Source organism: Armatimonadota bacterium (assembly GCA_013314775.1).
GTDB lineage: Bacteria > Armatimonadota > Zipacnadia > Zipacnadales > JABUFB01 > JABUFB01.
In genome coordinates this window covers 1-230,686 of the sequence record JABUFB010000013.1, presented here as the reverse complement: position 1 = coordinate 230,686, position 230,686 = coordinate 1, and the positions used below count along the sequence as shown (strand labels likewise).

155 protein-coding genes, 4 tRNA genes, 3 rRNA genes and 5 pseudogenes (1 of these 167 cut by a window edge) are annotated in these 230,686 nt (G+C 63.6%); 87 read left to right on the top strand and 80 right to left on the bottom strand.

All coding sequences use genetic code 11. The features are described 5' to 3' along the window. The 3 genes from HPY44_17695 to HPY44_17685 form a co-directional block, all read right to left on the bottom strand. Positions 1–775: the 5' portion of a threonine ammonia-lyase gene (locus tag HPY44_17695; GenBank protein NSW57839.1), read on the bottom strand. Its footprint begins 443 nt before the window's first position; the window shows 775 of its 1,218 coding nt (coding positions 1–775); it begins with the start codon at positions 773–775; the stop codon falls past the left edge of the window. 45 nt (positions 776–820) lie between these two features. After that, on the bottom strand, positions 821–2,335 hold the full coding sequence (locus HPY44_17690) for a response regulator (protein ID NSW57838.1): 1,515 nt from the start codon (positions 2,333–2,335) through the stop codon (positions 821–823). A gap of 115 nt (positions 2,336–2,450) precedes the next feature. Then, positions 2,451–2,669 carry a hypothetical protein gene (locus HPY44_17685; GenBank protein ID NSW57837.1) on the bottom strand — a complete coding sequence of 73 codons (219 nt, stop codon included), beginning with the start codon at positions 2,667–2,669 and terminating at the stop codon, positions 2,451–2,453. Between the two features lie 115 nt (positions 2,670–2,784). Between HPY44_17685 and HPY44_17680 the strand changes: the two genes are divergently transcribed. The 3 genes from HPY44_17680 (at position 2,785) to HPY44_17670 (ending at position 5,148) form a co-directional block, all read left to right on the top strand. Beyond that, complete coding sequence (locus HPY44_17680; GenBank protein ID NSW57836.1) at positions 2,785–2,949, top strand: hypothetical protein; 165 nt, start codon at positions 2,785–2,787, stop codon at positions 2,947–2,949. Positions 2,950–3,077: 128 nt separating this feature from the next. Beyond that, positions 3,078–4,226 carry a hypothetical protein gene (locus HPY44_17675; GenBank protein ID NSW57835.1) on the top strand — a complete coding sequence of 383 codons (1,149 nt, stop codon included), beginning with the start codon at positions 3,078–3,080 and terminating at the stop codon, positions 4,224–4,226. Beyond that, positions 4,216–5,148: a hypothetical protein gene (locus HPY44_17670; GenBank protein ID NSW57834.1), complete on the top strand. Its 933-nt coding sequence runs from the start codon at positions 4,216–4,218 to the stop codon at positions 5,146–5,148. The genes HPY44_17675 and HPY44_17670 overlap by 11 nt, the downstream gene beginning before the upstream one ends. Positions 5,149–5,246: 98 nt before the next feature. Here HPY44_17670 and HPY44_17665 read toward each other — a convergent pair whose 3' ends face one another. From HPY44_17665 to HPY44_17655, 3 genes are read right to left on the bottom strand one after another with little or no spacing between them, the layout of a single operon-like run. Continuing rightward, a complete protein-coding gene (locus HPY44_17665) occupies positions 5,247–6,782 on the bottom strand; it encodes a tetratricopeptide repeat protein (GenBank protein NSW57833.1) in 1,536 nt (511 codons plus the stop codon). A gap of 40 nt (positions 6,783–6,822) precedes the next feature. Beyond that, the gene (locus HPY44_17660) at positions 6,823–8,547 is read right to left on the bottom strand and encodes a hypothetical protein (GenBank protein NSW57832.1); all 1,725 of its coding nucleotides are present in this window, start codon (positions 8,545–8,547) and stop codon (positions 6,823–6,825) included. Between the two features lie 42 nt (positions 8,548–8,589). Then, the gene (locus tag HPY44_17655; GenBank protein NSW57831.1) at positions 8,590–11,331 is read right to left on the bottom strand and encodes a hypothetical protein; all 2,742 of its coding nucleotides are present in this window, start codon (positions 11,329–11,331) and stop codon (positions 8,590–8,592) included. Positions 11,332–11,729: 398 nt separating this feature from the next. Between HPY44_17655 and HPY44_17650 the strand changes: the two genes are divergently transcribed. The 3 genes from HPY44_17650 to HPY44_17640 all read left to right on the top strand — a co-directional run bounded on the left by HPY44_17650 (position 11,730) and on the right by HPY44_17640 (position 14,802). Further along, complete coding sequence (locus HPY44_17650; GenBank protein NSW57830.1) at positions 11,730–12,290, top strand: methyltransferase domain-containing protein; 561 nt, start codon at positions 11,730–11,732, stop codon at positions 12,288–12,290. Positions 12,291–12,542: 252 nt separating this feature from the next. After that, positions 12,543–14,261, top strand: coding sequence for a hypothetical protein (locus tag HPY44_17645; protein NSW57829.1), 1,719 nt, complete (start codon positions 12,543–12,545; stop codon positions 14,259–14,261). A 229-nt stretch (positions 14,262–14,490) separates the two neighbouring features. Beyond that, a complete protein-coding gene (locus HPY44_17640) occupies positions 14,491–14,802 on the top strand; it encodes a hypothetical protein (protein NSW57828.1) in 312 nt (103 codons plus the stop codon). Positions 14,803–15,060: 258 nt separating this feature from the next. On the opposite strand, the gene HPY44_17635 is transcribed toward HPY44_17640, so the two are convergent. Further along, positions 15,061–15,921, bottom strand: a complete 861-nt coding sequence (locus tag HPY44_17635) for a PEP-CTERM sorting domain-containing protein (protein ID NSW57827.1) — start codon at positions 15,919–15,921, stop codon at positions 15,061–15,063. Between the two features lie 128 nt (positions 15,922–16,049). On the opposite strand from HPY44_17635, the gene HPY44_17630 reads away from it, so the two are divergent. The 3 genes from HPY44_17630 (at position 16,050) to HPY44_17620 (ending at position 18,122) form a co-directional block, all read left to right on the top strand. Beyond that, positions 16,050–16,259, top strand: a complete 210-nt coding sequence (locus tag HPY44_17630) for a hypothetical protein (protein NSW57826.1) — start codon at positions 16,050–16,052, stop codon at positions 16,257–16,259. A 218-nt stretch (positions 16,260–16,477) separates the two neighbouring features. Continuing rightward, a complete protein-coding gene (locus HPY44_17625; GenBank protein ID NSW57825.1) occupies positions 16,478–16,888 on the top strand; it encodes a hypothetical protein in 411 nt (136 codons plus the stop codon). Positions 16,889–17,144: 256 nt separating this feature from the next. Further along, positions 17,145–18,122, top strand: coding sequence for a GDP-mannose 4,6-dehydratase (locus HPY44_17620; GenBank protein ID NSW57824.1), 978 nt, complete (start codon positions 17,145–17,147; stop codon positions 18,120–18,122). Between the two features lie 6 nt (positions 18,123–18,128). Here the strand turns inward: HPY44_17620 and HPY44_17615 are convergent, their stop codons facing one another. Beyond that, positions 18,129–19,112, bottom strand: coding sequence for a glycosyltransferase (locus HPY44_17615; protein ID NSW57823.1), 984 nt, complete (start codon positions 19,110–19,112; stop codon positions 18,129–18,131). 198 nt (positions 19,113–19,310) lie between these two features. Between HPY44_17615 and HPY44_17610 the strand changes: the two genes are divergently transcribed. Then, on the top strand, positions 19,311–20,771 hold the full coding sequence (locus HPY44_17610) for a sulfatase (protein ID NSW57822.1): 1,461 nt from the start codon (positions 19,311–19,313) through the stop codon (positions 20,769–20,771). A gap of 6 nt (positions 20,772–20,777) precedes the next feature. Here HPY44_17610 and HPY44_17605 read toward each other — a convergent pair whose 3' ends face one another. The 4 genes from HPY44_17605 to HPY44_17590 form a co-directional block, all read right to left on the bottom strand. Beyond that, entirely contained in the window at positions 20,778–25,229 is a 4,452-nt protein-coding gene (locus HPY44_17605; protein ID NSW57821.1) for a hypothetical protein, read from the bottom strand. A 191-nt stretch (positions 25,230–25,420) separates the two neighbouring features. Continuing rightward, positions 25,421–26,623, bottom strand: a complete 1,203-nt coding sequence (locus HPY44_17600; GenBank protein NSW57820.1) for a ThiF family adenylyltransferase — start codon at positions 26,621–26,623, stop codon at positions 25,421–25,423. A gap of 15 nt (positions 26,624–26,638) precedes the next feature. Continuing rightward, positions 26,639–26,908, bottom strand: coding sequence for an EsaB/YukD family protein (locus HPY44_17595; GenBank protein NSW57819.1), 270 nt, complete (start codon positions 26,906–26,908; stop codon positions 26,639–26,641). A gap of 96 nt (positions 26,909–27,004) precedes the next feature. Continuing rightward, positions 27,005–28,111 carry a hypothetical protein gene (locus HPY44_17590; GenBank protein NSW57818.1) on the bottom strand — a complete coding sequence of 369 codons (1,107 nt, stop codon included), beginning with the start codon at positions 28,109–28,111 and terminating at the stop codon, positions 27,005–27,007. Between the two features lie 128 nt (positions 28,112–28,239). Here HPY44_17590 and HPY44_17585 point away from each other — a divergent pair, with 128 nt between their 5' ends. The 3 genes from HPY44_17585 (at position 28,240) to HPY44_17575 (ending at position 31,416) form a co-directional block, all read left to right on the top strand. Then, entirely contained in the window at positions 28,240–28,926 is a 687-nt protein-coding gene (locus HPY44_17585; GenBank protein ID NSW57817.1) for a metal-dependent hydrolase, read from the top strand. Between the two features lie 181 nt (positions 28,927–29,107). After that, entirely contained in the window at positions 29,108–30,241 is a 1,134-nt protein-coding gene (locus HPY44_17580) for a TRAM domain-containing protein (protein NSW57816.1), read from the top strand. After that, positions 30,238–31,416 carry a 2-C-methyl-D-erythritol 2,4-cyclodiphosphate synthase gene (locus tag HPY44_17575; GenBank protein NSW57815.1) on the top strand — a complete coding sequence of 393 codons (1,179 nt, stop codon included), beginning with the start codon at positions 30,238–30,240 and terminating at the stop codon, positions 31,414–31,416. The genes HPY44_17580 and HPY44_17575 overlap by 4 nt, the downstream gene beginning before the upstream one ends. A 95-nt stretch (positions 31,417–31,511) precedes the next feature. Here the strand turns inward: HPY44_17575 and HPY44_17570 are convergent, their stop codons facing one another. Both HPY44_17570 and HPY44_17565 read right to left on the bottom strand, forming a co-directional pair. Further along, positions 31,512–34,253, bottom strand: coding sequence for a LamG domain-containing protein (locus tag HPY44_17570; GenBank protein ID NSW57814.1), 2,742 nt, complete (start codon positions 34,251–34,253; stop codon positions 31,512–31,514). Positions 34,254–34,312: 59 nt separating this feature from the next. Continuing rightward, entirely contained in the window at positions 34,313–35,449 is a 1,137-nt protein-coding gene (locus HPY44_17565) for a peptidase M14 (protein NSW57813.1), read from the bottom strand. Positions 35,450–35,643: 194 nt separating this feature from the next. Between HPY44_17565 and HPY44_17560 the strand changes: the two genes are divergently transcribed. From HPY44_17560 to HPY44_17545, 4 genes are all read left to right on the top strand, one after another. Next, complete coding sequence (locus HPY44_17560) at positions 35,644–36,609, top strand: hypothetical protein (protein NSW57812.1); 966 nt, start codon at positions 35,644–35,646, stop codon at positions 36,607–36,609. 142 nt (positions 36,610–36,751) lie between these two features. After that, the gene (locus HPY44_17555) at positions 36,752–37,582 is read left to right on the top strand and encodes a DUF1385 domain-containing protein (GenBank protein NSW57811.1); all 831 of its coding nucleotides are present in this window, start codon (positions 36,752–36,754) and stop codon (positions 37,580–37,582) included. Between the two features lie 30 nt (positions 37,583–37,612). Next, on the top strand, positions 37,613–39,280 hold the full coding sequence (locus tag HPY44_17550; GenBank protein ID NSW57810.1) for an arginine--tRNA ligase: 1,668 nt from the start codon (positions 37,613–37,615) through the stop codon (positions 39,278–39,280). 20 nt (positions 39,281–39,300) lie between these two features. Then, entirely contained in the window at positions 39,301–40,086 is a 786-nt protein-coding gene (locus HPY44_17545; protein ID NSW57809.1) for an amidohydrolase family protein, read from the top strand. Between the two features lie 186 nt (positions 40,087–40,272). Here HPY44_17545 and HPY44_17540 read toward each other — a convergent pair whose 3' ends face one another. The 3 genes from HPY44_17540 to HPY44_17530 all read right to left on the bottom strand — a co-directional run bounded on the left by HPY44_17540 (position 40,273) and on the right by HPY44_17530 (position 42,323). Continuing rightward, entirely contained in the window at positions 40,273–40,914 is a 642-nt protein-coding gene (locus HPY44_17540) for an MBL fold metallo-hydrolase (GenBank protein NSW57808.1), read from the bottom strand. Between the two features lie 65 nt (positions 40,915–40,979). After that, complete coding sequence (locus HPY44_17535) at positions 40,980–41,858, bottom strand: tetratricopeptide repeat protein (GenBank protein NSW57807.1); 879 nt, start codon at positions 41,856–41,858, stop codon at positions 40,980–40,982. Between the two features lie 18 nt (positions 41,859–41,876). After that, on the bottom strand, positions 41,877–42,323 hold the full coding sequence (locus HPY44_17530; protein ID NSW57806.1) for a D-tyrosyl-tRNA(Tyr) deacylase: 447 nt from the start codon (positions 42,321–42,323) through the stop codon (positions 41,877–41,879). A gap of 502 nt (positions 42,324–42,825) precedes the next feature. Between HPY44_17530 and HPY44_17525 the strand changes: the two genes are divergently transcribed. From HPY44_17525 to HPY44_17480, 10 genes are all read left to right on the top strand, one after another. Then, positions 42,826–44,064 carry a PEP-CTERM sorting domain-containing protein gene (locus HPY44_17525; protein NSW57805.1) on the top strand — a complete coding sequence of 413 codons (1,239 nt, stop codon included), beginning with the start codon at positions 42,826–42,828 and terminating at the stop codon, positions 44,062–44,064. A gap of 68 nt (positions 44,065–44,132) precedes the next feature. Then, a complete protein-coding gene (locus HPY44_17520) occupies positions 44,133–45,254 on the top strand; it encodes a hypothetical protein (protein ID NSW57804.1) in 1,122 nt (373 codons plus the stop codon). Positions 45,255–45,450: 196 nt separating this feature from the next. Next, positions 45,451–45,603, top strand: coding sequence for a hypothetical protein (locus HPY44_17515; GenBank protein NSW57803.1), 153 nt, complete (start codon positions 45,451–45,453; stop codon positions 45,601–45,603). 88 nt (positions 45,604–45,691) lie between these two features. Continuing rightward, on the top strand, positions 45,692–46,246 hold the full coding sequence (locus tag HPY44_17510; GenBank protein NSW57802.1) for a hypothetical protein: 555 nt from the start codon (positions 45,692–45,694) through the stop codon (positions 46,244–46,246). Between the two features lie 101 nt (positions 46,247–46,347). After that, the gene (locus HPY44_17505) at positions 46,348–46,854 is read left to right on the top strand and encodes a hypothetical protein (GenBank protein NSW57801.1); all 507 of its coding nucleotides are present in this window, start codon (positions 46,348–46,350) and stop codon (positions 46,852–46,854) included. 48 nt (positions 46,855–46,902) lie between these two features. After that, entirely contained in the window at positions 46,903–47,412 is a 510-nt protein-coding gene (locus tag HPY44_17500) for a prepilin-type N-terminal cleavage/methylation domain-containing protein (protein NSW57800.1), read from the top strand. A 232-nt stretch (positions 47,413–47,644) separates the two neighbouring features. Further along, a complete protein-coding gene (locus HPY44_17495; GenBank protein NSW57799.1) occupies positions 47,645–49,276 on the top strand; it encodes a right-handed parallel beta-helix repeat-containing protein in 1,632 nt (543 codons plus the stop codon). A 120-nt stretch (positions 49,277–49,396) separates the two neighbouring features. Further along, on the top strand, positions 49,397–51,085 hold the full coding sequence (locus tag HPY44_17490; protein NSW57798.1) for a right-handed parallel beta-helix repeat-containing protein: 1,689 nt from the start codon (positions 49,397–49,399) through the stop codon (positions 51,083–51,085). Between the two features lie 378 nt (positions 51,086–51,463). Beyond that, a complete protein-coding gene (locus tag HPY44_17485) occupies positions 51,464–53,203 on the top strand; it encodes a hypothetical protein (protein NSW57797.1) in 1,740 nt (579 codons plus the stop codon). Beyond that, positions 53,190–54,623: a type II secretion system protein GspD gene (locus HPY44_17480; GenBank protein NSW57796.1), complete on the top strand. Its 1,434-nt coding sequence runs from the start codon at positions 53,190–53,192 to the stop codon at positions 54,621–54,623. Before HPY44_17485 ends, HPY44_17480 begins: the two co-directional genes overlap by 14 nt. An 11-nt stretch (positions 54,624–54,634) precedes the next feature. Here the strand turns inward: HPY44_17480 and dgoD are convergent, their stop codons facing one another. Both dgoD and HPY44_17470 read right to left on the bottom strand, forming a co-directional pair. After that, the gene (gene dgoD, locus HPY44_17475) at positions 54,635–55,750 is read right to left on the bottom strand and encodes a galactonate dehydratase (protein ID NSW57795.1); all 1,116 of its coding nucleotides are present in this window, start codon (positions 55,748–55,750) and stop codon (positions 54,635–54,637) included. 2 nt (positions 55,751–55,752) lie between these two features. Then, complete coding sequence (locus HPY44_17470) at positions 55,753–56,535, bottom strand: SDR family oxidoreductase (protein ID NSW57794.1); 783 nt, start codon at positions 56,533–56,535, stop codon at positions 55,753–55,755. A 190-nt stretch (positions 56,536–56,725) separates the two neighbouring features. Here HPY44_17470 and HPY44_17465 point away from each other — a divergent pair, with 190 nt between their 5' ends. From HPY44_17465 to HPY44_17455, 3 genes are read left to right on the top strand one after another with little or no spacing between them, the layout of a single operon-like run. Beyond that, positions 56,726–57,940 (top strand): starvation-sensing protein RspA, encoded by a 1,215-nt coding sequence (locus tag HPY44_17465; protein NSW57793.1) that lies wholly within the window; start codon positions 56,726–56,728, stop codon positions 57,938–57,940. Positions 57,941–57,976: 36 nt separating this feature from the next. Next, positions 57,977–58,825: a hypothetical protein gene (locus HPY44_17460; GenBank protein NSW57792.1), complete on the top strand. Its 849-nt coding sequence runs from the start codon at positions 57,977–57,979 to the stop codon at positions 58,823–58,825. Next, positions 58,822–60,204, top strand: coding sequence for a sulfatase-like hydrolase/transferase (locus HPY44_17455; GenBank protein NSW57791.1), 1,383 nt, complete (start codon positions 58,822–58,824; stop codon positions 60,202–60,204). Before HPY44_17460 ends, HPY44_17455 begins: the two co-directional genes overlap by 4 nt. Positions 60,205–60,280: 76 nt before the next feature. On the opposite strand, the gene HPY44_17450 is transcribed toward HPY44_17455, so the two are convergent. From HPY44_17450 to HPY44_17440, 3 genes are all read right to left on the bottom strand, one after another. Further along, complete coding sequence (locus tag HPY44_17450) at positions 60,281–60,919, bottom strand: prepilin-type N-terminal cleavage/methylation domain-containing protein (GenBank protein ID NSW57790.1); 639 nt, start codon at positions 60,917–60,919, stop codon at positions 60,281–60,283. Positions 60,920–61,057: 138 nt separating this feature from the next. Further along, positions 61,058–62,443, bottom strand: coding sequence for an extracellular solute-binding protein (locus HPY44_17445; protein ID NSW57789.1), 1,386 nt, complete (start codon positions 62,441–62,443; stop codon positions 61,058–61,060). A gap of 159 nt (positions 62,444–62,602) precedes the next feature. Beyond that, positions 62,603–65,500 carry a hypothetical protein gene (locus tag HPY44_17440; protein ID NSW57788.1) on the bottom strand — a complete coding sequence of 966 codons (2,898 nt, stop codon included), beginning with the start codon at positions 65,498–65,500 and terminating at the stop codon, positions 62,603–62,605. A gap of 157 nt (positions 65,501–65,657) precedes the next feature. Between HPY44_17440 and HPY44_17435 the strand changes: the two genes are divergently transcribed. The 6 genes from HPY44_17435 to HPY44_17410 all read left to right on the top strand — a co-directional run bounded on the left by HPY44_17435 (position 65,658) and on the right by HPY44_17410 (position 71,297). Next, a complete protein-coding gene (locus HPY44_17435; protein NSW57787.1) occupies positions 65,658–66,245 on the top strand; it encodes a prepilin-type N-terminal cleavage/methylation domain-containing protein in 588 nt (195 codons plus the stop codon). Positions 66,246–66,260: 15 nt separating this feature from the next. Next, on the top strand, positions 66,261–66,971 hold the full coding sequence (locus HPY44_17430) for a radical SAM protein (GenBank protein ID NSW57786.1): 711 nt from the start codon (positions 66,261–66,263) through the stop codon (positions 66,969–66,971). A 3-nt stretch (positions 66,972–66,974) separates the two neighbouring features. Continuing rightward, complete coding sequence (locus HPY44_17425) at positions 66,975–68,303, top strand: sugar ABC transporter substrate-binding protein (protein NSW57785.1); 1,329 nt, start codon at positions 66,975–66,977, stop codon at positions 68,301–68,303. Positions 68,304–68,431: 128 nt separating this feature from the next. After that, positions 68,432–69,547 (top strand): Gfo/Idh/MocA family oxidoreductase, encoded by a 1,116-nt coding sequence (locus HPY44_17420; GenBank protein NSW57784.1) that lies wholly within the window; start codon positions 68,432–68,434, stop codon positions 69,545–69,547. A 197-nt stretch (positions 69,548–69,744) separates the two neighbouring features. Beyond that, positions 69,745–70,626, top strand: a complete 882-nt coding sequence (locus HPY44_17415) for a ribokinase (GenBank protein ID NSW57783.1) — start codon at positions 69,745–69,747, stop codon at positions 70,624–70,626. Between the two features lie 35 nt (positions 70,627–70,661). Continuing rightward, a complete protein-coding gene (locus HPY44_17410; protein ID NSW57782.1) occupies positions 70,662–71,297 on the top strand; it encodes a hypothetical protein in 636 nt (211 codons plus the stop codon). Between the two features lie 308 nt (positions 71,298–71,605). Here the strand turns inward: HPY44_17410 and HPY44_17405 are convergent, their stop codons facing one another. Continuing rightward, entirely contained in the window at positions 71,606–74,404 is a 2,799-nt protein-coding gene (locus tag HPY44_17405; GenBank protein ID NSW57781.1) for a hypothetical protein, read from the bottom strand. A 145-nt stretch (positions 74,405–74,549) separates the two neighbouring features. Then, positions 74,550–75,536 carry a hypothetical protein gene (locus HPY44_17400; protein ID NSW57780.1) on the bottom strand — a complete coding sequence of 329 codons (987 nt, stop codon included), beginning with the start codon at positions 75,534–75,536 and terminating at the stop codon, positions 74,550–74,552. Between the two features lie 528 nt (positions 75,537–76,064). Here HPY44_17400 and HPY44_17395 point away from each other — a divergent pair. The 6 genes from HPY44_17395 (at position 76,065) to HPY44_17370 (ending at position 81,574) form a co-directional block, all read left to right on the top strand. Continuing rightward, positions 76,065–77,581 (top strand): 16S ribosomal RNA (locus HPY44_17395). 220 nt (positions 77,582–77,801) lie between these two features. Beyond that, positions 77,802–77,878 (top strand) — tRNA-Ile (locus HPY44_17390). Positions 77,879–77,926: 48 nt separating this feature from the next. Further along, positions 77,927–78,002: transfer RNA gene (locus HPY44_17385), tRNA-Ala, on the top strand. Between the two features lie 141 nt (positions 78,003–78,143). Further along, positions 78,144–81,253 (top strand): 23S ribosomal RNA (locus tag HPY44_17380). 71 nt (positions 81,254–81,324) lie between these two features. After that, positions 81,325–81,441: ribosomal RNA gene (rrf, locus tag HPY44_17375) — 5S ribosomal RNA — on the top strand. Together the 16S, 23S and 5S rRNA genes with 3 tRNA genes alongside form the textbook arrangement of a ribosomal RNA operon. A 58-nt stretch (positions 81,442–81,499) precedes the next feature. Continuing rightward, a tRNA-Asn gene (locus HPY44_17370) sits at positions 81,500–81,574 on the top strand. Positions 81,575–81,808: 234 nt separating this feature from the next. Here the strand turns inward: HPY44_17370 and HPY44_17365 are convergent. Beyond that, on the bottom strand, positions 81,809–82,027 hold the full coding sequence (locus HPY44_17365) for a hypothetical protein (GenBank protein ID NSW57779.1): 219 nt from the start codon (positions 82,025–82,027) through the stop codon (positions 81,809–81,811). Positions 82,028–82,147: 120 nt separating this feature from the next. Further along, positions 82,148–82,417, bottom strand: a complete 270-nt coding sequence (locus HPY44_17360) for a hypothetical protein (protein NSW57778.1) — start codon at positions 82,415–82,417, stop codon at positions 82,148–82,150. A 119-nt stretch (positions 82,418–82,536) separates the two neighbouring features. Between HPY44_17360 and HPY44_17355 the strand changes: the two genes are divergently transcribed. Further along, positions 82,537–84,069 carry a cellulase family glycosylhydrolase gene (locus tag HPY44_17355; protein ID NSW57777.1) on the top strand — a complete coding sequence of 511 codons (1,533 nt, stop codon included), beginning with the start codon at positions 82,537–82,539 and terminating at the stop codon, positions 84,067–84,069. A gap of 277 nt (positions 84,070–84,346) precedes the next feature. On the opposite strand, the gene HPY44_17350 is transcribed toward HPY44_17355, so the two are convergent. Beyond that, positions 84,347–84,718 carry a hypothetical protein gene (locus tag HPY44_17350; protein ID NSW57776.1) on the bottom strand — a complete coding sequence of 124 codons (372 nt, stop codon included), beginning with the start codon at positions 84,716–84,718 and terminating at the stop codon, positions 84,347–84,349. A gap of 480 nt (positions 84,719–85,198) precedes the next feature. Between HPY44_17350 and HPY44_17345 the strand changes: the two genes are divergently transcribed. Both HPY44_17345 and HPY44_17340 read left to right on the top strand, forming a co-directional pair. Next, positions 85,199–87,202 (top strand): hypothetical protein, encoded by a 2,004-nt coding sequence (locus HPY44_17345; GenBank protein ID NSW57775.1) that lies wholly within the window; start codon positions 85,199–85,201, stop codon positions 87,200–87,202. A gap of 58 nt (positions 87,203–87,260) precedes the next feature. Next, positions 87,261–88,319 (top strand): hypothetical protein, encoded by a 1,059-nt coding sequence (locus HPY44_17340; protein NSW57774.1) that lies wholly within the window; start codon positions 87,261–87,263, stop codon positions 88,317–88,319. Here HPY44_17340 and HPY44_17335 read toward each other — a convergent pair. Then, positions 88,294–88,983 carry a hypothetical protein gene (locus HPY44_17335; protein ID NSW57773.1) on the bottom strand — a complete coding sequence of 230 codons (690 nt, stop codon included), beginning with the start codon at positions 88,981–88,983 and terminating at the stop codon, positions 88,294–88,296. The genes HPY44_17340 and HPY44_17335 overlap by 26 nt on opposite strands. A gap of 69 nt (positions 88,984–89,052) precedes the next feature. Between HPY44_17335 and HPY44_17330 the strand changes: the two genes are divergently transcribed. Next, a complete protein-coding gene (locus HPY44_17330) occupies positions 89,053–90,363 on the top strand; it encodes an ATP-binding protein (protein NSW57772.1) in 1,311 nt (436 codons plus the stop codon). Between the two features lie 7 nt (positions 90,364–90,370). Here the strand turns inward: HPY44_17330 and HPY44_17325 are convergent, their stop codons facing one another. Continuing rightward, the gene (locus tag HPY44_17325; GenBank protein ID NSW57771.1) at positions 90,371–91,681 is read right to left on the bottom strand and encodes a beta-galactosidase; all 1,311 of its coding nucleotides are present in this window, start codon (positions 91,679–91,681) and stop codon (positions 90,371–90,373) included. Positions 91,682–92,164: 483 nt separating this feature from the next. Further along, the gene (locus HPY44_17320) at positions 92,165–92,932 is read right to left on the bottom strand and encodes a sugar phosphate isomerase/epimerase (protein NSW57770.1); all 768 of its coding nucleotides are present in this window, start codon (positions 92,930–92,932) and stop codon (positions 92,165–92,167) included. Between the two features lie 230 nt (positions 92,933–93,162). Between HPY44_17320 and HPY44_17315 the strand changes: the two genes are divergently transcribed. The 3 genes and pseudogenes from HPY44_17315 (at position 93,163) to HPY44_17305 (ending at position 95,855) form a co-directional block, all read left to right on the top strand. Beyond that, positions 93,163–94,032, top strand: a complete 870-nt coding sequence (locus HPY44_17315; protein ID NSW57769.1) for an AAC(3) family N-acetyltransferase — start codon at positions 93,163–93,165, stop codon at positions 94,030–94,032. A 138-nt stretch (positions 94,033–94,170) separates the two neighbouring features. Then, positions 94,171–94,356 (top strand): annotated as a pseudogene (locus HPY44_17310) (prepilin-type N-terminal cleavage/methylation domain-containing protein). 620 nt (positions 94,357–94,976) lie between these two features. Beyond that, positions 94,977–95,855 (top strand): amidohydrolase family protein, encoded by an 879-nt coding sequence (locus HPY44_17305; GenBank protein ID NSW57768.1) that lies wholly within the window; start codon positions 94,977–94,979, stop codon positions 95,853–95,855. Positions 95,856–95,862: 7 nt separating this feature from the next. Here HPY44_17305 and HPY44_17300 read toward each other — a convergent pair whose 3' ends face one another. After that, positions 95,863–97,215 carry a sn-glycerol-1-phosphate dehydrogenase gene (locus tag HPY44_17300; protein ID NSW57767.1) on the bottom strand — a complete coding sequence of 451 codons (1,353 nt, stop codon included), beginning with the start codon at positions 97,213–97,215 and terminating at the stop codon, positions 95,863–95,865. Positions 97,216–97,379: 164 nt separating this feature from the next. Between HPY44_17300 and HPY44_17295 the strand changes: the two genes are divergently transcribed. Next, positions 97,380–99,926, top strand: a complete 2,547-nt coding sequence (locus HPY44_17295) for a hypothetical protein (GenBank protein ID NSW57766.1) — start codon at positions 97,380–97,382, stop codon at positions 99,924–99,926. A 44-nt stretch (positions 99,927–99,970) separates the two neighbouring features. Then, positions 99,971–101,080 (top strand): hypothetical protein, encoded by a 1,110-nt coding sequence (locus HPY44_17290; GenBank protein ID NSW57765.1) that lies wholly within the window; start codon positions 99,971–99,973, stop codon positions 101,078–101,080. Positions 101,081–101,144: 64 nt separating this feature from the next. On the opposite strand, the gene HPY44_17285 is transcribed toward HPY44_17290, so the two are convergent. Next, on the bottom strand, positions 101,145–104,588 hold the full coding sequence (locus HPY44_17285; protein ID NSW57764.1) for a hypothetical protein: 3,444 nt from the start codon (positions 104,586–104,588) through the stop codon (positions 101,145–101,147). Next, positions 104,585–105,373, bottom strand: a complete 789-nt coding sequence (locus HPY44_17280; GenBank protein ID NSW57763.1) for a hypothetical protein — start codon at positions 105,371–105,373, stop codon at positions 104,585–104,587. Before HPY44_17280 ends, HPY44_17285 begins: the two co-directional genes overlap by 4 nt. Before the next feature lie 199 nt (positions 105,374–105,572). Between HPY44_17280 and HPY44_17275 the strand changes: the two genes are divergently transcribed. Continuing rightward, positions 105,573–107,828 (top strand): hypothetical protein, encoded by a 2,256-nt coding sequence (locus HPY44_17275; GenBank protein NSW57762.1) that lies wholly within the window; start codon positions 105,573–105,575, stop codon positions 107,826–107,828. 32 nt (positions 107,829–107,860) lie between these two features. Here the strand turns inward: HPY44_17275 and HPY44_17270 are convergent, their stop codons facing one another. The 10 genes from HPY44_17270 to HPY44_17225 all read right to left on the bottom strand — a co-directional run bounded on the left by HPY44_17270 (position 107,861) and on the right by HPY44_17225 (position 121,598). Beyond that, positions 107,861–109,162 carry an FAD-dependent oxidoreductase gene (locus tag HPY44_17270; protein NSW57761.1) on the bottom strand — a complete coding sequence of 434 codons (1,302 nt, stop codon included), beginning with the start codon at positions 109,160–109,162 and terminating at the stop codon, positions 107,861–107,863. Positions 109,163–109,209: 47 nt separating this feature from the next. Then, positions 109,210–110,064, bottom strand: coding sequence for a carbohydrate ABC transporter permease (locus HPY44_17265; protein NSW57760.1), 855 nt, complete (start codon positions 110,062–110,064; stop codon positions 109,210–109,212). Further along, entirely contained in the window at positions 110,064–111,029 is a 966-nt protein-coding gene (locus tag HPY44_17260) for a sugar ABC transporter permease (protein NSW57759.1), read from the bottom strand. The genes HPY44_17265 and HPY44_17260 overlap by 1 nt, the downstream gene beginning before the upstream one ends. A gap of 5 nt (positions 111,030–111,034) precedes the next feature. Continuing rightward, positions 111,035–112,375 carry an ABC transporter substrate-binding protein gene (locus HPY44_17255; GenBank protein ID NSW57758.1) on the bottom strand — a complete coding sequence of 447 codons (1,341 nt, stop codon included), beginning with the start codon at positions 112,373–112,375 and terminating at the stop codon, positions 111,035–111,037. Positions 112,376–112,468: 93 nt separating this feature from the next. After that, the gene (locus HPY44_17250) at positions 112,469–115,603 is read right to left on the bottom strand and encodes a hypothetical protein (GenBank protein NSW57757.1); all 3,135 of its coding nucleotides are present in this window, start codon (positions 115,601–115,603) and stop codon (positions 112,469–112,471) included. Continuing rightward, complete coding sequence (locus HPY44_17245; GenBank protein ID NSW57756.1) at positions 115,600–116,730, bottom strand: carbohydrate binding domain-containing protein; 1,131 nt, start codon at positions 116,728–116,730, stop codon at positions 115,600–115,602. Before HPY44_17245 ends, HPY44_17250 begins: the two co-directional genes overlap by 4 nt. Positions 116,731–116,761: 31 nt before the next feature. Further along, entirely contained in the window at positions 116,762–117,067 is a 306-nt protein-coding gene (locus HPY44_17240; GenBank protein ID NSW57755.1) for a hypothetical protein, read from the bottom strand. A 44-nt stretch (positions 117,068–117,111) separates the two neighbouring features. Next, positions 117,112–119,073: a hypothetical protein gene (locus HPY44_17235; GenBank protein ID NSW57754.1), complete on the bottom strand. Its 1,962-nt coding sequence runs from the start codon at positions 119,071–119,073 to the stop codon at positions 117,112–117,114. A 117-nt stretch (positions 119,074–119,190) separates the two neighbouring features. Continuing rightward, positions 119,191–120,552, bottom strand: a complete 1,362-nt coding sequence (locus HPY44_17230) for a glycoside hydrolase family 71 (GenBank protein ID NSW57753.1) — start codon at positions 120,550–120,552, stop codon at positions 119,191–119,193. Positions 120,553–120,575: 23 nt separating this feature from the next. Further along, the gene (locus HPY44_17225; GenBank protein ID NSW57752.1) at positions 120,576–121,598 is read right to left on the bottom strand and encodes a galactose oxidase; all 1,023 of its coding nucleotides are present in this window, start codon (positions 121,596–121,598) and stop codon (positions 120,576–120,578) included. A gap of 106 nt (positions 121,599–121,704) precedes the next feature. Here HPY44_17225 and HPY44_17220 point away from each other — a divergent pair, with 106 nt between their 5' ends. After that, entirely contained in the window at positions 121,705–124,965 is a 3,261-nt protein-coding gene (locus HPY44_17220; GenBank protein ID NSW57751.1) for a discoidin domain-containing protein, read from the top strand. Positions 124,966–125,067: 102 nt separating this feature from the next. Then, positions 125,068–126,378, top strand: coding sequence for an acetylxylan esterase (locus HPY44_17215; protein ID NSW57750.1), 1,311 nt, complete (start codon positions 125,068–125,070; stop codon positions 126,376–126,378). Positions 126,379–126,473: 95 nt separating this feature from the next. Here HPY44_17215 and HPY44_17210 read toward each other — a convergent pair whose 3' ends face one another. Further along, a complete protein-coding gene (locus tag HPY44_17210; protein NSW57749.1) occupies positions 126,474–126,968 on the bottom strand; it encodes a DUF1844 domain-containing protein in 495 nt (164 codons plus the stop codon). A 188-nt stretch (positions 126,969–127,156) separates the two neighbouring features. Here HPY44_17210 and HPY44_17205 point away from each other — a divergent pair, with 188 nt between their 5' ends. Continuing rightward, on the top strand, positions 127,157–127,864 hold the full coding sequence (locus HPY44_17205) for a DUF1559 domain-containing protein (protein NSW57748.1): 708 nt from the start codon (positions 127,157–127,159) through the stop codon (positions 127,862–127,864). 79 nt (positions 127,865–127,943) lie between these two features. Here the strand turns inward: HPY44_17205 and HPY44_17200 are convergent, their stop codons facing one another. Continuing rightward, positions 127,944–128,996 (bottom strand): RNA 3'-terminal phosphate cyclase, encoded by a 1,053-nt coding sequence (locus HPY44_17200; GenBank protein NSW57747.1) that lies wholly within the window; start codon positions 128,994–128,996, stop codon positions 127,944–127,946. Between the two features lie 112 nt (positions 128,997–129,108). Between HPY44_17200 and HPY44_17195 the strand changes: the two genes are divergently transcribed. Beyond that, a complete protein-coding gene (locus HPY44_17195; GenBank protein ID NSW57746.1) occupies positions 129,109–129,984 on the top strand; it encodes an acetamidase/formamidase family protein in 876 nt (291 codons plus the stop codon). Between the two features lie 24 nt (positions 129,985–130,008). Then, positions 130,009–133,392: a hypothetical protein gene (locus HPY44_17190; protein NSW57745.1), complete on the top strand. Its 3,384-nt coding sequence runs from the start codon at positions 130,009–130,011 to the stop codon at positions 133,390–133,392. A 9-nt stretch (positions 133,393–133,401) separates the two neighbouring features. On the opposite strand, the gene HPY44_17185 is transcribed toward HPY44_17190, so the two are convergent. After that, complete coding sequence (locus tag HPY44_17185; GenBank protein ID NSW57744.1) at positions 133,402–133,941, bottom strand: tetratricopeptide repeat protein; 540 nt, start codon at positions 133,939–133,941, stop codon at positions 133,402–133,404. Positions 133,942–134,263: 322 nt separating this feature from the next. Here HPY44_17185 and HPY44_17180 point away from each other — a divergent pair, with 322 nt between their 5' ends. Further along, positions 134,264–135,019: an SDR family oxidoreductase gene (locus tag HPY44_17180; protein ID NSW57743.1), complete on the top strand. Its 756-nt coding sequence runs from the start codon at positions 134,264–134,266 to the stop codon at positions 135,017–135,019. Between the two features lie 22 nt (positions 135,020–135,041). Continuing rightward, complete coding sequence (locus HPY44_17175) at positions 135,042–137,546, top strand: DUF4838 domain-containing protein (GenBank protein NSW57742.1); 2,505 nt, start codon at positions 135,042–135,044, stop codon at positions 137,544–137,546. Between the two features lie 54 nt (positions 137,547–137,600). On the opposite strand, the gene HPY44_17170 is transcribed toward HPY44_17175, so the two are convergent. From HPY44_17170 to HPY44_17150, 5 genes are all read right to left on the bottom strand, one after another. Next, on the bottom strand, positions 137,601–138,020 hold the full coding sequence (locus HPY44_17170; GenBank protein NSW57741.1) for a hypothetical protein: 420 nt from the start codon (positions 138,018–138,020) through the stop codon (positions 137,601–137,603). A gap of 31 nt (positions 138,021–138,051) precedes the next feature. Then, positions 138,052–138,471, bottom strand: a complete 420-nt coding sequence (locus tag HPY44_17165; GenBank protein ID NSW57740.1) for a DUF2752 domain-containing protein — start codon at positions 138,469–138,471, stop codon at positions 138,052–138,054. A 25-nt stretch (positions 138,472–138,496) separates the two neighbouring features. Then, the gene (locus tag HPY44_17160; protein NSW57739.1) at positions 138,497–139,693 is read right to left on the bottom strand and encodes an acetate kinase; all 1,197 of its coding nucleotides are present in this window, start codon (positions 139,691–139,693) and stop codon (positions 138,497–138,499) included. A gap of 24 nt (positions 139,694–139,717) precedes the next feature. After that, positions 139,718–141,244, bottom strand: a complete 1,527-nt coding sequence (locus tag HPY44_17155; protein NSW57738.1) for a hypothetical protein — start codon at positions 141,242–141,244, stop codon at positions 139,718–139,720. 71 nt (positions 141,245–141,315) lie between these two features. Further along, the gene (locus HPY44_17150) at positions 141,316–142,155 is read right to left on the bottom strand and encodes a sugar phosphate isomerase/epimerase (GenBank protein ID NSW57737.1); all 840 of its coding nucleotides are present in this window, start codon (positions 142,153–142,155) and stop codon (positions 141,316–141,318) included. A 206-nt stretch (positions 142,156–142,361) separates the two neighbouring features. On the opposite strand from HPY44_17150, the gene HPY44_17145 reads away from it, so the two are divergent. After that, on the top strand, positions 142,362–145,055 hold the full coding sequence (locus HPY44_17145; GenBank protein NSW57736.1) for an alpha-mannosidase: 2,694 nt from the start codon (positions 142,362–142,364) through the stop codon (positions 145,053–145,055). Positions 145,056–145,134: 79 nt separating this feature from the next. Here the strand turns inward: HPY44_17145 and HPY44_17140 are convergent, their stop codons facing one another. The 11 genes and pseudogenes from HPY44_17140 to HPY44_17090 form a co-directional block, all read right to left on the bottom strand. Then, a complete protein-coding gene (locus HPY44_17140; protein NSW57735.1) occupies positions 145,135–146,313 on the bottom strand; it encodes a pyridoxal phosphate-dependent aminotransferase in 1,179 nt (392 codons plus the stop codon). Then, entirely contained in the window at positions 146,310–147,185 is an 876-nt protein-coding gene (locus tag HPY44_17135) for a tetratricopeptide repeat protein (GenBank protein ID NSW57734.1), read from the bottom strand. Before HPY44_17135 ends, HPY44_17140 begins: the two co-directional genes overlap by 4 nt. Beyond that, positions 147,185–151,147, bottom strand: coding sequence for a PQQ-binding-like beta-propeller repeat protein (locus tag HPY44_17130; protein ID NSW57733.1), 3,963 nt, complete (start codon positions 151,145–151,147; stop codon positions 147,185–147,187). The genes HPY44_17135 and HPY44_17130 overlap by 1 nt, the downstream gene beginning before the upstream one ends. Before the next feature lie 128 nt (positions 151,148–151,275). Continuing rightward, positions 151,276–151,351 (bottom strand) — tRNA-Ile (locus HPY44_17125). 1,321 nt (positions 151,352–152,672) lie between these two features. After that, positions 152,673–153,161: pseudogene (locus HPY44_17120) on the bottom strand (Ig-like domain-containing protein). Between the two features lie 336 nt (positions 153,162–153,497). Further along, positions 153,498–153,587: pseudogene (locus HPY44_17115) on the bottom strand (hypothetical protein). A gap of 33 nt (positions 153,588–153,620) precedes the next feature. Beyond that, positions 153,621–153,866, bottom strand: a pseudogene (locus HPY44_17110) (RNA polymerase sigma factor RpoD). Between the two features lie 138 nt (positions 153,867–154,004). Further along, complete coding sequence (locus HPY44_17105; GenBank protein ID NSW57732.1) at positions 154,005–155,981, bottom strand: DNA primase; 1,977 nt, start codon at positions 155,979–155,981, stop codon at positions 154,005–154,007. 126 nt (positions 155,982–156,107) lie between these two features. Beyond that, positions 156,108–157,301, bottom strand: a complete 1,194-nt coding sequence (locus HPY44_17100) for a hypothetical protein (protein NSW57731.1) — start codon at positions 157,299–157,301, stop codon at positions 156,108–156,110. Between the two features lie 965 nt (positions 157,302–158,266). Further along, positions 158,267–159,241, bottom strand: coding sequence for a hypothetical protein (locus tag HPY44_17095; GenBank protein NSW57730.1), 975 nt, complete (start codon positions 159,239–159,241; stop codon positions 158,267–158,269). 637 nt (positions 159,242–159,878) lie between these two features. After that, a complete protein-coding gene (locus tag HPY44_17090; GenBank protein ID NSW57729.1) occupies positions 159,879–160,547 on the bottom strand; it encodes a flavodoxin family protein in 669 nt (222 codons plus the stop codon). A 173-nt stretch (positions 160,548–160,720) separates the two neighbouring features. On the opposite strand from HPY44_17090, the gene HPY44_17085 reads away from it, so the two are divergent. The 4 genes from HPY44_17085 to HPY44_17070 all read left to right on the top strand — a co-directional run bounded on the left by HPY44_17085 (position 160,721) and on the right by HPY44_17070 (position 167,908). Next, positions 160,721–162,994: a DUF4838 domain-containing protein gene (locus HPY44_17085; protein NSW57728.1), complete on the top strand. Its 2,274-nt coding sequence runs from the start codon at positions 160,721–160,723 to the stop codon at positions 162,992–162,994. Positions 162,995–163,128: 134 nt separating this feature from the next. Next, positions 163,129–164,406: a hypothetical protein gene (locus HPY44_17080; protein ID NSW57727.1), complete on the top strand. Its 1,278-nt coding sequence runs from the start codon at positions 163,129–163,131 to the stop codon at positions 164,404–164,406. Positions 164,407–164,898: 492 nt separating this feature from the next. Next, complete coding sequence (locus HPY44_17075; GenBank protein ID NSW57726.1) at positions 164,899–166,893, top strand: hypothetical protein; 1,995 nt, start codon at positions 164,899–164,901, stop codon at positions 166,891–166,893. Between the two features lie 700 nt (positions 166,894–167,593). Next, positions 167,594–167,908 (top strand): acyloxyacyl hydrolase, encoded by a 315-nt coding sequence (locus tag HPY44_17070; GenBank protein ID NSW57725.1) that lies wholly within the window; start codon positions 167,594–167,596, stop codon positions 167,906–167,908. A 25-nt stretch (positions 167,909–167,933) separates the two neighbouring features. Here HPY44_17070 and HPY44_17065 read toward each other — a convergent pair whose 3' ends face one another. From HPY44_17065 to HPY44_17035, 7 genes are all read right to left on the bottom strand, one after another. Continuing rightward, entirely contained in the window at positions 167,934–168,332 is a 399-nt protein-coding gene (locus HPY44_17065) for a PIN domain-containing protein (GenBank protein NSW57724.1), read from the bottom strand. Beyond that, positions 168,329–168,577, bottom strand: coding sequence for a ribbon-helix-helix protein, CopG family (locus HPY44_17060; GenBank protein ID NSW57723.1), 249 nt, complete (start codon positions 168,575–168,577; stop codon positions 168,329–168,331). Before HPY44_17060 ends, HPY44_17065 begins: the two co-directional genes overlap by 4 nt. A gap of 103 nt (positions 168,578–168,680) precedes the next feature. Then, the gene (locus tag HPY44_17055) at positions 168,681–169,877 is read right to left on the bottom strand and encodes a carbohydrate ABC transporter permease (protein ID NSW57722.1); all 1,197 of its coding nucleotides are present in this window, start codon (positions 169,875–169,877) and stop codon (positions 168,681–168,683) included. A gap of 23 nt (positions 169,878–169,900) precedes the next feature. Continuing rightward, positions 169,901–170,944, bottom strand: coding sequence for an NAD(P)-dependent oxidoreductase (locus HPY44_17050; GenBank protein ID NSW57721.1), 1,044 nt, complete (start codon positions 170,942–170,944; stop codon positions 169,901–169,903). 33 nt (positions 170,945–170,977) lie between these two features. Next, positions 170,978–171,883, bottom strand: coding sequence for a sugar ABC transporter permease (locus HPY44_17045; GenBank protein NSW57720.1), 906 nt, complete (start codon positions 171,881–171,883; stop codon positions 170,978–170,980). 212 nt (positions 171,884–172,095) lie between these two features. Continuing rightward, positions 172,096–172,602 (bottom strand): type VI secretion system tube protein Hcp, encoded by a 507-nt coding sequence (gene hcp, locus HPY44_17040; protein ID NSW57719.1) that lies wholly within the window; start codon positions 172,600–172,602, stop codon positions 172,096–172,098. Between the two features lie 270 nt (positions 172,603–172,872). Further along, positions 172,873–174,840 (bottom strand): hypothetical protein, encoded by a 1,968-nt coding sequence (locus HPY44_17035; protein ID NSW57718.1) that lies wholly within the window; start codon positions 174,838–174,840, stop codon positions 172,873–172,875. 102 nt (positions 174,841–174,942) lie between these two features. Between HPY44_17035 and HPY44_17030 the strand changes: the two genes are divergently transcribed. Beyond that, positions 174,943–176,160, top strand: coding sequence for an AGE family epimerase/isomerase (locus HPY44_17030; GenBank protein ID NSW57717.1), 1,218 nt, complete (start codon positions 174,943–174,945; stop codon positions 176,158–176,160). A 135-nt stretch (positions 176,161–176,295) separates the two neighbouring features. After that, the gene (locus tag HPY44_17025) at positions 176,296–176,844 is read left to right on the top strand and encodes a flavin reductase family protein (GenBank protein NSW57716.1); all 549 of its coding nucleotides are present in this window, start codon (positions 176,296–176,298) and stop codon (positions 176,842–176,844) included. Between the two features lie 3 nt (positions 176,845–176,847). Here the strand turns inward: HPY44_17025 and HPY44_17020 are convergent, their stop codons facing one another. Next, complete coding sequence (locus HPY44_17020; protein NSW57715.1) at positions 176,848–177,930, bottom strand: hypothetical protein; 1,083 nt, start codon at positions 177,928–177,930, stop codon at positions 176,848–176,850. Positions 177,931–177,985: 55 nt separating this feature from the next. Here HPY44_17020 and HPY44_17015 point away from each other — a divergent pair, with 55 nt between their 5' ends. After that, positions 177,986–179,503: an arylsulfatase gene (locus tag HPY44_17015; GenBank protein ID NSW57714.1), complete on the top strand. Its 1,518-nt coding sequence runs from the start codon at positions 177,986–177,988 to the stop codon at positions 179,501–179,503. A gap of 5 nt (positions 179,504–179,508) precedes the next feature. Here HPY44_17015 and HPY44_17010 read toward each other — a convergent pair. The 6 genes and pseudogenes from HPY44_17010 to HPY44_16985 form a co-directional block, all read right to left on the bottom strand. Then, positions 179,509–180,996, bottom strand: a pseudogene (locus tag HPY44_17010) (trimethylamine methyltransferase family protein). Beyond that, on the bottom strand, positions 180,974–183,568 hold the full coding sequence (locus tag HPY44_17005) for a hypothetical protein (protein ID NSW57713.1): 2,595 nt from the start codon (positions 183,566–183,568) through the stop codon (positions 180,974–180,976). The pseudogene HPY44_17010 and the gene HPY44_17005 overlap by 23 nt, the downstream one beginning before the upstream one ends. Positions 183,569–183,591: 23 nt before the next feature. Then, positions 183,592–184,998 (bottom strand): sulfatase-like hydrolase/transferase, encoded by a 1,407-nt coding sequence (locus HPY44_17000; protein NSW57712.1) that lies wholly within the window; start codon positions 184,996–184,998, stop codon positions 183,592–183,594. 90 nt (positions 184,999–185,088) lie between these two features. Continuing rightward, positions 185,089–186,243, bottom strand: coding sequence for an AGE family epimerase/isomerase (locus HPY44_16995; GenBank protein ID NSW57711.1), 1,155 nt, complete (start codon positions 186,241–186,243; stop codon positions 185,089–185,091). 28 nt (positions 186,244–186,271) lie between these two features. Next, positions 186,272–187,654, bottom strand: a complete 1,383-nt coding sequence (locus tag HPY44_16990) for an FAD-binding protein (protein ID NSW57710.1) — start codon at positions 187,652–187,654, stop codon at positions 186,272–186,274. A gap of 267 nt (positions 187,655–187,921) precedes the next feature. Further along, positions 187,922–188,521 carry a hypothetical protein gene (locus HPY44_16985; protein ID NSW57709.1) on the bottom strand — a complete coding sequence of 200 codons (600 nt, stop codon included), beginning with the start codon at positions 188,519–188,521 and terminating at the stop codon, positions 187,922–187,924. Between the two features lie 174 nt (positions 188,522–188,695). Here HPY44_16985 and HPY44_16980 point away from each other — a divergent pair, with 174 nt between their 5' ends. The 10 genes from HPY44_16980 (at position 188,696) to HPY44_16935 (ending at position 202,669) form a co-directional block, all read left to right on the top strand. Beyond that, positions 188,696–189,769: a uroporphyrinogen decarboxylase family protein gene (locus HPY44_16980; GenBank protein ID NSW57708.1), complete on the top strand. Its 1,074-nt coding sequence runs from the start codon at positions 188,696–188,698 to the stop codon at positions 189,767–189,769. Between the two features lie 50 nt (positions 189,770–189,819). Continuing rightward, positions 189,820–190,497, top strand: a complete 678-nt coding sequence (locus HPY44_16975; GenBank protein NSW57707.1) for a redox-sensing transcriptional repressor Rex — start codon at positions 189,820–189,822, stop codon at positions 190,495–190,497. Continuing rightward, a complete protein-coding gene (locus HPY44_16970) occupies positions 190,484–191,002 on the top strand; it encodes an NAD(P)H-dependent oxidoreductase subunit E (GenBank protein ID NSW57706.1) in 519 nt (172 codons plus the stop codon). Before HPY44_16975 ends, HPY44_16970 begins: the two co-directional genes overlap by 14 nt. Then, the gene (locus tag HPY44_16965) at positions 190,999–192,903 is read left to right on the top strand and encodes a 4Fe-4S binding protein (GenBank protein NSW57705.1); all 1,905 of its coding nucleotides are present in this window, start codon (positions 190,999–191,001) and stop codon (positions 192,901–192,903) included. Before HPY44_16970 ends, HPY44_16965 begins: the two co-directional genes overlap by 4 nt. Beyond that, positions 192,900–194,915, top strand: coding sequence for an iron hydrogenase small subunit (locus HPY44_16960; GenBank protein ID NSW57704.1), 2,016 nt, complete (start codon positions 192,900–192,902; stop codon positions 194,913–194,915). The genes HPY44_16965 and HPY44_16960 overlap by 4 nt, the downstream gene beginning before the upstream one ends. A gap of 176 nt (positions 194,916–195,091) precedes the next feature. Continuing rightward, on the top strand, positions 195,092–196,867 hold the full coding sequence (locus HPY44_16955) for a 4Fe-4S binding protein (protein ID NSW57703.1): 1,776 nt from the start codon (positions 195,092–195,094) through the stop codon (positions 196,865–196,867). Further along, positions 196,837–197,991: a SpoIIE family protein phosphatase gene (locus HPY44_16950; protein NSW57702.1), complete on the top strand. Its 1,155-nt coding sequence runs from the start codon at positions 196,837–196,839 to the stop codon at positions 197,989–197,991. The genes HPY44_16955 and HPY44_16950 overlap by 31 nt, the downstream gene beginning before the upstream one ends. A gap of 81 nt (positions 197,992–198,072) precedes the next feature. Further along, the gene (locus HPY44_16945) at positions 198,073–199,158 is read left to right on the top strand and encodes a hypothetical protein (protein NSW57701.1); all 1,086 of its coding nucleotides are present in this window, start codon (positions 198,073–198,075) and stop codon (positions 199,156–199,158) included. Positions 199,159–199,463: 305 nt separating this feature from the next. Beyond that, the gene (locus HPY44_16940; GenBank protein ID NSW57700.1) at positions 199,464–200,204 is read left to right on the top strand and encodes a helix-hairpin-helix domain-containing protein; all 741 of its coding nucleotides are present in this window, start codon (positions 199,464–199,466) and stop codon (positions 200,202–200,204) included. Continuing rightward, positions 200,201–202,669, top strand: coding sequence for a ComEC/Rec2 family competence protein (locus HPY44_16935; GenBank protein ID NSW57699.1), 2,469 nt, complete (start codon positions 200,201–200,203; stop codon positions 202,667–202,669). Before HPY44_16940 ends, HPY44_16935 begins: the two co-directional genes overlap by 4 nt. A gap of 36 nt (positions 202,670–202,705) precedes the next feature. Here the strand turns inward: HPY44_16935 and HPY44_16930 are convergent, their stop codons facing one another. The 3 genes from HPY44_16930 to HPY44_16920 form a co-directional block, all read right to left on the bottom strand. Beyond that, positions 202,706–203,557: an ATP phosphoribosyltransferase gene (locus HPY44_16930; GenBank protein ID NSW57698.1), complete on the bottom strand. Its 852-nt coding sequence runs from the start codon at positions 203,555–203,557 to the stop codon at positions 202,706–202,708. A gap of 143 nt (positions 203,558–203,700) precedes the next feature. Continuing rightward, entirely contained in the window at positions 203,701–206,133 is a 2,433-nt protein-coding gene (locus HPY44_16925; protein ID NSW57697.1) for a carboxypeptidase regulatory-like domain-containing protein, read from the bottom strand. A gap of 250 nt (positions 206,134–206,383) precedes the next feature. Further along, on the bottom strand, positions 206,384–208,747 hold the full coding sequence (locus tag HPY44_16920; protein ID NSW57696.1) for a glycoside hydrolase family 127 protein: 2,364 nt from the start codon (positions 208,745–208,747) through the stop codon (positions 206,384–206,386). Positions 208,748–208,934: 187 nt separating this feature from the next. Between HPY44_16920 and HPY44_16915 the strand changes: the two genes are divergently transcribed. Then, complete coding sequence (locus HPY44_16915; GenBank protein NSW57695.1) at positions 208,935–209,540, top strand: DUF1559 domain-containing protein; 606 nt, start codon at positions 208,935–208,937, stop codon at positions 209,538–209,540. 305 nt (positions 209,541–209,845) lie between these two features. Here the strand turns inward: HPY44_16915 and HPY44_16910 are convergent, their stop codons facing one another. Beyond that, positions 209,846–214,597 (bottom strand): PQQ-binding-like beta-propeller repeat protein, encoded by a 4,752-nt coding sequence (locus HPY44_16910; GenBank protein ID NSW57694.1) that lies wholly within the window; start codon positions 214,595–214,597, stop codon positions 209,846–209,848. Between the two features lie 122 nt (positions 214,598–214,719). Here HPY44_16910 and HPY44_16905 point away from each other — a divergent pair, with 122 nt between their 5' ends. The 9 genes from HPY44_16905 to tuf form a co-directional block, all read left to right on the top strand. Continuing rightward, positions 214,720–215,904 (top strand): hypothetical protein, encoded by a 1,185-nt coding sequence (locus tag HPY44_16905; protein ID NSW57693.1) that lies wholly within the window; start codon positions 214,720–214,722, stop codon positions 215,902–215,904. 3 nt (positions 215,905–215,907) lie between these two features. Next, positions 215,908–217,047, top strand: a complete 1,140-nt coding sequence (locus HPY44_16900; GenBank protein ID NSW57692.1) for an ABC transporter permease — start codon at positions 215,908–215,910, stop codon at positions 217,045–217,047. Between the two features lie 2 nt (positions 217,048–217,049). Beyond that, complete coding sequence (locus HPY44_16895) at positions 217,050–217,721, top strand: ABC transporter ATP-binding protein (protein ID NSW57691.1); 672 nt, start codon at positions 217,050–217,052, stop codon at positions 217,719–217,721. A gap of 365 nt (positions 217,722–218,086) precedes the next feature. Then, positions 218,087–221,893: a DNA-directed RNA polymerase subunit beta gene (gene rpoB, locus HPY44_16890; GenBank protein ID NSW57690.1), complete on the top strand. Its 3,807-nt coding sequence runs from the start codon at positions 218,087–218,089 to the stop codon at positions 221,891–221,893. Positions 221,894–222,006: 113 nt separating this feature from the next. Continuing rightward, positions 222,007–226,857: a DNA-directed RNA polymerase subunit beta' gene (locus HPY44_16885; protein NSW57689.1), complete on the top strand. Its 4,851-nt coding sequence runs from the start codon at positions 222,007–222,009 to the stop codon at positions 226,855–226,857. Between the two features lie 475 nt (positions 226,858–227,332). Then, positions 227,333–227,743: a 30S ribosomal protein S12 gene (rpsL, locus tag HPY44_16880; GenBank protein NSW57688.1), complete on the top strand. Its 411-nt coding sequence runs from the start codon at positions 227,333–227,335 to the stop codon at positions 227,741–227,743. A gap of 112 nt (positions 227,744–227,855) precedes the next feature. Then, positions 227,856–228,326, top strand: coding sequence for a 30S ribosomal protein S7 (gene rpsG / locus HPY44_16875; protein ID NSW57687.1), 471 nt, complete (start codon positions 227,856–227,858; stop codon positions 228,324–228,326). 68 nt (positions 228,327–228,394) lie between these two features. Then, positions 228,395–230,458: an elongation factor G gene (fusA, locus tag HPY44_16870; GenBank protein ID NSW57686.1), complete on the top strand. Its 2,064-nt coding sequence runs from the start codon at positions 228,395–228,397 to the stop codon at positions 230,456–230,458. 101 nt (positions 230,459–230,559) lie between these two features. Continuing rightward, positions 230,560–230,686 (top strand): elongation factor Tu (gene tuf / locus HPY44_16865; GenBank protein NSW57685.1); only part of this gene is annotated, 127 nt, incomplete at its 3' end.

The window sequence follows — 230,686 nt, the reverse complement described above, 5'->3', positions numbered from 1 at the left end:
TCGCGGTGGCGATTTCCGCGTCGGTGACCGTGACCATGTCATCCACGTAGCGCCGCAGCAACTCGCAGTTGAGTTCCTCGGGCTTGCCTACTGCGATGCCGTCGGCGATGGTGGGGCTCACCGGCGCCGGGGTCGCGTGTCCCGCTTCGAAGGAACAGGTCATCGCAGGCGCCAGTGCACTCTGCACGCCGAAGACCTTGACTTGCGGCGCGGATTCCTTGATCGCGCAGCCGATGCCGGCGATGAGCCCTCCCCCGCCTACGGGCACAATGACGCTGCTCATGTCCGGGACCTGCTCCAGCAATTCGAGCCCAATGGTTCCCTGGCCTGCAATGACACGTTCATCCGCGAAGGGGTGCACGAATACCAGGCCCTTCTCGGCGCACAGCTCGCGGGCATGGGTGTTGGCCTGGTCGAAATCGTCTCCCTCAAGGATCACGCGGGCGCCAAGGGTGCGGGTGCGGTCAACCTTGAGGATCGGGGTATTGCGGGGCATGACGATGGTGGCTTCGACCCCAGCCGCTGAAGCAGCAGCCGCAACGCCTTGGGCATGATTGCCGGCGGATGCCGCGATCACGCCGCGGGCGCGCTCTCCCGGTTCCAGCAGCGCGATACAGTTGGTGGCCCCGCGGATCTTGAAGGCCCCGGTGCGCTGGAGGTTCTCGAGTTTGAGCGCAACGCGGCGGCAAGAGGCGTGGATGTCGAGAACCGGGGTGCATCTGACGACCGGAGCGACCCGGCTCCGGGCTTGCGTGATCATTTGCAGCGACAGCATGCGCAACTCCAATGGTTGACGGCGGATTGGCACGGGTTGTGTGGCCTACGGTTCGGGCGCCATCCCATTAGGCCGGTCGGGGATCGACATGCCCTCTGTTTCTCTCTTCGCCGGCAGGACGAAGGAGAACGTGCTCCCCTCGCCGATCGCCGATTGGAGCGAAATGCTGCCACCGTAGGCCTCTACGACTTCTCGGGCCATGCGCAGGCCGACCCCAAGACCGGGCACCTGCCCGGTTACCCGGTCCTCGATCTGCACGAACCCCTCGAAGATGCGGTCGTGGTATTCGTGAGGGATCCCCGGCCCATTGTCCGCCACCGAAATACACACTCCGCCATCTTCTTCGGGCGTGGCCGTGATGGTGACGACGACCGGGTCTTTGTCCCCGAATTTCACCGCATTATCCAGCAGTTGCTGGACCACGAAAGTCATGTGTTCCCTGGTTGCGTCAACGTTTTCCGCGCCCGGCCGGATGTCCACGGTGAGTTCCAGATTCGCGGCAACGTGACGTCGCCGCACATCGCTGATCGCAGACTCCACGGCATCGCAGACCCTGGCCTGCCGCAGTTCGGTGCGCATCTGCGAGGTGGTCAGGGCCTTGAAGTCCAGCAACTTCTGGACGATGTCTGTGACCTGCTCCAGTTCCTTCTCGCAGACGTCAAGAATGTGGGACCAATCCCGGGCGATCTTGTCGGCGGGGAGGTGCCGGCAGAGCTCGAGGTACCCGCCCAGGACTGCCAGTGGCGTCCGCAGTTTGTGAGGGACCAGAGAGAAAAAACTGGCCTGCACATGGCGCGCAAGCTTCTCGTCGGTGGTGTCGCGCAGCATAAGAACAGTGCTGGACAGATTTCCCTCGGCATCCTTCAGTCGTGTAAGCCGGGCGTCCACATACAAGGGCGGATGAGTATCCTCCCGCGCGATCTCGAAGGCTGCGACAGCCTCTTTGCCGGCCATGATCTCGGCGAAAGGGGGCAACAGAGTGAAAGGCGCAAGCGCATCCTGGAGACTGGTGCCCTCCCATCCCTGCTCGGGCAGATTGATCAGCAGACGTGCGGCGCGATTGGTGCTGGTGATGCGCCATCGGGCATCGGTGACCACAATCCCGTCACTCATCTGCGAGATTGCGGCGTCGAAGCGCTCGCGTTCCGCGAGAACCGCCTGGTAGTAAGTGCTGCGCTGCCGCTCGATGGCGTAACGCAGGGAGCGCACCAGCGCATGGCCGTCCACTTCGCCCTTTACGAGGTAGTCCTGGGCGCCCTCCTGCACGGCCCGGAGGGCCATGGTGTGGTCGTCGAGACCTGTAAGCACCACCACTGGAACGCCCTCGTGAAGCTGGTGGACTTCCCTGAAAGTCTCCAGACCCTGACTGTCGGGAAGGGACAGGTCCAGCAGGACAACGTCTGCGCCCCGGGTTTTGAGATGCTCCAGGCCCTGGGCAAGCCTTGTCGCATGGGCCAGCGCGAACTCGCCCTTCGCGGCCTCAGAGAGCATCTTCTCCAGCAGGAACGCGTCGTCGGGATCATCCTCGATCAGCAGGAGGTTGACCGGAGCTTCGTCCATCGCCAGTCCCCTTTGTCGCGAGCCGCAGTCTGTCTGCCGTCCCCGATCAGCTTTGCGTTTCGCTGATACAACACTATTCGCCACAGACGCCATCGGTCCTTTCGCGTATGGTCCGCTACTGCACCTTCAGCCAGTCGTTGACGACGTTCCACGACTCCGGCGCGACCGCGCCGAAATGCCAGAAGGCGATGGCGGACATGCCAAGCTCGGCCGCGGTCTCCAGGTGCGCCCTCGTGCGGGCCTCATCACTGGCATACAAGACGTGCATCACACCGTCCGCGTCGGCATACTGGTACTGGTGCACCTGTTCGTATGGCATCCAGATCTTCCGCACGTCCGGCGGTGCTCCCGGAAACCAATGTGCATGCGAGCCCTGGCTTCTGGGTATCTACCACTATGGAGCCGTGCCGGAACCGACCGGCAACAATGGGATGGGGTGGTGACTGACCATGGAACTGACGTTGAGCGATCAGGAACGCGATGCGGTGCGCCACGCGCTGGAGGTCTACCTGGGCGAGTTGCGCGAGGAGATCGTCAAGACCGAGAAGCGCGAGTGGAAGACCAAGCTGCATGAGGAGGAGGACCTGCTCAAACAGGTGCTTGCACGGCTCTGACGCCAGACCGCGAGAAGGCCGACCCGGAGCGGCAAAGGCAGTTGATCGTGTAACGGGGCGCTGAAGGTCAGTCCGCTACGATCATGGAAATCGTTGCGCGCGCCACCGCACTCGTAGGGGATGCGAAAATGACTCAGCGCCTTGTTTCCGCGCTCGCTTTCGGGTTCCTTGCCATGATCCTGAACGTTCCCGTCGCAGACGCAGGCCATCCCGCGATCGTCCTCACTGTGCCGCAGCCGGGTGAGACGCTTTCCGCGCCCGTCCTTCTCACCATCGACGACATCAAGGGCTCGTACACGATCCCACACATCCAGTCTTCCCACGAGATACGGGTGCAGACGGAGTTCGCTGGCAACGGCGTCCCGTCGGCGCAGGTGTGCCTGGTCCTGGAAGGCGAAGTCGTGGAGCGGAGGACTGTCACCCCTGATCGCCGCCGTGTAAGGTTTATGGGATTGCCATTCGGGGAGTACTCGGTGCGCGTGGCATCACCGGGCGCGGCTGGGATCCCCGCAGGCAGTCTCACAGTTGGTCCGGTGGGCGTGGGCACAATCATCGCCGCTCTGGGCGACAGCATCACCGAGGGCTACCACGGCCACGGCTTCTTCCGCGAGCCGCTGGACTTGCGCGCGGACTTGTTCCCACCCGAAGCCGTGTCTCGCGACGGCCGCAACTTCCCCCAGTTCTCGCCCACCACCTGGCACCACAAGCCTTCGGTGAACTGCTTTCAGAGCTGGATGACCGATCTGAACAACCTGCTGGCGGAGAGTTGGCAATGTCCTGTGTTCATCGCCAACGAGGGCTGGGGTGGTCTCACCAGCGGCGCGTATCTGAAGATGATGCGGGAGGACGCGGGCTGGCGGGCGCGCATGAAGCAGTTACAGCCGCAGGTGTGGCTCATCCATCTCGGGGTCAACGATGAGCGGCACCAGGTGCCGCCCGGGGAGTACGCGGCGAACATGGAGCAGATCGTTATCACGCTCATGCAGGAGTACGGCGCCCGCAAGGACTGCATCTTCATCGCGCGGCCCAGTTACGATTACGCTCAGGGCGCAGAGCCAGTCCTCCGCGCGTATATCAGCGAGATCGACCTGCTCATTGCGAAGCATGCAGTGCAGCGCGGACCGGACTTCTTCGCTGCATACGCGACCGAGCGCGAGCGCCTGTACGGGACGGACCCGGTGCATCCGAACGCCGCCGGGATGGAACTCATGGCGCGCCTGTGGGCCGACGCGATCCTCGCTCTTCACCCGCAAGGAGTATGGTGGCATGACCGGTAAGCAGCGGATGCTCAAAGCACTGGCTTTCGAGGAACCCGACAGGCCGCCGCACTTCGAAGTCATGTTCGAACTGGAGCGCGAGGCTTTCGGGATGCAGTTCCCGGATCGCCGCGGTTGGGCCGGCGTCAGCCGCCGAGAGAAAGACGCCAGGATCGCCCAGTGCATGGCGATCTACGAGAAGATCGTGGAGCGCTACCATTGGGATGCATTGGCGGTGTTCTGGCCCTGGAGTGACCCGGACGGCGTGGTTGCCGCGAAAAAAACCTTCGGCGATGACATCCTCATCGGGAGCATTGTCGGACGGAGCATCTGGTCCATCGAGTCCATCGATGACTGGGTGCAGTTCTCGGTAGATCTAGTGGAGAACCCCGACGCACTGCACCACGAGGCCCGTGCCCGGCATGAGACGGCCATCGCGAAGTTCAATGAGTTGGCCGAAGCGGGGGCCGACTTCATCCACGTGGTCAACGACGTGGCCTTCAACTCCGGCACTTTTATCTCGCCGGCGCAGTTCCGCGACCTGTGCATCCCCTATCTCGCGGAGCAAGTGGCGCATATTCGCTCCCTGGGCGTGATCCCCTTCGTGCATACAGACGGGAACATCATGGACGTGCTGGACGACTACCTGTCTTTGGGGGCGGCGTGCTTTCAGTCGGTGGACCCCATGGCGGGGATGGACATCGCCGAGGTCAAGCGCCGGTGTCACGGGAAGATGGCGCTGATGGGCAATGTCCAGTGCAATCTGCTTCAGGACGGCCCGCTGGAAGCGATCCGGGAGTCCGCCCTCTACTGCCTGCGGCATGGTTCGCCGGGGGGAGGTTACATCTTCGGAACTTCAAACACGATCTTCCCGGGCATGCCGCTTGAGCACTACGAGTACATGCTGGAAGTGTATCGGGACTTCTGTGCCGGCGGGGGATAGACAGGGACCCCTGGAGTGCCCCAAGGTGCGAGACAGGGCAGAGACACCGAACCCGGACAGGGCGCAAGCTCGGATGCCTGTTGACCGGTTTCGCTCCCTCAGAACTGCAGATCCAGGAGCCTGGTTGTGCGAATGTACCACGATGGGTCCGAGCGGTTCAGGCTGGCCTGGGTTGAGCTTCGATTCGTTTCGCGCCAGCCCACAGTGATGGTTACCTTGTCGGTCACCTGTTGGGAGTATTCCGCATAGTACGTCCGTTGTCGATCTGCGCGCGGGATAGTCTGGCGAGGTGCGGCGGCATCGAAATTGCGGGCGGTGTACGTTGCGCCGGCGCCCAGCGAGCGCCGCTTGCTGAGCCGCTTGGTCCCACTGAGGCTGAAAGTGGGTCCTGAATAGGACAGGTACGCCGCTGTTACGCTGCTGTCCGTGTACGATGCGCCCAGACCATACCTGAAGCTCGACGATAGCTGGTCGCCGTAGGACAGGGAGTAGGTGACGGTGTCGCCGCTGGAAGCCGCACTGTAGTACTTGAGCTTGCTCCAGTTCGCGTATGCGCTGAGCCGTCCTGTGTCGGTTACCGGTATGCTGAAGGTACCGTAGAGGCCGAATGTGCTGCTGTCGCTAGTGACGATGTCGACCCGCTGGTTCTCCGTGTATGACAACCCCCAGCCAATGGATCGGGTATCGCCGAGGTCGTGGGTGAAGGACAGGCCGGCAACCAGGCCCTGTCTGTCGTCCAGGTCACCAGTCAGATAGCTGGTGCGGGTGCCGAAGGCTCGGGCGCTGACTTGAAAGCCGTCACGGGGCTCCCACTTCAACTGTGCGCCGATGCGGGCATCCGCCCCCAATCCAAGCTCCATCGGTTCGTCGAAACGGATTTGCTCGCTTGTAGAGGCAAGGCCAACATTGGCGGTCCACAGAAGCTCGGCCTTTCGCGCCTTCGCGAGACGTTCCTGGGACAGCTTCAGGAACCGCTCGCCCTGCTTGGCCAACCCGCTTTTCGGGTACTCGTTCAGGAGACGCTTGAAGACAGTCACAGCGGCCGCGTAGTGCCGGTCGATGTAGCGCGTATAACCGATGTAGTACAGGCAGTCGTCCTTCAAATCCTCAGGAGCGACGCACATGGCGTCGGCGAAGCACCCGCGGGCCGAAGCGTTCCGGCGTCTGCGCATATAGGTGTGCCCCAGCCAGTAGTGCCCCTGGGCTGCAAGGGCCTCGCCATGCTCGGCGACCGCCTTGAACTGGCGGATCGCATCATCATACTGCCTCAGCTCAAGGTAGCTGCGGCCCAACTGGAACCGGGCGTCCCAACGGACCTCCTGGTGGCCCGTAGATGCCAGTGGTCGCAACAAGGTGATGGCATCACGATACTGCTTCTTGGCGAAGAGCGCCTTGGCCTCCGCGAGACTCTTCTTCTGGTCCTCGAGACTCGGGCCTTCTTCCGCCGCCGGTGCGGCTTCGGAAGTCTGCCCCGGGGCGACTGGCGATTCCGAAGTGGTCGCAGCGCTCGGGATGGTGTTCGCGGTTCTCGCTTCCTCGCATATACCGACTGACATCATCAAGACGCCAAACACAACAGCGACAGCAGCAATGCGCATTTCGCTCTCGGTCTCCCGCAATGTGCTACACAACATCCCGTGCTTCTGTTTTCGTCGTCTCCCCGGCATGAGGCCATCAGGGCAACTCGTGTCGCCACTGTTCCTCGGTCAGCGTGTTCAATTCGCGAAGTGTCGGGTTGTCTTCGGCCCAGCGCATGATGTCCTCGAGACTGGACACGTCCCGTATTTCGCCCGTATCTTCGTCGCGGAGGGGCTCGGTTCCCCGGATATACCGGTCCCACTTCTTGGCTGCGCTCTCCGATGCGGCATTGCGCTCCTTGATGACCTCGTCTATGATCCGGCGGCACTCCTCCTGACTGGCGAGCGCGTGGGCGATGCGGGCATCCAGAAGATTCTGTGAGACCCCGTATGTGGCGTACATCCGGGCCAGCAATGGCAGCCCGACTCGGTCGGAGCCGGCCGGCCAGGTCAGGAAGGTCAGGGTAAACATCCAGTTGTCGCCCGTGTTCGTAGTACTGATGAAGGCGATGCCCTCCATTTGCGACGCCGGCTGTCCGGGAACCTGCCAGACATAGGAAGCGAGCACTCGCCAGTAACCGGGGGAGCCGGGCAGCGGAGCTGCTTCGAGAACTCGGACGTCGGTGATTGCTTCCCCCGACCGGCGCGCGATGGCCGGCAGGATTACCGGCAAGGCATATTGCGCCGGCGCGAAATCGCCGATCATGAAGCCCCGAGCTTCGAGGTCCAGGCCTAGAGCAGCCATCTGGCCGGCGGCAGCCGTAGAGATCATCGTTCCGTAGTTGCCCACCAGCAGAACACCCTCGCGTCCCTTGGTCGCAACGCTCCCGCCAGTACCTTCGACACGCCATCCAGCCGGGACCGACATCCACGCTGTCCCATCGATGTTCTTCTGGCGCTGCAGGGGGATGTTGGATACTTCGTCAAGTCCGGCTCGGCGAGGCGCACAGGCCTCACGCAGCAGGGCTTTCATCCGCGGAGCCAGCGCGCCAAACTCCCACTGTGGAGCCAGCATGTTCACGAATGTGCCGGACTGCTCACCGAGGGACACCAGAGCCTCGCCTTGCATGGCAGTTCCGTCCACCTGAATGGTGTAAGAGCAAGTGGCGAGAGTGTCGTCCGCGGCAGCATTCCACTGTATCAGGCGGAAACTGGGGTCCTGTGCCGGCTTCAGACGTTCCCGCAGAAGGCGGCGTGCCCGGGCGTTTCCCGGGGCGAATGCCAATACCTCCACTTGGCCGCCGCCCTGGCGCTTCTCGAAAATCAGCAAGCCGGGGCCGCGCGGGTGGTCGATGACCTGCCACGCCCCGCTCTCCGCAGGAAGTTCAGAAATCTCGCGCAGTGTTGCCAGCAACCGGAGCGTGAACTGCTCCAGGCCAGGCATGTCCGCGGGACCGTCTACGTTCAGCACCCAGTGGCGTTCCCTGGATGGGATCACCACCATCCTGGCAACCTGCGCGCGCCCACCGAGCACATATCGGAAGGCCACGCCGACCCGCGGAACACCTGCCACTGGCACTTGCATCGTGGAGAAGTTGGAGGCTTGGGCGAACATTTCGGGCATTGCCTTCACTCGCTCGATGACCTGCGGCCCGAGAGCCTTCGAGCCGTCCAGTGGGACCGGAGTCACCGACAGAATGAGGCCGGCTCTTCCGGGATCTTCGGATTCCCAGAAGTAAGTCTGGTCCGCCTGCTTCATCGTCCAGTTCCCGTCGACATCGAAACTGAAACCCGCCCCCGGAGGTACGCAGGTGTCCGCTCCGGCCGTCGCCGTAACGGCAGCAAGTGCCAATGTGAACAGCCACCCTCGCGAGTTGTTCACGCCAGACCCCTCCCGTATGTCTCGGTCTACAGCCCCGCAGGCTCAGGGCAAGAACTCGAGTATACCACCTTGGTCCGCTTGCCAGGTGGCGGCTTTCGTACCGTGCCAGAGAACCCAATCCGGGCCCGCGGTCTTGCGTGCGGTGAGACTGAAAGCCACCCGGAAGCTCTCCGTCGGGTCCAGTCCCAGCGAGGCCAGCGGGATCTTCCACTCCGCCGTCCAGCGCCCCGGCGACACGATTTTCGCCGCGTACTGAACTCCCTCTGCTGCGCGCTTCACGAGGTCCGGTGGCGCGCCCGCTTCATCGCTGCTGGCGAAGCCACCCGAGGGATAGCCGCGCAGGATCAGGATCGGCGCCCCGGGCTTGCGTTCGGAGTCCCTGAAGGCGAGTTCCACCGCATCATCGCGGCCCCACTGGTCGCCGGGTTTCAGCGGCTGAGCTGGGTCAACGTCGTTGTCCACGGCCACCAGGAGGTTCGCGCCGTCGTGGAAGACCCACGCACGGCTGACGGGCTTCACCGGTTCCTGCTGTAGGCCCTGGGCGAGTACAATCCCCTTCGCCGGATCGAGCCCGGCCCATTCTTGCGGCGTGAGTTCACCGTCGATAGTCACCACAGCCGCGGTGCGCGTCACCCGGAACAAGGGGCGTGGCTGCTCGGGAATGACGGTTTTGGCCGGCGGTGGGTCAGGATAACGCACCTGGGTTGTCACTGGCCAGGTCACGCGGTTGGCGTCCTCGTAAAGGCCGATCTGCTCCACCGGAATCGGTTTGAAACCGATCTTCCAGGCCGGTGAATCCTCACGGAGGCGGAAATCAAGGTTCTCGACGTCCACGAAGTGCGGGTCCACACCCACCAGGTTGTCTTCCAGCTTCACACCGGGTCTGGCCTTACCTTCGATGGAATCGAAGCTGCCCAGCCAGCAGATGTTGCGCGCGACGATATTCCCGCGCGGCTCGGCATAGTTGCCCTCGAGATATGTGAGCAGTTGCGGGTATTTGCTGCGCCAGGGCTCTTCGGTGTAGGGCACTTCCTCCAGGCGCTTTTTCATCGTTTCAACCGAACCCGATGCCCAGCCCATCATCCGCGCGTCCACGTGAAGCGCGGGTTTGCAGTCCACAAAAATGTTGTTTTCCACTACGTTGTCATGCCCGCCGCCGATGAACGCCGCCCGGGGCACCTGGTAGAAGATGTTCCCGTAGATGGTGGCCGAACAGAACATGTCATCGAGGTAGACGCCGTTGCAGCCCTTGCTCTGGAACCCGTATATGTGGTGGAAATAGTTGTACCGGATCATGTGGCCGCGCATGGCGGGGTTGTAGCCCGCGTACATGACCCCGGCATCGTTGGATTCCCGCACCACGCTGTGGAACTCGTTGAATTCAAACAGGTGGTCGTTGCCGCTCCACATGATGGCCATGTGCGGCGCGTCGTTGAACAGATTGTGGGTGACCCGGTTGCCCACCCCGCTCACATTGACACCCGGCTTGCAAATGGGGTTCCATCGGCCGAACCGGTAGAAGTGGCAGTTGTCCACGTACAACCCCGCGGGGGTGAGAGTCCGGCGGTCTCCGCCTGAGACGCTGACCCCGCCGTCAGCGAGGTTATACAGGTCGCAGCCCACCACCCCGCTGTCCTTGCCGCTGAGGCTGATGCCCCAGGCCCCGGTATTGCGCACGATCGATCGTTCCACGCGCACGCCCGTCACGTTGGACAGGGTGAGCGCCGTGCCTCGGGTGCATTCGAAGGACAGGCCGTTGAGGGTCACGTGGGAGACGTCCGTCATTTTCACCAGCGTGGGCAGAACGGAGATCATCACTTCACCCTCGTCAAGCGATGAAGGCGGCCAGAAGTAGAGGATACCGGAATCGCGATCCAGGTACCACTCGCCCGGTCGGTCCAGTTCGGGCAGGAGATTGTACGCGTAGTAGTACATCCCCTTGCGGAAACCGAAGCCGTGCTGGGGTTTGGGCTCCAGGGTGATGCGCTTCTGCTCGGTGTCGATGGTCTGCACCTTCAGGCGCTGGTCCGCCCAGTCCCAGAACCAGTAGCCGTGGAGCATGATGTCCTTCTCGCCCACCCAGCGCGCAGGCCGGTCGTCTTCGTAGCTGAAGATCCCGTCCATGAAGCCCTTGGTGCCGCGGATGTCCTGGGGGCGCTCGCCGAAGACCTGGGGGATGGTGATCCAGCCCTGGTTCGGCCAGCGGGCAAGGGTCATCGGCTCATTGCGGAAGAAGACCTCGAGACCGGGGTTTGACGCACCCCAGGACTGCCCGGCCTGCATCTCGCCAAAGTCAGTGACGCCAAGGGCCTTGAGGTCGGCCTGCCAGACATTGCCGCGCGCGGACTCATCCAGGCGTGACAGGACCGCAGGATCAGTCACGGGTTGCCAACCGGTGATGACCCGGCCGCCCAGAAGGCGCACCTCATCTCCCGGCCTGCCGCGGTATATGATAGGCCTCTCCGGGGTGCCGCTGTCTTCGGCTCCGAGCTCGAAGGTCGCCGCGCGCTCGTAGGCGCCGCCGGCGATCTCCACTACAATGCCGCCAGCAGGAAGGCCGGCTGCGGCCTTGATCTCGCGAATCCTGTCGCGAGCGCGTTCCAGGGTTGCCAAGGGGCCATCGGTCCCGTCGGCACTGGGTTCGGGGAGAGTGCCGGACCAGGCGTCATTGCCCGCGCGAGAAACATGGAGCACAAGTCCCGGCCCTTCCTGCGCCGCGGCGGTGCCGGTGATGAGCAGAGCTGAGACGATGGCGAGGCCGAAAATCAAACTGTCCGGGTGCATTCTGATCGCCTTCCCTTGTCTAGGGTTGTTGCGGTCCGTCAAAGCATGAGATGACCGGGCGAGCGAAAGTGCCGGCCCGCGCGCTCCTGTCTTCTGCCGCCCCATTCAGAGGCTTTTCGGGAACGTGGTTCGCCCTGTTCCAGGGGCTTTCGCTCCTGGCTATAAGCGGACGGCCCCTCCGGGGCCTCAAAGCAGACGTCGACTCTCGGTCGAACCGGGAGGTGGGTGCCTGTACCCAAGGCGCTGCAGCCCGCAAGGGCGCGGTTGAGTGCTTCGCGGCCCGAGGGTACAATGGTGCAGCAGACGTGACACTGGGCCGCAGACCCACCTTGGCCGCAGGCCCGCGCAACGTGATGCTGCACGCCCACAACCCGGAGGCGTGGGAAGATGACTGACCGATGACACAGCCGCGCCGGTTCGTGAGCCGCGCCGGCGAGAAACTCGCTTTCGCGCTGGAGCATTTCGGCATCAGTCCCGCAGGCCTTGTGTGCGCCGACCTCGGCTGCCATACGGGCGGCTTCACCCATTGCCTGCTGGAGTATGGCGCGGCCCGTGTGTATTCCGTTGACACAAGCAAGAACATTCTCGACTGGAACCTGCGCAATGATTCCCGCGTCGTGGTGCTGGAGCGCACCAATGCCTTGTATGTTCAACTCCCCGAGGCCGTGGACCTTGTGACTGTGGATGTGGGCTGGACCAGGCAGGGGGTGGTCATCCCGAAGGCCGCGGAGCTCCTCAAGCCGGGGGGGCGGATCATCAGCCTCATCAAGCCGCATTACGAGGCGACGGAAAAGGAGCGCATCCGGGGAAAAGTGCGGACTGAGCTTGTGGAGGAAGTTGTGGCGCGGGTTATGGATGAACTGCGAGGTCTGGGGTTTGAGGTGAGCGAAGCCGTCGAGTCACCTCTGCTGGGCAGCAAAGGCGGGAACAAGGAATTCCTGGTGGCGATCGAGACGTGACGGGGGGCGAAACGGACGCCATCGTTTGTTGCCGTCGGGTGTGGCGTTCTGCAGGTTGCATGACGCCCGCATTTCATGCATGGAAGTCGTGGGAAAAGCATCCAAACTCTCTCTGTGTCCGAGTTCGGTGGCTGTACCCCACTCCCGGTCCGGGAAGGAAAGCCTGACAGCTGGGCGAATACCACTGCATCGTTTCCCGTTGTTCTCTGACAAGTCCAGGCGAAATGCCAACCAATAAAGGAGAGTCACACAATGGCTGCAACGAGACTGTCCGAGTCCCAGGCCGCTGACCCGAAGGCCCCGTGCATCGGCGTCTGGGCCACCAGCGATCCCCGGATCGATGCGGAATCCCGGGAGCGCTGCAAGAACATCATCGAGATGACCGCGAACATCATCGCCGACCGCGTGAAGCTACCCTCAGGCGAACCGGTGCGCGTGGTCTACTCGCCGATCCTCGTGGATGGCGAGAGAGAGGCGGACATGCTGGCCAGACAGTTCAAGGACGCGGGCGTGGACATCCTGGTCTGCGTTCCGGACACTTGGGCTTTCCCGCAACTGACTGTGATTTCGCTCCTGTCCCAGTTTCCGAAAGACACACCTCTCAACCTCACCTGCGGCAACAGCGGACCGAAGCCCGGCGTCGTGTTCACCCACGCGATCAACGGCGCGCTGGCGCAGTACGGCAAGATGGCGCACATCAACGTGGGCACCTGGGCGGACACCGGGATGAACCCTGAGATGACCCCGGCCACCGCGGATGCTCTCGTGGACTGGTGCTACGCGGCGGTGACCAGGGTGGGCCTGCAGGGCCGTCGTGTGGTGGTCTTCGGCCATGACAGCATGGGCATGGAGACCGCGCTGGGGCACATCATTCCCACCCGCAAGGCCTTCGGTCTGGAAATCACCCGGCTGGACATGAAACTCCTTGCGGACATGATCCAGAAGAAGGCATACGACGCCGACGAACTCAAGGCGCTGCGTGCATGGACGGACAAGCTAGTGGGCGACCGCATCGAACTGCGCGATGAGGCAGACAGTGAGCGGTTCAACCAGAGTCTCGCGCTGTACTTGATTTGCCGCGATCTCCTCAGGGATCTCAACGCCGTGGGCGGTGGGTTCATGAGCCAACTTGAGTGGGGATCGGACCGGCGTGGCATTCCGCTGCCGGTGGCCGACGTGATGGAGTCCCTGTTCAACGCCACCTTCGATCACAACGGCCCCAAGGCCGCCCTGCCCTTCGCCACCGAGGCCGACGTGCAAGGGCTGCTCACCATGCTGTTCATGACTTGGGTCAGCGGCGGGAACCCGCCCCTGTTCATGGACTTCCGCAAGGTCTGGGAGCCGTGGGAGATCAATGCCAAGGCCGAAGAGCTTGGCCTGGGCAATGTGGAACCGGACGCGCTCTGGCGCACCAGGGGATTGGTGGACGGCGACAACTCCGGCAGCGCGTCCTTCAACTGGGCCGCGGCGCCGGGAGCTACCGTTGAGGAGATCATGGCTCGCGTGAGCTTCCCGCTGGCTGACGAGTTCTACTTCCCCGGCGGCGGCAATTCCGTGACCTTCTACACTCCGGGCGGGATCCAGGGCATCGCCGGCCGCATGGCATACAGCGCCGACAGTGGGGTTTTCTCGATGATCTGGGACGAGGCCTGCACGGTGGACCTGCCGGACAAGCTGGCACAGGCCGTGGCGAATACATCGACGCCGACCTGGCCGCACACGTGGGTTGTGCCGAAACACGCAACCATGGGGGAGTACAAGCAGTTCGCACCGGCGAATCACTTCCACATGACGTGGGACCTTGCCACAACGCGCCTCGAATATTGGATGGATCTTGCGAACGTCCTGTCAGTGAACCCGTGGCAGAACCGCCCGCGGTTCGTCGAAGGTCTCGACCGGCCAATGCCGCTGATTTACCTGCTCAATGGCGGAGAGGATGCGGCGAAGCTGAAGTTTGCGCAGAAGGCCTAGGTTGTTCTGGCGGGTGGGTCATGTTGACTCACCCGCCGCCCAAGTGGCATAATCCGGCCCCACATCGCATTTCCTCGACAGAACCGGTCTGGCCGATCCCATGTGGCGAAGGTGTCAGCCGGGCTCGCGTCGAATGGGCGCGTGAGGGAACACAAAAGAGTGTCCCGCGGGGCGCTCGGAAGGCATTAGTCTGGCTTAGGGAGCCATCATCTGAAGGGAGAGTTGGGACATGGGTGAAGCCGTCCTGTTCATCACCAGCAAAGGGTACGGCAAGGTCGTCGACGACGCGAAGGAAGCTTTCCCGCCCAAGGGGCGCGGCGGCAAGGGTGTCAAGGGCTTCAACGTCACTGAGGACACCGGGCCTGTAGTCTGCACCGAGCACGTGAAGACCGGCGAGGGCGCCAACGTCCTGATCACCACCGCTCAGGGCATGTGCTTGATGATCGCGGTTGACGATCTGACCCCTCGCAGCCGAACTGCCGGTGGCGTGAAGCTCATGAATGTCGCCGACGACGATGCCGTTGTCAGCGTCTTGGTCTAGCTCGCAGCGAAGCACGCCACGCGGGGGCCTGTGGAGGAAACAGGCCCCCGTTTTGTTTGCCTGCCCGTTTCAACGCCCGGCGAGCGAGTGCTGGTGTCCGAATGCCGGTCTACGAGGTCGCCGGGTATTTACATAATCGTGCCGGATCGCGCGGGTCTTGAGGGATTGAGCGGGAAAGGTGCGGATGGAGATGCAAAACAGCGCAGGCGGTTAGCCTGCGCTGTCTGTCGGCTGATGAACGGGTTTCGCCCTCCTGGATCAGGACCCGACTTTCGCCTGCGGTTTTCGGTTTCCCCGGAGCCTGATAAGAGAGAGCCCAATCCCGAACATCAAAAGCCAACGCGTGCCCGGTTCCGGGATGTCCTGCGTCTGTACGGGCACCGGATCGCTCCACGTCAACCCGATCTCGCCGGGGGAATGGCCACCAGCGACATCGGTCGCAATGTTATTGTGGTCTGTGGCGTTCGCGATGCTCCCCAATTGTATATACCAGGTCTGTCCTGGATTAAGGGTTGAGTTTGCAGCCAGATAGTCCCAGGACACGGCCCAGTCTACCAGAGTTGTGTTTCCGAAATCTTCCGTCCACACCTCGTCCGTTGTGCGAATATACCCATCGCCGGTGTTGCTTATGTCTGGTGGGACAAGTTTCTTCGCAACGTTCCCGTCTATGTCGTTCATGCGTGTGCTGGCCCAGGAACCGCCGGTGGTTTCGAGTACGGTGAACTCCAGCCCGTGCTGGTCCTCCTCCCCAAGGTTCTTGAGACCCTTCGTGTCCCAAGCCAGTCCGTAGTCCGGCTGCCCTGCAATTCCCTGGCCCGGCCGGTCTATCAGGACGAACAGTGTGTCCTCGAAGGTACTGGCACTGACCGTGTCCACGTCCACGCGGGTGCGGAAATACAGGTAATTGTCGTCCATCGCCCAGTACGCGCCGGGGGATGCAGCGCTGCCGACGAAATCCAGCTGTGCCTCAACGCCGTCATCCGGGTCATTCAGGCTGAGAATCGGGTTCCAGCTGCCGGGCCACTGCGAATAGGCGCCGCCGAACTGATTGATAGTCGCGCCGAAGCAGTGCGTGACAAGGGTGCCGAGCACCACGACCGAAAGCACCATGGGCCGCATCGATCGACCATCCCTTGATATATACTTGATCTCTTCTATAGCTTGATACACACTATTATCATAACTCGCGGAATTGTAGCGGCCGTGTGAGAACTCGTCAATACCTGCTCGTGGTGCGGAAGCTGTGCATGCCGAGTTCGAGCGGCGTGTTCACCATCGACCGCGTCGCGAAGCAGGAGATCCGCAACTTCCTCTCATCGCAGATCGTGAGCACGAGATCCGTGGTGAGCGCGCGATTCTCCACGTCATGTGAGAGCCCGCGGGACAAGGCTTCTGCTGGACTCACGCCCGATGGTGGTACAAGCCTCGGCGTTGCCCTGCAAAGCTTCTGCGCCTGACCCCAAGAAGTCCTGGCAGCGGCGATGAGAGGCTGAGCGTGGTGACACATCAGTGTAGCGCCACATTCATCACTGATACCCAAACTGGGGGCAGGGGATGCCGCCGGGCGAACCTTGTTCAGTCCCTGCGCACAGGCCGGTGCAAATTGCCCGTGCCGGGTGGGTGGCGGGATCGGTCTGTGGACCCTCCGGGCCTGCATTGGTGGCCTCACGAGCCGGTGCAGCTCGTCGAGGCAATTCTCAGTGACGCCGCATCGGCGGCGTGCGTTCGCCAGGTGATCGGCAACCACGTTGGCCTGCTGGGGCGTTTCATGGACCAGCTCACGGTGGGGCAAGTGACTCGGGCGCAGAGTCGAAGGCACCAGACGGGAGACGGCAGGAAGCTGCTGGTGGTGCACGCCGGTACCAGCGATCCGATCGCGAACCGAGCGATCAACCTCTGTCGCTTGACAACCCGCATCTACGCCCATATGCTGGAACTCAGCGGGGCTGTGGAGTGGGCTTTGGCCCGTCCCGGTCGGGGCCAAATTGGTTTCAGCCGGCGCGCCGAGCAGGCTGTGAAGGGCTATGCGATGACCCGGGCTGGCTTGCGCAAGAAGTTGGTCGAAGGTGCGCGAGTAGGGCTTTGACGGCATTGCCTGCGGTCACGTGCAGACAACCGGACCCGTGTGGCATGAGCGGCATCGTCTACTGGAACACGATTGACTCGGCTAAGAATTGCACCGCAGTCGTGGAACATCGTGACGGCCGACTGGAGCTCCCGCGCCACGAAGGGCTGGCCGCAGCAGCTCCGGCGACCGCTATCGCGCTATCTCGCACTGCCGGGATTGGGGCGGCCCCGTCGGCGCCGTGACCCCGGTTACCGCATCCCCAGGAAGCGCAACCATGGAAGATGTGTACCCCTGCCTCGTGACCGGAGCGGCCGGGTTCATCGCATCCCATCTCAGCGAGTCCCTGGCGCAAGCCGGACACCCCGTCGTGGGCATCGATTGTTTCGACCCGTACTATGATGAGCGGCTAAAGCGCCGCAATCTGGAATGCGTATGCGCCAATCCCGGCTTCAGCTTCGTACAGGGCGATGTGTGCGACGGCGAGATGCTGGGGCGCGTCTTCACTGAACACAAGCCGCGGATCGTGTTCCACCTTGCGGCGCGCGCCGGAGTGCGAGGGTCAATCCAGGACCCCGAGCTTTACACCCGGATGAACGTGGATGCCACGGTGACGCTGCTCGAGGCCGCGCGAAAGCACGGCGTGGAGCGGTTCGTGCTGGCCTCGTCGTCTTCGGTATATGGTGCCTCCAACAGCCTGCCATTCTCCGAGGACCAGCGCATTGACAAGCCCGAGTCGCCGTACGCGGCGACGAAAGTCGCGGCGGAGGCCCTCTGCTACACCTACAGCCGGATCCACAAGCTGCCGGTGACCTGCCTGCGATTCTTCACGGTATATGGCCCGCGCCAGAGGCCGGACCTCGCGATCAGCAAGTTCGTGGGCCTCATGCTGCAGGGCAAGCCGATCCCTGTCTACGGCGATGGCACTGCGAGCCGCGACTTCACCTTCGTGGGGGACATCGTGCGCGGGATCGTTGCCACGATGCGCGCGCCCGAGTTGGGCGAGCCCGGGTGCTTCGAGGTCATCAACCTGGGGAGCGACCGGCCGATCACGGTGCTGCAGATGGTGGAGGGCATCGAGGCGGCGCTGGGTCAGAAGGCGGTCATCGACTGGCAGCCGCCGGCACCGGGAGACGTGCCACACACATGGGCAAGCGTGGAGAAAGCCGGGCAGTTGCTGCAATGGAAGCCTCAGACCAGCCTGGCGGATGGCCTGTCGGCGTTTGTCGACTGGTACAGGGAGAATCTGGTCTGAGAGCCGCTACTCCTGCGCCGTGGCCTCGTTCCGGCGCACCTCGCGGATGTAGTAAATGCGCTTGCCGTGGGACTCGTAGTATGTGCGGGTCTGCATCTCCGCCAGCAGGCCCATGGTGATAAGCTGCATGCCCACCACGATAAGCAGCACGGCCAGGATCAGGGCAGGCCGGTTGCCGATGGAGTGACCCAGCACCAGTCGCTCGAAAGAAAGCCACAGGCCCAGCAGGAACCCCGCCAGTGAGCTGTAAAGTCCCCACCGCCCGAAAACCTGGATCGGTTTCGTCGAGTATGAGAGCAGAAACTTCACGGTCATGAGGTCCAGTGCGACCTTCATGATGCGGTTCAGTCCGTACTTGCTCTTGCCAAAACGCCGCGGGTGATGGGTGACTTCTACCTCGGCGACGCGCCCGCCGGCCCAGTAGGCAAGGGCCGGGATGAAGCGGTGCATCTCGCCATACAGGCGGACATCGGCGAGGACTTCCCGGCGGTAGACCTTGAGCGAGCAGCCATAGTCGTGGAGGTGCACACCCGTTGCAGTGGAGATCATCCAGTTAGCGATCCGCGAGGGCAGGATGCGCGTGAGCCACTGGTCTTTGCGGTCCTTGCGCCAGCCGCTGACCACGTCGTAGCCCTCGTCCATCTTGTCCAGCAGGCGGGGAACGTCGAGGGGGTCATTCTGCAAATCCGCATCCATCGCAACAACTAGCTCTCCGCGAGCCTGATCGAACCCGGCTGCCATGGCCGCGGTCTGGCCGAAATTGCGGCGCAGGTGAACCCCGACGAACCGAGGGTCGCTATCCACGATGCGGTCCATCGCTTCCTTGCTGCGGTCGGAGCTGCCGTCGTTGACCAGGATGACCTCCCAGGACCTGTCCATATCGCCCAGGGCCTGAACCAGCGCTTCGTGAAGGTGGGGGAGAGTCTCTTCCTCGTTGTAGACAGGGATGACGATGGAGACCTGCGGGGTTCCGTGCTCGGCGGTGTTCATGCTCCGGGCAGCTCCTCAAAACGGTGGCTCTATGGGACCCCACCAGTATAGCGATGAAGGTGCCCGGCGACAATCGAGCCGCGGCCCACGGGTACCCTCCTGATGGTGCCGCGAGGTGCCGCGGGACTTTGCGGCGAAGAGGTCCACAGCCGATCCCACGCAGTTGTCGCCATAGACGGTGCATCATGGAGGACTGCCATGCCTGACAGACTGCCCAACATCCTGCTTGCCATCTCCGATGACCAGGCATGGCCACATGCAAGCGCCTACGGTTGCCCCTTCGTCAATACCCCCAACTTCGACCGGGTAGCGAATGAAGGTGTGCTTTTCAGCCACGCCTACTGCACAGCTCCCTCCTGCAGTCCCTCGCGGGCAAGTCTTCTGACAGGACGCAACCCGTGGCAGCTTCGGGAGGGTGGCATTCTGTGGAGCCTTCTGCCCGCTGAGTTCGACGTCTACCCGGACATTCTGGAGCGCGTTGGCTACCACGTGGGGCACACGTACAAGGGCTGGGGACCGGGGAGCATCGAGATGAGCGGGCGCACCAGGAATCCCGCCGGGCCCGGGTACAACGAGCGTCAGAATGACCCTCCGACTAGCCGTATGAGCCGGAACGACTATGCGGCCAACTTCGGCGATTTCCTGGCAGAGCGGCCTGAAGGCGCCCCGTTCTGCTTCTGGTATGGAGCGAAAGAGCCGCACCGGGTGTACGAGAAGGGCTCGGGTCTGCGTGCGGGCAAGCGGCTTGAGGATGTGGTGGTGCCGCCGTACCTGCCCGACTGCGAAGAGGTGCGCAGCGACCTGCTCGACTATGCGCTGGAGATCGAGTGGTTCGACGAGCACCTCGGGCGCATGCTGGGCATGATCGAAGAGATTGGCGAGCTTGACAATACGCTCATTGTGGTCACCGGTGACAACGGTCTGCCCTTCCCGCGCGCAAAGGCCAACCTCTACGAGCAGGGCATGCATGTGCCGATGGCCATCCGCTATGGGGAGAAGGTTCCGGGTGGACGCACCGTCACCGACTTCACGACCTTTGTTGATCTCGCGCCCACGTTCCTGGAAGCCGCGGGCCTGGAGATCCCCGACAACATGACCGGGCGGAGCCTCATGCCAGTCCTGACATCAGGCCGGCAGGGCCGCGTTGACCCGGAGCGCGACCATGTGCTCACGGGCATTGAGCGCCACGCATACTGCCGTGCCAGTAACATGGGCTATCCGAGCCGATGCATCCGGACCGATGAGTTCGTCTACATCCGCAACTTCGAACCCGACCGCTGGCCGGCCGGTGATCCACCGGCTTTCGGCGACATTGACGGCTCGCCCACGAAGAACTACATGATCGCCAACAGAGACGCACCGGAGGTCCGGCCGCTGTACGAACTGGCTTTCGGCAAGCGCCCCGCGGAAGAGTTGTATGCGGTCAGGGACGGGTATGCCTGCACCTGTAACCTGGCGGATGACGAGGGTTACGCCAGGGAGAAGCAGACCCTGCGGGAGCGGATGGAGCGGGAACTGACGGAACAGAAGGACCCGCGCATGCTGGGGGACGGCGGGGTTTTCGAGACTTACCCGTATGTGCCGATTGTCCAGAATCCCGCCACCGCCGCTGAGTTCGTGGGCATGGACGACCTTCGAGCCAACGGGCTGGTGGACTGACGGCGACTACCGCCCCACGCTCTCGCGGCCGGTGATCGCCACGACGCCGAAAGAGTAGCCCGGGTTGCCCGCGGTCTCGACGTCCAGGGACTCCACGGCCAGCTCCGGGTGGGGATTCCTCCAGGTCAGGCTGTATAGTGATACCGGCTCGCCGCGACCGTTGACGCCGGACCACGCCAGAGCCCCGTTGTCGACTTCGCTGGGGCTTTCGACCGACCAGGGAAGCAGTTCGGCACCGATCCGCACCGGGATTCTTGCCTGAGATCCGTCCTCGTACTGCACCACATACGCCCCGACTTCCGCGCCGGACGAGTCAATGCCCGGGGCTGCGACTGCGGCATGCAGAAAGCACAGACTCTCTACGGATCGGCCCACCGGTATCTGCCGGACCGCGGAAATGCCCGTGGCGCCACTGCGAATCTCCCCCGCGTCCCCAAGAAGTACGCCGTCCAGCATGATGCAGGACCGCCCGGTGTTGAGTTCCGGCCGAATGATCTCGAAGGGCAGCCCGGCGAAGACCTGCGGGCCGGTGGGCAGGTTGCGCAGGTCGTCCTCGCCACCGTCTGCCCAGCCCCCACGTCCGTCACCGGCGACTTCGTCCACAAACCCCCGGTTGCAGAAGGGTGTGAGGTCCACCGCGAACCAGTCCCCGGTCTCACGTGCGACCAGGGACTGTCCGGGGATTTCCACGTCGAGGTTTGAAAGAAGCATCGATGCGTAACGCAGGGCCCGGTTGCATGCAGGGACGCGCTCCCAGCGGAACTGGCTCAGAATCACCCGGCCTTTGCCCAGAGACACTTCCACCAATCCGGGGGGCTGTGTGAGCAGACGGATTCCAGAGTAGTCGTCAAAGGCCGGCGTCCAGCGCAGCGCAGACTCCTCGTATGCACCATCGCCGTCGGCCCACCACAGGTCATAGCTGCCGATGCCCCGCGTCAGTGGGGCGGCTGTCACACTGACGGGGCCAGGCTCGGCCGGCTGGAACCTGATCTTCCGGGCAAGCAGATCGGCGAGGGCCGGGGCATTGTCGGGCCCGCTGCCGTGGATGAAAACTGTTCCACCGGCGCGAGCGAATGCACGCAATGCAGGTGTGTCGTCCCGCGTAAGTCGCGTGGACTCAATGAGCACCAGCCCGCCGGGTTCAGGCAGCTGAGCCTCGCGCTTCCAGGATGCCCGCGCCTGTATATCCCACTGGACCGACTGAGCGAGAGCGGACGGGGTCGCGCTCCATCCCGCGAGAGGGCGCACAGGTGTGGGTTCGGGCCGCCAGGCCAGGAGGTTAGCGAGAATCTGTCGCGCAGCGGGGACGGTCTGCACGTATCGCGCCACGAGAAGCTGGCAGACCACGTACCTTCCGCTGCCGTGGCGAAGCTCGAGCATCGGGCTCTGCTCCATGCCCTGCCCGCCCACGTCCACCAGCGGCGTGAACCCTCCGCGGGTGGGCTTCGCAAGGTTGGCCTCACAGACGCGCGCGTCGGGCGTCCAGAAGCGCAGCGCGAAGTCGGACAGTTTTGCGAGCAGCGGGTGGTCGGGCGCGCGAAGAAAGGCGATGCTCGCCGGTCCACGGGTCTCCAGGGGCAGCGGGAAGAACCGTTCGGGCAAAGAGCTTTGCTCGAGTGTCACCACGGTATTGCCCTGACGGACCCAGTCGCCCACGATCGCCGCGTCGCCCTGTTTCGCCTCGTGCAGCGCGTCCGGGCCGATGATGAGCTGCCTGGCGGCCGATTCGGGTAACTCGGAGAGTGCGGCAATGCGCCGGACAGAGACGCCTTCCTCCGCGAGCAATGCCGAGAGTCGCCCACCGGGGTCGAAAAGCAGGCAGTCCGGGGCAGGCTCCGGCAGGTCCACGCGTGGCCAGAACTGTACCGGGAACTTGCGGGTGACGCGCTTATCTCCGAACTCCAACGTAAGCTGGATCTCTCCATCCGTGGGCGCATTGACCGAGGGCGCTATGAAGCTGAATCGGGTTTCGGCGACGGCTCCCGGGGGCACCTCCGCCGGCACGGAACCGCTTTCGCTCACACACCCCCGAGCAGTGACCGCCCAGCGCAGCTCTCCGGACATTGCTTTGTCGGTCTCGTTGCAGATGAGCGCCGTGCGTTCCACCCGACCGCCGCCGAACCATTGGCGGTCGTACTCGGCGAGATACACGGTCACTGGCGCGAAGATCTCGCGAAATCTCTCGAGGTACGGGTTCGGTATCTCCTTCCCCTTTGGCAGACCGCGGAAGACCATGGGCGAGATCATACACAGCCCCTGACGCCGATACTCCTGCACCGCCATCTCGAACAGTTCTGCCTGGCCGCGGATGACAGCTTCGGCCTGCTCACTGGGCTCCCGTGAGTAGACGGCGTCGCCCAGCATCGCCGACGCCCAGTGGTGGCTCAAAAGCATGTGCTCGCCGATGGCCAAGGGCTTGTCTCGCGACCATTCGAAATTCAGGTAGTTGTCCGCCATGGGTACCGAGGCGTTTGTGGGCCAGCGGAAGCACTCGGGCGCATTGGCGGGGTATAGCTCGGGGTAGTGGATGTTCAGGAGCATCTCGCGGCCATCTGTCTCGCCGTACCCGGACTGCTGCACCGGGCGCGTGGGGTCAAGCTCCCGGATCATTTCGCGCTGAGCCACCAGCCAGTCGGTGCGCTTCTGGTCGCGCGGGGTCTTCCAGTGGCCGAACTCGTTGGTGCCGCTCCAGATGATAATGGATGGATGATTGCGCAGGGCTCGGATGAAGCGGCGGGTGTGTTCGAGGGCCTGGTCGCTCACAGGGCGCTGGTAGACGGCGGATTCAGCAATGAGCAAGAATCCCTGACGATCGGCGGCATCGTAGTACTCGCGGCGGATCGGCTGCCCGTGGATGCGGGCGCAGTTGAGATTATGGTCCTTGAGAATCTGGAAGACCCGGTCAGGTGGCGTGTAATGCCACTCGCCCTTGTGCCCCCAGGTGGAACGCAGGCGCACCGGCACTCCGTTGAGCATGATGCGCGGGCCGTCGAGCCAGACTTCACGAAACCCGAAGGGAATGCGCACCGTGTCGCGGGGCGAATCCTGGGTGACCTCGAGGGTGTACATGTTCGGCGCGGTGGGCGACCACAGCCTGGGCGTCTCCCAGCGCGATGTCAGCGTCACCGTCGCGCTTCCCGCTCCAGCCACCGGCACGTCCACCGGCTCCAGCGTCAGGGCAATCGATTCTCCGTCCAGCACGCGCGCGGAGATGTGTGGAGTCGCGGCGTCGGAGAGCTCATTCCGCACGGTTACGTCCACCGAAAGGGCTCCATTGCGCACCGATGGCCGCACGAACACATCTTCAATGCGGGTCTTGGGTGTGGCCACCAGCGACACGGGCTGCCAGATGCCCGACATGTACTTGTGCTGTGAGGCGAGCACCAGCCCCGGCGGCGCCTTTGTCGCGTCGCCGAGGACGCCCACAACCAGCTCGTTCTCCTCGCCCGGCCGCAAGGCGCTGGACACCTCCACCTCGAAAGGCAGGAAGCCATCCTGGTTCTCGGCGACGCGCACCCCGTTCACATAGACGTGAGAGACCAGGAAGACTGCCTCAAAGTGCAGGCGCAGGCTGCGTTCCGACCAGTGGGCGGGCACGTGGAATCGGTGGCGGTACCAGGCGCAGGGCGTCTCCACCCCGACCTTTAGCTGCCGCCACGAATCCGCAACCCAGGGAACGGTGGGGAGTGCCACGTACCCGTCCGCCGGTGGGAACGCCAGGTCATCGGCAGGTGCGATCTCCCATTTCGCCTGGTTCAGCACCTGGATCGCTCTTCCAAGACGGTCTTCGTCAGTCAGTGCGAGAGTAAGGTCAACAGCGCCCTCGGTGACCCCTGCCGGGATGCCGTCGTGGGCGAACCACAGGTACGTGTTTGCGCTTCCGCCCTCCGGGGCGTGGGTGTGGATCATCGCCGCACCGGTGGGTTCGACGCGCAGGCGGTTGCCACGCTGGGAGCAGAGGGTATAGGCGGGTACCGAAGTCGGGTGTTCGGGCTCGAATCGGCCGGACCCGTCAGCCTCGCGGGCGAATTCCAGGCCGGGAACTGCGGCGACTTCTACCCGCGAGCAGAGCCGCTGGCTGCTGGCACGAGGGAGCGTCACCCGCCACGATACGCTGACCTGCCCGTCTCCGGTATTGCTGAACCGCAGTTCGCAGTCGAGTTGGCCCTCCACTCCGCCTACCTGCCAGGGACCGGAGAGACTGATGGTGACCTCATCAGCGGATTGCCCGGGGTCAGGCTGGACGGAGACATCCTGCGGTGACCACTCCCCCTGCCGGTTCCCCCAGGTGTTGCCCTCCCAGGCCAGAGCGCCGACGTGGGGCAGGTGAATGTCTCCGGCGCGCAGGTCGAGGATGCCGTTGGCATCCACATTGGCCCGGAAATGAGTTCCGGTCACGGCCCAGCCGTCGCCAGACCGCTCCACGCGCACCTGTTGGCCCCAGACAGCGCCGGCCATTGTGACCATGGCGCAGAGCGTGAGGACGGCTCGGATTGTCGCGCGGTGTGTGCCCTGAATGGCGGTTCACCTCCAATGCGTCAGATTGAGTGTATGGATGGGATGATCACCCCGCCGACCGGGACGGTCGGCCTACGCGGGATCATCCATTTCGGGCGCGTGGGTCGAGCGTCTCGCTCGACACCATCTGCCTACCCTTCCTCGCCAAGCACCTCGGCCCGGTCCCCGTCCAGCACGAAGCAGACCTCATTCATCCCCTCGCGGCCGCGCACGATGTCGTATTTCGGTACCCCGATGTCCGCAAGGCTCTTATCCAGGAAGTCTTCGGTCCCGGTCACCGCATGTATGGACACCGGTTCCCGTGTGCGGTCGCAGTCCGGACAGCGCGCGTTCTCGCCGGTCAGTCTGCCCAGGGGCTGGAAGACCGGTTCTTCAGTCCCGCAGTGCCGGCACTGGAATGTGAGGCAGATCTCGCGATCAAACTCCAGCACTGCTTTCGCCGAGACGCGCTGTCGGATGAATTCCAGCGCCTCACCCACGGTAGTGTGCTCCGCGCGCCAGCCGGTCTCCTCCAGGCGCTCAATGGTGTCGTGGGCGGGGCAGTCGTCACGCTTCTGGTAGCTGACCACATAGCTGTCGTGGGTAAGGCCGTTGTAGACGAACCCCTGCCCGCGCAGGCCAGGAAGGTTGCGATCCCGGTGCAGCCATTTGATCGCTTCCTGCACCTGCACACCGGCGATGACTGACGCGGTCGTGGGCGTGGTCGGCACTTTGCCCTGGATCACATCATCCCGGGTGAGCAGGGCGCAGGAGCGCCGCATGTTGAGCAGCCGGTAGTCCTGGGCGGACATGGTACATTCATAGCAGGGCCCGTCGGGAGGCACGAACATACGCGCGAACCCGTGCATCGCTTCGATTGCCCCGTCCACCCAGGGCTTGCCCAGTTTCCAGCAGACCGCGTTGATCCAGACCCTGGCCTCTCGGTTGTCCAGGCCGCCGAAGATAATGTCCATGTCCCGGAATACGCCTTGGCCGAGATCATGGATGACATTGCCGATGAAAGCCCTCGGGCGCACATCGGGATTGATCTCACTCATCGCACGCGCCGCCACGGTAGCTTTCGGCTTGCCCTCATCTTCGTGGCGGAAGAGTATGCTGCGGGTGAGGTTGGTGTCTTCGATGCTGTCCATGTCCACGATGAAGACGCGCCCGACCCCGAGAAGGGCAAGGTTCTTGCAGATTTCGTTACCGAGGGCTCCCGCGCCCACCACCATGAGTCGCGCGTCCGCAAGGCGCTCCTGATCCCACCAGGGGATCAGCCGCAGCCTGGCATAGCGGTCCTCGTCGAGATCAACATCGAGGACGTCGTCCTCGCGCGGGTCGGTGTCGGTCATAATGGTTTGGGGGTCTCAGCCCGCCGTAATCTCCGGCAGGAGGCGCAGAATGTCCCCCTCCTGGACGCCGGCTTCCGCGAGGGTCTGCTCATCCTTGAGTTGCTGGCCGGAACGCTTGTGGTGGAACTTGTAGCTCATCGGCTGGCCGTCGGACCCCGCCTGGGGCAGGCTCATCATCTCCACCAGCCGCGCGATGATCCGCCGCACAGGAGCGTCGTCAGGCAGGCTGGCCTTCTGCTCCTTGTTTCCCGTGGTGTCCATGATCGTGACGTTGACCTTGCCCACGCTGCGAACTCCTCCTCTTGACGAGTGCTTGGGGCGCGAGTGACTTCTGTCCCCACATTGTAACCCGGATGCCACTGTGATGAACCCGGACCGTGATCAATACCGGCCGTAAGTCTCCGCAAGTTCGCCCGCAATCTCAATTCGACGCCTCGGGGCGCCAGGAGGCACCTGGTCACCAGGCGCCAGCACGATGCGCGGATTGGTCGCCCGCAGGTCAAGCCAGTGCTTCACGCTCTCGATGAACCCCTCCTCCGGCCAGCGCGGCTCCCAGACATTGGGCGGAACGCCACCCCACAGGATCATGTCCGGGCCCGCCTCAAGCCGGCACTGCTCGGGCGTCAGGTCGCCCATGGGGGTAGGCGTCACCGCATCGGCGATATCCACCCCGCATTCGGCCAGCAGCCCGAGCAGGCCGCCGAGGCGACCGTCGATGTGGACCGCCAGGTGCTTCCCGCGAGAGTGCACTTTCCGGGCCATCTCGCGGTAAAAATCCATCCCGTGTCTGCGAAACACCGGCGGCGGCTGGGTGGCGGAGTCGAGATTGTCCGTCCAGAGCACCACAGGCGACGGCGAATCAGCCAGCACGTCCACCAGTTCAAGCTGCTTCGCGTCGATGACATCCATGAGGCTACGGGTCAGTTCTGGCTCATCCGCGAGGGCGTAATGGGTCTGCTCGACCCCCATGAACCGCGAGATGAGGAACCCCATACCGCAGAATCCGCCAACGGCGAAGGGCACGCCAACATCGCCCACCAGCCGATCCCAGGCCTCAAAGTTCTCGTATCTCGGCACGTAGCGACGGGCTTCCATGGCGTAGCGGACGATGGGGAAGTCTTCGATGCCCTGGACCATGCGGTGCGTAATGTCCCACGAGTGACTCACCGGCGACCAGCGACGGATCTCCCGCACTTCACCCAGGGGGGTGCTGATAGTCCATGTGAAGAAGTCGCCATCCACGCTGGTGGTCTCGGTGACACCGCTATCGCCGTAGTCGGCGGCGTAGAAGGCCCCCATATTCAGATACAGCCCGGCGTTGAGTTGCCGGTGGAGCTCCACCATTTCCGTATCCCGGTCGGCTTCCGAGGTTGGGATGAAACGTTGGCCGCGCTCTACAACGAACCAGTGGGAAAGATCGGCGAACCACGGAACGCAGTCGGGTGTTTGACCTTCAAGGAGTGTCATGAGACGCTGACGCTGGGTCATGGTCCGGGTCTCCCGTTTGTGTGTCTGTGACCGCTTGTGGCGAGATGCCACTTCAGGTAAACTCAAGTTCGAGCACTGAGTGAAATCCACCTTCGCATTCTCCGCACATTAGAGCCGAGGTTGAGCCAATGCTCTCCGTGAAGAGCCTGGGGCATGCCTGCTATGTACTCTCCGATGGTGCGTATACACTGATTTTCGACCCGTGGCTTACCGGCAACCCGGACGCCGTTTGTGGTCCGGATGAGGTGAAGGTGGACTACATTCTGCCTTCCCACGGGCACGGCGACCATCTCGGCGACGCTGTGGCGATATCCAAAGCTCAGGGCGCACCCATCGTTGCTGTGGCCGAGCTGTGTGCCTACTGCTCCCGGAAGGGCGCGACTGCCATTTCCATGCACATTGGAGGACGGCGCGAGTTCCCATTCGGATCAGTCAAGCTGACCCCGGCTTTTCACGGCTCGGCGGTGATGGGTGACGACCTGATTGAGTACACCGGCCTGGCCTGCGGCTTCCTGGTTGAGATCGGTGGCCGCCGAGCATACTTCGCGGGCGACACCGGCCTTTTCGGAGACATGTCCCTGATTCCCGGCCGACAGGGCCTCGATCTGGCGATCTTGCCCATTGGCGACAACTACACCATGGGCGCGGAGGACGCGCTCCGCGCCGTGGAGTTCCTGCGTCCGAAGGTGGTGATTCCGACCCACTATCATGCTTTCGAAGCGATCCGTACCGACCCGTCCGGCTTCGCCGAAGAGGTCCGAAACATCGGGGTCGAGTGTCGCGTCCTCGCCCCAGGGGAGGAGACTGAGATCTGAGATGAGATGCGTATCGGCCGCGGAGGGCTGGTGCAATCTTGCCCAGCGTGGCGCATCGATGTATCATTCATATTGAGTCGTCGTCTTACCCATATTCTGCCGCATTTTACACACATTGCTGGTCATACACATCCCGGCGGTTCTCCATTGCGGCGTACCGCCACCTGGAGTCAGCGCTATCATGATACTGCTGCGGGGCCTGTGGTCACTTTTTGTGGCCGCGATGACCTTTGTCGGGGTCATTTTGGCCAATAACGGTGCGAATATCATCCTGCGACAACTGGATCTGCAAGCGGCCGAATCCCGCGATGAGATCATGTTCCGGATCGGATTCAGCGTCGTGGGTGGGCTCATCGGGTTCCTCTTCGGCCTCATGTCTTTCCGCAAACTCATCTCCTGGGTCACGGAGATGGAGAAGGTTCCCCTGCTGGACAAGATTGCGGCAGTGGCGGGTGTGCTCATCGGCCTGACTGTTGCGATTTTATTCACAACTCCCTTCGCAAACAGCGAAAACTGGGGTCTGCCGATCCGCATTGCCGCCTGCGTGGTGGGGATTATCCTCGGCATCGGCTTCTCAATGAGCGCCAAGGAGCAGATCTTGTACATCTTCCCCAGCCTGGCGCCCGAAAAGCACGTGGGGCCGGCGCGGTTAGAGCCCTGTGCGCCCAAGATGCTGGACACCAATATCATCATTGATGGGCGTATTGCGGACATCGCAGCGGTGGGGTTCCTGGAGGGCCGCATCCTGATACCCGGCTTTGTGCTTCAGGAACTGCGGCATATCGCCGGGTCCGCGGATAGCCTCAAGCGCGCCCGCGGCCGACGCGGGCTGGACATGCTCAACCGCCTCAAGCAGGTGGAGGGCGTGGAGACGGCGGTTTTCGAGGATTATCCCCCTGAACTGGACATGGCTGAAGAAGTGGACCAGCGGCTGGTAAGCCTTGCCGACCTCGTGGGCGCGACGGTTGTCACCAATGACTACAGCGTGAATGAGATTGCAAAGCTCAAGGGCGTGCGTACGATCAACGTCAATGAGCTCGCGAATGCAATGAAGCCCGTGTTCCTGCCCGGCGAGAACATGACTGTGACCGTGGTCAAGGAAGGCAGGGAGGCCGGGCAGGGCGTCGCCTACTTGGACGACGGCACCATGGTTGTGGTTGAGGGCGGGGCAGAGTACCTGGGGCAGATGATCCCGGTGGTGGTCACCAGCGTTCTGCAGACCACCGCGGGGAAGATGATCTTTTCCGACCTCGTCGATGAGGACGGCAATTCCGCATCAGGGTCGACCGTTCGCAAGGGTCGCGACCGGAAGTGAAGACGGTCGCCGCGCTTATCGTTGCGGCGGGAAGGGGCAGCCGGTTTGGCGGAGACCTGCCCAAGGTCTTCGTGGACCTTTGCGGCGTGCCCCTGTTCGTCTGGTCCCTACGGGCATTTGACGCCTGCCCCTTGGTGGATCGGCTGTTTCTTGCAGTCTCAGAGGAGTACCGGGATCATGCCCGCGACCTGTGCGGGTGCGCCGGTCTTAGCAAGCCCTGCAGCATACTCCCGGGAGGCGCGCGGCGGCAGGACACGGTGTATGGGAGCCTGCTGGCGATGGAGTGCGAGGCGCCGGAGATCATTGCGATCCACGATGGCGCAAGGCCGCTCATCGACGGGCAGACTATCGAACGCTCCATCGAACTTGCCCGAGAGCGTGGCGCCTGCGTCACCGCTGCGCAGGTGACCGACACCATCAAGCACGCCTCGGCTTCCGGCGAGGTTATCGCAACTCCGGACCGCAGCGAACTGTGGCGAGCCCAGACTCCCCAGACCTTCCGCTTCCCTCTGCTGCTTGAGTGCTATCGCCGCGCCGAAGCCGAGTGCTGGCAGGTGACCGACGACGCTTCGGTCGTCGAGCGCTGCGGCCACCCGGTGCATATCAACCCGTGCACGGACCTGAACATGAAAGTCACCACGCCGCGGGACCTCATCATTGCACAGGCACTTCTCGGCGGGGCTCCGCCTGCGATCCCCCCCCGAGTGGGCACAGGTTACGACGTGCACGCCCTGACCGAGGGCCGCAGACTCATCATCGGCGGGGTGGAGATCCCTCATGAGAAGGGCCTGTCAGGGCACTCCGATGCGGATGTGCTGATCCATGCGATCGTGGACGCGATCCTGGGAGCGGCGGCGCTGGGGGACATTGGCAAGCTGTTTCCCGACACGGACGCGACATATAAGGACATGGACAGCGCGATGTTCCTTCGCGAGGCCGGCAGGCGTGTGATGGAGATGGGCCTGCGCATTTCCCATGTGGACGCCACGGTGGTTGCCCAGAGGCCGAAGCTTGCGCCTCACATTCCGGCGATGCGCAAGAATATTGCCGGTGCCCTGGGAATTGACGTGGCCTGCGTGAGCGTGAAGGCGACCACCACGGAGCGCCTGGGCTTCGAGGGCAGGGAAGAGGGCATTTCGGCGCAAGCGGTGGCGACGGTGGTGGCAGTGCGGTAGACTCGCGGTTATGACGGCCGTCCCGGCCCGCAATGCCAGCAGCCGGCACGGTAGAAGCCCGAGCCTCGGGTCGGCAGCACGTCGCGCTTGCACCATCACCTCTCCAGATACGGTTGCACCTCGATGAAGTTGAACATCAACTCCTGGCCTGCGGGGCCGCCTGGGTCCTGCTCTGATGCCCAGTCGCTCACGGTCAGGCGCGCCTGTGTGCCCGTAGCCCGGAAGACCCGCCAGTGGTAGTTCATCCAGTATGAGTATTTCGCATCGAACTTCCCGAGATGGTGCGCATAGCAGTTGGGGAAGGTGAACTGGAAGGAATCCTGTGGTCCATTGAGTTGCTCTACGCTCTCAATGTCGATGCTCACAGCGTGGGGGGCCTTCACTGAGCGCTCGTTCACCAGGTCCTGGTAGTCGGCGGTGATCATCTTGAGCGAGTACAGGCGTCCCGGCTGCAGGGCGCGAATGGTCTGGCTGAAGCGGTTGGGCTTCTCGCTGCTGCGGCGGGTGAGCAGGAAGGTGTTTCCCTTGCCGGTGGGCGGGTAGCGCCCCTGGAGCCAACTGTACCCGGAATACTCGGCGGTGCGCACCGAGCCCTGTTGCGCCGCCTGTATGTCCCACCCGTCAGTCCCCCGGTCAAAGTCTGCGTTGACCAGATGCGGCAGCAGGTAAGGGTCATCGGTAAGCGGTTCGCGGTTGCCCTCGATGCAGTAATGCCGGTACAGGCGGCCTGCCCAGCGTACGCTCTCCTCGTCGGCATAGGAGGAATGGTACTCCTGGATGCCCCCCAGCCCGAAGCATGAGGGATGGTTTGCCAGGGCGTTCACCTGCATGTCCATGTAGACCTTGAAGTCCACCTGCGGGTCGATATTCAGGCTCTCGGTGGGCTGGGACATGTAACCGAGCACCAGGCACATGTTCCCGGGGGCATCCGGGAAACGCTTGCGCCATAGGGGCATCTCGTCGGTGATGCTGCGGGCAATGAACTGGCGCGCCGCGGTCTCGTCGGGCTGTTCGGGCAGGTATCGTTCCCAAGCCATGTACCCGCCGCCATCTACGCAGACTCGTGCGAAGCGGGAACTGCGGTCGTCGCCGTAGAAGGTGCCCCCGTACGGGCTGAGACTCTTGCCTCTGAAGCGCGGGTCGGCGTAGATGCGCTCGACGGCCTTGCGGTAGACGTCATAGACCTCGGCATCGCCACCCCCGAACTCATCCACGATCACCCCGCGGAGCTTCTCATGCTGGAAGCCGACTGCCGAGGACCAGTGATCGAAGGCCGCCTGCACGTCGGCCTCCGAAGTGCCGTCGAGCTTCGGCAGACCGATGATGGAGATCCAGTGTCGACCCGAAGCGACCCAGCCGTCCGTCTCGGGCCCCGGATTGCCGATCATGGTGTTTACAGTGGGCAGAATGTCCTTCGACAGGAACTGCCAGTCGTAAGGGCCATATGGATGGATGTGGGGATTCGCGCCATAGAAAGCATGTTGGAGCATGGGCACCGAACGGACCACGAGGCTGCGCAGTTGTGCCTGCCCGGTGGTCTCGATGCGCAAGGAGTGTTCCCCGGCGGGCAGGAACCGCATGGTTTCGGCGGTGGACTCGCCGGGCTGGTCAAAGGTGAGAACCGGATCCGGTTCGCCATCCAGGAAGAGCGAGACCCGCGCACCGTCGGCGATCTGCGCGGTGGCGCGGAAGTAGCCCCACCGCTTTGCGGGCTGGCGGAAGGAGTAGTCGCGCGGGCCCGCGGGGACTGGATCACTGAAAGCCAGAAGCTCCCATGCCAGGTTGTTCAGGATGCGCACGCCGCGGAAAGCATCGGGCTGCGCGGTCCAGTTGAAGGCAGCCTGCTCGGGGTCGCCAACTGTCGCGCCGTTGCCGTCGTGCAGGCTCACCCGGGCCAGGTAGTCGCCCGGGAGCAGGTGGTTGGCGCTGAGGACGATTTCGGCGGGACCGGAGGCGGACACCGGGATGCCCTCGCGGCTAACCAGCGTATCGCCGCCTGGAGCGGGGATGATCTGCACGCTCAGGCCGGCGCCTTCGGGCAATGGGCGCATGCGGCGGGCATCGGCGGCGATGAGGAGGCTGCCGGCGTCGGGGTAGGCATCCACGGTAACCTCGGGCCGGCGAAATTGTGACGCATCGACGCCGTGTGCTTCGGCCTGAGCGCGGTACAGGGCGAAGGCCTCCTCGGGAGACAGTGCCCCGCTGTAGATGCGGGCCTCATCCAGGAGACCATCAAAGAACGAGTGCCCGAGACCCTCGCAGAAGCCCAGGCGCAGGGGCACGCCCTGGATGTCCGGACGGACCGACGGGCTGGCGGAGAAGAAAGGAAGGCCGTCCCGATAGACGCACACGGAGCGCGCGTCCAGCGTCAGGATGACGTGGGTCCAGCGGTCGGGCTCAAGGGGCCAGAGGGGGCGCAGTTGCTGGACCTCCGTCCCGTTGGCGAGGCAGGCCATGAACTGGTCCTGGCCTTCCCAGGTATTGACGGCGAGCACCAGGCGCTCGTCAACCCACCTGCCGCCGGTGCTCCAGTTGATGAGCCCGCCGCGACGAGTGCGTGGATGGCACCAGACCGCAAATGACAGGCCGTGCGCAGGGTCGAGTTCGGGGATCGGACCGCAGTCCACGTAGCCGTCCCCACCAGAAAGAGCCAGGGCTGTGCCGAAGGGTCCCTCAGTCCAGGCGCACTTGCCCATCAGGGCGCCATGGTGCCCATTGCCAGAAGCGTCAGAGGCTTCCGGGCCGCCGTCAAGGGGGTAATGAGCGACGAGTTCGGCGGCGGATGCGGGAATGCAAGAGACGGTAAGGAGACAGAGGAGAGCGTGAGACAGGGTCATCGCGATCACCTCGCGGATTGGGGACGGCCTCCAGAAGGCGGCTCCGCAGAACCCTTCCCTCACTGACCCAGCTTCTCCTGCAGGTAAAGCCCCAGTGCCCGGGCGATGTCGCGGCCAAGGGCACGAGCGCCGTCAGGGGTCATCAGGACCCCGTGGGCGACCGAGTAGGTGGTCTCCAGGGCGGTAGCGAGGAGGATGCCCGGCAGCGTCCAGACCCAGCGACCGAAGCCCATCCCCTGCTCTTCGTTGGTTCGCACGTTCCATTCCTTGCCATACTGCAGGTTGTCTGAAGCGCGGAATGGCACGGGCCCCTCACGGGAGGCCTCAAGGATCGCGCTGAAGCGCTGGAGTTTCTCCCATTGGCCTTCGCCAGGGTGCCCCACGAAATACGCGGAGTCGTCCCGCCCGCCTTTTACGTAAGGACAATGGAAGTCCATGCCGACGAAGGGTAGGCCTCTGAGCCACGCCGGTATCTTCCTGCGCATGGCCGCGGTTTCGAGATGCACACTCTTGCCGCTGTAGTCGCGATTGTGGTCGCGGGGAGCGCGGTTCTTGCCCTGGTCGCCGTCCTCCACGCCATCTTTGTCCATGAAGGGCACTGCGAACACATCTGAGTTTTCACGCAGCCAAGCCCCCGCCGGGTCGAGGATGATGGCCTCCAGCAGGCCTTCCAGCACGTAGCTGGCCATCATCTCGCAGCAGTGGTGGCGGCAGGTGAGAAGGAGCTTCACCCGGGCCTCGCGCGTCGGCTTGATGGCGAGAGTCTCCACCCGCCTGCCTTTGCGAGTGGTACAGAGCGTCCCGTGCTTCAGGCCCTTCCGTTCGCCGATGCGGGTGGTGAAGGCCTCCCAGTCCGCCTGGAGGTAGGGGATGGAGAAACAGAATCGAGCCTCCCGGCAGCGCGGGGGGAATGTGAAGTCGAACCCGTCTTCGCGGGTGTTTTCAGCCCCCAGCCATTGCCAGGGACTTCCGTCCAGACTGTACGCAGGTCCGGCGGCGCTCATGACGTCACCGTTGGTGAACTGAAAACTTACGGTACGTCCGGCAACATTTCGCGCCCGGAAATACCAGTAGAACCACCAGGTAGTCGTGTCACGGATGTCCTGGCGCACGAAGACCTCGTTGCCTTCGACGGCATCGACGATAATGTTCCCGCCGGGGAAGTCGGCGTCTATCAGGACGGGTCGGCGAGGCATAGGTCTTCTTCCCCTCGTGCTTCCGGACGGATGTGAGCGACAGCCATTTCGTCGTCGAGAGCGAGCTCCCTCCCGGCGGGAGAGAGAGCGGGCTTCACCCTGCCTTGCACTGCCTGCTTCGTGGTGGTATGCTCCTGGCTCGTGCCCCGTGACCAGAATCGGGGCATAATGTCTGCTTCGGAGCACCCCCACAGGTGGACGACCGCCTCTTCATCGACGCCATCCGCACCATGACGGTTATTCTCGGCGGGCTCGTGGCCGGATACTGCCTGCGCAAGTCCGGGCGAGTTCCGGAGACCTGGGCCGGGCCGGTGAACCGCACCACTCTGACCTGGATTCAGCCGGTGGTCATCTGCCTGGCGTTGTGGGCGATGAAGCGGCCGGATGCGCGCACGCTCGCTCTGCCGATCTTCGGGGTCGTGCTTTACGTGGCGCTGTGGCCGGTGGGAGCACTACTTTCGAGACTCCTGCGGATGCCCCGGGCTGATGCAGGGCCTTTCATCACGGCGGCCATGTTCAGCAATGTCGGTTTCACGTACGGCACTTTCGTGGCTTTCGCTGCGCTGGGTGCAAAGGGTGCGGCGCTGGGGTCTTTGTACTGCGCGTCCTTCATGCCGGGGGTGTTCACGCTGGGGTTTTTCATTGGCCGCCGCTATTCAGACAGCGGGCATGACGGGGTGCTAAAAGCGTTGGTGGAGCTTGCGAAAGACGGACAGACGCGCAACCCAATTCTCGGCATCATCGCAGGGTTGGCGCTGAACGTAGCGGATGTCCCGAAGCTGCCGGAGTCGGCGTTCGTCATCGACATCGCGATGCCCACGGCGACCGCCGCGTTCCTGCTGGCCATCGGCCTGGGCCTGCGGCTGTCTTCGGTGAAAACATACTGGCGGCAGTGCCTGGTGATGCACGGAGTGAAGTTCATCATCTCGCCGGTATTGGGGCTGGGGCTGGCGTACCTGTTCGGGTACTGGCAGACGGTGGATCACGACGCGCTACGGGTGGTGTTCATCCAGTCGGCGGCTCCGGTGGCGATTCTCGGGGTGATGCTGGCGGATGTGTTCAGGCTGAACCGGGACCTTGCCGGGGCATTGTGGCTGACGACCAATGTGACGGGGGTGCTGCTGGCGCCCGTGATCTTGATGATTACGCGGATGTTGTAGGAGCGAATGGGCGTCGAGGTGCGAGCCCGTGCCCCGCAGACGCAAGGGATGGGGCTGTGGGGGTGTTGTGACCCGTTCCTTCTTCCGCCCGGTTTGAGTTACAATGTGACGCGGTCTTTCATCCCGCTACTGGCGGATTTCCATGTCCTACTTTAGCCACCATACCGGCTCTTCCAGCCTGCAGCCATTCTTCAAGCCGCCGCGGATTTCGGGTACGGCCATGCCCCATGGAGTGTTCCTTTCCACGGGCACCCATGGCACGGCCAGCTTCTGGGGCCTGTTCGCCACAGGTTTCAGCATAGTGGCCCTGGGCATGATCTCGCTGGTGCCTACCTATGTGTTGGTCTGGATGCTCGAACAGTACTTGCGGCCGCTGAACATGCCCCTGGTCGCACTGCTCTTGCAGATGGGTGGTCCCGCCGATCCTGTGCGGTGGGCATTGGCGCGTGCAGGTGTGAATCTGCTTACGTTCTTCGTTTTCCTGACAATTCTGCGCTTCACTTCGCTGGCGGGGCACCATGCCGCAGAGCACATGACGGTCCACGCTATAGAGAAGTACGGCGTCTTCGGTTGGGAGCCTTTCGTAGCGGAGATGCCCCGTGCTCACTTGCGTTGCGGGAGCAATCTGTTGGCTGGGATTCTGCCCGCGCTGCTCGTTGGGATCCCGCTGCTATCCGTGAACCCGGCGTTTTCGGTGGGGATCGTGGCACTGGGATGGCTGGGCAGGCATCATGTGGGGTTTTTCCTGCAGAACAATTTCACGACCCGGCGGCCAACGCCGTCGCAACTGCGGCGTGGGATCGAGGCGGGTCAGCGCCTGTTGTCGGAATGGCTGCGCAACCCGCCCAGGCGTATTCCCATTGCTTACGTCTTCTGGCGCCGAGGGGTTCCGCAGGTGGTGGCCGGCGTCATGGTCGCCATGTACACGCTCGGCGCAATCGCCGGCCGTCTTCCGGACCTTATCGACTGGTAACAGACTCTCCGAAAAGGCGTGAATCCGTGGATGCAACGTGAACTCTTGAAGGACCTGGTTACCCGCGCCGTCCAAGCTGCCGTGGGAAGCGGCGCGCTGCCGGAAGTGAGCATCGACGTGCAGATTGAACTGCCGAAAAGGCCGGAACATGGGGACTTCGCTACAAATGCGGCCATGGTCCTCGCCAGTCAGGCGAAGTGCAATCCTCGCGAAGTGGCCCAGACTATCGTGGACCACATGCCCGAGGACCCGCTCCTGGCAGCGGTGGAGATCGCCGGGCCGGGCTTCATCAACTTCCGGCTCTCCCAGGACTGGCTGGCGCAGGTTATCGCGCGCTGCTGCGAGCAGGGCGAGGCGTATGGGCGCTGCAACGCCGGCGGCGGCAAGCGGGTGCAGGTGGAGTTCGTCAGCGCCAATCCCGTGGGCCCGATCCACATTGGCAATGCCCGTGGAGGTCCGTACGGAGATGTGCTGGCGTCACTGCTGGATGCAGTGGGCTACAACGTGGAACGCGAGTATTACATCAATGACGGCCCCGACAACACGCAGCTGAAGCTGTTCGGGGCTTCGGTGCAGGCGCGCTACCGGACTCTGGCCGGGGAACCCACAGATCTGCCCGAGAACGGTTATCAGGGCCAGTATGTGATCGATCTTGCCCAGGGGCTCTTGGATGCCGATGGCGTTGCGCACTTGTCGATCCCGGTGGATGACGAGGGCGCGCTGGCGTTTTCGCGGCTTGTGGAGCAGACCATGGTGGATGGCTTGCGCGAGGACTGCCGAGCGATGGGCATCGAGTTCGACGTGTGGTTCAGCGAACAGTCCCTGCACGAGACCGGTGCGGTTGCGCGTGAGGTAGACAATCTTGTTGCCCGCGACCTGGCATACGAGAAGGATGGGGCGGTCTGGCTGAAAACCGGGGATTTCGGCGATGAGGACGACCGGGTGCTCCGGCGCAGCAACGGGGCGTTCACGTACATCGCGTCGGACCTGGCTTATGCGGCGAACAAGTTCGATCGGGGTTTCGAGCACCTCGTGTACGTCTGGGGCCCGGACCATGCCGGATATGTGCCGCGGCTGAAGGCGGCCATTGACGCTCTGGGTCGGGGCACCTGCGAGATCATCATCTACCAGCAGGTGCGTTTCCTGGAGAACGGAGAGCCGCTGGGGTTGAGCAAGCGACGCGGAGCGATTGTGTCGGTGCGGGACCTGGTGGACGAGATCGGGCGAGACGCCACCCGGTTTTTCTTCCTGATGCGCACCGTGGACGCCCATCTCGATTTCGACCTGGACCTTGCCCGGGCACAGAGCCAGGACAACCCTGTGTACTACGTGCAGTACGCGCACGCGCGGATCTGCAGTATCCTGCGGGAGGGGGTGGAACGGGGGATTATCGGGGAGACAGACGGCGAGGCCGATCTATCGCTGCTCACTGACCCGGATGAACTCGCGCTGATGCGGCAGATCGCGGAGTACCCCCATGAACTGCTGACTGCTGCTGAGTTCCGGGCGCCGCACCGCCTGACGTTCTTCGCCCGGGAGCTAGCCCAGAGCTTCCACCAGTTCTACGGGACCTGCCGGGTGCTGGACCCGGATGCGCCTGCGCTGTCGCAGGCGAGGCTGAAGCTGGTGCAGGCGACGCAGACCGTGCTGCGCAATTGTCTGGGCATACTGGGGATCAGCGCGCCCGAGCGCATGTGATCGGAAGCGGAGAAACCGCGATGAACCTGTGCGTGGACATCAACGCCGACATCGGGCCTTGGGCGTTCCGGCGCCTGCCGCAATGCAGCGTGCGCGGAGTGCTGGACATGATGGACCAGTGGGGCATCCACAGGGCGCTTGCCGGACCGGTGCAGGGGATCACTTACCGGAACTGCCACGCGGCCAATGAAGAGCTTGCCGAGGAACTGGATTCAGTGCCGGGAGTGCGGGAGCGGATCCTGCCGGCGGCGGTACTCAACCCGCGGTACCCGGGGGCGCTGGCCGACCTGTCCGCATGCATCACGGGCCTGGGCTGCCGGGCTGTGAAGCTTTACCCAAACTACCACGGGTACCGAACTTGGGAGTCCGAGTGTGTCGAGCTATGCCGGGCCGCGGCGGATGCCGGCCTGCCGGTGCTGGTGGTGGTGCGGGTTGAGGATGAACGGTTCCACCACTGGCAACTTCTCGTGCCCCCAACCCCGCTGGATGACTTCTTGAAGCTGGTGGAAGCGGTCCCTGGTGGGAGTTTTGTGCTGGTGGGGTGTAACGCGCCCGAAGCCCGACGGTGTCTGGCGGAGACGGGAGATGGGGCACAGGTTTGGGTGGACCTGTCTTACGTGAAGAGCCCCATGAACGCGACAGAGGCGCTTGTCCGCGATTGCGGTAGCAAACGCCTCCTGTTCGGGACCCACATGCCTTTCGTCTATCCGGCGGTGAACTGCGAGAAGACTCGTCGAGCGAATATTGCGGCGGAGGACCTTGCGGCGATCTGCGGAGCGAACGCGGCGGCGGTTCTCGGGTTGTGAGAGGCACGGGAGCGCGAGATGGTTGACGGCCGGCCTATGCATCCTCTCTGGCTCGCCAGGGCAAGCTACCTGGGCCGGCGGCCTGGGACGGGCATGGCGCGCGACAGAGAGCTATTACTGTGAAGGGGCTGGGCCGAGCCTGCGCCTGCGGACGGCAGAGGTCCAAGGGCCGGTTGTAACGCTCCGCTAAAGGTCCCGCAGCCATTCATTCAACTGGATCTCTTCGGCGATGGTGGAAGCCGGGCCGTGACCGGGGTACACCGCTGTGTCCCCGGGCAGTTCGGTGATCAGACGCCGGAGAGAAGCCTGGAGTTGCGGCCAACTTCCCCCGGGCAGGTCGGTACGGCCCACACTTCCCGCGAACAGTGTGTCCCCCGTGAATACGGCGCCATCAGTGACGAGGGCGACACTTCCCGGTGAATGACCGGGCAGGTGCATGACCCTCACTCGCAGGTCGCCCACCACCAGTTCGTCTCCCTCATCGAAGGTCGCATCCACCGCGCACGGGGCGGGTCGCATGCCGATGAGCAGCCATTGTATAGGAGGGTTCTCAACGGATTCCCTGTCGGCCGGGTGGATGATGATCCTTGCCGGGGTTTCCTGTATCGTCGCGAGACCATCACGCAGGTCGCAGTTCGCGGCGATGTGGTCTGGATGGCAGTGGGTGTCGGCGATGATCTCCACGGTCAGGTCGGCGTCTCGCACCGCGTCGACAATGCGGTCCGCGTCGCCGCCAGGGTCGATCACCATCGCCCGGCCGGTCTTCTCGCAGGCGACGATGTAGCAGTTGGCCATCAGCGGACCGACTTCAAAACACAGGATTTGCATGCTCACGGGTGGGCTTCCTTCGCGTGGGGATGTGCCGGCCGGCTTGCGGGAGGCTGCACTCGGCATTACGTCATTGGCGCACGCGGGTCAGGCTCTTCGCCGAAGGGGTCTTCATCCCCGTTCGCGCCCAGTGTTCCGCAGCGCACCAGGAGTTTGCGGACGCTGTGCATGTCGTACTCGTCGAGGCGACCCGCGCGCTGGTACTGCTCCTGCGCCTCTTCCTCGAGTCCCATGAGTGCGAGTTGCTCGGCGAGAACATAGCGGTACGCGGCGTTCGTGGGTTCGATGCGCACCGTCCGGCGGAACATTTGCAGGGCGTCTTCGTGCTGCTCATTGCGTGCATACGCAGCGCCGAGTCGCACGTGGTAGAAGTCATCTGCGGGTGCGTGTCGGCAGGACAGCTCGTACTGCTCAATGGCTTCTTCGACGCGCCCGCATCGGAAGTGGAGCTCGCCCATCTTGAAGCGGTAGAACGGGTCTTCTGGAGCCAGTTCAACGGCGCGCTCGAAGAGAGCCCGGGCTTCCTGCAGATCTCCCATAATGATGCAGATCTCGCCCAGTCGGTACACGTAGTAAGCCCGGTTGGGATCGCATTCGATGGATCGGCGCATGGCCTTTGCCGCAGCCCTCGGACGCCCAAGAGAGAGGAAGAACTCGCCCAGCGAGAAATGGCAGTCCGCGTTGCTGGGGTCGGTGCGCAGCACCTTTCGGTAGGCGCGGTAGGCCTTGGCGGGCATCTCGAGGGCGAAGTAACTGTCGGCAAGGGACAGACGAGCGTTTACATTGCGGCCGTCAAGCCGAGTCGCCGCCTCGTAGTGTTTGATGGCCTCATCGATGATGCCTTCTTCAATGAGTTGGTCGCCGATGCGGCGGCGGATCTCGGCCCGGCGTTTGTTCGCCCGGGCGCGCTGATTGCTGTCGTTGTTTCCGTTTCGGCGTCTCATGCTTGATGGATACGTCCGTCAGAAAGTCTTGGCACTGTCCAGGAGGAGGGTCACAGGTCCGTCGTTGGTGAGGCTCACGTGCATGTGCGCCCCAAAAACGCCGCGCTGCACGGGGACGAGGCCTTGCAGGTGGTCACAGAACTGGTCGAAAAGTGCTGTTGCTCTCTCGGGCGCTGCGGCAGCGGAGTAACCCGGTCGCCGGCCCTTGCGACAGTCGCCGTAGAGCGTGAAGTTCGGGACCACCAGCAGTTCCCCGCCAACGTCACCCACAGCCAAGTTCATCCGCCCCTCGTCATCTCCGAACACGCGCAGCGTGGCGATCTTCTCCGCCATCCATTGAAGGTCGGCAGTTGCGTCGCCGGGACCGAACCCCGCGAGCACCACAAGTCCGACGCCGATCCGGCATCGTTCTTCGCCGTCAATCACTAGATTTGCCCGGCTTACCCTCTGGATGACCGCGCGCAATTCGCACCCTCCTGATGGATGTTGATGATACCCCGGGGAGGGTGCTGAGTCAAACGCAGGCCCGGATTGGAAGAAGAGCGCCCGCGGGCGAACGGGACCAGTGGCCAGGCTCGTTTGAGGGTGCGCGGTGCAAGCCTGTCCGATCACCACAACTGCTACATAACCGATGTCTTTAGTTACGGGGCAGATATCGCAAACAGGAGTGGAGCTGTCACATTTACTCTCGAATATAGTCTCAATAGGAACTCTTTGAAGGCATTCCTTTCGATCCGTCACCGTGGCTAAAGAGACCTTGCGTTGACCCACCCTGAACGCGTTGGTACAGTGACGCTTGCGATAAATCGGTTCTGGGGGCAGGGCCGATCTAGGATTTGAACGTGATGGAAGGGCCTTCGTCGGGCGCCTCGTTCTGCGTTCCACGTACTGGCACGGAGTGACTGTCCCCGTCGGTAATCATGCTGACGCGCTTGTAGACATGACGCTGCAGTAGCGGAGTTTGCTTGTGTCACCGTGTTTCCGTAGCGGATGCCTCATCGGCGCAGCAATGCTGCTGGCAGTGCTATGCCCGTCCGTCGCGATGGCGGCCATGGCTTGGCCGATGAGCCCGATATTCGATGCACCGGTATCCACCCGGGATGGCGGGCTGGGCTTCGCGCTGAATAGCGACGACGTCCCGGCGGTCACGTACCAGGGTCTGTCCGGGGGTGCCGGTGACCTCGTCTACGCCTTCAAGAGCGGGGCTACGTGGTCATCCGAAGTGGTTCAAGCAGGCAAATTCAACGGCCAGAGCACAAGCCTGATCTTCCAGGGCAATACGCCGCACATCGCATACCGCTGGTCCAATTCCACTGACACCCTGTACAGCCTCAATCACGCCACTTTCGACGGCAGCGACTGGCACGTCTCCACGATCTACGACACCCAAGTCACTAACCCGCGCCACACAGACATCCGGCTGGACGCCAACGGAAACCTGGCGGTCGCCTGGATCGACCTGCATAACTACCTGGACTTCGAAGACGACACCCTGGACTACGCCTTCCAGACCGTGGGCGGGTGGGTACACGAGGAAGTAGCGCAAGCGCCCCTGGTGAACGGTGACGTCTCGCTGCGGCTGAATGGGACGGTGGCCGACGCGCGCATCGGCTGGGTGGACAGCACGTTCCTTAGCCAGTTCCCGATGTTCTCCGACCGCAGCGGCGGCTCATGGTCCTCGGAGCCGATTGCCGACGGTGAGGGCGTCTACTGCGCGATGGACGTGGACGCTGATGGCAAGCCGCATTTGGCGTGGATGGACGCGCTGACCGGGGACATCATGTATGCCTATCAAGACGAGGGTTCCTGGGTCACAGAGACCATCTACGACGGCGCGGAGTTCTTCGCTTTCAATGATCTGCGCTACCTGGACCTGTCGGTTGATAGTCAGGGGATCGCCCACATCGTGTTCTGGGATCCGGCAGCGCAAGACTTGTTCTACGCACACCGTGGCGGCGGATCGTGGATTACTCCCAGGCTTCTTGCCGAAGACACCACTGCCGAATGGGTCGGGCTGGAGATCGACAGTCTGGACAGGCCGCATGCGGTGTATTTCGGCGGGGGCGATTTCGGCGATCACAAGATCTACTACGGCATGGGTGGGGCCGTGCCCGAGCCTTCCACCTACTTCATGTTCGCCCTGGGGCTGTTTGCGATATACCTGTTGCGTCGACGTCGTGTAGCGGACCGTGCCGGGGGCGTGTGAGGGCGGGGGAGCCGCAAGCCGGTATATCTCGGCGGCGTGACACACGTGTGAAACGGGACGAGCCTATGATGCCCGAAGTTCGAGGGACGCAACCGGTCCTCAACCTGCTGGCGCTGATTCTGGCCTGTACTGCTCTGGCGCAGGCGCCGGTGCCCGCCCCCGCGGGAGCACCCGGCCCGGCTCCGGTGCTCGTCGCAGTCGGACCTGCGGGCGACGGCACGCTCCAGCCGCCTCCTCCCGAGGCTCTCGCGACAGCCTTTCCGGTGCCCATGGCCCTGGTTGGAACCGGGGCGTCTTCCGGCATCGTCCCCCAGACCGCCTCAAGCCCCGTGGCGAAGATCCATTTTTACGCTTCCGAACCCGGCTACACACTGGGTGTGGAACCGGTCTACACCATGCTACCGAAGAACCAGCCCTGGCGCATCCGGGTGATCAGCGGGAACATGGTGGGGCAGGATGCCACCAATGCCGGCGCAGTCATCCCCCCGACGAGAATCCAGGTTCACGAGCTGAAATCCGACCCGCTGGGCACTGCGTGGGTCAACTGCACCGGCACGGCATTCATGCGCAGCCTTGTGGGCGACGTCGACGGCTGGCTGTACATCGAGTTCCGAGTGCAGGTCAACTGGGCCGACCCGCCGGGGCATTACGTGAGCAATGCGCTCATGTACTTCCAGTGCGCGGGTTTTACCGGCCAGATCCCGCTGGAACTGCACCTGAATCTCACGGAAATGTTCCAGGTAGAGATGGACGCCGACCTGGAGTTCCCGGACACCGAGGGCAACTTCACCGGCTGGATGTACACCACCAGCGAAGGGCTCCTCACGGTGCGCAGCAATGTGGACTTCAACCTGAGCGTCTCCGCGTGCACGGACCTGACCGGGCCGGGCACCCACCCTTACCAGATTGAGACCGCGTTCCGCCTGCGCCAGCCTGTGGGAACGGGCGCGCTCTGGAGCACCTGGGGTGATATCGGCGGCGACGCTTCAGGGCACGGGACCCCCGACCAATGGACAGGAGCGGCCGATGGGGGGTCTCCGTGGCCGGGGCCGGTGTCCAACGTCAGTCCGGTGAACACGGTGGGGGTCAATGAGATCGGCCTGCGCGGAGCGGCCTGGCGCAATGGGGTGGAGGACCTCGCGGGAGACTATAGTGGAACGCTGACCATCACGGTTTCGCCCATGCCGTAGGTCGCACCCGGTGGGTATTCCGCCTGCCGCTATCCATTTTTGTCCTTGCCAGTTCAGCCCGGCACCTGTCGGAGGTGATGGACCCGCGGAGCATACCAGACGGACGCAACGGGCCTGTATCGCGAGGCCCTCGATGCTGTACTACCCCCATTTATATCGGGGCAAGAGACGTCAACTTGATGGGAGGACCACAACAATGTCGAGACTCATGACAGGCATCCTGCTCGTGGCACTGCTGGGCCTGACGGCCGGCATGGCCTGGGCGCAGGGACGGCCCGACGGCGGCGTAGGTGGATCAGACATCATCACTTACGACACGACCACCCCCCCCGAACCCGTCCATCGATGAAGGCTTCCCGCTGGAAGCCACCGCGACGTTCAAGGCGCATGTGCTGGCGTACGCTCATCTGGCAATCGACCCGCCGAAGGACCTCGTTGTGCCCGGCGACAATCCGGCCGGCACTCCCGGTGAGGATTCCATTGAGCCGCTGGTCGGCGCGGACCCCAATCCCGATGCCGGTCTCATCACCGCGGAAATCAACACCCCGTGCCTGCTCAGCGTTGAAGTCACGGAGTTTGCCGCGGACGACCCCGATCTGCTGACGGAGAAGCTCTGGACGGCTTACTCTCTGGGCGACCTCGAAGCCATGTTCGACAATGCGGGCATCGTTCCCTGGGCCACCCACACTGAATTCCGCGTGGGCGACGGCTGGTTCCAGGTTGCCGATGCGTATCCCGCGGGCGTCGCGCCGTCGGTGGCGCTGCCTGACGACGACATGCCCACCCTTGCGGCTCAAGGTTCTCTTGGCACGATCATTGTCAACGATCTCGCCGTCGACCCGGTCGATGATTTCGCCCGCTACCTGCGGCTCCCGTTCGGCGTGAAGGCGAAGAACCGCATCGATGCCGACGGTGACTTTGTCTACGAGACCATCGCTCTGGCCGGTGACTACACCGCGACCATGGTTGCGACTCTGGCCGCCGTTAACTAAGTTTCACCCGCCTTTGAGCCATTGCCCGGTGGGGGTTGCTCATCGAAGAGCCTCCGCCGGGCATCGAAACAGCCAGAACCTGCCCTGCTCAGGTGAACTGCATGTGTACCGGCGCAGCAATCATCATTCTGATCCTATCCGGCCTTCTCCCCGCTGCCGCGGATGACCTCGCCACGGCAACGGAGACTTTCAACGCCCATGTGGAGCAGTACCTGTACTGCAACATCGCCGACGACACCATCACGTTGACGCCGGTGGAGGGCGAAAGCCCGGACCTGTGGCAAGGTTCGGCGGCATTCGCCACCCGCTCAAATGTTCCATTCCAGATAACCCACGGCTGGCAGTCGTGGTCGCTGCCGTCTCCCGGCTTCAGCGGCACAACGAGTATCAGCACCGCCAGCAGTTTCGGGTCGGACGGCTACATCGCTCCCGGTGACCGTTACAAGACGGGGTTCATCACGATAGCCGTCACTGCTGAAGGGACTGCGCCCTCCTATCCATTGGCTTCCGGGGGGGCCAATGACACTGCCGCCGTGGGGAAGCTCGAGAGCGACAGCAGCACGACGCCGGTGGGCACCGTGCAGCTCACATTGTCCGTGCTTTTCTGACCAAACTGCGCCTGCCGCGAGCGCCAATCGCGGTACTGGGTGGTTGATATGTCGCACCGCGGGTTCACCCTCATCGAGCTTCTCGTAGTCATCGCAATCATTGCGATCCTCGCCGCGATGCTGTTCCCGGTTTTCAGTGCAGCCCGGGGAAAAGCACGGACGACGCGAGACATCAGCAATCTTCGCCAGATCATGCTGGCGGTGCAGATGTATTCGGATGACCATGACGAGCTTGCACCTCCCGGAGACCCCCTGGGCGGCGACGACGTCAGCTGGTTGCAGTACCAGATCATGCCTTACGTGAAGAACAAGGACATTTTCTACGACCAGCACAAGCAGCATGTTCGGTATTTCAGCGCTCTCACCTACTCGTGGGGAATCCCTGTGGTTGATGACGACGGTAACCCTCTGAACCCCGACAGTTATCAGGCTTTCTTCTGCGGCGATGACAAGGTGTACAACATGCAGGCTACGCATGAGGACAACCGCGACAATTACTGGGTAGACGTGGCTAACCTGCGCATAGTGGCGTTCCGGAAGATCCAAGGGGCCCTCTGAGATGGCGGGGGCATTTCCCTTTTTTGCCTGTTTGACCGCGATTTGGTGTCTGAACTGATTCGTCTGCGTGCAATATCGGGAGGTGGTTCGCGCAGTTGCCCCTTTATGCGGCCTATAGACAAGACTGAGTTTCTTGAGCCCGTTAGCACCGGTGTATCAAGCGCAGGGCAATGCGCCCCTTGTGGGGGGGGACTTCGCCCGCGCGTCCCACAGTTGGGGAGGGAGTAATACAATGCGACTCTCGATCATATGCGTACTTGTTGGCCTGCTGGCGGCTTCGGTCTTTCCAGCTACTCTCGACGTGCCCAGTGATGCATACCCGACGATTCAGAGCGCAATCGATGCGGCGAACGCGGGAGACACGATTCAGATCGCAGCAGGGACGTATGCAGAAGCCATCACGATCAATAAGTCTCTAAGCCTGGAAGGCGCCGGCTGGACCCGCGACCCGGCGGATCCCCGCTACTTCCTGCCAGGCGGCACGATCATCGCTGGTGGGAATGCGGACGCGGTGGTGACGGTTGCTGCGGACGATGTGAGCATTTCGGGCATCGGGATCACGGGGCGCAACAACGCGACGTCTGTCACCCAGGCGTGTCTGCGGGTGACCGGAAACGTAGCGAATCTGAGCCTTGACACCGTGGCTGCCTCGCAAAGTGCCTTCGCGGGTATGGAGATCAGCGCCGATGTCGACGGCCTGACCATGTCACACTGCTCCATGAGCCACAATCGCAAGCGGGGGCTCGTGGTCGGCGTCTCCGGGAATCTGACCGGTGCAACCATCAGCGACTGCGACTTCGACGGTACGGGCTGGGGCTATGAGTCGGACGCCGTCGGACTGTACTCACAGCAGAGCTCTGCCAACGGCACGACTTTCTCCGGCACGGTTTCCGGATGCACGTTCAATGACAACGTGGTCAAGGGGATCTACCTGGAGAAGGGAGACAACCTGAGCTTCACCGGCTGCGATGTGGTCCACAGCGGTTTCGCGAAGAGCTATGCCGCGGGCATCGACGTCAACATGAAGTTCGGCGACTACGCCCGGATCACGTTCAGCAACTGCACGGTGACCAACTGCGGCAAAGGAGATGCGACCAACGGGGTCGGGGTGACCATCAAGGCGCGCGGCACGGGCAACGACTCCACCACTTACACGGACAACCCGGCCACGTTGGACAATGTGACCATCAGTGGCTGCGAGATCACCGACTGCCAGCGCGGGGTCCGGATTGGTGAGCCGGGCAAGCTGAACACCACGCCGACGAACGTGACGGTCTCCTGCACCTTCGAGAACAACGTGCTGGGGGACATCAGCAATGTCACTGCGAAGGGAAATGACGTGAACGCCCTTGGGAGCACTTTCGTGGGCGCGGCGGACCTTGCGGCCATTGAAGCCCGCGTGGAGCACCAGTACGACAATGCGGCCTTCGGCTGGGTCATTTACGACGCCGACCAGGTGCTGGGCAACATTCTGGCGTGGGACAAGGATGATCAGAAGTTCTACCTGACTGCCGACGCGAGTGATCCGGCTTCGGGCACGGAAGTGGAGAACGGGAAGACGTATTACTACGGCGGGAACCCGCTGGTTGTGAACATCACAGGCGTGAGCGGCGACAAGCAGGCGGTGGTGAGTGGCGCATCGGGCACGAATGCGCTGCGTGTGCGGTGGTACATGCTGGGGAGCGCCCTTTACCGCGCCTACGAGTGGAGCACAATCGGCGCCAGTGCCAAGACGGCAGTTTTCCAGCGCGGGCAGACATATATCTACGGCGAGGGTTGGCAGTCGGGGTTCCGTGGTTTCTGCCACACGCTGAGCAATGGGCCGACGTGGGATGTGGCGTACTCGGCGGTCCAGCAGCCGTAAGGACAGATGAAAAGCCCGGGCGCGTTGCGCCCCGGCGCTGCGGACGTGAATGCCGGGCGTCTTTATCGGGCGCCCGGCCGCTACCACACTATGGGATTGTTCCCGAGGGGAGAGCACGCGATGTCCATACTACGGGCGCTGTTGCTGGGGTTGCTGGCTGCGCTGGTCGCCGCATCCGCATGGTCGGGTACGATTAGTGTACCGGGCGATCAACCAACCATCCAGGCTGCTGTGAATGTTGCCGCACCGGGGGACACGATCCAGGTGGCAGCGGGAACCTACAATGAGAGTGTAACGGTTGACAAAGCGCTCTCGCTGGTGGGTGCACAAGCCGGCGTCAAGCCAGTTGATGGTGGTCGCGCGGGCGGTGAGAGCACTATTCAGGGCACGGTGACGATCACTGCCGACAATGTGAGCGTGAACGGCTTTGAGATTGCATCAAGCGGGGTAGGCATCGGTTGGCCCGCGAATACTGTGAACCGGTCGGGCCTCACGCTGACCAGCAACTACGTGCATTCCACTACTGGCCTGGCGGGCGTCTACCTCCTGAGCCCATCAACTGCCAGTGGAGTGATCGGCGCAGCGAATATCACCATCAGCGACAACCTGATTGCCGTGGGCGCACCAGGCAGCCTGAGCCTGGGTGGGATTCTGGTATCTGGAGGCGCGTCGGGGACGGCGAACTACAGCAGCCTCGCGATCACGGGCAATGTGCTCTCCAGCCCGGGCGGGGGATTCGGCGTGGGCACCTACGCTCTGGCATTGGCCATCAACGCTCCGGTGATCACAGGGAACACGGTATCGAACACCGGCTATGGGATTTGGGTGCGTGGGCTACAGGATGCAGTCATCGAGGAGAACGTGTTCGACCATGCCGGCGCCATCGCTCTGGGAATCGATGCCGACGGCGCGTCGGTGAAAAACAACACTTTCCGGAATTCCTATCCTTCTGAGAGCGACGGAGAGGCTTCCTGGGGCCTAACGCTGATGGGGACCGATCTCGGGGGCAGTTGCAGCGACATTGATGTGCGGGACAATGACTTCGAATTCAATAACTATGCCAATGCAAGCCGGCCCGAGTCCGGGGCGCTGGTGATGAGTGGATGCGATGCTGGAAGCATCGTGTTTCGCAATAACAATTTCATTGACGGCGGGCAGGCGACGAGTGCCGTGGCGCTCAGCAGCGAAGCCGTAGGGGTGGTGGATGCGGATAACAACTGGTGGGGCAGTGCGGAGGGACCGTCGGACCCCGTGGGCACCATCGAAGTCCCGGCATCGCCCGAACCGGCAGCGGCGGACATGGCTAACGCGGCCCCGGCTGGATCCCTGGGCGGCGCAGTGTCCGAAGGCGTGGATTACTACCCGTGGCTCGGGTCAGTGGGCCTGCACGGCGAGGGCGTCGTTCTCGCCTGGGACAAAGACACGATGAAGTTCTACCTGTGCGACGACCCGTCGAACCCGGAGACCGGGACTGAGCTGGTGAACGGGCAGAGCTACACGGTAGCAGGGGAGGCGCTGGTCTGCACCATCACGGGTGTCGACGGCGACAGGCAGGTGGTTGTCACCAATGCGGAGACGGGCAGCACGCCGAATGCGCTGCGGGTGCGGTGGTACAAACTTGGCGGCGCCCTGTACCGTGCCTATGGATGGAGCACCGTAGGCGGGACGACGAAAACTGTTGTGTACCAGCGGGGACAGACCTATTTCTACGACACCGCGACCTGGGCGAGCGGATACTGGGGACTGGCCCACACGATCACGGACGGGCCGGACTGGGATGTGGATTACAGCGCGGTGAAGCAGCCGTAACGCCCGTGGGTGTGGCTCGGGTGAGGAGGGGCATCGGCAAGCGCCGGATGTGCGGCCGGACCCGGGTGCGCGGAGAACGGCCTGTCGCCCAGGTTCCGGGGCTCAAGGTGCCGTTGCGGGGCGGCATTCCGGGGGCTTCCGCCCCCGGCTACAGACTGCCGCCCGCTTCGAGGGCTGTGAGGCAACGGTTCGGGGTGAAGGGCACGCTGAACGCAGATTCGGCCCCAGCCGGCACGAATCCCACATGATCGATGTGCCTCCGCGTGGGGCGCCTTTGCTTGACGCCTCACCGGGGTTCCACTAGACCCGCCGACTGGCTCTGGTGGCTGGTGCCGGAGCTCGCTTAGCCCTGAGCCGCTTGTCCCGGACCTCGGGGCCATGAACGCCGAGCAACAGGAGGCCAGGCGACGTCCGCCGGCAATCCCGATGGTGACCGAGAAGCTCGTTGTGCAAGCAGGGAGGGCGTTGGCAGCCGCGCTGGCAATGGTCTTTGCGTGCGCACTCGCTCACGGCCAGGGGTTCATGGCCAAGCCGATGTCCTTCGACGTCACGGTCACGCCGGGGGTGGCCATCAGCGGCGAACTGGAGTTGCGCAATACGGCGAATGAGCCTCAGACGCTGAATGTGCAGGCTCTCTACCTGTCGCAGAGCGTCACCGGCGGCTGGGTCGCGCTGGACCCCAAGGATGAAAAGACCGACGTCACCGGGTTGCGCTCGTGCGCCGAGTGGGTCCGCCTGGACCCGTCGAAGCTGGAACTGCAGCCCAATGAGGTGAAGAAGGTGCGGCTGCTAGTGCGCACGCCGACGGGTGTGCGCGGGTTCTATTCGGCGGCAATCGTGGTGGAGAATGAGCCGGTGAAGCGCGGCAGTTTCAAGATGGTGGTGCGTTTCCTGCTTCCCATGCGCATCAACATCCAGGGCGCGCCGGCGCGGGAGGACATACACATCACTGATGCGGATATGCGGTTCCTGGACGAAAAAGACCGCACGCCGCGCCCGAGCGACATCAAGATCCCTACGACCGCGGTGATCATCAAGGCCAAGAACGCCGGGGAGACGTACGGGAAGCTATCAGGGAAGGTCACGGTGCTGCGCGATGCCGGCGGGCGCTGGCGACGGCTGTCAGAGGTGGAACTGCCGGAGCGTGGGATCGTGCCGGGAGTGGAGATCGCCCCGGTGGTGGACCTGGAGCGGAGACTGCCGTCGGGGAAGTACAAGGTCTCAGCCGCATTGTCGGTGAACGGCCGGCGCTTGCGCACGGTGGAGCGCGAACTGGATTTCACCGGTGACCCGACGGTCACCAGTGCGGCGGGATATGTGCAGATGGCCCTGCCGGAGTTCCTGGAAGTGGAAGCTTACCCGGGGGCGATGCGGTCGGTCAGCGCGACGGTGCAGAATCTCTCTGATGAACCCGGGAATGTCTCTTGCAGGTTGTTGCGGCCGAAGGCACTGAGTGGGGTGACGATGGGCGATGTGTCCGGCGAGATGTTCAATGCCGCAGAGTGGCTGGAAGTGCGGCCGGAGCAGTTCACCCTGCGCCCTTCGGCGGACCGCAACCTGCGGCTCACCGTGCGGGTGCCGGAGGACAGACCTATCCCGGCAAACGCCTATGCAGAACTGCACTTGCGGGCGACCCATGAGGACGGCGGCGCGGCAGGGGATGCCACCGCCTTGGTGTGGGTGCGCAATGTCCGTGCGGAGACGGTGATCGCGGGGGTATCTGAGAACCTGGAGATCGCCCACCAGGACGGCTCGCGGTATTCAGTCTCGGCGGAGTATGTGAATATTGGCAATGTGCATTTCAAGGCCGGCTGCAGTGTGTCCGTGGTGAATGCCGCAGGCACTGCGGCTTTGAGCGTTCCGTTGGAGACTACGGTACCGCTGGCACTGCCCATGGGCAAGCTGGTCTTTTCGGGGACCCTGGACTTTGCCGACGTCGAGCCAGGAGAGTACGAACTGATAAGCGCGCTGGATCTTGGCCCCAACAGCCCAAATGACAAGCTGCGTATCCGGGTCGAAGACGGCCCCCAGGGGAAGCGCGTGTCCGTCCTGAGTGTGCAGCTGCAGGCCCCAGCCCCCACCCAAGACCCTGTAGGAGCAGAAGATGAGCGGAAGTAGCCCAGCGCGTGGCTGGATGTGCCTGACCGCGCTCGTGCTGGTTATCTGCGTGTGCTCGGGCGATGATGCCCCGACCGCGTCTGAACCGGCGGAGGCCGAGCCCTTAGTGAGCAATTCATTCTTCAACACCGACATCCGCCAGGTGCTGAGCGACATTGCGCTGGATGCCGGGGTCACAATTCTGCAGGATGAGAGCGTGGCCGGTTTCGTCACGCTGGAGCTGCAGGATGTTCCCCTGAGCCGGGCACTGCGACTTCTGCTGCTTCCGCTGGGGATGGTGTACAAGCAGATCGAGCCGGGCGTGTACCTCGTGACGGCGTCGGACCCCATGGCACCCAGTTACCGGCTGGTTGCGGACACCGAGATCTTCACTCTCACGCACCTGGAGCCCGCTGACGTCAAGAAGCTTCTGCCCGAGAAGTACTCGCAGTACATCACAGTTGACGCGAAGACCCGGCGGTGTCTGGTCTATGCGCCTGAGGAGATCATTGCGGCGATACGGCCATTGCTGGCGGCTCTTGACGCTGCGCCGGTGCAGGTGATGATCGAGGCGCTGGTGCTTGAAGCGAACGCGGCGGATGTGCGCAGTTACGGTCTGGCGGCGGCGACGACGCACATCGCGGTGGATATCGCCAGCGGGCTGCTGAACTACCAGTCCAATACGACCGGCGTCGGCGGTGACAACCGGCCGGGAACTGGCGGCCCGACACCAGTCCCCGGCAACATCCTGGCGGGTTTGAAAGCGCTCCTGCGCAACAACAAGGCGACGCTGCGGGCAAACCCGAGGATTGTTGCGGCAGACGGGGAGCAGGCGGAGATTGAGGTGGGCACGGAGCAGTATTTCAGCCTGCTCACCGGGTCGGCGGCGTATGCGTACACGCGACTGGAAAAGGTGGATGCCACTATTCGCCTGACCATCTCGCCGCGGGTTATGAGGGAGACCGGAGAGATTATATGCCACATCGAGCCGAGTGTGGCCGACGTGACGGGTGAGGGTGTTGAGGGGCTTCCGGTAATTACGATTCGGCGCGTGAAGTCCAACGTGCGGGTGCGAAGCGGGCAGGCCATCGTGATCGGCGGGCTGCTGCAGGAGACCACCAGCACGTCGGTGAGCAGTCTCCCTGTACTGGGGGACTTGCCGGTTATCGGGAAGCTGTTCCAGTCCCGGCATACCGAACGGGCCCAGCGGGACATTATTTTCGTGATCGCGCCGCACTTGCTGGACGAGCAGGGGCAGTGCCAGGGCCCGCTGCTCAGTGAACTGCTCATGTCCAATGCGGCTGTGACAAGCTGCGATCAGATTATGTCGCCGCGCGGCGCACGGCTCGCTGCGCCGGCGAGCAAGCCGAAGCCGTCTCAGTCCGCGCCGAGAGCTCCGGGAAGCGGACTGCGGGAGAGCTTCCGGGCTCCCGCGGGATAGGGCCCGAGGGGTTACCAGTCCGCGACCGATCCGTCTTCGTGCCACAGGCGCGGGTTCTCCCAAGCGCCATCGTAGAGTTGCTCCGCCAGGGCCTCTTCGTCCACTTCGATGCCCAGGCCCGGTCCGGTTGGTGTGGCCACGTATCCGTTCTCAACGGTGAAGGGCCGCTTCAGATACCCTTCACCGAGACAGACCTGCTCCTGGCACAGGAAGTTGGGGGTGCAGGCGTCCACCTGGAGGCACGCCGCGAAGGCGATGGGGCCAAGGGGACAGTGGGGCGCGATGGCGGCGAAGTAGGTCTCGGCCATGGATGCGATCTTCCGCATCTCCGAGATTCCGCCGCAGTGGGAGACGTCGGGCTGGAGAATGACGGCCGCGGCCTTCTCAAGTACTTCGCGGAATCCGAAGCGAGTGAACAGGCGCTCGCCGGTAGCAATGGGGACTTTGGTGCTGCGGGCGACCTGGACCAGTGCGTCCACGTTCTCGGGCAGGCAGGGCTCCTCGATGAACATGGGGTGGTAAGGTTCCAGGGCCGCTGCGAGCTGGATTGCGAGAGCTGGCCCAACGCGACCGTGGAAGTCGATGCCGATGTCCACGTTCTCGCCGACGCCTTCGCGCAATCCCGCGAGGCGTTCCACCGCCCGGTCGATGAAGCCCGGGCCTTCGATGAAGCGAGCGGCGTCAAAGAGACCGGTCTTGACTGCCGTGAAGCCGCGTTCAACGGCGGAGCGCCCAGAGTCCCTGGCCTGTTCGGGCGTTGCTCCCCCCGCGTGGGCGTAGACGCGGATCTTGTCGCGCACCGCGCCGCCGAGAAGCTGGTAGACGGGGACGCCCAGCCACTTGCCGGTGATGTCCCACAGGGCCTGCTCAATGCCGCTGAGGGCGCTGGTGAGCACGGGGCCGCCCCGGTAGAAGGCCCCGCGGTAGATGGCCTGCCAGTGGTGCTCGATGCGGCGTGGGTCCTGGCCAATGAGGTAGCGGCCCATTTCCTGGACCGCCGCGGCGACGGTCTGCGACCAGCCCTCCACGATGGGTTCGCCCCAGCCACAGAGGCCCTCGTCTGTATGCACTTTCAGGAAGAGCCAGCGGGGCTTGACGAAGAAGGTTTCCAGGCGGGTGATCTTCATGGTCAGTGATCCCTCAGGATGCAGAGCAGCCCGCCGTCAACGGTCAAAGACGCCCCATTGACGAAGGACGAATCGGGTGACACGAGAAAGGCGATTGCCGCGGCAACTTCGTCGGCGGAACCGGTGCGGCCCATGACTTGCGCGGCGCTCGGACGGGGCTGCCAGGTGGCCGGGTCGGCGGCCTGATTGCTACGGCGGTCGTACGCGGACAGGTCGATGGTGCCGGGAAGAACGGCGTTGAAGCGGATACCGCGTGAGCCGAACTCCAAGGCGAACCCGCGTGTCAGCCCGTCCAGCCCGGCCTTGGATGCTGCATAGACCGCAAAGCCCGGAAATGTAGCTACAGCGTGGACGCTGGAGACGTTCACCACCGCGCCGCCCCCCGCCGCGAGCATGTGGGGAACCGCCCGGCGGCTCATGAGATAGGCGCTCTTGAGGTTCGTGTCCATCACGCGGTCCCAGAGGTCTTCCTCAAGCTCGGGTAAGGGCTTGCCACGGGTGATCCCCGCGTTGTTGGTGAGGATGTCGATGCGACCGAAGGCTTCGAGGGTGGCTGACACGATGCGGTCGCAGTCTTCGGCGAGGCCCACATCCGCCTGGACGAAGATGGCGCGGCCGCCGCGATCCTCGATGGCCTGGACCGTGTTGGCGCCGCCTTCGGCATTGCGGTTCGCGACTACGCAGATCGCTGCCCCAGCATCCGCAAGGCGAATTGCGGTGGCACGGCCTATCCCCGACGACGACCCCGTGACGATCGCGACTTTCCCGGCGAGACTTGCGTTCACTTCGCGCGCGCCCTTCCTCAGCGGCCCGCAACGGCAGGCCGCAGTTGTGTCAACGTGCGGACGGTACACCACCCTGCGCAGCGACGCAAGGGGGTTGTTGGGGGCCGGGGAGGTCTTTGCCAGAAAGAGGGGAAACCGGGCATCTCGGAGCGCCAAGTACCGCAGCACGTTCACGGGGAAGTGATTTTCCATGCCCGCACTGAAAATCACCGATGTCCGCGCAATCACCACCTCGCCCGGAGAGGGCAATATCCAGCGGCGGTTGGTCGTGGTGAAGATAGAGACCTCCGAGCCCGGGCTGTACGGGCTTGGCTGCGCGACTTTCACGCAGCGCCATGCAGCGGTGCGCGTGGTGGTGGACGAGTTCCTGAAGCCGCTCCTGACCGGCCTTGATCCGCGCAATTCCGAGGATATCTGGCAGACTGTGCACGTCAATGCCTACTGGCGCAGCGGCCCGGTGATGAACAATGCGCTGTCCGGGGTGGACATGGCGCTGTGGGACATCAAGGGCAAGCTGGCGGGGATGCCGGTGTACCAGCTTCTCGGGGGAAAATGCCGTGAGGCGGCGGCGATCTACCGGCATGCGGACGGAAAGGAGCCGACGGAGGTTGAGGATCGGGTTCGGGCATTCATGGAACAGGGGCTGCGCTTCGTGCGGGCACAGATGGGTGGGTATGGCGGGAAGTCCCGACCGTCCGTCAGCCCCGAAGGGAGCCCGGGAGGCGAGTACTATGATCCGGCTGCCTATGCCCGAAGCGTGCCGCTTCTCTTCGCGCACCTGCGGGAGACCCTGGGGTTCGAGGTGGAACTGCTGCATGACGTGCACGAGCGTCTGGTGCCGATTGATGCGGTGCGGCTGGCCAAGGAACTGGAGGAGTACCGGCTGTTCTACCTGGAGGATCTGCTGCCGCCCGAGCAGATTGAGTGGTTTCGGATGGTCCGGCAGCAATGCACCACGCCTCTAGCGATGGGCGAGCTGTTCGTGAATCCCAACGAGTGGAAGCCCCTGGTGAACGAGCGGCTGATCGATTTCATCCGCTGCCACATCAGCGCGATCGGGGGGATCACTCCGGCGCGGAAACTGGCGACGGTGTGCGAGGCCAACGGCATCCGCACCGCCTGGCATGGGCCGGGCGATGTGTCGCCGGTGGGGCATGCGGCCAACGTTCACCTGGATGTGAGCAGCCCCAATTTCGGGGTGCAGGAGTGGGCGGGACTGACGGAGCTTGAGCAGGAGATGTTCCCGGGATGTCCGGAAGTGCGCGGCGGGTATGTGTACCCGAACGACAAGCCGGGGCTGGGGATCGACATCAACGAGGAGCTGGCGGCGAAGTACCCGTGCCCCGAGGGCGTGCTGACCTGGACCCAGGCCCGCAGGCCGGACGGCAGCCTGTACTACCCGTAGCGCGGCAGTGGACCGTGTTCGAGGGAGGCAAGGCGCATGACAGAAGCGACGCTGACGGTGAACGACGACTTCTCGCTGGCCCATTTCGCACCGGCGACGGAGGGATTCCAGCCGCCTGCCGGCGTGTTTGACCCGAGCGGAGTCTGGGAAACGACCTTCGACTTGTGGGAGACAACCCAGCGGGCTTACAAGGTCGGCGCGTTCTCACTGACGCGGACTCCGGTGGATGGTGAACGGTTCCGGCTGGAGATGCGACTGCGGAAGCTTGCAACACTTGGCTCGCAGTACTGCATCGCGGGGATGACCTGCGCGACGGACGCGCTCGCCACGCCGCTGGACTGGGAGCTGGAGACGGTCCTGTGTGACGACAAAGGCCAGCCGATCGAGGAGACGCGGTTGCGCGAGACCGGGCTGGCGATTCCGGGCGGATTGAGGGTTCGGATCGGTGACAGGGAGCGGACCGTGCCAGTGCAGGGGGCGATGGCCTTCTGGTTCGGACTGTTCGAGGCGGTGCAGCGCAGATCCGCGCCGGATGCGCCGGCGCTGGAGTTCACGCTGATCGACCGGTTCAACCAGCAGGTGAAGCCGCGGCAGAAGCTGGCCTTCCGCAGGGCGGCGACCATCGAGCTGGGGGGCAAGCGGGTGTGGCGGGAGAATGCGGTGGAGTTGGAGGCGGGTACGGTATATCGCCCGGTGGAGGCGCGTGAGGGGGCCGTGGCGACGAAGGTCAACGCCTGGGAGCAGACCGGGTTCGGCGTGCTGCCCACTGTGTATTGGGTGGATGATGCGGGACGACTGCTCATGGTTCTGTCGGGCATCGCCGCGTATGTGTACAAGGGCCCGGGGCAGAAGGTCGTGGCACCGTGGGAGGGTGATCTGGCATGAAGGCGCGAGAATCCACGGTGACCGGGACCGGAGCGGTCAGCCGACGGGACTTCCTGAAGACAGGCGCAATGGCCGCGGCAGCACTGGCAGCAGGGCCAATACGCTCTGCGCAGGCAGCACCATTGGGCAGGCCCCCCAACTTCCTGTACATCCTCTGCGATCAGATGAACCTGGACGCAATGTCGGCGCTGGGCTGCCGGTGGGTACAGACGCCAAACCTGGACCGTCTCGCGTCGCGAGGCGTGCTGTTCACCCAGTCGCACAGTACGAACCCAGTGTGTTCCCCCGCCCGGAGCGCGCTGTTCACCGGTCGCATGCCTGTGGAGACCGGGGTGGTCCACAACGAGCTGGCGATCCGCGAGGGCATGCCGAATCTTGGTGAATGGCTTTCGAGTCAGGCGGGGTACGACACTGCGTATTGCGGCAAGTGGCACTTGCCGATGGGTTTTGCTACGCCCGCGATGAAGGGGTTCCGGGCGCTGCCCTCCGGGCGAAGCAACGGTCAGATCGACGATGCATGGGTGTCCCGATCCTGCGAGGCGTTCCTGCGGAACCGTCCCAAGAAGGAGGCGAATCCGTTCCTGCTGGTGGCTTCGTTCCACCAGCCCCATGACATCTGCTACTGGATGTTGTCGCCGGAGACGCTAGTGCCGAGGGACCTGCCCCTGGAGAGCATTCGCGACGAGCTGCCCGAGTTGCCGCCGAACCATCGCAGCCGCCCGCCAGGGCCCGCGAAAGTGGGCAACGGCTTCTCAGGGTTCGACACGGACTTGCGCTGGCGATACTACCTGTACTGCTACTACCGGATGGTGGAGATGCTGGACCAGGATGTGGGCAGGCTCCTGGATGCGCTGGAGGACACCGGGCTTGCGGAGGAGACGGTGGTGGTGTTCACGGCGGACCACGGCGAAGGCGCGGGCCGCCACGGGAATGTGCAGAAATGGCACCCGTACGATGAGTCGATGAAGGTGCCGATGATCTGGTCCTGTCCGGGAAGCATGGAGCAAGGGCTGGTTGACAGCACCCACTTAGTCTCGGGCGTTGACGTGGTGAGCACTGTCTGCGACTTCGCCGGTGTTGCGCCTCCGCCGGATGCCAGAGGCTTGAGCCTGCGCCCGTTGGTGGAGGGCCGGGAGGACACCCCCTGGCGGGAGTTCATTGTGGCGGAGTGGCAGTATGAGGGGCGGATTGTGCGGACGCCGCGGCATAAGCTGGTCACCTGGGGCAATGACCCGTCGGTTCAGCTGTTCGACATGGTGACAGACCCTTGGGAGACCACGAACATCGCGGACCAGCCGGGCTCGGACGCCATCATCGCTGAGCTGCGAAAGATGCTGGACAAGTGGAACGCGAGCATGGATGTGGCGCCTGTAGGCTAGTTGCCGGAAGATCAGCGCAAACGCCCGGCGGGAGAGGACTCCTGCCGGGCGTTCGTGCTTTGCGGGAATCGATGGACTATTGGCTGTAGCGGGAGTCCCAGTAGCCGCGGGTGCGGAGGATCTCGGAGGCCTTCAGCCACTTGGCATGTCCGTCGACGAAGCAGGAGTTGCTGCCTTCGTTGTGGCGGCCGGTGGTGTGGACATAGGTCGGGTTACCGGTGTCGGATTCCACGTTCCAGTATCCGCACCAGGCCACCGCGTTTGTACCATCTCCGGTCTCGGTGATCATGATCAGGCCGGCCGGGGCAGTGATCTGTGCCATCTTGCGGGCGGTACATCCTACAGTGCCGCCGCTGGGGGTGGTGGAGAGGTTGTAGCCATAGCCACCGCAGCATTTGGAGCGGTTGCGCCAGTCGCTGTTGGAGGGGCACAAGAAGACCTGCTCGTTTTTCGTATACGGCTGCACGGCGTAAGACCACGGCCAGTCACCGAAGGCGATGGCCGGGCGGGGCTGGTAGCAGTGGCGGGGAAGGACCTCGTCGTAGTCCTGTGCGTACATGAGCACGGCAAGGCCCTGCTGCTTGATATTCGACAGACAACTGCTCTGCCGGGCTTTCTCGCGTGCGCGCGCGAAAACCGGGAAGAGGATCGCCGCCAGAATGGCAATGATGGCGATGACGACTAGCAACTCAATCAGCGTAAAACCGCGTCGCATATCGGACCTCCTTGCAGGATTGGGCCGGGGCCCACGGCGGGTAACCATAGCATACTCGGTCTGGTGGCTGCAATGGCAAATGACAGCACCGAGGCGTGGAATGCCTCGGTGCTCGCAGGTCGCGGTCCGGGTAGGTTGCTATTGCGCGTCAGCCTGCGCCTCAAGCTCCTTCTTGACGGCTGCCTGGCGCTCGCGGACGGCCTTCATGACCTGCTCTGGGGTCATCTGTCCCGCGAGCATGCCCTGAACGCCGTTCATGAGGGCTTCGGCGACCGAATGCTCCATCATGGTGTCCGTCCAGGCGGAGATGACCGGGGCGTCTTCCACCATCTCCATGTACTTGCGCAAGTACCAGCTGGCATTGTCCTCAGTGACCGCGCCCTTGACCTGGACCAGTTCTTTGCACTTGCTCACGAACTCGCGGGCAACTTCGGGGGAAGTCATGTACTGCAGAAAGGCGGCCGCGGCTTCGGGGTGTTTCGTCTTGCTGGAGATCACATAGCCGTCAGCCGACCCTGCCAGGGCGTCTTGTTCCCCTTTACCCCCGCTCACCGATGGGAAGTTGAAGAAGTCCCACTTGTCCCAGAAAGCTTTCGGGGCCTCTCCGCCTTCGACGAGCTGCGAGAAGTCCCAGGTGCCGGTGTAGAACATCGCGGCCTTCTCTCCGTAAAACATTGCACGGGCGTCCGCGCGACTCAGGCCGTTTGGGCTGGCATTGAAGACACCCTTCTTCTGGAAGTCGTCGAACATCTCAAGGCCTTTGAGCCAACCCGGATCGGCGTAGTCGCCGGGGCCCATGGGGTCGTACTGATCCATGACGGCTTTGTGCCCCATCAGCCGCTGGAAGAGGACGCAGGGGAAGTGGTGCGCGGGCCATCGCTCCTTGTTGCCAAGTGCGATGGGCGTGACCCCTGCGGCCTTGAGCTTCTCGCAGACCGCGATGAGTTCGTCCCAGGTCTTCGGGATCTCGATGTTGTGCTCTGCGAAGATGTCCTTGTTGTAGAAGAAGAAAGTGCATTGCAGCAAGTATGGGACGCCATAGGTCTTCCCGTCGTACACGTAGGCTTTGAGGGCTTGGTCGATGAGATTCTGTCGCCAGGCGCCGTCATCGGCGTCGAGGTAGGGAGTGAGGTCGAGGCAGTTGCCGCCGCGCACAAAGGCGTGCAGCATTTTCTCGCCGCTCCAGACGAAGTAGATGTCGGGAGGACTGTCGCCGCCCAGCGCCACACGGATCTTGGTCTTGTACTGGTCTGGTTCGAGATTGCTGACCTGAATTGTGACGTCGGGATTGGCTTTGGTAAAGCCCTTGACAATCTCGTCGAGTGCGGACTTGCGGGGCTCTGTGTTCCAGATTGTCCAGAGGGTGAGTTCCCCGGCCAGCTTCCCGCCCGCGGAGGGGGACTCCACGCCGGTAGCGGCGACGGGTGCGGGCGCGTTGGCCGGCGCCTCGGGCTGAGGCTTCGGGCAGCCTGAGAGGACTGCGAGAAGCACGAAGGCAGGGACCAGGAAGGCGAGATGTCTCATGGCGGAGGCCTCGCTTGGGGAGGATTTGCGTGGGCGTGTATTCCGCGAAGGGAATGAGGATTCCTGCAACGGCGGCCTCACCCCGGCGCTGCGTTCCAGGGCGCTCGCCTATGCAGCCCATCCAGACGGCGGTTGCGAATGGCCGGCCGGGCGAGTGACCTATTCCGGCGGGGGACCGAAGTCGCCACGGAATTCAAGCCAGCTCAGCACCGCCCAGTCGCCGCCCACATTGTCCAGCTTCACCCGATGCTTCCCGGCCGGGATCCTGAAGGTGACTGTCTTGTCGTACTCCGCCATGGAGCCATTGTTCAGACCGTCGAGGTCCGGAAAGTCCTCGGTCTGTGTGACAACCCCATCCACACTGAGTTCAAGACGTGCGCCCAGGGTGGCGACTGCTTTCACGTTCACCAGGAGTTCGGCGGGCTTCAGGGCATTCACGCGGAACACCGGCGGATTGCGCAGGTGTTGGTGCAACATGCCCTGCAGGTAGCCTTCGACTTGTTCCGGATGGTCCACGTCGCAGCCGGGAAGGACCGCGAAGTCACTGCGCGCGGGGCGTTCCCAGTGACCCATGGGCCGGACGCGCACGGAATCGCGCAGGCCGCGGCAGTCGGGCTGTTTCTCGTACCGCAGGAGGACGATGGAGTACGCATCGATCGAACCGAGTCTGATCTCCATGCCGCCTTGGGTGGCCTTGCAGTCGACAGGGCGCTCGCCGTCGAAGTCGGGGGAGATCATGTGGGCGTCGGTGGGGAGCTCGACCAGCGGTGTCCGGAGTATGACATTTTCGGCGGGCACAAGGGCGCCGTCGCGGACATTGCGGTTGATGACGTGAATGACCAGCGTACCGCGGCCTTCATTCCACCAGGCGGCGAGGCTGAGGTGCGGTGGCTCAGGGGCGATGCCATCGCTGCCAAGCCACGCGCTCTTCTGATAAAGGTCACGATTGCGCTTGATGAAAGCGGTCTGGTGGGCGATGGTGGAGAAGGTGCCGTCGCGGCCGGCATCGCAGTTGAACGGCCCCAGGACGGGGTAAGCGAAGATGGCACCGGCGGCATAGATCTCGGCGCCGCGGGTGCGCATCCAGACTTCGCGTTCGGAAGGCGCAACGGCGAGCCAGGGGAAGGGCGGATCGCCGAAGCCCCAGTCGTGAAACAGCACCACCGGCACGTCGCTCCCGGCCAGGCGGCGCCCGCGAGTCACGAGAGAGCGCCAGTAGGGAAGCTGGTTGTCGGACAGATCGATGTGGCCGTTCTTCACCGCCCACTGTCCCCAGACGCCCAGCACTTGGAGGTCCACGTATTTCGCGAGCCCATTGGCGCTGATTAGTACCGTGCGCCCCTTCTCGGCTGCATAGGCGCGGATGCGGTCGGTGAGTTCCTTCCAGGCACGGTCGTCTCGCCAGGCCCGGAAACGCGACCACTGAGTGCTCATGCGGTTCGCGGCTGAGGTCGGGACTTCCAGCAAGCCCTTGATGCGCAGGTACTCGCGGTAATCGAAGCTATCCATGCCACCCGAGGGGCAAACGGTGTTGTTGTCCAGGGGGACCTCGAGTTCCGACGTCCATCGCGGATCGCGGTCAGCCCAGTCGCGGGTTTCTTCGGAGATTTCGAGGAGGAAGTGGCGGAAATCGCGGAGGGAGTAATCGTCGTAACCTTCCATTCTGCTGAGGGCGGCGGTGTGCTCGTCCATGAAGAGGTAGTCCACGCCGGCATCGATCTGCTCGCGGCACCAGCGGAAGAGATAGTCGATATATGCGGGGCAGGAGAGGGAGCCGTGCCGGGTGCCGGGCTGGTCCCAGGCGTCCACGAGTTCACCGTTGGGCGCGCGGGTGGCCATGTCGAGGAGTTGCTCGCGGGTAATCCCGTTCTCAGTGTCGTACAGGGCGCTGCAGGTGATGCCCCCGCCGAACAATGCGCCGAACTCGTGGGCCTGACCGGGGATCGCGGCCCATTCGTGGACCGGTGGGGCCTGCCCCCACTTGAACCAGCCGCGCACGATCATATCCGAACCGGCCTTGCGATGCAGGGCAAGGGAGTACTCGGACGAAGTGCGCTCCCCCATAGTGTAGATGATGGCGTCGCGGATATCGGCCACGGGCTGGGTGCGTGCGAGATCGGCGGGAAAGTCGGGGGCGTCGCGCAGCCATTCATCGGGTACCGGAGGGGCCTGGAGAGTGAAGGCCTGGGCCAACTGAGCGCCCTCAGAGGCCAGTCTCGTGGCGCGCGCCACATCGGCAGGGGTGTTTTCGGGGCCAAAGGGCGCCAGCCAGGCCCAGCGAGCCCCGGGTTCGCCGGCGGCGACGTAGCCTGTGTAGAAATAGAGATTCGCCGGCGTATGGCGCTGAAGAAAGCTGAACCCCCGAGCCCAGTCTTCCTCATAGTTCACGAACACCACGCCGAGGCCGGTGCCCGAAGACTGCGAGCGAACGACGAGCGCGGGAGCCTGTGGATTGAGACGCTTGACTGTGTCGCCGGTGTTACCCCAGGGGGAGACGCCTGCGTACCCGGGAACGGGGTCGAGGGAAGAGATTGCGCCGGAATGGTCCGTGCCATCGGGGTCGCGGAACCAGTAGGTGTCCCAAGCTTCGGGATCGAGTATCAGGCGCGCGGGCGCCCATAGGCTGCCCTCCAGCGGAGCGCCGCTCTTGCGCGACAACTCAGCAGACATGAGAATGCCATCGTGGGTGCAAATGCAGTTGATGACCATCTCCAGGCCCAGGAAGCGGCTGATCGGGCCGCGCCGGGAGATATGCACCATGTCTGCGAGCTCCACCGCGATGCAGGTGGCGCGGGTCCCGTGGGAACTGAGGACGTCGGAACCGGTGAGATAACCCGTGCTGACGCCGGCGGCGGTCTTAGTCACCGGGTGCCACCGGCCATCAATGCCTCTGAGTTCCAGGGCGAAGTCGAGTGCTTCTGCCCCGAGAATGGCTCGATAGCTGTCACCCTCAACGACCCAAGTAGCGCCCTCGCGGGTGAGGGTGGGCGATTGGGCGCAGCAGAGGGTGGGAATGAGCAGGAGCACTGCGGCTGCGGGGAAGAAGCCTCGTGGCATGCGGATTCACCTCTTATGGTGAGGGACAGTGACGAATAGACCTTCGCCGCGTTGGGCGGGACCGCCTGCAAGGAGTGATCACCATTGCTTTTGACACGAATTACGTTTTCGTGCTACCGTATCTCGGTGCGCACAGAATGGTCTGTCAGGGGATGCCATGCGACGCGGCTTCACGCTTATCGAACTGCTGGTGGTCATCGCGATCATCGCGATCCTCGCCGCTATTCTCTTTCCCGTCTTCGCCCAGGCCCGGAGCAAGGCCCGGCAGGCGTCGTGCCTGAGCAACATGAAGCAAATTGCTCTTGCCTGGAACATGTACGCCCAGGACTATGACGAGACCACCTGTCCCATCTACATTGCGGTGGGTGCGGCGCGGTACCGGTGGCAGCAGTTGCTGCAGCCGTATATCCGGAACACCGAGATCTACCGGTGCCTGGAAGGCCCGCCGGCGATTGACCCGTACACAGGCCTGTACATGTCGTATGGGATGAACTCGACGAATGACGGGACGTATTGCCTGTGGTACAGCACCGCGCTGGCGTCGATTGAGGCGCCGGCGGAGACCATCGTGGCGTCGGACAGCATGGATGGGCGCTATTACGTGTACTGGGCGGCCACGGCGCCGAACGAGCGATATGTGGACAAGCGGCACAATGATGGGGCGAACCACTTCTACGCGGACGGGCATGCGAAGTGGCAACTTGAGACAAAGCAGCGCGAGTGGACAGTCATCGCGAGCGACTGAACAGGACGAGACCTGATGCCCTTCTACAAGGTGACGTACTCGGAGAAATACCGCCGGGCCAGCGTACACAATCGTGGGTGCGACTATCGGTGCATCGGCTGCGCGTACAAGATCAGGGATGTGCAGCCGGTTGAACACTGGCCGAGCCTGGAGGAGATCAAGGCCACGCTGCTTGCGCTGGACCTGCAGCAGCTGAACTTTATGGGAGGGGAGCCCACGTCTTGTCCGGACCTGCCGGAAATGCTTCGGTTCGGGAAGCAGGAACTGGGGGTGCGGACCATGCTGGGGCATACGACGGCCTGGCGTCTGCCCCTGGAGAATCTGGATGCAGCGAACGTGTCTTTCAAGGCGTTCTCGAACGAGAAGCACCTTGAATACACGGGGAAGCCTGCGGAGCCGGTGTACAGGAACTTCCGGCGTGGGTTTGAGGCGGGCATCGAGATGAAAGCCAGTTGCGTCTACATCCCCGGGTTCATAGATCGTGATGAGATTCGGGGAATGCTGGAGTACCTTTCGGGGCTCTCCCGCGCGATCCCCTTCCACATCATGGGCTATATCCCAATCCCCGGCACGCCCTGGCCAAGGCCCACAGATGAGCAGATGCGGGAGATCGTGGAGTTCGCGAAAGGCTACCAGGAGACGGTCACGTTCTCGCACCTGACGGTGGAGGATGCGCGGGACTACTCGCGCCGCGACGACCGTTTCAAGGTTGTGCAGGTTCTGTAACGCATGGTCTCCCGGAGCCACTCTGCGTCTCGAGCAGCAGGCGTCCGGCCTGCCGCCCTTGCCCTCGGGGCCCTGGGTCTGCTCTCGGTGTTCCTGCTGCCTGGTTGCATCACGCGTCACACCGACACCACGCCACCTCCCGCTTTCACCACCATTACGTACGCTTACTGGGCGCTGGATGCCGAAGAAATCAGCCTCACCCATGCCCTGGAGGATCGCTTCGAGGCGAAGAATCCGTCGGTGCAAGTGCGCCTGGTGGAAGTGACCGACCGCTACTATGACAAGCTGACAACCCTGTTTGCGACAGGGAACGCGCCGGATGTGATGTCGTTGAACTACGGCCGGATGGGGGACTTCGCACGGGAGGGGTTGCTGGCGGATCTGAGCGGGTTCGAAGGGCTTGAGAGCGGGGAGTTCACCAGGTCGGCGTGGGAGGCTTTCGCCGGGATCGGGCCGACGGTTGGGCGCCCGGGGATAGTGGGCATTCCCAGGGACTGGGGCCCAAGTAATCTGCTGGTGGTCAATGTGGATGCGCTGGCAGCGGCGGGTGTAGCGGAACCGGACCCGCGCTGGACGTGGGAGCAGTATGCAGACGCCTGTCGGAGGTTGACGGTTCGGGATGGCAGTGGCGCGGTGCGGCAATATGGCGGGGCGATCTGCCTGTACCCGTATGCGGCCCTGGCGTGGATGAGGCAGGCGGGAGGGAATGTGCTGGCGGGGGATGGCGAGAGGAGCACGCTGTCAGACCCGGCGAATGTGAAGGCTCTGGCGTTCCTGAAGGGCCTGGTGGAGGAGGGGGCCATTGCGCCGCCTGATCCGGCACGGGATGAGTCATTGGAGCGATTCCAGTCAGGGAAGGCCGCGACGGCGTTCGTTACCCCGTACTCGCTGGGAGACCTGGAGGAGATGACGCAGACGCACTGGTTGCTGGCGCCGCCCCTGGTGGGTGTGAGGGAAGCCACCGGGTGCATACCCACCGGAATCGCGATCTCCAGCGACTGCGAACACAAAGCGGCCGCCTTCCGATTGCTGCGTTTCCTCGTGACAGAGGGCGCGCGACAGGCAGCGGCGAGGGGGCTGTGTGTACCTGCGTGGAAGCCGGCCCTGGATGCGCTGGAGTACGGCCGGAGGGAGGATGAACGAACTCGCGCCGCCCGAATACTGCGTGAGGCCGTTCCCCTGGCGGCTCCCCATCCGGTGGCCACCCACCTGGCGTATGAGACGATGATGTCAGAGTTGCGGCGCGCCCTCGAGGATGTGTTCGTTCGCGACGCCGAGCCGCACCAGGCGCTTCTGCGCGCTGAAAAGCGCATCAACTCCGCGCGTCCATGAAGGGCGCGGGGATGTCTCCGTCGAAGCAATTCCCCACACGCTTGACGCAGTCAGTGCAGCTTGCCGGCATGTCGACCCCCGGGTGCTTCCGCGGGACCGACAGCCTTTCAACAGGGAGGTCGTTCGTCATGGCGCTGAAAGTTGGTCTCGTGGGTTTCAAAGGAATCGTCCGTTCGCACGTCCCCGCATACCAGCAGAGCGAACTTGCCGATCTGGTGGCTGTCTGCGATCCAGTCCCCGGCCGGGCGAAGGCGGCAGGGGACGAGCTTGGGATCAAAAGCTACGAGAGCCTTGCGGATATGCTGGACGCCCACCCGGACCTGGACATTGTGGATGTCTGCACCGGCGGCTATGAGAACGGGAGCTGGCACTATGAGCCGGCACTTGAGGCAATCGAGGCGGGCAAGAACGTGCTGGTTGAGAAGCCCTTGTCGAGTGATGTGACGGAGGCGCGGCATCTGGTGGCGCGCGCCGCGGAGAAGAAGGTGGCTTTGGGGTGCAATTTGAACCACTACTTCACGCCCGTTGGCGACCGCGCGCGAAAGTACGTAGATGACGGCGATGTGGGCGAGCTTGTCTACTGCCTGTGCAAGATGGGGTTCCACGGCGGGCATGTTGACGGCTACAAAGGCCCCGGAAACCCGAAGGTCAAGGGGTTCCCGTATTTCCACGTGAAGGCGTTCCTGTCCCACCCCTTCAGCGTCATGCGCTATCTATGCGGGGACATCACTCATGTGCAGGCTTTCCTGGACAGCCCCGGATTCCGCAGAGCGGGCGGGGATGTGACGCTGTCCACGGCCAGTATTCATGTGCGGTTCTCGGGCGGCGGCGTGGGTTACCTGTTGAGCCAGCGTGGAGACGCGCCGTATGGTCTGGGCGGCTGGTGGAGCATTGAGGTGGCGGGGACCCGGGGGACGTTCTGTATCGAAAACTGCATCGAGAAGCTGTCTTACTGGAAGGCGCCTCGCGGCGGCGGACCGGGTCAGGCCGAGGTCGAGGCGGATGAGATCACCACCACGGGGACCGTGGACTTCAACCAGACCTTTGTTCATCGCATCAACGCATTTCTTGAGGATGTTGCCAATGGCGTACATCCGGATCATGTTCGGGCTTCGGGTCGAGATGCCCTGGCGGCGCTGGAGTACACCTTCGCGGTGATTGAGTCCCACGAGAACGGTGGTGCACTCGTGCGGCCTCACCCCCTGCCGCCGCTGCACGGGGACCCGCTGGCGATGCCGGACTGACGCCAAGCGGAGAGGTCCAAGTCCTGGTGGTGCGGAGGGGCCAGCCCGCACCCCACCGGGGTCACCGGCCCCAGACCCCATGCACGCTGTTGCGACTGGTTGCCCATGAGCCGGCACATGCCGCAGGACCTGGATGGTGATGGCCCTTGGCCGATGGTCTGATTTGTGTGATTGGCAGCGCGAATGTGGACCTGATCATGAAGGTCCCGCGTCTTCCCGCACCCGGGGAGACGGTGACCCAGGGCGAGTACTGTCAGGTGCTCGGCGGTAAGGGCGCCAATACCGCGGTTGCTGCAGCCCGGGCGGGCGGCAGAGTGGAGTTCGCCGCCTGCCTGGGCGACGATCCTTTCGGGCGGGCAATGCTGGAAGAGTTTGCGGCGGATGGCATCGGGACGTCGCATTGCCTGCTGATCCAGGGCAAGCCCACGGGCACCGCGCTGATCATGGTGGGGGCGTCCGGTGAGAACTGCATCGCGGTAGCGCCGGGCAGCAATGCTGACTTGACCCCGGAACGAGTCCGGGAGCTTGTGCCGCTCATCGCGGGGGCCGACTGGGTGCTGCTGCAGATGGAGATTCCCGTGGAGAGTAACCGGGCGATACTGCAGGTCGCACAGGAGAACGACGTGGATGTTCTGCTGAACTATGCGCCGGTTGGGAATGGAGAACTGGCGCTGTCGCCGGCTGTTTCGGCGCTGGTGGTCAATGAGGTGGAAGCGGCGGCGCTTTGCGGGAACTCGATCGAGAGTGTTGCTGATTCCTTCGACGCGGCGAGGCGGCTGGTGGAGCAGGGACCGGGCCTGGTGGTGGTGACCCTGGGGGCGGAGGGGCTCGTCGCGTGCGACGGGGGACAGGCTATCGCCATTCCGGCCTTTACTGTGAAGGCTGTCGACACCACCGCGGCCGGTGACACCTTCTGTGGGGCTCTCGCAGCGGCCCTTGCCGAGAGGCGCGACTTGCCGGATTCGCTCCGGTTCGCCAGCGCGGCGGCTGCGATCAGCGTCACGCGAATGGGTGCGCAGCCGTCGATCCCGAAGCGTGCTGAGATTGAGGCTTTCCTGGCAGAGCAGGAGAGCGCGTGAGGCTGGGCGCCGCACCGCGGACTACGGGAGGAACCATGAAGGATCTCATCCAGCGCCTTGCGGAGATACCGACGGCTCCAATCAGCGACGTCATGCGGCGCGCGGGGATGGGCACGGGGACGATGCATTCGAGCATGAAACCCGTCTGGGCTGGGGCTGAGGTGTGCGGACCGGCGTTCACGGTGCATACATACCCGGGGGCAACGGCGGGTTGCGATCTGGCGCTGCAGCATGCCAAGCCTGGCGATGTGGTGGTGGTCGCTGCGGGAGGAGTCACCGAGGTCATCGTGTGGGGCGAGATCTACAGCGCCTGGGCGAAGCAGAAGGGCCTGGGTGGGACGGTGATCGACGGCGCGGCGCGGGACATCGGGGGCATCCGCGAGGTGGGCTACCCGCTGTTCGCGCGCGCGGTGACTCCCGGTGGTGCCACGGCGGATGATACCCAGTCGCAGATGCAGATTCCAGTGGCCTGCGCGGGGGTCGTGGTGCAGCCCGGGGACCTGGTGCGGGGAGATGAGAACGGCGTGGTGGTGATTCCGGCCCAGAGCGCTGCAGAGGTGATCGAGCACGCAGAGACTCTTGCGCGGAAGGAAGCGCGGATGGTGGAACTGCTGAGGGCTGGTGTCGGTCTGCCGGATGCCGCTCGGCAGTGCGCGGAGGAGGGGTTGTAGGGGCCGGCCGCACCCAGGCCCGTCGCATGGGGCACCGGCGGCCTCACCCCATGAGTCTCCCTGTCCGTCGCGGCACGGGTGCTCCGGACGCGGGGGGATGAACGGTGGAGGCGCAACTCGAGGATGGCGATCTATCCGGTACAGACGCAAGCTCCCGATGGGGCTGGGAGCGGGGGTGCTGGTGCATCGATCGGAGAGATAAGAGCGCGGCGGGACAGGTCTGCACGGACCTGATTCCCGCCGCGCGCATTCGTGGTCATTGGGATACGAGCTTCCGACGCGGAAGGTCCTCAGTGCGTCTGTGCGGGTTACCTTGTGAACTGGATGAAGCCCGCCCGGGTCACGTCATAGGAGTGGGCCTGGGTGCCCTCCCACATGAGCCAAAGGCCGTCTTCCGCCTTGCGCACTGTGATGTTGAAGGCCACCCTGGGCTCTGCGGAGGGGTCAAGGTCGAGAAGGACCAGCGGGATCGCGAACTCCGCAACCCAGCGGTCCGGAGCGGGCCGCGTGGCCTTGAACTGCACGCCGCCAGGGTCCATGGAACTGGGCTCCTGGTCACCGTTGGGCGTAATGCCGAACTGCAGGTGGCCATTGCCGAAGCCTCGCAGGACGCTGATCGGCGTCGCCTTGCCCTCCACGACATTTCGTACGCTGATCTCCACCGCATCGTCCTGCCCCCACTGGTTGCCGACGAGCTTTGTGGCGGGCAAGATGGTGTTGTCTACCGCGATGAACAGGTGGGTATCGTTGTAAGCCAGCCAGGCCTTGCTGGGGCGATTGGCCTTGTTGCCCATGACATCCTGGACGATCGGCATCGCAGATTCCTCGGTTGCGCCGGACCACTCTGCAGTGTCGATCACACCGTCGATGGTGATCTGCGCGGTTGCCCGGGGCACTTTGAACGTTGGCGGCGGCCCGGTTTTCACGCGGGGAGCGGCGGCAGCAGTTCCGTCCAACGGCGGCAGAGGAGTGGGCGCGGGGTAGGTCCATTCGCGCACAGGCGGGTCGGGGCGCAGGGCATCGGCCTGCAGGCCCATCCGGTCGAAGGGGACGGGCTGGAAGCCGGGGAGCTCTGCGAAGACCTGGGCGTCAGGCTTGAGAGCAAAGTTGCCGGAGGCCGCGTCCACGAAGCCCGGATCGGTGTCGATGATGAGGTTCTCGTCGTCACTGACCTGCCAGTTGCCGCTCTTCACGCCGGCGCACATGACGATGAGATTGCGCACGGCGTTGTTCACCCGCGGCTGGCCCGGTTGTGGGTCCATGAAGCCGACGAGTTCCGGGTAGCGCGTGGTATACGGGGGCTTCGTGATGTCGACGCTCTTCAGCAGCCTTTCCTGCCACAGTTCGGCGTTGATCATGTCCTTCCAACGCTTGTCATTCCACGGGGCAGAACCGAGGGCGCGCTTGCACTCGATGAAGATGTTGTTCTCGGCGAGGTTCCCGTGGCCGCCGTGGCTGAAAACGGTGCCGAAGGACCCCCGGCCGGGCTCGCCGCAACGGAAGAAGACGTTACCAATGACGAAATCGCCGCCGTCACCGTCGTCGAAGTAGACCGCGGCGTTCCCGTGGCCCATGGGGCTGCCGATGTTGTGCCAGAAGTTGTACCGGATGATGTTCCCGCGGCAGGATGGGTCGCGGCCCTTGTATAGCGCGCCGCAGTCATCGGTCTCGGTGCAGATGTGGTGCACCTCGTTGAACTCGAAGATGTGGTCATTGCCGCCGATGGCGATGGCCTGGTGGGGGGCATCGTGCAAGAGGTTGTGGGCAGCTCGGTTGCCCACGCCGTTCATGGTGAGGCCGTTGGCGTAGGTGAGTTGGTGCTCGGAGAAGCGCCAGATGTGGTTGTTGTAGGCGATGTGGCCGGCTGGAGTGAGGGTCTTGCGATCGCCACCGGACAGCCAAAGGCCGCCGGTTCCGGTGTGGTGGATGTCGCAGGCTTCGACGCGGTGGGCAAGACCGCCTTCGACGCGGATTCCCAGCTGGCGCATGTTGCGGACATCGCAGGCCTGGATGGCGACGTTCTCGCCGCCGGTGACTGAGATCCCGTCGGCGAGGCCTGCCTCCACCGTAAAGCCGCGCAGAATCAGATGTGATGCACCGTTGACGACGATGACCGGAGCGTTGAGGGTGGAGAGGGTGATCGTTCCTGCGGCGATGTCGCGCGGCGGCCAGAAGTAGAGGGCCTTGACTTCGCGGTCGATGTAGTACTCGCCTGGGCTGTCGAGTTCTTCAAGGACGTTGAGGGCGTGATACCGCCGGGGCGATGGGTTTCCCTGGCGCACGCTGTAAAGGGTGGGTGCGGCGAGGGTTATCTGCTTCGTCTCGGGGTCGATCCTGGCAACGCGGAGCGTCTCAGCGTACCAGTCATAGCACCAGTAGCCCAGTAGCCAGACGCCCTTGTCCACGTCCCATCGGGATGGGTTGTCTTCGGTGTACTCGAAGACTCCCGGGCGGTTGGACTGGTCTCCGTCGCGCGGACGCGAACCGGTGTCGATGATGCGGGCGATGGTTGCCCAGCCCTCATTAGGCCAGCGGGCGAGGGTCATGCGCTCGTCATCGAAAAAGAGCTCGGGAGCCGCCGGTGCGCCCCGAAAAACGGTGGGGAACTGGCCGAGGTCGGTGACCCCGAGGGCGGCGAGATCGACCGCGAGGACCTTCCCGCGGGCTTCGGGGACCAGGCGTGAGAGGATAGTCTCGTCTCGTAGCGGGGTGAAGGCTTCAGGTGGGATGGAGATCCCGCCGACGATGCGCACTTCCTCGCCTGGCGCGGCGCGGAAGGTGACGGGAGCCTGAGCGGTTCCCGAGTCGGCCTCGCTCAGCTCGAAGGACCCGGCACGCGGATAGACTCCGCCCCGCACGGTGATGGTGATCCCGTCGGGAGGAACCTGGCCGGCGGCGATCATGGCCCGGGCAGCGTCGCGGGCCTTGTCAAGGGTCGCGAAGGGACCGTCTGTGCCTGGGGCATTGGGCTCGGCGAGAGTGCCGGACCAGGCGTCATTCCCCGCGGGCGAGACGAAGAATGCGTCTGCGGCGAGGCAACAGCCCGATGTGGTCAGGGCCAGAGCGGCTGCTCCGATAATGCCACGGATGGCTATGTGTCGGTGCATGAAGGATCACTCCTGTCTGGGCGGTTGTGGGTCGACGGCCCCTCCGAAGGGCGAAGACATAGGGCTGGCGCGGTACGAGTCCGCATCGTTCAACCGACGGACGATAACGGCCAGTCCGGGACCTGTCTGCGTCACTGTTCCCGCCCTAACCGAGAGGGACCTTGTTGGCTCGCAGTTCGTGGGAGCCGTCCGGCCGGCAGTACTCGTAATAGTAGAACAGCGCATCGTCACACTGAATGACCTCGATGTAACGGATCGTTCGCTGGGCATGAGGCGACAAAACGAAGGGGCCCGCCTTTGTGATGCGTTCCCAGGATCGCAAGTCGGTGCTGATGCACATTCCCGCGCGCTCCTCGTAGTTATCTTCGACGGAGGCGCTGCCGTCGTAGAAGCCAAGGAAGAAGGGCGGGGTATGAAGTATGGAGCCGATGCGGGTGCAGTACTGGTCCCAGCCCTTGTCAGGTGGAGAGAGTATGTCGCCGACCCAGTCCCAGTGGACACCGTCCTCGCTGGTGGCAAGGCCTGTGTGGGACTTGGTGACGCCGGTATTGTAGATGTCGCCGGTGGCATGCATACCCGCAACGGGAACCGCCGGTGATGGTGCGTAGCTGACGATCATGTGGTACAGGCCGCAGATATTGTAGACGCAGGGGTCTTTCACGCCCTCGGCGGCGATGTCGTCGGCGCCGAGGATGCGCACGCGTTGGGTGGGGTCGAGTTCGGGGATGCTCGGAGCTCGGCAGAGCTCGATGCACCAGCGGCCGTCGGTGTCCACGAAGCTGAGGAAGAGCATCCAGTCGCCATCGGAACTGCGGATCAGCGAAGCTTTTTCCATCGACTGGGTGCAGATCTGTTCTTTGGTGGCAGACCAGATATCCTCGAAATGCAATCCATCGGCACTTGCCGCGATGCGACAGTCGACCCCGCGGCCGAGTTCGCGGGGCTTGCGCATCCGGTAGTAGAGATAGAAGCGTTCGTCGGCCGGGTCGAAAACGCCGCAGGGGGCACCCGCCCACCAACCGGGTCCTGCACCCAGGGGCTCGCGGACAGTGGTCCCGGACTGGGGATCGAAGAGTGGAATGTTTCCGAAGTGCCGGGCAGCGGGTACTCTGAGATTGGCCTTGACAGACATGGATGGCCCTCCGTAGTTGGTGGTGGCTTGTCGCACGGAGCAGTGTACCTGAAAAGGGCGCGCAGGGCCATAGAAAGCGGTCTTGGGGGCAAGAACAGCGGTGTGTGTCACGGCGCGAGATTCAGCGCGGATGTGTGGTGTGCGGCCCCCCAAAAAAAGATGTGAAGCGCGCTTGACAGGTGCGGGGCAAGTCTGTATACTCCGCTCTCGTTGCCGGGTGGTGGTGGGTCCGAAGGACAGTGGAGCGGCAAGGCTGCTTGAAAAAGTCCTTGACAGTGAAGACGGGTTCGGGTAATTTATAGAACCCGACGCACGGCGACGGGGACATTGAAAAGCCGCGAGTTACAGGACCGCGATGCGGAGAAATCTGCAGAAAAGTAGTTGACAGCGAATACGCGATCCAGTATGGTAGCGGCCTGCGACAAGAGCGATCCTTGAAAACTAAATAGCGTGACGATGAATTGCCAGCAAGCTCTGTTCTAGGTTCCGGCCGGAGTCAATGGCTTCGGTACGGGCATTGTTTTTTCGATGGAGAGTTTGATCCTGGCTCAGGACGAACGCTGGCGGCGTGCCTAATGAATGCGAGTCGAACGAGATCCAGGTGGAGTCTTCGGACAATACCTGGTGACAGTGGCGAACGGGTGAGTAACACGTGGGTAACCTGCCCTTCAGTCGGGCATAACAGGGGGAAACTCCTGCTAATTCCCGATATGCTTACGTGACACAAGTCGCGGAAGGAAAGCTCCGGCGCTGAAGGATGGACCCGCGGTCGATTAGCTAGTTGGTGGGGTAACGGCTCACCAAGGCGATGATCGATAGCCGACCTGAGAGGGTGACCGGCCACACTGGGACTGAGACATGGTCCAGACTCCTACGGGAGTTAGCATCAGGGAATCTTGCACAATGAGCGCAAGCTCGATGCAGCGACGCCGCGTGGGTGATGAAGGTCTGCGGATCGTAAAGCCCTGTCAGGAGGGAAGAAGTTCTGACTGTACCTCCAGAGGAAGCCCCGGCTAACTACGTGCCAGCAGCCGCGGTAACACGTAGGGGGCCAGCGTTGTCCGGAATTACTGGGCGTAAAGCGCGCGCAGGCGGTCTAGTAAGCAGCGGGTGAAATTCCGGGGCTCAACCCCGGCGCTGCTCGCTGAACTGCTAGACTAGAGTACGGGAGAGGGCAGTGGAATTGCCGGTGTAGCGGTGGAATGCGTAAATATCGGCAAGAACACCAGTGGCGAAGGCTGCTGCCTGGAACGTTACTGACGCTGAGGCGCGAAAGCTAGGGGAGCAAACGGGATTAGATACCCCGGTAGTCCTAGCCGTAAACGATGGACACTAGGTGTTGGGAGCATCGACCCTCCCAGTGCTGTTATGCTAACGCGTTAAGTGTCCCGCCTGGGGAGTACGGCCGCAAGGTTGAAACTCAAAGGAATTGACGGGGGCCCGCACAAGCGGTGGAGCATGCGGGTTAATAGGATGATACGCCTAGAACCTTACCAGGGCTTGACATCATAGGGACAGCCTGTGAAAGCAGGTCTCCTGGGTAACCCCCAGGTCCTATGACAGATGGTGCATGGTTGTCGTCAGCTCGTGCCGTGAGGTGTTGGGTTAAGTCCCGCAACGAGCGCAACCCTCGCCAGATGTTGCCATCAGTTCGGCTGGGCACTCTTCTGGGACTGCCTGAGTAATCAGGAGGAAGGAGAGGATGACGTCAAATCTGCATGCCTCTTACGCCCTGGGCTGCACGCGTGCTACAATGGCGAGTACAAAGGGTAGCTAAGCCGCGAGGTGGAGCCAATCCCCCAAAACTCGTCCCAGTTCGGATCGGATGTCTGCAACTCGACTCCGTGAAGGTGGAATCGCTAGTAACCGTGGATCAGCAACGCCACGGTGAATACGTTCCCGGGCCTTGTACACACCGCCCGTCAAGTCACGAAAGCAGGTAGTACCCGAAGTCCACTGCGGTGGCCGAAGGTAAGACCTGTGATTGGGACTAAGTCGTAACAAGGTAGCCGTACCGGAAGGTGCGGCTGGATCACCTCCTTTCTAAGGAGAGATCCGAAACATTCGGATCAGGTCGATCTGGCAATCACTCACGCTATTTAGTTTTGAGGGATCGCATCACGAGGCTGTGGAGGCGCACGGCCATCGGTACGTGGGCGACGGGCTCAGGATAGAGTTTCAGACGGAGATGGGGCGTTCCTGCGAGGGAGCCTGATCCCCTCGCATTTTTCGTCGGTGTCGGAAGCGAACCTTCGAGAACGGGATGGGCCGGTAGCTCAGCCGGTCAGAGCGCGCCCCTGATAAGGGCGAGGTCGGTGGTTCAAGTCCACCTCGGCCCACCACTGAACCTCGGTGGCCGGGAGTGAGACGGGGGCCAGGGCGGACCGAGTGGGGACGTAGCTCAGCTGGGAGAGCGGCTGCCTTGCACGCAGCAGGTCACCGGTTCGATCCCGGTCGTCTCCACCAATAGATAGGCGATCAGGTTGGTACGTGGCGCCCTAGAGGGCATCATGCACGAGCCTGATGGCTCGAGACGATCGCACCTTGACAACTGCATAGCGGACAGTAACGCAAGTTACTAGTTAGCCGAAGGAATCTCACATTGCGTGGTCAAGCTACCAAGGGCGCACGGTGGATGCCTTGGCACTGAGAGCCGATGAAGGGCGTAGCAAGCAACGATACAGCCCCGGGGAGCTGCAAGCAAGCATGGATCCGGGGATGCCCGAATGGGGAAACCCGGCGCCGGTCACGCGGCGTCGCCCTTACCTGAACACATAGGGTAAGGGTCGGTAAGCGAGCGAACTGAAACATCTTAGTAGCTCGAGGAAAGGAAAGCAAAAGCGACTCCCCTAGTAGTGGCGAGCGAACGGGGATCAGCCCAAACCTGGCGTGTGTATAGCCCACATGCGTTGCACGTCAGGGGTCGCGGGAAGGCTCGTGCGGAAGTGTGGTTCCGCTACGGAGTTACAAAACATCAGTCTAGCAGAACATGTCTGGAAAGTCGGGCCATAGCGGGTAATAGCCCCGTACGCGAAAGACTGGTGTCTCCCAGAGCTTCTCCCAAGTAACACCGGGCACGTGATATCCGGTGTGAATCCAGGGGGACCACCCTCTAAGGCTAAGTACTCTCAGTGACCGATAGTGGACAAGTACCGTGAGGGAAAGGTGAAAAGCACCCCGGAAGGGGAGTGAAATAGTACCTGAAACCGTGTGCCTACAACCGGTCGGAGCCCGTTGGCCTTCGGGCCAGGGTGACGGCGTGCCTCTTGCATAATGAACCGGCGAGTTATGGTGTGCAGCAAGGTTAAGCCGTGAACGGCGGAGCCGCAGGGAAACCGAGTCCGAATAGGGCGATCCAGTTGCACGCCATAGACCCGAAACCAGGCGAGCTATCCATGGCCAGGGTGAAGCGCAGCTAATCCTGCGTGGAGGCCCGAACCGCTCGGCGCTGAAAAGCCGTCGGATGAGCTGTGGATAGGGGTGAAAAGCCAACCGAGCCTGGCGATAGCTGGTTCTCCCCGAAATAGCTTTAGGGCTAGCCTCAGGCGTTCAGTCACGGAGGTAGAGCACTGAATCGGCTAGGGCCCTTGACAGGGTACCAACCCGAATCAAACTCCGAATGCCGTGACTTCAGAGCCTGGGAGTCGGACCGCGAGGGATAAGCCCCGCGGTCGAGAGGGAAACAGCCCAGACCACCGGCTAAGGTCCCTAAGCTAGGCTAAGTGGTAAAGGATGTGGAGTTGCTGAAACAGCCAGGAGGTTGGCTTAGAAGCAGCCATCCCTTTAAAGAGTGCGTAATAGCTCACTGGTCGAGTGGCTCCGCGCCGAAAATCCAACGGGGCTAAGCCTAGCACCGAAGCCGTGGAAATCTGGAGTCGGTCGCGACTTATCCCGACGGTATCGCTTTTGTCCGCCTTTGCTTCGGCATTGGCGGGGGACTGCGAGCCCCGGGTGTCGGTCGCGATCATCATACTCCGGGTTTGGTAGGGGAGCGTTCCGTAGTAGGACAAAGGCAGACCGTAAGGACTGCTGGACGAATCGGAAGTGAGAATGCCGGTACGAGTAGCGAAAAGTGAAGTGAGAATCTTCACCGCCGAAAGCCCAAGGTTTCTTAAGCAAGGTTCGTCCTCTTAAGGTTAGCCGGGCCTAAGCCGAGAGCGAAAGCTGTAGGCGATGGACAGCCGGTTCATATTCCGGCGCCACTGTGCAACGACAAAGTCCCGATGGGGGGACGCAGGAGGGGCGATCATCCGCGTGATTGGTAGAGCGCGGCCAAGCCCGTAGGGGGGCTGGATAGGCAAATCCGTCCGGCCATAACCCCGAGAGGTGATGGGGAGCTGCTGTAATGGTGGCGAAGTGGTCATTCCCATGCTGCCAAGAAAAGCCTCTAGGGAGTTGCACGGTGCCCGTACCGCAAACCGACACAGGTGGGCGGGGAGAGAATCCTAAGGCGCGCGAGAGAACCCTCGTTAAGGAATTCGGCAAAATCACCCCGTAACTTCGGGAGAAGGGGTGCCCCTGGCTGTGACGCGTCTCGCACGCTGAGCATCTGGGGGTCGCAGAGAAACGGCGGGAGCGACTGTTTACCAAAAACACAGGTCTCTGCTAAGGCGCAAGCCGAGGTATAGGGGCTGACGCCTGTCCGGTGCCATACGGTTAAGGGGAGGGGTCAGGCCGCATTTATGTGGCCGAAGCTCTGAACCGAAGCCTTGGTGAACGACGGCTCTAACCATGAGAGTCCTATGGTAGCGAAATTCCTCGTCGGATAATACCCGACCTGCACGAAAGGCGTAACGATTCCTGCGCTGTCTCAACGAGGGACTCGGCGAAACTGTAGCACCAGCGAAGATGCTGGTTACCCGCAACAAGACGGAAAGACCCCGTGGAGCTTTACTGTAACCTGGTATTGGATTTGACTTTGCGGTGTAGAGCATAGGTGGGAGGCTATGAAGCGAGCTCGCCAGGGCTCGTGGAGCCACCGTTGGAATACCACCCTCCGCAAGGTTGGAATTCTAACCTGAACCGTTATCCGGTTTGGAGACAGTATCAGGTGGGCAGTTTGACTGGGGCGGTCGCCTCCTAAAAGGTAACGGAGGCGTACAAAGGTTCCCTCAGCGCGGTTGGAAATCGCGCGAAGAGCATAAGGGTATAAGGGAGCTTAACTGCGAGACCCACAAGTCGAGCAGATGCGAAAGCAGGTCCTAGTGACCCCGCGGTTCCGAGTGGAAGGGCCGCCGATCAACGGACAAAAGTTACCCCGGGGATAACAGGCTAATTCCGCCCGCGCGTTCACAGCGACGGCGGAGCTTGGCACCTCGATGTCGGCTCGTCACATCCTGGGGCTGAATTCGGTCCCAAGGGTTGGGCTGCTCGCCCATTAAAGTGGTACGCGAGCTGGGTTCAGAACGTCGTGAGACAGTTCGGTCCCTATCTGTTGCGGGCGTTGGAAACTTGCGGGGAGCTGCCCCCAGTACGAGAGGACCGGGGCGGACAGACCTCTGGTGTACCTGTTGTCGCGCCAGCGGCACATGCAGGGTAGCTACGTCTGGAGTGGATAAGCGCTGAAAGCATCTAAGCACGAAGCCCACCCCAAGACTAGGTTTCCTCGAGGTTCGACCTGTAAGGGCCCTGGTAGACTACCAGGTTGATAGGCCGGGAGTGTAAGGGCAGTAATGTCTTCAGCTTACCGGTACTAATCGCCCGAGCGCTTGCCACGCTTGCACTCATTCTGAGGCTAACAAATCCGCTATGCAGTTGTCAGGGTGCGCGCGTATTGACAACCGTTTTTCCCGGTGACTATGGCGGAGGGGCCACACCCGTTCCCATTCCGAACACGGAAGTAAAGCCCTCCAGCGCCGATGGTACTGCGATGGAGACGTCGTGGGAGAGTAGGTCGTCGCCGGGGCTGATTGACGGGGCCGGGGCATCGTGCTCCCGGCCCCGTCGCCATACCCGAACCAGGTTCCCCGGTAGCTCAATGGTAGAGCGGATGGCTGTTAACCATTAGGTTGGTGGTTCGAATCCGCCCCGGGGAGCCAAGCATCACCAACTGCGAGAACTGCACCTTCATGGTCAACAGTTCTCGTTTTTGCGTTCTGCAGGCCCTCTTCCAGCATCGCAGCCACGTTCATCTCGATCCTCACCTCGTCCCTCTCCAGCTCGATCCGCCTCGCGAACAGGTTCAGGTAACGCTTGGCCACGCCGCTGTCCGGCGACAGCAAGGCCTTCGGCAGGTTGTCCCCGATGGCCTGAAGGCTCTCGTCCTTGAAGAGTTAGATCGGCAGCGGCTTGGGGCCCTGGCTCCGCTCGATCTGCTCGGATATATCGGCCTCCTCGGCCTTCAGCTCGCGGAGCCGCCAGAACATGGTGCACGCTCCGAAGAAGGTCTCCACGCAGGCGTCGTAGTGCTCCGGCACCAGCGGCAGCACGAACCGGGTCAGCCTCTGCTTGCCGCCGTACCAGGCGAAGGGTGCCGTGAGTGCACCGCTCATCTCCGTTCACCTCTCGACCGTTGCGTCGCGGCCCGGTCGGGGCCGTTCGACATGCGGTGCCGCCGCGGGCATCCGCGGTGCGGAACCGTCGAGCCGTGGTACGCCGAGGGCGGGCCCCGGTCAAGGGCACCATGTCGAACTCCCGTCCGCCGCGGCCCCTCCGGCGACGCCAGCGGCGTCCAGCATCGTCGCCGCCGCACGGTCGTCGTGATCCCCGACGGACTCCGCGATGGCGAACCCGGGCGACCCCAGCAGGTCGAGGGCCCGGGCGAACAGCACGAGACGGTCTTCCCTGGAGATGTCGTCGCCATCGAAGCGACCGGTGACCTGCTTGCGATGAAGGATTCCTAGGTCCAGTTGTCGAATGCACTGTGTCCTGCCGGGGGGCATCTTGGAACAGGCATTCCTCTGGCACAGAAGCCCATTTCGACGGCCTTCGGTTTCTCCTTGCTCCTACTTCATGAATAGGGCGGGCCAGCTAACCACGACCTCTGGGAGACGATCTGAGTATGGCCAATTCAGCTGCAGTGAAGTCGGCGGTCTGGGTGGTGGCGGCGGCAGTGACGTTTGGGTTACCGGCGGCGGCAGCCCACGTCAGGGTCGTCGGCCCCAAACTGGTGAATGAGTCGGGAGAAGCGTTGGTGCTCAGGGGCGCCAATTGGGGTTGGTGGGGCTGTGTGGAGCCGCATGATGCCTCCGATATGAAGCGCCTGGGCGCCACTCTGGTGCGGATTGCCTTCCTTCATGACAAGGTAACCGATCCACCCGACAGCGACCGGATCGGCGGGCCGGGCCTCGCGCTGCTGGACAACATGTGTAGCTGGGCCCAGGAGGCAGGTCTGTGGTTCATCCTGGACTATCACACCCCTCCTGGCGGCAACAACCCCTGGAGCTGGAATTACGGAGGCGCGAACCGGCTTTGGCGGGAGCGCAAGCTGCAGGAGCAGTGGATTGCTGTGTGGACGCAACTGGTCCGGCGCTATCGGCACTACGACCGCCTTCTGGGATACGAATTGATGAACGAGCCCGTGCCGGAACAGGACTACCCGCTGGAGGACTACGAACGGCTTTGCCTGGAGGCAATAGACGCTATCCGGGCCGAGGACCCTGATCGTCCCATCGTTGTCAGCGATCCCTACTGCTCCAGCATCGCCGGCCTGGAGAAGGCTCTGCTGCCGCGACCCAGTCTCGTATATACCATACACTTCTATGAGCCGGGCATTCTGACATACTGGCAGATCCCTGACGGCCGCTATCCCGGCGTGTGGCCCCTTGTCCAGCGCTGGCTGGAAAACACGCCGGAAGACTGGGGCGCCTCCGGCGACACCGATTGGCACGTGCTGGAGCAGACCTTTACGCCCCCGGCGGAAGCCACCCACGGGCAGCTCATCCTGCGTTCGACGCGCAACGTGGGTACTTGCTGGTTTGACGATGTGAACCTGCTGTGCGACGGTGAGACGGTCCCGATCTCCGACAACCTGGACTTCCCACCGAACAGGAAATCGGAGGGGTGGATCGTCGAGCGCCAGACCGCCGGGCAGTTCGCCTGGGATCCGCACGAAGGCCACAGTGCCCCGGGCTCCCTGCGCATTCAGGGTACCGACTCCTACAACGCATGGGCGTTGCAGAAGAAGTTCCGTATCAAGCAGGGCGCTCAATACGTCTTGCGTTGCCACGTCAAGACCAGCAAGGCAACGGGACACAGCTACCCGATGGTTGCATGGTTCCACTACGAGGAGGAGCAAGTGGACAGAGCCTGGCTGGCGGCACGCATCCGCCCCGCGGTGGAGTTCCGGGAGCGGCACCAGGTGCCGGTGTTTTGCGGTGAATTTGGCTGCGCCCAGCCGTCCTGGGGCGACGGGGTCACCTGGGTGGCCGACGTAGCAAACATCCTGAACCGCTTCGAGATCCCCTGGACGTACTGGAATTGGCGGGAGACAACGGGGATGGGCAGCATGGGTGTGTGGGTGAGGAATGCTGAGCACCAATATGTGCCCCAGCAGGCCTTGGTGGACGCCCTCAGCCGGGCTTGGCAGGAATAGGCACGTCAAGCCGGGAGTCTGTCCCAGAAGTGCAGAAGCGCTTCGTGGCGCGCTACTCACGAAGCCTGATGGTCCGATCCGGTTGGGCGAGAGCGCCTCGAGTGAGACCCGTGCGGCGCCGGCCCGAGATCTCCCTCCAGCCTAGGTCACGGTGCCACCCGGGCAGGCCCCCCGAAGGCGGGTCGTACGTGGGCGATCGACATGTGCGAAGGAATCCGCATGTCCAGAAGGCCTTGTGTGACAAGATGTGGACTTGCGAAGGGGCCTGTACGGAAATCTAAGGTCCGGCATTGTATAGCATGGTTATAAGATCGTCGGTCTCGTGTACCCAGGCCTTGCCGCGTTGCTTGGCGTTGAGCCTTGCGATCGCCAGGAACATCCCCACGTTGGCGCCTGTGTCGCTGTGGTACGCCGTGGCGCGGTCCAGGGTGCGGCGCAAGGGTCTCATCCCCCCGCCTTCCATCGCGTTGGTCGTGCGATCGCGCTGTGTATGCTTCAAGCTGAGCGGTCTGAGATATGCGATGGACGCGGCGAAATCCGTACGCAGGCTGGCGACGGCTTCCGGCTCCACAGCCTGCCAGTCTTCAACGAAGCGCTTCAACTGCTCGTACGCGTTGACATTCAACGGCGCTATCGAGACTGTGCTCACGGAGCTCCCCCCTCGGAGATTGGTTTGGGTGGTAACCTGCCGTTCTCCGAACAAAGGGTAGCTCCCGGCGGTCTTCCCAAGACTCACGCCCCGGCACTAGACTTCGGTGCGGACTCCGCGGAAGGAGCCTGCGGTCTGCATGGGGCACTGTGCATTCACGGCAGGAACCTCCGGGAACGGCTTTATGGTTCGCTACCAGGCTATTCCGGGGTCCCTGCCGCTTCGCCTCCTCCAAGTTGGTGCATGGGGCGGGCTAGAGTGTCTTCTGGTTGGGCCTGCAACTGGTCCGCCACCACGACCCGTGGCTCGCCAAACTCACGCGCGGACTACTCAAACCCGTACCAATTCCCCATCATTGTAGTGGGTAAGGACCAGGCGTTGCGGCTATGGAAAGCATGCTCGTTGGTAGTGTATACTGGCCCAGTCTCGTTCATCACCTCCGTGGCGGTCCCTGGATGCGGCCACTGTCGGCGGGACTCCATGATTCGGACGCACGACGACCACTCCCAGCAACCGGAATCCTTGGCCGGCCTCACTCTTCGCGCAGTTGTCCTTGCGGTAGGCTTCACCTTCGCAATCTATCTGCTCACCACGAAGCCAGGGTTCGTGCGGATCAATTGGGTCCCTTATACGTCCCCCCCGGTCCAGCCCTTCTTCATCCTGCTGATCCTTCAGGGAGCAAACCTCCTTCTCTCACGCGTCCGGGGCCTGCCCTCGTGCCTGCGTCCATTGTCCCGCGCCGAGGTCTTCCTGATCTATGCCGCGCTGTCGATCTCGCTGCCCATGGAGCGCGGCGGATATATCATCCACTACCTCACCAGCGGCAAGTACTTCGCCACCGATGCGAACAAATGGGGCGAGCTGTTCGAAGCCTACCCTGACTGGTTCGTGCCCAAGGACGAGTTGACGATCCAGCGCTGGATGGAGGGCTCGGCGTCGGGCAACATCCCGTGGGGTGAGTGGAAGACACCGCTCATCGCCTGGTTCAGCTTCCAGATGGTGATGGTGTTCACGGTCATGTGTCTGGTGGGACTGTTTCGCAGGCAGTGGTCGGAGCGTGAGCGCCTGACCTATCCGCTGCTATTCATCCCTGTGGAGATGACCGGCGGCAAGCACACCGAGGGCATCACCAGCGGGTTCTTCCGCAATCCCTACATGTGGGTGGGCTTCTCCCTCGCCGCGGGATTCAACGGGCTGAATATCCTGCACGCGTATTTCCCGGCGATCCCCGGTTTCCAGTGGCACGTGCCGCTGGACAAGAATTTCACCGACGGCTGGCTGCGGTTCTTACGGCCGCTGAGCATCAGTTTCGGGTTAGAAGTGTGGGGGCTGGCGTACCTGGTTTCGGGTGAGGTCCTGTTGTCAGGGTGGCTGTTCTACTTCATGTTGAAGATGGTGAAGGTGATCGGGCTCAGCGCCGGCATGCGGGCCGGGGGCTTTCCTTTCTTCCAGGAAGTCAGTTCCGGCGGATACGTCGCTCTGGCTTTATTCCTGATCATTCTCGCGCGACCGCATTTCACCTGGGTCTGGCGGCAGATCGTGAGTGGAAACGAGGACACGAACGAGCCCTTGCGCTACCGTTGGCTGGCAATCGGTCTGGTCTTGGGGACGGCGGGGATGGTCACCTTCTGGGTGCAGGCCGGACTGCCCACGCTTCTGCCGCTGAGCGTGGTCTTGAGCACGCTGATGTTCACGCTTGTTGCAGCGCGCGTGCGCGCGGAAGCCGGGCCACCAGTGGTGTGGTGCCATCCTTACGGATATGACCAGCAGATGCCCTATCAGTTGATAGGGTCGCGGTATATCAAGCAGCACGGTGGCGCCAGGAGTATGGCGCTGTTCGGAGCCATGTTCTGGCCCGGTCGGGCTGCATACCCTCATCAGATCGGCCAGTATTTTGTGGATGGCTTCCAGCTTGCCGGGTATGCTCACGCGAAGCGCACACACCTGGTGGCGATCATGCTGCTGACCTGTGCGGTGGCACTAGGCATCACGTTCTGGTACCACTTGGATGTGGGGTATTCGCAGGGGCAAGTGCTGATCGGGAGCCGGTCCGGGGAGCAGAGCCTGGGCTGGGGCTTCAACTGGTCGCGGGGTCAGTATAACGTGGTGCGGACCGGGCTGGACAACCCGCAGGGCCCGGATTTCCTGCGCATGGGTTTCTACGGCGGCGGTTTCGTGTTCACCTGGCTGCTCACGATGGCGCGTATCCGGCTGACCAACTTCCCCTTCCACCCGCTGGGGTTCCTGCTGGCCACACTGTATGGCGACCACACGCCCTACTGGTTCCCGTTCTTATTTGCGTGGACTTGCCAGCGGCTGCTTCTGCGGTACGGCGGTTACCGGACGTATCGCCGCTTCGTGCCCCTGTTCCTCGGGCTGACCCTGGGGCATATGCTCATTGGCGGGTTTCTGTGGCGCATCGTCATCAACTACTTTATCGACCCGTCAATCTCAAAGAGGTACTACCTCAATCTGGGCGGGTAAGGTCGGGCGGCAGTCGAACACATCCGGGGGTGTTGGCATGCAGCGTGAAAGTGGGCCAATGAGCAAGATCATCGGTTGCTTCATCGGGATCGGGCTTCTTATCGTGCTCGGCGGGCTGGGCTTCGCAATGGCGAACGATGGCGTCATGCGGGTTGTGTTTGGCGTGATCGCCGCGGTGATCGCGACGATCATCATGGTGGTAGTGATCCGCAGCCAGATCGCGCGCGGCACCTACGAGGTTATCCTACCTGAGCTGACTGGATCAACTAGACTTGGCTCAGCACTGCGCTGGCGTCCTGCAGTCCAGTGCAAGAAGTCTTTCAACACCGGCACACCCACTGCCCAACTGATCTGCCGCGAGCATGCAATCAACCGCGGCGGCACCTCTGACACTCACTACCACAACGATCTGGTAGAGCAGGAGTTTGTGCTCGGGGAAGCCCGGCGGCTATCCCCGGGTGAGGTCGCGGAGTTCGCGGTGGATGCTAAGCTGCCGGCCAACGGCATTCCCAGTTTCAGCGGACAGAACAACTTCATCGAGTGGGAGCTTGTGGTGAGGGTACCAGCGCGGGGATTGATCCCCGATATTCGGCAGGTGCGAGCGCTGCATCTCCCGCCTGAGTTGGAGAGGGGCGCCGATCGCGGCACAGGGCCGGACAGCGTCATTCCGGTGGAATGGCTGGCTCAAGTCAAAACGCCGCCCGTGCGCGACAGGCAGGGCCCCGTGAGTGGCCGCATCACTGCGCGCGAAGCTGTTACGAAAGACGGGCTATACGTGGTGGCGGCCGGGGATACGCTTCGCCTCGAGCTTAGCGTGGAGACCGACAGCAACATCCACTGCCGCAATGTGCTGTGCTGGGCAGGCTGCAAGATTCACGGTTCTGGCTCGGAGGAGAAGGTCACGGTGCTGGACTGGCACCCGATCCTCGAAGGGGACTTCAACGCTGGAATGGTGATCAATCGGACGCTCGAAGTGAAGGTCCCTGCGAGCGGACCGGTGAGTTTCCAGGGGCGCTATGTGAAGATGGACTGGATGGTGCGGGTGCGGGTGGACATTCCGGTCTGGCGAGACAAAGTGCTGGAACTGCCCTTCATCGTGACGCCGCGGCTAATGTAACCGCACGGGCAATTCGCCGGGTTGCGGTACGGATCAGTGCCGGGGTGATGATGCACGGCGCGCCATGCTCTTCAAACAGCTCGTAGCCGATCTGCAGAACGCGTTCGGGGATCCCCCGACTACAGGCGAGAAGTACGCGGTCGGCGCCCGGTGCAAATGCCCATGCATCGCGCGCAGCGTGTTCCAGTGTTGCGAAGCGTGACAGCAATAGCTCCGCCGCCGCGACGGGGTCCTGCAGAGGATGCAGGCGGATGGTTCGGGGTGCGAAGCCGGCGCGTCGCAGCGCTGCAGTGTGCAGGCGATGGGTGGCCAGCAGAACTCGGCCACCGCTTTCCCTGACCCGGGCGAGAAGAGTGGCGAGGTCTGCCCGGGCGAGGCGGTCAGTCTCGTCCATCAGCGTAACCGGGCCCACCGGCACCTCGCAGGCTTGGGCAGGACCTCCCAGGGGTACGCACGTATACGGTGCGTCGATTCCGTCAAGGGCCAACCGGTGGCGCACCTGGAACAGGAGCGTCGTCTTGCCCGTACCAGGCGGGCCTATGACCTGGAGTGCATCCAGTCCGCCCACAACAAATGCCCGCGCAAAGGGGTGCCAGTGGTAAACTGGGGCGAGTTGTGCGGGGCTGATCGGTTCGAATGGGTTGCGGTGCCGGGTGTGCTGCATGCACCGTGCCTCGGACAATAATCGCAGTTGAAAGCCTGAGTTCGTCGCCCGAAAGGGCAGGAACGGAGTGTGAATGCCGTGGCAGAGGAGTTGACTTACAGACCGTCTGTACCTCCCGTGCCGCAGTCCATCGAGGACACAGGGCTGAATCGCGGGTTCCTATCCGACCTGGTGCTCAAACTGGTCTATCTCGGCGGCGAACTGAGCGCCCAGCGGATCGCTGACGAACTGTGTCTCCCCTTTATCAACGTTCTTGACCAGATCCTTGCCTTCCTCAAGCACGAGACCTTCCTGTCGATCAGCGGCGGCGGGAGCTTCGGCGAACAGTCCCTTGAGTATCACGTGACTGAGCGCGGCGCTGCTCGGGCGCGGGAGGCCATGGTGCGGTCCCAATACGTGGGCCCTGCCCCCGTCCCCCTGGATCGGTACACAGAGTTTGCGGTTCGTCAGAGCGTGTCCGAAGTGACCGTGCGGCATGATCAGGTGCTGGAAGCCTTCAGCCATCTAGTTCTGCCCCGGAAAGTGCTGGACCTCCTCGGGCCGGCGATAAACTCGGGCCGCTCAATCTTCATCTACGGCGAGCCTGGCGGTGGAAAGACGACCATCGCAGAAGGCATCGCTCAACTGTTGGGCGGCGCCATCCACGTCCCTCACGCAATCGACGTCGACGGCCACATCATCAAAGTCTTCGATGCCCAGTATCACGAACCCATAGAGAATGCCAACAGCCCCGAACCGTTCACACCGGAGCGTCTCGTGCCGCGGACAGACAGACGCTGGGTCACTTGCAAACGCCCCGCCGTATCCGTGGGCGGGGAACTGACACTGGCCAGCCTCGACCTCATCTATGACCCCGTGGTGGGGTTCTACGAGGCGCCGCTGCAGCTCAAAGCTAATGGCGGCATGATGCTGATCGACGACTTCGGCCGCCAGCAGGTACGGCCGGTGGACCTGCTGAACCGCTGGATGGTGCCCCTTGAGAAGCGCAAGGACTACCTGTCCTTGCACACCGGGAAGAAGATCGACATTCCCTTCGAGGTGTTGATCGTCTTTTCGACCAACATCGCTCCGCGGGACCTTGTGGATGAGGCCTTCCTGCGGCGCATTCGGCACAAGGTGGAGATTCTGTCACCGACCGTGGAGGAGTTCCGGGAGATTTTCCTGCGAGTGTGCGCGGCCAGGAATGTGCAGTTCAACGAGAGCGCCTTTGAGCACCTCGTCGGGGAATGGTACACGCGGGAAGGGCGGGAGATGAGGGGTGTCCACCCGCGTGACCTGATCGAGCAGGTCATAGATATCTGCAAGTATCATGGGGTGCCCCCCACGATGACGCCCGAGCATCTGGATCAGGCCTGCGACTCCTATTTCGTGCGTCTGTAGCGGGACATCACGGCTCGGGCAGCTTCTCGAGATAGCTGCGAACCATTGCGGCCATGAGCGCCTTGGCGCGCGCGGATCGTTCAGCGCTGATGGCGAAGCGCTTGTCCTGCTGGTCATCCAGCGATGGCGAAAGGTGGACGTCGACCATCTCGCTCCAGCTGTAGAATGCGAAGCCGTTGCCGAACTGAGCCACCTGGGTCGCGTAGAGGTCCGCGATGCGCGCCGTCTCCTCGGGCGCCCGATCGTTTCCCCAATCGCTGTAGGTCCGATATCCCAGAATTGCTGGCTGTCCGGTGCGTTCCGTCCAGGCTTTCAGGAAGTCGGCCTCCTTCCCATTCAGCAAGCCAGTAGCGCGGAAAAAGAGAATGTCCGCGGATTCGGTGCAAGCCGGGTTGGCGGCGTAGTCGATGCGGTAGCTCTGGGCATGCGGGTGGTCGCTGGCGAACTGGTAAGGCAGTTCGGCGAGGATGAGAACATCCGGGTGGGTGCGGCGCAGTCGGGACGCCATCATGCCCAGGGCGTCGGAGATCATGCCGGCGCGGAACTCGATGTGGTCCTCCACGGCCGCCGGATGCGCACTCGTGCCCGCGGCATGGTTGGCGTAGTCGAAGATCGCTGCATCTTGCGGGTCGACATCCCACAGGCTCGCGTAAGCCGTCCCCCAGGCCTTGTTGAGGTCCCCAACGCTTGCGTATCGCTCTCGCAGCCAGCGGATGAAGAGCATGTTCGTTGCATCGTCGAATCCGCCTCCGTCCCAGGCAAGCTCCACGCTTAGAGCCACGACCGGGCGCACCTCACCGTTCCAGCGCAGGTGGAGAAGGGCCTGGTCGCGGTAGCGCTCAATGTACTGCGCTGCATACGCGGCCCCCGCCTGAATAGTGGCAGCGTCCCAGATCTGCACGGAGCCGGGCGATCCGTCCTGCTTTGTGCCCAGTCTCAGGTCCACACCGTACCAATCGCGGATTAGCTCACGGCGCGGCTGGGGAGACAGGTCGGCCCACACCTTGAGGCTGAGCCAGGGGATGATTTGCAACCCGGCCTCCCGCGCCAGCCGGTGCTCGCGATCCAGCCACTTCCAGTCGCCGTCGATGGCCTGCGACCATTCGTGGTCCAATGCCAGTACGGAGACGCCGCTGGCGCGGATTTCCATCAGGTCGCGGCGGATCACATCGTCATCGCTCTTCCAGGGCTCCCACCAGTGCCCGAAGTAATAGACGCAGACCAGCGGCCTGCCGTCCTCGAGGCGCAGAGGTTCGGCCCAGGCGGCGTTCGGAACACTTGTCAGCGCCATCCAGGCTCCGAGCATCGCGATCATCATCGATCCCCCGTTCGTGGTATCAGCCGTAGACCATACGGGTTCCTCGGCTTGACCATTATACAGGTCGAGGGGACCTGAAGGGACGTGACCTAGCTGCGGGGAGCTCTCACCGCCGAATGAGCATGACAGTCCCGGAGGTGGCGTTGATACGCGCATGCCTGGTTCTGAGGGCCGTGTGAGTTCGCGCTACCGCTCGCCAGAACCTCGGAGCCCGGAATCGGCGGCCAGAAGAGGCGAGTGGGGGCATAGCTGCGCTTCCCGCTCCGAATGATGGTTGTTGCTTCGCCCATCACGGAGTACCCTCCTCTGGGCCGCGACCTGACCGAAGCCGGGTTTGTGAACTCGCTGCGGCAGAAGAGGCGGGTATAGCCCTCGGCAGCAAGCTACTGCATGAGCCAGCGATTGCCGTTGGTGAAAAGCCCGCGCCCTCGGAACTCGGGCCGCGGTCGCCACCTCCCATTCCGTGGGAGCGCCTCGGGGCCTCTACCCGCTGCTCGCGACCATTTCGTGCCAGAGGGCTGCGTAGATGGCGATGACCCGGCGCGGGTCCGATGACTCGTCGGCCTCGATGGACATGAAGCCGCCATAGCCGTCGCGCTTGAGCATTCCGAACAGCGCCTTGTACGGGTACGGATCCTCGAGATTGTGCATGTGGACGTGGCGGATGTGCTGCTTGAGCGGCTCGTAGAAGGCCGAGATCGGGCCGAACCGCATCTCGCGCGGGTCGCAGTTGTGCACGATGCCCACGCGCGGGTGATTGGCCAGCTCAACCGCTTTGAGCGTGTACTCCCACCAGTAGAAGTCCCCGTGCATCTCCAGGCAGACGTCCACGTTCCTGGTGGCGGCGTGCTCAGCAATCTCACGCAGGGACGCGCCCACGTTCTCGACAACTTGCATCTTATCCGCACCCGCGGGGAATGCGTTCCCGAACACCCGGATCCGCGGCGCGCCGCAATCGGCCGCCAGGTCGCAGTACTTCTTCGCGCGGTCGATGTGTTCTCTGCGCACATTCTCGTCCAGGTCCTCGAAAAGGCAGCTCGTCGCAAGGCAGACAAAGGGGATACGGGCGTCTTCGAACCGGCGCTTCACCTCGGCGCGCCGGCTGGCGTCAAGCTCCAGTTCGACACCATGCTGGTGACCCAGCTCCGCGCGCAGTTCCAGGCCCTCAATCCGCGTGGTGCGGACTACGTCGAATAGCTCCTCCAGAGACATGTCTTTCCCGAGCAAGTATGTGAGCAGGCTGAGCTTCATTTGACAACCCTCCCGGGTTCTGATTCGCGCTGCCCTTCTTCTCCCAGCAGTGGGTTTCGACCTGCGCCTGCGTCAGTTGCGTCCGGGTTCGCAAGGTGACAGAGACATCCGCGGCGAAACAGTGTGGTGAGCGTGCGGGCAGACATGGCCCGCGTCCCCGCCGCTGCGCCAGAAGCAGTGCGACCTTTCTCCCCCCGATCCCTGCGATGCGGAAAGGACCGACCCGAGCAATGATGCCGGAACAGGGCGACAAGAACGTACATGTCACCGTCGATGACGTGGCGCGAGGTGTAAGCAGTGTGGGCGTTGGCAAAGGCGATATCGTTATGTTCCACAGTTCGCTGAGCAGCATGGGACACGTCGTCGGTGGGCCGAATACCGTGATCGAAGGATTCCTGCAGGCGGTGGGCCCGGAGGGCACGGTGGCTGTGCCGACGCTATGGTGGAACGGGACTCAGGATATCAGGGACTGGGACTACGAGAACTCGCCCTCGTACCCGGGGATCATCACGGAGACCTTCCGACAGCGGCCCGACAGCATTCGCAGCAATAACCCCACCCATTCCGTGTCGGCCATTGGCGCACGGGCCGCGGAGTTGACGGCGGACCACGGCAAATGGGGGCTTCGACCATGCCTGTTCGGTGACGCGGCCTTCGCCGAAGCCAGCCCGTGGGAGCGGCTGTACCAGTGGGATGCTCACTACTGCTTTCTGGGCGTGGATTTCACGGTGAACACCCAGGCGCACTACTGCCAATGCCTGCTGGTGGAGTGGGCGTTGGAGCAGGCGCCGGAGGAGCGGCGACAGGGGCTCCTGGACCGCATCTCTCGCTGGGACGCGGTCGTAGAATACTACGAGAAGAGTCGGGCGGGCATGAACCCCTCGGCGGACTTCGTGTGGCCGGGATTTAGTTTCCAGGCCATGGGGGAGTACCTGGCTGAGCTTGGTCTGGTGCGCTTCGGCAAGATCGGGTCAGCCACGATCCGCGCAATCCGGACGCGGCCGATGGTGGATACGATACTGGAAACCCTCAAAGCCAGGCCAGAGGATTGGTTCTCCGAGCGCTTCCTGGCATGGTGGTATGAAGCGCTTGACAAGTGATCACAAGATGTGGCCGGACACGGTGCAAGGAGTTGGCAGTCGCGACAGCGAATGGAAGATTGAGGCGGCGCGTGGAACGCGCCGTACATGAGAACCGCCCCAGACCGCTGGGGTATCCTGAGGAACGGAGGTTGCACCATGACGAGACGCGGCTTTACCCTGATCGAGCTGCTGGTGGTGATCGCCATCATCGCCATCCTGGCAGCAATCCTGTTCCCGGTCTTCGCACGTGCCCGCGAGAAAGCCCGCCAGACGTCGTGTCTGAGCAACGTCAAACAGCTGGGGCTGGGTTGTCTGATGTACGCCCAGGACTACGACGAGAGGACAGTGTCCGGCAGCGGCTACCAGGCGACATCGATCAACTGGGAGCTGAAGGTCATGCCGTATGTGAAGAACACGCAGATCTTCATCTGCCCCAGCAGCCCGTACGGTGCTTTCGACTACTGGGGCTCCACGCTGTATCGTAGTTACTCGCTGCCGGTCGGGGCCGGCATCGCTCTGGCCCAGTTCACCAAGCCCGCCGAAACTGCCATGCTCGGGGATGGCGTTCACCCGGCGGTGGAGTACCCGCGAGGTCTGGTGCCCGTGGTCTGCAAGGGCTGGGCCACCTGCCAGACGACTCCACCCACGGAGAAAGACTTCCTGCACAACGGCGGCAACAACATGGTCATGTATGACGGCCACGCGAAGTGGGCCAACTGGATGACCCTCAAGGCAGCATCCGACTATCACTACGGTATCAGCAGCACCGACGCGAAGCTGTATTTCAAGAACAATCCCTAAGGATGAGACACGCCTGGAGAGCCACACTGCGGCCCCCCTGGATGCAGGGGGGCCGCGTTCTGCCGATCCGGCCTCTGCGGACATGAGGCGGACCGGCTCCGCGCGACCGGCAAAACCTTTCCGGGTTCCCGGGGCAATGCCACCGACAAGGAAGCAAGAGCATGGTCATTGATGTTCACGGTCATATCGGGCGCATTTCGCCCGATCGCCGCGAGTTCGTTGATGTCACGAACCTGATCGCGAAGATGGATGCCTGGGGCATTGATGTGACCTGTATTCTGCCCCTGAGCGAACACCCCGAAGGGGCGTATCTCGAAAGCGACACGGAGGACGTCATCGCAGCCTGCGCCCGGTATCCCGGGCGGCTCATCCCCTTCTGCCTGATCGACCCGCGCTACGGCAACCGGGCCGACATGGATTTCACGCACCTGCTGGAGGAGTACACGGCACGGGGCTGCAAAGGCATCGGCGAGTTTCTTCCCAAGATGGATTTCGACGACCCGCGTTGTATCAACCTGTACCAGCAGGCGGGACGGTTCGGGCTGCCGGTGCTCTTCGACATGATGGACTGTCCGCAAAGCTACGGTCTGCGCGATCAGTTCGGACTGCCCCGGCTCGAACGAGCCCTGCAACTGTGCCCCGACACCGTGTTCATCGGCCACGGGCCCACCTTCTGGGCGGAGATCTCGGGGGAAGTGCCCCATGACAGCCGCGCTGGGTACCCCACGGGCCCTATCGCGCCCAATGGTGCTGTGCCGAGACTCATGCGGCAGTACGAGAACATGTGGGCGGACATCTCGGCGGGGAGCGGTCACAATGCATTGACGCGAGACCCGGCTTTCGGGATCGAGTTCCTCGACGAGTTCCAGGACAAACTGATGTTCGGTACGGATTCCTGCCTGCGCAGTGATGTGGATCGTATCTGGCTCACGGTAGGGCTGATGCGTGACTTGCGCGAGAACCGGAAGCTTCCGGAGGAGGCCCTGGAGAAGATCGAGTCGCGCAATGCGGTGCGCCTGCTGGGGCTTCAGGGAGCATAGCGGCGCGTCAGTCGAGAACGGCCATGACCTCGGGCACGAGTTCCTCCAAGAGCCCGAGGTCAGCGGCGAGGTCCAGCACGGTGTAGCGGTCACGGATGCACCGCGCGTAGAGGAGGGCAGACCGCACCTCCGCCCCGGTCAGCCCGAGTGCTCCCGGGCTGGTGGGCACTCCGGCGGCCGCAAGCGAGGCCTTGAGTTGGCTTGCCGGGATCAGCAGCGGCTCAAGGCTCTGCCAGAATGCCGGCGCATCCGCGTCGAGCCGCGCGATTCGGTCGCCCGCGCCGCCACCTGCTGCTGCTTTCCGGGCGGAAAGTGAAGCGATTTCGTCCGCTGTCTGCTCCCCGACCAAGGGCTCGAAATGCCGGCGTAGCTCGTCTTCGTTTATCTGCACAGCTCGCTGCCGCCGGCCCTGTTGGGCCATAGTACGCCGGCGCAACAGTTCGTAGAGCCTTGCCGCAAGAAGCGTTCCGATAGCGACTTGGCGGCCGTGGAGGTCGGGCTTGCGTCCCCGCGCCGCTGCGGTCATGTCCCAGTAATGCGACAGAAGATGCTCCCCGCCGGAAGCCGGGCTGGATGACCCGGCCATCGCCATTGACACCCCCGAGCGGATCAGCCCGTCCATGAGCAGCTCGATGGCCTTCGGCTCCCCGGCGCCTATGCTCGCGGCCTGTGCTCTGCAGGCGCACTCGGCATCAGTCACAAGTTGCACGCAGCGCTCGCAGTAGTGCTCCCCGGTGAGCAGATGGGCCATGAGCCAGTCCGCGGAACTTGTGTTCTTCGACAACAGGTCCCCGAACCCGGCCTGGATCATCTCCCGTGGCGCGGCTGAAAAGACGTCGGTGTCGCAGCAGATCGCTACCGGCGGCTGACAGGGTTGGGTGGACTTGACGCCCCGGACGGTGATGGCGGCAATCGCCGAGGGATAGCCGTTCATCGAAGGCGCAGTTGCCACGCAGAGCGATGGGATCCCCGCGGCGCTTGCGGCCAGCTTGGTCAGGTCATTCAAGGTGCCGCTGCCGATGCAGACCAGAAAGGCGGCATCTCCGGGCAGCGCAGCGCAAAGCCCGGCGAGGGTAACGTCATCGGCATGCACCTTGCCCTCGCCATCGAAGGGGGCCAGTATGATGTGCCGGTCAGCGATGCCCGCGAGGAGCCCGTGGGCACGGCGTCCGCAGACATCCCAGGTGTTCCGGTCCGCGATCAACACGCCGCCGGCATCGGGCAGGTGTCTCTCCGCCAGGCTGCGCAGCCGATCCAGCGCTCCTCTTCCCATATCCACTTCGCGCGTGGGAACGGAGTGGGTCTGCCCGCAAGCGCATGCGAAGCTTCTCCCCAGAAGTGAGTTCAGATCGGTTGTCATCGTCGTCACCTGTCCGTGTGGCGGTCAGCCCGTACATAAGGGCTTTCGATTTCTCCGGAGGACGGGCGCATCCTCCCCAGCAGCACCGGCAGGCGAGGACATGTGCGAAGGCGAATGAATGTCTGATCCATTGATGGCCCATCTGCCAACTGGAGGCTGTCGCCATGCGCCCGCTTCATGCATTTGTCATCGGGTGGTCTGCTGCCGCGATTGCCTTGCCGGCATTGCTGCCGGCGGCTGAAGTTTCGACTCTCATGCCGCCGCCCAAGCAGCTGCGCGTGGGAGCCGGAATGGTTCGCGTGTCAGGAATCTCCCGCGCCGAGGTCGCGCAGGATGAGGCCATGGTGAACTACGCCGTGGAGGTGCTGGGGAAGTCGCTGGGCGAGACGACGACCGGCGAGACGGGCAGCACTCCCCTGCGCGTGGTGATCACCGATGCGGCTGGGCTGAAGGACGCAGCGGATGCGCTTGGGCTGGCTGCGCCGCCCGATGAAAGAGCAGCGGAAGCCTTCGTGCTGGATGTCGGGATCTCGCGCGGCGATACAGCAACACTCACAGCCTCGCCGGCAGGGGCGGTGTATGCGGCCTATGCGATCCAGCAGCTCGTCCGCGAAGAGGGCGGCAAGCAAGTGCTGCCTCGCGTCGCCATCAGCGACTGGCCGACCCTCACCGAGCGCGCTCACACCGGTTGCCCGCGGAATACTAGCCCGGGGGCGCTTCGCACGCTTGACTGGTTCGCGCGCTGGCGGATCAACGCCGCCTACTACGAGATCTACGGCGACCAGGGGCAGGACACGGTGCCGCCCGAGGTCAGCGCTGTACATGAGGAGTGTGCGCGGCGAGGGATCACCCTGTACGGGCTCATCTCCAACTGGCGCACGGAACTGCTGCTCAAACGTCAACTGTGTCCATCAAATCCCGAGGACCTGGCGCGTATCCGCCGGTACTCCACGGAACTGCTGGATCGCGGGTGCGACGGCCTGATCTTCCTGTTCGATGATATTACCCGCGACGCTGCAACCCACACCGAGCGATGCGCCGGCTGCCGTGAGAAGTTCGGTTCCCTGGCGGCGGTGCAGCTTGCCCTGCTTGAGCCGATGTTGGACGTGGCCCGGCAGCGCGGCGTCACCCGGCTCATGGTCTGTCCCACGCCATACTTCCAGGGCTGGCAGACATACTACGGCGGCCTGGATGGTCCCGGGTACTTCAGGGTCTGGGGCGAGGCCCCGCAGATGGCTGATGTGGCCCAGTACTTCTGCCAGTTGCGCCGCGATGAGATCGAGGCAGTGCGCGAAGCCGGGCTGCGGAACTTCGTGTACTGGTACAACGGGCTGTACGACCAGGATCAGTTCGTCCCTGAGATGGCCCGGCAGCCCGGTCTGTGGGGAGGATTCAGCCAGCTTCCGTGGGGCTGGTATCTCGAGCGATGGGACCCTGAGAAGGGCGTGGTGCCCCGGGAGGACTCCATCGCCGCATTGCGCGAGTTGCCCACGCTGACCGATCGTGCGTGGCTCTGCGGCGGGGGCGACTGGAACTTCGCGCTCTGGGGAAGCTACTGCTGGGATCCCGCGAACTATGACGTGGAGCGTTATGAACGCAACATGCTCGAAGCCATCTTCGGGCAGACTGCGGCGTCCCAGTATTCGGCCTGGCGGGACGCAGTACGGTCTTGCGTGCCCCTGCTCGCGTCGCGGGTGAAGGTCATTACATCGGAAGCCCGCGGCCGGCTGATCCAGGCACTCTCCGACGCGGCAGTGCGCTCCGACACGGCCGCGCGAGAGTTCGAGGCGACAGTCACAGCCCCACGGGCTCCAGGCGTCGCTGATGGTCGGATGCGCCAGGACACTGCCAGGCGCATGTCTGAAAGCGCCCGCGCTCTGCGGGGCCTGGTCGACTCCGCCGGTGCGCCCGTGACAGCGGTGACCATGGGCCCGGAACGCGAGAACGCGGTGGGTGAGGCGACTCGCCGCGAGCGGACGTATTACGTCAGCGACTTCTGGAGCAGGTTCGCGCTGCGGTATTCGCAGACACAGGAACCTGACGGCTCGGTGCATCGGAGCCAGTGGCATTTTGGTTCCGGCCTGGGCATGACCGGGCCCAGCTATCGCAACTGGTATGACGCCGGGTTCATCGACGTGGTGCTGGATGGCCAGTCGCTGGACACCTGCACGCCTGCGTTCACGACGCTGGATACTGCCGGTGGACAGGTGTTGCAGGGCGTCTGGAGGACCGCGAAGGGCACCGTCACGCTGCGGTTCGGGCTGCTGGAGGGCGGCTTGAGCATTCGCGGAGTGATTGAGGGCGCAGGGGAGATTGCGCCGAGGGTGGACCTGTTTGCCATTCCGAGCGCCGGCAATGGCGACTGGGCGGACATGGCGAAATTCGCGGTCTATGAGACAGGTGAAGTTGACAGCGGCAAGCCGCTGGACCTGCCCCAAGGGGCTGACTGGATACTCCTGGGCGACCGGAACTACGACGTGCCCCGGGAGAAGGCCGAAGGCCCCTGCGCAGTGCTCTTCGGGCAGCCGGCGCCCGCGGTGCATCACGATGGTGGGACGTACGTGGTGAAAGTGACGGGCAGTTACCCGGCGGGCACGAGCGAGTTCTCTCTGCTTGTGTGGGACTTCAACGGACTGAGCAATGCCCAGGCGCTGGCGGAACTCCGGCGAAAGCTGCCCTCCGCCCGAGCCGGGTTGAGCGCAGCCCGATAGTGAATTGCGGGACACGAATCTCGGCGCCCAAATGGAGGGACCCAATGCGCGAAACGCCTTCAGGCCGCAGCCTCGTACGCGCCGCATTGAGCGGACAGGCCACCGAGCGTGTGCCGGTGGCGCTCTTCACCTGGGGTTTCGATTACACCTGGCAGGTGGCGGGTCTGGAGCCCTGGGAACTGGCTTTCGCGGACCGCGAGACTTGGCATGAGGCCCATCTTGCCCTGTTGCGCCGCCACAGGCCGGACGCCCTATTCTACAACGGCCCCGGCGGCGATGACGTCCCAGTGCTGGTCGAGACCACGGCGTCTGAATGGCACATCGCCCGGGGTAACGCGCGGTACCGGATGGACCGCACGAGCCTTGCCGTTACCGACGCGGCCGACCGCCACGTCTGTGACCCCGTGGGTGAACTGCGCACCCGCGAGGACATCGACCGCGCGGTCCCGGCCGATGAGAGCTGGGGTGCAGCGTATCTCGAAGACCTCGCGAGGCTGATTGCCGAGGTGGGTGACGAGGCCATGGTCTTCCCCCATCACTCGCCGGCGTATATCCGTGCCTGCTATGCCTTCGGTTTCGAGCGCGCCATGGAGTTGATGCTGACCGACCCGGACCTGTTCGTGTACGCGTGCGAGCGCTATGCCGCCAGCGATCGGCGGCTCATGCGTGAGTGGCGCGACGCCGGCGCCGAGGTCGCCTTTATCGCGGATGGCTGGGCATCCTGTGACATCATCTCACCGGCGATGTTCGACCGCTTCGCCCTCCCATACCAGCGCTCGATCACCGAAGCCGCGCACGAAGCCGGGCTGCGCATCGTGCTGTGGAATGAGGGCGATGTCCTGCCCATACTGGACCGCGAGGCGGCCCTGCCGGTGGACGCCTTCGCTTTCGAGCAACCGCGCAAGGGGGCCAACCTGACGGTGGATCGGGTCCGGGCCGTCTTCGGCGACAAACGCTGCCTCTTCGGAAACCTGGACTCGGAACTGCTGCTCCTGCGCAACGACCCGGACGAGATTGCGCGGGCGGTGAAAGCGCAGCTTGCGTCCTCGGGAGAGAATGCGCCTTTCGTCCTGTGCACCGGCAGCCCGCTCCCGAGTAATGTGAGCTCGGAGGCCGTGGACACCATGTTCCAGTGTGCGCGCAGGATCCGGTAGTGTCTTCGCCGGCGCAGACCCGGTAGCGGCCCGCGATAACGTATTAGGCGTCGGCCCGTGGGCGTTACTCGAACAACACCGCCCGGAAGTCGTGCTTTTTCATCTTGAAACGCGCCTCACCGCGCGCACCGTCCATGGCCTTTCCTGTCTCGAAATTGGTTGCAGTCACGGTCTCGGGCAGGCCAATGGCTTTCAGGTCCAGCTTCAGGCGGCAGTCTCCGCCCTCGCCGTAGTCAGTCACGATCGCGATTGCCTTCTGTCCATTGACCAGCACGATTCCGCGAACATCGGCGCCCTCTGTCTGCAGGGGGAAGCCGTCGTCCCAGTAGTTGTAGACGCGGCAGTGCGGCGTGCCATAGCCGAACTCGAAAAGCTTCGCGAACATTTCGTGGTGGAACCCGGGCTGCCAGTCCCAGACGCGGATTTCGTGGACCAGGCAGACCCCGAGCCGGGTGCGCATGCACCAATCGTACGCCGGGTCCTTCGCGTCGTAGAAGCCGCCTGCGAGGATAAGCGGGATATTGCCGCACTGGCGCCCTATGGTCTCAGCCACGGTAAGGTCCGGTGCGAAACGGTCCTGGAAGTCGCGCTTGCCGTACTGCCACTCCCAGTCCAGGTTGATGTTGGCGAAGGACAGGATCGGCACGATGTTTGTGTTGGTCATGTGGGCGACGTTCGCGAACACGGGCCTGCCCTGTTCGTGGAAGAGAAACGCCGTGCGCTTGATGAGGTCGCGCATGGCCCACAGCCCCATCCCCGGATGAATGCGCCCCTTCTCATCCACCCACGCGCCGCCGACAACGGTGTCGTAGTGAGCTGCCATGAAGATATTGTCCCAGTAGATGCCGTCGAAACAGGTCATCATCTCTTTGTACGAGGCCATCGCTGCATCCCTGAAGCTCTCGCAGGGTGTGATCTCGTAGGCCAGTGAGCCTGAACGGCTGCGCTCCTGGTAGGGGAAGTTGACCCACTCGTCCTGGAAGACGGGCCACTCATCTTCGTGGAACCCCATGCCCCGGGGATTGGTGTATGGCGTCCAGAGCCAGCCCTTTGACCGCACGGCTCCCGAAGCCGAACGCATGCCCGACTGCACGTGGATGTCGTAGGTCTTCCACATGTCGCTCTCGGGGTCGACATAGGGCTTGTTCCCCTCCACCCACTGCTTCACGAAAGCGTCGTCATATTCCCCGGTGTCACGCGCGCGGGAGAATGCATCGTAGATCGACAAGTCCCGGCCACGCGGCCACAGGTCATAGCTGAGCATCCCGTAGTAGTACGTTGCCCCGACGATGGTGAAGGGCTGCACGCCGATGTCATTGGTGCTGCTGCAAATCCAGCGGCGCCAGTTGACGGGCTCTTCGGGCATGGGTTTCGCAGGGGTGGCCTGCAGGCCGAACACGATCTCGCGCGGCGTCTCGAGGGTGGTGGGTCTCGTGATGAAGTTCACCCGCAGGAGCAGCGTTTCATCCTGGCGGATCAGCTCAATGGTCGGGGTGGATTCGTCGAGACTCCACCCTTTGTCTGTATCTGCGAACCACGCCAGGCCGCGCTCTCCGCCACCCAACCAGATGTAGGGATAGAAAGTACCGACGATGTTGGTCCTGTTTGCCTCGTTGGAGTTCCATACCGGTCCGTCGCCCGCCGGTGTCCTTCCCGCGAAGTTGAACCGCAGGCCGTCGCCGCAGGCGTGCATGTACGGCATCTGCGAATCGTCCAAGGGTATCTCCAGCGAAACCCGCTCCACCGCGGCGTCACTCCGGGCCGCCTGGGCCCTGTCAAGTTGGAGATGCACCTTGGCCATTCCATCCTGTTCCCACTCGCTCCGGATTCGGGCGGCCAGCGGTCCTGCGGTAAAGCTACCCCGAGTGACCACGAAGTCGGGCCGGCGCTCAGCTGCGGCAAGCTCGCCAGCGGAAACCTGCTGTTCGCCGTCGGGCGTCCGCACCACCCAGCGCATGGGGCCTTTCAGCAGCGGTTTTCCCAGGCTCTTGACTTGATCCCAGATTCCGGCGCCGTTGAGAGAATGCTCGCGCAGCACCGTGGATAGGGTGTTGCCGTTGAGATCAATGGCCGTGAAGGGCGGGATGACCCGCTGGGACAGCCCCATCTGGTTGTGCTCCCAGGCGAACACCTTCCGTTCATACACCTGTGAGACGGGCTCCGCCGGCACGCCCTCTCCACCCATGAGAGTGACTGAGATCTCGTAGGCGCCTTCGGCCAGGTTACCGATGTCATGGATGCTCTCATGTTCGTAGTCGGTGAATTGGAGGTCCGTAACCAGGACGTCGGGCCCGTCCGGCTGCTGGCGCACCTGAAGTCGGGCCCGGCGAACCTGATCCCGCGAGGCCAGTGACTTGACCCCGACCCGCACCTTGAGCTTCCCGTAATACGGGTATACCTTGTACTGAAACTCGATGGCCTGCCTGTCTTCCTTGCCTACCTCCCAGCGTTCAGCGGGGACCTCCAGCTTCCAGGTGAACTCCCGCTGGTAGAAGGTACGCTCGCCGTCGGGGGAGGTGACCCGGATGATTGTCCGGTGCGCGCCTTCCGGGCCTCCATCCGGCGGCTCGAAGGTCACAATTTCCCGCGCGGCTGGGGCGAGAATGATATCCCTGGTGACCTCCGTCGGCGGGTTACGGCTCCAGGTGTCGGAGATCGCCACCCGCACCGGCAGGACGCCCGTAGCCGACGCTGGAAGAGCAACGCCCAACTCAATCCTGGGCTTGCCTTCGCTGCGCAGCCCCAGCACCTGCACGATCGGGGCGGTGGGGGAGAAGCTCACGCGGGGCATCGTTGGGATGTCCTCGTATGGCGCGGAGACGCTCTCCCAGCGGCTCTGGTCCCAGCCACGCTGCCAGTTGCGGCAGATGCGGATTCCCCACGGGTGCGCCAGGTCGCCGGCCGTGGCGCCGATCGAAGCGAAGGGAATCGCGATCTCCACATGCCAGTACCCATCCAGCAATTGGCTCTGATACTTCCAGCCCTTGATGCGCCATGCCGTGTTTATCGAGTTCTGCGGGTTCGATGGGTCGAAGGAACGGTCGAAGATCGTGCCGCGTGGGTTGGCGATGATGTGAAAATAGCGCTGGTCTCCCGTGGTTGCCCCCAGATGCGGATGTATCACCAGTTCCACCGAGTCATCATGGAGTGCGGCTACGATGTCTCGGTCGCCGTCGGCCACAGCGCGATTGAGTATCTCTCCCCCGGGCGGCAATTCGGTCTTCTGGGCGATGTAGAGCGTGTCTGCGCCGGCGCCCACCCAGAATATGGCATCGCGGGCTCCCAGCATCAGGTCGTACTGGCTGCACAGGCCCACATTGCGCGCCGCGCCGGACCACTCGGCCTCGTCAATGCGGCCGTCGATGGTGGGAGGGGTCTCCATCAACGGGAGAGTGACCACAGGCAGCAATGGGTCGGCGGCGAGAGGGATTACCACGGCCAGCAATGCTGCCATCCCATGCGCTGCGACCGAGAGACGGTTCGTCCAGGGTGCGGGTCGACCTGTCATCGCGCGCTCTCCTTCGGGCCTATCGCACTGTATATGCTCCGCGCTTCTTGCAAACTCAGGGGGCGACGGTAGATAGTCAGTTCGTCGATCAGCGTCGGCTCGCCATCCGCAGCCCCCACGATCAGTCCGCCGAACTCCGCCTCCGTGGGGCTCTGCTTCACAGTGAGACTCTGAAACTCACCACCGTCCAGTGAGAACTGCATGACGGGCCAGGACCAGTTCGCCACAAGCAGCCGCCACTTGCCCTGGGGAAAGCCCTCGGTGCCGAACATGAGACAGTTATTGCCGGTGACATCGGACAACATGAGGAACTGGAGCCCCTCATTTCGGGTACAGACCCCTTCCGCATTGTGGAGGGGGCCCTGACGCTGGAGGTAGAAGCTCGAGTTGGTTGTCATCAGCACCACGGTGTTGCCACCATTCCCCCGGGTCCACGCCACCGGACAGATCCAGACGGAGATTGCCCCGCGCGAGGCCAGGGGAGCATTGCCCGCGCGCGGATACATCCCGGATCCGCTCCCATCACCAGCGAGAAGGGCGCGGCCTTTCACACCCGGGGCGAATCGCGGTCTCCCGTGGAGAGTGAAGGTCGCCGCGCCGGCGGCCATATCCGGGGTCAGGCTGTCGCCATCGAAGGTGAGACGGAAAGTCACCCAGTCCATAAGGGCCCGCAGTTCCGAATTGGCGAAATAGGGGTCTGCGCGGGGGTCGAGAGGATCGCTCGGAGCGGCCTGCAGAAGCGCAGTGAACACCACGGCTGCCAGGCTGACAAAGACGCACCGCATATTGTCCGTCTCCTTGTGCCAAACAGGGCGTGGTCGGCGGAATAGAGATTTCGCGCCGGATGCCGCTAACCCTCCTGGTGGTTACCCCGGCACGATGCCCCGCCAGGAGATGTGAGGCGGGAGGATCGCCCAGAGCGGGGGAGAAGGGGGATACGGCTGGTCCTTCACTCCAGCACTTGATGTGGAGGCGAAAGCGATCATGGCTCCGAGATGGCTCAGGCTTGTGCTCACAGTCGCGCTCAGTGCGACTCTTCACGCGTGGTCAGCACCAGTTGCATCCACCGTTCCCGCTCGCCAGTTCCTGGCGGACTTCGAATCCCCTGACCAGTTGGAGCACTGGAGGGCGTGGTCCAATACTCAGAAGGTCACGATGGAACTTGCCTCGCCCGGGTATGAGAGCGACACCTGCCTCAAGCTCACGGTGCCCGCACCAGACTGGGACACCCCTATCGTCGAGTTCCCCAGGCCGATCCGTGTCACTGACCGCACCATGGTGCGTTTCCGGCTGCGCGTGGGACCGGGCACGATGGAGGGCATCAACGTTCGCAATGCCACGGAGGAGGCGGAGTACCTGCTCACTTTCCCGCTTCCGGGGGGCGGATGGACGCTGGTCCAGCGGTACCTGAAAAGCGCACTGTTCAAGCGCTTCGGGAACCCGGATACGCCCAGAGACGGAGTAGTTGGCGACGAGATTTCCAGCATGCAGATTGCGTACGCGGGTACGGAGCTTTGTCTGGATGACTTCGAGATCTTCGAAGCCGAGGGCAAACTGCCTGAGCTCCCGTCGGATGCTCTCCTTCCTGAAGGCAGCTACCGTCGCCGGCGCTATGAGTGCCTGGAAACGGTCTTCCCCTTTGGCGTGATCAGCACCGTGGCGGCCGGGAACGTCGCCAATGCCGAGATTTTCGGCCAGACGGCCGATGAGCGTTTCGAAGACGACCTGCTGGACCTCAAGCGCCACGGGATGAATGCCATCTCCAACTTCTGCGATGATGGCCGCGTGGCCTGGCGCCTGAAACTGATGGAGAAGTACCGGCTGTACCTGGTGGAGACGGCACTGGCCAATGCCGACCTTCGCGACGCGGAGCCGGAGGATCACAGGCTCCGGCTGATCAGGGAGAACCGCGATCACCCGTGGCTGCTGGCGTGGTACGGGCGAGACGAGCCAAACGACTGCATTGCTTATCTGGAGAACAAGCAGATCGTTCAGGCGGCCGACCCCAATCACCCGGTGGCGAGCGCCTTCAATCTCATGCAGGTCGCCAAACTGCTCGGGCCGTACATGGAACTGATGATGCTGGACCCGTACTCGATATTCCGGCCGGAGCGCTCCGTGGACGCCCTGCTTTTCCACGCCGACCTGGTACGCAATGCCCGAGAGTACTCCAATGGCGGGAAGGTGTGGATGATCCCCCAGGCTTTCAGCTGGCGCCGCGGAACCAGATGCACGATGCGCATGCCTGACCCGTCGGAAGCGCTCTTCGATGTGTTCAACGCGATCGGCGCGGGCGCAGGCGGCTTCCTGTTCTTTATCTACAATGACACCTGCACATACCTGGACAACATGCTGCGGGGCGAAGAGTTCGATGACACCCTGGTCGATCCATGGGGCAATGCGCATCCTACCTACGAGGCGCTGAGTGCGCTTGCCCGTGATCTTGTCCCCGCGATGCCCGCACTTCTGGACGCCACCGAACCCGGGGACATGAAGCCCGAAGTCGAGTACGATACAGACCGCCTGACGCTGGGCCGCCTGCGCAATGGAATGGGCGACTACGTGGTTCTGTCCAACAAGGACCTGCTCCAGCCATACCGGGGTACGGTGCGGATCGCCCTGCCCGAGTGCCAGAAGCTTCACAACATGCTCACGCTGCGCGAAGTCCCGGTGGGCGGTGACGGCGAATTCGCTCTGGACCTGCCGCCGGGAGGTGGAGCGATACTCATGGCCGCCCCCGAGGATTCGTGCCGCTCTGTGCGGCGGGATATACTCGCCCGGCGCTTCGACCGGGAAGTCGAGGGCCTGAGCGTGGAGTGCGGCGTTTTGAAGGCGCAGGGGCTGGATGTGGGGGAGATTGAGAGTATGCTGGCCGGGATGGCGAAGCGCAGTCGCGACCGCGCCGCATTGCGCACGGTTCGCGAAATGCTGGACGCGGTGCGCAGGGAGGCCCCGGGGTGTTGGGAGATGGGGCTGGGGCTCGACCGAGCGCAGCGGGGTTTCGGGGAGATCCACCGGCTCATTCGACCAGTGGTCGCAAAGGTGGACTGCACTCAGGACCCGGAGTGGGTGGCGGCGTTGGGGCGATTGAAAGCCCTGAGCGTCACCTACTTCGGCCTCCGGCATGCGTTCAAGCGCGGCGATTTTTCCGGCCGCGCGGACCTCAACAGGCTGCTCGGGGAGCAGCAGGCGTTGAGGGCGGATGTGGCAGGACTGGTGGCGCGTGAACGATCGCGCTAACTACTGCGTCGCGTGGGACCGGTCGGCTGCGGCTACAGTGCTGCGCGCGCTGCCTGTGCTGCCTGGGCGATGAGCGCCAGCAGGTCGGCGTCGGTAACACCGGGCAGCGCAGCCGCGGGGTTCTCCGCGACGGTGGCCAGGCTTGTCGACGTTCGCATGGCGGCGAGCAGGCGGTCCACCAGCGTTGACGGCAGGCGGCCCACGCCCTGGAACCCCACAAGATCGGCGGTGTTGCGGTCGAAGAGCAGCTTCACCCGTGCATCCGGGTTCTCAGCGACCCCGACGACGACTTCCCTGCCAAGGCCCAATGCAGTGCCCTCGTTCAGGCCCACTGTCACGAAGCCCGCGCCGCAGATGGTCGTTGAGTAGGCTTCAATGGTGCCCGGGTCGCGCGGTCCGTCGCCATAGAGGTTCGCTGCTGCGATGCGCGCTTCGGCCGCCGCGATTGTGGCAGTGCGCAAGGGGCAGGACGCTTCGCCGAAAAAGGAGGTCTTCTCGGCACAGTCACCCGCCGCGAAGACGGTTGGGTCGGGAGTGCGCATTCGGTCATCCACCACGAAACCGCCGCATGCACCCACTGGCAGGCCGGACGCTTCACCAAGGTGGGTCTCCGGGCGCTCCCCAACCGCCAGGAGTACCACGTCCGCCGGGAACTCCCTTTCATCGGCGAGCCGGATGGCTTCCACTCGCTTTGTCCCGAGAATCGCCGCGACCCGCGTTTGCGTCAGGATCTCGACCCCGCTGTCTCTCAATAGGCTCTCTGCGCGGCTTGACATGCTCTCGTCGAATGCCACCGCGAGACAGCGCGGGAGCAACTCCACGAGCGTTACCTGCAACCCGTCCCGGCAGCCCAGTTCGCTCGCGAATTCAACACCCACGAACCCGCCGCCGATGATTGCCACACTGCTCGCGACAGCCAGGGCTTCGCGCATCGCGGCAAGATGCGGGATGTTCTTGCGGACCGGGAACACTCCCGGCAGGTCCACGCCCGGCAGGCGGGGCACGAACGGAGACGAACCCGTTGCGAGAAGCAGCCGGTCATAGCCCAGTCGCCGGCCGTCAGAAAGTTCCACCGTCTTCGCCTGGCGGTCCACCACGGTTGCCTCGCCGATCAGTAGCGTCACGCGGTTGCGGGTGTATACCGTGTCCGGCATAGCCTGCTTGCGCAGGGAATCCTCATCGCGCATCGCCTTGTAGATGTGCCACGGGATGACGGCGGCTTCTTCACGTCTGACGACGGCGATGGACTTTTCCGGATACAGTTTCCTTGCTGCCACGGCTGCGTTGCTTCCCGCCGCCGACCCACCGATGATCAGAATGTCGAAGTCAGGCACAGTGGTGACCTCGCTGTGACGGGGATGAAATCGCGCGGGCAGAGCCGCTATCCCTTGATCCCCGTGAGCGTGATGCCCTGAATGAAGGTGCGTTGGGCCAGGAAGAACAGAACGATGATGGGCACTGTGATGACGGTGGTGACGGCCATCAGCATGCCCGGATAGGATCCGTACTGGCTGGAGAAACTCGCCAGTCCCAGGGAAAGTGTGTACTTGCTTTCGTCCGCCAGGTAGATGAGTGGGCCGAGATAGTCGTTCCAGGTGGCCATGAACGCGAAAAGGCCCACGGTCGCCAGTACCGGCTTGCTCAAGGGCAAGACGATCTTGCGGTAGATGTCCCATTCGGTGCAGCCGTCAATGCGTGCGGCTTCCGTAAGCTCACCCGGGATGGTCATGAAGAACTGGCGCATCAGGAAAATGTAGAAGGCGTTCCCGAAGAAGTGGGGGATGATGAGAGGCCAGAGCGTATCCACCCACCCGATGCGCGCAAACATGACGAACACAGGCACCATGGTGACCTGGAAGGGGAGCATCATTGTTCCCAGCAGGATGTACAGGAGGGGATTGCGCCCGCGCCAGTTGATGCGCGCAAGGCCGTAGGCCACAAGGGAGCAGGACAGAATCGTCCCGAGCACTGTGGCCACACACAGGATGCTGGTGTTCAGCAGGAACCGCCAGAAGGGAATGAAGGTCAGCCCGTTGGGATAATTCTCGAAAGTCAATGGATTGGGGATCCACTCGGGCGGGAACTTGAAGATCTGAGCGTCGGTCTTCAGGGACGAGGTGATCAGCCACAATAGGGGCACGAGAAAGACGGCGCTCAGGAAGATAAGCGCAGTGTGGGCAAGGACCGTGGAGAGGACCGGTGTGCGGCGGGAACCGTCCCTATTGGCCTGCGGCATTATCTCCCCTCCCCTGCATAGTACACGAACCGCGCCGAGGTTCGGAATATCAATGCAGTGAATGCGAGGATCAGCAGGAAAAGGATCCACGCAAGCGCGCAGGCGTAGCCCATCTTGAAGTCCGCGAAGGCCACGTTGAACAGGTACAGAGAATAGAAGAGGGTGGAATCTACCGGCCCGCCGGTGCCCTGGGTCATGACGTAGGCTGGGGTGAAGAACTGGAAGGCGCCGATCATCCCCATGATGAGGACGAAGAGTATCTGGGGGCTGATGAAGGGCAATGTGATGTGCCGGACCCTGTGCCAGGCTCTAGCGCCGTCCACCTCGGCCGCCTCGTGAAGCTCCTGGGGCACGTCCTGCAGGGCCGCCAGGAAGATCACCATGGAGCCGCCCACGCCCCACAGACTCCAGAGAATGATTGCGGGCTTCGACCAGGCTGGATCGGCGAACCATCCGGGCGGCTCACCGAGGCCAAGTGACGCGAAAATCGGCCGCAAGAGAGCGTTGATCGCCCCGTTCTGTGGGTTGAAAAGCCATATCCACAAGACCGAGCTGGCTACCAGCGGAACAATTGACGGGACGAAAAAGAACGTGCGATAAAGCGCTTGCCCGCGCACTTTCATGTTGAGCAGAAGCGCCAGTCCCAGGGCCACGACGATACCCAGAGGGACAGCAATCACCGCATAGTACGCGGTGTTGCCGAGGGACTTCCAGAACAGCTCATCGTGCGCGAGATGAGCGTAGTTCGTGGCGCCCACCCAGACCGGCGGCTTCATGACGCTGTAGCGGGTGAAGCTGTAATAAAGCGACGCCAGCATGGGGTAAAGCGTGAAAATGAGCAAACCCAGGATCGCCGGCGCGCAGAAGAGCAGTCCGGCCAGGGTGCGCCCGCGCTTCAGGTCTTGGGCGCCGGAAGGCGTGTCCAAGCGCTCACCCCGATCTCCCGATATCGTGGACAGCTGCATCGAGCTCACTCCACCTGCCCGGAGTTGGTGGGTTGGGACCAACCGCTTCCCGCAGTGATGGTATCCAGTTCACGCTGGGTAGTCTCGGTGGCCCGTCTGAGTGCGGCCTGGGGGGAGAGCTTGCCGTAGACCGCGGCGTCCACGGCCCGGGACAGCTCGCGCATATACCGGGCCTGCACCGGCATCACAGGGCGCTGGTGGCGACATTCCTGGAGGATCCGCAAGAACTTGCCATAATGTTTCTTGCCCTGGACGCTCCTCAGATACGGTGACGCCTTGTACCCGGGGAAGAGCCCCGTGGCTTCGCCCACCAGCGCAGTCCCCTCGTCCGATGCGCAGAGCCACCGGATGAACTCCCAGGCAGCGTCCTGGTTCTCGGCGCCTTTCGGAATGGACACGCACCAGCCGCCTACCCATGAACTTCGCTGCTCACCGTCGGGCGGTGCCGGGATGAAAGTGACTCCGTAGTCGAGGTCCGGCGCGTACCGGGCCAGGTCGGCGATCCCACCGATGTGCAGGCACATCATGGCGACCTTGCCGGTTATGAAGGGGTTCTGTTCCGCGGATCCGAACCCGCGTTCGAGACTGGCGACCTTGGTGACGTCATACTCCTTCGCGTAAGAGACCATCCACTCCAGGGCCTTCACAACGCGCGGGTCGTCGGCAGTCACACGGCCGGTCTGGTAGTCGAAGAAATCGCCCCCGAAGGCCCAGCCCCAGGTGAAGATGGAATTGGCCGCCCCGTACTGCGACCAGGGGATGAGACCGATCTGGGTCAGCTCGTTGCCCTCTCGGCGAGTGAGGGCCCGTGCGCAGCGGTCGAGGTCTTCGATGGTTATGGGAGGTTTCTCGGGATCCAGGCCGGCCTCGCGGAATGCTTTCTTGCTCCAGACGAACCCGAAATTGGGGTCCGCGCAGAAGGTGAGCGCCCAGACGTCGCCTTTGTATGTGTTCTGTCGCCAGCAGGGCGCGAAGTAGTCATTCTCGGTAATGCCTGCCTGCTCACAGCGGTCGGTGAGAGGTTCCAGCGCTCCCCACTCGGCCCACGGAGCGACCTGGGGGCCGTCAACGAAAACCACTTCGGGAGGGCGTTTGGCAGCCACGGCAGTGAAGAACTTCTGGTTGGTCGCGAGGTCATTGGATGCGAAGACGGGGCGGAGCTCGATCTCCGGGTGCTCCTTTGCGAAGGCTTCACACAGTCTGGTGAAGCCCTCGGCCATGGTCCCGCCCCAGACATGCCAGACGCGGACCACCGTGCGGCCTGAGGATGATGACGCGTCGCGCCCGCAGCCCGCGATGGCAATGCACAGAAGGGCGGACAAAGCAATTGGCAGAAACCTTCGCATAGCCATACATTCCGCGAACCCCCACCGTTTACCTTCAGGCCCCCCAAGGAGGACGGGAGATGTCGGTGGCCACGCCGCCAACCCGCCGGACCGTCACCGCGCCGCGGGCACTAAGGTCACCTGCCCAAACCGCGCGCGGTCCTTCTCTCCTGCGATGCCTTGATGCCAGCCGTAATAGCCGCGACTGCCGGTGTCCATTTCGTTGACCAGCAAGCCGAATCCGAAGGTTATCCCGACTTGCGGCGACATTGGCGGCAGCTTGGCCCAGGGGATTGCCATTTCGTAGAGCGTGCGCCCTTCCTCGCGCTTGATGGCGCAGGGGAAGTCGATGTTGCCCGTTGGGGCAGGGGCCACGGCGCGCCATGACCACCGCTTCAGGCCTGCTCCGGTGAGAGCCACGCCCCACTCGTAGTAATCGCTGCCCGGCGCGTATGGCCAGGGCGCGAGCCCGAACTGGATGCCATCGCCGTCCCAGATCGCCCCCGCGTCCTGAGTGTTGGCATGAAGGTCGTCGGTAACTTCGGCCGCAAGGTACAGGCTGCTCTCGTCCCACTGCAATGCTGCGCGGGCCGAGATGTCGCCAGGCCCGCTGGGGGGGCCGTCAGATGGGTGCGAGGTCTCGCCGGTGTTCGCGCCAATCACGATGGGGAATAGCTCCGGCCAGTCGGACAGGTCGCCGTCTACGGAGACGGCCTGCCGGACTTGCGGGGCAGGAGTGAACACGAGCGTCCGTTCCAGCACCTCGCGCACACCGGTCTCTGCGACTGCTGACACCTGGAAGGGATACCGGGCCAACGGGTCCGGGCGCCCGGTGAGTTCGGCGGTCACAGTTCCCGTCCGGCCCGGACCAAGGGTCTGGAAGGGGATGCTGATCTCGTCACGGCGTAGACCACCCGAGACCGGCGAGCGAAGCTCGATCGACCCGGACACCGTTTCGGGTCCGAGATTGGTGACAGATAGGTTGACAGCAGCTGGGCCATTTACCACCGGAAGGGGGGTGATTTCCACCTGCAGCGGCGGGGTAACGGTCACCGCCAGCCGGTAGAAGCCGGCGTCGCGCGGGCCTTCGGTCTCACGCAGAACCAACCAGTGGGTGTCGAGTTCCGCGTCAGGCAGAGCGCGCACCCTGATGGAGTTGGCTTCGAAGCCGGCCTCAATGCCCGCCGGGGCGTCGAGGTTCAGCGTCCCCGAGACGCCGGGGATGGTTGCCGTGCCGGCTGCTCCCCGAGGCAGACGGAGTTCGGCCGGATTCACATCGATACCGGGCCCGATGCCGATGGACGCATCGGGCGCGGGAAGATCAAGAAGGAGCGGTTCGTCTCGCAGGTTGATGCAGAAGTTGCCTCCCACGCGCACCGACCATTCATGCCCGGCCACATCCACCACTGTGCCGTCGCCCTGACCGCAGGGGAGCGAGACTGAACCGGTGGTGCCTTCGCCCTCGGCCCAGGCAAGGAAGACCCGGCGGTCCCCGCGTTCCCACTCGAGGACCCAGTTCCCCTCTCCTGCGTCGTGTCGTTTGAGGAACCGGGCGTCCTGGATCGCCTCGGTGAGGCGCGCGTATGCCGCAGCGCCCTCGTGCGGCTCGCCGGTCCCGGGGTCGATGAGCGAGCAGTAGCGGAACTCGCCGGTGTTGACCCAGTGCAGCACGAACCACCAGGAAGCCAGCACACCGTGGGCCTCGGCAACCCCGTAGCGCTTGTAGACGTGGGATGCTTTGACACGCTCGGGCAACACCGTTCCCAGTGCGGCGGTGACCTCGGTGATGACGATGGGCTTGTCCACGCCATGCCGGGCCATGTCCGCGCGCACTTTGCTGAGCAGCCGGTCCATTTCGGGGATGGGCACATACAGGTGAAGGTCGATGATATCGGTGTACTTCCCACCACCGGCTGTCAGCAGCTTGTCCACCATCTCCGGGTCCACATTGAGGCCCGTGATGCCGCCCCACATCACCTGGCAGTCCGGGTCCGCGCGCTTCGCGGCCTCGTAGCCCACCCGGAGCACCTCGGCCCAGCGTTCGGGGATCCCCGGCTGGTACAGGTTGGGCTCATTGCCCAGTTGCCAGTATTTCACGAGATGCCGGAACTTCGAGACCGACTCGAACACATACTGCCCGTATTCCTCCAGGGGCATGTCGCCCACCAGGGCGCGGTTGGCTTCGTTGATCATCCCCACGTAGGTCACGCCGTAACGCTTCGCAAGCTCCATCTCGCGCTCATTCCAGTTGAAGTTGGGCCGCTGCCAGCGCGCCCCCAGACGCCTCTGCAGGTACGGGTGACCTTCGAGCAAAGCGAAGGGGGATGTCTCGTCCAGGCGGAAATCGGTGGGGCGTGGCACCACCAGCAGCCCGAAGGACGGGGCGGACTGGCCACCGGCACGCACCCGGGCAACAAGATGTTCGCGGATCGGCGCCTCGGCGGGTTCCGCGGTGATGGTAACCGGAGTGTCCCTGTCCGACCGGGCCTCGCAGATCGTCTCGCCACGCGTGATGGGTCGTCCTCTGCTATCGGTAACCTCCAGGAACAGGGGCACCGTTCTCGGCGGGCCCTCGGAAAGCCGCACGGAGGCGCGCACGGCCAGCGGCGCGCCGGGGTCGAAGACGCGCTCTGCGGCGGAGAGAGAGAGACTCACCGGGGGACTTGCGGAAGCGTCGTCGGTCGCGGGGGTCATCGCGACGTCATCCAGGTCGGCGGTTCCGGTGGAGGACCAGTTGAAGAAGAACGTGAGCCGCGCGTGTGCGGCACCGGCCGGCGCGTTCAATGGGGCGGACCGGTAGACCCAGTCGTGTGTATGCCCGTTGACAGCGGCAGCCCGGCCCGAACCCAGGTCCGCTCCGGCGGCATCGAGCCACTGGACATCGAGCACCGCGCTGTAGTTCGGATCAGCACTGGAGGGCATCTGGGTGCGAATCCAGCCGGAGATTAGCCACCTTCCCGGCTGTACGGGGATCAGACCGCTCTGGATGCGGGGTTTCGTGCGGTCATCGGCGCGTTGGATGCGCGCGCCCAGTTGTCCCGTCCGCGCGGCATCCCCGGTGATGGTCGCGCCGTCGGACGCCGTCCATCCGCCAGCCTCCAGGGAACTGTCCGTCAACACGTTGCCGCGGGCATCGGATGAGCGAGTCAGGGGCCCGGTCTGCCAGTCGCCGAGTGCGGGAGAGATAGCCGCGGTCAGGAAGGCCAGGACGCCTGGAACGAGATAGCGTGCAGGCTTCGGGCGCTTCATCGACCCTCACCTCCGGCTTCGTAGTCCAGGGGCAGGGGCTGGATGGTCACATCGTCAATCCAGACGGTGCCGATGGTGTCCTCGACGCGCAGGAAGATGGCCACGGCGTCGGCATCCGGCCGGAAGCGGGTGATAAGGGCGCGCTCCTGCCAGCCCCCGGTGTCGCCGGTGACGTAATGGTGCTCGCTGGCGTGGTTCTCCCCATGCCAGCCGGTGGGGACCGAATGGCGGTTGAACGGCAGCAGGTGGGTGAAGAAGTACCCGACGAGGCCCTCAGTCTTCGCCCAGAGGGAAATGCGGTAATAGCGGCGCGGGTCGATGCGGACCCGTTGCCAGATGTGGCAACTCGTGTGCTCCCGGGCATCATACCGCAGGCTGTGGGAGCCGGAATGCGCCACGGCATCATCCACTCGCGCGGTGTAGTCCGATGGAACCACGGTCCAGGGCCCCATTCCCTCTTCGAAGCCGCCGTTGGTGAGGAGATTCGCCGGCAAGTCGGCGTCATCCAGCCGGATGCCCGCGTAGTCCTCGTCGCGCAGCGGCACCTTCGCCCCAGGTGGGACCTCAACTCCGGCCTGTGCTACCGAGAACTCATCGAACCAGACCGTTCCCTCGCCCTCGATGCGGAAGTAGAAGAAGAGCCGGTTTGTGCCGCCGGGCAGGTCGCCGATGGTGACCCGGTGGCGGGTCCAGTCCTGGTCCGCCGGAAGTCGCAGGTGCCCTGTGGGGGAGAGCTTCACCCAGCCCAGCGGGCGGTACTGCTCGCCGGGTTTGGGGCCGTGGGCGAGGCAGCGGATCTCGGCGACCCCGGCCACTCCCCGGGTCTTCGTCCAGACCTGCAGCACATACTCGCCGCCTGTCTCCACGGACACCGGGGCCTCCAGGTTGTAGGCCGCCACCTCGGTATCCGCGGCGCCTTCCAGCCGGATTGCCGCCACCCCGTGGAACTTGTCCGCGGTGTCGAACGCGATCCGCCCGGAGCCACCCTTCGCCCAGGCGGTGTCCCGCCAGCCGCCGGATGCCCAGCGGTCGCAGTCCCAGTAATAGAGGACCCCCTCGGGCAGCTTCTGTTGCCCGAAAGCAGCGCAGACTGTCAGCAGGGCCGACAGCAGCAGCAGGTGCCTCATGGCTGTTCCTCCCGTATCTGCGTCGCGCGTGCTACTTCGCGGTGAACCACGCGAACCGGCTCACCTTGATCCACTCCTGGATCATGAACTCCGCGTCGGCATGGTCGATGGCGCCATTCTCGTCGAAATCCGCCTTCGGAGTGAGGGCGCCCTGGTGGTGATAACTGATCCAGGCCGCGAAGAACAGGGCCATGTCCTTCCCGTCCAGCGCAGCATCACCGTTCAGATCCGCTTCGCCCAGATAGGGGATTGTGGGCGGTGGAGGTGGCGTCTGGGCCATCGCCTGCCCGGCGTTGAATATGAGGGCCAGTGCGGCGAGGATGCGGACTGATGTCATGGTGGGTCTCCGGTCCATCTGAACTGTCTTGCGGTCATGTGCGGCTACTCGGGCGGCGTTGCGCAGCCGTGGTCCGGGATGCCCGGCAGTTCGTACCACGACGCGAGGAACTGGGCCAGCGTACCCGGATAGTCCGCGGACTTCAGGTTCATCCATGTGAGCTGATCGCCCACCGCGAAGTAGATCCGGGTGAGGCCGTCCAGCTCCACCAGTTCCGGGTCCGATGCATTGATGCCTTCGTCGATACCTTCGGCTTGCAGCACCGGATTGGCCGCGCTCAGTTCCCAGTGTCGCAGGTCGGCGGAGCGGGTGATGTACGTTTCGAACACGTGGCGGGGTGAGCGTCGCTCCAGGTAGAGCACATAGTAATAGCCGTCCGCGTAACGTATGCACGGGCAGGCAGTGTAGCGGTTGGTGCCGAAGGTGGACTCCGGCAGCTTCGTCCAGGTCTCCAGGTCGTCTGACCGCGCGAACTTCACGGTGAAGGCGGGGTACGCCGGGTCGCTGCTCTCGTAGGTCATCACGAATCCGTCCGGGCCCTTGCAGACCGAGGTGTTGAAGATCCCCTCATTTTCGCCCTGCACCGCGAGACGCGATTCCCAGGACTTGAGGTCGCGCGACTTGAACAGGGTGACATCCCGCCAGTCTCCGTTCTCCCAGCGCGAGGCGAAGACATACGCAGTGCCGCCTTCCACGATGATCGACGCCAGGCCGTAGCCTTCCGCGCAGCGCCCCAGTTCCTCGCCGGTCTCCGCGTCCGTGAAGCGCAGGTAGTAGTCTTCGACGCTCCCGCCGGAACCGGGCCGCACGCAGTCCATGTGGCACAGCCGCCCGTTCCAGATGAAGGGCGACAGCTCGCACATCTCCCGGCGCACGACGCGCCGGTTCGTGAGCTTCACCGGCTTTTCCGGAGAGGGGGGCAGAAGCGTCTGGAACACATCCACCGGCCAGTGGGGTATGCGGTGGATGCCCGCGGGGACGTCCTGCTGATACTGCACGTAGGCCTTCACATCGCCCTTCGTGGTGTAGCCGATGTCGCCCACGGTCTGCTTTTCCACGACCACCCCGAAGACCTTATAGCCCATGAGGGTGCAGTCCTCGAGGTCCACATGCAGCAGCTTGCCTTCCTGCACGCTCTGGATGATGCCGTCTGTGGGCGTCCCATGGGGCTGGGAGAAGTTCAGGACGATGAGCCGGCAGCGACTGAGGCGGACCCGGGTGAACGTATGGAAGCCGAAGTTGCTGGCCTTCAGCGCGCATTGGGGGCCGACCATGGTGCAGTCCTCAAACACCGCATCCGGCCGCTCCGGCATGGCCTGGTTTTCAACGCGGACGTATGCTCCGGCGGTATCGCCCCACATATCCAGCGCCCACAGGTGGCAGCGGCGGAAGGTGATGGGCTCATCCGGGCGCGACAGGCAACTGGCAACGCCGCCACCGAATGCCCGACCGATGCTCACGCAATTCTCGACCACCACTGTGAAGGGCTTCACCTGGTCGGTGCAGTCGAAGAAGAGGCCGCCGTCGCCCCCGGTGACGTACAGGTTGGCGATGCGCCAGCGGTCCCAGCAGATTGCGGAGAAGGTCTCGTCCTGATGCTCCGGCGACCATCCCCGGGAGTAGGCGCGGATCGGCCCCCACCAGTCGTAGCTCTTGAAGCCTCGCTGGTCGGGGTCGCTGGAGTCGAGGATTACGTAACCGGTTGTGCCCGAGCCGAACTTGCCGTCCACATCGCCGATAAGCTCGTTGTACGCGCCCTGGGCACCTTTGTTGGAGGGGAACAGGTTGGCCTCGAAGTAGGTGTCCGGGCGCACGATGACCCGATGTCCGCCCTGGTCGTCAGGGATCGCCTGCAGCGCTGCCTGGATTGTGTTGAATGCCTTAGCCCAGGAGGAACCGTCGGAGTTATCCCCGAGTTTCGAGACGTAGAGCGTTGCCCCTGAACCGGGTGCAGCGACCGCGAGCAGGCAGACGGCGGCGAGAAGTGCAATGGCGATGGCGAGCAAAGCTAGTCACGCCTTTCTTCAATAGCGGCATGTCGTACCCGAAGCGGCGGGGCGCCACTCCATGCCCAGCATGGTGTGCTGTGCTGCAGGCTCTGTCTCCAGAACCAGTGCAACTCGCTACTCCCCCTCCGCGCTTCCCGTGAAAGTGTTGAAATTGCTCCATGGATCCTCGCTGATGGCGTGCTCGCCGATCTTGTCCAGCACGATCCGCCCCTCGCGCTCCAGGACGAACCGCTGCTCGCCGATGGATGCCGGGGTCTCAAGGTGATGCACCCCGGCGGCGAGGTCGAAGTTCGCCCGCGTGTCGCCGCTGTGCACAATGAGCCTCGCCGGAGCCTTCAGGAAACAGGACACGAACACGCTGTCGTGCAGTGCGTCTGCGCGGCCCGGTCTGCCCTTCGCGTCGCTGCCTGGCTTGACGCTACCCTCCACGGACTTTGGGTGCAGGCGGTAGCAGTAGAAGACCTGGTCGCGGGTTATCTCCGGTGGAGAGCCGGTCTTGTACCAGTCGATGTAGTAACGACTTGCGTCCAGATAGGCCACGTGGTTCAGCATGGGCCCCCAGTGGCCGCCCCAGTGTTCCGTGTCGCCCGGTTCGCCGAAGGGCGCCACGTAGCTGGCCTCGCCCCAGTCGTTCCAGGTGACGATCTCCACCCAGGTGGCTTTGTGTTTGATCGCCGCTTCCCACTCCAGCGCCATGCCCTGGAAGCCGAGGGTTTCGTAGACCCGGTAATTGCCGCCAAAGCCCCGGTAGAAGGGTGTCACCGATGCCATGAAGATTTTCCCCGCGCCCACCCACTTGTCTGCCAGGAGGGCATTGCAGCGTGCAAGCTCTTCGCCAGTCCCGGCCGCGCCGAAGTAGAAGAACCCGTCCAATCCGGGAAATGTGTCGAAGACCTGGTCGGCGTGGAACTGCTGCGGCTGCTCGGTAATATTGGGCCGCGGGTAGAAGTAGGGCACGAAGACAACGTTGCGTCCGCCTTTGCCGTCAGGGAACTCACTGTCCAGGAAGGCGATCAGTTCCTTCCCGTGGGAGTTGTCCCTGCCCTCGCCCGCGAAAGTGGACAGCACAGGCTTCCCGTCCCAGCGGAACTGGTTCGGGTGGTCACGGAAGGTGGTGATCATGTCCCGGGTCTCTTCGAAGGTCAGGCCCGTGGCGTAGTCGGCGGAAATCATGAGCAGGAAGCCGGTGCCCAGTTGCTTTGCCGCCTCGTAGATAAGGAGCGTCCGCGCCTTGTAGTGGGGCTCGCGCAGAGACCACCCGCCGCAGTTCAGGGCGAAGCCGTCGATGCCCCGCTTCTGGGCTTCAATGATCTCCTGCTTGTAGTCCTCGATGGTGGCTCCCCCGCCTGCCGTGGGGATGCAGACCATGTAATGTGCGAATACCTTCCGAGTGGGCCGGAAAGCATCGTCGGCCCCAGAACAGGTTGCTGCGATAAACAGGGAAAACAGGATGGCCCAGGGCAATGGGTGCAGCATTCTCTGCCTCGCGTTATGGTGTGTCACTCTTGACCCGTCCAGTCCGGGGGCAAGTACAGGCTCCAGACGTCATTGACCAGCGGCCAGGCATTCCCCGCCACCAGCCAGATGCGATCGTCGAAGACATAGCAGGAGTGTTCGTGGCGCTCAGACCAGATCGTCTCGGTCTTGAGCTGCTTCCAGTTCACCCCGTCCGCGGTGTACCAGACATCGTTCCAGTTGCGCGACGGCTCATTGGACCAGCCTCCGAGCAGCCAGAGACAGCCGCGGTACACCAGGGCCTGGAACCAGATGCGCTCGTGCCAGGGCGCGTGCTCGGTGACGCAGGTCCAATTCGCGCCATCTTCGGAACACCAGACGTCATTGAAGGCCTTGTACACGGGCAGGTAGTTGCCGCCGCCGAAGACGTAGATGCGGTTCTTGAAAACCACCGCGGCATGGTAAGCGCGTGGAGCCCACGGCGCACTCTCGGTCACGCATTCCCAGTTCTTCCCGTCCGCCGAAGCCCAGACGTCGTTGCGCAGGTGGCTGTCATCGCCGAAGAAGTACTGTTCGATGCCGCCGAGGAGGAACATCCTCCCCTTGAACTCCACCGCCGCTGCGGCAAGGCGCGGGCTCCAGGCTGCGTTCGGCGTCACGCAGTCCCAGACCGCACCGTCCGCCGATGACCAGACCTCATTGCTCGCACAAGCGCCTTCCAGCCTGCCCTTGTACCAGCCGCCCATGAACCACATGCGGCCGTTGAAGGTGAGGGTAGTCGGCAGGTCCCCGTGTCTCCAGCCGGCCTCGTGGGTAACCTCGGTCCAGTTGACGCCGTCGCTGGATGCCCAGACGTCCCGCGGACCGACGCTGTTGGAGTCGAACCAGCCGGCCATCAGCCACATCCTGCCATCGTGGACGACCTCACCACACGAATCGCGGGGCGCCCACTGGGCGTGTTCGGATTCCAGGACCCAATTCGGGGCGTCGGCGTTGCTCATGGGTGCCTCCAGCGTACACAAAGTGAGAATGACCATCAGTATGGGCGCACGGTTGTCCTGTCTCAAGGGAGCGGACCTCCATTGCCTGCTTTCCGCGCGGACAGAGGGATTCGGGCGCTCGGAGCGGAACTGTCACCCCGGAACTGCCAGCCGTCACGCGGGAGGTAGTATAGTGCTTCGTCAGATGCTCACCTTGTCCCTGCTCGCCCTCACCATCGTCGGCCTGCGCGCCGAACAGTCTCTGGTCAACGTTGCCGGTCCACGCTACGGTACGAAGGCAGTCGCCGACAGCGCTTTCGCGGCGGACTATGGGGGAGAGAAGGCGGTGGACGGCAGCCTGGAACAAGGCAGCGGCTGCTGGTTTTCGCGGGACAAGACCGACCTGCCCACCGCGATCACATTCGAGTTCGCCGGCCCCACAGACCTGCGCCGCGTGGTGCTGCATCAGGCTTTCTGGCATGGGAACATGTACCACACCCGGGAGTTCGCGCTGGAGACCTCTCTCGACGGCAAAGTGTGGCAGCGCATTGCCACCGGCGAACTGGCCGACGAGAGCCTTGCCCGGGCCGAGGTCAACATGCCTGAGGGCAAGACTCGCTGGCTCCGCATCGTGGTCCTGACCTCCTATAACTCATATCAGACTTGCGGCCTGGCGGAAGTGGAGCTTCTCGCAGCCGGTGTGATGGGCGTCGAGGATGTACGCCTGGAACTCCAAGGCAGGCCCGCGACCGCAACCGCGAGCTACTGCGGTCTGAGCGTGGCTGCCCTCAAGGATGGCCCGCAAGTCATGCTCACTCAGGGCCCCCCAATGGTGCAGGCGGTTCTGGAGCCGGAAGAGACGGTGGCTGCCCGCCTGGCGCTGGTAAGCGTGAATGAGCCACTGCGCATCGCGGCTCGGGCCGCGATTGAGGATGGCCAGGCGCTGGTGGTTGTGTCCGCGGGCAGAGAGCGCCGCGAGTTCCGCGGTCACGGCGGCGAAGCCAGGGCCTTCGAGCTGGATGTGCCCGTGACTACCGGTCGGGTCGAAGTATCTGTGGAGATGCGCGGGCTGTCGCGCGGCACCTGGGTAGTCTTGCGCGACCTGCGCCTGATCTTGCCGGGACGGGAAATGCCCTTGCGGTCAGCGCTGCCTGATCCACCTTTGAGGCTGCCGCCGATCCCGCTGCCCGAACTGCGCCCCGCGATGGAGCAGGCGCTTATCGAAGCAGACTGGCGCATGCAGGACGGAGTCGGAACGCTGAGGTACCCGGTGAGCACCGCGCAGGCTATCGAGACCTGTCTCCAGCGCGGCGGCGACCTGCTGCGTGACCTCAGGGCAGCCGGCGTTCCCCTGCGGGACGAGACTTCGCGCTGGCGGGCGCTGGAGCGGGAATTCGCCGCTCTCAGCGCTGATCAACCGGATGAAGACGCCGCCGTGGACCTTTGGCGGCGGGTGCATGTGCTCAAGCGCGAGATCGCGCTCAAGAATCCCCTGGCGGACGTGGGGCCGCTGGCCTTTGTGAAGCAGGTCCCGGGGGCATTCAGCCACCAGTTGACCCAGTGTTACGGGAGGTATGCCCGGCCCGGTGGGGGAGTGTTCGTACTGGACGAACCGGGCCGGTCCATGAAGGTGCGCGACCTCACGGGCAGCCGGCTTCCCGTGGGGAGCGTGCAGAACCTGGACGTCTCCTACGCTGGCGATCACTTGTTGTTCGCCTTCTGCGAGGCCGACACTCCGCCGGAGAACACGATCCTCGGGCAAGCGGGGCGGTACTACCATCTTTACGCCATGAACGCTGATGGCACCGGGCTGCGCAAGTTGACCGACGGCCCGTACGATGATTTCGCGCCGCGGCACCTGCCGGACGGGCGTATTGTCTTCGTCTCCACTCGACGCGGCGGCTGGCACCGGTGTGGGTACCCGGGCTGCGAGAACTACACCCTCGCGGTTGCTGACGCCGACGGGGCCAATCCGACACCGATTTCGCTCCACGAGACCCAGGAATGGGACCCGACGGTGCTGCATGACGGGCGAATCGCCTACACCCGGTGGGACTACGTGGACCGCAACGCGGTGTTTTTCGAGCAATTGTGGACCACTGCTCCCGACGGCACGCGCCCGTCCATCTTCTACGGCAACCAGACATTCAACCCGGTTGGGTTGTGGGAGCCGAGGGCGATCCCCGGTTCGCGGAGGGTGATGGCGACTGCAGCCGCCCACCATGCAATGACGGCGGGATCGGTGGTGCTGGTGGATGTTGCGGCCGGCGTGGACGGTCACGCGCCTTTGACCCGCCTGACCCCGGAAGTGCCCTTCCCCGAGGGCGAGTTCAAGGTGGAGCCACACTGGTATTCCGCGAAGGCAGAGCCTTTGACCACGCCCGAGAACCTTCGCTGGCCCGGTCATTGTTTCCGCAGCCCGTTCCCGCTGTCCGAAAAGTATTTCCTCGCGGCATACAGTTTCGAGAGACTCATCGGCGAGCCCAAGGGCAATGCGCCCAATATGTTCGGTCTGTATCTCGCCGACGCTTTCGGCAATCGGGAACTGCTCTATAGAGACCTGACAATCGCCAGCCTGTGGCCCGCGCCGCTCAGGCCCAGGGAGCGGCCGCCGGTGGTGCCCGAGGTGTTCGAAGCCGGTCGCGAGGACGACTGGGGCACGGTGCTGCTGCAGAACGTGCAATCCGGGGACCCGCCGCTGTTCGAGCGGGTGCGGAGCCTGCGGATTATCCAGGTGCTGCCCAAGTCTACGCCGGGGGCCGACCGTCCGGCGGTGGGGGTGCCCAGCGGAGCCCCCGGCAAGCAGGTCCTGGGCACGGTTCCGGTGGAGGAGGACGGTTCGGCGTGGTTCCGGGTACCCGCGCGGACCCCGGTCTGTTTCCAGGCGCTGGATGAACGCGGGCAGGCGATTCAGGTGATGCGCAGCCTCACCTATGTGCAGCCGGGAGAGACCCTTAGCTGCGCCGGATGCCACGAGCCGAGAACAAGCACACCCGTGGTGCGCAGAATGGCGGCGCTGAGGAAGGAGCCGTCCACCATCAAGCCTGGTCCCGACGGTTCGAAGCCCTTCAGCTACCCGATTCTTGTGCAGCCCGTGTTGGACCGCGCCTGCGTCGGCTGTCACAGCGGAGAAAAGCCCGGCGGAGGCGTGCGTCTCACTGGCGAACCCGAGGGGCACTACACGGTATCTTACAATGCCCTGGCGAGGCGAGTACCCTATTCCGATCAGGGGAGCCTCGACGCTGTGAGCCGGCCGAACAGGTACGGCGCACGGGGCAGCAGCCTCATGCGTATGCTGTGGGAAGGCCACCACGACGTCAAGCTGACTGAGGCGGAACTGGAGCGGCTCATCACCTGGATGGATACGAATGTCCTGTTCTACGGCACCTTCAAGCCCGAAGACCAGGCGCTGCAGCAAAAAGGCGAGCGCATCGCGGGCCCGGACCTGGAATGATCAGCGGCGGTACAAGAAGGTGTTCACATGCGGCGAAACGCATTATAATACTGCGGTTTGGTCCGTCGCCGGTAACACGATCCGGAAGAGGTGTACAGCCAAGTGAGACTCGACACCCTGCGCCCACTTTGCATGAGCGTACTGCTTCTGAGCGTCGCGGGCTTCGCATTCGCCGCCGACATTGAGATCACCGTGGCCCTTGACCGGCCGGACGGGATCTACAAGGTGGGCGAAGAAGTCACCTTCGCCGTTCACGCGAAGCAGGGAGGGCAGCCGGTTACAGCCGGCGAGTTTGAGTACAACCTGAGCATTGATGGCGCGAAGACGTTGTCCAGTGGCAAAGCGCAGTTCGGTGCCCAAGCCGTGGCCATCAAGGGCTCCCTGGATGAGCCCGGAATCCTGCGGCTCACCGTCACCTCCACGGCCGGCGACAAGCCCGTCACCACATACGCGGGCGCGGCTTTCGACGCGGAGAAGATCCAGCCCACCGCCGTGGAGCCTGAGGACTTCAAGCTCTTCTGGCAGCATAACCGCGAGAAGCTGGACCGGGTGCCGATGGACCCGCAACTCACGTTTTCGCCGAAGAATTCCAGCGACTACGCGACCGTGTACAAGATCAGTCTGGGCAACATCATGGGCACCCGCGTCTACGGGTGGCTGGGTGTTCCCACCGGCAAGGGGCCGTTCCCGGCGATCCTCACGGTCCCCGCGGCCGGCGTCTACCCAATCGGCGCGGACTGGGTGAGTTGGGCAAAGCGGGGGTTCATCGCCATGGGCATCAGCGCCCACAATGCAGACATCGACCTGCCTGCCGAACGTTACGAGGAACTCAAGCAGGGCGAACTGCGCAACTACCCCCACAAGGGCAAGAAGAGCAAGCGCAGCTACTACTTCCTGACCACGTTTGCGGCCTGCATGCGCTCCATTGATTACCTGACCTCCCGCGCCGACTGGAACGGGAAGACCATGATCGTTACCGGCTCCAGCCAGGGCGGCGGACTGTCCATCGTCTCTGCAGGTCTCGACCCGCGCGTGACGGCAATTGCGGCCAATGTGCCGGCCCTGTGCGACCACACCGGCAGGCTGTTCGGCAGACCCTCAGGCTGGCCGCAGCTCATTCCGGCGAATGATGTGGACGACCTGGTGCGCACCACATCGGGCTACTACGACGCGGTCAATTTCGCGCGGTACGTGCAGTGCCCGACGCTCATGTCCGTGGGCCTGGTTGACCGCACATGCCCGGCGACTACGGTATACTCGGCATTCAACGTGATCCCGGGGCCGAAGGAGATGATGGTGTTCCCGCTCATGGGGCACTCGGTAGATCCGAGCTACACTAAGTACCGTGAGCAGTGGATCCTGAACCAGGCCTTCGGCGGTCGTACCGGAGCTGACGAGATCGACCTGCGTTAGCTGTCCATAGGTCGCCCGAGTTTAGAACCAGCGCAGCCGGATCCCCGCAAGGGTGATCCGGCTGTTTGCATTTAGGGTGCGTCCGAGTGCGCTCCTTATCCGGAGCGTTGCACGAAGTTCACCCGAAGATTGGCCAGCAACTGATCAAGCTCGCGCTTCTCCGACGCGTCCAGGTCCGGCTGCAGTCGGGCGATGAGGTCGCCGAGGGCGTCGATGGCGACGCGCGCCTGCGCGAGATCCTGCCGTGTCTCCCCGGCAGGGGTTGCGATGAGGCCCATGGACATCCAGGCCGCTTCTGCAAGCATACTCACAGAGAACCGCAGTATGCCGAAGACGCCCACCTCCGCGAAGCTAGCGGGCTGGGCCTTCGGCGACTGATCCGACGGCTCGCCGGATGATGGCTCGCGCTCTTCCGCTGGCGCTGCAGCTTCGGGTTCTTGCGCTGGCGCTGCAGCTTCGGGTTCTTCCGCTGGCGCTGCAGCTTCGGGTTCTTCCGCTGGCGCTGCGGCTTCGGGTTCGTCCTCGTGCTCTACGCGGCGGTCTACCTTGCGGTACGACGCTTTCTCCTCGTGTTCGCGGTCCTCGGGCATGGGTCAATCCTCCGGACGAAATGCGATTGCCGCATGAAGCGGCACTTTGCTGCGTAAACAAAACCGCTGTCACGATTGTTTCCGAAGGCGGCGCGGCATGAGGGCCGCGACGGATCGGTCTAGATATTTTCCTTATGAAATGTACTAGCAAGAGAGAGATAATATATTATACTAGCGCCAAACCGGGTATGGGGGGCATCTATTACCAGGAGGAATACAGTATGCGCAAGGGTTTCACACTGATTGAACTGCTCGTGGTCATCGCGATTATCGCCATTCTGGCGGCGATACTGTTCCCCGTTTTTGCACGGGCGCGAGAGAAAGCCAGACAGACCTCGTGTCTGAGCAATCTGAAGCAGATCGCCCTGGGCGGGCTCATGTATCTGGCTGACTCGGACGACTGCTTCTTCGGGCACATCCAGGGCACGCGGAACACCTTCTACCCACCGGTGCTCCCGTACATGGACTGGATGCAGCAGATCTATCCGTACGTCAAGAACCAGCAGCTCTACACCTGTCCGTCCGAGCCGACCTACACCTGGAGCACCAACCCCACCGACGCCATGGTCCACGACGCCACCCTGGGCTACGGTCTAAACTACTGGATGACCTTCTATTACTACTACACCGATGCCCACATGGCGAAGATGGTCAAGCCCTCCGAAACCATCTGGTTCACCGACTGCAACTACTATGTGGTGTATCCGTCGTACTACATGTACACCTACCCGACGAACACGACCTACGGCACCAATGGAACGGCGCGCCTGCAGCTGCGGCACAACGACGGCGTGAACGTTGCGTTCATCGATGGTCACTCCAAGTGGCTCAACCGCAGCACTATCGAGGGCGATGTGGGCCTGTACACCGCCTCGCAGATGTGGTGGGGTCGCTAAGCCCATCCGACGCGACCTGCAACGAAGCGCGCGACCGGAGACCCGGTCGCGCGCTGTTTTCCCCACAGGGGGCATCGGTTCAGGCGCCGAGCCCGATGCCCTCCACAGACACTGTCGCCGGACCGTCCCCCTCAATGCTGACCCGATCTCCAAGGAACTGATGGATCACCCAGGCGTTAGTGTCGAGGTGCAACGTGCGTGCCTGCGCCGTGTATCGCGATGTGCCCTCAGCCAGGGCTGCATAGAGCAATAGCTGGTCAGCGAGGTGCCTATCCACGGCAGCGCCGGACTCAATGAACGCCCGGAACTCCTCGCCGGCCTCGGCACCGACTCTTTCGGCGGGCTTGCCGCGCTCACCCAGCGCTCCGGCCCCCGCGTGTCCGGACTCCCAGGTTCCGGCGAGGAGCACCGCCGTTCCCGGTCCACCTTCGGGCCGGTGAGTGGTTCGCCGGGCCCGTCGTGAAAGCTGGGTTGGCAGCTCCTGTAGCGCGCTCGCGAGTTGCCTTTTCGCAATATGCTCAGGCAAGCCGTCCGAGACGGTAGTGACAGCATCCAGGGCGCGCAGGTCGCCTCGGTCTGTGAGTTGCACAGGTTGCAGGTGCCCCTGGAGGGGACTGATCCCGGCAACGATTTCACCCCCTCCGGCGGGGTACCAGCCACCCCGGGCACGCTTGAGGGTGCATTCCGCCCCGAGCCGCCGGATCGCGGGCAGGAACACATGGGACAGATACTCAAAGGTCGGGCTCCAGGGCACATTCGTGCCGCCGCGCAGGGTAACTTGGCTGGGGCCATCGGCAAAGAGCAGCGGGGGCAGGACTGTCTGCAGGACGAGGGACACTGATCCCGCGCTGGCACGGACGTCACTCACATCGAAGAGATAGTCACCGGCCTGGATCGTGCCTGGACGGAATACAACCTGCCCGCTGTTCACCGCGTCCCCGCGCACTTCAGCGCCACAGATGGCGGCTGCGGCCCGCACGCAGGTGACATGCTGTGCGGCGAGCCCCGGCTTCGGGCGCCCCGCGCGAATGTCGGTGATCTGGAGTTCGCAACCAAGCAGCGCGGCCAGGGACAGGGATGTGCGCAGCACCTGTCCGCCGCCTTCGCCGTATGAACCGTCGATATGGACCATTTCCATCCGGCACCCCGAATCGCGCATCGCACTGAATGCCAGTCTGTCACAGGTAATATGCCATAAGTGAGGAACCTTGGTAAGGGGCAACCAGAACGGAGTGGTGCAGAGAATGCCTGTGCAGGTTAGTGATGACAGGCGCATCTTCAGCTTCGAGCGGGGGATGACCCCGGCCGTCGAAGTGGACGCGGGCGAAACCGTGGTGTTCGAGACCCGCGACTGCTACGACGGCCGAGTGGACCTGGACGCCGGGCAGATCAGCGACCGGGGGATATTGCCCAGTTGGTGCAATCCCGCCACCGGGCCTGTGTTCGTGCGCGGCGCGATGCCAGGCGATATGCTGATCGTTCGCATTGAGTCGATCCAGTGCGCGCCGCGAGGGCTGATTTTCGGGGCATCCCGGGACGGCGCATGTCGCGAGGGGAGAGTGATCCACCTCGCGGATGGATTTGCTGATCTGCCCGGGAACCTGCGTATCCCGCTGGACCCCGTCATCGGGGTCATCGGCGTAGCCCCGGCGGGGGACCCTGTGCCGACAGTGACTCCGGGCGACCACGGAGGCAATCTGGACACCACCGACGTAAAAACGGGGAACACCGTCTATCTGCCCGTATCTGAGCCCGGCGCGATGTTCGCCCTGGGTGACGTCCATGCACTTCAGGGAGACGGCGAAGTCTGCGGGCAGGGAATCGAGGCGGCGGCGCGGGTGACCGTGAACCTGCAGGTGATGAAAGGTGCGATGAGCGAGGGCCCGCTCATCAAGACGCCGACACATTGGGCAGTTGTCGCGTCAGGCATTGATCTGGACGCTGCGGCCGAGCTCGCGCTCCTGCGGGCGCGTGATTTCCTCATGTCCCGGGTGGAAGTCAAGGACCACCAGGCGCCGATTCTGCTCAGTACGCTCTGCGATGTTCGTATCGGCCAGATCGTGAACCCACTCAAGACCGTGCGAGTGTGCATCCCCACGCGCATCGCCGGCACGTGGTAAAGAACCAGTATGCGGATGGTGGCTATGAGAGTCCAATGGGCATTGACAGTACTGATCGTGTTTGTGATCTCAGCCGGCGCTGGTCTCTCAGCGCCGCAGACAAGACCCTGGCGCATTGGCGTGGCAGGAGGGTACTCCAACGGTTTCTGGGGCATGCTGGGCCGGGAAGGCCTGCCGCGTGAGCGGATGATGGAGAACCGCGTGGGCGATCCGGCCTATCTGAAGCAGTTCGATGTGGTGCTGATCACCATGCCGTCGGTGGGTGCTGGGACCGTTGCTGCCGCTGTGGAGGAGTTCGTGAGGGACGGCGGGATCGCCGTCACCGAGGGAGCAGTGTGGCCTTCGGAGACGGCGCTGCCTGGCCGCCGCATCACCCAGACCAAGGGCCCGAACTTCGAGTTCGTTGAGGCCGATTCGCCGCTGGGGTTCGGACTGGCTCGGGGCGGCCGCCTACCCACAACCCGTCGCCCCGCCTCGTCGATCATCCCCGCAGCGGGACACCCAGACACATACGTCCTTGCACGGTTCACTGACGAGGGCGCCAATGATGACGTGAAAGGCGTGTTCCGCGACGGAGATAAAGGCTCACCGGGCCTGATTCTGTTCCGGTATGGGGAAGGCTGGTGGCTCTGGTCCGGGACCTGGACCGGTTACTGGACGGCGCTTTCAGGGCCGCATTTCGTTCCCGCAATCCTCGGTTCGCTGGCCTATGCTTCGCGAGGCGAGTTGATCTCCCGCTGGGACAGGCGCGCAGTTGCCGTCGAGGACCTGCTCACCTCTCGGGTTGCGGAGATCAGGCCACCTGATCGCAAGCCGGGGCCGGGCCAACCGGCGGCCCCCGGCGATGGATACCAGGTGCTGGACGACAGCCTGGAACTAAGCGGGGATTTCGATCTCGTCGCCGGCTGGCCGGCAGGATCATCGGCGCGGGTTCTATGCTCCTTCTGGAACGCTGACTGGCAGCGCCGTGTGGATTTCGCCGACGGAATCGTGTGCATCGTCTCGGTCCGAGACGGGATCGAGAGCGTCCTGGCTGCCACCGCGCCGGGGCAGATCGACGGGGCGGTTGACCACGAAATCCACGTCCGCCGGCGCAACGGAGACGTGCTCGTGCGTGTGGACGGTCAGCCGGTCCTGTGCGCGGTGGACGGTCCGCCCATGCAGGGAATCGTGGCCTGTTCGGGACTCATTGATCCGATCTGTCAGCCTGCAGCACCCACGGAGTTCGCTGACGAGTTCATGCGCGCCAATGATGAGGACAGTGACTGGTCGCCGGTCTCGGGGCAGTGGAGGGTGCAGCAGGAAACCGGGGATCGTGGCCAGGGGCAGGTGGCACAGAGCGTCAACCCCTTCCGCTACGAGGCCAACGCCGAGGCCGACAAGCCCGCTTTGTCCGCGACGGGTATGTGGTTCTGGGATGACTACCAGGCCGAAGTGCGCCTTCGCCCAGCGTGCGATAAGGCGGGAATTGCGGCGCACTTCATCTCGGATACAGACCACCTGGCCTTCACCGTGACGCTTCCAGCAGAGGGCAGGGGGCCCGCTGAAGCCCGCCTGATCTGCCGGCGCGGGGGAGAGGAGACGACCCTCGCGACCGGACCATGCGCGGCGATCCGCGGGCAGTGGGCAAAGATCGCCATTCGCGTGTCAGGAGGTTATGTGCAGGGCCTGGTGGACGACGTGGTTGTTCTGCACGCCACCGACCCAGTGCGCGCGACGGGTGGGATCGCTCTTGTAGCGCAAGCAGGACAGGCGCTGTTTGACGATGTTCTGGTCAAGCCGTGGGTGGCGATGCCGACGTCTTGTGACGGTGTCCAGCCGTCAAACTGGATAACCGAGGAGGGGACGCTCCGGAGCGCAGAGGGGGCACCGGGATGGCTCTCACTCACCGGAAGTCCGGAGGCGCGCGCAGTCTCGGCCTGGGAAGGTGGGGCGGCCTACGAAGTGCGTGGGGACCTGTGCCTTGGCACCGCAACCGAGGCGGGGCTGGCCCTGCGCTATACCAGCCCGGACTCATTCTACAGGGTGGCCCTGTGCGAAGATGCGCCCGGAACCCATCGGGCTTCTCTGATCCGCCACGTGCGGGACAAGAGTCAGGTACTGGCCGAGATCAGGCTTGCGGGAGATCGCGATTCCGAGCACGACGTCCTGGCGCGCCTGTCTGACGCTCACATTCAGGTTCGGGTGGATGGCAAGCTGCTCTTTGACGGTATGGATGACGGCCCGCGGCGGGGCGGCGTCGGAATCTGGGCACGAGATGGGCAGGCCCGCTTCGGCGCAGTTGCGGCGCTCCCGGTGGAACCTGAAGAGCAACTGGTGGACGACCTGACCCCGTCCTTCGCCGGCATCATCGACAAGGCGACCTGGGCCGGCAAAGCCAACTTCCTTGTGGCCGACCCCGACGACCTTGCGCTCTTCTGGCACACCGGCGAGTTCGTCTCGGATGTGACTGTGAAGGCCGGTGTCCTGCGACAGCCCGAAGAGCCCGTGACGGTTGCATCGCTGATTCTGGGCGACGGTGAAGATCCGGAGAGCGGCTATGAAGCCCGTTTCGCGCGCACATGGGGTGAGGAGGGGGTCGAATTGACCCTCCTGCGCAAAGGCGAGGCGGTTGAGGTGGGAACGCTTGACGTGCCTTCCGACCGGGATTCCTTTGAGATCGAGTTCGCCCGGCAAAACGGCGCGCTCGTAATGCGGGTGGATGGCGAGACGGTCCTGATCCACAATGACAGCGACCGGTTGGACATGCGCCGCGTGGGCATGAAGCTGGTTGGGTCGTTGCTCCGCCCTGATGATACGCGTATCGAGACCCCGAATGTGCGGGTGTACACCTTCGGTCAAGCGCCCACGGACTGGATCAGTGAGTGCGGCACCTGGGAGGTCGCGAGCCGCTGGTCGTGCAGCCCAGGCTGGACCTGGTTCGCCGGCTGGAGCTTCAAGGACGCCTGGTGCACCAACAAGGAGATCTTCCGCGGGGATCAGCGTCTGGACATGTTCGTGGGCGCGAAGATGGTCGATCTGCCAAACAACCAGAAGCAGGAAGTCCTGCGCGACATCCGTCTGGGGCTCTGTACAACCCCCGGGGACATTAGCAGCGGCTACCGGTTCGTACTGGGCGGCAAGGGGAACACGTGGACCGCCATTCTGCGGGACGGCAAGGTGCTGGCGGAGACCGCATGGGGACTGCCGCAGGGCGGCCTTCATAATGACTGGGCATTGGTATCTGCGGCAAAGCGCGGGAACGTGCTCACGGTATCCTGGGAGGGACACGAGGTCCTTCGAGCCGAGGACCCTGATCCGCTCGCACAGGGGCACGCGGCGATAGGAACCTTCGACAACGGAATCATGGTGCCGAAGATAACTATCTTCGGTCAAGTTGTGGCAAGGGAACCGGTGGAAGCAAACTGACCTGTGGGCCTACCTCCCATGCTTCTCGACGTAGGCCTTCGCCCAGCAGGTGCATTCGGCGACCTTCGGGTCGAGTTTGAGGTACTGCCGCAGGGCCGCCACTGCCGCCTTGGTCTCCCCGGTTCCTTTGGCGTATACGGTCCCCAGGTACAACCATGCGTCGGCGAAGTCGGGCTTGATCTTGACCGCGGACTTCAGGGCACTGATTGCCCGCCCGTACTGTTTCGCTTTGTAGTATGCCCGGCCGAGATTCAGGTATGCTCCGGCGAAGTCGGGCTTGATCTTGATGGCTTTCTGGCACGCGGCGATGGCATCTTTTGTCTTGCCCAGATCAACCAGTGCCGCACCCAGGTTCGAGTGGATTGCCGCGCTACTTGGGTTGATTTCCAGCGCCTTACGCCAGGCTGTGGCAGCTTCCTGCATCTTCCCCTGCCCGTATCGCACTGCGCCCAGACCGGCCCAGGCGTCGAAGCTCCTGGGGTCCATGCGCGTCGCTGATATGAAGACATCTGCCGCAGCCTGGAGTTGGCCCTGGCGGTAGAGTGCCATGCCCTGCCGACACAAATCAGCGGCGGAAGCGGCGAAGGCCACATTCGCTGAAAGGATCAGGCTGATCAGAGCTAATTGCGGTAACCCCGTGCGCCTCATTGAAGTCCTTTCCTCGTCCTTCCGGCTCAACCCCATTATAGACAACACTGGAAGACGGGTGAAGGCTCCCAGCATGCTACGGGCAGGTAAACGGGTTTTGCGCGGGGAACATTGCAGTCTCGGGCAACTATGGCGATGATGCCCTCGTGAGCACACGTTCGAATGGCCGCAGGCGAGAACGGTCGTGCCGTACCGCCGCCGGTGGCCTCAAGGAGGAAGCACCATGCCGGTAATGGACAAATTCAGCCTGAACGGTCGCGTGGCCGCAGTGACTGGCGGCGCCAGGGGAATCGGCCGCGCATGCGCCGACGCACTGCAGGAAATGGGCGCCACACTGGCGCTCATCGATGTGCTGGAGGACCGGGTGAAGGAATCAGCGGACGAGATGGGCGCCGGGACGCTCCCCGTGGCCTGCGATGTAACCGACAAGGCGCAGGTCGAGGCAGCCTTTGCGAAGATCAAGGACTCTCTCGGGCGGCTGGACATTCTCGTCAACAGCGCCGGAATCTGCATCTGGGCGCCCGGCGAGGAGATGGCTGAGGAGGAGTGGGACAAGGTGGTCGACATCAACCTGAAGGGCACCTTCCTGTGCTGCCAGGCTGCCGCGAACATTATGATTCCGCAGAAGGCCGGGTCGATCATCAACATCGCGTCCATGTCCGGGCACATCGTCAACCGTCCGCAGACCCAGGTTGCGTACAATGCCTCGAAGGCCGCGGTGATCCACCTCACCCGCAGTCTCGCCGTGGAGTGGGCACAGCACAATGTGCGCGTCAACAGCATCAGCCCCGGATACACCTTGAGCGAGCTGACGAAGCAGTTCCCGCAGTATTTCGACGGATGGATGCCCTACATTCCCATGGGGCGAATGGCTGAACCCGAGGAGCTTGTGGGCGCGGTGGTCTATCTTGCCTCGGACGCCGCGAGTTACACCACCGGGCATGACCTGGTCATCGACGGGGGCTATACCTGCTGGTAACGGGGCGGGCAGAGGAACATATATGATACGAACAGCCATGGTGATCGCGCTGCTTTCGGCAGTGATCAGTGCCGCCGATGCCGACAGGTTGGCGCTCGCGCGTGATGGACGGCCCGCGGCAACCATCGTGCTTCAGGCCGACGCGGACGGGAAGGTCAAGCAGGCCGCGCTTGATCTACAGAAGTATATCCGGCAGATCTGCGGCGTCACGGTCCCGCTTGCCGAGGACGGCAGACGAGTGGATGGATCGGGGCTGTATATCGGCAACTGTGAGCCCTCCGCGGACGAGGACCTACCCGCGGCGGACCTGAACCCCGAGAGCTACGCGATCCGAGTGCGCGACGGCAATCTTTACTTCGCGGCGCGCTGGCCCACCCCGGTCTGCTTTGCAGTGTACTCCTTCATCGAAGATGACCTCGGGGTGCGCTGGTTCGCGCCGGGGGATCTCTGGGAATGGGTGCCGCAGGGCACACAGGGGGAACTGATCGTCGATGTCAAGAGCCGCGTGGTGGTGCCGGGAACGTCGCCGCGTATCTGGTCCGGCCACGCATGGTTTGATGACTGGAAGGACTGGAATCTGCGCAACAAGACGGTGCTCAGCGAAGTGGTCCCGCGCCGGCAGTTCCAGAACTTCCTTCACAATGTCATCACGCCGCAGAAGTACGGCGAGACCCACCCGGAGTACTTCCCGCTGGTCAATGGCGAGCGGTACATCCCGGAGCCTGGGAACCGCTACTGGCGGCCCTGCGAGAGCAACCCGGAAGTCCAGCGGCTTGTGGTGGAGTACGCCCGCAAATGGTTCGACGACCACCCCAATATCGATAGCTTTTCCGTGGGGATGGACGATATCTCACACCTGTGTAGTTGCGACAACTGCCGGGCCTGGGACCCGGAGCCGGACTCTTACGAGAAGCGGAAGTTCTCGGACCGCCACTACAAGTTCGTGAACATCATCGCGAAGGAGATCGCAAAGACCCACCCAGACCGCTATGTGGGGACGCTGATCTACAACATCGCCCGGGAACTGCCGGAGACGGTGGACAAGCTCGAAGATAACGTTTTCGGGTTCATTACCGAGACCAGCGCCCTGTGGTGGCAGGAGGGCCGGCGGGAAGCCGACCACGAACTCACCCGCCAGTGGGCCCAGCGCTGCAAGCACCTGTCGCGGTACGATTATTACGGCATGGGCACTTTCACGCCGCGCGTGTATCCCCACGCGATGGACGAGCAGATCAAGTTCGATAAGTCGCTGGGGTTGGAGGGCATGTACATCGAGGTCTACACCTTCCTGCCCTTTACCGCGCCGATGATCTGGGCGTGCGCCAAGCTCCAGTGGGATCACACGTTGAATATCGACGATCTGCTGGGAGAGTTCTACACAAAGATGTACGGCCCGGCCGCGCCCATCATGAAGGAATACTTCGACATGCTGGAGCGCGAATGGAACACCCCGCGGGATGGCCGCGTCGGCTGGGTGCACCGCAATATACGCAACCAGGCGCTCGCGGTGTCACCAGAAGCCATCGACCGCGGGATGGAGATCTTGCAGACCGGGATCAACTCCACTGGCGACCCGGACGTTCAGGAGCGCATCGCCATGCACAGAGCCGCGCTGCGTTACGCCGGGTACGCGATCAAGGCGTACAGCCTGTCCCAGGAACTCACGCGGACCGTGGTGGATGACGAGGAGACCGCTGCGGATGTGCTGGCCAAGATCAAGCTCATGGGGGATATGGCGGCGGAGCGGGAAGCATTCTGGGCCGAGTGCCACGCCCGCGACGACTTGCTGGGCGAGAACCTGCGCGGTCTCGGCGACCAGATGGGCTACCTTCAGACCGGCAAGATTACCCAGTTGGAGGCGGGGGCCATATCGGGCGCCATGAAGGTGCTGGCGTGGTACTCGGACAGGGACCCGGCGAAAATGCGGCAAGTGCTGGACAGTCTCGGGGCGGAAACGAACAACTCGGTGGTGGACACCCTCCGTGCGTGGACCTGGGTGCAAGAAAACAGGCCGAAGAGCCTGCTGGTGAACGGCGACTTCGAAGACACGGGCGAGAACGTAGATCGTCCCGAGAAGGACTGGCAGACCGCCGGTGCGCCAAAGGGCTGGTCCACCTGGAGCCGGAACCCGGCCCGGACGCGCTTCGAGACAGTCGGTGGCCAGGGACGTAACGGCTCGGTGGCCGCAGCCATCACGGGCGCGGATTCGGGCGTGTTCATCCAGGACCACAAGGTGAAGCCGGGAGAGAAGTACCTGGTGATCGCCTGGGCCAAGCCTGAGCCGGCTGCGGAGCCGTACACCGTAACGCTCAGCGTGCGGTTCCGCGACGAGAAAGGCGCGTGGCATGCGCGGCGAGACCTGGAGCCGACTGTGACCGCCGCGGGGGAGGACTGGCAGCCACTGGTGGTGCTTGTGACCATCCCGGAGGGCACGGGGAGTCTCCTGGTCATGCCCGGCGCATCGGGGCAAGGCGAGGATGCCAGGGTGTTGTTTGATGATGTGGGGCTCTTCAGGTACGAGGGCTGAGTGAAGCGAAACGCTGCGCGCCGGGCAGAAGATATTCCGCCCGGCGCGCGTTGCTCATATCAGGGGCAGATCTCGGACCAGCCGGTTGCCGTAGCGTGCCGCCGCAGTCACGAAGTTGGAGGGGAAATCTCCGGCGGGTGACCATATCACATACGCCATGCTGCGCATCACGCCAGCTTCGATACGGGCGCGAGTGCGGCAGTGCCCGTCCAGCAGGTAACGCTTGTAGCGATCATCCACGAAGTGCTCCTCAACGATGATCGGGACCTCCAGACGACCATCGCGGACCCGCTCGGCCACGACCTCCAGTTTGTCGGCCTCGATGCCATTCTGGGTGGCGATCAGGTCATGCAGCGACACGCTTCGCATTTCCCAGCGCACGTCAATATGCATCTGCCGGTAGACGCCGAGAATCTCGTCCAGCATGCGCATCTGGCCGTCGTGGGTGACGATGCGGTCGTGCCAGGAGTTCATGGAGCCAGACCTCCTGCGGGCCGGCGAGCCGTCACGGCCGTAATATGACCCGCGCCAGATTCACCATCCATCCCCCGACCACGACGGCAAGCAGCAGCTTCTGCACGTCGTACCTCGCCAATAGTCGCAAGGGGTAAGACCGCGCCGTGACCAGTCCCCAAAGCCCGCAGATACCCACAGCCCAGACGAAAAGGTACGCACCAGGGCCCAGGCAGTGGCAGGCGAAGGCCTGCATGACCTGACCGCGAGCCATGTGGGCGAACGCGGTGGTCATCCCGCAGAGGGGACATGGCAGCCCGGTGAACAGGTGCAGCCAACACGGCGGCGCCAGCATCTGCTGATGCGTGCCGACGCCGCTGGGGTCGGGAATAAGCACGAACGCCAGTGCAATCATGGCGAAGCAGACCGCTGCCACCATGCCCGACACGATGCGGATAACGCCAGGTGTCATTGTCACTCGCGCCGGCACAACAGGGCTATCCGCCGACGATCTGCACGGTGTCACGAGCGATCACCAGTTCCTCATCCACGTTCACCACAACAATGCGCGCCGCGCCACCCTGACTCGAGATGATGCCCTCCTCCAGCGTGGCCTCATTGGCTGCCGTGTTCAGGGAAAGACCCATGAACTCCAGTCCCCGGCAGATCTCGGCGCGCACGGCGGGAGCCTTTTGGCCCACGCTCCCGGCGAAAATGAGCAGGTCGATACCGCCCATGACCGCCGCGTATGCGCCCACGTACTTGCGGGCTCTGCGCGCGTGGATCGCCAGCGCGAGTTGGGCGCGCTTGTGCCCCTCGCCTGCGGCCTGGATGATGTCCCGCAGGTCGGCGCTGATCCCAGAGATGCCCAGCCAGCCGCTGCGGCGGTTGATAATCTCCGTCATCTCTTCCGCGGTCAGGCCCTCCTTGGCCATGAGCCACGGGATCAGCGCTGCATCCATGTCGCCCGCGCGAGTGCTCTGCACAAGGCCCTCGTGCGGAGTAAATCCGGTACTCACATCCACTGAGCGCCCGCGGTCGAAAGCATTGGCGGTGTTCCCGCTGCCCATCATGAGGGTTACGATGCGCAGGTCATCCACCGGTTCGTCGAGGATCACCCGTGCGCGCTCGAAAGCCGACCGGAATGCGATCCCGTGGAACCCGTACCGCCGCACGCCGTGGCGTTCGTAGAATTCGTAAGGCAGCGCGTACGTGTAGGCTTCCGGCGGTAGTGTCTGGTGCAAGGCATTGTCAAAGACGCAGACATGGGGCACCTTCGGCATGACTGCCTGACATGCCCGGATCCCCGCGAGATTGGGCGGGTTATGCAAAGGCGCGAGGTCCGCGCAGTCCTCGATAGCTCGGATGACCTCGGGCGATGCCAGTACCGATCCCGAGTAGTGCTCCGCGGCATGCAGCACCCGGTGGCCGACGGCATCCACCTGCCGAAGGCTCTCGAGCGGACCGCCCTCCGGGCTGGTAAGCGCCTCGAGCATCATCTCGATGCCCACCGCATGATTGGGCACGGGCTGCCCGCGGGTGATCTCGGCCCGGCCGGGCACCCTGTGTCGCAGAATCGCACTCTGCGTGCCCACCCGTTCGATGACTCCGGCGGCGAGAACCTCCTCGCGCGCCATATCAAAGAGCTTGTACTTGATGGACGATGAGCCGCTGTTGAGAACCAGTACGATCATGCACTTCTCGCTTTCGGGTATTGTTCAGTCCAGGACCAGTTCCATGCCCACCGCGAATGGCGTCTCCGCGGATTCCTTGACGATCTCACAGCGGCTCGTCCGTTGGTACACTTCCACCACCTGCACCGTTGCCGCGCGGGCCTTGATGGTCTCGATGACCTCTCCGGTCGCCGGGTCGGTGAGTTGTTTGTCGATCCACAGGCTCAGGCTGTCGCCCAGCTTCACGGAATGCTCGCGCCCCAGGTCGATGAAGATGTCGGGGCCGTCAATGCTAATGACCCGCGCCACAGTATCTGCTCCCGGGATGGGCGGGTACTGGGCCTCGAAGTCCTGGCCGGGGATCGGAAGCATGGCGCGGGTGTCCAGGAAGACCCGGAAACGGTCAATCTCGGCGCGCACCAGCTCTGTAGCCTCCGCCACCGCCAGCCGGCAGGTGTAGGTCTGGATGAGATCCGCGTCTTCCTCGTCGATCTCGTCGCGGGGGTACCATCGGTAGTCGATGCTGCGCACGGCGTCTTCTTCGCGAGAAACGGTCTCGTCGCTGATGTCGAACACCAGCACTTCTGCTCCATTGCGGGCGTCGATCATCCGGACGGAGCCTTCCAGTGCGGTGGTGAAAGTTCGGACGCGGTAAGGAGCAGCCCAGACGAGATCGGGAGAAGGGCTCTTGCGACTGTAAGTCCGTCCTTTCGCCTCAGCTTCCGCTTTCTCGCGCTCGAACTCACGCTGCCGGGTCGCGGAGACTGCGGTCTTCGAGCTCTTCTTGTACTTGATGCGCTCCTCGCAGGTGGTCTCGGCGCCGGTGATGTCCACGTAGACCAGTGCGTCCACGTTCAGGTCTCGGCCCAGATCCCGGGCGCGTGCGCCGACCACAGAGCCTCCCAGCGGCGACAGCGACAGGGACTCGCGCCCCACGACGTTGAACACCCGCAGGTCCACCAGCGCCCTGTAGAGCGCGGCTTCGGCGGCAGTGTTGATCGGCCCATAGTAGCCTTCTGTCGGCAGAGGCAGGCAGGCGATGCTGCGGAACCGCCGCAGGTCCAGGACGTCACGGACGATCGGCTTGTTGAGCGGGAATTCCTCCAGTCGCATGGCCTCGGCGAGGTTCACCTTCAGCAGCTTCTCATTGGGCGCGGAGACCGCCACGCAGGCATACCATTTGGGCACGGGATTCCCCGGCGGGTGGATGGTCTTTGCAGCGATCATCATGCCCGCCTTATTGATCTCCCCTGCAGGCACGGGCAGGTCCTCATCCCAGCTCGGGTCAATCGGCACGCCTTCGGGCGACGTCTGAATCAGGAACAGCACCATTGCCAGGCCGGCGGGAGGCATTTCAACCTGGTCGCGAGGGGTGTCGGGGCTCACCCAGACCAGGTATTGCGGCTTGAGCCCGGACAGGTGGTTCTCGAACACGGCGCGTTCACGGTTGGAGACGATGATGAGTGTGCCCTTGACCGCCTGGCGGGGCAGGACGGCGCCTCCGGCATGGGCTGCCGCAACGACCATGATTGCCGCCAGGCAGAAACTGATGACATTATGGGTAAGCTTCAATGGATCACCTTCTCCCCACATGGACTATGGTGCACTCCCAATTACATCGACTCCGGCTGATCTCGCGGAGTTCAGAGAGTGCGCAGGAAGTTCACGGCCGCCTGGATATCGCCCACCGGGTCTTCGCCGGTCTCACGCTCAATGGCGAAGTACCCGTCGTAACCGGCTTCGCGCAGGTAGCCTACATACCGGGGCCAGTCCACCCAGCCCGTGCCGAGAGGAACTTCCTGGCGCTTGCCATCCGGATGCACCAAGGCATCCTTGGCGTGGGTGTGCACGATGTACTCCGCGAGTGCGCGCGCGCCCTCGTTGGGCTGGTAGCGCTCAATCCACTTCTCGCGGTTGTACTTTTCGCCCAGTTGCTCCGCGTACCGTGCCGGCCAAAGTATAAGATTGGCCGGATCCCAGTTGATGCGGATGCCGTCGTAGCCCACTTCGTGGATGAGCTTCAGCAGGACGTACGGCGGTTCGGGCCCAGTTTCAATGGCCAAGCAGGCGCCCAGCTTTTCACCGTATTCCCCGAGAATGCCCATGCCGTCCAGGAACCGCTGCCAGGCCGGATCGTCCGGGTCTTCGGGCATGATTCCGCAGTGGCCCTGCCAGATATTGCAGCCCAGGTCCGCCGCCAGTTCGAGATTGCGCTTGCCCCACTCCACGTTTTCATCCCAGCCCTCCTCCTCGCCCAGGTCTACGTTGCCACCCCAGCAAGAGATTGCGGAGATTTCCAGCCCCAGACCTTTGACGTGGGCCACCAGGTCCTTGCGTTCCTGGGAGGTCATGGTGCGCGCATCCCAGTCGCCTCCAGCGGTGATGTGAATGGCGGGCACGCCCATCTCGACGACCTTCTTCATGCCCTCATAGCGATCCATGCGCAGGTTTCCGAGCATGACCGCGATTTTCAGCTCAGACATTTCGGTTCCTCCCGGTGGAAAACGGGCGCGTGCCCGTCGCAGATGCGCAACACTTCCCCTTGTGGCGAGGGGAGTCCTCCGCGGGACTGCTCAATACCGTGCCGGCGGGGTGGAGGAATCAGGGGGACCCAAGAGCAATAGTGCGGTGTGAAACGGCCGGCGCGAATGGGGGGCGCGACGGATACATGCTCGCGGAGAGGAACGACATGCCCAACACACTCCACGTGGTCTCGCACACCCACTGGGACCGCGAGTGGTACATGCCTTTCGAGCACCACCGGCTGCGTTTGCTCGCGCTCATGGACCTGCTCCTGGAAATCTTCGAGACCGAGCCGGACTACCGGCATTTCCACACGGACGGTCAGATGATTCCTTTCGAAGACTACCTGGAAGTTCGGCCCCACCGGCAGGCTGAACTTCGGGCGGCTGCGCAAGCCGGAAAGCTGTCGCTGGGGCCCTGGTATGTGCTCCAGGATGAGGCCCTCACCAGCGCCGAGGCCAATGTGCGGAACATGATGTACGGGCTCAAGCTTGCCCGCGAGTTCGGCGAGCCGCTGATGGTGGGCTACCTGCCGGACACTTTCGGGCACTTCTCCCAGATGCCCCAGTTGCTCCGGGGTTTCGGTATTGACAATGCGGTCTTCGGACGCGGCGTGAACCGGTACGACGCTGCGAAAGCCGCGGACCCCGACGCGGAGCCGGGCGAGGTGGGCTACAAGTCGGAACTGATCTGGCGCTCGCCGGACGGCTCCGAAGTGCTGGGCGTGTTCCTGGCCAATTGGTACTCCAACGCCATGGATATCCCGGCCGACCCACACGAGGCGGCGGCTTTCCTGGAACGTGCTCGCGATGCTGCGCAGGCGGTGGCCACTACGCCCGAGCTCCTGTTGATGAACGGGTGCGACCACACGCCGACCCGCCGCGATGTGGGCCGGGTGATCGAAGCGGTTCGCGAGCTCCTTGACGATGAAATCGTGCACACCAGCCTGGCGGGTTATCTCAAAGTCCTGCGTACCGCGGTTGGCGATCTTCAGGCTGCCGAAGGGGAACTGCGGAGCGAGTACACCAATGGCTGGGGCACACTCGCGGACACTCTCAGCGCGCGCCTGTACCAGAAGCAGGCCAACTGGCGATGCCAGCAGCTTCTCGAGCGCTGGTCCGAGCCCCTTTCGGCATTCGCGGCCGTGCTGGGGCAGCGGTATCCCTCGGACGAGCTTTGGTACGCTTGGGCAACGCTCATGAAAAACCACCCGCATGACTCGATCTGCGGGTGCAGTTGCGACGAGGTGCACAGCGAAATGGACGTGCGCTTCGACCGCGTGGAGCAGGTCGGTTGCGCGCTTCGTGATGTTGCCGCGCAGGCCATCGGCGATGCGGTTGACGACTCGAAGGCGCCCGATGACGCGGCCAGAGTGCTGGTGTTCAACCCCACAAGCGGCGCGCGTACTGAAATCGTCACAGTCGACGTGGAGTTCCCCGCCGATCAGCCCTGCGGGAGGATCGCGGTTGTGGATGAGAACGGGACGCCACTGGCGGCGAAGGCTTCACAGAAGGAACCCAGCTGGGGCTACAAGCTGCCCGACGACCGCTTCCGCACTCCCTACGACTGCACCCGGATGGCCTGTCAGGTACTCGTGCCTGATATCCCCGGCGTGGGGTACAAGAGTTTCTATGTGCGTCCTCTTCCCGAACCTGCTACCGATCCCGGACCGGTGATCGGGAACGTGCTTGAGAACGAGTACCTGCGCGTCGAGCTTCGCGAGAACGGGATCCTGGATATCACCGAGAAGGAATCGGGGGTGAGCTTCGCGGGCTTGAATGTCTACGAGGACGGCGGCGATTGCGGCGACGAGTATATTTACAGGGCCCCCGCCAAGGATACAGTAATCCGCACTGACGACCCTTATTCCATGCGGCTTCTGGTACCCACCGACATCGACGGCGCAGAGTTCGACGCTCCCACGCTCTGGGAGGACGGCCTGGGATGCCGCGCCCGAGTCTGCGGCATTCTCACGGTCCCGCGGTCATCGGACCGACACGAACGCGACGAGATGGGCGCTCCGGTGCTGGTGACCATGCACCTCGCACTTCCCCACGGGGCGCGCAGCCTCCAGGTGACAGTCGGAATTGAGAACCACGCGCAGGACCACCGCCTGCGTGCGCTCTTCCCCACAGGCATCGAGACCCAGTGGTGTTACGCGGACAGCCAGTTCGACATTGTGCGCCGGTCCATCCAGCCGTCGCGGGTGTGGCAGAATCCCTCCAACCCCCAGCCTCAGCAGGCCTTCGTGGACATCACGGACGGGGAGAAAGGCCTGTGCATCGCAAACCGGGGACTGCCGTCCTACGAGGTGCTGCGCGACGGGAGCAACACCATCGCCATCACCCTTCTCAGGTGCGTGGGGGAAATCGGCGACTGGGGCAAGTTCCCTACCCCCAACGCCCAATGCACCGGGACCAACCACGCTGAGTATGCGGTCATTCCCCACGCGGGGCAGATTATGGACCCGGAGAACTGCCAAGCGGCGCGCACTGCGTGGGAGTATGCCAACCCCGCATGGGCTACGCAGGTGCGTCATTTCAAGCACCCGCACCCCGAACGCTGGAGCCGTAAACTCCCGGCCACCGCGCGCCTGGTTTCGGTGGAGCCCAGCTGGCTGGCGCTGTCCTCGATCAAGCTTGCGGAGGCCGGCGAGGGAGTTATCGTCAGGCTTTACAACCCCTTCGACCGGCCCACAGAAGGGGCTCTTGAGGCGCTGGTGCCAATTCGGCAGGCCTTCCTCACTAATCTTGCAGAGACGCGACAGATCGAGTTGGCTTGCTCGGGCAAGCGGATATCTTTCGAAGTCCCGGCACGGAAGATCGTGACCCTGGAACTGGTGCCGGAACCCGAGATTTGACGCACACCCGGTGTGAGACAAAGCGAAGCCCACGGCCGGAACGCCGACCGTGGGCTTCGTGACTTTCAAGGATGGCTTGTCATGCAAGCAGATCGCCGATGCGCTCGATGCCTTCCTTGATCTGCTCCATGCTGCAGGCGAAACTGATGCGGAAGTACCCTTCGAGACCCGACGCGCTGCCCGGCACCGTGCTGACCAGGCCGTGGCGCAAGAGGGCCATGCAGAAGTCGTTGGAGTTGTTGATGACCTCGCCCTTCACAGTGCGTCCAAAGAGGCCGGTGATCTCGGGGAAGACGTAGAACGCACCACCGGGATTGGGGCACTTGATTCCCGGGATTGCGTTGAGGGCGGGGACGATGTAGTCACGCCGCTCCTCGAAAGCCGCGCGCATGACGGCTACGGAATCCTGCGGACCGTTGAGCGCTTCCACTGTGGCAGCCTGCGATATGGAGCAGGGATTGGAGGTCTCCTGGCTCTGGATGTCGCCGGCCTTCTTCGCGAACTGCTCGGGCGCGATGAGCCATCCAATGCGCCAACCGGTCATGGCGTAGGTCTTCGCTACACCGTCAACGAGGATCGTGCGGTCCTTCATCCCATCGAGCTGGGCCGGGCTCACGTGGCTGCGTCCGTCGAAGAGGATGTGCTTGTAGATCTCGTCGGAGATGACGATCAGGTCATTTGCGCAGGCCACCTCGGCAATGCCTTCCATGCTCTCACGTGTCAGCACGCCGCCAGAGGGGTTTGAAGGGCTGTTGACGAGAATGGCTTTGGTGCGGGGTGTGACCGCGGCCCGGACTCGGTCGAGATCAGGCTGGAAGTCATCGTCGCCGTAGGTTTCAATGACCACTGGAGTGCCCCCGGCCATCTCCACTTGGGGCACATAGCTGACCCAGTAGGGAGCGAATATGATGACCTCGTCTCCCGGGTCCAGCAAGGTGCGCCAGACGTTCATCAGTGCGTGTTTGCCGCCGTTGCCCACTACCACCTGAGCGGGCGAATAGGACAGCCCCAGGTCGCGCTCAGTGGCGTCGCAGATGGCCTTGCGCAGAGCAACCGTGCCGGAGGCCAGGGTGTACTTGGTGTCCCCGGCGTCGATAGCCCGCTTGGCTGCCTCGCAGATGTGCGCCGGTGTGGGGAAGTCCGGCTCCCCGACGGCGAAGGACAGCACATCTTTGCCCTCGGCCGCGATCTCCTTGGCCAGGGCGTTCATGGCCATGGTGGGTGATGCCTCGACGGACCTGGCGAACTGCGAGATCATGTGAGATTGCTCCATTTGGACCTCCCGGGATCGTTTCGGCGCGGCGTGGCGCCGGCGGTATTTGCTGGTGGTAAGAGCCAGCGGAGACGCTCCATCTCGGCTCGGGCCTCGGGATGCCCGGGGTCCAGCCGGAGGGCGCTTCTGAGAAACCGGTTTGCCTGGGCCATCCGGCCTGTCCGGGCGTAAGCAGCTCCCAGATGATAGTACACTTCCGCGCGCCCCATGCCTGAATGCTGGCGCATCGCACGCTCCAGGTAGAACACGGCCTCGCGGAAATTCCCAAGACGATAGTGGACCCAGCCCAGGCTGTCAATGACATTGGGGTCCAGGGGTAGAGTTGTGGCGGCAATTTCCAGCATTGCCCGGGCCTCCGGCAGATCCACGCCTGCATCCGCCAGGACATAGCCCACATTGTTCAGTTGCATAGCGAACTGCTCTTCACTGATGAGGCGCCGCCGGCGGAGATCTTCAGCGGTCTGCAGGGCGGCTTTCAGCAGGGCGGCGCCTTTGGCTGTCTGGCCGATCTTGATCAGGCATGTGCCCAGCATGTACGGGTCCGCGGCAGGTTGTCGGGCGAGTTCTTGCGCGGCTAGTTGCCACTGCCCGATGGACATCAGGATCTGCGGTGCGGCCGCCGGAAGCATGGGGCTGTTGGGAGCCAGTTCGCGCGATCGTCTGAGGTACTCGAGTGCCGCCCGGCGGTCCAGCGGCTCGCTGTTGGCTATGGTGAAGGCTCTGTTCAGGTAGTAGTGCCCAAGGTAGTCGGTGCGAAGGCGATCCAGCCCGCTCCAGGACCCGGCAGCGAAATAAAGGCCGGCAATCAGGGCTCCAAGGACCGCAAGAGCGATGATCGCCGGGACGCGGCGGCGCATCAGTGGGGCCTCCCGGTGCGTGTCTCAGGCCGCAGGGCGGCAATGCCGTAGTATCCCAGGCCGATGAACACAGTCTGTTCGGCAACCGCCGGCGAGGAGTAGATGCCGTAGGATGTCTTGTGCCGCCAGAGCACCTCACCTGACGGCCGGTCCAGCGCGTACAAGGCGCCGTCGCGGGAACCGATGTACACGACGTCGCCGGAAATCGCCGGGGATGCGAGGATTTCCTCTTCCGTGGGCGTGGCCCAGACAATTTCGCCGGTCTCCCGGGACAGCGCGTAGCAGCGACCGTCCACGCATCCGAAGATTACCAGTTCGTTGCCGACCGCGGCGGCGGAGCGGATGTGGCCGGGAAGCGCACGTTTCCACAGCAGGTTGCCGTCAGCCAGGTTCAGCGCATACAGGGAGTTGTCGTCGGACCCGCAGTAGGCCACGCCGTCAGCGATAGAAGGGGCTGCCGAGATCGGGCCCTGGGTCCGATGCACCCACAAAGGCGCTCCGCTTGCGGCGTCGTGGGCGTGCAGGGCGCCGTCCCAACAGCCGACCACCGCGATTCCGTCTGAGACCGCCGTACTGGCCGATATTTCCCCGGGGAGTTGCTGCTCCCAGGCAACGTTGCCATGCTCAAGATCCAGGCGGAACAGTTTGCCCGAGCGCGTCCCGATGAACAGGCTGTCACCTTCGACGGCGCAACTGGCGCGGATGGATGAGCCGAGCGATGCCTTCCACCGGAGCTGGCCGGACGTCACGTCCACGCCGTAGACCGAGCCGCTGAGGGCTCCCACGCAGACGAGGTCCTCAGTGACTGCGGCAGCTCCCTCGAGGCGGTCGCCGGCGAGGAAGCTCCAGCGCGCCGAACCCTTGCCGGTGTCGATGGCGTAGAGCTTCTTGTCGCGCGACCCCACGTAAGCCAGGTGATCGCGAACCACGGGTGAGGCAACGACTTGGTCTTCGGTCTGGAATTGCCAGGCCACTTCGAGAGGGGGAGAGACCTGCTGGGGGGTCATCGCCCGGTGCGCGGCATTGCGCCCGAACATGGGCCAGACGTCCTCACCTGCGCTGGCCTTGGCGCGCTCTTCCTCCAGGCTGGCGCGGACCTCGGCGAAGGCTGTCGCTCCACGGTCTTCAAGATGCAGCGCCGCAGCCTGCTCCAGGGCCTCCTCGGCCTCCTGGAAATGCCGACGCTGGATAAGCGCGACGGTGAGAGCGTACAGCAGGTGAGGCTTGCGGTGCGTTGACCATGCTTTGCGCAGTTCGGCCAGTTCATCCTCGCCCACGGACAACCGTCCCAGCGCAAAGGCGACAGACCAGGACGCGCCTTGCCCGGAGACCGCTGTCTTCAGCAGGCTGTCCACAGTGCGTGGGTCGTCGATCTCCAGCAACGCCGATGTGATCTCATCGCGCAACTCTGGGGCATCGTCCATGAAGGCCTCAGTCAATGGCTTCACGAAGCGCCGATCCCCAATTGCCGCCGCGGCGCGGGCGGCCAGTGCTCGCACCCGGTAGTCGGCGTTCGCGAGCATGGACAGCAGGTGGCGGTCTAGTTGGCGCAGGTAGGTGGTGGCGAGTTCGCGCACTTCCGGCAGTTCGTCGTCCAGCCCGTGTACCAGGTGGCGGATCAGCCTGGCCTCGAGATGATCCGACAGATGCTGGTACACGTAGCGCCGCACCTTGGGCTCTTCATCACGCATGAGCCGCGCGATGAACTCGCTCTTGCCGTCGCGCAGTTCCCAGAGACGTTTGAACCAGTAGTCAGCGTCCACCTCGCGTGTGAGTGCACTGCGGATGATGAGCCGAAGCTCGTCGGGGCCGATCACCAGATCATCGCGCACGGTGCCGATTAGCCGCAACTCCTCGGGCCCTGTGAGCAACCCGAACTGCTCGTAGCTATTGAGCTCCCGGGTGAGCAGGTCCTGAATGTCGCGCAGGAGCACTTGTGCCCCGGCCAGATCCTTTTCGATGCGGTCCGCGAGGATCTCGTGCACGAGCTCATATTCCCGCTCGCGTCCGCGCCCCACCGGTCGCAGAAGGCCGAGGTCCACGAGGTGCGCCAGGGCGCGCTCAACCAGCTCCCGGTCAACGTTCACCTCGTCGACGATCCGGTCAACCGTCTGCGATGCCTTGAGTTCAGACCCGGATGCCAGAAACACGAGCACTTTGGTCGCGGTGCGCTTTTCGTTGCTGGGCAGCTTGGCCAGCGCCCTCTGCAGATACTGTTCCAGCACCTCGCGCGCACCGCCCACCCGCTCGTAAGTGCGCTCCGTGATCACGCGGCCACCCGGGGAGAGGCTTTCGTACAGGCTGTGCAGGACGATCTGCAACTGGTACGGCTCAACACCGTCGCGGTACAGGTCATTGACGATACGGTGGACCAGGGAGCGTTCCACCTGCATCTCAAAGTTCTGCGCGGGCTTGATGATCGCATCCTCCGCCTGCTCGCGCGTGAGACGGCGCAGGCGGTGCATGTTGTGCATAATCTCGGGGAAGTCTTTCTCAAGCTCGAACAGCTCCCCGAGGTAATCCTCGCGGATGGCGATGAGCAGGCGGAAGTCTTCGGAACAGTGTTCCAGGGCTTCCTTCAGCGCGATGACGGATCGCCGGCGAACCCGGGCGCCCAACTTGACAAAGTACTCCGCAAACTGGTCGAGAAGGATCACAACCCTACGCCCGGTCCGCTCCACCACCTTTGATATGAGAGCCGAGCAGTTCTCGGCGGCAGCCAGCTGTCGGGTGTCGAACCCTGCCTCCTCCACGGCCGCGATGATGGCCTGCTGGATGCTGACGCGAGGGTCGTCACCAACCCGGGCATAGACGACCAGCCACGGGCGCGATTCCTCCGCGTCCGCTTCCTCCGTCTCCTTTCGCAGGGCGTTGAACACGCCGGCGCGCAACAGCGAGGTCTTTCCGACGCCACTGGTGCCGAACAGTACCGTCAGGGGCTTGCTGCGGATCTTCTCCACCACAGCACTGACGTCGGCCTCGCGTCCGAAGTAGAAGTCTTCGTCCTCGGCGTTGAAATGGTCCAGGAAGCGGAAAGGGCCCCCACGCAGGACAGTCATGTCCCGGCGTCCACCACGCTCCCGCCGGCGGTGCCGGACAAGGCGCCCGTGGAGCTTGGCGAAGAAGTCATTGAAGGACCCGGGCTCGCGGCAAAGGAGATGCCGGGACGAGTGGCGGGCTTCCAGCAGCGACATGACATGGGGCTGGTAGCGGTGGTAGTCGGCGCTTGCGGGGTTCTCGATGCGCAGCTCATCGTAGAGCTCGGCATCGGCCATGGGGATCATGCGGTTGATCCAGAAAACCTTACCGCCCTCCCGGGGGATACGCTCAAGGAAAGGCGTGTCCCGGTCCGACATGGCGACGAAGACGCTGAAGAGCTTGAAAACGTCACCCAGGATCGTCTCCAGGCTTCTCGCAACCTCAGTGATTTCCTCGGTGGAGACGGGCAGGAACCGCTGATGGAGATCGCCCCCGCACTTGACGATGGAGATGCGGGTCGATTCCTCCAGGGCGATGCGGATGTCCTTGGGGTCGTCCAGTCCTGCCACGAGGAGGTGGTAGTCCTTGCCGGGTTCCATGTGTTGCGCCCGCAGAGCGCGCTCCAACATGTCATCGGGTTCGGACAGAAAGATCGACGAGTAGTACCCGTCCTTGACGAGGCGCGCCAGGCGAACGTGACCTTCCGCAGGCCTGGCTTCAGCCCCCAGCACTTCCTCCAGCAGCTTGCAGCGTACCTCATGTTCGGGCACACCTTCGGCGAACAGCCGCACAGCCTCGCGTGCCCGTTCGTCTTCCTCGTAGCCTGCCACCCGGTCGCCGGCCCAATTCAACGCCGCGCGCTCGATTGCTCGGTCGATGGGCACGTCGTCGGGGGGGATGGGCACCGTGGACCCGATGAACAGCGCATGCTTCCGCAGTTGGTGCCGGTGCGCCTTGAGGTGCTCGGCGATAATGGGGATCATGGAAGACGTTCACCACACCCACGCCCGGGCCGTATGGCATCGGGCCAAGTGGCACTGCGTAACAAACAAGCCACTCCCCGGAAATCGGTGCACGACACGACGTGGAGTGGCTGGGCATGTCGTCGTTCTGGTGGGCCCGGCCGGATTCGAACCAGCGACCAATCGGTTATGAGCCGACTGCTCTAACCGCTGAGCTACGGGCCCACCTGTACCTGGACCATAAGTATACCCAGCCGCGCGCGACCCACGCAAGGGGTGCAAGGGCAGGAGCATCGGTTTCTTGAGATGCGTGCCGGCTGGGGCCGAACTCGCATTCAGCCTGCCCTTTGCTCTGAACCCTTCTCCCGCAGCCCGCGGGACGGGCGACAACCTGCAGGTGGGGCCGGAAAGCCCCCCGATTGCCGCCCCGCGGTGGACCTTGAGCCCACGAAAGGAGGGCGACAGGCCCTGCCCCGCGCACCGGTTACGGCCGCCCCACGGGGATTGCGGCCCATTCTCGGCGCCACAGGCGGACGGCTCCACCCGAAGGCCGACAGCACACGGCTCGGCGCCAACACCGCGGGCACCGGACACTGGCCTGACACGAGGCCGGCACGCATTCCACAAGACCGATGCTCCTGGGTGCGCAGGGGGGACGCGGGAGCAGGCACAATCACTCAATATAGTCGCGCAGCCGGCGGTTGCGGCCAGGGTGTCGCAGCTTCTTCAGCGCCTTCGCCTCGATCTGACGGATGCGTTCCCGGGTAACCTCGAAGATGTGGCCAACCTCTTCGAGGGTCCGCGAATACCCATCTTCCAGGCCAAAGCGGAGCTTGAGCACCTCGCGCTCGCGCTCACTCAGCTGCTCCAGCACTTTCTCGAGCTGCTCACGCAGGACGAGGTTAGATGCGGCGTCCACCGGGGTGTAGATTTCGTCATCCGGCACGAAATCGCCCAGGTGGCTGTTCTCCTCTTCGCCGACGGGCGCCTCTAGAGACAGCGGCTCCGGAGCGATCCGCCGGATTTCGCTGACGCGCTCCAGGGGCATGTCCATCTCTGCCGCCACTTCCTCCAGGGTCGGCTCTCGCCCCAATTGCTGGAGAAGCTGTCGCGAGGTCTTCACAAGGCGGTTGATTGTCTCCACCATGTGCACCGGGATGCGGATGATCCTGCCCTGGTCGGCAATGGCGCGTGTGATTGCCTGGCGAATCCACCATGTCGCGTACGTGCTGAACTTATAGCCCTTGCGGTAATCGAACTTCTCCACCGCGCGCATCAGGCCCATATTGCCTTCCTGGATCAGGTCCAGGAAGCTCATGGAGGACCGGCCGGTGTACTTCCGGGCGATGCTGACAACCAACCGCAGGTTGGCCTCCGCCAGAGCCTTCACGGCTTCCTCATCCTTGACCTTCATCGAGCTCGGGTCGATGCTTCCCGGGTCTATCTGCTGATTGAACCGCGCCTCGATGGCCGGCCTGTGCGAGACGCCGCGGGCGCCCTGGGCGGGCTTGCAGGCAATGACCTTTAGCGGTGCGTGCTCCGAGCATGTATCGAAGTCGATGCTATAGTCTTCCTGCAGAGCGTAACCAGTCACCCCGACGACGCCCTTCTTGCCCGATGCCACGGTGAACGTGTACCGCATGTTGGCTTCGAGAGGCGCCGCCGGCACGAAGGTAATGCGGCGCAGTTCGTCGTCATAGTGCACGATACCGTTGACGCGGTTGCCGATTGCGTCCACGACCGACACCGTATTGGTGTTCACGGTCTTTGGATCAAGTCGGCGGTCCATGTCGGCGCTGATGCGGGTGCCCGCCGGAATGTCTTGAGCTCCGTGGGGCGGATCGGAGGATATCGCCCGTGGTGCCGCCTTCCGGGCCACTGTCTCGAAATGCACCACGTGATCTTCAGGCAACATTCGGCCGCGCTCGCCACGCAAGCCTCGCGCGCCTCCGACGATCGTCAAAGTGAACCGGTTGCGATGAACCAGGGGTTCATCGGGCACGAACACCAGCGACCACGGGCGCGCTCCCGGCATGACCTGACCGGACACGGCGCGGCCTTTGTCGTCCGCCAGACGCACGTTCTCAGGAACCAGCGTGGACGGGTCAACGGCATCGTTCAGGTGCACATAGATCCGGGCCTCGGCTTCCACATCAGTCGCCCCGTCGCTGGGGTTCGTGGAGATTACCTGGAGTGCAGCCTCGGCTCCGGCCACACGATACGACCAGACGAAATCCTGCTCCAGCGGCCTTCCGAGAAGATCATAGACGCCACTTTCGCCGCCCTTGACCGTCACTGTGTAGACTGTATTCGGCTCCAGGCGCTCGTTGGGTGTGAAAACCAGGGCATTGCGGACCGGGTCGAAAGACACCTCCCCGTCACCCTTCTGGATGCGCCGAGCCAGCGCGACTTCCTGTTGCGCGGTGAGCAGGGGAACGCGGCCGATATCCCGCAGGTACATGCGGACCGAGTCGTCAATGGGTACATCTTCAAGTTCGTCCAGCTCATCCTCGCCAATCTCCTCTACGTCCTCCTCCTCCTCATCTTCGTCCACGATACGAATACCTGCATCCAGGAAGACACGGTAGATCTCTTCGATGTCATCGGTGTCGAGGTCCTCGAGCTCCGACAGACTATCCTGGATCTCGGTATAGGTGACGAAGCCGTTGCGGCGGCCCTTACGGAGCAACCCCTGGATCTCCGGGATCTCCTGGTTGTCCGGGTTCTTCCCCTCTGCCAAGTTACTTCAGCTCCCTTCGTCTGACAACACCTGTAGAACGGTCCGCCATCGCCTGCAAGAACATTCGCTCTGACGGACCAGGCCCGCGCATATCCTCCCAATCGGCTTCACGGGCTGCGCGGGCATGGGGCGCATGGACTATCTGGTGCCTGCGCCGCGCATGCGAGCCATCCACTGCTGGTAAAGGACAATGTCCGGATCGTCCGGAGAATCCTCTCCGGCGTTGATCTTTGCGATCACCCTGCGGCGCAGTTCCTCGAAATCATCCACCGGCGCTGGAGGCGGCAGCTCGTCGTCCACGGGCACTTCATAGTAGCCGCGGTGCCGACCACTCTCGTGGTAAGTCCGTAAGTTCGCGATGTCTGTAGGTATTACCTCCTGCTCCTCCTCTGACAGTTCATCCATCGCGAAGTGCAACGCAGTCTCGTAGACCTGTTCATCACCCTGCAACTGTTCAATGACCTCGGCCGGCGCCCACGGCTGTCCGGATTTGATCTGCGCGGCCACTGCGCGGGCGATCATCTGGTGGGTTCCCTCCGAGAATCGATCCGCATCCACAGCTGCGAACACATCACGCGCGAGACGCTCGTCGGTGAGGGCCGCCCGCAGTAGCTGGCGCTCCGCAACAAGCACCCAGTCCGGCACTTTGGCTGCGAGCCGGGAGACTGCCTCCACCTGGTAGGCCCTGTCTCTCGGTGACTCTGTCCGGTTTCGTGGGCCTGTTCCTCCACGCTCCGCGGCGCGCCGGCGCAATTCCAGTTTGAGCGACCCCTGCATCGCCTCGGTGCGCCCCGGATTGCCCTGGCCCCAGTGGTCGGCTGCCCGTGCGAGATACTCGTCCTGCCTCGCGCGGTCAGGAACACGCAGGAGCACATCCACCACCTGTCGGGCAGCCATCGCGACCCCTTCGGGACCGCGGTCGCGGTACTGCGCGAACAGCAGGTCTATTTCGTACTCGACCGGAGCCCGGCGGTCCTTGAGCACATCCAGGAACGCCTGCGGACCCCGTTCGCGCACACACTCGTCCGGGTCCAGGCCGGATGGCAGAAGGACGATGCTCACCTGGGCCGGGCAACGTTCCAGCATCGGAATGTTGCGCGCTGCCGCGTTCATGCCCGCCGCATCGGCATCGTAGGCCAGGATGATCTCCTCGGCGTACCGGCTCAGCAGGTTGAGATGATCCTGGGTCAGCGCGGTGCCCAGGCACGCCACCACGTTCTCGATCCCTGCCTGGTGCAGGGCGATTACGTCTGTGTACCCCTCCACCACGATCGCCTGTCTCGTCCGGCTAATCGCGGTTCCCGCAAGGTTCAGCGCGTAGACATTCCGACCTTTCTTGAACAGCGGCGTGTCCGGCGTGTTCAGGTACTTGGCCGGATCATCGGCAGCCAGCGCGCGCCCACCAAAGCCGATGATGCGATTCCCGGAATCGATGATCGGGAACATGATGCGGTTGCGGAACACATCATAGTGGCCGCCGCCCGGGCCCTCTTTCGCAAGGCCAGCTTCCGCGGCGACCACAGGGTCGATGCCCTTCTGGCGAAGGTGGCGCAGGAGCCCGTCCCAGGCATCCGGAGCATAGCCGAGCCGGAAATGGCGGATGATTGCTTCCGAAAACCCGCGTCCCAACAAGTATTCCAGGCCGACCTTGCCTTCGCGTGAATGCAGCATCTGCTCGAAGAATTCCGCCGCGATCTGGTTTGCCCGGCGCGCAAGCTGGCTGCGCTTCGCCCGGGCCTCATCGCCGGGGGAGGACTGCCACTGAAGACCCGCGCGTTCGGCCAAGCGCTCGGCGGCTTCCGGGAAGGTGATGTGCTCGATGCGCATCACGAAATCGAACAGGTCGCCGCCGACGCCGCATCCGAAACACTTATAGAGCCCCAGGTCCGGGTTCACGTAGAACGACGGGGTCTTCTCCTGGTGAAACGGGCAGCAGGCCTTGAGCCTCCGACCGGCCCGCTGGAGAGGGACGTGTTCGGAGACGATATCCTCGATGCGGACGCGGCGTCTGATTTCCTCTTTTATTGAATCGTTATCCATTGTGTGACAGTCCGCGGGTGCGTTCGGGGTGGCTCCCGCATCGCCAGTGAGCAGGCGCACGGAGCCTCGTGGCATCACCGTATCCTTCGACGGTGATACCCGGTTTCCTTCCCGCTGATGTTGGTCTGAGAGCCGGGGAAAAATCGTGGACGCCCCCCGACCGGGGAGCGTCCAGTGCCGCAGGCCAGTGCCACGAGAGTACTATCGTGAAGGTCGACTCCTGGTATGTGAGCGAACGGTCGTTGTGCCGCCACCGGGAAGATGACGTGTGTGGCTTTGAACGTAGACTTCCCCGCCGGTGTTAACAGGTCCGAGCGCCCGATTCCCGCGTCCCATGCCGCCCGAAGACGCCCATCCGCCGCCGTCCGCGAACCCACCACCGGGCATCCCGCCCATCGCGCCGCCCATGCCACCCGCGCCGGCCGCCGGAGCAGCAGTGGTGAGCCGTGCGGCAGGCGGACGCGCCTCGGGTTCCCAGATGTGAATGCGGACGACCTTCATGTCATCCAGCAGGAACTCTACGTTGTTTCCCTCGCCATAGTGCATGATCAGATCACGGCTGGCATTGCTGATTCCGCTCACCGTGGGGCCGGCATTCTGCCCCAGGAAGGCGCGGTCAACCGAGGTCCAGATATTAGTGCCCATCGGGCTGCCGCTCTGGTCCGGGTAGCCGTAACGGTTGATCACCGTGCGCATGTCGTCGCCCAGCTTGATCGAACGTTTCGGGTCGCCCATGGCAGTGCGTGCCCAGTCGCACTTGCGTCCGGCCACGGCGATGGCGATGATGTAGCCGTCGCGATCCAGCACGAAGCCCATGACAACCGCGCCCTTGCGGTAGACCCAGAGAGTCTCCTCCGGCTGCATGGAGATCCAGACAGGCGCGGCCCAGTCCGGACAGTTACTCTGGAAGAAGGGGTTCGGGCCGGGAGGCGCGCCACCCACGGAACCGCCATTGGGGCCGGGCGCCGAGCCGCCGCCCGCGGGAGCCTGCGCGGTGGCTTCCTGGCGGGGCTGCGCGCCACCGCCACCCATGAGCCCGGCGAGCATCCCTCCCATTGCCCCCATCATCATGCCGGCCGTGTTGCCCTCATCGGCCATCTGGGCCATGCTCTGGCCGCCGGGAGCACCTGCCATGCCAGGCATACCGCCGGGCATACCGCCAGCTTCGCCTCCGGGCGCCCCGCCGCCGGTTGAAGCTACTGGCGCGGTCGCTCCGCCGCCCTTGACGATCCCGCCGGGCTGTCCGTAGACCTGGATCAGGTGCAGCGCATGCTGGCCGAGCCGAATCCCCGCGAGCTGGACTTCCGCGGCGGATGCGCAGGTGGCCCCCACCGTGATGCAAAGGACCACGAGGGCCAGGCTCCAACCCGGAATCTGCAGTCGGAATGTGGCCATTGGGCTACCGCCCCTTGCTGGACCGGATGCTGTCGCCGGTCGGTGGTGTGTCCGGTGCGGCAGACAGAGCACGAAGACAGCCAGAAACAGTTTCGAAAGCGCCGCTGTTCCAGGGGCTTCCGCCCCTGGCTACAGGCGGACGGCCCCTCCGGGGCCTGAAGGCCAACGCCAAGTTCCGCCGCCCCTGCTCGAATACCGTTGCCGTCTGTAGGGCGGGGGCTTGTACCCCGCCGCGTCGTCGACGTTGCCGTTGGTGGGTCAGGCAATCCTGCCTGACCGCGGTTCGCCGTGGTCTGCCTTCTGCCGCCCCCTTCGGGGGCTCCTGCTACCGGTCGGGCCGCTGTTCCAGGGGCTTCCGCCCCTGGCTATAGGCGAACGGCCCCTCCGGGGCCTGAAGGCCAACGTCACCTTTCTCCGGCCGTGCCTGAATGCCGTTGTCGTCTGTGGGGCGAAGGCTTGCACCCCGCCGCGCCGTTTGTCGTTGCCGTCTGTAGGGCGGGGGCTTGTACCCCGCCGCGTCGTCGACGTTGCCGTTGGTGGGTCAGGCAATCCTGCCTGACCGCGGTTCGCCCTTGCCCGTTTTCCGCCGCCCCCTGACGGGGGGTCATCCTATCGGTCGGGCCGCTGTTCCAGGGGCTTCCGCCCCTGGCTACAGGCGGACGGCCCCTCCGGGGCCTGAAGGCCAACGCCAAGTTCCGCCGCCCCTGCTCGAATACCGTTGCCGTCTGTAGGGCGGGGGCTTGTACCCCGCCGCGTCGTCGACGTTGCCGTTGGTGGGTCAGGCAATCCTGCCTGACCGCGGTTCGCCCTTGCCCGGCTTCCGCCGCCCCCTGACGGGGGGTCATCCTATCGGTCGGGCCGCTGTTCCAGGGGCTTCCGCCCCCGGCTACAGGCGGACGGCCCCTCTGGGGCCTGAAGGCCAACGTCCAGACGGGGGCGTCTGACGACGGCCGCGCCTCGCGGTGCTAGTCCCGGAAACCCTCGGGTGCTGTCGCGGTTGCGGGCAGGCCCGAACGGGTGGGATTCGCGCCGATTCCCGACGCAGGCAGCCGAACTGGCGCTGTCCCGCGCAGGTCCGTCTCCCATATCTCGATTCCGACAACCTTCATCTCTCGCAGAGTGAAGGTGATGTTATTGGCATATCCGAAGTGGAGACGCACGTCACGGGAGAACCCGTCGCCGCTGAGGTTGTTCACGCTCTCCGGATACCCGTAGCGCTCCACAACTTTCTGAAAATCGTCTCCGAGCTTGATGGTCCGCTTCGGCTCGCCCATTGCGGTTCGGATCCAGTCGGCCTTCTTGCCGGACACCGCGATCTTCACCACGTAGCCGTCTCGGTCAAGCACGAATGCGAGAGCGACGCCTTTGCGCCAGTAACACCACATCTGTTCCTTCGTGGTCATCTGGGTGTGGACTGGCTCTGCCCAGGTCTGCAAATCGAAGTCATCGGCGAAGCGCCGGGAACCGCGCGTGCCGCCCAAGGCACCGGTGGCCCGTGCGGCGGCGACGGTCGCCCCGGCCTGCGCGCCGATCTGGGCTCCCATGTCTGCCCCGGCCTGGGTCATTCGACCAATGTCGCCGATCCGCCCCGCTTCGAGCGCGGCGGCAAAGCCCATCTCCGAGCCGGCGGCGGCACCAGCCGCCGCGCCCACTTCGGCCCCCTGCTGGATTGCCGGATTGAGCACATCAGCCGTCGTTCCGCCCGCCTGACCACTGGCTGCACCGCCACCGGCAGCAGCGGCGCCGAGACCCACAGAGCCTGGGCCGGTGGAGCCGAGGATCACGCAGTCAGGCTGGCCGTAGACCTGCATGACATTGTGCGCGTGCTGGCCCAGTCGCACGCCGGCCAACTGGATTTCGTTGGCCAGGGCGACCGTGCAGGTGAGTGTGGCGACGAGCACGGCGACGAGGGCCGGGAACCACAGCCGCTTCGCACGCATGGCAAGAGAGCCCCTTTCGGCAACAGGCGGCTTAGAAACACGGGTAGGGAAGGGTCGCGGGCATTCACCAAGACCCGCCGCCGTTCCGGCCAATCCGGAACCCCGGCGACGCCTGTCGCCCGAACCCATGGTTACCCGGTGCGGAGTATAGCACAATCCCGCAACCGTCCGCAACGTGTGCCTGCGGCAGGTCTGCGATTCTCTCAGTGTAATGCTTCTGCGGAGATGGCATTCACGGAAACCCAGGTGACATTGACCATGCAGGATCAAGATTAGCCGGCCGCACTGCAATTGCCGGAGGCGCCGCGGACTACTGTTAGGCAAGGCACACAGCTGACAGGCTGTTGTGAGCACAGGGCGTATCGCAAGCTCACGGCGTAGCGAGCCCAAGGCGTCGGGGCCCTGCCCCATAGCAATTGCGGGCGAACGCCCCGTAACGCACTTGACCACGGACTGCGTGTCGGCGGCTGCGCATCGTTGTCCGAGGTAATCATGGCAAACAGGGAGAGCGTGTGGTGTCGGTGTGTTCAGACACGCCCGGACCTGCGCTCAGATGACAAGCGAATGCCGGCAAGGCTGAAACGCACCCGTCAGAATGTGCCAACTTTTCAACGCTCCAGCGGCCTGCCGTTGTGTCTCATGTCGTCACGAGCTCTGCCAGCTTACGGCCAAGATCGCAAGCAGCCTGCATCGCCCAGTCCACCTGTGCCACCTCGCCGCGCCTGGTGACGCCGGGCACGCCGAGGCACCCCGCGACGGGCATTTGCAGGTAGCCCAGGGATCGCTCCACCATGGCGAAGAGCAGATCGGCGACGCCCGGGTCTTCTTCCTCGAAGGGAGAGACGATGGCTGCCGGCTTGCCGGCGATGAGCTTGCGGCTTTCGGGGCAGTTGAAGTAGACGAGGCGGTCGATGAAGGCCTTGAGGAGCGCGGTCGGGCCGTACCAGTAGACGGGAGAGCCCAGCACCAGTGCTTTGGCTTCGATGATGCGCCGGTACAGGTCGCACATGTCGTCGTCCTGGAGGCAGACGCCGTCCTTCCAGCAGGCGTGGCAGCCGATGCATTCCCGGATATTCAAGTCGGCAAGGTGCACAGCCTGGCCGGAGACGCCGGATTCAGCGGCGGACTTGAGGACTTCGGAAACAAGGACGTCCGTGTTGCCGCCGATGCGTGGACTGCCGATGATGCCGAGGATGTCGCTCAAGTGAAAGGTCCTTCCTTCGGGAAAGGTCCTGGGGTCAGAGCCCTCTGATGGTGACGGTGAACTCGGTTCCAGGGTCACAGTTCGGATTCCTGCACGGCCCATCAATGGTACCGTCGGCGCTCAGCAAGCGCAAGACTACACAGGCAGGAAGAGCGCCCCGGTGCGGGGAACCAACGCCTCGTGCGTATGATTTCGCCCAACCCACGAACAAGAATATGCCGCTCAACACGCCTCGAGTGGCGAAGCCGCGGCGTACAAATGGGGATGACGCATCGATGACTTGGGGCTCTGCCGTGCTCTTGGCGACGGTCCTGACGGTCTCCGGTTTCGCGGACGTGACGCTGGTGCGTGACCGTCAGCCGCAGGCGACGATCCATGTTGCGGTGGACGCCAGTCCGCCGGAGCGTTTCGCTGCCGAGGAGATTCGGAGGCACCTTGAGAAGGCCACCGGGGCCCGGCTGCAGATCGAGGCAGGCGCACCAGCTGCGGATACACCGGCTGTCATTGTGGCGCTTGTTGCGAATGCCCCGTCATTGGGGGTGGAGTTGACTGGAAAGGAGCGCCGACTGGGTATCGAGGGGCTTGCGCGGCGCACCGACGGCACTCGCCTGCTCATTCTCGGCGGCGGGCCGCGGGGAGTCGTCTATAGCGCGTATGACTTCCTGGAAAGCCTCGGATACCGCTGGTACTGGCCCGGCGAACTGGGCGAGGTGACCCCGGAGCTGACCGCAGTTACCGTAACGGAATTGGAGCGCACCTTCGAGCCGTCCTTCGCCCGCCGACACGCGATGGGTGGAGGCGGCGCGGAGGACCCGGCGTGGAACAGGGACGTGAAGGACTGGCTTACCAAGAACCACCAGAACTTCTGGGTGCATCCCCTGGCGGATGATCCGGACTTCATGCTCAAACGCGGGGGCACCTACACGAAGGTGGGCTCCGGCCACAACTGGCAGCATATCATCCCGGCGGAACGGTACTTCCGGGATCATCCGGAATACTTCGCGCTGGTACGGGGGAAGCGCATACCCAATGGGCAGCTCTGCCTGACCAACCCCGATGTGCAACGCCTGCTCAAGGAGTACGCCGTGGCAGGAGCGGCGAAGATGGCCGCAGACCCCGACGTGTTGTTCATCGACATGACCCAGAATGATGGCGATGACTGGTGCGAATGCCCGGAATGCCAGGCCATCGATGGAAGAGATCCCTCGACTCACGCGGACATTCTGCTCTGGGCGCTGAACCCTATCGCAGAAGCTGTTGCTCAGGAATACCCGGGCGCGATGCTGCACACCTACATCTATGCGGGCGCGGATGGGCCCCCCAATTGGATCAAGCCCGCGGCCAACATCCACTGCGAGCAGACCAATTACTGCTACAACTACGGCGTGAGCTTCCTGCGCCCGGGCGGCCCCCAGGAGCGGTTCAAGCAGAAATTCGACGCATGGACCGATCTGGCCACGGTGCGTGGGGTGTATGAGTATTTCGGATTCTACAACTGGCTCGAGGCGCTGCCCGTCAGTCTGTACCGGCTGCAGGACGAAGTCCGCTACTACAAGGCGAACAACGTCCACGGGTTCTATTCCGAGACCCAGCAGCGGTGGGCGACGAACCACCTGCTCTACTATGCTTTCAGCCGGGTGTGGTGGGATCACACCACCGACGTCCCCGCCATGCTTGACGAGTTCTTCCGGCTCTTCTACGGACCCGCCGAGGGACCGATGCGCGAGTTCTACCTGGCGCTGGAGACATCCGGCGGACCTGACCGGTATGTGAGCGGGAACGAGTTTGACCTGTATATGCTCTACCCCAGGGCGCTGCGAGACAAGTGTCGGGCGTGGCTGAACGAGGCAGCGACGCTTGCTGCGAACGACGCCAAGGTGAGGGCGCGGATCGCTTTTGTCGAGCTGGGCTGGGACTATACCGAGAAGCACCTGGAGGCCATGGATGCCCACCAGGCATTCAGACAGGACCCGTCGCCTGAAAACCGCGCTGCTGCGCGAGACGCATGGGAGGCCTACGTGGCGTGCTTCGACCAGTACGCAGGCACCCATGCCTTCGACGAGGGTGACCTGCGGAGCTTCAGGGCACGAGCCGAGAAGCAACTGGCAGCCTACCGTCTGGACCTTGCAGCCCTGCCCCCGGGCGAGATCAGCTACAGTGACGCCTACAATAAAGGCGGCAATGCCCGGCTGCACGGGACGGTTCAGGGTTTCTACGACGGCATTTGGGGGCTATGCCTGCACCCACGCGGGAAGGGATCGCTCACCTACGAACTGGGTGCGCAGGACGGGCACAGTCTGGCGCAGTTGCGCGTGTCTCTCTACACCTCGCGGCCAGAGGGGACCACGGCCGTGGTGGAGGTCTCGCTGGATGGCGAGACTTGGGCCCCGGTGGCCGAAGACCGGGCGCTGTCGTGGCATGACGAATTCGACCTGACCGATACAGTCAAGGGCAAGCCCCGGTGCTTCTTGCGGGTTCGTTATGCCAGCGAACTGGAGCGAGATGTCGCCCTGGTGCACGGGATCAAGATCGACGGGAAAGTGGATTAGCCCGGGTCAGGCACAAGGCATTCGGACAGAAATGGCGAATGTAGGCAGATCATAACCTACGGCCGGCCCGCCATGACGGAGCCGTTGCCGTTTCGCAACCCGGACGAACACTGCACCGCGTTCAAGGAGGACACATGACCCCTCGCGAGCGTTTCCTCGCCGTCGCAAAGCGCCAGCCGGTGGATCGCATGCCCTACATTTTCGGAGGCCCGAGGGCTTCAACGTTCGCGGCTTGGCGCAAGCAGGGCTTATCCGAAGAGCAGATGCGCAACTGGGCCGCTTTCACCGGCGCCGATGGCGCAATGGGCATCGGCAAGCTCTACTGCGGGCCGGTGCCACCTTTCACGGAAATCGTGATCAAGGAAGAGGGCAACTATCGCTGGTGGCGCGACCACTGGGGTGTGTACCGGAAGGACGCAATCCACCAGCCCACTGAAGGCTTTGTCACTCGTAGCTACATCGAGCATTTCGTGAAGGACTGGGCCACCTGGGAGGAGATGAAATCCCATTTCGACCCGCATTCGCCCGAACGCACCGGGCCGGGTGGCGACGGCGCGCCACTGACCGACCTCAATCCAAACAAGTACCGGCATGTGGGGGACGGCCCGGGCTGGACGGCCTACGTAGACAAGGCCAATGCCAGCGAGTACCCCGTAACGGTAGTGGTCCCGGGCCTGTACTGGACGCTGCGGGATATGTGCGGTTTCGAGGGTCTGTCCATGCTGTTCTACGACCAGCCAGACCTGGTGCACGAGATGATGGAATTCTGGACATGGTTCCTGATCGAGCTTCTGGACGAGCCACTGTCAGCGATCAAAGTGGACCACGTGATTCTCAATGAGGACATGGCGTACAAGGGGCAGTCGATGATCTCCCCGGCGCACATGCGGGAATTCATGCTGCCCCGCTACAAGAAGCTCTACACCTTCCTGAAGGAGAAGGGCGTGGATATCGTCGACATGGATTCCGACGGATACAACGGCCAGATCCTGTCCGTAATGTACCCGGCGGCCATTGACGCGATTTCGCCCATCGAAATCGCTGCGGGGAATGATCCGGAGGTCATCCTGCGGGAAAACCCCGGCATCTTCATCCACGGCGGCATCGACAAGCGCGAGCTGCGGTTCGACAAAGCTCGGGCGCGGGTCGAGGTAGCCAGACGCTACAAGACCGCGCGGGAGTATGGTGGTTACATCCCGTCCGTGGATCACGGAGTGCCGCCGGACATTCCGCTGCGCACCTTCCTGTACATGGTGGAACTGCTCAAAGGTTTCGCAAACGGAGAGGACATCGACACCTACGAGCCCCCGTGCGAGCTCGAGAAGCAACTGGGGCCGATTGAGGAGATGTTCGACCCGCGCAAGGCCATCGCCCAGGCATACGCCATGGGTGAAGAGATGGGTGAATCATGAAGCCCCAAGTCACCCGGAGAAACTGCGTCCAAAGTTTCTTCGGCGACTTCCCGGACTGCCGGGCCGCCCAGAAGCCAGGCGACGCGCAGGGCCAGACCGGGAAGGGCGCTGAGTAAGCTGCGTGGGGTTCGCCGAAGCCGCTGAACAGCGATGACCGGGATGCTGAGAGCCCGGGATGGCGCGCTTGGTGGTCCTGGGGCCCAAGTTGCACGGATATGCGGGTAACGAACTCGACCAGGAAGTGACTGACGAGACCCTCGCCGGCGGAACCTTGGCCCTGTACTCGTGTGGCAGCACCGGGTCGGAGTTGCGCGATGTGAGGTGGTGTCCCGCGTGGCAATCCGTCCGCAGGAACCAGCGTGTCTCCCGTTGCCCCGTGCGCGATGGATGCCGCGCCCGCGAAGAACTGCGTGCATTATCCCGCCAAAATGTATATTATCGTCCGACGGCGCCCAAAGGAGTGGCGCGCCTTCAACCACTGACAGGGACGCGATGACCATAGCCTCCGAAATCACCACAGCCACCACTAGTAGCACCGCAATTGAGACATCCAGGACAGGCGCCATCACACCACGCGCGATCGCGATTGCCTTCGTACTCGTGATCGCCTTCACCGTCGCCGGATGCTTCTCGGTGCTCCTGCGTTACGAAATCATCGGCACCGGATACCTCCCCCGGGGCGCTGTTGCGCTGCTTCTGGCGCTCATCGCCGGCAATGCGGTCCTCCGGGGTCTGAAGAGGATGCGCATCAAGCCGCTTGCGGCGCACGAACTGATGCTGATTTTCTTGCTCCTCATGGTCGTGGGGGCCATCGCAGGGCAGGAGTTCGCCCAGCACTTCTACCTGAAGCTTGTCGGCCTGGTCTATTACGCGACCCCCGATATCGCTCCACCCGACCTGTACCTGGACAAGCTGAATCCCATGCTGCTGCCGGACACCGACCCGGAAGGGGTTGTCGCGCGGTGGGCCCATGAGGGCCTGCCTCCGGGGCAGGTGATGCCCTGGCGCGCGTGGGTGCGGCCTTTGCTGATCTGGACCCCGTTCTTCCTGGCGGTCTACTGGATGGTGCTTTGTTTCGCGGCCACGCTGGCGTGGCGCTGGGAGCAGGAAGAGAAGCTGCTCTACCCGCTGGTCCAGGTGCCTGTGGAGATCGTTCACGGCGAGCCCTCCGCCGCCTCCTCCATGCTGCGCGACCGCCTGGTGTGGGCGGCCTTTGTACTCCCGTGCATCCACTACACCCTCCAGGGACTGCACGGTTACTGGCCGGAGATCCCCTTCATCAATCTTGAACAGGACCTGAAGGTGCGGTTCACCGGTCCGATGTCGGCCTTCAACGGCATATTGCTGTACATGCGGATGGACATGATCGGCATCGCCTACCTGCTGTCCTCCGAGGTCAGTTTCTCGCTCTGGTTCTTCTATCTTTTCCGCCGCATCCAGCTGTTCACCCGCCTCGCCTTCGGCATCACATCCAACTCCAACCCATTCTTCACCCTCCAGACCACCGGGGGGTACATTGTGCTCGCCGGAGCGTTGCTGTATTCCGCGCGCGAGCACCTGCGTCGGGTATTGGCGATTGCCTTCGGCTTCGTGCGTCCCACCCCGGACGAACCGGACGCGAAGGAGCCCTACAGACTCGCGGTGTTCGGCTTCCTGGGCGCCTTCGTATTCCTTGTCTGGTGGTGCAGCTATTTCGGAATGAACACCGTCTGGGCTGTGGCTCAATATGTGTTCTTCCCGCTTGTGGGCATGGTGGTGGCGCGGGTCATCTGTGAGGCCGGCATGTTCGTGTACAGTGCGCCGATCGGCGGCTACACCGCGGGGTACAACGAGGCTTTGTTCACGCTCTTCGGTGTCAAGCGCATTGGCACGATGAATGTCACCTTGATGACCATGACGAGCTGGTGCCAGATTCGATCCACCGCCACGCAGAACTCGGCCTCCGTCTTTCAGGGATACCGTATGGCCTCGGAGATGGGCGCCAGGCGCGGGGATATCATGCTCCTGTCCATCGCGGCGGTGGCGCTGGCGATCGTCGCCTGCCACATCACCGCGCCGTGGATCATCTACAACTATGGTGCGCCGAAACTCGCGGAATGGCCGAGCAGGGCGGGGCTGGACAGCACCCGCGGCCTGGCTAATCTCCTGCAGAAACCCACGACCATGCTCCTCGGCGACTGGGCGTCCCTTGGGCTGGGCGCAGTCACCACCTGGGCGTTGTTCGCGCTGCGGCGCCAGTTCATCTGGTGGCCCCTGCACCCCCTCGGCTTTGTGACCTGGCTGAGCTGGCCCATCGACCGCTACTGGATCTCGATTTTCATCGGCTGGATGCTGAAGACCGCTGTGTTGCGCTTCGGCGGATTCCGGACCTTCCGGCGCTTGCGGCCAGTGGCCTTCGGGCTTGTGCTGGGCATGAACGTGATTTTCACGATCTGGCTGATCGTCCATATGATCTGGCCCGGCCCACCGGCGATTCTGGTTGACTAAGAGCCCCACGGTGCGCGAACGACCGGCCGGCGACCGCCATGGATGCCGGCCGGTCTTTGTTCTCACAAACGTCCCCGAGTCGGCATCCTCCGTCGTCATGCTCCAAGCGGCCCGAGCCAGCGCCGAATCTCGCCTGAATCGGGGTCTTTCCGAGCCCGAGCTTCCGGCGATGATGTGCATAGTACGGGCAGGCGCTACCCTGTTTCGATGATTGAACCGGGAGGTACGTGAACGTGAGATCAGGGCATGGGGGGCGCATCAAGGGTTGTCGCACTTGGTCTGATCGCGTTCGCCACCGCTTACGGGCAGGCTCAGCAGGGGGCCATGATGAGCCCGATGACCGAGCTGCACGAGGCGCTTGATCCCGCGGCGGTTGCGGATGAGCCGGAATCGGACGCCGGTTCTGGGGATGATGCACAGGTGGCTGCTGCATGCGACGACGACGCGGAGCCATGCGCCGACGGGGACCTGCGAATGGCTGGTTCATCCCCCGCCCAAGCGGGCGCATCGCTGTCAATGGCGCCGTCGGGCTGGTCGCCGAGAGGACGCGACGCATGGAGCATGCTTGTGCTGAGCGGGGAGCAACTGCGCATCCCCAACGGTCCCCGGAGTGACTTCCACGGCGATGGGCTCGCCCTGCGTTTCAGCCGGCGCGAGACGAAGCGCAAGGAGACGGCGCTGGAGGGTTTCGTCCACGCGCATGACCGGGCCGCATTCCACCGACCTGACAGCGGCTCTGCTCGTGGAACGCCGCTATTTCCGGCGGCGTCTGGGGCACGCGGGTTACTGGGAACTGGGCATCGGTCTGTCGCACCTGAGCAACGGGGTCGCCGAGCAGGGCACCCGGACGAATTTCGTGGAACACGCGGGGGCGGGAGTGCAGTGGCCGATGGGGGATGATGCATCGTGGGGGCTGGGCCTGCGGTTCCAGCACGTCTCCAACGCGGGCCGCGAGGACCCGAACATTGGCCTGAACGTCCTCGTCCTCGCGGTGTCGTACACGCTGTACCGGTGAGGGGGAGGAGAATCAGCTACTCCCCCTACCGCATCACCTCGAACCCCTGCTCCTCGAAGTGCGCGTCAAGGGTGAATGCAGTGCCTATTCCCATCTCGCGCATCACGACGAAACTCACGCAGTCCACGAGGCTCAGGTCGCGACGGTTGCTGATCGTTACGGCTGCCCCCGCCAACTCGTGTTCCTCGCGTGTGACCCAGTGAACCGAAAGGGCAGGCAGGAAGACGCCGTCGAGGAGTGCGATGCCGGCCATCCCGAATCTGCGCTGGACCAGGGCGTGGAGTTCCAGGACCACATAGTTGGTGGTCACGAGAGTCCCGCCGGAGTCCATGCACCGATCCCACAGCGGCTTGATGCGCGGGTGGTTCGCATCGTCATTGCTCATCACCGCGAGCAGCGCAGAGGTGTCTACGAAGATGGTCACCGGTCGAATGCCTCCGCGAGGTAGTCATCGTGCCGCTCAGCCAGGTCCGATGGGCCGCCTCGAAGAGCCCCGGCCATCTCCTTGGCCCTGCGCCGGATCTCGTCCTGCGTCGGTCGCCGGACGTCGCGCACGAACGCTTCTATGCTCTGGCGGATGATCTCGGCCATCGAAACCCCGCGCTCCTGAGCGATTTGCCTGATGATCTCAGCCTGCTGTGGCGTGAGTTGGATCTGCGTGCGGACCACGGCGGAATCCTCCATGATTACATAAGTGGCGGTATGATAGCATATTGTCGGCCACTTCGCAACAGGACGAAACCATGGCGGGAGGATGGGCACCACTTTCCCCTCACCCCTTCAGGCCCGTCATCACGATTCCTCGTACGAAGTATCTCTGCCCCAGGATGAAGACCAGAAGCACCGGAATGATGACCATCACTGACGCCGCCATGAGCAGCGTCCAGTCTGTGCTGTAGCGGCCCATGAAGGTGTGCAGGCCCAGCATGAGGGGCTTGCGGTGGTCAGAGTCGATCATGATCAAGGGCCACATGAAGTTGTTCCAGGTCTGTAGGAATACGAAGGTGGTCAGGGTCGCCAAGGCCGGGCCGGATAGGGGCATGATCACCTTGCGGTAGATCTGCCAGCGGCTGCAGCCGTCGATGGCCGCCGCGTCCTCGAGTTCGACGGGGATCGAGATGAAGAACTGGCGCAGGAGGAAGGTGCCGTAGGCCGAGAACATCCCCGGCAGCGCCAATGCGGCGAAGGTGTCGTACAGGTAGACCAGGTTGAACATGGCGAAGACCGGGATCATGGTGACCACGAAGGGGACCATGAGTGTGCCGAGATACGCAAGGAAGATGGCGTCGCGGCCCGGGAACTTCAGGCGCGCGAAGGCGTACGCGGCGAGACTGGAGGTGAACACCTGGCCCACGGTGACAATGAGCGAGATGAGAATGCTGTTGAGGTAGAACGCGGCGAAGGCGTACTGCATGGGGAAGCCGCGAAAACCGAAAGGCCGGGTCTGGAAGGTGGAGCCGAAGAGGGTGAAACGCCGCGCCGGCACCTCGAAGCTCAGCCAGTTGCTGTCCAGCTTCAGGGCCTTCCAGGCGTCCGGGTAATTCTCCCAGCGCACGTGCAGGTGGCGCTCGGGTTTCAGGGACGGGATGGATCGGTTTCCTAGCTGTATGTACAGGGGAACGGCAAACTCTTCGCCGGTCCGGATATCGCGCACCAGCGCCTTGCCCTTGAGATTGCGCAGGTGGGCGACGCGGCGTTGCCGGCCCTCATGCTGGACGATAAAGACGCCCAACTCGCGCCCGGTTTCGGGGTCGGTGACGGTGGCCTGCTTGCGCGGGATGAACTCAGGCGGGTAGGCGTAGATCGAGCCGGGGTCCTTGAGGCTGGTAGCCAGCATCCACAGAAGCGGCAAGACCATAGAGACGCCGCCGATTGCGAGCAGGGCGAAAACGGCCGACTTGCGCAGGAGCTCGCGCCTGCGCTTATCGGCGCGGGATGGGCTGGATGACTTGTGGGCGGTATCGGGCATGCGGTTCAGGGTCCGTTTGGGTGCTACTTCAGGATGCGTTTGAAGAGCTTGAGAATGCCCTGATCCCAGGCCACGCGATGAGTGACGCCGGTGGCCGAATCGGATTCGCTCTTATGCTCCAGGTACCACTGGTATGAGCGGATCAGCGCCTCGGCATTGCTGTACCGGGCGGACCAGCCGAGGGCGGTCTTGATCTTGTCGGTGGAGACGAAGCTGTCGGTGTCCGCGGTGCCGTAGACCCATTTGTACAAGGGCGACAGGTGGAGGGCTTCAAACAGTGCGAGGGCGGCTTTCACAAGACCCGCCGGGGTGCCCATGACCCTGGCGCCACTGCCGGCGTAGTCGCACAGGGCGCCCACATCCTCGCGGACGGTGGAGAAGACCTCGGCACCCACATTGAAGGTGTCGTTCACGCGATCGGCCGGTCCTGTTGCGCACAGGTAGATGGCCTGGCAGAGGTCTTCCACCTCAAGAAGCTGGTAGCGGTTATTCCCGGAGCCGATGACAGGGATGCGGCACCCGCTTTCCACCCAGTCGTAAAGGATCTGGAAGACACCCAGGCGCCCGGTGCCGATGAAGGTCTTGGGGCGGATAATGGGCACACACAGGCCACTTTCTCGGGCGGCCTCGGAGACTTGCTCCGCCTGGACCTTGCTTTCACCATAGGGGCCCACGCCTACCATCGGGTGGATTTCGAGGAGCGGGTGAACCTTGGGCACGCCGTAGACGGCAGTGGATGAGATGAGGATCACGCGCTCCACACCCAGGTCACCCGCGACGGACATAACGGTGCGCGTGCCCTCGACATTGGTGGAAAAGATGTCCTCACGCTTCCACAGCGGAAGTGCGGCTGCTGCGTGGACGATGCAGGATGGCTTCACCTCGGCCAGGGCATCCCGAACCTGCGTGAAATCGCGCACGTCGGCCTGCGCGAAAGTGGTGCCCGGCGGATAGTCCTCCACGCGGAAGGGTGCGATGTCCAGCATGTGGCAGGTTTCACCCTTCTCCGCGAAGTAGTTCGCGACGTGGAACCCCAGGAACCCGGCTCCTCCGGTGACCGCGATCATGCGTCGTCTCCTCCTTGATGTGCGCCGGGCGGATCACTGAACCTCGACCGATCGGCCGCCCTGCTTCCAGTTGATGACTGTGAAGATCATGATGAGCGCAAACAGGATCATGGAAAGTGCACAAGCGTAGCCCATGTTATGCCAGACGAAGGCGTGCTGGTATATGTAATACAGCAGCGTGGTGGTGCTGTCTGCTGGGCCGCCACGGGTGAGAATATGGATATGGGTGAAGTGGCCCTGGAAGCCGGAGATGATGGACGTGACCAGGATGAAGAAAGTAGTGGGGGCAAGCATCGGCCAGGTGATGTACCGCAGCTTCGCCCACCAGCCGGCGCCGTCGATTTCGGCGGCCTCGTAAAGCTGGTCGGGCACATTCTGCAGGCCCGCCAGGTAAAGGACGCAATTGTAGCCGCCCACCCCGACCCACAGCCCCAGGATAATCAGGGCAGGCTTAGCCCATAGAGGATCGCCCAGCCAGTTAGGGGGGTGAGTTACGCCCGCGAGACTCAGAAGCTGATTGAGCAGACCGTCTTCCGCATTGTACAGCCACTTCCACAGGACCGCCACGGCGGCGGATGAGCAGACGGTGGGGATGAAGTAGATGGTGCGCATGGCCACAATGCCGCGCATCTTCTCGTTCATGAGGAGGGCGGTGAAAAAGGACATCGCCATTCCGATAGGCACGCCAAGCATCAGGAAGGCGGTGTTGTACATGAAATACCAGAAGTACCCGTCATTGGCGACTGTTGCGCCGGTGTCCGGGTCGCGGTGGAAACCGAGGATCTCCACGTAGTTGCGCAGGCCCTCGAAGTGGATGCCCTCCCAGGATTCGATGGCTCTCCAGCGGCAGAAAGACAAAGCAAATGCCGCCAGCACCGGGACCGCAGTGAGGAGCAGGAAGCCCAGCATATTGGGCAGAAGAAAGACATAGGCTTCCATGTAGCCGCGCCAGCGTGATGGCGAGCGTGATGGGGATCTGCGGGGATGATTCGTGCGGCTCTCTGTATGGGGTCGGTTCATGGGCCTGATGCAGGGATGGGTATAGCAGCCGCACCATTATAGCACGGGATCGGGATGGCGGAAGCAGTAACACGCCGGGGCCGACAGTCGGACTGCCGGCCCCAATGGTGTGTGCTGGTCTTCCAAAGCGCCTACTGCGGCCTGGCGATGCCGCGGTTGATGGTCCGTGGCGCGGTCGGCCCTGGCTGGACTATGGATTCAGTCGGCGTGGTGGAACCCAGCGAACGGCCCGACATGCTGTCCTCGTGAGTGATGCCGGCGTCCACAGACTCCCATTTGATGGTCTGAAAGACGAAAGCGACCTCCTCGTAGGGTGGCAAACTGGCTGTGGCCGGGTCAAGCACGTTGGGCAGGAACTGGCGTATGGACGCGACCCGGGCGTTAGCGAACTGCAGGGTGTAATAGTGGTGAGTGGTACCATCGGGTGCCGGCCTGTAAAAGTGTACGGTTCCTTCGATGACCTCATTATTGGTCAGAGCCCTGGCGAGCAGTGGTGACGACTTGTCTATGCGTTTGGTGATGACTATCGGCTCGTAAGCTCGGCGTCCCGTAGCCAGGCCAGACGCGGTGTCTCGGGGGGTGCTTACGCCCATGGTGAGCGAGAGCACCTCGATGGTGCCCTCGCGTCCCAGGGACATGACCCCACTCTCGCCACGAATGTCCTCACCGTTGGCCTTCAGCCAGAGTGCAGCCGACTGTGCGGCGAACGCCGGGACCGACGCGAGAAGGAGAAAAGCCAGAAAAACGGCAGCATACCTTGTTGTAGCCTCCACCAGGATCACTCTCCCTGCGCCGGCCGCAGAGGGCAGCGCATCATCATTGAACCCGTCCGCGGCAACACCTGCCGGCCGGGTAGCAAACCTTTCGCCATGAACTGGCAGGAATCATGCTGACACCGCGGGATGTGGTCACGGCAGGAGGCGGACGCCGGTGCCGGTGATGAAGCCGACGATGATCCAGACGCAGCCGATGGCGGCCTCGCCCACGATGAGCCCAAGGAAGAGGGAACGGGCCTGCTGGTAGGTTCGTGCGCCACCGTAGCGCAGGATCGCGGACTTGCAGACCCAGGCGATGAAGATGGAAAGCCATTGCTCTTCCATAACGCTGCCCAGGAGCAGGCCGGCGGGGTGGAGGGGCCACCACAGGAAAGTGGCGCGCAGATAGCTGAGCCCAAGGAAGGCACCAGCACCCACGGCCATGAATGCGTAACTGGTGGGATCGGGGCCCTGAGGCAAGGCGATGAACCGCGAGGCCACCTCGAAGGGCGCCTTGGACCAATTGAGATAGGAAAGGGCCTGCAGGGCGTACGCGCCTTTGGTGTATGCAAGCAGCAGGTGCGCCCACCAGGCCACCGCAAGGCCGATGATCACCGCGATGGCCTGCCCGGCGATCAGAGACTGGCGAGGGGTGCCTGTCTCCTCGGCCAGCTTGAAGTTGTTCAGGTAGTGGGGCATGAGCATCTCGCGGTAGTAGTACGTGAAAACCTGTGAAGGCAGGCGCAGGAGGGCGATGTCCCGCGCTGAGAAGCTTCGGGTGCCGATGCATGAGAAAAGGTAGTCATCGGGGCGAAAGCTGATGGGAATGAAAAGATTGCCGGTGTTCGACGTGAGCCAGCTTGCAGCAATACAGAGGGCGCCGTACGCCGTGAAGAACCAGACTGCCACGGGCACGGACAGGCCCGCGTGATTCGCGAGCAGAACCAGCAGCGCAAGGCCTGCGAGACCGCCGAAGATAGCCCACGAGTAGGGCAGGCCGTCCGGGTTCTCCTTATTGCCGGACACCGCGGCCTGCCAGGCCTTGCGCAGGTGCGGACGAGCCACCCAGACGATGGAGATCACAAGCGCCAGGTATGAGCCCATATCCTGGTAGCTGGAGAACTCCTTGGCTGCGTAGCCGGAATACAGGGACTGCATCTGGAGACCCATGGCGGCGAAGGCCACGGCCTGGAGTTTGGCGATGATATAAAAGACCCAGACTGACAGCGCAACCTCGGTGGTGAGCAGGAAGCTGAAGCCGACCACCGACGGGAAGATGGCGAGCAGGATTGGATTGGCGGCGTTCCAGGGCAGGCCATCGAACCGCAGGGCGCTGTTGTAATAGTGCGGGTAGAGCACCGAGACCTTCGGGACCGTCGGGATGTAGTTGCTCAGCCCGGTGACACCGTAGATGACGAAGACGATGGTGAAGCCGATCCACATGAGCCGGTCGCCCAGGAAGCGGTTGAGTGTCCGGCCGGGTTCCGGGGCCTCGATCATCGCCAGGGGCAACTGGACGTGGGGGAAGGTCATGCGTTCACGGTGGATCCACTGGGAACGTATCAGCACGGCGGCGCACAGCAAGACCCAGTAGATCAGGAGTGCCAGAACCGACCAGGCAATGATGGGTCCGGCCCAAGCGGCCCACGGGATACCTTCGCCCGGGGGTGCACCGTCGTAGAACCAGCGGATCGCCCGGTCATCCACGGGCACGAGCCAGTCGGGAATGAGCGGGAAGAGTGTCTCCTCCCACTTGTTCTCGGGCGATGCGTACTGGCGCAGTGCGGGCAGCACGGGTACCAGGAAGCGCATCAGGCCCGACGAGGGCAGGCCCGATGAGATCGCGGTCATCGCCCAGACCAGCACCAGTTCTCGGGTGCCCAGGAGCCGGGAGCGTCCGCAGAGCCGTCCCAACAGGGGGTTGATCAGCGCCGTCAGCAGGAACAAGACGAAAGTGGCGGCCACCGGAACGTGGTGGCTGGCCATGTAGCTGCCCTGAATAAAGTAGTCGTTGTATGGGGTTACGCCAACGAGCACCGCAAGGAGGACGGCCCCGAGGATGATCGAGCGACCGTAACCGGTGCTCGTGTCAGGCAAATTGCCGTTATTGGCATCGTTCATAGTCTCTGGTTGACAGGGGAAGGTCTTGGCCTACCGACGGACAATACACCATGGTCAGGAGTCTGTAAAGCGCCGGAGATTGCCGTCCAGGGAGTTGGTCCGATGATCCGTCCGCTTCTACTGCTGGTCTGCACCCTCGCAGGGGGCACTGTCCTGGCCGAGGACTCGCCCCCACTACTGACACACTCGCGCGACTGGGTGAACTCCCGTATCGCGTCCATGCTTGCGGTGGATGATGCTTACATCTGGCATGATGTGCTGGGTGGCAGGGCGATCCACCAGAACAGCTCCACGAACCCGCCAACCACGCCCCTGGAGGGCAACTTCCATACCCAGCAGCAATCCAAGTTCGCACTGGTCAAAATGAGCATTTACGACCTGGGAGGGCGGACGGAAAAACGGCATCTTGACGATGCCCGGGACCTGCTTACGTGGGTAGTTCTCAACGGTTGGGATCCGGGGCAGAGGCAGTTCTACCTGAAGTACAATGAACGCTCTCAGCAATGGGACCGGGGCTTTCACCCCGAGTTCAACATGATCAACGTGGCCGGCCTGCTGCGCTACAACACCTACCGCTCCGAACCCACCTTCGTCGAGGCCGCTGAGAACGTGCTCGCGCATATTGTGGAGACTGACTCCTTCAGGGCAGACGCGCCTAAGGCGCTCTACACCACGGGATACCTGGCGCTGATGATGCTCGAGGCATACGAGGCCACCCATGAGCAGCGGTTCCTTGACTGGGCGCGGCAGCTTGTGGACCTGGGGCATGAGGCAATGTGGGATGAGGAGTTCGGGGGCTGGTTCCACGCCGGGTACCCCGGAGTGGAGGTGCCGAAACACACCACCAAGTTCACGCACACCAACTCCAACATGGCCCAGGCCTGCCTGCGGCTTTATCTGCACGGGCAGGGCGAGAGGTTCCGCGAGCGCGGTCTCGCAGCCATGGACTTCCTGGGCAAGCACTTGAGATCGCCGGACGGCGGCTGGTATCGGCACACGAACCGGGACGGGTCAGACCCGACGGTTCCGCCCATTGTGGGCGATGGCGGCACGACGGAGCCCGGCACGCCCTGCGTGTACGACCGCATGGCGCAGATGATCGTGGCATGCTGCCTGGCCTACCGGGCCACTGCAGACAGGAAGTACCTGACCTGGATCGATGAGACGCTGGACAAGATGGAGAGGACGCACCTGCTGACATACCCGGCGGGTGTCAACTACGGGTACATGGGCAAGGACTGGGCGCAGAACACCTGGTGCCACCTGTGGGGGCTCAAGGCGATGATTGCCGTTGCGCAACTGTGGCAGGACGAGGGCTGAGCCTCACAGACGGTCGCGAGTGCCGGTCCCGAGCCCTGAGCGGACTGCGGTTTCGGGCACATCCGGCGGCCTTGAGGGGCGCGAACGTTCGCAGAGAATGTCGACACAGCAATCCATACGAGGAAGACCCTGAGTATGACCAGTGAGCGCGTATCGTACGATACCTACCGCCCCGTGTATCCCACTCCTGCGGGGCTGATTACCTCCGTTGATGCAGACGGCCAGCCGAACATCATCACCCTCGGCGAAGTGTTCAATATCAGTATTCGCGAGCCCGTGATCTGCGGGGTGGCCATTCGGCCCGCCACGTACTCCCACGGGCTGATTTCGGCGCAGGGCGAGTACGTGATCAACCTGCCCACCGGGGATATGCTGGACAAGGTCTGGGCGTGCGGTCAGATGTCTGGACGGGACACGGACAAGTTCGCGCAGACGGGCCTTACCCCGCTGCCCGCCACGCATGTGAAGCCGCCGTTGATCGCTGAATGCCCCGTGAACATCGAGTGCAAAGTAGTGGGCATCCAGACCATCGGCGACCACGACCTGTTCCTGGGAGAAGTGCAGATGGTGCACGTTTCGCCCGAGATACTTGGCCCGGGAGGGAAAATCGACCCCGCGAAAATGAGCACGGTGATCATGGCCGGGATGGCGTTCTTCGACCTCGGGAAACGGCTGGATGTCTGAGGGTCAGACCTGGATCGGATATTTGCCGAACTCTTCGACCGCGGCCAGCATGGCTCGGTAGTTGTCGATGGGCACGTACTCGGTGACGCTGTTGCTGCTGCTCACCACGTACCCGCCACCGGGGGCGCAGTCACGGATGCGACAACGCACCTCCTCGCGCACTTCCTCGGGTGTGCCGCGGGTGAGGGTGTAGCCCAGGTCGATATTGCCGATGATGCAGACCCGCCCGGCGAGATAGCGCTTGACCTCGACGATGTCCATAGCCTTGGGCTCGATGGGATGCAGAGCGTGTATGCCGCAGGCCACGAGGTCGTCGATGATCTGCCAAAGGTTTCCGTCGGAGTGGAACACGAAGGCGCGCGGCGGGTCACAGGAGCGGCACAATTCAGCGATTCGGGCATACCACGGGAACAGGTGCTTGCGCAAGAACTCGGGCGAGACCATGGTGCCGGTGAAGTAGGCCAGGTCGTCGCCAAGCCAGACGAAACGCACCCGGTCGTATTCGAAGGCTCGACGCAGGAAGCCGTAGTAGATCTCGCCGGTACGGTCAATGAGCCGGGCGACAAGGTCGGGGTTCTCCAACAGCGCGAAGCTGAAGGCCTCGAAGCCCATGAGCATCCAGGCGCGTTCGAAGATGCCGCCGCCCTTGAGGCTGGTGGCCAGCTGCATTTCCGGCGGAGTGAGGTCGGAGGCGATTTCAAGCCACTCATAGGTCGCATCAGCGGGGTCAGGCCAGGGGAAGCGGTCGAAGTCATCCTGGGTGCGGATGATGCCCTCATGCGCCATGGCCCACTTACGCTGGCGCTGTTCAGGCGACCCCACCGCGTATGCGTGACGAGCGGCGACCCAGTGTTCCGTGTAGGCGAGGGTCGGCGCCACGCGGATGAAATCGTAGCCGGCATTCCAGTGGAACTCGATGTCGGCCTGGATGTAGCCGCGAGGATCGGCTGAGAGGGATGGCAGGGCTCGGCCGAGAAACGCTTCCTTGATGAAGTCCTCGCACTTGAGTTCCGCAGTGGGGACCCGGTCCGGAACGCCGCACATGAGGGCGGTGTGCAGGCGGGTAAAGTCAGGTTGCACGGACATAGTGAGACCTCCCAGCGAGACAAGCGAGACTGCGCACGGTTGAGGTGAGCCGGTTATGACAAGGCGGCAGTTCATCGGGACAACGGCGGTTGGACTCGCGGCGACCCAGGCGGGCATCGGCGCAGGGCAGGAAGCGGCGCGCAGGCCCAACATCCTCCTGCTGATGACCGATCAGCACAGAGCAGATTGCGTGGGTGCCGACGGGAACCCTCACATACACACCCCGAATCTGGACCGCATTGCTCGTGAGGGTGTTCTCTTCCGCTGCGCTTATTCCTCCACTCCAAGTTGCACTCCGGCGCGCTCCGGCCTTCTCACAGGCATGTCTCCCTGGGGCCACGGGATGCTGGGGTATGGCCGGGTCGGGTATGAGTATCCCAACGAGATGCCGCGAATGCTGCGCGAGGCCGGCTACTACACCACCGGCATCGGCAAGATGCACTGGTTCCCACAGCGCAACCTCCACGGGTTTCATCAGACGATTCTGGACGAGTCGGGGCGCTGCGAAACCGAAGGATTCGTGAGTGACTACCGGCAATGGTTCCGCGAGCAGGCGCCGGACCTGAACCCCGATGCCACCGGGATCGGGTGGAACGACTACCAGGCGGGGGTCTACAAGCTGCCTGAGGAACTACACCCCACGCGTTGGACCGGGGACACCGCCGTCAGCTTCCTCCAGTCGTATGACCGCGCGGAACCCTTCTTTCTGAAGGTGTCCTTCGCCCGTCCGCACAGTCCCTATGACCCGCCACAGCGCTTCATGGACCAGTACGCCGACGCCCCGGTGCTCCCGGCGGTGATCGGTGATTGGGCGGAACGCAATGCCATGCGCGGCGTGGAGGTTCCCAAAGACACCCCGCGCGGCGACCTTGGTGTGGAGCAGGTGCTGCGATCGCGGAGAGCTTACTACGGAAGTGTGAGCTTCATCGACGAGCAGATCGGGAGGATCCTGGCGGTCCTGGAGACCAGAGGGATGCTGGACGACACGCTGATCGTGTTCACCTCCGACCATGGCGACATGCTGGGCGACCATCACCTGTGGCGGAAAACCTACGCCTATGAAGGGTCGGCGCGCATTCCCATGCTACTGCGTTGGCCGGACAGCATGAATGCCCCTCGTGGTCGGACGCTGGCACACCCTGTGGAATTGCGCGATCTGCTACCCACGTTCCTCGAGGCGGCCGGCAGCAACGTGGATCCGGCGCGCTTCGACGGTAAGAGCCTGTTTGGACCGGTCACGGGGAACGATGAAGACTGGCGCGAGGCTATTGATCTGGAGCACAGCACCTGTTACTGGCCGGAGAACTACTGGAACGCGCTCACGGACGGAAAGATGAAGTACATCTACTATGCGGCCACGGGCAAGCAGGAACTGTTCGATCTGGAAAGCGACCCGGGCGAGTTGAACGACCTCGCCGGTGACCCGGCGCAGGCGGAGATTCTCGCAGCCTGGCGACAGAGGATGGTTGCGCACCTCGCCGAACGCGGCGAACCCTTTGTGGTCAACGGCGACCTGGGTATCCGGTCGAAGCCGATCCTGTACGGGCCCAACTATCCCGGGTCGCACGAGTAGGGGCGTCACGGCTGCCAGTCAGGCGCAAGCTCCCGTGCGGCGGCGGCAAGAATCTCATCCAGCGCCCGGCACAGGTCGTCGGAAGGGGGCTCGGGCTGGTGCGCGGCGATCAGTTCCTGCTTGCGCGCGCGGCAGCGGTCTTCGGTGCTCAGTGCGCCGCCGTCCAGCCAGGCCTGGTAGAAGTTCCGGTCTAGAAGTCGCGGAAACCACAGCTGCTGTCTGAAGTTCATCGCGGTATGGTCACGATCCACGAAACTGCCCCCCGGGCCGACTTCTACGGATTCATTCAGAGCGAAGGCCTCGTTGCTGAAATCCACATGGCGCAGAACGCTCTCCACGAATCCGATGACCTCGTCCTGGAAGACCAGCATATCCAGTGAGGACGCCTGGTCCACGCCGGAGATACCCATGTGGCCGAAGATATCGGCTCCGGCAGCGGCCCCGAGCATGAGAGTCAGCCCGGTCTCCAGTCCCGCCTGGGCATCCACGCGTTTTGAGTCCGTCAGTCCCACGTTGATGTATACCGGCAGGCCGTAATGTTTCCCCATTTCGGTCATGGCGACGCCCATGATCGCCTGCTCCGGGCCGGCGAAAATGAGCTGGGTGGTGCGCATGTCGAAGGCGTGGGGTATGCCCCCGTAACACACGGGCATGCCGGGGCGGATAAGCTGGGTAATGCAGATCCCCGCAAGAATCTCGGCGTTCTCCTGGGCCAGTGTAGCCGCGATGGTGCATGGTGCCGACAGACCCATCTGCGCCATCGGCCCCACCGGCACGGGGAGGTTGAGGCGCGCGGTCTCGAAGAGCAGGTCCACGCCATTGAAGGGGAAGCGCAGGGGACTGATGGGCTCCAGGAACGGGTAGCAGACCGGGAACTGCTCCGCCTGAGCCTCATCCCCGCGCAGGGCAATCATCATCTCATTGATATACCGGGCCGATGCGCGGTCGTGATACCAGAATGTCACGGGCTTGGTGGTCTGGCGGATCACTCTGGCGAGAACCGCGATGCAGCGGACAGGCGCGGGAACGTCGGCCGGATCGGACATCGCGCCGACGATGTTGATATGCTCCAGCGCGTCGCCAATGCGCGAGGCGGTTTCAGCGTCGGCGAGGGTTGCATAGCGCCGCTTGCCGCCGGGCTCCTCGACCCAGGACGCCTCGCCCGCGATGCTGTTGTAATTGCGGGCGCCCGTGCCGAAGGAAGCCGTGCGGGACAGGTCGCGTCCGTAAATAGTGAACTGTTTCCCCGCAGAGGCAAGGCAGGACTGCACGAGGTCCCCCGGAATGCGGACGGTCTGGGCCGCGAAGTCCACGGTGGCTCCGCAAGCAGCGAAGCGGTCCAGCATCTCCGGATGCGGCAGATGGACGCCAACGCGCTCCAGCAGGCGCAGGGATGCCTCGTGGACCCGCAGGATCTGTTCGGGCGAGAGCATCGAACAGTGCATGGTTGCCCTCCGGGGTGAGTAGAGGTCAGCGCACGAGCTTGATGGTCGCGATCTCCCACGGGCGCAGGGGGACGCGCAGTTCGGCCTCGTCGAGACTGACGGGTGCGTCCAGTGGTTCCAGGTTGAAGTCCGTACGCACGGCCTTCAGGAACGGCGCCGGGAGTGTGACGCGCGCCACAGGTGTCTCTCCCGCACACTCATAGAGTCTCAGGACGTAGCCGCGTTCGGTTTCGTAGAAAGCCGAGAGGCGCACCGAGGCGGGCTCGATGGCCAGGCCACCGGGTGCAGAGGGCTCTTCACGCGCCTCGGGCTGTGGCCCCAGCGGCTTGACAGCGCGCAGGGGCATGCGGGCGGCGTCAGACTGCCCGCAGATGCCTGCGGAGCGCCAGTCCCCGGAGTGCAGAATAATCCGATGACGGAAGTCATGCCAACCCAGGGCGAGACGCGCTTTGGTCACGTCGCCCTCCCAGTTCGCGCCGTGGTCCACATCGTCCAGCGGAGTAGAGAGGATGTGCCTCAACCGGCGCTGGTCGGCATCCCAGGTCCAGTACTTGTCGCCATCCACGGTGATGACGGAGATCGCGCGTTCGCCGTCACTGATCGAAGCGAAACTGCGCGCCCAGAACTGGCCCTTGCGGTGACGCTCGATGTTGTGGAAGCTCGCGGGCATGTCCATCGCGTAGGGCTCGTCGGTGAGATCGCGGGACTCCACGCCGAATGGGATGTCCACATTCAGGTCGCCACCGATGGGCAGGTCCAGGCAAAGTGCGAAAAAGCCGTTGGCCCCCGGGCAGAAGACCCGTGTCAGCAGGTCGATGTGCGGGGCATCGCGGTCCATGATGACGTCTTGGACCACCCGCTGGCCGTGGTAACTGGTCTCCCATCGGTAGACCCAGCGGATCGGTCCAGTGAGGATCCAGCGTCCGGCGCCCTCGCGGCCGGATATCTCCCCGGTGATGGGGCCGATATGCAGGACGCCCTCGGCCATTTCGTAGAGGCGACAGTCGCCGATGCAAGAGCCGATGGGCGCGTTCCACTCGATCCCCGTGGCCGGGTCGTGGATGCGCTGGATGCCCCGGGGTGATAGCTGGACTCGCAGGTGGCCATTGTCCAGCAGGTCGCCCTCGGGAGCTGAAGTCCCCGTTGGCCCGGGACCATCGGTCACATTGTAGACCGCGACGCTCATGGCCGGCACACGCGCGCGGAAGATGAGGGGCGCTTCGACCAGGCGGTTCCCCCAGGTCTCGCCCCATTGCTCGCCGAGCTGGATCGGGAGTTCGTTGCCGTCCGCGTCGGTGACCCGGTAGCCGGAGCAGTCCTGGCGGGGCTGCACCCAGGGGACTTCGACGATCTCCTCGCGATCCACCGGCAGCGGGTTGAAGAGCACCAGGGGCCGGGGACCGTCGGACCGGCGCCCCGCCTGAGCAAGCGCCGCGATTGCTCGATCGGCCTCCTCATTGGCCTGTCGAAGCTCCCAGCGCGCGCGGCTCAGCAGCCAGTTCCAGTCGCGGGTGAAGATCCACTGGAGCGCGTGGGACATGATTCGCACACACTCGGTCCACAGCTCTTCGAGGCGGTCGGGCCCGGCTACGCTCGTATACCCGGCGATGGACGCGAGAGCACAGGCGCGTTCCGCGAGGACCATCGCGGAATCGAACTCCTGCCGAAGTCGCCACAGTCCCTGGGCGCCATGCCAGCCGCTGTTGTAGGCCACGTCGACCGGATCGACCAGGCCTTCCCAGACGGGAAGGTTCTCCTGGCGCAGGCGGTCCAGGTACTCGTTGGGGGTACAAAGGACCATGCGGCTCTCCTCGCGGCGGTTCCATTCTTCAATGAAGTCGAAAATGGGCAGGAGTTCGTCGGTGGGGAAGACACGCAGAGGGCGGGCGTCGTCCATGCCCTGAGCTACCCACCATGTGTTCGTGGATGAGTTCTCCAGAGACTTGCGAAGCTCGTGCTCGAAGAGTTGTGCAGTCACTTCCTCCCACCGCGTGGCGAAATCCGGGGGCATGAGCGCGCCATTGACGAGGCCGCCGTAGCACCCACGGGATGTCATCATCTCCGTCCCGTCCAGACCTCGCCAGAGGAAGTCCCGTGGCACACCTTTCGCGGACAGGGCCGAGTCCGAACGCCAGCCGCGGTACATGCGGGCCCCCGCGAGTCGGCACACCTGGGGCATCTGGCTGTGGCCGATGCCCACATCGGGGCAGGACATGACATCCAGGCGCGCAGACGGTGCGAAGGACAGGTACTGCTTGCGCCCGAGAGTCATATTTCGCAGGAAGCTCTCATCGGGACAGGTTGCCGGGCGCGGGCTGGTGAGTGTGAATGCTTGCACTCCCATCTGGCCCGAGTTGAGGCGCGCCCGCAGGTCTTCGGTACGGTCGGGGCAGCGCTCAAGAAATGGGACTACCTGGTCGATCCACGGCTCCATGCAGAAACGAAACTCCGGCCGCCGCGCCATGATGTCCAGCGCTTCGGCGGTGCTCACGGCATAGCGCTCCTCGTGCCATTCGCGGTGGTGTGTCCATGCGAAATCCGGGTGACAGTAGGGCACAATGCAGAAGGTGCCGCCGGCTGCTTGCCTGCGCAGGGCCTGAATGTCGGGCATGTCGGGCATCTTGAGGGCCTCCGTGGCGGGGATCAGGCGAAGTTGCAGTGGCTCCAGAATGTTCTGCCCCAATCAGTGGCGCGGTCGTGCCATTCATCCCGCAGGCGCAGCATCTCGCGACGCAGGTCCGCCACTGTGTCCCTGTAAGTGGGGCTGTTTGCGAGGTTGGTCAGTTCCCATGGATCTTCCGCCAGGTCAAAGAGTTGGGTCATGCTGTGGCGCTGGTTGACCACGTACTCGATGAGCTTATGGCGGCCTTTACGTACCGCGCGGTGCCTGTCGCAGTAGGCGAAATACAGGGAGTCGCGCACGGGAACGCCGGGATCACGGAATACGGCAGCCATGCTGCGGCCCTCCACTGAAGCGGGAATGGGAGTGCCGGTGAGGTCGCAGAGGGTCGGGAAGATATCCAGCAGGTAGACCAGGGCATCGGTGCGCACGCCGGCGGGGATCCCCGGGCCGGCGAAAATCAGTGGCACACGGATGCTGTGATCGTAGCAGCTCTGCTTGCCGAAGAGCCCGTGTCGGCCCAGCGCCAGGCCATTGTCGCCCGCGAACACGATGATGGTGTTGTCCGCAAGACCCTGCGCGTCCAGTTCGTCCAGCACGCTCCCCAGGGCGGCGTCAAGGTGGGAGATCATGGCGTAGTACTCGGCCAGGTGCCGGCGAGTGTCTTCCGGGGTGCGCGGGAAGGGCGCGAGAAGCTCATCCCGGATCTTCAGCTCGCCATTGTCGAAGGGGTGCTCGGGCATGAAGCTGGGCGGAAGTTCCAGCGCCTCCGGGTCGTACATCTCCAGGATCTGCCGGGGCATGGTGCGTGGGTCGTGCGGTGCGAGCAGCGACACGTATGCGAAGAACGGCTGAGTGCCGTCCTGCCTGCGCAGGAAGCTCAAGGCGGAATCACGCAGGATGTCGGTGGAATGGCGACCGGCGTGTATATGATCGCAGCGCCGCGCCACGGTCTTGTTGGACTTCGCAGGCTCGGGCACCATCAGACACGTGGCATCATACCTGCCCGACGGGTCGTAGTGGTACGCGGGAACATTCCAGTGGTCGGCCATGCCGCCGAAGAAGATCTCGTCGCCTTCGGAGAAACTGCGGTTGAAGGCCTCGGTGCCATTGTGCCACTTGCCTGTTCCGAAGGTCCGGTAACCGTTCTCTCGCAGGGCCTGGCCGAGGGTGGTGTGCTCGGTGGGGATGCGCTCCCCCGCGCCCTCAAGATGGAACAGCGTACGCCCGGAGTGGAGCATGGCGCGGCTGGGCATGCAAACCGCCGCGCTGGTTCCGGAGGGGATGTGGGCGTGGGTGAACACCGTTCCCCGGGCCGCGAGGCGGTCGATGTTGGGCGTGATCACCTGAGGGTCACCGAGGCAACGTGCGGCGTCAAATCGCTGGTCGTCGGTGAAGAAGACAAGAACGTTTGGCTTATTCGTTGGCATGGGCGTCTCCTATCCGCGCCTGGTTTCCGGCGCAGCGTCACCTGGCAGCGGCGTTTCTCCCAATGCCCCGCATAGACCTGCCCGGTCCGTTCAGAGTACCCGGAGCGCCTCGTCGCACATGCCGACCACGTGGTAGTCCACCTTCCAGACATCGCCCTTGCGGCGGTCTGCGTCGGTGGCATCGGGCCCGGGTTCGTGGTTGTACCAGCCTCCGAACACGGGGTCGATGAAGGAGCGCTTGACGAAGTCGAGATTCAGACGAATCAGCGGCTCCAGGTCTGCCCGGTCGTGGGTCTGCATGAAATGGGTCAGCGTGCGGATAGTCTCGGCCTGCTGCCACCAGCCTTTGGGGCCGGGGAGAAGGCCGCCATCGGGGGCCTGGTTGGAGTGCAGCCCGCCTGCGGGGTCCTGGCCGACTTCGAGCCCTCGCTGGAGCAGGGCTGATGCGACGGGAAGCCATTCGGCGGAGAGTCCGAGTTCGACCCCGCGCGAGAGCAGGAAGGCCCACTCCATGGCGTGCCCAAGGTCCATCCGGCCACCTTTCTCGCGGGGCAGCGGCTGCCACCGGTTGTCGTACACTTCGGGCAATATGCCCAGTGCAGAGTTGCCCGCGATGCGGTGGACGAAATCTGCAAGCCGGTTGGCCGAAGCCATGACCTGAGGGTCCGGTCCGTGGTGCTCGACGAGTGCGAGGTGGGACTCGAACAGGTGCATGAGCGGGTTCTGACTGCGGCCCGGGGGCGGATTGCTGAAGTCCGGGTCGAGGTGTGGGATGAGCCCCCCACGATCATCGGCGAAGCGGGTGAACAGCTCGTCAAGAGTATCCATTGCAAGCCGGCGCAGGGATTCGTCAGCGAGCACCGCCGAGGCGTGTGACAGGCCGAAGATGCAGAACGCATACCCATAGGCATCGCGCCGCCGGTCGGTGGGATTGCCCTGGGCATCCACCGCGAAATGCCAGCCGCTGACTTCGCGGTCGCGGAAATGCGCCACCAGGAATGAGGAGCCGAGACGGACGGCCTCGCGGTAAGCGTTGTCACCCGACCGCCGCCAGCCCACGGCGAAGTTGTAGATCAGGCGGCACTGGCTCACCAGGGTCGCCTCGGGGCGGCCGGTGCGCTGCCAGCGGCGATCGAGCCCTGGGTGAAGGAACCCGGACGGGTCTGGAGCGGATTCCAGCCAGCGCGGGAGTATCTCGCTGAGAAGGTGCTTGTGGAACCACGGCTTCAGGTCGGTGATGGACACGGTGCCTGCTCCAGTTGATGTAATGCAATCAGCCCTGAGCGGATACTCGTGAAGCGATCTCCTCGGCCACCGCAAGCCCTGAAGCGGAAGCCTGCATAAGCCCGCGGGTGACACCCGCGCCGTCCCCGCATGTGAAGAGATTGGGTATCTGGGTCTCCAGGCTGTTCGAGACCTTTACGCGGGCCGAATACAGCTTCACTTCCACCCCATAGAGCAGCGTCGATGGGCCGTCCAGCCCCGGTGCGATCTGGTCGATGGCGTCTATCATCTCGAGGGTGGCCTTCAGGTGCCGGTACGGCAGGACGTAGCTCAGATCGCCCGGCTCAGCGGTGGTGAGAGTGGGGGAGATGGGGCATTTCTCGAGGCGTCCGGGCGTGGATCGCCGGCCGGCCCTGAGATCAGACAGGCGCTGCACCAGAACGCCCTTGCCCAGGAGATTGGCCAGGCGCGCGATGTACTGACCGTACGCGATGGGGTCGTCGAATGGCCGGGTGAAGCGGCTGGAGACGAGTATCGCGAAGTTGGTGTTCTCGGTTTTCCGATCCGCGTAGCTGTGACCGTTGACGGTGATGACGTCGCCCAGGCGTTCGGTGACTACCTCGCCTCGCGGGCAGACGCAGAACGTGCGAACCAGGTTGTCGAAAGTGGGCGACCAGTAAAGCAGTTTGAACTCGTACAGGTGCTCGGTGAGGCAATCCAGCACCGCCGCAGGGGCTTCAACGCGAACGCCCAGGTCCACCGGGCTAGCCTCGGTCTCCAGGCCCAGGCGTCGCGTCTCGGCCTGGAACCAGGGCTGTCCGCTGCGCCCCGGAGCGGCGATGATGTAGTCGGCCTCGAGTTGCCGTCCATCCGAGAGCTCAACTCCGGCGGCGCGCCCGTCGCGGCAGATGATCCGCTCAACCGCTGCATTGGGGATGAGCTCGCAGGTCGCGCCGATGCGCTCTCGCATGGCAGCCAGCACGGCGGCTGAGCGATCGGTGCCCATGTGCCTGAGTGGGACGGTGACCAGCCGCATGCCCGCCATGATTGCGCGACGCCGCTGGGCCTCGACCACGTCTTCTGCGCTCCCGTAGACGCGCGCCGGAGCTCCGTAGTCCAGCCAGGTGCGGTCCGCGGCGGCGATCAGGGCTTCGGCGCGGTCTCGCCCCACGATCTCCGCCAGATGCCCACCCACTTCAGCGGTCAGGGTGAGCTTGCCGTCAGAAAACGCTCCCGCGCCCCCAAACCCCTCCAGGTTTACGGAGATACTGTCCGGTGGCTGCAGCTTCCCCTCGCGAGCCGCCACGCGGTCCGGTAAGTCGAGCCCGCGTTCGACCAGCGTGACTCGGCAGTGCGGCGTGTCGGCAAGGTGAAGGGCGGCAGCGATCCCCGCCGGTCCCGCTCCGATGATCACAACGCGTTGCTCTGACATGGTCCCTCCAGAGTGCTCACCGGATGCCTTGCGTCTCGGCTATTTTGGCTCCTGCAGGCGGCAGGTGCAAGACCCGGAGAAAACGGGCCCGAAACGAGGGCAAGCACTTGGCGCGAGATGGACACTCACCTCATGAGGCGCGGGGGCGGAGCGGAGGTTGCCGGAGGCGAATGAAGCCGTGGGTGACCACGGCTCCAGGCTAATCGACACTTTAGGGATAATCGCGACGCGGGCGGACCGGTTGCCGGCGCCCGCGGTCTGAAGCGGCTACTCTTCGCATACCTCGATGACTGAGTTTTCGTCACCGAGGGCATTGGGGACCCGCTCGGCGCAAGGGCAGCAACACCACTCGCCGTCTACAACGTACTTGAACTCGTATCGCCCCGGTTCGAGCTCGATCCGAGCGACAAAGACGTCCTCCCCGCGACGGACGCGCTTCATCCGGCGCGCGGACGGATCCCAGTTGTTGAAGTCGCCGGCGATGAAGACCTTCTCGGCCCCCGGGCAGCGAATTTCGAAACGAACATCGGGCACATTTCCCACCTCCTGTAGCGCCCACTGTGGCGGGCAGGGATACAATTCAGTAACCCAGCGTCTTTGAATTATACCGGATTTCCGCGGCGTTTGGAACCTTTTGCGGCCGCCAGGGCGCCATCGGCAATTGGGTGTTTGGTCAGCGAACGCGCGGGGTAAAAGGTTCGAAGAGCCAAGCGAGTAGCGGGGCAGGGACCCGCGATTGCCGTTCGACCCGAGTGGGTTGTACTCTTTGGTTGTACATCGCCGCCGCCGGTGGCAGTGCCTTCCCCCCCCCAGGCACTCCCCGGCGGCGGCGATGATTCCTCTCCCATCCTGGACGCCACCGCCCATTTCCGGTCTTCAACATTGCTCTGCTGTGCGCGCGGGAAAGATTGCGCATTTTTTCTCAAAAAGGGATTGACAGGCAATGAAATGGGTAGTATTGTATCGATAATAAAGTATCGATATAACAATATCGATAAGGAAGCGCGGAAATCTCGCGCGCTTCACCGGGAGAGACATACCATGAAACCTCTTTCAAACCGTTCGCGAGACGCCCGACGTTCCCTGAGAGAACTCGCCGGTACGCTTTACTACGAGGAGGGCCGCCGGGCGATCATGCCCCTCATGGGCTACCCCGGACTGAACCTCACGCGCTCCTCGGTCAAACAGAACCAGTTCAACCACTCAGTCCAGTACCAGAGCATTGCGCGCCTGTACGAGGCCACCCGGCCGGATGCCCTCCTGTTCCTGATGGACCTGTCGGTGGAGGCCAGTGCGCTGGGGCTGCCTGTGCGTTTCCCGCTGGACAATACCCCGACGGTGGAGGGACACGAGGTCAAGAGCCTCGATGACCTGCGCAAGTTCCGGCACGTGGACATCCTGGCGGACGGCCGAGTCATGGTCTATCTCGAGGTCATGAAGCACCTGCGGGCGGGTCTGCCGGTGCCGGTGGGAGCGTACATCACCGGCCCGTACACTCTGGCCGGGCTCATGTGCGATGCCACGCAGCTTGCGATGAACGTGGTCATGGACCCGGAGACTGCCCACGCGGTGCTGGAGTTCGCGGCCCAGACGGTGACGCGCTATGCCCGGGCGCTGTTGGAAAGCGGGGCGGACTTCCTGATGATGCTCGACCCGACGGCGGTCATGCTCGGGCCGAAGCAGTACCGGGAGTTCGCCGGCTCATACGCCCGCGAGGTGATTGGGCTGATGGATGATGCCGAGGTGATCCTGCACATCTGCGGGGATACGGCGCACATCGTCGAGGACATGGCGGCGACAGGTGCGGCGGGTTTGAGCCTGGACAGCCCCATGGACTTCAGCCGGCTGGCTCGCACACTTGACCAGGATACGCTGCTTATTGGCAACATCGACCCGGTGGCCATCCTGCGGGGCAATGAGCAGACGGTGTCCGCGGTGACGCGCGAGCTGCTGGAATCGATGCAGGACGTGCCGGGGTTCATCCTGAGCACCGGCTGCGACCTGCCCCAAGATACGCCGATGGCCAATATCAGGGCGTTCATGGAGACGGGGCGTGCCTGGCGCAGGACAGTTGACGTGGTGGAGACTGCAGTGGTGGACGGTGCGGCCTGTTAGCACACGATTTCGGAACACCCGCGATTTTTGCGATGAAGGAGGGCCGGACAATGAACAAAGTCACAGATGCGATACCGGTACCCGCGTTGAGAAGGCTGCCGTCATATCTGCGGCTGCTGAGGACGCTTCAGGGGCTGGGACGCGAGGTCGTTTCGTGTACTCACATCGCCGAGGAGCTCGGGCTGCAGCCCACCCAGGTGCGCAAGGACCTGCAGGCGACGGGGATCACCGGCAGGCCCAAGGTGGGCTATCCGGTGCAGGCGCTTATTGATGTGATCGAAGACACTCTCGGCTGGCGCAATGCCACCGAAGCCTTCCTGGTGGGCGCCGGGAACCTGGGGAGCGCGCTGCTGGGGTACAGAGGCTTCGAGGAGAGCGGTCTGAACATCGTCGCGGCATTCGACATTGATCCCGCCAAGGTCGGCACGGAGATACATGGCAAGGCCGTGTTGCATCTGGACAAGTTCGCAGACCTCGTCCGACGGATGCACGTGCACATCGGGATCATCACAACGCCGGGCGATCAGGCTCAGGAAGTGGCCGATCTCATGGTGCGCAGCGGGATCAAAGCCATCTGGAATTTCGCACCCGCGGACATTACCGTGCCGGACCCGATCATCCTGGAGAACGTGTCGTTATCAGCGAGCCTGGCTGTGCTGAGCAACCGACTCGAGAACATGCTCCGCTCCGCCGAGCACACAGGAGGACTTGACGATGAGCGCGATTGACCAACCCCTCAGCAACGGTTACGCGACAACGCGAAAGTTCGAGAAAGTCTGCGAGATTCTGGACAGGAATGGGCGCGATCCGGCGAAGCTCATCCCGATCCTGCAGCAGGTGCAAGAGGAGTACCGTTACCTGCCCGAAGCGGTGCTCACATATGTGGCGACGTCCCTGGGAGTGCCCCCGGCGCGGGTGTATGGGGTAGCCACCTTTTACGCCCATTTCACCCTCAAGCCCAAAGGCAAGTATCTAGTCCGCCTCTGCAACGGTACGGCCTGCAATGTGAAGGGCTCCATGGACCTGTTGGACGCTATCAAGAAGCGGCTGGGGCTGGGGGAAGACCAGGACACCACCGGAGACATGCTGTTCACTGTGGAGACTGTTTCCTGCCTGGGCGCCTGCGGTCTGGCACCGGCGATGGTTGTAAATGAAACCGTATATGGCCAGGTGACCCCCGAGAAAGCTGTCAGCATCGTCGAGGACATCCTGGCGGAAGAGGCGAGCGCATGACCCCTCCAGTGACGACTCTTGAAGAGACGGCGGCGGCATACAAGCAGGCGAGCGAGAAGGCAGCACGCAGAGTAGTGATCTGCGGCGGGACGGGCTGCATCGCCAACGGCGCCCTGGACGTGTTCGAGGCCTTCGTGGAGCAGGTTGCCACAGCAGGTCTGAAAGTGGCCGTGGAATTCAATGAGCACACGGATCGCGGCTCGGTGCTCGTCTCCATGAGCGGATGCCAGGGCTTCTGTCAGATGGGCCCGCTGGTGACGGTGGAGCCCGACGGAGTCCTCTACACGCGGGTGCGGCCCGAAGACGTCGCGGAAATCGTCGAGGCCACACTGGTGCGAGGGGAGGTCGTGGACCGGCTCCTGTATGTGGACCCGGTCGCGCACACCCCCTGTAAGGGCACCGCGCAGATCCCCTTCTACCAGCGCCAGACTCGCACAGTCCTCGCGGGCTGCGGGATCATGGACCCGGAAGACATCCGGGAGTACATCGCCAATGACGGCTATGTCGCGGCCCGACGGGCATTCACGGAACTCAAGCCGGAGACGATCTGCGAGGAGATCACACTCTCGGGTATCCGCGGACGCGGCGGCGGTGGATTCCCCACGGGCCGAAAATGGGAGCTGACCCGCATTCAGCCTGAAAGCAAGAAGTACGTGATCTGCAACGGCGACGAGGGCGATCCCGGCGCGTTCATGGACCGCAGCGTCATGGAAGGCGCGCCGCACCGGGTGATCGAGGGCATGATGATCGCCGCCCGGGCAATTGGCGCGGATGAAGGCTACGTCTACGTGCGCGCCGAGTATCCGCTGGCGGTGGCCCGGATGAAGAAAGCAGTGGAAGATGCCCGGGCGATGGGCATCCTGGGCGACAATGTGTTCGGCACAGGCCTGAAGCTGGAGCTCCACGTGATGGAAGGCGCGGGGGCATTCGTGTGCGGTGAGGAGACTGCGCTGATCGCCTCCATCGAGGGCCATCGCGGGATGCCCAGCCCGAAGCCGCCGTTTCCGGCTCAAAGCGGCCTGTGGGGCAAGCCCACGGTCATCAACAACGTGGAGACGCTGGCAACCATCCCCCTCATCCTGAACATGGGCGCGGCGGAGTTCCGGCGGCGCGGGACCGAGAAGTCCCCGGGCACGAAGACATTCGCGCTGACCGGGCATGTGGCTAACACCGGGCTGATCGAGGTGCCCTTCGGCACCACGCTGCGGGAAATCATCTTTGATATCGGCGGCGGGATCACCCGGAAGGACGGGAGCATCGACCCGGAAGGGTTCAAGGCGGTGCAGATCGGCGGGCCGTCGGGCGGATGCCTGACTGAGGAGCATCTCGACCTGCCGCTGGACTTTGACTCCCTGCGCGGTGTGGGGGCGATGGTAGGTTCGGGCGGTTTGGTGGCCATGAACCGCAACACCTGCATGGTGGCCATGGCCCGGTTCTTCATGCAGTTCACCCAGAATGAGTCCTGCGGCAAGTGCGTCCTGTGCCGGGAGGGCACCAAGCAGATGCTGGCCTTGCTGGATGACATCGTGGAGGGCCGGGCAGACCAGGGCACTCTGGACATTCTCGAAAAGTTGGCGGTGGCGGTTCAGAAAGGGTCGCTTTGCGGCCTTGGGAAGACCGCGCCGAACCCGGTTCTCTCCACACTGCGGCATTTCCGGGCGGAGTACGAGGCCCACGTGTTTCAGAAGCGCTGCCCGGCGGGCAAGTGCAAAGCGCTGCTCACGCCGGAGATCGATGCCCAGTTGTGCAAGGGTTGCGGCCTGTGTCTGCGCACCTGCCCGGTGGGAGCAATTTCGGGCGAGCGCAAACAGCCGCATGTGATCGACCCGGCGAAATGCATCAAGTGCGGGGCATGCGTGGCGGCGTGCAAGTTCAATGCGATCTCGGGAGCGATATCATGACCAGCGACAGCTTTGTCACCATCGACGGCCGCCAGATCCCAATCGAGGGCGAGCCGAATCTGCTGGAACTCTGCCGGAAGGCGAACATCGACATTCCCACCTTCTGCTACCACTCGAATCTCAGCGTCTACGGCGCTTGCCGGCTGTGTATCGTGGACATCGAAGGTCGGGGCATTGTCACTTCGTGTTCCACCGCGCCGGAGCCGGGAATGGTCCTTCGCACCAACACTGAAGAGATTCGGGAGATGCGGAAGATCGCGGTGGAGCTGCTCCTGGCGAACCACGACCAGAGTTGCCCCACCTGCGCCCGGAGCAGTACCTGCAAGCTGCAGGGGCTTGCCCGGCGCCTGGGCATCCAGGAAGTGCGTTTCAAGCGAACCGCGAAGGAAGCGCCCATCGACCGCAGTTCGCCCTCGCTGGTGCGGGACCCGAACAAGTGCGTGCTCTGCGGTGACTGCGTGCGGATGTGCTCGGAGGTTCAGGGCATCGGCGCCATCGATTTCGCCAACCGCGGCAGCCAGGTGACTGTCGGGCCGGCTTTCGGCAAGGACCTGAGCGGTGTGGAATGCGTCTACTGCGGCCAATGCGCTGCGGTCTGCCCCACAGGGGCAATCACGCCGAAGTCTGACGTGGATGATGTGTGGAAGGCGCTGGAGGACCCCACCAAGATCGTGGTGGCGCAGATCGCTCCCGCGGTGCGGGTTGCCCTGGGCGAGTGTTTCGGCCTGGATCCGGGCGTGGTGACCATCGGCCAGATCGTGGCAGGCCTGCGGGCAATGGGGTTCGATCGCGTCTACGACACATGCTTCGCGGCGGACCTGACGGTGATCGAGGAGGGCACCGAGTTCCTGAAGCGCTTTGTGAAGGGCGAGAGGATGCCCCAGTTCACCTCTTGCTGTCCGGGCTGGGTAAAGTTTGCCGAGCAGTACTGTCCGGACATGCTGCCGAACCTGTCCTCCTGCCGCTCGCCCCAGCAAATGTTCGGATCGCTGGCCAAGGAGATGCTGCCGGCGGAGTTCAACCGCGAGGCCAAGGACCTGGTTGTGGTGTCGATCATGCCGTGCACCGCGAAGAAGTTCGAGGCCACGCGCCCGGAGTTTGAGAAGGACGGCGTGCGGGACGTTGACTTCGTCTTGACGACCCAGGAGCTTGCCCGCATGATCGAGGGCGCGGGCCTCCAGTTCGGGAAGCTGCAGCCGGAATCCCTGGACCTGCCCATGGGTTTCAAGACGGGTGCGGGTGTGATCTTCGGTAACTCTGGAGGCGTGAGTGAAGCCGTCCTGCGCTACGCTGCCGAGCAGATCAGCGGGGTCAAGATTGAGGCGCCGAACTTTGAGATGGTGCGTGGGACGGACGGTGTGCGCGAAGCCACGCTCAGCATCGCCGGGCAGGAGCTGCGGCTTGCGATTGTGCACGGCCTCGGCAATGCACGGAAACTCGTGGAGCGCGTTCGCAGCGGCGAATGCGAGTACCACCTGGTGGAAGTCATGGCGTGCCCGGGCGGGTGCATCGGCGGCGCGGGACAGCCCATCGCGACCGACGCTGATGTGAAAGCCCGGCGCACCGAGGGCTTGTATATGGCCGACAAGATGCTGCAGCTTCATAAGTCCCAGGAAAATCCGTACGTGGCGAAAGCGTATGAGACCACCCTGGGTGAAGTGGGCGGGGAGAAAGCTCATTCCCTCCTGCACACCCACTACCACAGCCGCAAGCGCATCGCCGACGAGGACATCCCCTTCGTGACGGGCGAGGACCTGCCCAAAGTGCGGGTCCGAGTCTGCGTGGGGACAAGCTGCTTCGTACGCGGGTCTCAGGAACTCCTGAAGCGGTTGATTGGCTACATTGAGGAGAACGGGTTGACGGACCGGGTGGACGTGGGCGCGACGTTCTGCCTCGAGCGCTGCAATCGCGGGCCGTCAGTTGCCATCGGAGACCAAGTCTTTGAGCGCTGCGGGTTCGAGCAGGCGCGGGATGCCCTTGCGGCGCAGTTGGGTGTTGTGGAAGTGGGTTGAGGGACGGATCGGGGACTGGCCTCACCCCCGCGCGTCGGAAACGGGCGGCGGGGCACGGGTCCCCGCCCTACAAACGGCAACGACGCGGCGCGGTACGAGCCCGCGCCCCACAAACGACAGAGGCCAACGGCCGGCGAAGTCGGTAGCGACTGGCATAGCGGAATGGGTGGATGACCGTGGAGAGACAGCAGAGACCCGGACAGATCGTGTTCACCAACAAGGCCCGGTGCCGGGACTGCTACCGGTGCGTGCGCGTGTGCCCGGTGAAAGCGATTCGCATGGAGCATGGCCAGGCATTCGTGGACCCTGACCGCTGCATATCGTGCGGGACCTGCATCCGCGAGTGCCCACAGGGAGCCAAGTCCTTCCGCAATGATGTGGAAAAGGCCGGGGCGATTGTCTCGCAGGGCGGCATGGTTGCCGCCAGCATCGCTCCTTCCTTCGCCGGCGTGCTGTCCGAATGGGAGCGCCGGCGACTGCCTTCAGCGCTTCGGAAGCTCGGCTTCGGCTACGTGGGCGAGACGGCCATCGGGGCATACATGGTTGCGCGGAAGACTGCGGACCTGGTCAATGCAGAGCCAGACAAAGTCCACGTCTGCACCGCCTGTCCGGCTGCGGTGAGTTACGTGGAGCAGTACCGTCCGGACCTGGCAGAGACCCTGACGCCAATTGTCAGCCCCATGCTCGCTCACGCGCGGCATATCAAGGCCAGGTTCGGCCCTGATGCGAAGGTCATCTTCATCGGCCCGTGCGTGGCAAAGAAGGCGGAAGCGGAGCGGCCCGAGCACGCAGGGCTTGTCGATTGTGCGCTGACATTCACCGAGTTGTTCGAATGGCTGGAGCAGCAGGGGATCACGCTGCAGGAGTGCGAGGAGAGCTGGTTCGACGAAGAGCCGGGCGGGAACGCCCGGTTCTACCCCGTGGAGGGCGGGAGCCTGCGCACGGCCGACCTCACCGCGGACCTGCTGGCAACCCAGACCATGTCCGTAAGCGGGTTCGAGGAGCTCAAGGAAGCGCTGGACGAACTGGACAGCTTGGATGATGGCGTGCTCATTGAACCGCTCTTCTGCCCCCAGGGATGCGTGGGCGGACCTGGCATCCGGCGGGAGCAGAACCTTTATGAACGGCGCAGAGAGCTTCTGGAGTTTGCCCGAGAGCACCCCGGGGCACCCACTGAGAGCGCGGCGGTCGATGCCGACCTTTGCACCTGGTACGGGCCCCGCGCGGTGGACGAGGGCGAGCCGATCACCGAGGAGCAGATCCGCGAAGCCCTCGCGCGCACCGGGAAAGTGTCGCCGGAGGATGAACTGAACTGCGGTGCATGCGGCTACGCGAGTTGTCGGGACAAGGCGATCGCGGTCATTCGCGGGATGGCCGAACCGGAGATGTGCATTCCCTATATGCGTCGTCTCGCCGAACAGCGTACCGACCGGATCATTGACACCAGCCCCAATGGTATCGTGATCTTGGACGAGCGGCTCACCATCATCAGCATGAACCCTGCTTTCCGACGGATGTTCATGTGCTCGGACGCCGTGTTGGGGCGAAAGATCTCATACCTGATGGACCCGGACCCCTTCGAGCGGCTCGTGGCCGGGGAGACGGACCTGATTGAGATGGTGGGCAAGCACGACAAGTATGGACTGATCTGCCACCAGATCATCTACCCGCTGCGGGAAGAACGCCAGTATGTGGGCATTTTCGTAAATATCACCCGGAGCCAGACCGACCGCGCGACACTGGACCGCATGCGCAACCAGACCATTGAGCAGGCCCAGCAGCTCCTCGAACACCAGATGCGGATGGCCCAGCAGATCGCCCAGTTTCTCGGGGAGAGCGCGGCCCAGGGCGAGAAGCTGGTGGAGAACCTCATGCGAATGGCCCACGAGGAGGCCGAAGGTGTGGACAAGGAGGCGGAAGATTGGCGACCCGGTACCTCCACGTGGAAATAGCCACCAGCCAGGCCTCGAAGCAGCCGAATGAGCCCTGCGGAGACCTGGTGCGATGGGTGCGCACCCCGGCGGCCACGACAATGGTGTGCGCGGACGGCATCGGCTCGGGCATCAAGGCGAACGTCGCGGCGCAGATCTGTGTGGCCCGGCTCATGGGGCTGCTGGAGGAAGGGTTCAGCCTGCGCCGTGCTTTCGCGAGCCTGGTCACCAGCATTGAGAAGACCAAGACTGACCCGTCCTTATACGTGGCCTTTAGTCTGGCGCGGATCCTCAATGACGGCGAGACCACGGTGCTGTCCTATGAGGCGCCGGGGGCCGTTCTGGTCGCCCGGACGAGCGCGGTTGAGCTGCCAAGGCGGACTGTGGTGGTCGAGGGGGCGATCACGGAAGAGGCAAGCTGTCACCTGGAGCCGGGTGAGGGCATCTTGCTCATGTCCGACGGCGTGAGTCAGGCAGGTCTCGGCGGACGAGTGCCCGGGGGCTGGCAGGTGGAGGGCGCCTGCAGGTACGTGACGGGTCTCCTTGGAGAGGGTATTCGGCCGGCGGATATACCCCAAGCCGTGACCGGACGCGCCGTGCAGTTGAGCGCCGGCACGGCAGGAGACGACACCACGGCGCTCTACGCCTGGTGCCGCGCGGGGAAGACAGTGACAATCCTGACTGGACCGCCCGCAGAGAAGCGGCGGGATCACGAGGTAGCCCACCGGTTCATGGCCATGGATGGGGCCAAGGTGATCTGTGGGGCGACCACGGCGGACCTGGTTGCACGGTACCTGGGGACTGAAGTGAGAATGGACCATGCCTCGCACAGCCTGGTGACTCCGCCCGCGTATATGCTTGATGGCGTGGACCTGGTGACCGAAGGCGCGGTGACGCTCAATCAGTTGTACAATGTTCTCGACGAAGACGATGCGTCCTTCGAGGAGCCAAGTGCGGTCACGGAACTGCACAACCTGCTGCGCTCGGCGGACCGGGTGAACATTCTCGTGGGGCAGGCCCGAAACCCCGCCAATACCCACATCACCTTCCGCCAGCAGGGCATTCTCCCCCGACACAAGATCATCGAACTCCTCGCCGAGAAGCTGCAGGCTGCAGGAAAGCTGGTGGTGATTGAGCGCGTCTAGGCGCAGTGCAGGAGGTGAATTGCGGTCGGGTGTCGAACTCCACGCGGACAGCGGCACATATCGGCCCGGAGGAACCCATACATGTCCATGACCAGTATCGAGCGCATGGTCCAGACGCTGGCCCTGAAGCCCGTGGATCAGACCCCCGTTGCCGTCAGCCCGTGGGGCGCGACGGTGAAACGTTGGCGCGATGAGGGGCACATCGGCCCGGACGAGGACGTACAAGAGCATTTCGGCCAGGACCTGCGCACCGGCGGGTGGCTCAACTCCGTGGCGAAGCTGGACTTCGAGCCGGTGCTCATCGAGGAAACCGACGAGACCATTCTCCAGCTTGACGGAAATGGCGCCAAGTTGCGGCGGCACAAACTGCATGACAGCACTCCGGAACACGTGGACTTCACGGTGAAGGATCGAGCCACCTGGGAGGAGCACGCGAAGCCCTTCCTGGTTGGTTTGGATCGGCGGCGGATCCCCTTCGAAAGCTACCGTGCAGCGAAGCAGTACGCGGCTGAGAAGGAGCGATTCTTTTGCTGGGCCGGGGTGGCGCCCTTCGAGCAGATGCACCCGGTCTGCGGGCATGAGTACATGCTGATGGGCATGGCGCTTGATCCGGACTGGGTCAAGGATATGGTGCAGACGTACACAGACCTGACCATCAACCACCTGGAGGTGCTCTTCGCCGAAGAGGGCAAGCCGGACGGTTTCTTCTTCTACGAGGATATGGGGTTCAAGAACAGACCCTTCATGTCCCCGCAGATGTACGCGGAGATCATCCAGCCCGGACACGCGCGCCTTTTTGACTATGCCCATTCTCTTGGCTGCAAGGTCATCGTGCACTCCTGCGGTTACGTGGAGCCCCTGGTGCCCGGCCTGATCGAAGCGGGGATGGACTGCCTGCAGGCAATGGAAGTCAAGGCGGGCATGGACCTGCCCACGCTCTTCGCGCGCTTCGGGGACAAGATCTCATTCTTCGGCGGTGTGGATGTCCGCTGCCTGATCAGCAATGACCGGGCGCAGATCGACGAGGAGATGGACAAGAAGATTCTGCCGGTGGTTCAGGGCGGCGGCGGATACGTCCTGCATTCAGACCATTCTGAGCCGCCGGAAATCGATTACGAGACAATGAAGTACTTCGTGGAACGCGGCCGGAAACTGGGGCGTGACTAGAACGCTCACATCGCCGCACCCGCCATCATCAGGAGGCAATGGATGCGCACGTTGAAGACACGAGCAACACGGGTATTGATCGCGCTGGTCGGGCTGTCGGTTCTCCTCGTCGGTCTGGTCGGCTGCTCACCTACTTGAGGCGCCTAGTATGGCGCGGTCTGCGCCACATGCCTGAAGTACCCGCTCGAGTCTGAGCGGCGTTTTCCCACAGCCGGTCCAGGGGGGTGTGCCCGCTGGAGTTCACCAGGACACAGCGGCTTATCATATCCACGGCGCTGGCACTTGCCCTCGCGTCGGTGCTCGTCATGTTACTCGCCCGGGGGTGTGGCGGAAGGGACACGGTCACGGTCGACGGTGACCTGCCCGATGCCCCCTCGCCCGCGGAAGGTGCCGTCATCACAGTTCACGTGGTGGGCGCCGTCCGCTATCCGGGTGTCTACCAGTTGGCTGCCGGGAGCCGCATGAACGACGTTGTTGCGGCTGCCGGAGGTTTTGCCGCAGGCGCTGATCCGGCGGCGGTCAACCTGGCGGCTCCTGTGGGCGACGGGCAGCAGGTCTCCGTGCCCGGCCGGCTGAGTGGCTCCGCATACCCGACGCAGGTGGCCTCGGTTCCCGCCGCACAGATGGATTACACGCCGGTCCCACCATCGTCCGGTCAGTCTGTGAGCCAATACGCGACACCGCCAGCTCCGGGTTCAGACTCCGGCGCGTACCGAGCGGCCCCGATGGTTCACGACGCCGGAGCACCCGCGGTTGCTTCGTCCGCGCCTTCACCCTCTCCGGACGCTGATGTTGGCCAGATCCCTCCGGCGAGTTACTCAGGCGGCGCAGGTGATAGTCCCCCTGCATTCCGTGGTCCTGTCAGCCTCAACACCGCTACCGAGAAGCAGCTGGAGGCGCTCCCCGGTATCGGTCCGTCTCTTGCGAAACGGATCATCGCCTACCGCGAGCAGAACGGGCCCTTCCGGCGCATCGAAGATCTGCAGCGGGTCTCGGGCGTCGGGCCAAAGATGCTGATGCGGCTGAGAGGGCAAGTCACACTGTGAACGGGCCGGGGAAGGCAACGGGCGATCCCCCGCTGTGGCTGGAGCTCGCCGCCGCCGTCCGTGGCCGCCCCGTGGTTCTGCTGGCCCTGTGCGTGGCAGGCGGCATTGTGCTGGCCGACGTGCTCTGCGTCTCCCCCTGGTTTTTCCTGCCGGTGCTGGCGGTCGGACTTGTGTTCACTATAGCTGTCAAAGGCCAGAAATTCCCCCGGGTGGGACTGTTCATGGCATCGGTGGCTGTCGGGGCTGGTCTGCATGCTCTGCGAATCACCCCCGGCCCCGGCGACATCTCTCGTCTGGCGGGCCTGTCCGATGTGACCATCCGCGCGACTGTGCTGGAAGACCCGCAAGGACCCTCCTGGCGGCAGTCGATGCCGATACAAGTCCACGGTCTGCGCAGGGGCGATGGGGCCTGGCAGCGGGTGTCCGGCCGGGCGCTAGTGTTCTGCAGCGAGCCGAAAAAGCTCTCGGCCGGGGATCGGGCAGTCTTTTCAGGGGCGGCTATCACACTGCCCGCCGGGCCGACCAACTGGCACCAGCGAGACCGGCGGAGGCATCTTGCCCGGCAGGGCATTCACACGCAGGTGAAAGCAGAGTACGGTGAACGCGAAACCGGCCCGATGCGGCGACCAGCTGCCCTGCGACGGTTCTTCCGCGACGCCATGTCTGAGATGCTCCGGAAGGCCATGCCTGGACGGGATTCTCAGACCCGCCGCAGAGATTCTGATCTTCTCGCGGGAATGGTGTTCGGGCAGGCGGCGGTGGAGCCGAATCGCGATGTGCAGGAGCTGTTCCGGCGTACCGGGACGATTCACGTGCTGGTGGTGTCGGGAGCGCAGCTGTCCATCATCGTCATGCTGATCCTGGTCCTCAATCGCAGCCGCCGGAACCTGTCGCCCTGGCACCTTCCGCTGATACTCCCCTTCCTGGGCTTTTTCGCATTCATCGCCGGTCAGGGGCCCTCAGTATGGCGCGCACTCATCATGTCCAGCGTCTTCCTGACTTGTCTCGTGCGCGGCCGGCCGTACGACTTGGCTTCCTCACTTTCGCTGGCCGCACTGGCGCTGATGATTTCCGATACCGGCAGCGTGTTCGGGGCAGGCGCGCAGATGACGTTTGCGGCAACCATCGGCATCGCATTGATCCTCCCAGCCCGGCGGGCTCCGGAGACCGGGGAGCTGGTGCGTAATCACGGACTCAAATCCGCCGCGCTGGGGACCCTGGGCGCGTGGCTTCTCGTGACCCCGATCCTGATCCACTACTTCAACGGCTTCGCGCTGACGTCCAGCCTGGCCAACCTGATCGTTGTGCCGATCTCGGGCATCGTTGTGGTCGTCGGACTGCTGGCAATCATATTCGGTTTGTTCTCCACCGCTCTATGCACCGCGGTCTGCTGGGTAGGTGCGAAGCTCATCGGCGTGATCGTGTGGACCAACCACCTGTGTGCGCACATTCCCGGCGGGTTTGTCGATCGCATCTCCCTCTCGACCGGGGGGTGCTTGCTCTGGTTGGTCCTGGCGGCGCTGGGCATTCATCTCATCAAGAGCGGACGCCTGCAGTCCGCGTGGCGGAAGGACCCGGCGCGACTGCTGACATGCGCGGCGATCGTCCTCAGCGGTGTGTGCGTGGTGGTGGCCGTGCGCGAACTTTGGCCGCGGTCTGCGCGCATCGTCACCTTCGACGTGGGCGAGGGCCAGTGCTGCCTGCTGGAGACTCCCGAAAGACAGGCGATCCTGCTGGACTGCGGCGGCAGGGGCAAGTGGTCCGCGTATGAGATCGCTCGGGACATTTTGACACCGTATCTCCTGGCGCGGGGGCACCGGCAGATAGACCTCGCGGTGATCAGCCATCCGGACACCGACCACTACGCCGCGCTGGACGACCTTGCGCGAATCATACCGGTCCGGGCGGTTCTCGTGGGGCTTGATGGCGGCGAGGAGACCTTCGGGCAGGTGATAGGGGACCTGCACGCGACGGGATCCGTAGTCCGAGTCGGAGCCCGGGGTACGCGCCTGAGGGCAGGATCGGTGGTCCTGCGGGTGCTGCACCCACCGGCGGACCAGAGAAATCGGGCCCTTTGGAGAGACAACGACCGGTCGCTGGTGGTCATGGCTCGCGGTGACGGTTGGAGCGCCCTGTTCCCAGGCGACGTTGAGAAAGCGGCGATGCGCTGGATGCTGGAGGACCCGAGCCTGATCGGGGAACTGGCCGCGCAGGTGTTCCAGGCCCCGCACCATGGGCGCAGCAGCGCGGACTTGCCGGAGTTCTTCGCGACTGTTGCGCCGCGGGTTGCGGTAGTCAGCCGATTTGGGGAACCCTACGAGCGAAGAGGGCATGAGTCGCTCTCCGCGATCTGTCCCCTGGTGAGGAGTACCGAGGCGTCTGGTGCGGTCTGCGTGGAACTGGGCAGAGAGAAGCTGCGTGTCCGGACGCGCAGACCGCAGAACCAAAGGCCCGGGCGGCGGTGAGCCGGACCCGGGCCTTGCAAAGGGGTGCGCGCAGGGTTACGGGATGATCTTGCTCAGGGGGTACTCGATGATCCCTTGGGCCCCCGCCTGCTTGAGCCTGGGGATCAGAGTACGCACGGTCTTGCGGTCGGTGACAGTCTCCACCGCGACCCATTCCCCATCGGCCAGGGGCGAGACGGTGGGGGTCTTCAGGGCGGGAAGACAGTCGAGCACGGAGGCGAGGTTTTCGGCAGCAACGTTCATTTTCAGGCCCACCTGGGATTCGGCTGCAAGAGCGCCCTTGATGAGCATGACCATGTCCTCGATCTTCTGACGCTTCCACGGGTCGGCCCAGGCTTCCTTGTTCGCGATGAACTTGGTGGTGGACTCGAAGAGCACATCAATGATCTTGAGGTTATTGGCGCGCAGAGTGCTTCCGGTTTCGGTGCCCTCGATGATGGCGTCTACGAGACTGGGGCACTTGGCTTCCGTGGCTCCCCAGGAGAACTCGATGTCCGGCTTCACACCGTGGCTTTCGAAGTAGCGCCGGGACGCGTTCACGAGTTCGGTGGCGACTTTCTTGCCGTCAAGGTCCTTCGGGCCGGCGATGTCGGAACTCTCGTGGACCGCGAGCACCCACTTGTACGGGGTCATGCCGCGCTTGGAGTAGACGAGATCGGCGACCTCGACCACGTCGGCATCCTGTTCCTTGATCCAGTCCAGGCCGGTGAGACCGCAGTCGAGAATGCCGCTCTGGACGTACCCGGGCATCTCCTGGGCGCGCAGGAGGACGCACCAGATCTCCTCGTCATCCATGTACGGGCGGTACTGGCGCTCATCCACGCTCACCCGGAACCCGGCATTCTGGAAGATCTCCATGGTGGCATTCTGAAGGCTGCCCTTGGGCATACCGAGACGCAGGACATTGTCAGACACGAGGCACGTCACTCCTTGGGAGACAGCATAAAACGGGCCGGTCGATAACCGACCAGCCCCTCAGTGCGGCGCATTATAACACAAGGGCGGTTTGGGGGGAACAGCGGGCGCTTATGTCAGCCACTGCCGCCCAGCTTCCGCACTTTCTTCGGTTTCAGCGAGACCGTGGCCACCGATTCCTTCCCGGCGACGGCAGTGACGAGCACATGCCCCTCCAGCGCAGCGCTGTCGTCCTTCGGGTCGTAGTAGGAGGCCGACACCACCCATTCCGCCGGGGGAATGCGGTCCGCGACGAACACGCTTGCGTCCATCGCCTCCCTCCGGGCCCGAATCCAGGATGTGCCCGGCACAGCTGATTCTTGATTCAGCCCCACAGACAGACTGCCCTTGCCGTCTCGGGGGGTGCCCTTGACAATCACTCGAACCGATGCCGGCCACCAGGCCCTGAGAGCGACATGGGTGGTTTTCCCGGGTTGCAGGTTCAGGGCAACCGGCGCCGAGACCATGTCCGGTGCGAACAGGTGCAGGTACCATTGCAGCGGTCCCACGGGGATCTTGGTGAAGCGGAAGGATGGGCTATCCGGCTCGAAAGCAAGGCGCCGGTCAGCGGCGTCTTTCGGCCTGGTCTTGCCCAGTTCATTCCAGCCCTCGACGAGGGGCTCAAATCTTGGCGGCGAAGGCGATGTACTGAGCACCACGCACACGCCGCGTCCGGCGCGGGGATAGCGAGCGCCCACGAGCTCGATGGTGCCCTCCACCGATGCGGGGGCGTCCAGAACGACGGTTGTGGGTTCTGTGGAGGGAAAGCCCTCCGGTTTCCCTTTATACGCGCCGGCCTCGCAGAGCACCGCGACCTCCTCGGCGTTCGGGTCGACCCCGATGATGTGAGCGATTCCCTTCGCGTCGGTGGTGGCCTGGGATGAGCCGCCATCGCGGAATCCGCGCTCTGAGGGTAGCCACCATGAGACGACGACCGGCGTGGACACCAGGGGTTTCTTCGCGCGCGTGAGTATTCTGAGGCTTGCGTCGACCAGCGGGAACACGCGGATGCTGACGCGGGTCGTCTCCCCGGCCTTGGTCATGACGGTGACCGGCGCCACCTGCCTGCAGACATCGGCCGAGACGTGGATCTGCCATTCACCCGGCCGCGCGGACTTCGCCACGAACTCTCCCTTTTCGTTGGGGCCCTGGAAGCGGATACTCTGTCCGTAGCTGCCACGGTCACCCACCGGTTCGGGGGAGCCCTGGGCATGGACATCTGCGTGCAGCTTCACCGGGCCGCTGGGCCCCACGAGGGTGACCACAAGGCGTGCCGGCTTGCCGAGCTTGAGGACCGGGACCAGCAGATCGGAAGCGCCCGTGAACTCCACGGTCTCGACCTGGGAATCCGGTGCCTCACTGCTCTTGGCGACCAGTTGCAGCGAACCCGCGGGAACGTTGTAGAAAGTGTAACAACCGTCCTGGCTGCCGGGGCTGGTTGTGCGTGGCCTCGGCTCGCCGGGAACTCGCAACTCCACCTGGCAGCCGTTGCCCACGGGTTTGCCTTCGAAATCCACCACCTTGCCCTTGACCACGCGCGCCCCCCGGGGCAGGAGGGTGTAGTGTTCGTACTTGTCCAGGTTCTCGGGGGTGATCGTGACCCTCGGGTACTGACTGTCCGGGGTGACCACCATCTCATCGCACCCGCCTTGGAACACCACCAAGAGCGTCCCTGACGCGTCGGTGCGCTCCTGCACGGTGCGTTCGGACCGGGACCGCCCGCGCCGCGTCCGCTGGTGGAGCATGAAGTCGTTCTCACGGCGCGGATTGCGGGACGCGTCTGCGATGGTCCAGTGCAGGGCCCTGTCGCGCTGCCCAAGGACAAGGCGCAGCGGGTCGTCGGAAATCGGTGGGATTGGCGCGATCACAAGGCCGTCCGGGTAGCCGGAGAGCCGGGCGTGGATCGAATGGTAACCGTCGCGGGGAGAGGGCGCTTCGAACTTGCCGTCATCAGTGGGCTGCCAGTCCTTCTGACTTGGATCGATGCCGACTGGAGTGACGGCGACCTTCGCTTTTTTCGCGATAGTTGTCCCATCGGGCAGGTAGACGATGCCGTGGACCGTCCGTCTCGCCGGGCCGAGCACGATGATGACATCGCGGCCGCCGGAGATGGGCAGGCGCAGGTCGCGCTTGGCCGGGGCAAAGCCCGCTTTGCGCACGCGGAGGGTCACATCGCCGGGTGCGAGCTTGCTTACCACATGCCGGGCGCTGCAAGCCTTCCAGTCGCCGGCCTTTGGCTTGTCCTGGCCACGCGTGACGCAGAACTCAGTGGTGCCCGGGCATGAATCCGCCAGGGTCGTCGCGTCAGGGAGCATGACGATGAAGCCGAGCTCGTCCTGGGAGCGTGCTGGTGGCGTTGTAGTTGTGGTCGTGGGCGGTGGGGGAGGGTACGGGCCGGTGGGTCTGGGACGGTAAGGGCGGAGTATGCGTTGAGGCACGCTGCAGCCCGCCAGCAGGCCGGTGAGGAGCAGGACGCCCAGCAGCCAGAATGGGACCGGGCGTGAACACATGATCGCGGTTCCCCCAGGGCAGGGCAATTCCGGCAACTACGCCTCAGGTGTGGGACAGGTTCCTCAACGGCGGACGGCGGCATCACAGCGCTCCCCATCCCCTTCGCAGACGACGATCACAATGAGGGGGTGAAGGGCACAGCACAGGCGTACGGCCGACGCCGTTCATGTGCGCCCCAAGAACGACTAGCGACCGGTGCGGTACGCGCCCGCGCCCCACAGACGGCACGGTGGACGGTCACCGGGGAGGTTACGGCCCTTCGATGCGCCACTCCAGGATGCCGCCCGACCAGTTGGGCTGAAGCTGGACCTCGAGGCGCAGGGCAATCGTCTCGATGGGCTGGAACTCGCAGCGGTTGAGCTGATCTTTCAGGACCCCGTATCCGCTCGCACCTTCGACTTCGCGCCACTGATTCCCCGCAAGATAAAGGACCCGCCAGGACTTCGGCACGCGGCACTGCCCTCCTATGGGCTGGTCGTCGAACCAGTAGACCTCGCAGGCCTTTACCGTGCGGGGCCTGGCGAAGCTGTACTGGACCCACTCGGCAGTACCCCGGTGGTCCCACCAGGTAAAGCGCGGCACGTTGTGGTCGTTGGAGTTGCCCGGCAAGACCTCGTCACTGAGCGCGCCCAGGCTATCATGGACATGGGAAGCGCCGGCGATGATGGTGGCCCCCTCCCACTGCACGGCATCCGGGCCGTCGCCAATGACCGGGAACATGCTAATGCGCAGGCGCGCGCAGCCCATGGGGATGAGGGTCACGGTCTCTTCGGGCTCGGATGAGCGTACCGGGCTGCGCTCCAGCGGTCCGCAGATGCCGCCGACCATGGCCCACTGCGGGATCCTGCGTGCCCTGACCTGCATCTGCACGGGCGCGGTGTCGACGGCGAAGGGTTGGTCTGCGAGGGGGCTCTCGTCGCGACAGAACTGCAGGGAGGAGGCCGGGTCGACACCATCCAACACCAGCCCGTAGTTCCAGGGCGACGCAGGGTAGACCTCATACGCCGACCATTTCTCTTCCTCGCGGTAGGGGCGCCAGTCCTCGGCGATCTTCAGGGAATAGGCCAGAGGCCCGCGATGCACCGAGCATGCGTTTTTCTGGGTCTCCCAGCGCCGGACGCGGACGGACATGGGCAGGTCAAGCTCCACCACATCGCCGGGCTGCCAGGTGCGGGATAGCTGCACCCAGGAACCGGGCTGGGGATTGCCCTCGACGACGAACCCATTGAGAGTGACGCGCGCACCCTCGCACCAGCCCGGGATCCGCAGGAAAAGTGGGAAGGCGGCGGGCTGGTCTGGAGTGATGGTGAAGCGGACGGTCTCGCCGAAGGGATAGTCGGTCTCTTCCACGATGCGCACCGTCCGGCCGCCCGCGGAAGCCTCGACTTCGCAGGGAGCGTAGAGCATTGCCGCGAGACCATCGCTGAGGGTGGCTGCCCAGAGGCTCTCGCAGAAGTACGGCCAGCCCATGGCGGCGTTGTGCTGGCAGCAGCGGAACAGGCGCGGGTCATAGGCCAGCATATTGCCTTCGTTCTGCAGGAAAGGCGCTTTGCTGGTCTGGTCCAGCTGCACCATGTTGGGGGCGGTGAGATAGTGAAGACCCTGCAGGTCGGGGGTCATTGAGGCCGGCAGTGAGTTGAATGCCACGTCTTCGCAGCGGTCGGCCCAGAGCGTATCGCCGGTGATGCGGGTGAGCATCTCATGGCTGCGCATGATCTCCACCATGGAGCAGGTCTCGGCGGCCTGCTGGGGGCCTGTGTAGCCCGGGCGGGCGTTTTCGTCGGCGCCGAACATCCCGCCCGGGACTTGACCGTAAACGCGCATGACAGTGTCGTAGTTGCGGATCGTCGCCTGCAGATAGCGCCGATCGCCGGACTGCACATAAAACTGGGCGGGCTCGCGAAAACACTGGCAGATATTGACCCCGTGCCAGCTTGCCACGGTGCCGGACCAGTCACTGGTGCGCTCGTGGACAATCCGGGCCAGTTCGACGAGCCAGGCCTCCCCGGTCTGATTGTAGAGCCAGTGGATAGTGTCCAGCAGGTCCCCGGCTCGAAGCTTCTGCCAGCTTTCCGGCAGGAATCGCTCGAAGGGCAGAGAGTTGAGCCACCGGCAGTAGTTGAGCATGAAGGTGATAACGCGGTCATCGCCGGTGGCTTCGTGGAAAGTGCGCAGGGCGTCGAGCATAATCATGTTCGGCCACAGGTCGTGCTTGCGCAGGTTGTCTCTCGGGCCGAAGTAGCCGCTCTCGTCCTGACTTGTGAGAGTGGCATCCAGCCACTTGCGGGCTTCGGCGATGATCCGCGGATCATCCAGCGCGTACCCCAGCGAGACATATCCCCTGAGCCAGTAGGGCAGCTCCTCCCAGCCGAACCGGCCTTCGCCGTCTGGACTGGCCCACGCGCTGCCCTCGAACTGGCAGAAGTCGCTGATCTCGGAAAGCCGGCCACAGTAGCCCTCGGCCATGCATTCGAGTTGGTGTCGTAGCCAGCCGCGCGGGGTGACGGACCCCGCGGGGAGCTTGATGAGAGGAGAGGGTAATAGAGGAGCACGATTTGCGGCGTAGGCGGAGTTCGCGCCGACTGTCGGGAGCGTGGGCAGGACAGTCATCATAGGAGCCTCCGGTTGGGCGAAAGCGGCCGGCAGGTGGGCTACAGACGCGAGCAGGAATGTGGCAAAGAAAACGCGTACCATTTTGGCCTGCTTACGCGTTTTGTGCGGGTTAAGCGCCGGTTTTCCTGCTGACCAGCGCACTACTATGGTCGATGGACGTGTGACTTCCGGAAGGAGGCCGGCAGACATGAAAGGCCGCAGCGGATTCACTCTCATCGAACTGCTGGTCGTCATCGCGATCATCGCTATCCTTGCCGCAATTCTCTTTCCCGTGTTCGCACGGGCTCGCGAGAGCGCCCGGCGCACCAACTGCCTGAGCAATCTGAAGCAGCTGGCTCTGGGCTCGATGATGTACGCACAGGACTACGACGAACTTCTGCCTGTTGGCGCAACTCAGGGCAACCCGCTGCTCAACGTGGTGCAGGCTGTCTGGCCGTACGTGCGCAACCGCCCCATTTTCTACTGCCCGTCTATCAGCGTGCTTGTCCCGTACAACCCGCTGCTGGAGAACACTGACGCCAACTGGAATACCGGCAATATCGGCTACTACTTCTTCTCGATGCTTGATATCCACCCCCACACCGGGCCGTTCATCACCCGGCACCCGCCGCGGCAGTTGACCCTTTCATCCGATACGGACCTGTGGATGTGGAGTGACGTGTTCGGAGCATTCTACTGGAACCAGGGTGCGCCATTCTGCCACGGTCTTCCTAAATGGAGTTTCACGAACGTGGCTTTCGTCGACGGGCATGTGAAGGCCATGTCCGGCCGACCTGTGGATATTTTCAAGTAGGCCAGCGTCGCACGGAGAGTTTCGAGACAGGACGACCGCACATCGATCAGGGGCATACGGGCTTCGGGCAGGGCTCGAACTCGTATGTCAGTCTCCCGCCGCATGGGCAGATGTGGACAGCCAAGGTCGCCGGTTCCAACGACTGCCAAGGCGAAGGACAAATCAAGGAGGCTGACTGGCGCGACGCCTGCCCCAGGCGGCTGAGATGGTGTATGGACTCGCGTAGGCCGCCCGTCTCGGTCAACGAAATGCTCGCGTAGGCCGACCGTCGCGGTCGGCGGAATCCTCCACGCGGTCCCCGCCCCTCAGGGTGCCTCGTACTCCACGACCAGTTCGGGCTTCTGCGGGCCTTCGCGGGAGACGTAGCTGGCCCCATCATTCCCGGTGGGATCGAGACAGATCGACAGTTCCTTGAGGCCGGTCAGGTTGATGTCCAGGACCCTCTCCACCCATTCCTGCTGCTCGATTCTGCCCAGGATTGCCAGATCCTTCCCCGGCTCCGGGCGCTTGTCGTAGGTGATGGTGTACTCGTCCCACGGCCCGGTCACCAGGCGGACCTTGCCCGAGTCGGCGCTCTGGGTGTGGCCGCCGGCAGGGACGTGGATGCGCAGGGTCGCCGAGACCGGCTTGCCCGGCAGGTCCAGCGGGAAGCGCAGATAGGCGACGTTGTGGCTCTCGTCGCCGAACTGGGTATTGCCGCCGTCCACCAGGAGCGTGGCGTCTGCGCCGAAGTTCTTGTCCGGCGTGCCCTTGCTCACATACGCGTCAGCGGAGGGCAGGATTCGCGCGCGCCCCCGGGCGCCCAGGTACTCGACGGCGATGGCGCGCTGGGTCTCTACTCGTCCATCCGTCCAGACCAGGCGGGTGTCAATCTCCAGTTGAGCCTTGGCGCCCCTCTGGGCGACGTTCACCGAGATCGGAATCGCCAGGCTCTTGCCGGGCTCGAGGGTCACCTCGGTGCGCGCCGGATCGACCGCTACCTGCTCGGGAGCGGTGAGGTGGAGGCTCCCATTAAAGGTCTCGTCGGTGTAGTTGGCGATGCGAATCTCGCCCTTGCCTGCGCTGTCCAGGTCGCTCAGAGTGAAGTTCGGTACCGTCATCCCCACCTGCAGCACTTTCTCGCGGACGATCTCCAGGCCACACAAGAGCGGGACGGTGTCGGCTTCGAGCTTCTCTACCGTGGGGACGAGTTCCACGGACAGACTGTCGGTGACCTCGATGCCCTTGAACTCGCGCACCACGGCGCAGTCCTTGCCGCCACCAAGTTTCGCGATGTCCACGCCGGTGTCAACAGTGTTGCCCTGAAGTTTGATGTCGAAGGTGCGCTTGCCTGGGGCCGCATTGTCTGGGTCCGCGAAGAGCAGGCGCACGGTGTACAAGGCGGACCCGTCCACCGGACCCACGAGCGGCACGTTGAGGGAGGTTAGCCCCCGACAGCCCGATGCGTAGAGCCAAGGCTCGGTGGTATTGCCCACGAGGGTGTCCTCGGCGGCGCGGGAGTAGTAGCCCTGGCCAGGAAGAATGGTGAGTTTGGCGTCGACATTGAGGCGCATGCGACCGGGAGGCCGCGGGTAGGACAGCCACAGGCCCCCGTTGGATGCCGCGCGGTCGCCCGGCGCGCCGAGATTGAGGCGCAAGTGCTTCACCGGCATGGTTGCGCCGGGGTCGCTGAACAGGCCCCAGGCGCGGTGGGTATTGCTGGGCTTCAGTACCGTTGTGGCGTGGATCGAGACAAGACAGACGCAGCCCGAACTGGCTTCGGGACAGACCAGAAGCCCGTTGGCCGGGATCATGTTGATCCAGCAGCCTGCGCGCTGACCGGCGAAGTGTTCGGTGCCCTGGTCGGCGATCAGGTCGTAGTAGGCGAAGGACCAGGAGCGGAACCACAGGCCATTGGGGGAGCCGCTGATGGTGCCGCAGTGGTGACCGGGGCGCTCGAACTGCCATAGACTCGGCAGCCCTGTGACGGGGTTGGTGCGGGTGATCTGTTCGCCGCTGTGCAGGTCGAAGGCCCAGGGCTCGGCAATCAGCTTATCCCCAACGATGAGCGGGCGAATGCGATAGCCCAGGGGCTTGGCCCACAGGAGGGAGCCGTCATCTGTGGACAGCGCGACCGCGGCGCGGGAAGCGTACTCGCCGCCGAGGAACTGCGGCCAGTAGTGCCCGTTTGCGTGGGACGCGCAGAAGACCAGGACGCCCCTACTCGCCATGGCGGTGAGCACGTGGGCGGCGCAGCCCGTGAGGTCCACGGGGGTCTCCCAGAGCATTTCCCCGGTGCGCAGGTCAAGGGCGTAAGCCACTCGGACGTCCACGTTCGCCAGCTCCTTGATGGCCTGGTCGCGGGTCATGCCCTTGCCTTCGAGTTCCGCGACTTTGGCTGCGAGAGCCTGTGCGCGCTGGTCATCGGTGGCAGTCTGGTCGGGGAAATACACGCGGCCGCCGTCCACGGCGATGGCGTTGTTGCGGATGTTCTTGCCTTGATGAACCCAGAGGATGTCGCCCGTCACGGCGTCCATGCCGAAGAGCACGTCGCTGTATTGGCCCTTGGTGGAACTGCTGCCGATGAGCACGCCATCTGCGACGGCCACGTATTTCCAGGTGCGGCGCTCCTCATCAACTTTCGGGATGGTGAAGGTGTTCAGCGTTTCGCCAGTCTCCTGGTCGAGGCGCAGGCACTGGTCGCCGATGGCGACGAAAAGCGCCCTGTCGTCGCAGGCGAGATTGCTGCACTCATTGACCATGCCCACCCGCATCGCTCCGGGGATCATCCGGTCCCAGTACATGACGCCGTTGTACGCATCGAAGCACATGATCTCGTTCATGCCCTGGAGGAAAACCTTGCCGTTGATAGACAAAGGCGCGGCGTTCCCGGCATGGCGGCTGGGGACCTTGTCCGGGCCGGGCTCCCCGTACCAGAGCACCTCAAGCGGGCAGCGCAGGAAAGTGTCGCCGGTTGCGGCTGTGTTGCCCGCGTCACCGTACTGGTGGGTCCATGAGCCTGCGCCGGGGAGTGGGCCGCGCTCGTACCGAGCCCACAGACCGTTTTCGGTGGAAATACTGGCGCCGGCTAGTTCACTGCCCGCCAGCATCTGCTCGAGAGCGGCGCGTTCCAGTTTTCCGGGCGCGCCTTCGGCAGGCTGTCCCAGGTAGGCCACACCGCCGCAGGGCTTGAGAATGCGCATGATCTCAGCCGGAGGCGTCTCCATTTTCCCCGTCATCACAAGTTGCCCGGAGACGACGAGGTTTGCCGAGTAGTCGGCGTAGGGCAGCTGGGAGAGGCTGCCAAGCTCCACCTGGACGCGGGTGCCCAGCATTCCTGCAGCCGCAAGCTTCTCCCGGGCAATGGCCACATTGTCGGGCTGGAAGCAGATGCCGTAGACCTGGAGTTCGGATCGCTTCGCGATCTCGTAGGCAAGACGACCGTCACCGCTGCCGATGACCACACAGTAACCGCGCTTCACGCCGCTGCCGTCCACGATGGCCTGGGCGGCACGTTCAACGAAGGCGGAGAGCCTGTCGTTCGCATACGGCGCGGCTGGTTTCGGCTGGTGAACGGTTGGCTTTGCCACCTGTTTCGGGCCAAAAGCGTGGATGTTTCCCGCGGTAGTGCTGACATAGAGAGTGTCTCCGGCCAAGGACAGGCCCTTCGCTTCACCCTCCACCGTCCCGCGCCATATCTCGGCGCCGGTGTTGCGGTCCAGAGCGACCACGAAGCCGTCGCCACCGGCGATCACTGCGTTCTTGGTGACGATCATCTCAAGCAGCTTGCCGGGGGCTTCGTATGTCCATGAAGTGCACTTGCTGATTGCCTCGTTGACTTCATTGAGCTTCTGGTCGAGTTCGGCAAGCTTCTGTTCCTTGTCCTCGGCTTTCGAAGAGGCCACGTTGGCCCGCTGGGTGCCCAGATCGCGGCGTTGGCGGCTGAGTTCGGGGTACTTGATGCGGTCCAGTGCAGTGATGGTCTCCTGGTCCAGCATGTAGGAAACTTCCGCAGTCACCACGAGCTTTTGACCCGGGAACCACGCAAAGCCCAGATTGCCGGAGGCGGCGTCGTAGGCGGCCATGAACTCGGAGCCCACATACAGGTGGTCTCCATACAAGAGCGCGTAACTGCCGCCAAGCGAGGCGTACGTGCCTGCCACCGCGCCGGTCTGCCAGCGGCTGTAACTGCGCTTGTAGTTGAAGCTGCCGTCTGAGAGGTTGACTGCGGCGGGCAGACTGCGGCCCGATGGCACGTACAGGACCTCGTCGGATGCAAGCAGGTAGCCCTGGGGAGACAGGTCGAAGCTGCCCGAATCGCGGTCGCTCAGGGAGTCATTCAGCCAGATCCGGGAACCATCGGAGGCTTTCACGGCATGAATGTAAATGCGTTCGCCCGGGAAGATGCCGGCCGTGAAATAGGCGATGCCGTTCTGCACGAGCACGCCTGTGCGCAAGGGCCACATGGAGATCATCTTCCCGTGTCCCAGGACGCGGCGGGTTCCTGGGGCGCCAGGCATTTTCCAGACCAGCTCGCCGGTCTTTGCGTCCACGCAGTAGGCGTAGCCGTCGTCGGAGCCGAAATATGCGCGGCCTTCGGCGATGGTGGGAGCAAGGCGCACCGGGCCGTTGGTGAAGAAACGCCATTTGAGCGCACCGGTAGCCTGGTCCAGACAGTAGACGCAGTTATCCGAGGATGATCCGAAGTACGCCAGACCATTGGCGGCGGTGATGTGGAAGACATCGTCGAACTTGGTCTTATTAAACTCCAGGACGCCCTCGACGGGTACATTCTGCGGGTCGGCCCAGGCAGGGTCGGGAGCGGCCAAGGGCTTGTAGACCCACTGCTCGTGTAGCGGCAGCCGCACTTCATTTGGCGACACATGGCTGCGGGAGTTGTCGTGACCGAAAACGGGCCAGTCGTCGGCGCACACGGGTAACGCCGCCAGAAATAGAAGGAGGATGACTGGCCATGACGCATGATATCGGGGAGCTTTCTTGATGCGGATGATGCGGGTGCCGAGGGGGATCATCGTTGAGCCTCCGCTGTCGCGGCTGAAGTCTGTTTCCGGTACCATTGGACATGCTCCGCGATGAGACCTTCTGTAATTCGCACCGTCATGGACATTTGTTGTACACTTAACGTCCTCGGCATCGGAACGCATAGAGGGCTGGACGGATGCGCGGAGAAGGGAAGACCATGAGAAGAACATGCTGGTTACCTGCGATGGTACTGTGCGGCGCGGCACTCGCTTGTCCCTACTCGATCCGGGACGCGGGGTTCATCGTGCGCGAGCCCGAGCCGTTCCGGCTGGTGGTCTTCCATGACCTGACCATGAGCATCACCCGGGGCGCCATGGAGCTGGAAGTCAAGGCCGCAAGGGAGAAGCACCTGGAGTTCGCTGACGTGGTCATGGAGGTTCTGGAGACCGGGCCGGGAGTTGCCGAGGAGGACAAAGCCGTGCAGTTCCGCCGGGACTTGACCCCGAAGGGTGCGCAGCCTCCGAGAGCCGTCCTTGTCTCACCGGATGGGAGGGGCATGGTGGCGGTCGGCGCCGAAGCACCGGTGGAGCGAGACTGGTACGAGAACCTGGCGCGGCTTGCGGTGACTTCCCCGGTGCGACAGAAGATCGCTGACCTTCTAGTACCCTCGTGGTGCGTACTGCTGGTGGTTCAGGGCAAGAACGCCGAGGAAAATGCGAATGTTCTTGAGGCCGTCCAGCAAGCTGCACAGTCCATGATCGGCTTCAAGCCGGAAATGGGGGACAAGATCGCCAAGGCGCCCCCGGTGGTCAGCGTGAACTGGGATGACCCGCGGGAACAGGTGCTCATGTGGAGCCTGGGCCTGAGGGAGCATGGAGAAAGCGCGGCCAAGGCGGCCATCATTTTCGGGCGCGGCAGGCGGTTGGGCCCGGTCTTCTGGGGAGCCACCATCACCGCGGAGACACTCAGGCAGGGCATGAGGCTTCTCGGCCGCAACTGCACCTGCACCAGCGAGCCCGCCCAGATTCTCGGGCCCGTCATGCCGCTAATGTGGGACCGGGATCGGCAGGCCCAGGCGCGTGAAGCGCTGGGCTTCGACCCCGATGCGCCGGCGGCATTGAGCGCGCTGTCCGGCGTCTGGGTGGATTTCCGGCAGGGCGGCGAAAGGCGGACCCCGGGAGAATACCTGCCGGACCCAGCGTCAGGGTATATTGAGCTGCCGCTGGACACAGGCGAGGGAACGGGCGCGCCCGGCGAGGGTGGGGAAGATGAACGGGGCGAGACCCGTCCGGAAGCGGAAAATGCAGGCATGAGGGCGGCGATTGCCGCCGCTGTTGGGCTTACTGTGGCGGTTGCGGGCGGTAGCGCAGTTCTTATCATCTGCCGACGCGGGAGTGCATGAGGAATGTCGGTGCTTGGGCTTGCTTTGCGGGAGATCCGTCACCGCAGTTTTACCTTCGTGCTCGGGGTAATTGCCGTGGCGGCATCCGTGGGGCTGTTTGCAGCGATGATCACCCTGGGGCGGGCTTCGAATACCGAGACCACGCGGCTCATGCGGAATCTGGGCTTCAATCTGCTCATCCTGCCCGGGGACGCAGATATAGGCAGTTTCTGGGCAATGGACGACGTTGAGAGCGACATGCCGGAGGAATACACCACGCGCCTCGCTCAGACCAAAGGCATCTCGGCGGACCACTACGTCTCCACGCTGCAGAAGAGGGTCAACTGGCAGGGCATGACTGTGCTGGTGACCGGGGTGCTCAAAGAACAGACTGCGGCCGGCGCGCGGACCAAGGCGCCGATGGGGACCGTGGTAGAGCCCGGCAAGTGCATCGTGGGGTACGCAATCTGCCGGAAGCTTGGCCTGAGGGAAGGGGACGAAATCGAGCTTCTCGGCCAGCGGCTGACAGTGGAGCGGTGCCTTGCGGAAGATGGCAGCGAGGAAGACGTGCGCATCTGGACCCACCTCAGGGATGCCCAGAAAATGTTCAACATGCCCGGACGGATCAACATGATCCGGGCGCTGGGCTGCCTCTGCCAGGGCGGATCGCTGGAGATCCTGCGGGATGAAATTGCCGGTGTGCTACCGGATACCTACGTAACGGAACTAAGGAATATCGTGGTCGCCCGAACCGAGACGCGTAAGATGGTGGAGAGCTACGTAGGTCTCATCGTGGCAGTGGTGGTGGTGGTCTGCGCGGCCTGGGTGGGGCTGCTGTCTTTGCTGAATGTGCGGGAGAGGCGGCATGAGATCGGCCTCCTGAGAGCGCTGGGGTTCGGATCAGGGCCCATCGCGGGACTATTCATCACCCGGGCGGCGCTGATGGGGCTGATCGGGGCGCTCATCGGGTTCGGGGTGGGGACGTGGCTGGCACTGGAACTGGGCGAGGGCATCTTCAAGATCACCTTCAAGAGCGCTGCGCCTGCCTGGGACACCTTCCTGCCCTTAGTGCTGGGCGCGCCGGTCCTGGCCGCTGTAGCGGGGCTGCTGCCTGCTGTGGTCGCCGTGACCCAGGATCCCGCCGCTGTGTTGACGGAGGAGTAAAGATGATCGAGGTCAGGGGCCTGAGCAAAGTTTACCAAAGCAAAGGGCGCCCTGTTCGGGCGCTGGACGGCGTTGATCTGACGGTCGCCGACGGCGAGTTCCTCGCGGTGCGCGGACCAAGTGGTAGCGGGAAATCCACGTTGCTGCTCACGATCGGCGGAATGGTGCGGCCCACGGAGGGGCGGGCGGTGCTGAATGGAACAGACCTCTACGGGCTGTCCGGCGGCGAGAGGGCGAACTACCGTGCACGGAACATTGGTTTCGTGTTTCAGATGTTTCATCTGGCGCCCTACCTAACGGTGCTGGAGAATGTTCTACTCCCCACCGGCCTAGTGGATAGGGGAGGACCGAGCAGGGCTCGGGCTCTTGAGCTGCTGGAGCGTTTCGGGATGGCTGAGCGCCTCGACCACCGGCCAGGGCAGCTCAGCACCGGAGAGAGACAGCGGACGGCAATTGCCCGAGCGCTCGTGAATGACCCATGGCTGGTGTTGGCGGACGAGCCCACCGGGAACCTCGATCCCGAAACAGGCGCCGAGATACTGGCATACCTCAAGGAGTTCAATGATGCGGGCCGCAGTGTGGTTCTTGTGACCCATGAGCCATGGGTCGAGGAATATGCGCATCGAACCGTGCACCTCAAGGCGGGGCGCTGTGCGGACCCTACCCCTGGCTGATCCTGTGTCACCCGCTTCGCGGTCTGTAGGGCCAGGGCGACGGCCCTTTCCGTTGCCGGGCAGAGCCCAGGAAGGAAACGGTGCTGGGGGCTCGACCGAATCCAGCCGCTTTCGGGCGGGGTACCCCCGGCCGTAGAATAGCTCTTGACAGGAGCCGAGGGGGAGGTTAGTCTTACATTTCCGATCACAACTTCTCTCATCCCGCGAGCGTGACAGCTAACTTCGACACCCCATCTTGTGCGTAAGCTACTCCTCCAAGGAGCCCGCGAGGCGGTGCACAAGCACGTGTACCGACCACGGGGGCTGCTTGTCTGTTTGGTCGGCGTGACTGCGGCGCGTATGACAATCCAGGAGGGACTGCATAAATGGCTGCATTCGAGGGTCTTATTCCCCTCCGACGCGAGCCCCACGAGGACATTATTCCGCTGCCCGATCTGATCGAGAATCAGACGACCTCCTATGAGTGGTTCTGTAAGGAGGGTCTGCAGGAACTATTCGACAATTTCAGCCCCATTGAAGACTACACCGGGAACATCGCCCTGGACTTTCTCGGCTATCGTATCGGTGAGCCTGCGAAGACCATTGAGCAGTGCAAGGAGAACGACTCGACCTTCGAGGCGCCCCTGTACGCCAAGGTCCGTCTGGTGAACCGGGAGACCGGGGAGATCAAGGAAAGCGAAGTGTACATGGGCGAGCTGCCGCAGATGACTGACCGCGGCACTTTTCTCGTGAATGGTGCCGAGCGCGTGGTCATCAGCCAACTCGCTCGCTCGCCCGGTGTGTACTTCCGGGACACCATCGATTCCGCCGGGCGCGTCCTGCACTCCGCCCAGATCATTCCCAATGAGGGCGCCTGGGTTGAGGTGGACACCTCGCCCAACGGCATGATCAGCGTGAAGATCGGGCAGACCCGGAAGTTTCCGGTAACCACGCTGCTGCGCGCCCTGGACTGGTTCGAGGTGGGCGATGCCGGCGGCGTCCCACGCACGGGCACGGACCGCGAGATCCTCGAGTGCTTCGGTACGCAGGAGACGGTCAGTGTCAAAGACCTCCTCAAACGACTGTCGGAGGGCGACGAAAGTGGCATGCCGGGCATCGAGACCCGGGATGTCTTCTACTCATTGGAGAGTGTAATTGACAACGAGGGCGAAGTGATCGTGGAGCCTTACGGCTTGATCTCGGAGAAGATGGCCCGGGATATGAGCCAGGCAAACCGCAAGGAACTGAAGGTTCTGGCGGTTTCCCACCAGATCTACGTCACTCTCGAGGATGACGACACTTTCACCGCCGAGGAGGGGCTTCTTGACGTCTATAAGAAGATCCGCCCCGGTGACCCGCCCACGGTTGAGAGCGCCGAATCACTGTTGAGGTCGTACTTCTTCGACGTCAAGCGCTACGATCTGTCCCGCGTGGGCCGGTACAAGATGAACAAGAAGCTGGGCAACGATGTGGATGGCTCGATCCATACGCTGACCCGGTCAGACATCATAGCCATCGTGCGCTACCTGCTGGGCCTTGCCCGGATGCAGGGCGCAGTGGACGACATCGACCACCTGCAGAATAAGCGGGTGCGGGCAGTGGGCGAACTGCTGCAGAACCAGCTTCGCACCGGGTTCCTGCGAATGGAGCGGGTTGCTCGCGAGCGCATGACCAGCCTGGAACCGGATGAAATGGTTCCGCAGTCGGTCATCAACATCAAGCCGATCACAGCCGCGATCAACAGCTTCTTCGGCAGCGGCCAGCTTTCGCAGTTCATGGACCAGATCAACCCCCTGGCCGAACTGGCGCACAAGCGCCGCCTGTCGGCTCTCGGCCCCGGTGGTCTGAGCAAGCAGAGCGCGAAGCTTGAGGTTCGCGACGTCCACCACTCGTACTATGGCCGCATCTGTCCGATCGAGACCCCCGAGGGGCCCAATGTTGGTCTCATCGGTTACCTCGCCCTGCACGCAAGGCTGGACGAGTACGGGTTCATCCAGACCCCCTACCGGCGCGTGAAGAAGGGCGTCGTGACGGATCAGGTCGACTACTTGACCGCGGACGAAGAGGACAAGTTCAACATCGCGACGGCTTCCGAGCGGATCGATGAGAATGGCCGGATCATCGGCGAACTGATCACTTGTCGGCGCAGCGGCGCATTCCCGGCGGTTCCGCCCGAAGAAGTCGACTACATCGACGTGACGGCCAAGCAGATTTTCTCGGTGGCCACGTCGCTGATCCCGTTCCTGGAAAACGACGACGCAGTTCGCGCGCTTGCGGGCTCCAACATGCAACGCCAGGCGGTGCCCCTGTGCAAGACCGTAGCGCCGATTATCCGCACGGGCATGGAGGAACTCGCCGCCCGGGATTCGGGGGCGGTGATCACCGCCGCAAAGGACGGACGGGTTATCGAGGCGGACGCGTCGCGGGTGAAGCTGCGCTACCGTGACGGTGAGGAGCAGGAGTTCCGGCTGGACAAGTTCTCGCGAACCAATATGGGTACGTGCATCAACCAGCGCGCCCTGGTGCGAAAGGGCGATGCGGTGCGGGCCGGGCAGCCGATCATCGACGGGTCTGCCACTCAGAATGGTTCGCTGGCGCTGGGCAAGAACCTGCTGGTCTGTTTCCTGCCGTGGGAGGGTTACAACTACGAGGACGCGGTTCTGATCAGCGAACGGTTGGTCAAGGACGATGAACTCACGTCGATCCACATCGAGAAGTACGAATGCGAGGCGCGGGACACCAAGCTGGGGCCCGAGGAGATCACGCGGGACATCCCCAACGTCGGTGATGACGCACTCAAGGATCTGGACCAGGACGGCGTTGTGGTGATCGGCTCTGAGGTCCGAGCCGAGGACATTCTCGTGGGTAAGGTGGCCCCCAAGGGCCAGACCGAGCTTACCGCCGAGGAGAAGCTGGTCATCGCGATCTTCGGCAAGAAGGCCGAGGAGATGCGGGACGTCTCACTGCGGGTTCCCCACGGCGAGAAGGGTATCGTCATCGACACCAAGGTCTTCTCGCGCTACAAGTACCAGTGCACCCGGTGCGAGGGCGAGTTCGGCTTCGGCAAGCCTCTGGAATACCCGGAGTGCGAGCGCTGTGGCGGGAAACTGAAGAAGGTGCCGGGCGACGAACTGAAACCGGGCGTGAATCAGATGGTCCGGGTGTTCGTGGCTCAGAAACGGAAGATCATGGTGGGCGACAAGCTGACCGGTCGCCACGGAAACAAGGGCGTCATCTCCAAGATTCTCCCCGTAGAGGACATGCCCTACATGGCGGACGGGACGCCGGTGGACATCTGCCTGAACCCGCTGGGCGTGCCGTCTCGTATGAACATCGGACAGGTTTTGGAGACTCACCTGGGCTTCATCGCGCGGCAGTTCGGCGAGAGTTTCACCGCGCCGATCTTCGAGGGATTCAGTGCCGAGGAGATCAAGGGCGGCATGGCTGCGGTGCGGGAGAAGTTGGAGATCGAGAGCCTGCGGTCTTACTGCCTGTGCGAGCTGAACTTCCACGGGGCCATGCTGCGGCTCGATGATGCGCCGGAGAGCACTGAGGCACTTCTTGCGGATATTCGGGCACAGCTTCTGGGCAGACCTCGCGCGGAGCTGATGGAAGTGGCGGAGTTCCTGGCGCTGGACCCGGACGCGTTCGAGCAGGCGAGTGATGAGGATGCAGTCACGATGCTCATCGATGCGGCCTGTCGCAACGCCTGGGTGCGGGCGCAGTTCGGCAGCGACTCGGGCAAGATGGTGCTGTATGACGGCCGCACCGGCGAGCAGTTCAACCAGCCGGTGGGCATTGGCGTCATGTACATCCTGAAACTGCACCACCTTGTTGAGGACAAGATCCATGCCCGCTCCACCGGCCCATACAGCCTCATCACCCAGCAGCCTCTGGGCGGTAAGGCGCAGATGGGCGGCCAGCGCTTCGGAGAGATGGAAGTGTGGGCGCTGGAAGCCTACGGTGCGGCGTATTCGCTGCAGGAAGTGCTTACGGTCAAGTCGGACGATGTGCAGGGCCGCGTGAGCACTTACGAGGCTATCGTCAAGGACGAAAACATCAAGGAACCGGGCATACCCGAATCCTTCAAGATCCTGATGCGCGAAATGCAGAGCCTGGCTCTGGACGTGAAGGTGGAGAACCGCGAGGGCCAGCTTGTGGACCTGAAGTCAGACGGGGACGACGGGCGCTAGGCCGGCCCGTGAGACGAATCGACGGGGATGTTCGGACGGAAAAGCAGGAATGACGGGCCCGCTGCCGTGACGTTCGCGGGGCAGCGGACAGACAGCAAGTCCACTCGGAGGCGATGAACTTGGCGGAAACGACCACCGATTTCGAGGCCATCACTATTGGCCTGGCGTCTCCCGACGAGATACGCTCCTGGTCTCACGGCGAAGTGAAGAAGCCGGAGACAATCAACTACCGGACCTACAAGCCCGAACGTGACGGTTTGTTCTGCGAGCGGATTTTCGGGCCGTCCCGAGACTGGGAATGCCACTGCGGGAAATACAAGAAGGTCAAGTTCAAGGGAATCATCTGCGACCGCTGCGGGGTCGAGGTGACTCGGGCGAAGGTGCGGCGCGAGCGGATGGGCCACATTGAGCTGGCCGCTCCGGTGTGCCACAGCTGGTATCTGAAGGGCGTTCCCAGCCCCATGAGCCTGCTTCTGGACATGTCTCGGCGGTTGCTGGAGGAAGTTGTCTACTTCGCCTCCTACATCGTGACCGATGTGGATTCCGACCGGCTCCAGGCCCTGCGCGGAGACATCCGCCGGGCCGTGGATGCGGAGAAGGAAGAGATCGCCAGCAATTGCGACATCGCAATTGAGAACCTGCGCGAGCGGTATGAAGAGGGGCTGCGCCGCGCTGCGGAAGAGAGTGCCCGGGAGGAAGCCTCCGACCTCGGGGAGGATGAGGAGGACATCGCGGCCGGCGAGGACGAGGACGAATTCGAAGCCGACTTCATGGGCGACGACGAGGACGAGATCGACGAAGACGATGCAGATGCGGACCTGGGCCTTGACCTCTTCCCCGGTTTCGGGTATTCGAGCGAACCGCTGCCGGAGATCATGAGCGAAGAGGATCTCTCTCGGCGGATCCAGATCGAGAAGGAGTCAGCCCAGCAGAAGTCGGCGGCGCTGGAAGAGGCTCTCGAGAAGCTTTTCGAGCTGACTCCGCGACAGCTCATCTCGGAGATGGACTACCGGCGACTGGGCGACCTGCTGGAGGTCTGCGAGAAGCACCTCGAGGGCAACTTCACTGACCTGTTCCGCGCCGGCCTTGGGGCGGAAGCGATTGGCGAACTGCTTGCGGATATTGACCTGGACGAGCTTGCCCACGAATTGCGGAAGGAGATTGACGAGCGCACCGGTGCACGGCGCGCCCGCGCGGTCAAGCGTCTGCGCATCGTGGAAGCCTTCCGCAAGTCCAAGAACCGGCCCGAGTGGATGATCCTTGAAGTTATCCCGGTGCTGCCGCCCGAGCTGCGCCCCATGGTGCAGCTTGACGGCGGACGCTTCGCCACGTCGGACCTGAATGATCTGTACCGCCGAGTGATCAACCGCAATAACCGGTTGCGCAGGATCGTGGAGATCAATGCGCCGGAGTCGATCATCAACCACGAACGGCGATTGCTGCAGGAGGCCGTGGACGCGCTCATCGACAATAACCGCCGCAGCCGGCCCGTGACGGGCTCCAATCGCCGGCCGCTCAAGTCGCTGTCCGACATGCTGAAGGGCAAGGAAGGCCGGTTCCGCAAGAACCTGCTGGGTAAGCGAGTGGACTACTCGGGCCGCAGCGTTATCGTGGTCGGCCCCGAACTGAAGATGCACCAGTGTGGCCTTCCGCGCGAGATGGCCCTGGAACTGTTCAAGCCATTCGTCATGCAGCGTCTCGTTGAGCAGGGCTACACGACGAATATCAAGACGGCAAAGCGCATGGTGGACCGGCTGCGAAGCGAGGTGTGGGACGCGCTGGAGGAGGTCATTGAGGGCCACCCGGTTCTGCTCAACCGTGCGCCGACCCTGCATCGTCTGGGCATCCAGGCCTTCGAGCCCACGCTCATCGACGGCAAGGCGATCCAGCTCCACCCGTTGTGCTGCGAGGCTTTCAATGCGGACTTCGACGGCGATCAGATGGCAGTTCACGTACCGCTGTCGGCCCACGCGCAGGCCGAGGCGCGGTTGCTGATGCTGGCCAGCCGCAACCTGTTCAAACCCGCAGACGGCGCGCCGATCACGGCGCCCAAGTATGACATCGTTCTGGGCTGCTACTACATGACCCAGGAGAACCCCAACGCTCGCGGCGCAGGTAAGAGCTTCGAGAGCGCTGAAGCGGTCATGAGCGCGTATGAACATGGCAAGATCGACCTTCACGCGTCGGTGAAGGTGCGTATCCCGACCATCTCGGTGCGCCTGCTTGATGAAGCCGGCAATGAGCAAGAGATCGAGGAGCAGCTTCTCACCGATCTGAAGCGCGCCATCGCGGTGAACGTGGTGGACGAGCACCCGGTGCGGAACCGCGCTTTCAGCTTCGCTCTGACCGACGCGATGATCGAGAAGGCCCGGGAGACCGTTGGGGATGCGCGGGGTGAGAACTGGCGGCAGATCGAGCCGAAGGATCTTCCCGCCAACAAGGATGAGCGGATCCAGGCGCTCCTGGAGTTCGCGGCCGGTATGGCAGCGCTGGATGGTCGTTGCGCGGTTGGGGATGTAATCGAAGCCGGGGTCCACCGTGAGATGGTGGATACCACGGTGGGGCGAGTCATCTTCAACTCCTATCTGCCGCTGGACATGCGCTTCCTGAACCACGACATTGCTAAAGACGAATTGGGCAAGCTCGTGGACAAGTGCTACAACATCTACGGTCAGGCGCGCACCGCGGAGCTGCTGGATACGGTCAAGGCGGCGGGGTTCAAGTACGCCACCCGGTCCGGCCTGAGCATCTGCATGGACGACACCAACGTCCCGACCGAGAAGGAGCGTGTCGTCTCCAAGACTGAGCGGGAGGTCCGGCGCATCAACGAGGCGGCAGCCAAAGGGCTTATCCTGCCCGACGAGCGCGAGGCCCTGGTGCTGGAATTGTGGCTGAAGGCTCGCGAGGACATCGCGGACCAGATTTTGGCCAATATCGACAGCTTCAACTCAATCTGGATGATGACCAACTCCGGGGCGCGCGCCAATCGCAGCCACATTTCGCAGATCTCGGGCATGCGTGGTCTCATGAGCGACCCGTTTGGTCGACTGATTGAGGACATGCCGGTAAAGAACAACTTCAACGACGGCTTGAACGTTCTGGAGTATTTCGTGTCCACTCACGGCGCCCGCAAAGGTCTCGCGGACACGGCTCTGCGCACTGCGGACGCGGGGTACCTGACCCGCCGCCTGGTGGACGTGGCCCAGGACGTCATGATCCGCGCCGATGACTGCGGAACGATGGAAGGGATCGTTGTTTACCCCTTCTACGAACACGAGATGCACTGCCCGGCGTGTGGTCAGGAAGACCATCACCGCACCGGCGAATGCCAGTATTGCCATGCCACTCTGCCGCCGGCGCGCAACAACGACACTTTCGAGACCCTGGAGCAACGCATTATCGGCCGGACCGCGGCGGTGGATATCATTCACCCGGAGACCAACCAGGTCATCGTGCCGGCCGGTTACGAGATCACTGAGCGTCTGGCCAGCGAGATCCAGAACGCGGGGATCGTGGAAGTCACCCTGCGCTCGCCGCTGACCTGCGAGTTACGACGCGGGGTGTGCGCCAAGTGCTATGGTCGCGATCTTGCCACGCGTCGACCGGTTGAGATCGGAACGGCCATCGGGATCATCGCCGCGCAGTCCATCGGGGAGCCCGGGACGCAGTTGACAATGCGCACGTTCCATACCGGTGGCGTCGCGGGTGAGTACATCACCGGCGTTGCTGACGTGAAGAAGCGGAAGCAGCAAGCCCTGCGCAGTCTGAGCGACGACATCGACCAGGGCCTGGTTTCGCTGGACATGGTCGGTGGCGGCGGTCGCGCGCGCCGCAAGGCGATCAAGGAAATGCTCAAGGTGCTTGAGACCTCGGTTCATGGTCTCCTGCGCGTTGTTGAACTGTTCGAGGCCCGTACCCCCAAGGGGCAAGCCATCACGGCGAAGGTGGATGGTGTGGTCGCGGAGATCGACACCAAGGGTCTTCGCACTGTGGTCATCCATTCCGAGCACTCCATCGACGACTTGCGTGTGATCCGTGGTGAGCGTCTGGCGGAGGACGCAGTCGGCCCGGACGGGACGCTGCTTGCCAAGCGCGGCCAGAAGCTGCTCAAGAAAGTGCGGGCACGGCTGCGGAAGGCCGGCGTGGAGTTCGTCAAGATCGCCACATCCCACCTGGTGCCCTACCGCGGCGAGCTCTATGTGCAGGAAGGCACCGAAGTGCGCGCCGGAGACCGTCTGACCGCCGGCCCGATGGACCCGCAGGCGATCCTCGAAATGAAGGGCGTCCAGGGCGTTCAGGACTACCTGCTTCGCGAGATTCAGGCGGTCTACAAGGCGCAGGGCGTCAGCATCAACGACAAGCACATCGAGGTCATTATCCGCCAGATGCTGCGGAAGCGGAAGATACGCGAACACGGCGACACCCGGTTCCTGCCGGGGGAGATTGTGGACCGGATGGACTTCGAGGACGAGAATCGCCGCGTCCGAGAACTGGGCGGCACCGAGGCAACCGCGGAGCCGATCCTCCTGGGAATCACGCAGGCGTCCCTGGCAACCGAGAGCTTCCTGTCAGCCGCGTCCTTCCAACGCACCACGCGGGTTCTCACCGAGGCGGCGTGCGAGTACCGGCGCGACCCGCTGCTGGGCCTGAAGGAGAACGTGATCATCGGCCGGTTGATTCCGGCGGGCAGTGGCCTGCCGCGGCACCGGAACTGCAAGATCGGGTACTCCGAGGATGTGCAAGAACTGGTTCAAGCGCACCAGCCCGTGCTGGTGGCCGAGCCCAGGGACGCGCTGGATCAGCTTCTCGAGGATATCCAGGCTGCCCGTGAAGCCGGCCTTGGAGTGCTGGATGATGATCTGGAGCCGGATGAGGATGTTCCGATGGACGATGAGTACGGGGAAGACGACCTGGATGATGAAAACGACGACGATCTGGACGGGTCGATGGACGACGACGAATAGGTCCAGGACACGCGTGTGGGAGGGGTCTGAGCCAACATTGGGGCGAGTAGGGGCGAGGACGTGACCGGCGGGGCTTTTCTGAAGAAAAAGGGGGCCGAATCGGCAAAATCGGCCCCCTTTGAGCTTGACAGCAGCGGAATCCCTGACTATACTCAATGCTCTTCGCCATGCACGACAAGCGTTGCTTCCAGGCCAAGCGCCAGGATGGCGCGGATTGCAGCGAACTAGCGTGCTGAGAGTGCGATCTGGTAGATATCGGGGCTGTGTTTGGCCGCTTATTGCGAAAGCCGTTCGCGGATCTGACTCGATGGGCCGAAAGGGTCTGATGAGTCCGCAACGCCTCGCCGGAGGCGTGTGTTGCTTCGCATGAGAGCTAGCCTGCCAAGCCCCTCATTGCATTATCGAGGGGCTTTGCTTTTCCGGCAGCGCGCAGGACTGGCGACACAACCGATTGCGTAATTGAGGAGTGACGTGTGTGCCGACGATCAGTCAGCTGGTGCGGAAGGGCCGCAAGAAGAAAGAGCGCAAGATGAGCACGCCGGCCTTCAAGGTCGTGTGGAATGCGGAGAAGCGGAAGTCCAAGTGGGTTGAGGGCGCTCCGCAGCGCCGCGGCGTTTGCACCCGCGTGTGGGCGCAGACGCCGAAGAAGCCGAACTCCGCCATGCGCAAGTGCGCTCGTGTGCGTCTCTTCAATCGCCAGGAAGTCACCGCGTACATCCCGGGCGAGGGTCACAACCTCGCGGAGCACTCCATCGTGCTCATTCGCGGCGGCCGCGTGAAGGACCTGAACTCGGTGAAGTACCACGTGATCCGCGGCACACTGGATGCTTCTGGCGTTGACGGGCGGAAGAAGGCCCGGTCGAAGTACGGCGCGAAGAAGCCATAGGCGCCACGCGCAAGAGAGTACTCCGGGCCCCGAGCTCGCGATGCTGGGGCCCGTTTTCGCCGCATATTGACCGAGGATATCGGAAGTTGTTGCCAAGGGAAGGTGCTTGTGCATGCCACGACGGGGAGCGGCTCCGAAGCGCGACGTAGTCCCGGATGCGGTGTTCGGCAGCCGGACCGCGCAGCAGATCATCAACAAGCTGATGAAGGGCGGCAAGAAAGTTACAGCCGAGCGCATCTTTTACGGCGCCCTGCAGGTGATCGCTGACAAGACCGGCCAGAACCCGTTGGACGTCCTGGCCCGCGCCATGAAGAACGTGACACCGATTGTCGAGGTGCGGCCGCGGCGCGTGGGTGGAGCTACCTACCAGGTCCCGGTTGAGGTTTCGCCGCGCCGCCAGATGACGCTGGCCGTCCGCTGGCTGCTGCGTGCCGCGCGGGAACGCCACGAGCGCACCATGCGCGACCGTCTGGCCAACGAAATCATGGACGCCGCGAACCGCGAGGGCGCGACGATGAAACGGCGCGAGGACATGCAGCGCATGGCCGAGGCAAACAAGGCGTATTCGCACTATCGCTGGTAGACCGTTGCTGTTGTGCTCCGCACTTTGGCATAGGTATCACCTGAACGCACTACGGATTGGGGTCTTACGTGGCGAACTTGCCGCTGGAGAAAGTCAGAAACATTGGTATCGCCGCGCACATCGACGCGGGGAAGACCACCACCACCGAGCGCATCCTGTACTACACAGGTCGGGTGCACCGGATGGGTGAGGTGGACGACGGCGATGCCACCATGGATTGGATGCCGCAGGAGATGGAGCGCGGCATCACAATCACCAGCGCCGCCACGACTTGTGAGTGGAAGAACCACCGCATCAACATCATCGATACCCCCGGCCACGTCGATTTCACCGCTGAGGTTGAGCGGTCCCTGCGTGTGCTGGACGGGATGGTCATGGTCATGTGCGCGGTGGGAGGGGTCCAGCCCCAGTCTGAGACGGTATGGCGACAGGCCAATAAGTATTCGGTTCCGCGCATCGTCTTCGTGAACAAGATGGACCGGGTCGGCGCGGATTTCCATGATGTGCTGCATCAGATGCGGCAGCGGCTGGGAGCCCATGTGATCGCGGTGCAGCTACCGATCGGCTCCGAGGACAAGTTCGAGGGTGTCATTGACCTTATCGAGCAGCGCGCATACCGGTGGGTTGGAGAGCACGGCGAGACGATCGAGGAGTTCGACGTTCCGGCGAACATGCTCCAGCGGGTCGCAACGTTCCGCGAACACCTGATCGTAGCTCTCGCCGAGGCAGACCCGGAACTTGAAAACATGTACCTGGAGGGCGACGAGCCCACTGCGGACAGGATTCGCCAGGCGATCCGGAAGCTCACAGTCGAGGGGAAGATGGTCCCGGTCGTGACCGGGACGGCCCTGAAAAACAAGGGCGTGCAGCTCCTGCTCGACGCAATCTGCGAATACCTGCCCTGCCCAGTGGAGACGCCTGCGATCCACGGGGTACACCCGAAGAGCGGAGAACCCGTGGAGCGCAAGCCCAGCCCGGAAGAGCCGTTCTGCGGATACGTTTTCAAAGTCGTCAGCGACGCTTTTGTGGGCCAGCTTGCATACATGCGAGTGTATAGCGGCCACGTGAACAAGGGCGACAGTGTTTTGAACTCCCGCACCGGCCGCAAGGAACGACTTTCGCGGCTATTGCGGATGCACGCGAACCGGCGCGAGGATCTTGACAGAGCAGAAACCGGCGATATCGTGGCGCTGGTTGGGCTGACCCAGCCGGTGACGGGGGATACCCTGAGCGCCCTGCATGCGCCCATTGCGCTGGAGGCCATAAGCTTCCCGGAGCCCGTGATCTCGTTGGCAATAGAGGCCAAGACGCGGGCGGATGAGGAGCGTCTTGCCGACGCCCTGAGCCGGCTTGTGGCGGAGGACCCGACCTTCGCCGTCCGGACGGATCGCGACACGGGTCAGCAGATCATCTCCGGCATGGGCGAACTGCACCTTGAGATCATTGTTGACCGGCTTCGCCGTGAGTTCGGCGTTGAGGTCAACGTGGGCAAGCAGCAGGTGGCGTACAAGGAGACCATCACTCGGGCCGCTGAGGGTGAGGCGCGGTTCGTACGCCAGACCGGCGGCCGCGGACAGTTCGGCCACGTGATCTTGAAACTTGAGCCCACCGGTCCCGAGACGGAGTTCGAGTTTGTGAACGCTATCAAGGGCGGGTTGATTCCGGCGGAGTTTATCCCGGCAGTGGAGGCGGGGTTGCGGGAAGCCATGGAGAGCGGGCCGCTGGCGGGATATCCCGTAACGCGTATCAAGGCCACGCTCCTGGGCGGCTCTTACCATGAGGTTGACTCCAGTGAGTTGGCGTTCCGAGTGGCGGCGGGAATGGCGTTCCGGGAAGCTTATCTGAAGGCCCAGCCGACGCTGCTTGAGCCGATTATGCTCGCCGAGATCATCACGCCTGAGCAATACATGGGCGACGTGGTCAATGATCTGAACTCGAAGCGCGCCGAGATCGAGCGGATGACCATTGGCGCCGGCGACACCCAGACGATTGTGGCCCGCGTGCCACTTGCACAGATGTTCGGGTATTCCACATCCCTGCGGTCGCAGTCGCAGGGCAGGGCGACGTACACCATGGAGCCGCACTCGTACGAGCCGGTTCCCGACCCTGACGCGGTCCTGGGGCGCGTCTAGCGCAAGGGCGTAAGCACGTCAGGGCCGCAGAAGACAGAAGAAAGACGAAAGCTCAGGTTCCGCCCGAAAACGATCTGCGGAACCGGGAGGTAAACCAGGAAATGGCCAGGGAGAAGTTCGAGCGAACAAAGCCGCATGTGAACGTGGGGACCATCGGTCACGTCGACCACGGGAAGACCACGCTGACGTCGGCGATCACGAAGTGTCTGGCGCTCAGTGAAGAGGGCA

Excerpts from the sequence above, each read along its gene's own strand:
- HPY44_17690 (NSW57838.1), bottom strand. The coding sequence starts at position 2,335 with ATGGACGAAGCTCCGGTCAACCTCCTGCTGATCGAGGATGATCCCGAC.
- HPY44_17680 (NSW57836.1), top strand. The coding sequence starts at position 2,785 with ATGGAACTGACGTTGAGCGATCAGGAACGCGATGCGGTGCGCCACGCG.
- HPY44_17675 (NSW57835.1), top strand. The coding sequence starts at position 3,078 with ATGACTCAGCGCCTTGTTTCCGCGCTCGCTTTCGGGTTCCTTGCCATG.
- HPY44_17670 (NSW57834.1), top strand. The coding sequence starts at position 4,216 with ATGACCGGTAAGCAGCGGATGCTCAAAGCACTGGCTTTCGAGGAACCC.
- HPY44_17665 (NSW57833.1), bottom strand. The coding sequence starts at position 6,782 with ATGTTGTGTAGCACATTGCGGGAGACCGAGAGCGAAATGCGCATTGCT.
- HPY44_17655 (NSW57831.1), bottom strand. The coding sequence starts at position 11,331 with ATGCACCCGGACAGTTTGATTTTCGGCCTCGCCATCGTCTCAGCTCTG.
- HPY44_17650 (NSW57830.1), top strand. The coding sequence starts at position 11,730 with ATGACACAGCCGCGCCGGTTCGTGAGCCGCGCCGGCGAGAAACTCGCT.
- HPY44_17645 (NSW57829.1), top strand. The coding sequence starts at position 12,543 with ATGGCTGCAACGAGACTGTCCGAGTCCCAGGCCGCTGACCCGAAGGCC.
- HPY44_17640 (NSW57828.1), top strand. The coding sequence starts at position 14,491 with ATGGGTGAAGCCGTCCTGTTCATCACCAGCAAAGGGTACGGCAAGGTC.
- HPY44_17635 (NSW57827.1), bottom strand. The coding sequence starts at position 15,921 with ATGCGGCCCATGGTGCTTTCGGTCGTGGTGCTCGGCACCCTTGTCACG.
- HPY44_17630 (NSW57826.1), top strand. The coding sequence starts at position 16,050 with ATGCCGAGTTCGAGCGGCGTGTTCACCATCGACCGCGTCGCGAAGCAG.
- HPY44_17620 (NSW57824.1), top strand. The coding sequence starts at position 17,145 with ATGGAAGATGTGTACCCCTGCCTCGTGACCGGAGCGGCCGGGTTCATC.
- HPY44_17615 (NSW57823.1), bottom strand. The coding sequence starts at position 19,112 with ATGAACACCGCCGAGCACGGAACCCCGCAGGTCTCCATCGTCATCCCT.
- HPY44_17610 (NSW57822.1), top strand. The coding sequence starts at position 19,311 with ATGCCTGACAGACTGCCCAACATCCTGCTTGCCATCTCCGATGACCAG.
- HPY44_17605 (NSW57821.1), bottom strand. The coding sequence starts at position 25,229 with ATGGCCGGCGCTGTCTGGGGCCAACAGGTGCGCGTGGAGCGGTCTGGC.
- HPY44_17600 (NSW57820.1), bottom strand. The coding sequence starts at position 26,623 with ATGACCGACACCGACCCGCGCGAGGACGACGTCCTCGATGTTGATCTC.
- HPY44_17590 (NSW57818.1), bottom strand. The coding sequence starts at position 28,111 with ATGACCCAGCGTCAGCGTCTCATGACACTCCTTGAAGGTCAAACACCC.
- HPY44_17585 (NSW57817.1), top strand. The coding sequence starts at position 28,240 with ATGCTCTCCGTGAAGAGCCTGGGGCATGCCTGCTATGTACTCTCCGAT.
- HPY44_17580 (NSW57816.1), top strand. The coding sequence starts at position 29,108 with ATGATACTGCTGCGGGGCCTGTGGTCACTTTTTGTGGCCGCGATGACC.
- HPY44_17570 (NSW57814.1), bottom strand. The coding sequence starts at position 34,253 with ATGACCCTGTCTCACGCTCTCCTCTGTCTCCTTACCGTCTCTTGCATT.
- HPY44_17565 (NSW57813.1), bottom strand. The coding sequence starts at position 35,449 with ATGCCTCGCCGACCCGTCCTGATAGACGCCGACTTCCCCGGCGGGAAC.
- HPY44_17555 (NSW57811.1), top strand. The coding sequence starts at position 36,752 with ATGTCCTACTTTAGCCACCATACCGGCTCTTCCAGCCTGCAGCCATTC.
- HPY44_17550 (NSW57810.1), top strand. The coding sequence starts at position 37,613 with ATGCAACGTGAACTCTTGAAGGACCTGGTTACCCGCGCCGTCCAAGCT.
- HPY44_17545 (NSW57809.1), top strand. The coding sequence starts at position 39,301 with ATGAACCTGTGCGTGGACATCAACGCCGACATCGGGCCTTGGGCGTTC.
- HPY44_17540 (NSW57808.1), bottom strand. The coding sequence starts at position 40,914 with ATGCAAATCCTGTGTTTTGAAGTCGGTCCGCTGATGGCCAACTGCTAC.
- HPY44_17535 (NSW57807.1), bottom strand. The coding sequence starts at position 41,858 with ATGAGACGCCGAAACGGAAACAACGACAGCAATCAGCGCGCCCGGGCG.
- HPY44_17520 (NSW57804.1), top strand. The coding sequence starts at position 44,133 with ATGCCCGAAGTTCGAGGGACGCAACCGGTCCTCAACCTGCTGGCGCTG.
- HPY44_17515 (NSW57803.1), top strand. The coding sequence starts at position 45,451 with ATGTCGAGACTCATGACAGGCATCCTGCTCGTGGCACTGCTGGGCCTG.
- HPY44_17505 (NSW57801.1), top strand. The coding sequence starts at position 46,348 with ATGTGTACCGGCGCAGCAATCATCATTCTGATCCTATCCGGCCTTCTC.
- HPY44_17500 (NSW57800.1), top strand. The coding sequence starts at position 46,903 with ATGTCGCACCGCGGGTTCACCCTCATCGAGCTTCTCGTAGTCATCGCA.
- HPY44_17495 (NSW57799.1), top strand. The coding sequence starts at position 47,645 with ATGCGACTCTCGATCATATGCGTACTTGTTGGCCTGCTGGCGGCTTCG.
- HPY44_17490 (NSW57798.1), top strand. The coding sequence starts at position 49,397 with ATGTCCATACTACGGGCGCTGTTGCTGGGGTTGCTGGCTGCGCTGGTC.
- HPY44_17485 (NSW57797.1), top strand. The coding sequence starts at position 51,464 with ATGAACGCCGAGCAACAGGAGGCCAGGCGACGTCCGCCGGCAATCCCG.
- HPY44_17480 (NSW57796.1), top strand. The coding sequence starts at position 53,190 with ATGAGCGGAAGTAGCCCAGCGCGTGGCTGGATGTGCCTGACCGCGCTC.
- dgoD (NSW57795.1), bottom strand. The coding sequence starts at position 55,750 with ATGAAGATCACCCGCCTGGAAACCTTCTTCGTCAAGCCCCGCTGGCTC.
- HPY44_17465 (NSW57793.1), top strand. The coding sequence starts at position 56,726 with ATGCCCGCACTGAAAATCACCGATGTCCGCGCAATCACCACCTCGCCC.
- HPY44_17460 (NSW57792.1), top strand. The coding sequence starts at position 57,977 with ATGACAGAAGCGACGCTGACGGTGAACGACGACTTCTCGCTGGCCCAT.
- HPY44_17455 (NSW57791.1), top strand. The coding sequence starts at position 58,822 with ATGAAGGCGCGAGAATCCACGGTGACCGGGACCGGAGCGGTCAGCCGA.
- HPY44_17450 (NSW57790.1), bottom strand. The coding sequence starts at position 60,919 with ATGCGACGCGGTTTTACGCTGATTGAGTTGCTAGTCGTCATCGCCATC.
- HPY44_17445 (NSW57789.1), bottom strand. The coding sequence starts at position 62,443 with ATGAGACATCTCGCCTTCCTGGTCCCTGCCTTCGTGCTTCTCGCAGTC.
- HPY44_17440 (NSW57788.1), bottom strand. The coding sequence starts at position 65,500 with ATGCCACGAGGCTTCTTCCCCGCAGCCGCAGTGCTCCTGCTCATTCCC.
- HPY44_17435 (NSW57787.1), top strand. The coding sequence starts at position 65,658 with ATGCGACGCGGCTTCACGCTTATCGAACTGCTGGTGGTCATCGCGATC.
- HPY44_17430 (NSW57786.1), top strand. The coding sequence starts at position 66,261 with ATGCCCTTCTACAAGGTGACGTACTCGGAGAAATACCGCCGGGCCAGC.
- HPY44_17425 (NSW57785.1), top strand. The coding sequence starts at position 66,975 with ATGGTCTCCCGGAGCCACTCTGCGTCTCGAGCAGCAGGCGTCCGGCCT.
- HPY44_17420 (NSW57784.1), top strand. The coding sequence starts at position 68,432 with ATGGCGCTGAAAGTTGGTCTCGTGGGTTTCAAAGGAATCGTCCGTTCG.
- HPY44_17415 (NSW57783.1), top strand. The coding sequence starts at position 69,745 with ATGAAGGTCCCGCGTCTTCCCGCACCCGGGGAGACGGTGACCCAGGGC.
- HPY44_17410 (NSW57782.1), top strand. The coding sequence starts at position 70,662 with ATGAAGGATCTCATCCAGCGCCTTGCGGAGATACCGACGGCTCCAATC.
- HPY44_17405 (NSW57781.1), bottom strand. The coding sequence starts at position 74,404 with ATGCACCGACACATAGCCATCCGTGGCATTATCGGAGCAGCCGCTCTG.
- HPY44_17400 (NSW57780.1), bottom strand. The coding sequence starts at position 75,536 with ATGTCTGTCAAGGCCAATCTCAGAGTACCCGCTGCCCGGCACTTCGGA.
- HPY44_17365 (NSW57779.1), bottom strand. The coding sequence starts at position 82,027 with ATGAGCGGTGCACTCACGGCACCCTTCGCCTGGTACGGCGGCAAGCAG.
- HPY44_17360 (NSW57778.1), bottom strand. The coding sequence starts at position 82,417 with ATGCCCCCCGGCAGGACACAGTGCATTCGACAACTGGACCTAGGAATC.
- HPY44_17355 (NSW57777.1), top strand. The coding sequence starts at position 82,537 with ATGGCCAATTCAGCTGCAGTGAAGTCGGCGGTCTGGGTGGTGGCGGCG.
- HPY44_17345 (NSW57775.1), top strand. The coding sequence starts at position 85,199 with ATGATTCGGACGCACGACGACCACTCCCAGCAACCGGAATCCTTGGCC.
- HPY44_17340 (NSW57774.1), top strand. The coding sequence starts at position 87,261 with ATGAGCAAGATCATCGGTTGCTTCATCGGGATCGGGCTTCTTATCGTG.
- HPY44_17335 (NSW57773.1), bottom strand. The coding sequence starts at position 88,983 with ATGCAGCACACCCGGCACCGCAACCCATTCGAACCGATCAGCCCCGCA.
- HPY44_17325 (NSW57771.1), bottom strand. The coding sequence starts at position 91,681 with ATGATGATCGCGATGCTCGGAGCCTGGATGGCGCTGACAAGTGTTCCG.
- HPY44_17320 (NSW57770.1), bottom strand. The coding sequence starts at position 92,932 with ATGAAGCTCAGCCTGCTCACATACTTGCTCGGGAAAGACATGTCTCTG.
- HPY44_17315 (NSW57769.1), top strand. The coding sequence starts at position 93,163 with ATGATGCCGGAACAGGGCGACAAGAACGTACATGTCACCGTCGATGAC.
- HPY44_17305 (NSW57768.1), top strand. The coding sequence starts at position 94,977 with ATGGTCATTGATGTTCACGGTCATATCGGGCGCATTTCGCCCGATCGC.
- HPY44_17300 (NSW57767.1), bottom strand. The coding sequence starts at position 97,215 with ATGACAACCGATCTGAACTCACTTCTGGGGAGAAGCTTCGCATGCGCT.
- HPY44_17295 (NSW57766.1), top strand. The coding sequence starts at position 97,380 with ATGCGCCCGCTTCATGCATTTGTCATCGGGTGGTCTGCTGCCGCGATT.
- HPY44_17290 (NSW57765.1), top strand. The coding sequence starts at position 99,971 with ATGCGCGAAACGCCTTCAGGCCGCAGCCTCGTACGCGCCGCATTGAGC.
- HPY44_17285 (NSW57764.1), bottom strand. The coding sequence starts at position 104,588 with ATGACAGGTCGACCCGCACCCTGGACGAACCGTCTCTCGGTCGCAGCG.
- HPY44_17280 (NSW57763.1), bottom strand. The coding sequence starts at position 105,373 with ATGCGGTGCGTCTTTGTCAGCCTGGCAGCCGTGGTGTTCACTGCGCTT.
- HPY44_17275 (NSW57762.1), top strand. The coding sequence starts at position 105,573 with ATGGCTCCGAGATGGCTCAGGCTTGTGCTCACAGTCGCGCTCAGTGCG.
- HPY44_17265 (NSW57760.1), bottom strand. The coding sequence starts at position 110,064 with ATGCCGCAGGCCAATAGGGACGGTTCCCGCCGCACACCGGTCCTCTCC.
- HPY44_17260 (NSW57759.1), bottom strand. The coding sequence starts at position 111,029 with ATGCAGCTGTCCACGATATCGGGAGATCGGGGTGAGCGCTTGGACACG.
- HPY44_17255 (NSW57758.1), bottom strand. The coding sequence starts at position 112,375 with ATGCGAAGGTTTCTGCCAATTGCTTTGTCCGCCCTTCTGTGCATTGCC.
- HPY44_17250 (NSW57757.1), bottom strand. The coding sequence starts at position 115,603 with ATGAAGCGCCCGAAGCCTGCACGCTATCTCGTTCCAGGCGTCCTGGCC.
- HPY44_17245 (NSW57756.1), bottom strand. The coding sequence starts at position 116,730 with ATGAGGCACCTGCTGCTGCTGTCGGCCCTGCTGACAGTCTGCGCTGCT.
- HPY44_17240 (NSW57755.1), bottom strand. The coding sequence starts at position 117,067 with ATGACATCAGTCCGCATCCTCGCCGCACTGGCCCTCATATTCAACGCC.
- HPY44_17230 (NSW57753.1), bottom strand. The coding sequence starts at position 120,552 with ATGCTGCACCCATTGCCCTGGGCCATCCTGTTTTCCCTGTTTATCGCA.
- HPY44_17210 (NSW57749.1), bottom strand. The coding sequence starts at position 126,968 with ATGCCCGAGGACCGCGAACACGAGGAGAAAGCGTCGTACCGCAAGGTA.
- HPY44_17205 (NSW57748.1), top strand. The coding sequence starts at position 127,157 with ATGGGGGGCATCTATTACCAGGAGGAATACAGTATGCGCAAGGGTTTC.
- HPY44_17200 (NSW57747.1), bottom strand. The coding sequence starts at position 128,996 with ATGGTCCATATCGACGGTTCATACGGCGAAGGCGGCGGACAGGTGCTG.
- HPY44_17195 (NSW57746.1), top strand. The coding sequence starts at position 129,109 with ATGCCTGTGCAGGTTAGTGATGACAGGCGCATCTTCAGCTTCGAGCGG.
- HPY44_17190 (NSW57745.1), top strand. The coding sequence starts at position 130,009 with ATGAGAGTCCAATGGGCATTGACAGTACTGATCGTGTTTGTGATCTCA.
- HPY44_17185 (NSW57744.1), bottom strand. The coding sequence starts at position 133,941 with ATGGCACTCTACCGCCAGGGCCAACTCCAGGCTGCGGCAGATGTCTTC.
- HPY44_17180 (NSW57743.1), top strand. The coding sequence starts at position 134,264 with ATGCCGGTAATGGACAAATTCAGCCTGAACGGTCGCGTGGCCGCAGTG.
- HPY44_17175 (NSW57742.1), top strand. The coding sequence starts at position 135,042 with ATGATACGAACAGCCATGGTGATCGCGCTGCTTTCGGCAGTGATCAGT.
- HPY44_17170 (NSW57741.1), bottom strand. The coding sequence starts at position 138,020 with ATGAACTCCTGGCACGACCGCATCGTCACCCACGACGGCCAGATGCGC.
- HPY44_17165 (NSW57740.1), bottom strand. The coding sequence starts at position 138,471 with ATGACACCTGGCGTTATCCGCATCGTGTCGGGCATGGTGGCAGCGGTC.
- HPY44_17160 (NSW57739.1), bottom strand. The coding sequence starts at position 139,693 with ATGATCGTACTGGTTCTCAACAGCGGCTCATCGTCCATCAAGTACAAG.
- HPY44_17150 (NSW57737.1), bottom strand. The coding sequence starts at position 142,155 with ATGTCTGAGCTGAAAATCGCGGTCATGCTCGGAAACCTGCGCATGGAT.
- HPY44_17145 (NSW57736.1), top strand. The coding sequence starts at position 142,362 with ATGCCCAACACACTCCACGTGGTCTCGCACACCCACTGGGACCGCGAG.
- HPY44_17140 (NSW57735.1), bottom strand. The coding sequence starts at position 146,313 with ATGATCTCGCAGTTCGCCAGGTCCGTCGAGGCATCACCCACCATGGCC.
- HPY44_17135 (NSW57734.1), bottom strand. The coding sequence starts at position 147,185 with ATGCGCCGCCGCGTCCCGGCGATCATCGCTCTTGCGGTCCTTGGAGCC.
- HPY44_17130 (NSW57733.1), bottom strand. The coding sequence starts at position 151,147 with ATGATCCCCATTATCGCCGAGCACCTCAAGGCGCACCGGCACCAACTG.
- HPY44_17105 (NSW57732.1), bottom strand. The coding sequence starts at position 155,981 with ATGCCACGAGGCTCCGTGCGCCTGCTCACTGGCGATGCGGGAGCCACC.
- HPY44_17100 (NSW57731.1), bottom strand. The coding sequence starts at position 157,301 with ATGGCCACATTCCGACTGCAGATTCCGGGTTGGAGCCTGGCCCTCGTG.
- HPY44_17095 (NSW57730.1), bottom strand. The coding sequence starts at position 159,241 with ATGCGTGCGAAGCGGCTGTGGTTCCCGGCCCTCGTCGCCGTGCTCGTC.
- HPY44_17090 (NSW57729.1), bottom strand. The coding sequence starts at position 160,547 with ATGGGCCGTGCAGGAATCCGAACTGTGACCCTGGAACCGAGTTCACCG.
- HPY44_17085 (NSW57728.1), top strand. The coding sequence starts at position 160,721 with ATGACTTGGGGCTCTGCCGTGCTCTTGGCGACGGTCCTGACGGTCTCC.
- HPY44_17080 (NSW57727.1), top strand. The coding sequence starts at position 163,129 with ATGACCCCTCGCGAGCGTTTCCTCGCCGTCGCAAAGCGCCAGCCGGTG.
- HPY44_17075 (NSW57726.1), top strand. The coding sequence starts at position 164,899 with ATGACCATAGCCTCCGAAATCACCACAGCCACCACTAGTAGCACCGCA.
- HPY44_17070 (NSW57725.1), top strand. The coding sequence starts at position 167,594 with ATGACCGGGCCGCATTCCACCGACCTGACAGCGGCTCTGCTCGTGGAA.
- HPY44_17055 (NSW57722.1), bottom strand. The coding sequence starts at position 169,877 with ATGCCCGATACCGCCCACAAGTCATCCAGCCCATCCCGCGCCGATAAG.
- HPY44_17050 (NSW57721.1), bottom strand. The coding sequence starts at position 170,944 with ATGATCGCGGTCACCGGAGGAGCCGGGTTCCTGGGGTTCCACGTCGCG.
- HPY44_17045 (NSW57720.1), bottom strand. The coding sequence starts at position 171,883 with ATGGAAGCCTATGTCTTTCTTCTGCCCAATATGCTGGGCTTCCTGCTC.
- hcp (NSW57719.1), bottom strand. The coding sequence starts at position 172,602 with ATGTCCCTGGGACGCGAGGGCACCATCGAGGTGCTCTCGCTCACCATG.
- HPY44_17035 (NSW57718.1), bottom strand. The coding sequence starts at position 174,840 with ATGAACGATGCCAATAACGGCAATTTGCCTGACACGAGCACCGGTTAC.
- HPY44_17030 (NSW57717.1), top strand. The coding sequence starts at position 174,943 with ATGATCCGTCCGCTTCTACTGCTGGTCTGCACCCTCGCAGGGGGCACT.
- HPY44_17025 (NSW57716.1), top strand. The coding sequence starts at position 176,296 with ATGACCAGTGAGCGCGTATCGTACGATACCTACCGCCCCGTGTATCCC.
- HPY44_17020 (NSW57715.1), bottom strand. The coding sequence starts at position 177,930 with ATGTCCGTGCAACCTGACTTTACCCGCCTGCACACCGCCCTCATGTGC.
- HPY44_17015 (NSW57714.1), top strand. The coding sequence starts at position 177,986 with ATGACAAGGCGGCAGTTCATCGGGACAACGGCGGTTGGACTCGCGGCG.
- HPY44_17005 (NSW57713.1), bottom strand. The coding sequence starts at position 183,568 with ATGCCCGACATGCCCGACATTCAGGCCCTGCGCAGGCAAGCAGCCGGC.
- HPY44_17000 (NSW57712.1), bottom strand. The coding sequence starts at position 184,998 with ATGCCAACGAATAAGCCAAACGTTCTTGTCTTCTTCACCGACGACCAG.
- HPY44_16990 (NSW57710.1), bottom strand. The coding sequence starts at position 187,654 with ATGTCAGAGCAACGCGTTGTGATCATCGGAGCGGGACCGGCGGGGATC.
- HPY44_16985 (NSW57709.1), bottom strand. The coding sequence starts at position 188,521 with ATGGGCGGTGGCGTCCAGGATGGGAGAGGAATCATCGCCGCCGCCGGG.
- HPY44_16980 (NSW57708.1), top strand. The coding sequence starts at position 188,696 with ATGAAACCTCTTTCAAACCGTTCGCGAGACGCCCGACGTTCCCTGAGA.
- HPY44_16975 (NSW57707.1), top strand. The coding sequence starts at position 189,820 with ATGAACAAAGTCACAGATGCGATACCGGTACCCGCGTTGAGAAGGCTG.
- HPY44_16970 (NSW57706.1), top strand. The coding sequence starts at position 190,484 with ATGAGCGCGATTGACCAACCCCTCAGCAACGGTTACGCGACAACGCGA.
- HPY44_16965 (NSW57705.1), top strand. The coding sequence starts at position 190,999 with ATGACCCCTCCAGTGACGACTCTTGAAGAGACGGCGGCGGCATACAAG.
- HPY44_16960 (NSW57704.1), top strand. The coding sequence starts at position 192,900 with ATGACCAGCGACAGCTTTGTCACCATCGACGGCCGCCAGATCCCAATC.
- HPY44_16945 (NSW57701.1), top strand. The coding sequence starts at position 198,073 with ATGTCCATGACCAGTATCGAGCGCATGGTCCAGACGCTGGCCCTGAAG.
- HPY44_16940 (NSW57700.1), top strand. The coding sequence starts at position 199,464 with ATGTTACTCGCCCGGGGGTGTGGCGGAAGGGACACGGTCACGGTCGAC.
- HPY44_16930 (NSW57698.1), bottom strand. The coding sequence starts at position 203,557 with ATGCCCAAGGGCAGCCTTCAGAATGCCACCATGGAGATCTTCCAGAAT.
- HPY44_16925 (NSW57697.1), bottom strand. The coding sequence starts at position 206,133 with ATGTGTTCACGCCCGGTCCCATTCTGGCTGCTGGGCGTCCTGCTCCTC.
- HPY44_16920 (NSW57696.1), bottom strand. The coding sequence starts at position 208,747 with ATGATGACTGTCCTGCCCACGCTCCCGACAGTCGGCGCGAACTCCGCC.
- HPY44_16915 (NSW57695.1), top strand. The coding sequence starts at position 208,935 with ATGAAAGGCCGCAGCGGATTCACTCTCATCGAACTGCTGGTCGTCATC.
- HPY44_16910 (NSW57694.1), bottom strand. The coding sequence starts at position 214,597 with ATGGTACCGGAAACAGACTTCAGCCGCGACAGCGGAGGCTCAACGATG.
- HPY44_16905 (NSW57693.1), top strand. The coding sequence starts at position 214,720 with ATGAGAAGAACATGCTGGTTACCTGCGATGGTACTGTGCGGCGCGGCA.
- HPY44_16900 (NSW57692.1), top strand. The coding sequence starts at position 215,908 with ATGTCGGTGCTTGGGCTTGCTTTGCGGGAGATCCGTCACCGCAGTTTT.
- HPY44_16895 (NSW57691.1), top strand. The coding sequence starts at position 217,050 with ATGATCGAGGTCAGGGGCCTGAGCAAAGTTTACCAAAGCAAAGGGCGC.
- rpoB (NSW57690.1), top strand. The coding sequence starts at position 218,087 with ATGGCTGCATTCGAGGGTCTTATTCCCCTCCGACGCGAGCCCCACGAG.
- HPY44_16885 (NSW57689.1), top strand. The coding sequence starts at position 222,007 with ATGAACTTGGCGGAAACGACCACCGATTTCGAGGCCATCACTATTGGC.
- rpsG (NSW57687.1), top strand. The coding sequence starts at position 227,856 with ATGCCACGACGGGGAGCGGCTCCGAAGCGCGACGTAGTCCCGGATGCG.